Source organism: Nocardia sp. NPDC024068, assembly GCF_040638875.1.
Lineage (GTDB): Bacteria > Actinomycetota > Actinomycetes > Mycobacteriales > Mycobacteriaceae > Nocardia.
Map to the genome: position 1 here is coordinate 1 of NZ_JBEZYU010000006.1, position 201108 is coordinate 201108.

Genomic DNA, 201108 nt, shown 5'->3' on the forward strand with positions numbered 1-201108 from the left:
GACGACGGTAAGGCGACGTTGTTCGACGGTCGGTCCGGTGAGCCGTTCCCGTATCCGGTGGCGGTGGGCTACATGTACATCCTGAAGCTGCACCACCTGGTCGACGACAAGATCCACGCCCGCTCGACCGGCCCGTACTCGATGATCACGCAGCAGCCGCTGGGTGGTAAGGCGCAGTTCGGTGGTCAGCGTTTCGGGGAAATGGAATGCTGGGCCATGCAGGCCTACGGCGCCGCCTACACCCTGCAGGAACTGCTGACCATCAAATCCGATGACGTGGTCGGCCGCGTGAAGGTATACGAGGCGATCGTCAAGGGCGAGAACATTCCGGAACCGGGCATCCCGGAATCGTTCAAGGTTCTGCTCAAGGAACTCCAGTCGTTGTGCCTCAACGTGGAGGTGCTGTCCTCCGACGGCGCTGCCGTCGATCTGGCCGGAGGCGATGATGACGAGGTGCATCGCACCGCGGCGAATCTCGGAATCACGCTCTCCCGCGACGAGTCCCCATCCCTCGATGATCTGACCGGCTGACATCCGCCCGCTGCCGCGCCGGACACGCGGCGCGGCAGCCGCGATGGGTGCCGGTTACGCCGACAAACTGCCGGCGCTGCCCGATATACCGGCCGAGGCGGCCACGGTGTCGGTGGGGCCGGGATCGGCCCCGCATGTGCACCGGTGCGGTGTCGATCCGGGTCCCTCGTCGTGCCCGGCCTGTAGCGAACACGTATGCGACCGCCAGGCCGAAGGGCAGGGCGCCGGCAGGTCGGGCGTGTCGTCCAGCGATACCACGGTGACGGGTACGCCCCGATACTCCTCGAAGTCACGAAGGTGCTCCGCGCAACTGTCACAGGCCACTGTCGGAGGTATGCCGATCCGGCCCCGTCGCATCACCAGCCGGGTTGCCGGCACACTGTGCGCGCGGTGTCCACCGCGAGTGAAAGGACAGGTGAGAACTGATTTATCCAGCCAGCGCAACGTCATCGGGCCGACCGTCTCGCTCCGGTGCCGGTCGCACCTCGTCCGGCATGGTCGAGCGGGCACGCCGCCGGGAAGTGTGTCTCGTTCATACTCGGATATCGCCGGAATCGGCCTGGATATAAGCCGTATCAGCGCCCCCAATTGCACCGGCTTGCGGTGCCGATCACCGGGGTTGTCCGAGGACCGGCGGAGCGCGGGACAGCGAGCCCTCCCGGCGCGGGCCCACCGTCCGGGGTGCCGCCCTCCGCCGGGAACGCGGCACCCCTCAGGCGGGCCCGGTTGTCAGGCCTTCACTTCACCCAGCGCACCGGTGGCGACATCGAACACGAATCCGCGCAGCGAGGACGTCTTGGTCACGAACGGACTCGCCTCGATACGGCGCAGGCTCTGCCGCACATCCTCGTCCAGGTCGGGGAACGCCTCGGCGGACCAGGCCGGTTTGAGGCCGGTCTCATCCTGGATCGAGCGTTTGAAATCGTCGTCGGTGAAGGTCAGCATTCCGCAGTCGGTGTGGTGGATGAGGATTATCTCGGTGGTGCCGAGCAGCCGCTGACTGATGGCCAGCGAGCGGATCTCGTCATCGGTGACCACACCACCGGCGTTGCGGATGACATGCGCCTCGCCCTCCTGTAACCCGAGGATCCGGTACACGTCCAGCCGCGCGTCCATGCAGGCGACCACTGCGACGCCTTTGCTCGGAGGCAGGGGCAGCGGTCCGCTGAACTGCTGCGCGTACTGCGCGTTGTTGGCCAGGTACTCATCAGTGACAGTCATGCACCGATCTCCGATCGTCGACGGTTGGCTCCGGTGGATCTCCCTGCACGATCTCGGACCGCACCCGCGGCCGGGAGTAAAAGATACCCGCTGAGCGGAAGCCTGGTGTGTCGCCGGCGAGAGGTGGAGCCTGGCACCGGACTGTGTCCGGTGCCAGGCGGGGCCGGTCGAACGCGATCGGGTGTGGATCGGCGGCAACCGGGTAAGCGCGCGGCAGAAAGGAGGCGTCATGAGCCAGCGAGACGTTGTGCATACACTGCTCGACCGGGCCGGGACCACCTACGCGGCCGAAGCCGGGATCCGCCTCGACGACAAACCGGCCCCCCTGTTCCAGCTGCTGATGCTGACCCAATTGCTCAGCGCCCGGATCTCGGCCGATCTCGCGATCTCGGCCACGGCGGAACTGGTGGACAGCGGGTACGGGACCGCGCGCAAGGTCGCGGACGCCGGCTGGCAGGACCTGGTGGACGCGCTCGGTCGCGGCCACTACCGCCGCTACGACGAAAGCGCGGCCTCCCAACTCGGCGCGACGGCCACCATCGCGCTCGACAAATACGGCGGCGACCTGCGCAGGCTCGCAGCGGAAGCCGACCACGACATAGAACGGGCCGGTGAACTCATCCAGCAGTTCAAGGGCATCGGCCCGACCGGCGGCAGTATTTTCCTGCGCGAGGTCCAGGATGTGTGGCCCTGGGTGCGGCCGTATTTCGACGATCGTGCCGTGCGGGGAGCCAAACGTATCGACCTGCCCGCCGATCCCGGGGAACTCGCCGCGCTGGCGCCCGCGAAGCACACCGCCGATTTCGCGGCCGCCCTCGTCCGGGTCGGTAGCGACGACGAACTGGCCGAGGAGGTTCGCGCCGGGGAGCACTGACGGCCCACGGACCGCTCGGTCCAGTGGCAGCGACCGGTTCCGTCGACCAGACTGGAAGGGTTTGGTTAGGCGGGAGGAGAGTCGTCGTGGCTTCTCGATATACATCGGCGTTCGAAGAGATGATCGCGGATATGCAGGCGCAGTACGAGGATTGGGTGCGGGCGGGCGAACCCTGGTCGTTGCGCGAATTGTTCAGTACGCCGGATTTCGATATCGACGACTACTGCCGGGACTTCCGGCCGAGCGCGTTCGGTGACCAGGCCTGTGCGGAGGTCGAGCGGTACTGCCGGGCGCAGGGCATCTGGCTCGAACCCGGCGGGGCGCATTACAACAGCATGACGCCCTACCTGCATCCGGGCCCGGTCAGCGTGGAACGGCTGGCGGTGATCGGATTGTTCAACGCGATCCTGTTCTGGCTCAACGACACGGTGGGCCGGGAGAAGTTCGGGCATCTCGCCGATGTCGAACAGCAGCGGGCGCGCACCGACCTCGACCGCTTGTGCCGGTTCCTGCAGACCCGTATCCCACCGGAGAATCCGTCCCCGTTCGAGTCGGCGACGACGGAATGGCTGACCCGGCTCACGGAACTGGCCGATCCGCAGTGGCTCGACCTGTTCCTGGCATCGACGCTGGAGCATCTGCGCACCGCGATCCGGGATCAGAACGCCCGGTCGCGCGGCGATGTCCTGACGGTGGCGGAGTATATCGACCTGCGCGCCCAGGTGTCCGGAATGTATCCGGCGATCGCATTGTGCGAATTCGGGCGCGACGAGTATGTGTCCTGGGATCTGCTGGCGGCCGCCGGGCTCGCGGACGAAGTGCGCCGATTACAGGTGCTCACGGCCGAATTGGGCGCGTTGATGAACGATATGTTCTCCTTCGAGAAGGAGTGCGTCGTGGACCGCTCCGATTTCAATCTGATACCGGTCTGCCTGTTGAACAACTCCCGCGCGACACTCCCGGACGCCGTCCGCGAGGCGGCCGATCTCGTGCGTGCCCGGCTCGTCGAATTCCGGTCCCGGTATGACATCGTCGCGGCACGATGTGCCCGGCACGACGGTATGGATCCGGAATTCGCGGTGCAGGTCCAGCGGTATCTCGACGATCTCGCCGCATGCGTGCGGGCGAGCTGGGTGTGGCAGCTGGGCACGCAACGCTACAAGGGTGTGAGCATTTTCGCGGAGAATCGGCCCACCGGCCCGAAGTGATCAACGGCCGATAAGGAAGTATGTTCACTATTCGGGCAGGTGCGATGCCACCCGGACCGCGATCACAGGTATCCGCGAGCGGGGGCGAGGTCGGCGAATCGACGAAGGGGTGCGATGAAGGGGTCGGAACGTCAGGAGGTCGTCCGATCCTGGTCGGAAGCGCTGACGACAGCGGGTGGGGCCGCACCGGGCGGCACGGACCTCGATGCTCTGCTGGACAGCCTGGTCTCGGACCTGGCCCTGGCGCTGACCGCGACGTCCTTCGACCCCGACGCCGGCGCCCGGGCCGGTGCGGCGCTTGTCACCACCGGCCTGACCTCCGACGACGTGGTGGCCGCGTCCGCGCCGGTCCTGCGATCCCTGGCCGGTCCGGATCCCGGCGACGAGGTGTCGCGGCGGGTGGCGATCCTGCTCGCGAAATTCGGAGAAGGGTTCGGTTCACGACGGCACCTGCTGTTCAGTTCCCTAGAGCCCGATAAGGCCATGCGGCGGGTGGACGAGCGGTACCGGGTGGTGTTCGAGAACGCCGCTGTCGCGATCGCTATCGGCGATACCAACGGTGTGCTGCTCGACGTCAACCAGGTACTGGCCGAGATGATCGGTGTGCCGGTGGAACAACTACGCGGTATCTCGGTCTACGAGTTCGCTCACCCCGAGGATCGCGCCCGCATCCGGAAAATGGTCTACGAGCGTCTGGTGCCCAACAAACGGGGCGCGGTGAAACTCGAACAGCAGATCGCCCGCGCCGACGGTAGCTACGGGTGGGCGTCGTTCTCCATCACCTTCGTGGAGGGACGCCCGGGGCATCCCAACTATCTGCTCGCCGTCGGCGAGGACGTCACCGAACAGCACCGTATGCGTGACGAACTGCGTCGGCAGGCCAGCCACGATCCGCTCACCGGACTACCGAACCGCCGCCACCTGCTGGAGCGTCTGGACGCAACGATCAACGGTGCGGTCGCCGAGGACTGCATCGGGCTGTGCTTCGTGGACCTGGACCAGTTCAAGCACGTCAACGACCGATTCGGACACGGTGTCGGAGACAAGGTGCTCGCCGCGGTCGCCGAGCGGTTGCAGCAGAGTGTGGCCGAACTGGACTGCCTGGTCGCGCGGATCGGCGGCGACGAATTCGTGGCCCTGGTCCCGCCGCCGGTCGATGACCAGCGGATGGCCCTGGTGGCGAACCGCCTGCTCGACGCGCTCGCCGAACCTCTCGACGCCGGTAGTCACGAGATTCATGTGTCGGCCAGTATCGGCGCGGTGATGACCGCGGTGACCGACGGCCACGCCGAAGCGCTGCTCGAGGCCGCCGATACGGGGCTCTATCACGCCAAGAACAACGGAAAGGCCCAGTGGGTGCTACACACCCCGGGTGCCGCTATCCGTCCCGGCCCGGAGGATTTCTGACCGGGCCGGACTACCGGTGCACCGCCGCGGCCACGATCTCCGCCATCCGGGTGCGGAAGACCTCGGGTGTGAACGACTCCGCATGATGCCGGATCTCCATCGGGCACAGATCGGTGCTACCCGGGTCACGCAGCACGTCGGCGAAGCCCTCGATCACGGCCTCATCGGCTCCGGCGGCGATATGGGCACCGCTGCGCCCGGGCAGCACGGTATCGAGGGCGCCGCCCGCACCCACCGCGAGTACCGGCGCGCCACAGGCCATCGCCTCGACCGGGACGATGCCGAAATCCTCCACCCCCGGCATGAGCAGCGCGCGGCAGCGGCGGTACATATCGGCCAGGACGTCATCGGGCGCGGCGCCGAGGAAGGTGGTCTCCGGTCCGGCCAGCGCCTCGAGCCGCGCCCGGTAGCGTCCATCGCCCACCACCACGAGCCGGCAACCGGCCCGCTGAGCGGCGCGGATGGCGAGATCCGGGCGCTTGTAGGGGACGAGCCGGCCGGCGAACAGGAGGAAGTCCTCGCGCGCCACCGCCGGATCGAGCGAGAAGCGGTCCAATCGCACCGGTGGGTGTACGACGGCGGCGGGCAGCTCCCACCGGTCCCGGATACGGTCGGCGACGGCGCGGGAATTCGCGACCACCGCGGCGAGGTGCCCGGCGGCGGCGCGTTCGCCCCGGCGGGCCAGCATGCCGAGGGCGGCCAGCGCGGCGCGCCCGGTCGCGCCGCCGGCCTCCCGGGCCCGGAACTCCGGCTCCCACGCCCACCGGGCGGGACTGTGCACATAGGCGATGACCGGGGCGTCGGTGGCGAACGCCGCCTGGGTCGCGAAGGCGTGATGGCTGATCACCACCGCGTCGAAGCGACCCCGCAACGGCAGGCGGCGCAGTGCGCGGGGCACGAACGGCAGCAGCGGGGCATGGGAACGCCGGCCGGTGGCGGCATGGATACGGGAGAGCGGGCTGCCGGAGATGGTGTCCCACGGGGGATGGGCGTGCGCCGGGGCCGCCGTGGGGTCGACGATCGGCGCGAACACCCTGGCCCGCGGCCAGATACGTGCCAGCTCGCCGACCACTGCTTCCGATCCGCCGTACTCGGTGAACCGTTCGTGGACGATCGCGATCTCCGCGTCTTCGGGACCGGCGGCCCGGGGCTTTCCCGGGCCGGGAGACGTGGTTGCCGGGCTCACCGCAGCACCCCTTCGAGCCGCCGGGGCGCCGCGTAGGCGCGTACGGCGGGCGCCACCGGACGCCCCTCGAGCAAACCGGCCACCGAACCCTGTTCCAGCGCCCGGCGGTAGACGGCGGCGGCGTCACGGCAGGCGGCCACGGTCCGATCGATATCGGCGTCGGTATGGGCGGCGGAGGTGACGAACGACTGTCCGAGAACGCCACGCCGCAACAACTCCTGCAGGAACAGCGTGCGGAACTCCTGCGAGGGCCGGCCGCCGGGATCGAGCGTCTGGAACATCAGGCACGACGGCCGCCCCGCGACCCGCAGCTGCCCGGCGATCCCGAGTTCGGCGGTGATCTCCTCGAATCCCGCCCGCAACCGCCGGCCCGCGTGCTCCATCCGCGCGACCGGATCGGTGGCGGCGTAGGCGCGTACCACCGCGCGGAAGGCGGCCAGCCCGCCGGACTCCGGACCGTGTGTCGTGGACAGCAGGAACACCCTCTCGGCATCGGTGTCCAAGCCGCCCAGCTCCAGATATTCGCGACGGCCGGCGAGCGCCGAGATCGGGAAACCGTTACCCATCGCCTTGCCCCAGCACGAGAGATCCGGAATCACCCCGTACACCTGCTGTGCACCACCGGCCGCCCAGCGGAACCCGGTGATCATCTCGTCGAACACCAGCAGGGTCCCGTACCGGTCGCAGAGGTCCCGGACCCCCGCCAGGTAACCGGCCGGCGGTTCGTGCAGGGCGGTCGCCGGTTCCATGACCACGCAGGCGACCTCCCGGCCGGCCAGTACCCGTTCCAGTTCCGGAAGGTCTGCGTAGGGGAAGCGGACCGTCGGCTGATCCGGTATTCCCGCCGGCATCGCGGTCGTCCCGATGAACCAGTCGTCGACGGAGAAGAACGGCTGCGCGCAGACGGCCACCGTGGTCCGCCCCGTCACGGCGCGGGCCAGCCGCACCGCGGCAGTGGTGGTGTCGGACCCGTTCTTGGCGAATTTCACCATCTCCGCCCCGGGCACCAGGGCCAGGAAATCCTCGGCGGCGGCCAGTTCGAGCACGGTGGGGCGGGAGAATCCGACCCCGTCGGCGATCGCCGCGGCGACGGCGTCGACGACCGGGCGGTAGCCGTGACCGAGGGTCACCGCGCGCAAACCCATCCCGTATTCGATGAACTCGTTGCCGTCGCAGTCCACGACACGGCAGCCGTGGCCGCGGACCAGGACCGGCGCCATCCGCTCGGGATACTGGTCGGCGCCGCGGGCGTAGGTGTGCGCGCCCCCGGGAATCAGCTCGTGCAGTCGGGCCTGGGCCCTGTCGCTGCGGCCGAATTCGGTGATCACTGTCGCTCCTGGGGGTCGGCGGCTCAACAGCCGGATTCGGTGAAGGCTTTCAGGTACCCGGCGCTCTGCCGCAGGTACATCCAGGTCCAGAACATCGGGTCGGTGCGGCCGGGACTGGCGACCATGGTGAGTTCGCCGTCGAAACAGCGGTCCACGATGTAGCGGGCCCGCGAGATATGCGGGGTGAAGGTGACGACGATGATGTGACGCCAGCCCCGGGCGGCGGCCTGACGGCGGATCTCCTGCGCCTCACCGCGCGTGGTCCACGGCCGCGGTTCGAAACAGGTGACGCGGAAGGGGTAGGGGGTGCGGCAGTAGCGATCCATCCGGGGATCGTCGAGCCCGGTGGAGGCGGCGATCAGCAACTCCGGCGCCCGGCGCGCGCGGGCCAGGTCGAGCCCGAGATCGAACCGTTCGTACGGGGTCCCGCCCAGGACGACGATCGCGTCGGCGTTCCGCAGCGGGTCGACCTGGGGTCGCACGAACACCGGCCACCCGGCGACGGCCGCCAGGGCCGCGAGGATCAGGCCCGACGCGACCACCTGCCACCGCCGACCCCGGCGCCTCCCCTCGGGCCTCCCGCTCATCCCGCTCACCTCAGCGCACCGGGCGATCCCGGCCCAGCGGCGCCGTCCGGAGGGCGCCGTCCGGTGCGACCACCAGCCGCCAGTAGCCGCCCTCCGGATCCCGCAGCACCACACCGGCATCGGCCCGCTCCGACAGCCACGCACCGCTGGCCAGCACCGACGCCAGGCCGGCGCCGTCGGGGGCCACCGCGTTCAGGATCTCCTCGGTGCCGTTCCCGCGGGCGGTGACCGTACCGGTGAAGACGGGCCGGTGGGTATGGCCGCGGCCCAGCACCTGCCAGTGCCGCGGGAAGGCTCCGGGATCCACCTCGGCACCGGCGGCCGAGATCAGGTTGACGGCGATCCCCTCCGGGCATCCGGCCTCATCGATCCGCAGTTCGGCCGGTCGGCTCCCGGGGTCGGCGTCGAAGGCGATATTCGCCAGATACGGTTGCCGGCAGTGGATCAGATCGATATCGCAGGCCCGCGCGGCGACCTTGCAGTTGATCATCCCGAACTGTGAAGGCCCGCCGCGGCCCGCGGCACCCACCTGGACCGCGACCTCCGCGCCCTCGAACCAGACGTTGGTGAGCCACCAGTTGTTGGCGGCGCCGTCGATCAGCAGATGCCGGTCGGTGGTGGCCGGATCGGTATCGGAGACGAACTCCACATTGGTCAGCGCCAGCCCGGCGTTGTGGTCGTTACCGGTGCCGAGCACCCCGACGCGGTTGCCGGTGAACTTCGACGAGGTGACGTAGTTCTGGATACAGGAGGTCGCGAGACCGACCCCGAAATTGTTGATATCGCAGTCGATGAAGGCGGTCCCGCCGGTATTGGCTTCCAGCACCACCCCGCGCTGGTTCGTGTATTGCGGATGGTTGTCGCCGAGATGGTTACCGCGCAGCAGGACGGAGTCGAAACTGCAGCGGAAGCATTCCGCGAGCCGCACGGCCGTGGCGGCCGGGCCGGTGAGGTAGAAACCCATCCGCGCGAACCGGATCCGCTGTTTGCCGTCCAGGTCGATCAGCGTGGTGTCCCGGTCACAGAACACCGTGGTGACATCGGCGCCGTCACCGTAGACAACGGAATAGTCGGGAAGATCCGGCCAGGCGGTGATCCGGTACACCCCGGCGGGCAGGTACACCACTGGCGGAGCGCCGTCGGCCCGGCACGCGGCGGCCAAGGCCTCGGTATCGTCGGCCACCCCGTCGCCGGCCGCTCCGAACGCCCGGATATCGCGAACGGTCGCGGGCATCGTGCCCACGGGCACCACGAGCGGGGCGGACTGCGGGTCACGGGCGGCCAACGGCACGGCCACGGCCCCGATCCCGGCGGCGCCGAGCCCCGCCGCGAGCAGGTCACGGCGCTGGATACGCCCGCGCCGGGCCGGCGGCTGGGGTGCGTGTCCGCTCATGATCGCCGCCACCGGCTCCGCCGCGTCGTCACCGCCACCACACCGGCCACCGGGGTACCGGTAGCGGTGAGCGCGGCGAGCGCGGACCGGACCCGGTCGCCGCGGTCGCGCCCCAGCCGCACCACCCCCAGCACCGCCGTTACCTTGGGCGCGACGGCCGCGGCGTCGGCCGGGGAGGTGTCGACGATTACTCGGTCGAACCGCTGGGCGGTTTCGAGGAGAACGGTGTCGAAGCGACTGGATGCCAGCAGATCCGGGGTGTGATCGTCGGCGCTGCCGAGTGCGAGCACCGTGACCGATTCGTCCGGCCACGGGACGAGAGTGTGATCGACGCGCGCCTCCTCGCGCAGGATCGCGGCCAGGCCCTCGGCCGCCCGCCCACCGGGTACCGCGGGTGCGGAGATCTCCTCGAGCGGGGTCGCGGCGGATCCGGCGCGCAGATCCAGTTTGACCGTCGGCGGGTCGAACACCTCGCCGCGCACCGCGGCGGTGGTGCGGCTGGAGGCGGCGGTCACCAGTTCGCGGCCCGAGTTCTCCGCGCGTACCGGCCACTCCGTCGGTGCCGGCTGTCGCAGCGATTCGGGCAGAAGGGTGGAGACCCCGGCGCCGGTGGTATCCGCGTCGATCACCAGCACCCGGCTGTTCGTGGCGCCGAGCGCGGAGGCCAGGCCGAGCACGACCCCTGGTTCGGTGCGTGCGCCCAGTCCGGTCACCACGATCCGGTCGGCCTCGGGCAGCCGCGCGCGCAGTGCGCGCAGGTCGGCTCTCTCACGGGGACCGCCGAGCGCGACGGTGCCCAGCACCGGCTGCCCCAACGCCTCCAGGCCGGCGGTATCGCGCACCTTCTTGTCCAGCCGAGCCAGCAGATACGCGATCGCCGCGCCGACCAGTAGACCGCCCAGCGCGCCCACCGCCAGGAGCCGGGTGCTGCCCGGGCTACTCGGCTCGGTGGGGGTCTGCGCGGCGTCGACCACCGCGACCCGCGCCGCGGGGGCGGCGGTGGCCTCGATGGTTTCCAGTTCGTCGATCAGCGCCCGGACCTGCGACACCACCTGGTCGGCGAGAACCCGTCCCGTCTCGGGATCCGCATCGGTCACCGAGACCCGCAGCAGCGATGTCGCGGGCGGGGTGTCCGCGGTGATCTTGGCGCGTAGTTCCTCGCGGTCCAGGCCGAGCCCGAGCTGTCCGATGACCCGGTCCACGACCCGATCACTGGTGACCAGCTCCAGATAGGAACGCACCCGCTGCTGGGCGGCCAGCCCGCCCTGATACGAGTCGGCCACCGAGGTTCCGGTCGCCATCGTCACGTACAGGGTGCTGGTGGCGGTGTAGGTCTCCGGGGCCGAGTCGGCCTGGTATACGGCCAGGCCCAGTCCGAGCACCAGGCCCGCCGACAGCACCGCCCAGTAGCGGCGCACGAGGCGCAGGTAATCGGGCAGTTCCATCATTGTCTTCCTTCACTTCCCACGGTCGCGCCGACCGGCCCGCGGGCCGGCCGGATCGTCGGATCTCGATCTGGTTCGCGGTCCGGGCCGGGTGGCGGCGCATGGATGCGCCGCCACTGGCCCACCGCCAGCCGCACCAGCCAGGCCAGCACCACGACCTGCAGGTATTTACCCAATGTTTCTGCGCTGCCGAGCATTCCGCGCTCGAAGACCACCGGTACCTCGATCAGCGCGATACCGAAGAGCACCGGAACCAGATGCCGCGCGTAGAGCGCGCGCGCCCAGCCCACGAGCACGATCGCGGTGAACGCCACCCCGATGACGACGCCTGTCGTCCCGCCCAGTACATATCCCTCGGCGATATTGCCCTCGGCCAACGAGACCGATACCTGGCTCATATCGACCGACGCGCCGCGCACCTCGGCGGCCCACGCCGTACCGGCATGCAGTTTGTCCTCCGCCAGCAATTGCACCGGCACCATACTGCGAGCCAGATGCCCCACCACTTCGGCGGGCGACAACCACGAATCCGGTCCCACGTAGTAGGCGTCGGTCGCGGCCTCCAGCAGGTCGAATCGGCGCAGGAGGCTGAGGAAGGGCCGGACCGCGGTGGGGTAGGCGCCGTCGACGGCGGCCGCTTCCGCGCGCAGCTGGGGTGAGGTCTTCAACGACTGCAGCCAGTCGAAACCAGCGATTCCCACCACCGAAACCGCGCCGATTCCCAGGACTTTCGCTCGCGTCCAGCCGGTCAGGGCGCACCGTACGGCCACTGCCAGTGCGGCCCCGAGCACAGGTGTCTTCGACTCGGTCGCTGTGGTCCACCAGAGTTCGCCCGCCATGAGTACGCCCAGTAGCAGGAGCGTGCCGGAATGCCGGGACGGCCGGGCGAAGACGATCAACCCGACGGCGCCCAGGGTCGCGGGCATCGTGAGCAGGCTCAGTAGCGGCGACGCGCTCTGGACATCCCCGGCCTGCCCGGCCGCGCCACTGGCGACGCTCACCAGCCGCGCCAGCGTCCCCAGCACGTAGAGCACCCAGAGCGTGCCGGTCAGATCCGGATCGCCGGCGAGTGGTGCCCGCGTGGGCCGTGGCCGCTGCCGCGCCCACAGGACGTAGCCGAGGATTATCAGTGCGTACACGGTGAGACCGAAGGCCACCGGCCGCAGTACCGCCTCGATCCCGGCGTCGTACCCGATCTCGGCCAGTCGCGGGTCGGCGACGTTGTCGCCGAAATGGGGGTCGGGACGCACGATCAGCAGCACCACCGGACGTGCGATATACGACATCGCCCAGTAGACCGTCTGCGCGATCAGCAGAACCCGCAGCACACCACGGGCCAGCAGCGCCGCGAGCAGCAGCGTGGCCAGTGCCGCCGCGACCACCAGCAGCGGCGTATTCGAGGTCACGATATCCGGGATCATCATCGGCGTCGGCCTGCCGCCGGACCGGCCGGTTCAGTCCAGCGCACGCAGGATCTCCTCGGCCCGGTCGGTGTAGGTGTGCCCGCCCTCCACGATGCGCCGGTACCCGGCTTCGGCGGTTTTGGCCGCCTGGTCCGGGTATTGCGCGCAGCGTTCGAGGATCTCGTCGAGTTCGTCGCGGCTCGAGAACAGGAACGCCTCGGTGCCGTCGTCGAGCAGTTCGGCGTGTTCGTCGGTGCGTTCGCCGACGAACAGGCCGCCCGAGGCGGGCACCTCGAAGGTCCGGCAGGTGTGGGTGTCGCGGTTGGCGGAGTTCAGCAGCACCAGGTTCGCGGTCACCGAGGCCACCGCGATCGCGAAATCCTCGCCGTAGACCGGGCCCGCGACCGCGGCGCGGGTGGTGCGCAACTGCCGCACCCGGCGCCACCCCGGTCCCCGGACCACCAGCTGGGCGCCGTAGGTGCGGGCCAATGACACCATGCCGGGCCGGCGGTCGGGCCGGCAGGCGCCGATGAAACCGACCAGGAACTGCCGGCTGCTACGCCGCGCCGCCGGATGATGCCAGGCCGGGTCGTAGGCGCTGCGTACGAACAGGGTCCGGCGCACGCCGCGGGCGGTGAGTTCGGGCAGATTGTGTCGTTTGGTGGTCACCACCATGTCCCATTCCGCCTCGTGCGCGAGATAATCCGCGGTGATGTTCGCCGGATTGGAGACGTCGTCCGGGCTGTAATGCACATGCAGGGCGGCCGGGATCTCCAGCAGGCGGCGCTGGTCCAGGTAGACGGATTTGAACCCGAACACCAGATCGGGGCGCAGTTCGGCGGCGGCCCGCTCCAGCCTGGTATGCACCCGATCGGCCGACCACGGAGCGCGACCCGCACCGGTTTTCGCGTACAGCCACGACGGCGAAAGCCGGGGCGGCAGCGTCACCGGGGTGGAATCGACCACCATCACGTCGTGCCCGAGCCGGCGGAACCCCTCGGCCAGCGAGCGGGCGTTACTGCCGAGCCAGTCGTCACCGACGAACAGAATTCTCATCGCGTCCCTCTTCTCTTCGCACCGGCGGGCACCGGAGTGCCCGCGGCGCGCTCCCGCACGATCAGTGCGCGCATCCGCGCGAGATACCAGATCGCCACCGCGAATTCGGCGGCCACGATGCCGCCCGCCAACGTCCACACCGAATGGGTGCGCAGCGCGATCAGCAGCGCGGTGCCTGCCACGACGGTGCCGAGGGCCGAACCGATGAGGACGCCGACGGTGTCCTGCCGTACCGGCAGGACGGCGGTGGTGACGAACGAGGTCACCGTGGTGGCAGGCAGGATCAGTGCCTCGAGGCGCAGTACTCCCACCGCACCGGCGAACTCGGCGCCGAAGACCAGCGGCACCACCAGCGGCGCCGCCACCCACAGCGCGGCGGTGGCAACTCCGGCCGCCGCCACGCAGACGGCCAGCGCCCGGAAGGCATCCGGCCAGAACCGTTGTTCACTACTGCGTTTCGCCATCCGCGGCAGCAGCGCGAACCCGATCGGGTCGAGTAGCGACTGCACCGCGCGGACCAGCCGGTCCGAGGCGGAGAACAGGCCCAGCGATACCGCGTCGAGCACCGCGCCGTATACCGTCGCGGCACCTTGGCCGTAGCTGGTGGTCAGCAGCCGCCCGGTCACCACCGGCAGCGCGGCGCGGATCAGTTTCCACGCACCGCGCGGTGGTGCCGGTGGGCCGAAGACCCGCCAGGTGTCCCACCATGTGAGTACCAGGCCGATCACCGCCGAACCGAGCAGGCACAGCATCGCCATCGGCGCGGTGGGGAATCGCGGCAGCAGGGTCAGCAGCAGGATCAGGTACCCCACCCGGGCGATGGACTGGTACAGCGTCGACGCGCCGAACCGGCCCTGCCCGATCAGCACCCAATCCTCCGACATCGACCAGAAACCGCCCACGAACAAGCCCAGCAGCACCATGACCAGGTATTCCGGGCTCGCGGCGGCCGCCGCCACACCCAGCACCGCGCCGAGCACGCCCAGAATCCCGCCCCGGATCGCCAGATACGTGCCGCGGGTGTGGTTCACCACGTCGCGGTCGGTTCCCGACTCCTGCACCCGGGCGGCGAGATAGGACGTGATACCGAGATCCACGAGCAGGGACCCGAGGAAATAGGCCGACATCCCGACGGCCAGCAGACCCATCCCGGAAGCGCCCAGCAGGCGCGCGATCAGCGGCAGGGTCGCCACCGTCACCAGGTACTGCCCGTACTTGCCGAAACTGACGTAGGCGATATCGCGGAGCAGGATCGCGAATTCCCGGACCCGGGCCGCTCTGGTCCGCGGGCCGTCGGTGCCGGCCTCCTGGAGCGCGGAGATCAGCGGCAGCTTCTCCGTCGGCCAGTCCGCGAACGCCGGGATGATCTCGGTCGGGAGGTCGTAGTCGGGAGTCCGCAAACCGTCCAGCGATACCGGATAGTGGCGGTGCACGATCCGGATCGGGATGGTGTTCTCGGTGGCTGTGTTCATCGCGCCGGTACCGCCCGCCCGCGGGTCACCCGGTCGAGGACACCGGCGACACCGTCCGCCGTGGTCGCGATCCCGAACTCGCCGGCCCGCTCCCGGGCCGCCGCGCCCAGCCGGGTGCGCAGCGCGGGATCCGCGATGAGCCGGTCCAGGGCCTCGGCCAGCGCGACCGGGTCGCCGGGTGCGGTCAGCAGACCGTCCACCTCCGGGCGCACGATCTCGGTGGGGCCCCCGGCGCCGGCGGCCACCACAGCGCATCCGGCGCGCATCGCCTCCACTACCACCTGACCGAACGGTTCCGGCAGCACCGAACAGTGCACCGCGATATCGGCGTCGGCGAAATACGAGGCGGGATCCTCGGTGTGACCGGCGAATTCGACAACTGATCCCAGTTCCCGGGCCCGTTCCTCCAACTCCGCCCGGTAGCCCTCTTCGCCGAAGTGCGTGCCGCCCACCAGGACGACCGCGGCGGGCCGATACCGCAGCAGCGCGAGCGCCCGGAACAGCACATCGTGGCCCTTCCACCGGGTCAGCCGTCCGGCCATCACGATGCGCACCGCACCGGGATCGCGTTGCGGCGCCCGTACCACCGGGCCGGTGTCCTCGATGCCCGGGTAGGCGACCGCCGCCACCCGGCCCCGGGTGTACAGGGTGCGCAGGGTCGCCCGGCTGTTCGCGACGAGCCCGCGCGCGACGGTCCAGCCCAGCACGCGCAGCCCGAACGCGAGGACGGCGCCGAAGTAATCGGCACCGATCCGGTCGTGCACCTGCCAGACGAGTGGGATACCCGCGCGGCGCGTTGCCACCGCACCCATGAGCAGCGTTTTCGTACTCTGAGCGACCACCACATCGGCCCGCCCGGCCCGGAGGGTCTCACCGAGCCCGGCGCCCAGTCGCGCCAGTTCCAGTGCCCCGGTGATCAGCCGCGCTGGTCCGGATCCGGCGACGGTCAGCGATCGGCTGTCGAACCCGTTGCGGTGGACAGTGACCGGAATCTCGCGGGCCCGCAGCAGGTCCGCCAGCGGGCCGTCGGCGGTGAGCAGGACCGAGGCATCCACCGCGCCCGACCGGCGCAGCGCGGTCACCAGCCGCAGCACGGCCAGTTCGGCGCCGGACGGGGCTGCGGTATGGCAGAGGAAAACGGCGCGGATCATGCGGTCAGCTCCCGGTAGAGCGCGATATGCCGGTCGGCGGCAACGGCCCAGGAGAAGGTTTCGGCATGGGCGCGGCACGCGCCGGCGGCGGGGACCGCGCCGTCGAGGGCGGCCGTCAGGCGGCCGGCGAGCGCCTCGGGGTCGCCCGCCGCGACGATCAGGGACGGGTCGAACCCGCGCACCGAATCGGGCAGACCACCGCAGTCGGTGACGACGGGTGCGCGTCCGGCCGCCAGCGATTCCAGCGCGATGAGGCCGAAACCCTCCAGCGCGGTCGAGGGGACCACCGTGACCGCGGCCCGCGTGTACCAGTCGGCGAGTCCGGCATCGGTGACCGGGCCGGTGAATACGACACCGTCACCCAGTCGCGCGGCCCGCGCGCGCAGCGCCGGCTCGGCCGTGCCGGTACCGACCAGCACCAGCCGTGCGTCCGGATGTGCTGCGTGGACGGCGGGCCAGGCCCGCAGCAGGACATCGATACCCATGCGGTGCTCGAGCCGCCGGACACACAGCACGATCGGCGCGCCCTCCGCAGGCCGGGCCGCGGGCCGGAAGCGGTGCAGGTCCACACCCGGAGCGATCACCGCGACCGCCTCCGGCGGCACTCGGTAGTCGTGGACCAGCAGATCGCGGAAATGCCCGGACAGCACCACGAACCGGTCCGCGGGCCGGGCCCGCAGCCGTTCCACTGTGTACTTCACCCGCGCCGCGACAGCGCCGCCACCGGCCAGCCGGCTCTCCGCCGCCCACGGCCCGTGGAAATGCACGACGAGCCGCCGGTGGCGGGACGGCCGCGCGGGCGGTCCGTAGAGCGTGAAATGCCGGTCCAGCACGGCCGGGGCCGCCGGGCCGGCCGGTTCGTGCCGGTACGCGGTGCGTGCGCGTCGCCAGGTGGAGCCACCCACCGGTCCCCACGACATCCCGCCCGGCGGCGCGGTACCGAACGCCGCGGCCGAGATCGAGATCTCGGGGCGGGCGGACAGCGCGCCGAAGAGGTCGGTGAAGTAGCGGTTCAATCCGCCCGCCGCGGAGCCGAACCACTCCGACCCCGTCATATGCACCCGCGGCGCGACCGCGGTCGTCATAGGTCCGACCCGATTCGCGATCGGAGCAGCCGCCCCGTCCGCACCCGCAACCGTTCCAGCGCGGTGCGCGCCAGCCGGAGATCTCCGATCGTCACGTCCAGCGGCGACAGCAGGCGCGGGATGTCGCGCGCCAGGCGATGATGGAACCGCAGCGTCTCGCTCAATTTGCTGATCGTGGAGGTGCGCGCGCACAGGTTGAAGGTGGAGGCCCGCCAGGCCGCGGCGACCTCGGGGAGTCCGAAGAACAGCCCGAACTGACCCACACGCGCGAACAGATCGACATCCATCGGGAACACCAGATCCCCGCGCAATCCGCCCACCCGGTCGAAATGCTCGCGCCGGAACATCGCCGCGGCGGTCGGCCCGAACTCGGCGGGTCCGCGCCGGACGATGGTGCGGGCCAGCGCCCGCGCGGTCCGCACCCCGTCGAGGCCGGGAAGTCCGAGACCCGTCTCCACCAGCGCGCCCTGTTCATCGATCACCTGGAATCGGCTGGAACTGATCGCGAACGCCGGATCGGCCATCACCTCGATCTGCGCGGCCAGCGAACCCGGCAGCAGAATATCGTCGGCGCACACCACCTTCACGAGATCGCCGGTGGACAGCGTGATCGCACGATTCCAGTTGTCCCCGATGGGCAGCGGGATATCGTTGCGCTCCACCCGCAGGCGCGGGTCGTCGAAGGACGCGGCGATCGCGCCGGTCGCGTCGGTGCTGGCATTGTCGAGCACCAATAGTTCGAAATCGGTGTCCTGGCTCAGAATCGAACGCAGGGTCTGTTCGAGCGTCCGCGCGGCCTCGTAGGCGGGGACACAGACCGAGACGCTGGCCACCAGTGATCCTTTCGTGGGAATGACAGGGAAATACGAGCTGGGGGTATCGCGACAGCACCGCGGCATAGCCGCTGCTGCCCGGGTGACGTGGTGGCGCGGATGCTCCCGCCCGGCCGGTGTCAGGGCACGTGCTACCGGATGGGCCGCTCCCACGGAGTTGGGCCGGGTTCGTCGACCAGCCAGCGACCGGCCAGTTCCGGGAACCGTTCACTGACCTCGGGCAGCAGGTCGGGGACGGTGAGCAGCACCCGATCCGGGCGCGCGGCGATGAGTTCCGCGGGGGAGACGACCGGGATATCGGTTCCCGGCATCCGCCGCCCCTGTTTGGCCGGCGACGCGTCCGCGACCCCGGCCAGCAGCTCACGCCGGATTCCCGCCCGGCACAGCAGCGCCACCGCCCGGGACGCAGCACCGTACGCGTAGACCCGTAAGCCGCGCGCCGCCGCCGTTTCCAGGGTCGCCCGCAGCTGTTCGGCATGCCGGTCCGCCACCCGCTGCAACCCGCGCAGCGTCTCCGGATCGCCGGTCGCGGCCTCGCGCGCCAGGACGCGGCGCACCGCGTCGTCGGGTGCGGCGGTTCCGTGCACGGCGGCGATCAGCACGGTCCCGCCGTACAACGCGAAATCCCACGCCGTCACGACCGACATACCGGCACCGGCGAGCATCTCGCGCAGCACCCGCAGGGAGTAGTAGGCGAAATGGCCGTGCCGCAGGGCGTTCCACTGTCCGGTGGTCGCGATCGTGTGCAGCGGGTGGTACTGCAGCAGCAGTACGCCGGCGGGCCCGGTCGCCGCGGCCCGGCCGGCGATCCCGGCGGCCTGATCGCGTTCGTGCATGAGGCCGAACGAATCCAGTACGACATCCGCCGGACCGTCCGCCGGAGTGTAGCCGCGCTCGGACAGCAGCCCCAGCCAGCTTCCGCCGTGCGGACTGGCGAATTCGCGCATGGTCGCGCCGCGCAACAGACCCGCCGACGCGACCCCTCGTATCGCGTCGACGGCCTGTTCGCGCAATGCCCGGGGCTCCAGCCCGCGCGGCTCGGCCGTGGTCGTACCGTCCTGGACGAGCTGTGCCAGACCGCAGCCGCGGCATACCGCCATCGACAGCGGATGCGCCGCCTCGTCCGGCCGCGACGGGGTATCGGCGGGCGGGAAATGATCCGCGGCCGGCATCGGGCCGAGGTCGAGCACCGTCTCCGCGTCCGGATGACCGCAGGCCCGGCAGCCCGGCGGGTCCTCGGTATCACCGGAACGCCGCGCATCCAGGACGACAGTCCGTGCCTCGGTGGCCTCCGCGAGCCGGATACCGCTCATGGCACCATCACCGGGTGCGAATCGAATCGACAGAACTCGCCGATGTGCTGCTCCTGGTGCCCGAACCCTTCCACGACGACCGCGGCCTGTTCACCCGCACCTTCGATGCGCCGATCTTCGACGCGTATGTCGGCGCCGGCACCTCGGCGACGTTCGTCCAGGATTCGCAGTCGCGTTCGGCGCGGGGCGTGATCCGCGGGATGCACGGCCGCGGCGGGCGCGGCGAGGCCAAATTGGTGCGCTGTGCGCACGGCGCGGTGCACGACATCCTGGTCGATATCCGCCCCGGCTCGCCCACCTTCGGCCGCCATCAGGCGTTCCTGCTCGACGATACCGATTTCCGGCATCTGTACGTGCCCGCGGGCTTTCTGCACGGTTTCCAGGCGCTCACCGAAACCGCCGATATCTGCTACCGCATCGATCGACCCCACGATCCCGCCGAAGACCTCGCCGTCGCCTACGACGATCCCGATCTGGCGCTTATGTGGCCTCAGGAGGTCACCGTGGTCTCGCCGCGTGACCGCGCCGCGGGCAGCTGGCGGGAACTGCTGGAATCGGGCCATCTCACGCACCGATCCTGACCCGCCGCAGCGCCGCGTCCACCGCACCCGATTCACCCAGGTGCCGCAACCGCGCCAGCCGGACGAACCGCTCCGAGAACCCGCCCGCGGTCAATCCGTGGGCGGTGTATTCGTGCACCAGCTGCGCCGCACCCTCGGCCACCGTCCAGCGCGCCTCGAAACCCAGCTCGCGCCGGGCCGCTCCGAAATCGACCCGGTAGGACCGTGGATCGGCGCCGGACTCGCCGGTGATCAGCACTTCGGACCCCGGCACCACCTCCGCCACCGCGTGTGCGATCTCGGCGACCGTGCGGTTGTTGGCCTCGGTCCCGATGTTGTAGGCCCGGCAGTGGATCGCGGGCAACGGCGCCTCCAGGCATACCGCGAAGGCCTCGGCGATATCCGCAGCGTGCACCAGCGGCCGCCACGGTGTGCCGTCGGAGAGCACCTTCACCACCCCGTCCAGCACCGCGTGCCCGGCCAGGTTGTTCAGCACGATATCGGCGCGCAGCCGCGGCGAGAATCCGAAAGCGGTCGCGTTGCGCAGGAATACCGGCGCGAAATCCGCGTCCGCCAGCTCGACCAGATCGTCCTCCACCCGGACCTTGCTCTCGGCGTAGGGCGTGAGCGGCCGCAGCGGGGCGCTCTCGTCGACCAGTCCGTTCCCGGCCGCGCCGTACACCGAACACGTCGACGCATACAGGAAGCGGCGGACCCCGGCCTCCTTCGCCAGCCGTGCCAACCGCACCGACGCGTGGTGGTTGATGTCGTGGGTTATCCCGGGATTCAGGGCGCCGAGCGGATCGTTGGACAGCGCGGCCAGGTGGATCACCGCGTCGAATCCGGTGACCTGGTCGAGGGAGATATCGCGGAGGTCGGCGACGGTGCCCGGGGGATCCTGCGGGGCCGGGCCCAGGACACAGTCGGCGAACCAGCCGGTGTCGAGCCCGTGCACGGTGTGCCCCCGCGCCATGAGCACCGGAACCATCACGGTGCCCAGGTACCCCTGATGACCGGTGACCAGAACACGCATCGTCACGCACCTCCGAAATCGATGACGGCCTTGACCATTTCGAACCCCTCGGCGTACGCGCTGTGGCAGTGCACACCCCGGATCCGGGCCAGCCCCAGAAACGCCTCCTCGTCGAACCAGTCACGACCGGACTGCGAGGGATAGCATTCGGCCAGCAGCCGCGCCTTCTCCCGTGCCAGCTGCGCCGATACCGGGTGCAGGACCACCGGCCGGGGCGTATCGGTCTCCCATTTGAGGATCTCGTAACCGAGCACGAGATGATCCCGGAACTCGGTGGGCACCAGCCGGGCCAGCATCCAGTGGTCCTGATGGGCGTCCGCGCGCTGCGGCGCGAAGACGATCTGCGGTTCGGTTCCGCGCCGGAACCGGGCGAGTTCGGACTTCACCCGATCCCAATGCGCGGGTGCGCGGCCGTCGGGCACATCCAGCACGGTCAGTTCCAGATCGGCCTGCGCGCAGAAGGCGCCCAGTGCTGTCCGTTCCTCGGCCTCGCGCGCGGTGCCGCCGCCGGAGAGCACCAGGGCGCGTACCCGCAGTCCCGGGCGCGCCCGGGTGAGTGTCAGCAGGGTGGATCCCATACCGATCGCGATATCGTCGCAATGCGCACCGAGTACCGCGATCTCGGTGAGGTCCGCGGGGGCCAGCGTGATCATCGGGCCGCGCCCTCCCACACCATCCACGGGCGGTCGCCCCGGTGGTACCCGGCGTCGAGTTCGGCGCGCTCCTTGAACGTATCGGCCGGTTTCCAGAACCCGTCGTGCCGATAACCGAAGAGACGGCCCTGCGCGGCCAGCGCGCCGCAGGCGTCTTCGACCAGATCCCCACCTTCCGGCAGATGGTCGAAGATATCCTGGGTGAGCACGAAATACCCGCCGTTCTCCCAGATCGCGAGTTCGGCGACCGGGGTGATCTGCTTGACCTCCCCGCTGGGTAACACGTCCACGCAGTGAAACGACGACTGCGGCGGCACGATCATCATCGAGGCGGCGGCGCCGGAGTCGGTGAACCGGTCGATCATCCGGTCCAGCGGGGCGTCGGTTAGCACGTCGGAATAGTTGGCCAGGAACATCTCGTCGCTACCGAGGTGGGGGCGCGCCCGGCGCAATCGTTCCCCGATGGCCGATTCCAGCCCCGTATCGACGAAGGTGATCGTCCAGTCGGCGATATCGGAGTGCAGCAGCTCGACCCGGCCGTTGCGGATGACGAAGTCGTTGGACATCGTCTCCTGATAGGTGAGGAAGAAATTCTTGATGTGATCGGCCCCGTACCCCAGGCAGAGGATGAAGTCGGTATGCCCGAAATGCGCGTAGTAGCGCATCACATGCCAGATCAGCGGCCGCGGACCCACCATCTGCATCGGCTTGGGCGCACCGTCGGCGTCGCCGTTGCGCATCCGCATGCCGTAACCGCCGCAGAACAAGACGACCTTCATCGCGCACCGACCTCCACCGTCGCCGGATCGACCACACGCATATCGGGTAGTGGGAACACCAGCCGCCCGCCCCACTCTCCGATGGGGGCAAGTTGCGCGGTGAGTTCGGTTTCGAGATTCCACGGCAGCACGAGCACGAAATCGGGCCGGTCGGCATCGATGCGATCCGGGGCGTGGATCGGGATCCGGGTACCGGGGGTATAGCGCCCGTGCTTGTACGGGTTGCGGTCCACCGTGTATTCGAGCAGGTCGGGACGGATGCCGCAGTAGTTGAGCAGGGTATTGCCCTTGCCCGGCGCGCCGTATCCCACCACGGTCGCACCGGCGTCCTTCTGATCCAGCAGGAAGCGCAGCAGTTCCCGGCGCACGGTCTCGGCGCGCTCGCGCAGCGGTCCATAGCCCCGCGCACTGTGCAGGCCGGCCTCGGCCTCGAGCGCCAGAACCTCCTCGACCCGGCGCGAGGGCTCGCCGCCGGCCTCCGCGGGCCGAGCCCAGATTCGCAGCGACCCGCCGTGGGTTCCGAGCATCTCCACATCCGCCACCACCAGACCACCGGTGGCCAGGGCCCGCTGCGCCGAGGCGAGCGTGTAGTACTGGAAATGCTCGTGGTAGATGGTGTCGAACTGGCCGTGGCGCACCAGGTTCAGTGCGTGGTGCACCTCGATCGAGAGCCAGCCGTCGTCGGCGGCCAGTGTACGCAGCGCCCGCGTGAATCCGCGCAGGTCGGGAACGTGGGCGTAGACATTGTTCGCGACCACGAGATCGGCGGGACCGTATTCGGCACGCACCCGCCGCGCCGTGTCCTCGTCCAGGAATTCGGTCAGTGTCGGCACACCGGCGGCCCGCGCGGCCGCTCCGACATTCTCCGACGGCTCGATGCCGAGGCAGGGGATACCCGCCGAGACCACCGTGCTCAGCAGGTAGCCGTCGTTACTGGCCACTTCCACCACGAACGATTCCGCGCCCAGTCCCAGCCGGGAACGGGCCGCCGCGACGAACTCTCGCGCGTGCGCGACCCAGCTCGCCGAGTACGACGAGAAGTAGGCGTACTCGGTGAAGGTCTCCTCCGGCGTGATCAGCGCCGGGATCTGCAGCAGCAGGCAGTCCGCGCAGATACGGAGATGAAGCGGATAGGTGGATTCCGGAAGGTTTAGCTGTTCCTCGGAAAGGAAACTCTCACAAGGAGGTGTCGATCCCAGGTCCAGAACACTGGACAGCCGGGTCGACTCACACAATCGGCAATGCACTCGGGCTCCACTCGAACGGTCACGGACATCGGCGGCGCCCCGCAGCCCCGAGAAGCAGCTTCTCTGTGCCGATCGACGGAAAAATAGCACCTATCCGGCGTACTTGCGACATATCGCCGGAAGGTTATTGCGCTTTGGTGACCTAGGGCATATCTTCAGCAAACCCGTAACGATTGGACTGCGTATAGCGATGGCGGCCAACCGAATCCGGTGATTCCCGCGGATCGGCCCCTTCCGGTGTCGCCGTCTGCCGCCCCGGTGGCCCCCACCGCTTGTGCGCGGCGCCAATCAGGGCAATACTTCTGCAACAGACCGGCCCGGATGAGACATATTCTGTGCTCCTCCGGGCCGGACTGCCTGAAAATGCGTGCAATCCGCCGTCGAATCGAACGGTCGGAGGCGCGGGTGGTTCCGAGTTCGAGCGGGTACGTTTCATGGTTCTGGATCTCCGGGCGGTCGGCGGCACGGTCGACCTGTCCCTGCCGAATCCCGCTGACCGGGACTCGTGGCGCGCCGGATATGTGCGCCGTCTGGCCGGCACCGACCTGGTCGTGGTCAGCGTGGCCGCCCTGTGCGCGCAACTGTCCAGCATCGCCGCCACCCGTCCCCTCTCGTGGGAACTCGACCCGCGCGTCACGGCTCTGACCTTAGGCGTCGCGCTCGGGTGGTCGATCCTGCTGGGCCGGAACGGGTCCCGGTCCCCGCATACGGCCGGCGCCGGAGCCGACGAGTTCCGCCGGCTGGCGTCGGCCTCTCTGCAACTGTTCGGGACCATCGCGATCGTCTCGTTGATCCTGCGGATCGATATCGCGCACGCGCATCTGGTGGTCGCGCTACCGCTCGGTCTGCTGGGCCTGGTCACCACCCGGGCATTGTGGCGCGGCCACGCGGCCCGGCATCGCGCCCTCGGCCGGTACCGGCGCTCGGTTCTCGTCGTCGGGGGCCCGGATGCGGCCCGGGCCATCGCGACCGCCCTCTCCGAGCGAGAACTGCACGGATATCACGTCGTCGGTATCTGCACGCCCACCGGCGGCGCGATCGGCGCACCGGCGGCGCTCCCGGTCGGCACCCGGGCGATCCCCATCGTCGGCAACGACCGCTCGGTGCGCAGTGCCGTGCGGCGCACCGGCGCGGACACCGTGGTGGTGATGGCCACCGACCGGCTCGGTCCCCGCGATATCCGGCGGCTCGCGTGGGATCTCGACGCCTTCGGTACCGAGCTCATCGTGGCGCCCGGTGTCATGGATATCTCCGGCACCCGGGTCGCCGGCCAGGTGCTGGCGGGTATGCCCATGCTGCATATCGAGCGGCCCCAGTACGACCGGGCGCTCTCCTTCGGCAAGACCGTTTTCGATCTCTGCTTTTCCGCGCTGGTCCTGATGTCGATCGCGCCCGTACTGTTCGCCCTCGCGGTGGCCGTGAAATGCACCAGCGCCGGTCCGGTGTTCTACCTGTCGGAGCGCATCGGGATGGACGGCAAACCGTTCCGGATGGTCAAGTTCCGCAGTATGTACCTGCGGGCCGACAAGGAAGCCGGATCGCTGATCACCGCGAACGGTGGCAATCCGCTGTTCTTCAAACTCAAGGACGATCCTCGGGTGACCCCGGTGGGCCGCTTTCTGCGCAAATACAGTCTCGACGAGCTTCCGCAGTTCTTCAACGTCCTGGCCCGGGAGATGAGTGTGGTCGGCCCCCGCCCGCAGGTACGGCGTGAAGTCCACTCCTACGACGGCGTGATGCGCCGCCGGTTGCTGGTGCGGCCCGGGATCACCGGCCTGTGGCAGGTCAGCGGGCGCTCCGACCTGTCGCCGGAGGAATCGGTCGAACTCGATATCTCCTATGTCGAGAACTGGTCGATGCTGCTGGATCTGCGGATCATCGCGCGCACCCTGCGGGCCGTCGCGCGCGGCGACGGCGCGTACTGACCGGTTTGCCCGGTGCACCGTACTCGGGATCGCCCTGCGCATATCCGCGAACGAAACGGTTTCCGGGCCAGCGTGTTTGCGTCCGCAGGCAAGGGGTAGGCGCGGTGTGTACCGAGGACGACGGACCGACTCGGCCCTGCTTCGGCGGCGGAAGTCGGTCGGACCCGACGAGAGCGAGGTCACCCCTATGAGCACGGTTACCGCTTCCACTGAGGTCGAAGTACCGATCAGCACGGCCTACAACCAGTGGACCCAGTTCGAATCCTTCCCGGAATTCATGGAAGGCGTCGAGCGGGTCGATCAGATCGACAACATCCATACCCATTGGAAGATCAAGATCGGACCCGGTGAGCGGGAATTCGACGCCACCATCACCGAACAGCATCCTGAGGAACGGGTGGCATGGCGTTCCGACAGCGGTCCCGAACATGCCGGTGTGGTGACCTTCCACCGCATCGACGACTCGAGGACGCGAGTCATCACCCAGATGGATATAGACCCCGAAGGGTTCGTCGAGAACGTCGCCGACAAATTCGGTGTCCTGGATCACCGCGTCAAGAGCGACCTGGAGCGGTTCAAGCAATTCATCGAATCGCGGCCGCACGCGAGTGGCGGTTGGCGCGGCGACGTGCCGCGTCCCGGCGGCTGAGTTCCGCCCGCTCGGTTCCGCCCGCTCGCGCCGAGCCGGCCGGGTCAGTCGAACGAATCCGCGACCTGCTCGCCGTCGACAGCGGTTTCCTGGAGAGCCAGCCAGCGATACCGGCCATCCTCGGCGAGCAGGACGGCGGTGGTGCGCCGGAATTCACGCCTGCCGCCGGCCTGCTGGCACTCCACGAAGCGAATGACCACGGTATCCGCTGTCGCGCACAGCAGTTCGACGGCGGAGACGGTGATCGTCAACCCCGGCCGGCTGTTGCGAGCCCGGTGCAGTCCGGAGAGCAGGTCTGTTTTCCGCACCACGGACCCATCGATGGTGACCATCGAGAAGTCGTCGTGATGGGCCGCCGCGAACGCGTCGAGGATCTGCGGTGACGCGGCCGAGCCCAGCCAGGCCGCCAGCAGGGCGTGCACCGTCTCGACTTCGGGCCGCAGATCCGGAGCGCCCGGTTCGGGGCCGGTTTCGGTCATACTCCGCACCCTAATCGCCCCGCCGCCGCGGGCGGTGGACCGGCTACCGCGGGTCGGCCCGGGTGAAACTGTCGAGCTCGGTGAGTTCCGCGGACAGCGACCAGAGCCGGGCGGCGTCATCCCGGTCCACCGCCCACGGTTTCACCCCGCCGATGAGCATATCGTCGCCGGTGGCCGGTTCGGCGATATCGCAATCCTGGCAGTAGGCGCCGCCGTGGCCGTCGAGTTCGGCGGCCGTAGCGGCCCACACGGCGGTTGCCGCGCCCTGGGCCGGAGTCTTGAACCCCTTCGCGGGCCGCCCGGCCGGCGTGACCCAACCCTGCGCGAGGTGCTCCGCGCGCGGAATATTGCGTTGCAGCGGAGTCAGGATGCTGCCGGGATGGACCGCGAACGCGCGCAGTTCCCCGGGGCCACACATCGTGTCCAGATGCACGGCGAACAGGGCGTTGGCGGTCTTGGACTGACCGTAGGCCTGCCAATGGTCGTAGCCGCGCCGGAAATGTGGATCATCCCAGCGGATCCCGGACAGGAAATGGCCCGACGAGGAGACCGAGACGATTCGGGCGCCGCGGGTCAGGGCCGGACGCAGCCGGTTCACCAGCGCGAAATGACCCAGATGGTTGATGGCGAAGTGCGCCTCCCAGCCCGGTCCGACGCGCTCGGCGGGGTAGGCCATCACCCCGGCGTTGGCGATCACGATATCCAGCCGGACCCCGGTGTCGAGGAACCTCTCGCCGAATCGGCGGACGCTGTCGAGATCGGCGAGATCCAGCGCGTGGACCACGGTGTGCGGAATCCCGGCGAGCGCCGCGCGCGCAGCATCCGGGCGCCGTGCCGGTACCACGACGCGTGCCCCGGCGGCCGACAGCGCGGCGGTCGCCGCCCGGCCGAGTCCGGAGTAACCGCCGGTGATCAGGGCCGTTCTGCCGCTGAGGTCCACTCCTCGGATCACCTCGCGAGCGGTGCTGAACGCGTGGAATCCCGAACCGATCCGGTGCTGTGCTGTGGTCATGGCAGCGACGCTAGAATCTAGAGTGCGATCTAGGTCAAGCTGTTGGCCACTCGGCTGGAGGGCGGATGCAGGAACTGTCGATCGGAGCCGTCGCGAAAGCGACCGGCTTGGGTGTGCACGCGCTGCGATTCTTCGAACGAGAAGATCTGTTTCTGCGCCCGATCCCGCGCACCGCGGGCGGGCGCCGCAGCTACGACTCCGCTGATATCGAATGGCTGCTGCTCTGTAAGCGGCTTCGGGATTCGGGCATGCCGATTGCCGGCATCCAGCGCTTCGCCGCGCTGGTCCGGTCCGGGCCCGGTAACGAAGCAGACCGCCTGGCGCTCCTGGAGGAACACGAACAGGCGGTCCGCGCCAGGATCGCCGATCTCGCGGCGAATCTGGAGATCATCTCCGACAAGGTCGCGATCTATCGCCGCCACGTGGCGGACGGGACGGCGGTGGGGGTGTGGGCGCCCACCGCGCGGATGTCCGAGTAGCCCCGTTTATCCGGTTACCGGGCGGGAATGATCCGCGGGTGCCGACGGCGGGGGAGTGGAATCATCGCCCCCGCGCTCCTCGGCGGAAGGGACGAGTGCGGAATGGATGCCGGGTTCGACGAGAACACCAGCGACGGTCGCCATACGTTTGCGGAACTCTATCGATATCGGATGCTGTACAACGCTCTGGCCTTCAACGAGTGGGCGGAGGCCGGCCGATACGACGTGCACAAGAGTCTGCGCCACAGTGACGGTGAGCTGTGCTTCGGAGGCGGCTGGTTCGTCGTGTACGCGACCCTGCCCACCGGGCAGATCGCCAACCACTACGAGTTGCGACACTGGGACCTTTTCCGGATCCCCGAGCGTTGCCGGCCGGTAGCGTGGGACGGGCATACGCCGCGGGAGGCGGCGGCGCGTATCGATCGGTTCCTGCGCGTCGCGCCGGGCGGAGACGCATCCAATACTTGACTCATTCAAGAAAAGAGACGAGACTTCCGTACGTGCATACAGCCACGGACTTCCAGCAGATGCTGCGGGGAGTTTCGCTTCGCGTCACGGCCGCGCGCGTCGCGGTGCTGAGCGCGGTGCAGGACCACCCGCACGCCGATACGGATACGATCATCCACGCCGTACGGGCAGATCTGTCGGCGGTATCACATCAGGCGGTGTACGACTCGTTGCGCACGCTCACCGCGGCAGGCCTGATCCGCTGTATTCAGCCCCCCGGATCGGTGGCCCGGTACGAATCGCGGGTCGGCGACAACCACCATCACGTCGTATGCCGGGCGTGTGGGGCGATCGCCGACGTCGACTGTTCGGTCGGGGCCGCTCCGTGCCTGACCGCGTCCGACGACCACGGCTTCACCATCGACGAGGCCGAGGTCATCTACTGGGGTCTGTGCCCGAACTGCGCGACGGCCCCACGCCCCTGATCGCAGCCCGTAACACTCATTCAGGAAGGAATGTCGTGACCTCCGAAAGCCGTCCGCCCGCTCCTGACACGGGGACCCGCAGCACCAGCGAGAGCGAGAACCCGGCGATCCCGTCGCCCACGCCGCATACCGATCAGCGCCCCCGCACCAACACCGACTGGTGGCCGGAACAGATCGATGTCTCGGTACTGCACGCCCACTCCTCGAAATCGAACCCCCTCGGCGAAGATTTCGACTACGCCGCGGAGTTCGCGAAACTCGATGTCGAAGCGCTGAAGGCCGATGTCGCCGCGGTCCTCACCGATTCACAGGACTGGTGGCCCGCCGACTACGGCAACTACGGCGGCCTGTTCATCCGGATGAGCTGGCACGCCGCCGGCACCTACCGGATCGCCGACGGCCGCGGCGGCGGTGGGCAGGGGGCCCAGCGTTTCGCGCCGCTCAACAGCTGGCCCGACAATGCCAATCTGGACAAGGCCCGCCGGCTGCTGTGGCCGGTCAAACAGAAGTACGGTAACCAGATCTCCTGGGCCGATCTGCTGGTGTTCGCCGGCAATGTGGCGCTGGAGTCGATGGGATTCCAGACCTTCGGGTTCGGTTTCGGCCGGCCCGATATCTGGGAGGCGGAAGAGGTCTACTGGGGTCCGGAGGACACCTGGCTCGGCGACGAGCGCTACAGCGGTGATCGCGAACTCTCCGGACCGCTGGGCGCCGTGCAGATGGGCCTGATCTATGTGAATCCCGAAGGTCCCAACGGCCAACCGGATCCGATGGCCGCGGCCCGCGACATCCGGGAGACGTTCGGCCGGATGGCGATGAACGACGAAGAGACCGCCGCCCTCATCGTCGGCGGCCACAGCTTCGGAAAAACCCACGGCGCGGGCGATCCCGACCTGGTAGCCGCCGAACCCGAAGCCGCCCCGATCGAGCAGCAGGGCCTCGGCTGGAAGAGCGCGTACGGCACCGGTAAGGCCGGCGATGCCATCACCAGCGGTTTGGAGGTCGTCTGGACCGCCACACCCACCAAGTGGGGTAACGGGTTCCTGCAGAACCTCTACGGCTACGAATGGGAACTCACCAAGAGTCCCGCCGGAGCGTGGCAGTGGAAGCCGAAGGACGGCGCCGGTGCCGGCACCATCCCGGACCCGTTCGACGGGCCTGCCCGGACCCCCACCATGCTCACCACGGATTTGGCGCTGCGGGAGGATCCGATCTACCGGGAGATCACCCGCCGCTGGCTGGATCACCCGGAGGAGCTCTCCGAAGCGTTCGCCAAGGCCTGGTACAAGCTGCTGCACCGCGATATGGGCCCGATCAGCCGGTATCTGGGGCCCTGGGTCCCCGAACCCCAGCTGTGGCAGGACCCGGTGCCCGCCGTGGATCACGTGCTGATCGACGAAAACGACATCGCCACCCTGAAGCGCACGATCCTCGACTCCGGTCTGTCGGTGGCGCAGCTGGTCAAGACCGCCTGGGCGGCCGCCGCCAGTTTCCGCAGTACCGATAAGCGCGGCGGCGCCAACGGCGCCCGTATCCGGCTCGAACCCCAGAAGAGCTGGGAGATCAACGAACCCGCCGAACTGGCGAAGGTGCTGCCGGCGCTGGAGCGGATCCAGCAGGATTTCAACGGCACCGCTGCCGGCGGCAAGAAGGTCTCGCTGGCCGATGTCATCGTGCTCGCCGGCTCGGCCGCCGTCGAGAAGGCGGCGTCCGAGGCCGGGCACGAGGTCACCGTGCCGTTCGCGCCCGGGCGCACCGACGCCACCCAGGAGGACACCGATGTGGAATCGTTCGCGGTGCTGGAACCGCGGGCCGACGGTTTCCGCAACTACACGCGGCCAGGTGAGAAGGCTCCGCTGGAACGGCTGCTGCTCGATCGGGCCTATATGCTCGACGTGACCGCGCCGGAGCTGACGGTGCTGGTCGGAGGGTTGCGCGCTCTCGGTGCCAACTACGGCGGTGCCGCCCACGGTGTATTCACCGACCGGCCGGGCACCTTGACGAACGACTTCTTCGTCAACCTGCTCGACCAGGGCACGGAGTGGAGGGCGTCGGAGTCGGCGGAGAATGTCTACGAGGGCCGGGACCGCAAGTCCGGGCAGGCGAAGTGGACGGCCACCGCCAACGACCTCGTCTTCGGCTCGCATTCGGTGCTGCGCGCGGTCGCCGAGGTCTACGCCCAGCGTGATGCCGGGCGCAAGTTCGTCGATGATTTCGTCGCGGCCTGGATCAAGGTCATGAACAACGACCGCTACGACCTGTCCTGATCTGCGACGGCGGACCCGGTCCGCCGTACGGTTCGCCGAGTGGCCCCTCCCGATCCGTCGGGAGGGGCCACTCGCATCCGGCACCCGCCGGCGTGGTCGCGTTGATGACAAATGTCATCAACGGGCGATGAGCAACCCACCGAATCCGCTGACTGCGCTCACTACTGGACGCGGGCCGTTCCCGCGAGGCTGGAAGCCATGAACACGGCCAAGCACCAGCCACCCGAAATCCGGCCGGCGGGGACCTCCCGGCCGACCGATGTCATCACCGCCCGCGGTCTGCGCCGCGTCTACGGCCGCGGCAAGGACGCCTTCGAAGCGGTCGGCGGCATCGACCTCCAGGTGTCCGAGGGGGAGGTGTTCGCACTGCTGGGCACCAACGGCGCCGGCAAAACCTCCACGCTCGACATGCTGGAAGGTCTGGTGGCCCCCTCTGCGGGTTCGGTCGAGGTCTTCGGTCTCGACCCGCTGCGCCATCGCGGCGAGGTCCGGCCGCAGATCGGCATCATGCTGCAGTCCGGCGGGCTGCCCGCCGAACTGACCGTCCTGGAAACACTCGAGATGTGGCGCGGGACATGTACCGCCCCCACCACCACCGATTCCGTCCTGGAGCGGGTGGGCCTGGCCGATCGGGCGAACGTCCGGGTCGGATCGCTGTCGGGCGGCGAACAGCGCCGCGTCGATATGGCCTGCGCGCTACTCGGGCAGCCGCGCCTGTTGTTCCTCGACGAGCCCACCACCGGGCTCGATCCGGAAAGCCGCCGCCGGACCTGGGGGCTGCTCGCCGAGCTGAAATCCACCGGGGTCACCATGGTGCTCACCACGCATTATCTGGACGAAGCGGAGGCGCTCGCCGACCGGATCGTGATCATGCACAAGGGTGCGGTCGCCCGCGCGGGCACGCTGCGCGAAATCGTCGACGGACATCCGGCGCGCATCGTGTTCGACCATCCGGGCCTGCCGCTGCCGCAGCTGCGTGACGCGCAGGTCGATGCCCGGGCCCGTGTCACCGTCACCACTCACGATCTGCAGGGGCACCTCTCCGAAGTACTCGAATGGGCGCGGGAGCACGGCCTGCGGCTCGGTGGCCTGGAAGCCCGCGCCGCGTCCCTGGAATCGGTATTCCTCGATATCGCCGACGATACGGATGCCGCCGACGGCTCGTCCGATATCCCGGAGACCACTGACGAGTTGATCGGAGCACGCCGATGACCACCCTCGCAAGATCCGCCCCGCGTTTTCACCGCCGCCCGCTGGCCGCCCTCGCGAAGGCCGAGTATCTACAGTTCCGGCGGAACAAAACCCTCATCTACATGGCGACGGTGTTCCCCATCGGAATCCCGGTGGCCATGTTCTTCATCGCCGCCCGGGACGCGACGCCGACGCGGGCGACGGCGGCGATGGCCTTCGAACTACTCGCGGTGGTCGCCCTGCTGTTCGTGCAGTACTACTCGGTGCTCTCGATGGTGACGACCCGCCGCGGCGAAGGGGTGCTGAAACGACTGCGCACCGGTGAGTCCACGGACCGGCAGATTCTCACCGCACCGGCGATCCCCGGCGCGGTGGTGACGCTGGCCTGCGCCGCGGTGGTCGCCGCCGTCGTCTACGGCGCCGGAGTACCCGCGCCCGTGAACCCCGTCGCGATACTGCTGGCACTTCTCGGCGGAATCCTGCTGTTCTCGCTGCTGGCGCTCGCGACCAGTACGGTCACCAAGAATGCCGAGGCCGCGCAGATCACCTCGCTGCCGGTGATGACGGTGGCCATGCTCGGACTCGCCTCCATCCGCGGCATCCTGCCGGACAGACTGGCCGATATCGCCGACTGGACACCGTTCGCCGCGGTGTCCGATCTGATCTCGCTGGGAGTCGCCGGTACGGCCGTCGGCACCACCGAACCGGTGCTCGGTTTCGCCGCCACCTTCCCCGAGCTCGGCCGCCCGTTTGCGACACTGGCGATATGGACCGTCCTGGCGCTCGCGCTGATCCGCACGAGCTTCCGCTGGGACGATCGCGGGTGACCCACTGGGCCTCCCGGTGGCACGAGATGTCGGGGGCGGCCAAGTTCCGCCTCTACACCTGGGCCACGCTTCAGGGGACGTTGGTGTCGATGATCCTCGTTGTCGCAATCACCGCGCGCTCGCCGTGGCCTACGGCCGCCATCGTGGTGGCGGGTGCCGCGGCGATCGCGGCGGTCGAAGCCCGTCCCGAGCTCGGTGCCTCGACGAGTCCGGCGATACGACGGTGGCTGCTGCCCGCCGCCACGGTCACCCTGGCGGCGGTGTGGCTGGCCGCTGCCGTCGTCGCACGCACCGCCACCGGCGACAAGGTGGTGGCGCAAGCGCGGGTGGTCGGTATTCTCACCGTCCTGCTGGCCGTGTTCGCGGTGCTGTCGTTCCTCCGCGGCAGGTGGTGGATTCTGCTCGGTCTCGCCGTCGCCACCGGTCTCGCTTTCGGCTTCACCGCCAGGGCCGCTCTGGGTATCGGTGCCGGCATTCTGGCCGGGGGGCTCGTCGCCATCGGGACGGCCCTGCTCACGGTGTGGGGGTTGCGTATCGTCGACGAACTGGAGCGCACCAAGGTCGTGGAGGCCGAGTTGCGGGTCGCGCAGGAACGGCTGCGGTTCGCCCGGGACCTGCACGACGTGGTGGGCCGCGGGTTCTCCGCGATCGCCGTCAAAAGCGAACTCGCGACCGCCCTGTCGCGCGCCGGGAAGTCCGACCGGGCCGCCGCCGAGATGGACGAGGTCCGCACCCTCGCCGTCGAGTCGATGGGGCAGATGCGGGAACTGGTCCGGGGCTACCGCGGCATCGATCTGCTCGGCGAGGTCGGCGGTGCGCGGTCGCTGCTGTCGGCGGCCGGTTGCCGGATGCTCATCGAGGGCGACCCCGCCGCGGTCCCCGGACGATTTCACGAGGTCGCGGCGTGGGTGGTTCGTGAGGGCACCACGAATATCGTCGAACACTCCGCGGCCACGGTCGCGACCCTGACCCTCGGAGCCGCGGGAATGTCGCTGCGCAACGACAACCCGCACACTCCGGTGGGGGAGCGGTCGGGGCTGCGCGGCCTGGCCGAGCGGCTCGCGACCGTGGGCGCGACTCTCGAGACCACCGCCACCGATACCGAATTCTTGCTCGAAATACATTGGGGAGAACAGTGATACCCGTTTTCCTGGCCGACGACGAAACCCTCATCCGCGCCGCCCTGGCGACCATGCTCGACCTGGAAGCCGATCTCGAGGTCGTGGCCCATATGGGTTCCGGTGAGGAACTCGTCGCCGCGTGGCTCCACCGCCGCGACAGCGGAGAACCGCAGGCCGTGGCCGTCATCGACCTGCAACTGCCCGGTATCGACGGTATCGACACCGCCGCGCAACTGCTCGCGGCAACCCCCGGCGGCGCGACCCTGATCGTCACCAGCCACGGCCGCCCCGGCTACCTCAAACGGGCGCTCGCCACCGGTGTCCGCGGATTCCTGCCCAAAACCACCTCGGCCGCCACCTTGGCCGAGGTGATCCGCACCGTCCACGCAGGCGGTCGCTATGTCGATCCCGAGCTCGCCGCGGAGGCGATCAGCGCCGGCGACACCGTGCTCACCGCCCGCGAGGCCGATGTCCTGGAATACGCCCTGGACGGCTCATCCGTCGACGATATCGCCCGTCGGATCCACCTCTCGCCCGGCACCATCCGCAACTATCTGTCCTCGGCCATGGCCAAACTCGGCGTCTCCAACCGCTACGAGGCCGCCCTCAAAGCACGCGAGAAGGGCTGGATCTAGGTAGGCCGGGCCGTCTCCTCGTCGAACTGCGCCCGCGCCCGCTCCACATCGGGCAGAGCGACCGTCGTCCAGTCCAGCAGGGCGTCGATGAGATCCTGCAGCGATTTCCCGATACCGGTGATGCGATACTCGACCGCCACCGGCCGGGTATCGGTGACGGTCCGTTCCACCATCCCGTTGCGTTCCAGCCGCCGCAGCGCCGTCGTCAGCGATTTCTGTGTGACCACCGGTATCGCCCGGCGGAGTTCGTTGAAACGCAACGGTCCCTCGCACAGCGACTCCAGAATCTGCACCGACCATTTGTCGAGCACCTGATCGAGCAGTTCACGATGCCGCGCGGACAGCTGCGGGCCGGGCGGGTTCGGGGGAGCGGTTTCCGGCATGACACCTAGTCTCGTTGAAGTGTCCTTCGAGTACCAGGTAGACCTCGGATACCTACACTGCGAAGGAAGGCTCCACCGTGACCGTGCAGTACCTCACCCCCGACGGTATGTTCGCTCCCGTTCCCTACCACCACGTTTCGATCGCCACCGGCACCCGCCACATCCACGTCGCCGGCCAGATCGCGCGCGACTCCGAGGGGAACCCCGTCGCCACCGGTGACCTCGCCGGCCAAGTGGCGCACTCCCTGCGCAACACCGCCCGCGGCCTCGCGGGCGCCGGCGCCACTTTCGCCGACGTGGTACGCCTTCGATTCTTCGTCACCGATTGGAGCCCGGACAAGTACCCCGCGTTCATCGAGGGCATCGAACGGGTCTCCGGGGAACTCGGCCTACCGGACCCCTTGCCGCCGGTGTCCGCGATCGGCGTCGACTATCTCTTCGAACCCGATGTGCTCGTCGAAGTCGAGGCCGACGCGATCCTCGACTGAGCTGCTCGCCGCCGCTCCGCCTGAGGCAGGAGGATCGCGCTCGGGCGGTCCGCGCGAGCCGGGTGCTGCACTGGAAACACCCCGCTCGACCAGCCGATTAGCTCTCCCGAGCCCCTCTGGGGTAATCTCATCGAGCGCCCGGGGACCGGGCGCGACGGGCTGTGGCGCAGTTTGGTAGCGCACTTGACTGGGGGTCAAGTGGTCGCAGGTTCAAATCCTGTCAGCCCGACAGCAGAAAAAACCCTTCCGAACTGCGGTCGGAGGGGTTTTTCTCGTTGCAGCGACCCGAGCGCTTCCGGCGCGATCTCACAGAGATCTCACGTTTTCGCCACTATCGACCCCGTCCCAGCGCTCCAGAACCTCCCGGTTGTCGGGCACGGTCTCAGGTACGTCGATGTAGTGGGCTTTGGCCGCCGCGCGGGTATCGCCGAACTGGCGGCCCGCGCGCTCGGGGTCGCACAGGCGCGGTCGACGGCGGTCGAATGTCGCGGTTGCCGTCCACGGTCACGCCCATCGTCATATCGATCGGGCGACTCGCGACGTTGCCGTCTCTGATCTTCACGTTCACGCAGTCCAGAAACAGCACCGGATACACCGAGTCCAGGGGCCGGTTCTGCCAGTCGGCCATGGCATCCATAACCCGGTCGGTGTTGGTGGAAATAGGTTATTTCGATACCTCGGCGCCATTGACCTCACGCAGCTGCGCCGAGATCTCCCCGGTCGCCGATTTTCGGCCGGCAGCGAGGTCGCGAAATTCTGCACACCGTTCAAACTGCGCGACGTTTCTTCACCATCTGCAGTTGTGTTGCGGAGGGGTGCCGGTGCATGGGGCGACCTGTGGCGACGATCGCGGTCCGGAAAATTTAATCGTCCGTTCACCGGTGGGAGCCGCTTCCGGTTGCGCCGAAGACCGGCGCCGGTTTCACTTGGCGCGTGAGCGCACACGAAAGTGCCTCGTCCTGCCGGTGTTCCGGGGGTCGGGTTATCTACAGGCAACCATTGCGGCTCCGAGGTGCGCTCGGGCGAAGCGGTTCGATACGACGGAACGCCCACCACCCGGTCGAGAGCCGGCCAAGTATCTCGTCCTGTGCGCGGACCGTGGCATCGCCAGAAGGATCCGGCTCCGCTGAACCCCTGACGTCTCCGCCCGGCGGATGGACGGATCGCCGGGGCTGTTCGGCTGATTTGATTGTCAGCGTTCTATCGAAGGAATTGACAGCGTGGCAGGTAACGCGTCTCCAGGAAATTCTGAATCGGCGAATTCGGATCTGCTGACCTGGGTGATATCCGGGCACGACGCGGATGCGGTGCGCCGTCGGGCTGCTCGATTGCAGGAGTGGGCCGCCGGGCAGCCGGCGGGCGATCTGCCGGGGATCGGTACCTCGCTGCTGCGTATCCGGGGCGCGGGCTGGCGGGGTGCGGTGGTGGGCAGCGGTCCGGAAGAACTGTCGGCCGGATTGACGGCATTGACCGATCCGCTGGGGGAGGCCACCGGTGGCGGAATGACGGCTTCGGGCCGGGTCGCGCGTCGCCGGGTGGTTTTCGTCTGTCCCGCTCAGGGGGGTCAGTGGACAGGTATGGCCAGGGAGCTGCTGGCGGCGGGGGGTGTGTTCGCGGAGGCGATCGCCGACTGTGAGGCGGCGTTGGCGCCCTTCGTGGACTGGTCGCTGTCCGAGGTATTGCGTAGTGAATCGGATGCCGCTTCCCTGGAGCGGGTCGATGTGGTGCAGCCGGTACTTTTCGCGGTCACGGTGGCTTTGGCACGGTTGTGGCGGTCGTATGGGGTGGAGCCGGACGCGGTCGTGGGACATTCCCTCGGTGAGATCGCCGCGGCGGTGGTCGCGGGCGGGCTGTCCTTGTCGGACGGGGCGAGGGTGACAGCTTCGCGGGCGGGCATCGTGGCGGAGACGTTGTCGGGTTCCGGGGCGATGATCTCGGTGGGGCTATCAGAAGAGGGGACGCGGGAACGGCTGGCGGATTTCGGCGGCCAGTTGTTCTTGGCGGCGGTCAACGGCCCGCGGCAGACCGTCGTCACCGGTGGTAGCGGTGCCGCGGCGGAGTTCGTAGCCCGATGCGAGAACGACGGGGTATGGGCAAAGCGGGTTGCGGTGGATTACGCCTCGCATTCGCCGGCGATCGATGAGATCCGGGATCGGGTACTGGCGGACTTGGCGCCGATCCTGCCGCGGTCGGGTGATATCCCGTTGTGCTCGACCGTGACCGGCGAGTTCTTGGACACCGCGGAGATGGACCCGGGGTACTGGTACCGGTGGGAGCGCAGTCCGGTGCGTTTCGCCGCGGCGATCGAATGTCTTCTGGACGCGGAGATGAATGCGTTCATAGAGCTGAGTCCGCATCCGGCTTTGCTGTCGTCGATCGAGTCGATCGCGGATTCGCTGGGGAAGGCGGATCGGATCGCCACTGTGGAGACCCTGCGCTTCGGCCGGGGTGGACCGGACCAATTCGCGACAGCCCTGGCCCAGGCCTATTGCGTGGGAATCGACCTCCCCGCGGAGGTCTTGACCCCGGCCGCGGCTCCGGTGGCGTTGCCGGACTCGCTGTTCGATCTCGACGGGGCGACCACGGGGGAACCGGCCACGGTTTCGCGGGAATCATCGGCGACAGGGCCGTTCGCCACGCGATTGCTCGCCGCTGCCGAGCGGGATCGTGACGCTCTGGTGCTGGGGGTGGTACTCGAGCAGATCACGGGTGTGGTGGGACCCGACGCCGATATCGACCCGGATCGGCCTTTCAGCGCGGCCGGATTCGATTCCCTCGGCGGACAACGGATACGCACTCTGCTCACGGCAGCTGTGGGAGTGGCGTTACCGGTGACCCTGGTGTTCGACCATCCCACGCCGCGGGCGGTGGCCCGGCTGATCCGGTCCCGGATCGAGGGGACGGACCCGGCGACCTCCCGGCGTCCACAGTCGTTCGCTGCTCGCGCGCGCTCCGATGAGCCGGTGGCGATCGTCGGCATAGGCTGCCGTTTCCCGGGTGGGGTGGCCTCGGCGGACGACCTGTGGGATGTGGTCGCCGGCGGGCGGGATGTGATCGGTCCGTTCCCCACCGATCGGGGATGGGATCTGGGCCGCCTGTTCGACGCGGACCCCGACACCCCGGGAACCACGTACGTGCGGGAGGGAGGGTTCCTCAACGATCCGGCGGGTTTCGACGCGGGCTTCTTCGGGATCAGCCCGCGCGAGGCCACCGCCATGGACCCGCAGCAACGCCTCACACTCGAAGTGGCCTGGGAGGCGTTGGAGGATGCGGGGATCGACCCGACCTCCTTACGGGGCAGCGACACCGGGGTGTACGTGGGGGCGTGGTCCTCGGGATACGCGGGGCGGGTGGCCGGCCCGCACGAGGGGTACCGGTTGACCGGTACGACACGCAGCGTCATTTCCGGCCGGGTCTCCTACACCCTCGGTTTGGAGGGGCCGGCGGTCACAGTCGACACGGCCTGCTCGTCCTCGCTGGTCGCTCTGCACCTGGCGGTACAGGCACTCCGCAACGGAGAGGTCTCGCTGGCCCTGGCCGGTGGTGTCACCGTACTGGCCGACCCCGGTCTGTATGTGGACTTCGCCCGGCAGCGCGGCCTGGCGAAAGACGGGCGGTCCAAGGCTTTCTCCGGAGCCGCGGATGGGGTGGGATGGTCCGAAGGGGCGGGGCTGGTGATCGTCGAGCGGCTTTCCGACGCACGACGCCTGGGCCATCCGGTGCTGGCACTGGTGCGCGGGAGCGCGCTGAACCAGGACGGGGCCTCGAACGGTCTCTCCGCGCCCAGCGGCCCCGCTCAGGAACGGGTGATCCGTGCCGCACTCGCGGATGCCGGGCTGGCACCCGGGGACATCGCCGCGGTGGAGGCGCACGGCACCGGTACGACGCTGGGCGATCCCATCGAAGCACGGGCATTGATCGCCGCGTACGGCGGGACGCGCGCCGGCCGGCCTTTGCGGATCGGGTCCCTGAAATCGAATATCGGCCATTCGGTGGCGGCGGCCGGGGTCGCCGGCGTGATCAAGATGGTGTCCGCGCTCCGGCACGAGGTGTTGCCGCGGACCCTGCACGTGGATGAACTCTCGCCCCATGTGGAGTGGGCGGACAGCGGAGTGCGGGTGCTGACCGAGGCCGAACCCTGGCCGATATCGGATCGGCCGCGACGAGCCGGTGTCTCCTCGTTCGGAATCAGCGGGACGAACGCACACATGATCCTGGAGGAGGCACCGGCCCCCGGGGACCGGGCGTCCGCGGGTGAGCGGGTGCCGTCCGGGGAGACACTCGCGCTTCTGGTTTCCGCCGCGTCCGGCGCCGCCCTGCCCGCGCAGGCGCGACGATTGCGCCGATGGCTGATGGATCGGCCGGAGGTCGAGCTCGGCTCGGTGGCCGGTGCGCTGGCGCACCGGCGCGCGCAGCTGCCCCATCGAGCCGTGGTACTCGGTGCCGGGCGCGACGAGGTACTCGCCGGTTTGGCCGAGCTCGCTGCCGGTCGTGACCACCCGGGGGTGATCACCGGGACGGCGGTCGCGGCGAAGACCGCGTTCCTGTTCACCGGGCAGGGCGCGCAACGGGTGGGGATGGGACGTGACCTCTACGCCGCCTTCCCGGTATTCGCGGCGGCCTTGGACGAGATCTGCGCGGAATTCGAGACTCTGCTCGAGCCCCTGCCGGGCCGCGAATCCGGCTCCGGATCGTTGTTGCGGGAAGTGATGTTCACCGGCCCCGAGGAGGCATTGCAGCGCACCGAATTCACTCAGCCGGCGCTGTTCGCCTTCGAGGTGGCCCTGTTCCGGCTGATCGAGTCGTTCGGGATCACTCCCGATGTGGTGGCCGGGCATTCGATCGGGGAGTTGGCCGCCGCCTACGTGGCGGGCCTGTGGTCTCTGGCGGACGTGTGTGTGCTGGTGGCGGCGCGGGGCCGGCTGATGGGCGGGTTGCCCGCCGGCGGGGGCATGCTGGCGGTCGCGGTTGCCGAAGGGCGGGCCGGGGAGTTGGTGGCCGGGTATGGGGGCCGGCTGTCGGTGGCGGCGATCAACGGACCTTCCGCCGCGGTGCTCTCGGGGGAGATCGAGGCGATCGCGGATATCGAGGGCCGACTTGCGGCCGACGGCGTGAGAACGACGCGCCTCCGGGTCGGCCACGCATTTCATTCGGCGCTCATGGAACCCATGCTCGAGGAGTTCCGGTCGGTGGCGACCCGGGTGGAATACCGGAATCCGTCACTTCCCCTCGTCTCGAATGTTTCCGGTGAGCTCATCGGGGACTCCGCTGTGGATCCGGACTACTGGGTGCGCCACGTTCGGGCGTCGGTCCGTTTCGCGCCGGGAGTGGACGCGCTGCTGGCGGCCGGGGTCCGGCGTTTTGTGGAGATCGGCCCGGACGGCGTCCTGACGGCCCTGACCCAGGAGTGTGCGACCGAGCAGGCTGCCGGGCACGAGGTGGCGGTCATCGCCTGCGCGAGTCGTTCCACCGACGAGGTGGCGCATCTCGTCCGCGCTGTCGGGCAGGCGCATGTCGCGGGTGCCGCGGTGCGGTGGGATACCCTCCTGCCCGATCCGGTTACCAAGCGAATTAGCTTGCCCACCTACGCCTTTCAGCGATCTAGGTATTGGCTAGGAGCGGCGTCAACCGGCCCGTCGCGGGGGTGGATGGACCATCCCATCCTGACCGGCGTCATCGATCTGGGAGCCGGCGACGAATGGCTTTTCACCGGTGGTTTCTCGCTCGACACCCATCCCTGGGTAGGTGATCACACCTGGGGGGACGCGGTGGTGCTGCCGAGTGCGGCGTTGATCGAATTTCTGCTGGTCGCCGGCGATCACCTCGGTTGCGGTGTGGTCGAGGAGCTGACCCTGTTGGCACCGATCTCACCGGGGCCGGGCGATGCGGTGGAACTGCGGACCCTTGTTCGGGCCGCAGACGCCGACGGTCGGCGGGCTTTCGAGTTCTCCTTCCGCGTCGCGGGCGGAGACTGGGTGCGCAACGCCGACGGCAGCCTGGTCGCTGAATCCACGGGTTTGTCGTTGGCCGACCGTCTGCGGGACGAGGACTGGCCTCCGCCGGGGGCGGAGGCGCTCGACAGCGCCGGTATTCCGGATCAGATCATGCGTACCAGCGGATTGCACTATGGCCCGGCGTTTCTGGGTGTGCGCGAAGCATGGCGGCACGGTGCGGTGGTGTATTCGGAGGTCGAGGCCGATACCGAGGCCGCCACGGATCTGACCCGCTTCGACCTCCATCCCGCCCTTCTGGATCTCGTGATGCATGCCGGGGTTGCCTGGCTCTACCCGGAGACCACCGATCGGGGGCCGCAGGCCGAGAGTGACGCGGGGTGGTTGCTTTTCCGATGGGGCAACGCGCGTTTCCATCGTGCGGCGGGGATGTCGTGGTCGAAGGGGTCGACCCGGTTACGGGTGATCGCGGTCTCGAACGGGCCGCGCAGTATCGCCGTCGCCGCGATCGACCCGGCCGGTAATCCCGTGGTTTCGGTGGACGAGGTGGTCGCCCGCGCGTACACCGGGGCAGAAGGGGCCGGTAGCGGGCGTCGCGGGACCGTGGCGGTCTACGCGCAGCAGTGGGAATCGATCGAGCTGCCCGCCGCGCCGGCGATGCGGGTGGCGGCACTGTCGGCGGAGCCGGTACCGGGGTTCGAGCGGCAGCACGTGTCGATAGCGGACATGATCACGGCCGGTGCCCGGACCGCCGCGGCAGCGGGCGAGCGGACCGATGCCGCGGGTCGCACGGGGACCGATGCGGCGGATCGGGCGCGAACCGGTGCGGATCGCGTGGGGACGGTCTCCGATGTTCCGGATGCGGTGGTGTGGCGATCGGAGACCTCCACCGGGAGCGCGAGTACCGGTTCGGCAGCCATCCTGGAAAGTGCATACGCCGTGCTCGATCTCGTCCGATCCTGGTTGGCGGAAACACGATTGGCCGACACCCAGCTGGTTGTCGTGACCTCGGGCGGGTTCGGCGGTGCCGGGGTGCCCGCGGGCCTCGATACGGCAGCAGGCGCGGTGACCGCCGAGCCCACGGATGTCGAATCGGGGATGGATGCCGCCGCCGTGTGGGGGCTGGTGCGCAGTGCGCAATCCGAGCACCCCGGGCGCTTCACGCTGATCGATATCGAACCCGCGCAGCCGCTTTCGGTGGAGCACGTCGGTGCCGTCCTGGCCTCGGGGCAGCCCCAGGTGATGCTGCGCGGGCGCGATGTTCTGGTACCTCGCTTGGTCGCGACCACCGCCCCGGATACCGCTGCGCCGGAACTGACGGACAGCACCGTGCTCGTCACCGGGGGGACCGGCGGGCTGGGGGCCGTGGTCGCCAGGCACCTGGTCACCCGGCACGGGGTGCGGCAGCTGGTGCTGGCTTCCCGCCGCGGTACGGCGGCGCCCGGAGCGGCCGAACTCGCCACGGAACTGACCGATCTCGGCGCGAGCGTCCGGATCGTCGCCTGCGATATGGCTCGGCGGAAGAATGTGCGGGAACTCCTGGACACCATCGATCCCTCCGGCCCGTTGGCCGTGATCCACACGGCCGGTGTGGTCGACGACGTGACCGTCACCGCGTTGACTCCGGAGCGGACAGCGTCGGTTTTCGCGCCGAAGGTAGATGCCGCGATCCACCTGCACGAACTCACCCGGCTCCGGAATGTTCCTGTTTTCCTGGCATTTTCCTCGGTGGCCGGCCTGCTGGGGTCGGCCGGTCAGGCCAATTACGCTGCCGCCAACTCCGCGCTCGACGCGCTCATGGAGCACCGCCGGTCGGCCGGGTTACCCGGGGTTTCGGTGGCCTGGGGACCGTGGGAGCAAACCGGTGGGATGACGGCCGGGTTGGACGACGCGGCGCTGGCGCGCTGGGAGCGCTGGGGGTTGGGCCGGCTCGGCCACGATGAGGGGATGGCGCTGTTCGACGCGGCTCTGCGCGGTGCCACCCGGCCGGGGCCCCTCGCCGCGCTGCGCTTCGACCCGACCGCGGTGCGCCGTGCTTCGGAGCTGGATCTCATACCGGCGGTATTGCGCGGATTCGCCGGCCGGACCGGCCGCCGGAAATCCGCCGGCGCCGATTCGCCGGCGGATCGGGTGGCTTCGGCGGCGCCGGAGCAGCGGCTTCCACTCGTGCTGGACCTGGTCCGCCGGGAAGTCGCCGCGGTGCTGGGGCACGATTCGGAAGCGGCCATCGAGGTGAGCAAACCCTTCAGTGATATGGGTTTCGACTCTCTGGGTTCGGTGGATCTGCGCAATCGGCTGGGCCGGGTCACCGGAATCCGACTGCCCTCGACCCTGGTGTTCAACTACCCGACGCCCGAAGCAGTCGCCGAGTTCGTGCTCTCCCAGCTCACGACCGCCACGTCTCGCACGTCAGCGCCGACGCCCGTACCCGCGAAGCGGGTCGTGCCCGCCGCGCCGGCCGGTGAGCCGATCGCGATCGTGGGTATGGCCTGCCGCTACCCGGGCGATGTGTCCTCACCCGAGGAGTTCTGGCACCTGATCGCCGGCGGAACCGACGCCATCGGCGGGTTCCCGGACGACCGAGGCTGGGATCTGGGCCGGCTCTACAATCCCGATCCCGACGAACCCGGCACGGTCTACACCCGCGGCGGCGGTTTCCTGGCCGATGCCACGGTATTCGACGCGGAATTCTTCGGTATCGGGCCGAGCGAGGCCACGGCCATGGATCCGCAGCAGCGGGTCCTCCTGGAGGTGGCGTGGGATGCCGTCCAGGACGCCGGGATCGATCCGGGATCGTTGCGTGGTCAAGAGATCGGTGTATTCGCCGGTGCGAGTGCCTCCGACTATGTCGCCTCCGTGCCCGGTGAACTCGAGACGTTCCGGCTCACCGGCACCACTCAGAGCGTTCTCTCCGGCCGGATCGCCTACACCTTCGGATTCGAGGGTCCGGCGGTCACGGTGGACACTGCCTGTTCCTCATCCTTGGTGGCCGTTCATCTCGCCTGCCAGTCCTTGCGGGCCGGAGACTGTTCCGTGGCGCTCTCCGGTGGCGTATCGGTCTGGGGTTCGCCCTACCTGTACGTGGATTTTGCCAGGCAGCGTGGTCTTTCGCCGGACGGCCGCTGTAAGACCTTCTCCGCCGACGCCGACGGGGTGGGCTTCTCCGAGGGCGCCGGTCTCCTGGTTCTGGAGCGACTGTCGGACGCGCGGGCCAAGGGGCGCAGGATTCTGGGCGTGATCCGTGGCAGCGCGGTGAACCAGGACGGGGCGTCCAATGGTTTGACCGCCCCGAACGGTCTGGCGCAGGAGCGGGTGATCCGGTCGGCCCTCGCCACCGCGGGTCTGTCCGCCTCGGATATCGATGTGGTGGAAGCACACGGCACGGGCACTCCGCTCGGCGACCCCATCGAGGTCGGCGCGCTGCTGGCCACCTATGGCCAGGAGCGGGACCGGCCCGTGTGGCTGGGTTCGGTGAAATCGAATATCGGCCACACCGTGGGCGCGGCCGGTGTGGCCGGGGTGATCAAGATGATCGAGGCCATGCGGCACCGGGTGATGCCCCGGACCTTGCATGTGGGACAGCCCAACCCACGTATCGATTGGTCGGCCGGAAACGTCGAACTCCTGACCGCCGAGCGGGAATGGGAGCAGCGGGATCGGCGTCCGCGGCGGGCGGCGGTGTCGTCCTTCGGGATCAGCGGGACCAACGCGCACCTGATCGTGGAGCAGGCACCCGCGCCGGAACCGGCCCGGGTGGATGGCGCAACGCCCGGCTATCCGGCAGGTATCGTGCCCTGGTTCGTCTCGGGCAGAACCGAGGCATCGGTGACCGCTCAGGCCGATCGGTTGCGGAGCTGGGGTGAACGGGATGCCGAGGCTTCACCGCTCGATATCGGTTTCGAATTGGCCTGCAAGCGTTCGCCTCTGGAATGGCGGTCCATGCTGTTCGCGGATGCGGGGCGGACCGATGGCACGGACGGTATCGGGATCGGTCGGGACAGCGCGGTCGCGGTGCGCGCGGTCGTGGGGGAGACCGTGTTCGCGTTCTCGGGACAGGGTTCGCAGTGGGCGGGGATGGGCCGGGAGCTGTTCGAGGCGTTTCCGGTGTTCGCGGACGCGGTACGCCGGATCTGCGCGCCGGAGTGGCTTTTCGGGCCGGATACCGAGCTGGACGTCACGGAAAACGCGCAGCTGGGGATTTTCGCGATCGAGGTGGCCCTGGCCCGATTGCTCGAATCGTGGGGCGTGGTGCCGGATGTCGTGGTGGGGCATTCGGTAGGGGAGATCGCCGCGGCCTGCGTGGCGGGGGTCCTCTCGGAAGCGGACGCGGTGCGACTGGTGACGGCGCGGGGCAGATTGATGGCGGAATTGCCGGCCGGTGGCGCCATGCTCGCGGTTCGGATTCCGGTGGGTGAGGTCGCGGATCTGCCGGACGGGGTGTCGGTGGCGGCGGTGAACGGTCCGGAATCGGTGGTGGTGTCCGGACCGGAGGCCGGTATCGCCGAGCTGGAGAGCCGGTGGGCCGGTCGCAGGCTCCGGCGGCTGGTGGTGAGCCACGCCTTCCATTCGGTGCTCATGGAGCCGATGCTCGAGGACTTCGCCGCCGTGGTGTCGGAATTGGAGTTCCGGCCCCCGCGTATACCCATGGTGTCGTCGGTGACGGGTGCGGTGGAATCGGAATTGTTCGGCGATCCCGGCTACTGGACCCGTCAGGTACGGGAGCCGGTGTTGTTCGCCGACGCCGTGCTCGCGGCGCGGGCGCGGGGCGGGGCACGGTTCGTGGAGATCGGGCCGGACGCGGTGCTGGCGAGTGCGATGAGCGACAACCTGGACGACGATCGCGGTGCCGGTGCCGCGCCGGACGTGGTGGTGCTGGCGGCGCAGCGGCGCGGGCGGGGACAGGCCGAAACACTGATCCGGACGATCGGCGATCTGTATTGCCGTGGTGGCCGGGTGGATTGGGAGCGGTACTTCGCGGAGTCGGGGGCGCGGCGGACGACGGTACCGGGCTATGCCTTCCAGCGACAGCGCTATTGGCTCGGTCCGCGTTCCGCCACCGGGACGGGCCCGGGATACCCGGTGTTCAGCGAGGAACTGGTGATCGCCTCGACCGGCCATGTGGTGTTCGGGGGATCGTTGTCGCTCGCCTCGCACCCGTGGATCGCCGATCATGTGCTGCTCGGCATGGCGGTACTGCCCGGTACCGCGTTCGTCGATATGGCGTTGTTCGCGGGTGATCGGACCGGGTGCCCGGTACTCGAGGAACTCACCCTCGCCGCTCCCCTGGTGCTGGCCGCGGGGGAGACAGTACGGCTTCAGGTGGATCTCGCGGCGCCCGACGACCGGGGCGCTCGCGCGATCACCGTGTATTCCCGGCCCGAGGGCGGTGCCGAATCCGGGTGGACCCGGCACGCCGCCGGTGTGCTCACGACCACGGGATCGGCGAACGGGAACGACTTCGGCGCGCTGAGCGACGGAACGTGGCCGCCACTCGGCGCCCGGCCCGTCGCTGTGGACGAGGTGTATCAGCGCCTCACCGAGGTCGGTTACGACTACGGCCCCACGTTCCATGCGATCCGCGCGGCCTGGCTCCACGACGGCGCGCTCTACACCGAGATTTCCCTCGACCTCGCACCCGACGCCGCAGGCTACGGCCTCCATCCCGGTCTCCTCGACTCGGTGGTTCAGGGCGGCGGGATGCTGGCCCTCGACGGTGTGGGCGCCGGGCGGATGCTGTTCAGCTGGAACGGGGTGCGCCGCTATCAGTCCGGTGTGACGGCACTTCGCGCACGAGTGGCCGTCGCCGGCGATTCGTCCTGGACCCTCGCCGCTGTGGACGAGCGTGGCGCTCCGGTCATCTCCGTCGAGACTCTCGTCTATCGACCGGTCGAGATGGCACAACTCCTCGGTGCGCGCGCCTCCCGGGACACCGGCGCACTCTTCGAACTGCTGTGGTCCAGAACGGATTCGGAAGTACCCACAGACGTCGTTCCGGCGGTGGAACTTGTCGTTGCCGAAGCGCCGCAGGGCGATCCGGCGCTGGTGGTGGGTGCGCCGGATATCGTGATCGTCGATCTGGCCGAGCGCGTAACGCAGAGCGTGGACGACCTCACCGCGGTGGCCGATGTGGTGGCGTCGATCCAGGAATTCGTGAGCCGGGAGCGGTTCCTCGATTCCCGGCTTGTCCTGGTCACCTGGCACGCGGTGGGAATCGCGGACACCGTGCCGCAGGTGGCGGGCGCGGCGATCTGGGGGTTGGCCCGCTCGGCTCAGACCGAGCACCCCGGCCGGATCGTTCTGGTGGATCGTGCGGACGAGACCGAGGTCGATTGGACCGCGATCGCGAGATCCGGCCGGTCGCAAATAGCGTGGCAGGACGGCGCGATGTGGGTGCCACGGCTCGACCGGGTGACCGGCCCGGTGGCGATCGACCGGAATGATCGTGCGGGCGAGAGCGTTGTCGAGCGGCCGGCCGGCCGCTGGGGGGCGGGGACGGTGTTGATCACCGGCGGCACCGGTGGCCTCGGGGCGTTGGTGGCGCGGCACGTGGTGATGGAGCACGGCGTGCGGCATGTGGTGGCGGTGAGTCGCCGGGGGACGGCGGCGCCGGGCGCCGCCGACCTGGTGGCGGAGCTGGAGGGGCTCGGCTGCCGGGCGCGGGTGGTGGCGGCCGATGTGACGGATCGGGCGGCGATGGCGTCGGTGATCGCGGATATCCCCGCCGATCGGCCCCTGTCCGCCGTGGTTCACACGGCGGGTGTTCTCGACGACGCCACCGTCGTATCCCTGACCGCCGAACGCGTGGCGCGCGTATGGCACACCAAGGTGACGGGCGCGAAGGTATTGGATGAACTGACCCGTTCCCTCGATCTCTCGGCCTTCGTCCTGTTCTCCTCGATGACCGGAGTGATGGGATCGGCCGGCCAGGCGAACTATGCCGCGGCCAACGCGGCTCTGGACGCTCTCGCCGCCCACCGCCGGGCGGCGGGTCTGCCGGCGCTGTCGCTGGCCTGGGGACCGTGGTCGGCGGGTATGGGCGACCGGCTCGCCGAGGTGGATCGGGCGCGCTGGGCGCGAGTGGGGCTGGTTCCGCTGGATATCAAGGCCGGGCTGGCTCTCTTGGACGAGGCCCTGCACACCGGCCATCCCGTGGTGGTGCCGCTCTGCCTCAATCCGCAGGCCTCCCACACCTATACCGGGTCCGAACTCTTGGCGGGCGCCCTGGCGCTCCCATCGACCACGCCGGGCCCGTCCGATCGCGGATCGGCGCCGGCCCGGGATTCGGGATTCGTGGCTCGATTGGCCGGCCTGCCCGAGGCCGCCCGCCGGTCCGCCATCCTCGACATGGTGCTGCGGCAGGTCGGAATCGCCGCGAATATCCGGTCCGCCATCGACCCGGCCGACGAATTCACCGAACTGGGCCTGGACTCACTGGGCTCGGTGGAGCTGCGCAATCTCCTGAACGCGGAAACCGGGCTGCGGCTACCCCCGACCTTCGTCTTCGCCCATCCCACCCCGCGTGATGTCGCCGACTACATAGCCGGACATCTGGCGGCCCCGCCCGCGCCGCGACCGCTCGATCGTCTGGACGGTGCGCTGCGCCAGGTCGAGGCGCTGCTGGCCGAACTCGCCACCGACGACGATCGCCGGGCGGCCGGCCTCGCCCTCGCACGGTTCGACACCACGGCCAGAACTCATCTGGGTGACAGCGCGGAGGACGAGAACGATCTGTCGGCCGCGACGGACGAGGAACTCTTCGATTTCCTGGACCAGGAGTTCGGATCATGATGAACACCGGCCCCGACAGTAACTCCGCCGACCGGGTGGTGGAATACCTCAAGAAGGCCACCACCGATCTCGTGCGGACCCGGGAAGAACTGAGCCGGCTGCGGTCGGAGATGCGGGAACCGATCGCCATCGTCGGAATAGGTTGCCGGTACCCGGGTGGCGTGGGGTCCGCGGATGAGTTGTGGGACCTCGTCCGGTCCGGTGCAGACGCGGTGAGCGGATTTCCGAAGGACCGGGGCTGGGATATCGGGAAACTCTTCGATCCGGATCCGGAGCGCCCCGGCACGACCTACGCGACCGAGGGCGGATTTCTCACGGACGTCACCGGGTTCGACGCGGGCTTCTTCGGTGTCGGACCGCGCGAGGCGAAGGTCATGGATCCACAGCAGCGCTTGTTGCTGGAGGTCTCCTGGGAAGCCCTGGAGAACGCGGGGATCGACCCGGTGTCGTTGCGGGGCAGTGACACCGGGGTCTACTCGGGGGTGATGTACGAGGACTACGACCAGGTGGCCTACAAGGCCGGTGCGGTGGCCGAAGGGTATATGACGGCCAGTTCGGCGGGCAGTGTGGTGTCCGGGCGCGTGGCCTATTCCCTGGGTTTGGAGGGGCCGGCGGTATCGGTGGACACCGCCTGTTCCTCCTCGTTGGTAGCGCTACATCTGGGATGTAAGGCACTGCGGGGAAAAGAGATATCGCTGGCTCTGGTGGGTGGGGTGACAGTGATGTCCACTCCTCGGCTCTTCATCGATTTCGCCCGCCAGCGCGCACTTTCCCCGGAAGGGCGGTGTAAATCCTTCTCCGCGGACGCCGATGGCACCGGATGGGCCGAGGGGGTGGGAGTGCTCGTCCTGGAGCGGTTGTCGGAGGCGCGCCGCCGTGGTCACGAGGTGCTGGCGGTGGTGCGCGGCAGCGCGATCAACCAGGACGGCGCCTCGAACGGACTGACGGCGCCGAGTGGCCCGGCGCAGGAGCGGGTGATCCGGGCGGCGCTGGCGGACGCGGGTTTACAGCCGGCGGATGTCGACGTGGTCGAGGCGCACGGGACTGGCACCCCACTCGGCGACCCCATCGAGGCGCGGGCGGTGTTGTCCGCCTACGGCCGGGATCGATCGGCACCCTTGTGGCTGGGGTCGCTCAAATCGAATATCGGGCATTCGCAGGCGGCCTCCGGGGTGGGCGGTGTGATCAAGATGGTGCAGGCCCTGCGGCACGAACTGCTGCCGAAGACACTGCATCTCACCGAACCGAGCCCGCATGTGGACTGGTCGATGGGACAGGTGGAGTTGCTCCGGGAATCGCGGCCATGGCCGGCCACTGATCGTCCGCGTCGGGCCGGGATCTCGTCCTTCGGGATCAGTGGCACCAACGCGCATGTGATCGTGGAAGAGGCGCCACCGGTGCCCGAGCCGGAGGGGCTCTCGGAGCCGGTCGATCGCCTCGGTACCTCGATCGTGCCCTTGGTGCTGTCCGCGAAAACCACCGAAGCTCTCGCGGGGCAGGCGCATCGTCTGCACACGTGGCTTCTCGATCATCGAGAGGTCGATCTGGACGCGGCCGCACGAGCTCTGGTGCACGAGCGGGCCGGTTTCCGGCACCGCGCGGTGGTGCTCGCCGAAGGGCGCGACGTCGCGGCGGCCGCGCTGGCCGACCTGGCGGCAGGGCGTACGGCGACCGGTGTCGTCCGCGGGGAAGACATCCCCGGGGACACCGCCTTCCTCTTCACCGGGCAGGGCGCGCAGCGAGTGGGAATGGGTAAGGAACTCGCCGCGGACTTTCCGGTGTTCTCGGCCGCGCTGAACGAGCTGTGCGCGGTGCTGGATCCGCTGGTCCGGCCCGCGGAGCACGCGCCGGGTTCGGCGTGGTCGCTGCGCGCGCTCATGTTCGACGGCCCGGCGGAGGTCCTGGAGCGCACCGAGTTCGCGCAGCCGGCCATCTTCGCGTTCGAAGTGGCTCTCTATCGCTTGATGACCTCGTTCGGGGTCACCCCGGACATGGTGATCGGCCATTCGATCGGGGAGCTCGCGGCAGCGCATGTGGCCGGGGTGTTCTCCGCGGTGGACGCGTGCGCCCTGGTCGCGGCCCGGGGCCGGTTGATGGGCGCGCTGCCGCCGGGCGGTGCGATGCTCGCGGCGGCTGTACCGGAGGACCGGGCACTGGAAATCGTCGGCGACCATCCGGCGGTGTCGCTGGCGGCGGTCAACGGGCCGGCGGCCGTGGTGTTCTCGGGGGCGGCGGACGCGATCGATCGCGTGGCGGAATTGCTGGGTGCTGCCGGAGTGAAGACGACTCCGCTGCGGGTCAGCCACGCCTTTCACTCGGCCTTGATGGAACCGATGCTCGCGGACTTTCAGCGGGTCGCGGACCGGGTGTCCTATCGTCAGCCGGGGCCGGCGGTGGTGTCGACGGTTTCCGGTGCGCCGGCCTCGGTGGAGTGGGCGGATCCAGGGTACTGGGTTCGGCAGGTGCGTTCGACGGTGCGCTTCGCGGCGGCGGTGGCGACGGCACACGAGAAGGGGGCCCGTCGCTTCGTCGAAATCGGCCCCGACGCGGTCCTCACCGCGATGGCAGGGCACTGTCTGACGGCGGAGCCGAACTCTCGGGCAGAGGTGTCGATCGTTGCGGGTTCGCGGCGGTCGGTGGCCGAATCCACGCAGTTCACGAGCTGCCTGGCGCAGGCTCACGTCGCCGGCGCGGCGGTGCGGTGGGAGCCGTTCTTCCCGGAGACGCCGCGAACACGGGTCTCCTTGCCCACCTATGCCTTTCAACACCGGCGCTATTGGCTGGAACCGGCGGCGGGTGCGCGCGCCGGCGCGGCGGACCACCCCATCCTGACCGATGCGCTGCCGGTGGCCGGGCGGGACGAGTGGCTGTTCACCGGGCGGATTTCCCCGGGAACTCAGCCCTGGTGGGCGGATCATGCCGTGTTCGGCTCGGTGGTGGTCCCCGGGACCGCGTTCCTGGAATCGGCTCTTGCCGCCGGGGCGCGGGTGGGGGCGGCCGTCGTCCAGGAGATGGTGATCGAAACGCCGCTGATCCTCGAGGAGGCGGAGGTCGATCTCCAGCTCGTGGTGGATCAGGCCGATGCCCGCGGAGTCCGACGGTTCACCGTGCATTCTCGCGCGGCCGAGTCGGACGAATCCGCCGAATGGGTCACCCATGCGGTCGGTGGTCTGGCGCCCGTGGCGCGGGATACGGGGTGGGAGGCGCGGGTGTGGCCGCCCGCGGATGCCACGCCGGTTACCGCCGACACTCTCTATGAGCGGTTGGCGGCAACCGGCTTCCAGTACGGGCCGGCCTTCCAGGGCGTACGCGCGGTATGGGTTCGTGGCTCCGAGGTGTTCGCGGAACTCGCGCTGCCGCAGGAGTTGGACGGCCGGCGATTCCGGATTCATCCCGCGCTGCTGGATTCGGTGTTCCACGCGCCCCTGGGGCAGCAGATCGGCGAAGCGGGCAATGGACAGGTCCCGTTGCCGTTCTCCTACACCGGGGTTCGAATCCACCGGAGCGAGCCCACCCGGCTGCGGGCACGGATCGAACAGCGCGACGACAACACCCTTCGCATCGACGCCGCGGATTTCGACGGAAGCGCCGTGATATCCATCGACAGCCTGCTGGCGCGTCCCATCGATGCCCGGACCCTGCATCGAGCCAGGATCGGTGCCCAGCCGCTCTACGCGATGCGTTGGACGCCGCTCGTGGTGGACCGGGCGGCGCGGCGCAGTATCGCGGTACTTGGTGACGTGGCGATATCCGGTGCTCATTCCTACCCGGACCTGTCCACACTCGCGGCGGAGCGATCCATCCCCGGCATCGTGGTCTGGTCTCCCGGAGATCGTGCGGAGACCGACCGTGCCCACGCCGCCCGCGAGAATATCGCGGCCGCGCTGTCCGTGGTCCGGGAATGGCTGGCGGACGAGCGGAGCGCGGACTCGACACTCGTCGTCGTGACCCGGAATACGGCGCAGATGCCCGGCCGGAGCAGTGATCCGGCGATGGCGGTGGTCTCCGGTCTGATCGCCAGTGCCCAGGCCGAGAACCCCGGGCGGATCGTGCGCCTCGATCATGACGGCGAGACGGAACTGACCGCCGAGGTCGTGCGCGACGCCGTGGCATCGGCAGAGGGGCGGGTCGCGGTGTATTCCGGTGAACTGTCCGTTCCCCGGCTGGAACGGGTGCGGGTATCGGATCCGAGCCCGGTGTCCTTCGGCGCCGGAACAGTGCTGATCACCGGTGGCACCGGTGGAATAGGTGCGTTGATCGCCCGGCACGTGGTCGCCGAGCACGGTGTACGGCGGCTTCTCCTGGTGTCCCGGCGTGGGCCTGACGCCCCGGGGGCGGCGGGACTCGTCGGGGAGCTGTCGGCCGCGGGGGCGGAGGTCCGGGTGGTCGCCTGTGACCTCGCCGACCGGGCAGCGGTATCCGAACTGTTGCGGTCCGTCCCGGCGGACTTCCCGCTGACCGCCGTGATCCACAGCGCGGGTGTTCTCGACGACGGCACTGTGGCGACCCTGACGGCCGACCAGGTGGACCGGGTGCTGCGGCCGAAGGTGGATGCGGCCTGGCATCTTCATGAACTCACCCGGGATCGTGACCTGTCGGCGTTCGTCCTTTTCTCCTCGGCGGCGTACGCCCTGGGCAGCCCGGGACAGGGTAACTACCTCGCCGCCAACGCCTTCCTCGACGCACTCGCCCATGCCCGGCGTGCGGCGGGCCTGCCGGCTCAGTCGCTCGCGTGGGGGCTCTGGGCGCTCGGGATGGCCGATACGGACAATGCGGTGGATGCCGCGCGCCGTGCCCGGTTCGGGCTCGAGCAGATCCCCCCGGAGCTGGGGCTGGAGCTGTTCGACAAGGCGTTGACGACCGATCGCGAGCTGCTGCTGCCGGCGGCATTCGACCTCGCGGCCCTGCGATTCGAGGCTCCGGCGATCCTGCGTGACCTTGTTCCGGCGGCACGCAGTGCGCAGGCGCAGCCCTCGTCCGGCGCGCTCGCCGAGCGGCTGGCCATGATTCCGGAGACCGAGCGGCCCGCGGTCGTCGTGGCGGAGGTTCGTGCGCTGGCCGCCGCGGTGCTCGGGCACAGCTCGCCGGAGGCGGTGGCGCCGGACGCGTCGTTCGCCGATATCGGATTCGATTCCCTGGCCGGGGTGGAGTTCCGGAACCAGCTGGCCAACCGAACCGGTATCTCGCTGCCTTCGACCCTGGTCTTCGAATATCCCACCGCTGCCGCGCTCGCCGAGTTCGTCCTGACGCGTCTGGCGGATATCGGGCCGGCACGGGAGCCGGTCGCGCCCGCCGCGCCCGCCGAGGGGGGCTGGCTCACCGACCTGCTCCTCGAGGCGCACCGGCGCGGTGACATATCCGCCGCGATGCGATTGCTCATGGAGAGCGCCTCGGTGAGCAGAGCTCTCGACGACTCCGGCGGTGAGCGCCGGGTACCGGTCTCGGCGCTGGCCCTGACCAGGGCGGGCAAGAGTCCCTGGATCATCTGTGTGCCCTCCTATCTGGTCGGTAACGGGCCCGCGCAATTCGCTCGGCTGGCTCAGGAGCTCGGGCACGGTCCGGCGGTTTCCGCGCTCTGGCTGCCGGGGACCCGGGCTGGCGAGACCGTGCCGAGGAGCTGGAACGAATTGCTGGACGATCTGGCTGATGTGACCTCGACTACGGCCGGCTCCGAGCCGTTCGTGCTCGTCGGTTATTCCAGCGGTGGGGTGATCGCCCATGCACTGGCCGGTCGGTTGGCGGAGCGGGGACACGAACCCGCCGGTGTCGTGATGATGGACACCTATTCCCCCGATGCGCCGGAACTCGCCCCCGTGGTCCTCAACCAGGCCGTGACCGCGCTCCTCGGCCATGCCGGTCCGCTGCTGCCCATCGACGATCGCTCGCTCGTCGTCATGGGCAGGTACGCGTTGATCAGCCACGAGCGTCCGGCGCATGCGATCGCCGCACCGACCTTGGATCTGCGGGCCACCGAGCGGATTCCGGGGCTCGAAACGGTCGACCCGATGCCGGCCTGGCAGCACAGCGGCGGGTTCGTCGAGGTCGAGGCCGATCACTCTTCCCTCATCGGTGCAGCCGCTCCGCAGGTGGCGGCCGCCATCCGTCGATGGCTGCGTTCCCTCGGCTTCGATGCCGCCTAGCGAGATCGAATGACGTGGCTGTGCAGAAAATTACGAGACCAGAGGTGCACCCGTGGCTGATAACGACGAACTCCGTCGATACCTGAAGAAGACAGCCAAGGAGCTGCACGAGACCAAACAGCGGCTGCGTGCGCTCATCGATAAACAGACCGAACCCATCGCCATCGTGGGTATGGCGTGCCGCTACCCCGGTGGTGCCCGGACCCCGGACGATCTGTGGCGTCTGGTGGCCACCGAAACCGACGCGATCGGTGACTATCCCACCGACCGAGGGTGGGATCTGGATCGACTCCACAACCCGGACCCGGATGTCGCGGGCACGGTCTACACCCGCCACGGCGGGTTCCTGGAGTCCATCGGTGATTTCGATGCGGCGTTCTTCGGTATCGGGCCGCGGGAGGCCACCGCGATGGACCCGCAACAGCGGTTCATGCTGGAGACATCCTGGGAGGCTCTGGAAGACGCCGGTATCGATCCCACGGGCCTGCGCGGGAGCCGAACCGGGGTTTTCGCCGGGGTGATCCACCAGTACTACGGTCCGCGGATCGGGTCACCGGCCATGACCGCCGAAGCGGAGGGGCATCACTATCTCGGCGGTGCCGCCAGCGTGTTGTCCGGCCGGATCGCGCACCTGTTCGGATTCCAGGGGCCGGCCATATCGGTCGACACGGCCTGTTCGTCGTCCCTGGTGGCCATTCATCTGGCCTGCCAGGCATTGCGGCAGGGGGATACGGACCTCGCGCTGGCCGGCGGGGTCACCATCATGTCGGATCCGTCGCTGCCGATCGCCTTTTCGCGGCAGCGGGCGATGTGCGTGGACGGGCGGTGCAAATCGTTCGCGGCCGCGGCCGACGGGACCGGGTTCTCCGAAGGCGTAGGCATGGTGGTGCTGGAACGTCTGTCGGACGCCCAGCGCGCCGGGCATACCGTGCTCGGGGTCGTCCGGGGGAGCGCGGTGAATCAGGATGGGGCGTCGAACGGTTTGACGGCACCCAACGGTCTCGCCCAGGAGCGGGTCATCACGGCGGCCCTGGAAGCCGCCGGTCTGCGGCCCGGCGATGTGGACGTGGTGGAAGCACACGGCACGGGAACCAAGCTCGGCGATCCCATCGAGGCACAGGCGCTGATCTCCACCTACGGGACCGAGCGGGACCAGCCGTTGTGGTTGGGGTCGTTGAAATCGAATATCGGTCATACTTCCGCGGCGGCCGGTGTCGGCGCCGTGATCAAGATGGTGCAGGCGCTGCGGCACGACATCCTGCCCCGAACGCTGCATGTGGACGAGCCGACGCCGTATGTGGATTGGTCGTCCGGCACGGTGCGGTTGCTGGCGGAATCGCGGGCCTGGCCGGCGGGCGATCGGCTGCGCAGGGCCGGTATCTCCTCGTTCGGCGCCAGTGGCACCAACGCCCACCTCATTCTCGAGGACGCGCCGGCCACCGCTGCCGCGCCGATGGAAAACCCCCGTGCCCGGACCGATCTCGTGCCCTTGATCCTCTCGGCCAGGTCGGCCGCGGCGTTGCGGGCGCAGGCGAGTCGATTGCACGAATTCCTGTCCGGCGACCCCGGACCCGATCTGTGGGATACGGCGTACTCACTGGTGACCTCGCGAGCGTCGCTGGAGTGGCGCGGCGCGGTGGTGGGGCGAGATCGTGCGGAACTGCTGGCCGGTCTGGCCGAACTGGCCGCCGATTCCCCGGACGCCCTCCGAGCGAAGGCGGCGCTCGGCAAGATCGCTGTGCTCTTCACCGGGCAGGGTGCGCAACGGGCCGGTATGGGGCGAGAGCTCTACGCGGCGTTTCCGGCATTCGCGGCGGCGCTGGACGACGTGTGTGCGCAGTTCGATCCCTTGCTCGCGGCGGCGGGTTTCTCGTATCAGGGGAGCTTTTCCCTGAAACAGGTGATGTTCGCCGACGACACCGCGGGGCTGCTGGATCGAACGGCGATCACCCAGCCCGCGCTGTTCGCTTTCGAAGTGGCCATGTATCGGCTGCTGGAGTCGTTCGGGGTGATCCCGGACTTCCTGGCGGGGCATTCGATCGGTGAACTGGCTGCCGCGTATGTGGCGGGGGTGTGGTCCCTGCCGGATGCGTGCGCCCTGGTGGCGGCGCGGGGCCGCCTCATGGACGCGTTACCGGCGGGTGGCGCGATGCTGGCGGCCGCGATCGGGGAGGAGCGCGGGCGGGAGCTGATCGCCCATCATGAGGACCGGGTCTCCCTGGCGGCGGTCAACGATCCGGATTCGCTGGTGCTCTCCGGCGTCGCCACGGCGATCGACGAGATCGAGCGGCAACTGTCCGGCGAGGGCATCAGGGTGAACCGTCTCCGGGTGTCGCATGCCTTCCACTCGGCACTCATGGAACCCATGCTGGCCGAATTCCGTTCCGTGGCCACGAGTGTCCGGTACGAGACCGCGCGACTGCCCATCGTGTCCACCGTGACGGGTGACCTCCTGGGCGACGCGGCGAAGGACCCGGAGTACTGGACCCGGCAGATTCGGGAATGCGTCCGCTTCGCGGCCGGCACGGCGACCCTGGTGCGGCTGGGCGCGCGAAGCTTCCTCGAGGTGGGGCCGGACGCGGTGCTGACTGCCGCGGCCGGTCGCTGTGTCGGCGCGAACCCCGAAGTCGACGAGTCCGCTGTGACGATGATCGCGACCGCTCGCCGGCCGCGCTCCGGACCGGGCGGGGACCACGCGACCGTTCCGGCCGAGGGTGATCGCTTCGTCGAGGCGCTGGCGCGGTTTCGGACCGCCGGTGGCAGTCGGGACTGGGCACCGCTGTTCCTCGGGCGCAATCCGAGTCGAATCCAACTGCCTCTGTACGCGTTTCAACGTCGCCGGTATTGGGTGGATGCGGATGCGGGCGGGCCGTCGGCCCAGTCCATGGACCATCCCCTTCTCACCGGTGCGGTGGGATTGGCCGGCACCGACGAATGGCTGTTCACCGGTCGCTTCTCCGTACGGACTCATCCCTGGGTCGCCGACCATATGTCCTACGGCTCGGTACTGCTGCCGGGGACCGCGCTGGTCGAGTTGCTCCTGGCCGCGGCTCAGCGAATCGGGTACGACACCGTCGACGAAGTCTCGTTTCTCGCACCGATGGTTCCGCACGGCGACGACGACGTCGAGATACAGATTCTGGTGCGGCCGTCCGACGACTACGGTCAACGCCGATTCGAGGTGTATTCCCGCGCCGAGGCCGATGCGGAATGGGTGGGTAACGCGACAGGTTCCCTCGCGGCGGCGGTGGGGCACGATGCGGAGTTGGTCTCGCGGCTGCAAGAGGAGCAATGGCCACCATCGGGCGCCGAACCTCTGGACGCCGCCGAATTCGTGACACACCTGGCCGGCGAGATCGAACTGACCTTCGGTGCGGCGTTCACCGGTGTCCGATCCGTCTGGCGCCGCGGTGACGAGGTCTTCTCGGAGATCGTTCTGGATACCGACGCCGCTGTGGGGGCAGAACGTTATGACCTGCATCCCGCCCTCTTGGATATGACCCTGCACGCCGGCTTCGCGTCGGTGCTGCGGGACAAGGACCCCGAGGACGACGCCGGGTGGGTGCTGTTCCGATGTGAGCGAGCACGTTTCCACCGGGAGGGGTTCGGGGAGCAGTGGCCCAGGGGGACGACCACCCTGCGCACCGTGGCCGTGCCCAGCGGTCCCGGCACCCTCTCGGTCGCGGCGATCGATCAGGACGGAAATCCCATCGTCTCGATGGGCTCCGCGACCATGCGGCGCTATGACCCGAAGGAGCTGCGTGCCGTCGCGACCTCGGCCGAGGCGGGGCTGTACGAGTTGCGCTGGGAGTCGCTGCCGGCGGCGCCCGAACCCCGGTCCGGACTCGGAACAGCGACGCTCTCGGTGGATTCCGCCGAAAGATATCCGGATGCGATCGCTGCGCTCGCCGCCGCCGATCGGGTGCCGGATGTGGTGCTGTGGCGGGCCGCCGACCCTGCGGTAGCCGATGACGAGGGAACCGCCGCGGCCCGGGTGACCGCCGCGGTGTTGCAGAGCTGGCTGGCCGAACCCCGGCTGGCGCGCAGCCGGCTGGTGGTGCTCACCACCGGAGGGGCGTCTTTGCCGGATGAGTCGCCGACCCCGCCGGCCGCCGCGATCTGGGGTATGACCCGTAGCGCCCAGGCCGAGAATCCCGGCCGGTTCGCACTCGTCGACGTGGATCCCGCGGAGCCTCTGGAGGTGGCTCGGATCGCGGCCCTTTCGGGAAGCGGCGAACCACAACTGGCACTCCGTGGTGCGCGAACCCTGGTCCCGCGACTGACCCCGATGGCCTCCGGCGACACCGCCGAGTTCCCGATGCTCGGCGCGGCTACGGCGATCATCACCGGTGGTACCAGCGGTGTGGGAGCGCTGTGCGCACGTCATCTCGTGGTCGAGCACGGGGTGCGGCGCATGGTGCTGGTCTCGCGGCGGGGCGAGGCGGCGCCCGGCAGCGCGGAATTACGCACCGAACTGACCGAATCCGGTGCCGATGTCCGGATCGTCGCCGGTGACGTGGCCGAGTGGGATACGGTGCGTGACCTGGTGGACACCATCGACCCGGCCGCGAAACTGATCGTGGTGCACGCGGCGGGGATCGTGGACGACGCGACCATCGAGACCCTTCGTGCCGAACAGGTGGACCGGGTCTTCGCGCCGAAGGTTCGCGGCGCCCGGCACCTCGATCGGGCGACCCGCGACCGTGACGTTCTCGCCTTCGTCGCCTTTTCCTCCGTCGCCGGCATGGTGGGATCGGCGGGGCAGGGCAACTACGCGGCGGCGAACGCGGCCCTCGACGCGCTCATGGTTCAGCGGCATTCGACGAAGTCGGCGGGAACCTCGCTGGTGTGGGGATTATGGCACCAGGACATCGGTATGGCCGGCGCCCTGGACCGGGCCGCGCTCGCCCGAATGGAACGCCTGGGTGTGGGGCAATTGTCCGACGCCGAGGGGATGCGGCTTTTCGATGCGGCGATCGCGCGGGGGGTCGCGGTTCCGGTCGCCTTGCGGTTGGACGCGACCGTATTGCTCCGGGAGCGGGATATCGCCGCGGTGCCGGTGGTCCTGCGTGGATTCGCCCGCCGTGCCCGGCAGCTGCCGGGCACCGGTGGGGAAGGGGTCCCGGCCGCCGGGGCGTTCGCCGCGCGATTGGCAGGGGCGCCACCGGCCCGGCACGCTGGAATCGCCCTGGACATGGTGCTGGAACAGACCGCCCGCACCCTCGGATTCGATTCGGCTGCAGAGATCGGGCCGGATCAGCGCTTCGGTGATATCGGCTTCGATTCGCTGGGAGCGGTGGATTTCCGGAACAGATTGAGCCGGGTGACCGGGCTGCGATTGCCCTCGGGCCTCGTGTTCGACTATCCGACTCCGGCCGCCGTGGCGACAATGGTGCTCGCGCAGATCGAGCCCGGGGCGCGGCGCGCTCCCGCGCGGAAAGCGCAGGTGGTGCGGACCGACGAACCGATCGCCATCGTGGGGATGGCCTGTCGATTCCCCGGCGGGGCCGACTCGCCCGAAGAACTGTGGGATCTGCTCGCCGCCGGGACGGACGCGACCGGTGCCTACCCCACCGACCGGGGCTGGGATCTGGAACGTCTCTTCGATCCGGATCCCGGCAACGCCGGAACCGTCTATGCCCGCCGGGCGGGTTTTCTCACCGGCGCAGGGGAGTTCGATCCCGGATTCTTCGGTATCGGACCGCGCGAGGCCGCCGCCATGGATCCGCAGCAGCGGATCATGCTGGAGGTGTGCTGGGAGGCTCTGGAAGACGCGGGAATCGATCCGTTCTCGTTGCGCGGTAGTGATGCCGGTGTCTTCGCCGGTGCCGTGGCCTCGGGGTACGTCGATCAGGTCATCGGTGAGTTGGAGGGGTATCGGCTCACCGGTAACACCCCGAGCGTGATCGCCGGCCGGGTCGCCTACACCCTGGGCTTGGAAGGGCCCACGCTGACAGTCGATACGGCCTGTTCGTCCTCGCTGGTGTCCCTGCATCTGGCGTGCCGGGCGCTGCGTCAGGGTGAGTCGTCGCTGGTGCTCGCCGGTGGTGTGAGCATCTTCGGCAGCCCCTACATCAATGTCGATTTCGCCCGCCAGCGCGGTTTGTCGCCGGATGGCCGGTGCAAGGCGTTCTCCGCGGCGGCCGACGGTGTCGCCTTCGCCGAAGGCGCGGGAATGCTGGTACTCGAGCGGCTGTCCGACGCGCGCCGGCACGGGCGCGACATTCTCGCCGTCGTGCGCGGATCGGCGATGAACCAGGACGGCGCCAGCAACGGCCTGACCGCGCCCAACGGTCCCGCGCAGGAGCGGGTGATCTCGGCGGCACTCGCCGCCGCCGGCCTGACCGCGACCGACATCGATGCGGTGGAGGCACACGGCACCGGCACCACGCTGGGCGATCCCATCGAGGCCCGGGCCCTGATCGCCACCTACGGTCAGGGTCGCGCCGTGCGGGCGCTGTGGCTGGGCTCGATCAAGTCGAATATCGGTCATACCAGTGCGGCGGCCGGTGTGGCCGGTGTGATCAAGATGGTGCAGGCGCTGCGCCACGAGATATTGCCGAAGACCCTGCACGCCGACGAACCGAGCCCGCACATCGACTGGTCGGCAGGGAATGTTCGGCTGCTCACCGAGGCCGGCCCGTGGCAGCGCGGCAACCGGACCCGCCGGGCGGGGGTGTCCTCCTTCGGGCTCAGCGGCACCAACGCACACCTCATTCTGGAAGAGGCGCCCGTCGCGCGGGCGGCCACGACGGTCGACGTCGGCGGCGATCCGATTGCCGCCGAAACCGAGGTGCTGTCGTGGCACCTGTCCGGGGCCACGGAGGAGGCGCTGCGGCGCCAGGCCGCCCGGCTCGAGGTATGGGTGCGGGCTCATCCGGCGGCCGATCCGCGGGATATCGCCCACAGCCTGCTGCGGCATCGCGGTGGTTTGGAATGGCGGGGCGCGATTGTGGGGCGGGACCGAACGGATCTGCTCGCCGGCCTGGCGGCGCTGGTGGATCCGCTCGCCAGGCGGGATACCGAGAGTGTGGACGTGGTGTCCGCCCGGTCCGCCGTCCGGCGGGTGGCCTTCGTCTTTCCCGGTCAGGGTAGCCAATGGGCGGGCATGGGAGCAGAATTGCTTTCCACCGGTGGTGTTTTCGCGGAGGCCATCGCCGACTGCGAGACGGCGCTGGCGCCTTTCGTGGATTGGTCGTTGACGGCGGTGTTGCGCGGTGAGCCGGGCGCGGCGTCGCTGGAACGGGTCGACGTGGTGCAGCCGGCGCTGTTCGCCATGATGGTGGCTCTGGCCCGGGTATGGCAGGCGGCGGGGGTCGAACCGGAGGCGGTGATCGGCCATTCGCAGGGGGAGATCGCGGCGGCCGTGGTAGCCGGTGGGCTGTCCCTGTCGGATGGGGCGCGGGTGGTCGCGCTCCGGTCGCGGATCGTGGCCGCCGAACTCGCCGGTGACGGCGGGATGGCCTCGGTGAACCTCGACGCGGAGGCGGTGGCGCGGCGGCTGACCGATTTCGGGGATCGGTTGTCGATCGCGGCGGTCAACGGACCCGGACAGGTCGTGGTGTCGGGGGAGGACGCGGCGGTCGGCGAATTCGTGACCGCCTGTGCGGCCGAGGACATCTGGGTGCGGCGGATACCCGTCGATTACGCCTCGCATTCCCGGGCGGTGGAATCGGTCCGGGAGCACGTCCTGTCCCAGTTGGAGCCGGTGCGCCCGGTGGCGGGTCCGATCCCCTTCCTGTCGACCGTCACGGCGGATTATCTCGAGACGGATACGCTGACCGCGGACTACTGGTATCGAGGACTCCGGGACCGGGTACGGTTCGCCGAGGGGATAGCGGCGGCCCGGAACTCGGGTATCAACACGTTCATCGAGGTGAGCCCACATCCGGTCCTGACCATGGGTGTGGAGTTGACCGTCGGGTCGACCGATCAGGTGGCCGTGCTGGGGACACTGCGCCGCGATCAAGGGGATACTCGGCGGATAACCACGGCACTGGCGTCGGCGCGGTGTGCCGGCGTCGGAGTGGACGATCGGATACTGACGCCGATCGGCACGCGGGTGGCCCTGCCGACCTACGCCTTCGAGCACAAGCATTTCTGGCTGGAACCGAGTACGGCCGCCGATATGCGCCGGTCCGGTCTGGACGAGACCGGGCATCCCCTCATCCGCGCGCTGGTGCGCCTGCCGGACTCGGCGGATCTGGTGTTCAGCGGACGGTTGTCCGTGGCCGACCAGCCGTGGCTGGCGGATCACGCGGTCGCCGGAACGGTGCTCCTGCCCGGTGCGGCCCTGGTCGAACTGGCTTTGCACGCGGGAGTCGTGGCGGACTGCCCGCGAGTGGCGGAATTGGTGATCGAGACGCCGTGCACAGTGCCTCCGGCGGGGGCCGTGGAGTTGCGTGCGGTGGTCACGGGGCCGGCCGCGGCCGGCGCCCGGACGGTGTCGGTGTATTCCCGGGCGGCCGAGGATGATCGGGCCACGGAGGGGGAACGATCCTGGACCCGCCATTGCGTCGCGACCGTGACAGCGGACTCGGAACCGGCCGCGGTGGACCCCGAGCCGGCCGTCTGGCCGCCCGCCGGTGCCGAGCGTATCGACCTCGAGAACGCCTACGTCGGTCTGGCGGAGTCCGGCTATCACTATGGGCCGGCTTTCCAAGGATTGACCGCCCTGTGGCGCCGTGGCGCGGACATCTTCGGCGAGGTCACCCTGCCGGACTCCGCGCGTGCCCGAGTGGGGGAGTTCGGGATACATCCGGCGTTGCTGGATGCCGCACTGCACACCGTCATGCTCGGTGATTCGGCGCGGCCGGTGGGTGAGGTCGCGATCGAGGTGCCCTTCTCCTGGGCGGATGTCGCACTCTTCGCAACCGGCGCTACCACGGCACGGGTGCATGCGACCCGCTCACCGGACGGTGTGATCACGGTGGACCTGGCGGATACGGCGGGATTGCCGGTGGCGCGGGTGGGTGCCCTGGTCGTGCGCCCGTTGTCGCCGGACGCGCTCGCCGTGCCGAGCCGGCGCACCGGCGGTGCGGGTCATGTGGTGAATTGGGTCGAACTACCCACCCGATCACCTACCGATACCGCTCGGTGGGAGTCGGCCGACGGCACGGAAACCGTCACCCTCGGCGAGCGGAACGTGGTCGTCCTCGCTCTCCCCGAGCGGTCGGGCGACCACGATAGTCCCGCCGCTACAGGGGAACTCGTCACCACACTCAGGTCTCGGGTGCGGCTGTTGCTCGATCGTGAGGAGTCCGTGGTCGTCATCGCCCGGTATGCCGTCGCCACGCGGTCCGGCGAGCGGGTGGACCCCGTCGCCGCCGCGGCGTGGGGACTGCTGCGCGTTGCGCGCAGTGAATATCCCGGCCGGGTCCTCGCCGTCGATATCGAAGATCGGGAGGGGTACCGGCGCGATGTCGAACTGGCTTTGGCGACCGGGGACGAACCGGAACTCGCCATTCGGGGTGGGGTGGCCTACGCGCCACGATTGCGTCGTCACGATGCGCCGGTTCCGGGCAGCGCGAGGGTTCTCCGCGGCGAGCCCTGGGAGTTGGCGACCGGATCGGCGGGAACGCTGGCCGATGAGAATTTCGCATTCACCGAGAGCTCCGCTGCTGCGGAGCCGCTCGGACCGGGACAGGTCCGGGTGGGCCTGCGCGCGGTGGGCCTCAATTTCCGCGATGTCCTGATCACCCTGAATCAGTTCACCGAGGGGCAGGCCGGGGCGGCCGGTATCGGCTCCGAAGGTGCCGGTGTCGTCCTCGAGGTCGCCGACGACGTGACCGAATTCGCGCCCGGGGACCGGGTTTTCGGCTTCACCCCGGGCATCGGTTCCACGTCGGTGACAGACCGGCGGTTCCTCGCCCATATGCCTACCGGCTGGTCCTTCGGGCGGGCGGCTGCCGTGCCCGTGGTATTCGGCACGGCATATTTCGGTCTCGTGGATCTGGCTGTGGCGAAGGCGGGCGAGACGCTGCTGCTCCATGCCGCGACCGGGGGCGTGGGTATGGCGACCATCCAACTGGCCCGCTATCTCGGTTTGCGGCTCCTGGTCACCGCCGGTCGAGGTAAATGGGATGTACTACGTGCCTCGGGGATCGACGACGAAGCCATCGGTGATTCGCGGACCCTGGATTTCGAGAGCCGATTCTCGGCGGCGACTCAGGGGCGCGGGGTGGATATCGTCGTGAACTCGCTGACCGGTGATTTCATCGACGCCTCGCTCCGGCTCCTGCCGCGGGGTGGTCGCTTCATCGAATTGGGTCATGCCGACGAACGCGACCCCGACGAGGTCGCCGCCCGCTACCCGGGCGTGGACTATCGCACGTTCACCCTGTTGAACGAGTCCCCCGACCGCCTCGGCGAGATCCTGACCACCCTCGCCGGGCTTTTCGAGGACGGACATCTCACCTCGATTCCCGCCACGCAGTGGGACGTACGCCGGGCTCCGGAAGTGTTCCGGTATTTCGGCCAGGCCCGTCATATCGGTAAGAACGTGCTCACCATCCCGGCCCCGCCGATTCCGGGTGGAACGGTAGTGATCACCGGCGGAACCGGTGGGCTGGCAGCTGTGCTGGCCCGGCACCTCATCGCCGAATACGGTGTGCGCGAGCTGATCCTGGCGGGCCGGCGGGGTATGGACGCGCCCGGCGCGGCCGAACTCCGGGCCGAGCTCACCGCGCTGGGCGCGCATGTCGAGGTGGTCGCCTGTGACGCGGCCGACCGGGCCGCAGTGGACCGGGTGCTGTCGACGATCCCACCGGATCGCCCGCTGACCGGGGTCGTCCATGCCGCAGGCGTATTGTCCGACGCGCTGTTCGCCGATATGACCGACGAGCAGATCCATGCGGTGCTGCGTCCCAAGGTGGACGCCGCGTGGCATCTCCACGAGGCGACCCGGCATCTCGACCTGTCTTTCTTCGTCCTCTACTCCTCACTCGCCGGCGTCGTCGGCAGCCCCGGTCAGGCCAACTACGCGGCAGCGAACACCTTCCTGGATGCCCTGGCCCACCAGCGCCACCGGGAAGGACTGCCCGCCACCTCCATGGCGTGGGGTCTCTGGCAGCAGGGCACCGAGATGACCGGCGGTGTGGGCGCGCCCGATCTGGCGCGATTGCGGCGGATGGGTTTCCTCCCCGTGGTGGAGGCGGACGGTATGGAGCTCTTCGACGCGGCACTGGCGTCGGGTGTGCCCGATCAGGTCACCGTGCGGGTCGATCGGTCCGCGCTCGCCGGGACCGATCCGGTGGATCTGCCGGTGGTCATGCGGGGCCTTGCTCGTCCGGCTCGGCGCCGGGCCGGCGCCGGGGTCCGGGAGGTTTCGGGATTGGCGGCTCGCCTGGTCGGGCGCGCACCGGCGGAGCGCGCGGAGATCGTGTATTCCGTGGTCCGCGGCCAGGCGGCGGCGGTCCTCGGGCATGACGACGCCGAGTCCCTCGCCGTGGACAAACCCTTCAAAGAAATCGGGTTCGACTCCCTGGGCGTGATGGAGTTCCGCAACCGCCTGGTCACCGCCACCGGTCTGTCCTTACCCACGACACTGGTCTTCGACTATCCGACCGTGACCACCCTGGCAGCCCACCTGCTTTCGCTGTTCGAGCCCGAGGGCACCGGCGAGGCGGCCCGGCAGCGACAAACGCTTCCGCGACCTGCCCGCTCGGTGGCCGACGATCCCATTGCCATCGTGGGGATGAGTTGCCGATACCCCGGAGGTGTTGAATCTCCTGGAGATCTGTGGCGAATTCTTGCCGAAGGTTCCGATGTCACCGGCGATTTCCCGACGGACCGAGGCTGGGACCTGGACCGGATCTTCGACCCGGACCCGGATGTCCCGGGCACGGTGTACAGCAGGCGTGGTGGATTCCTCGCCGCCGCCGGTGATTTCGACGCCGCCTTCTTCGGTATCGGCCCCGCCGAGGCCACCGCGATGGACCCGCAACAGCGGTTGTTCCTGGAAGCCTCGTGGGAGGCGTTGGAAGACGCCGGAATCAATCCGCAGCTACTGCGCGGTAGTGACGCGGGCGTGTTCGCCGGCGCCTGCTATTCGGGATATTTCGATCAGGTCACCAGCGATGAGCTGGAAGGTTTCCGGTTGACCGGCACCTCGTCCAGTGTGGTCTCGGGCCGGGTCGCCTATACCCTCGGTCTGGAGGGCCCCGCGGTGACCGTGGATACGGCCTGCTCGTCGTCGCTGGTTGCCTTGCATCAGGCGTGCCAGGCGTTGCGCAGCGGGGAGACCTCGCTCGCCCTCACCGGCGGAGTGACCGTTTCCGCGAGTCTCCATGTGCACATGGACTTCGCCCGGCAACGTGGTCTCGCGCCCGACGGGCGGTGTAAAGCTTTCTCCGCCGGTGCCGACGGTGTCGGTTTCTCGGAGGGCGTCGGCGTGCTGGTCCTGGAGCGGTTGTCCGATGCGCACCGTCTCGGCCACGAGGTCTTGGCGGTGGTCCGGGGCAGCGCGGTCAACCAGGACGGCGCGAGCAACGGCCTGACCGCCCCCAACGGCCGCGCACAGGAGCGGGTCATCGCCGCGGCCCTGGCCAACGCCGGTGTGACGCCGGCCGAGGTGGACGCGGTGGAGGCCCACGGCACCGGCACGGTGCTCGGAGACCCGATCGAGGCGAACGCGTTGATCGCCGCCTATGGTCGTGATCGGGACGGCGAACCGCTGCGCATCGGGTCGGTCAAATCCAATATCGGGCATACGATCGCCGCCGCGGGCGTCGGCGGGGTGATCAAAATGGTTCAGGCGCTACGCCATCGAATCCTGCCCAAGACCTTGCACGCCGCGGAACCGAGCCCGTACGTGGATTGGTCGGCGGGGACCGTGCGGGTGCTGACCGAGGCCAGTCCCTGGCCGGTCGCCGGGCGAATCCGCCGCGCCGGGGTGTCGTCCTTCGGAGTCAGCGGCACCAACGCCCATGTGATCATCGAAGAAGCGCCGGCTCCTGTCCGAGCCGCGCGGCCGGTGCCCGAGGATGTCACCGCGACGGAGGTCGCGGGCCCTGTCGATGCCGTCCCCGTGGTGGTTTCCGCCAGATCGCCGGAGGCGTTGCGCGGTCAGGCGGACCGTCTCCGGAAGTGGCTCCACGAGCATCCGGACGCGGATCTCCGGTCGGTGGCACGGACGCTGCTGGATTCCCGGGCGCTGCTGGATCGGTCGGCGGTGGTGGCCGGACGTCACCGCGACGAGGTGATCGCCGGTTTGACCGCGCTGGCATCGGGGTCGTCGATGCCGAACCTCGTCGCCGGTGCGCCGGTTTCCGGGAAGACGGCCTTTCTCTTCACCGGACAGGGCGCTCAACGTCCGGGAATGGGTCGCGAACTCTATGCGTCCTTCCCGGTCTTCGCGGCCGCAGTGGACAGGATCAGCGCCGAATTCGCCGCGTTGCCGGAATCGGCGGACGGTGGACCGGGCACCGAGCGGACGCTGAAAGAGATCATGTTCGGGGCGGATTCGGCAGCAGTACTGAACCATACGGAATGGACTCAACCGGCTCTGTTCACCTTCGAGGTGGCACTGTTCCGGCTGTGGGAATCCCTGGGCGTCGCTCCGGATCTGGTGATCGGGCATTCGATCGGCGAACTGGCCGCCGCCCATGTGGCCGGGGTGTGGTCGCTGACCGACGCCTGCGCACTGGTGTCGGCCCGAAGCCGGCTGATGGGGGCGTTGCCCGAGGGTGGGGCCATGCTGGCGGTCGCGGTGCCGGCATCGGAGGTGTCGGAGTTGATCGCCGGCTTCGATGGCCGGCTCTCTCTCGCGGCGGTGAACGCTCCCACATCGACTGTCCTGTCCGGAGACGCCGAGAGCATCGCCGCGATCGAGCGGCGGCTCGTCGCCGCGGGGATCAAGATCGACCGCCTCCGGGTCAGCCATGCCTTCCACTCCGCGCTCATGGACCCGATGCTCGACGCGTTCCATTCGGTGGCGCAGGGATTGGCCTACCACGAGCCGATGATTCCGATGGTGTCGAACCTGACCGGAGACCTGGCCACGACCGAGCTGACCGAGCCCGGGTATTGGGTCCGCCAGGTTCGGTCGGCGGTGCTGTTCGCAGCCGGGATCGCGACCCTGATCGATGCCGGCGCACGACGTTTCCTCGAGGTGGGCCCGGATTCCGTCTTGTCGACCATGACCCGGGGGTGTCTTGCCGAACGACCCGAGATCGAGCAGGGTGTGCTGGTGGCCGCCTCCGCCACTCGGCGCGCGGCGGATGAGACGACCCACTTCGTTCGCACACTGGGGCAGGCGTACGTGAGCGGCGTACCGGTCCGCTGGGACGTAGTGTTCACCGGCCACCACGCGGAGCGGGTGTCGTTGCCCACCTATGCTTTCCAGCACAAGAGGTACTGGCCTCTCCCCGCCGCGCGCACCCCGGACAACGCACTCGGGCACCCGCTGCTGACCGCTGCGGTGGCGCTCGCGGGTACGGACGAATGGCTGTTCACCGGCCGTCTCTCGATACGCGAACAGCCCTGGCTGGCAGACCATGTGGTGTCGGGAGCGGTGCTCTTTCCGGGCACGGGGTTCACCGAACTGGCCTTGGTAGTCGGTCGAGAATTGGGTGCCGAGTTCCTGGAGGAGTTGCTGATCGAGGCTCCGTTGCTGCTCTCGGAGACGGCCGCGGTGGACCTGCAGATCGCCGCCCGCCCGGACGAATCGGGGCGGATCGGTGTCGTGATCTACTCCCGGCCGGTGACCGGCGGCGATCCGGGTGTGCCGTCCGGGTGGACGACCCATGCCACCGGAACTCTCACCGCTGCCGCCGAAACCGTGGCCGGCCCGCTCGAACCGGCGTGGCCGCCGCCCGGCGCCGCGGCTTCCGACGCCGAGGTGCTCTACGACCGGCTGTCGGTGCACGGCTTCGCGTACGGCCCGTCGTTCCAGGGGGTGACCGCGTGCTGGACCCGCGATCAGGAAGTGTTCGCTGAGGTCTCGCTGGACGAAACAGCCGGTGGTACCGGGGGGTTCGGTATTCACCCGGCGCTCCTGGACGCCTGCCTGCACGCTGGTGTCGACCTGCTCTCCGAGGGCCTGCCCGCAGGTCGGATGCCACTGCCGTTCTCGTTCGCCGGGGTGCGTCTGCGGCAACGCGGCGCCGCGGCCGTTCGGGTGCGCGTGCGCCGGCATCAGGACGGACGAGCGGGCGTCGAACTCGTCGATACGGCGGGCGCACCCGTGCTGACCATCGAGACGATCGCCGTGCGCGGGATGGATCCCGCGGGATCACCCGTGTCCCGCTCGGCGTCCCCGCACAATCCGCTGGTCATGCGCTGGATGCCCGGTGTACCCGCCCACTCCACCGGGCCGGCCGCCGCGCTGGCCACCTGGGGATCGGTGCGCGTGCCCGGTATCGATGACCACTACTCGGATATCGGGAAACTCGTCGCTGCCGAGACCACGCCCGAGGTGATCGTATGGTTCCCCGGTGCGGATACCACCTCGGCGCGCGATGCTGTGCATGTCACGTGGCACGGGATACGGTCATGGCTGGCAGAGGACCGTCTGGCCGATACCCGTCTGGTGATCGCGACCCGGCGGGCGAGCGGACGCCACGGAGAATGGGCGGACCCGTCCGCCGCCGCAATCGCGGGAATGGCGCACAGTGCCGCAGCGGAATCTCCCGATCGGGTCGTCGTGCTCGACCATGACGGGGAACTCCACGCCGATCTGGTGCACGGCCTGCTCGCCTCGAACCAGCCGCGTGTCATGGTGCGTGATTCCCGTGTCTTCGTGCCGCGACTCGTCCACGGCATCCCCGAGAGGTCTCGTCCGGCGCCGGTCGGTGCGCTCGGCGACGGTACCGTGCTCATCACGGGCGGCACCGCGGGGCTGGGGGCGATTCTGGCCCGGCATCTGGTCCGGGCCCATCGGGTCGAACATCTGCTCCTGGTTTCCCGGCGTGGCGCGGCCGCGGACGGTGTCACCGAACTGGTCGCCGAATTGGCTGCCCTGGGAGCCGACGCTCGTGTCGTGGCCTGTGATGTCGCGGACCGGGCCGCCGTCGCCGCGCTGCTCGGCACGATCGGAGACGAACATCCCCTGACCGCGGTGATCCACGCTGCCGGAGTGCTCGACGACGCCACGATCACGGCCCTGACCCCCGACAAGATCGACCGGGTTCTCGCGCCCAAGGTCGCCGGTGCCCAGAATCTCCACGAACTCACCCGGGGGCACGACCTCGCGGCGTTCATCCTGTTCTCCTCCGTGGCCGCCACTCTCGGCTCGCCCGGACAAGGCAATTACTCGGCGGCCAACTCGTTCCTGGATGCCCTCGCCCACACCCGGCGTGCCGAAGGTTTGCCGGCGCTCTCCCTCGCCTGGGGGCCCTGGAACCAGACCACCGGCATGACCGGTGACCTGGATCAGGCCGCGATCGGCCGGGTGGAGCGCATGGGGCTACGGATGCTCGACGAGCATTCCGGATCGGCCCTCTTCGACGCTGCACTCGGTGTCGCCGAACCCGTGGTCATCGCTGCCGAGTTCGAGACCACGACCCTGGTCGCGCGGGCGGCCGACGGGGTACTCCCCGATCTGCTCACGGAACTGGTGCCCACCCGGACCCGCCGGGTGCCTGCGGGGCCGACCGGTGGCCGACTGCTGGCCGAACTCGCCGCCGCACCCGCGGACAAGCGGGAGACCCTGGCGCTCACCCGGACCCGGGAACACATCGCGGCGGTGCTGGGGCTACCCGCGGGTGGCGCGCTCCACGCCGAGACGGCGTTCAGCGATTTGGGTCTCGATTCCCTCAGCGCCATCGAACTCCGCAACCGCCTCTCCGGCGCGACCGGTATGCGGCTGCCCGCCACCCTGGTCTTCGACTATCCGACCGCCGCCGCCCTGGCGGGATTCCTGCTGTCGAAGATCACCGTCACCCCCGCGCCCTCGGTGGTCGACGAGCAACTTGCGACTCTCCGGGCGTTCCTGGCGGCGCCGCCCTCGAGCGTCGAGCGGGATCGGCTCACGGCGGGTCTGCACGAACTCCTGGCCGAGGCGCGGGTGGCCGCGGTACCCACCGTTACCCAGGAGGAGGTCGAGGACGCGAGCCTGGAGGACCTCTTCAAGATCATCGACCAGCAGCACGAGGAGCCGTAGGGGCGGGGCGAGGGACGCCTCGATGCCCCGTCCGGTCCAGGCGGCGTCCACACAGGCAACCGCCTCGACCGATTCGGGCCTCGGTCCGCACCTTGCTCGCGTACGCAGAGCGATCGACCCGTGGCGATCGCCGGGCCACCGCCTGCCCTACGGGCGGGCGGTGGCCATGGCGATCCGGCCGTCAGGCGAACGCCGCGAAACCGTCGTGGACATTCTTATCGTTTTGCAGCGCACGGTTGAGCGCCTCCTCGACCGCGATGGCGAGCTGATCGAGCTTGTGGAGGGTGTCCTCGAGCTCGGTGTTCACCTTGCTGTACGCCGCGGTGAACCCCTCCTGCGCGCCCTGGCTGGCCATGGCGGCGAGGAAGTCGTTCTTGGCGGTTTCGAGGGCCGCGATCTCCCCCTGGATCTTGCTGCCCTGGGTATTCAGCGCGTCGAACAGCGCGTCCATCGTGGGCTTGTCGTACAGGATGTGGTCATCTGTATTGCCGCTCATTGTCCAATTCCTTCTCAGTCGAGCAGATGGGTGAAAAGCCGCCGGGGCGGATCAGAGGCTGGTGTAGCCACCGCCGGAGCTGGTGTAGCCGCCGTTGGGGATGAAGGAGTCCTCATCCATGTTCAGGATCGACTTGGTGGCATCTTCGGTGGCCCTGGTCAGCTCCTCCAGCGTCCGGTTGAGCTTGTCGGACTCATCGCTCCACGCCTGCGAGGTGGTGGCGAACGACGCGCTCGCGTTACCCTTCCAGCCCCTGCGGGCGTCATCGCTGGCCGAGTCCACGGCGTGCACCGACAGCCGCAGATTCTCGATGGCCTGGTACATCGCGCCCGTGGCCTTCGTGACCAACGGGATATCGAGATCGGCACCCTGAGTTGTCATTATCGGAATCCTTTCGTGAGGTTGTATTTCCGTCGAGATCCAACGATCTCGGGCCGAGCTGGTGGTCTAGGACATCCACCCCCACCCCCCTACCGGTAGCGAGTGGACGAGGGCGGATACCGCCTCGGCGATCCGATGGTCGGAGCCCGCCGTGAAGGTCGACCAGAGCTGCTGGTCCGGTGAGGTGCCGGGGCTGGCAACCAACCGGCCGCGCTCGGTGTCGTACACCACGACCGCTCCTGCGGAACGTTGGGTGACACCGTCGCCATGGGCGTAGGCGACGATTTCGGAATACGCGGTACAGGTGGACAGGGCGAGACCGAACTCGATCGCTGTCCGTTCCTCGACGCCGAGTTCGTACAGCGCCTGGGTGTACCCGCTGGAGTCGGCGGCGCCGTCGAGGCGCTCCCGCAACGCTTCCGCGGGCGCACTGAAACTCGGTGTCGCCGCGGGTGGGCAGGCCCCGAGCGCATCCAGCAGCGGGCGCGCCAACGTCGCGCCCGTCGCATCGGCCCACGTCGTTCGCACGTCGAATATGTCACCGTCCCTGGTGGCCACCGCATGCCGATCGCCACGGCGGGCCAGGCACACCCGGCGGACTCCCGCCCCGGTGTGGATCCGCGCCACCAGTTCCCGCTCCGGCTGCGCCAGCACGTGCAGAGCCGCGGCCAGCTCGGTGTCCACGTCGTCGTAGCCGTCCACCAGGCCCGACCTGCGCAGTCCGGCGAGCGCCTCGCTCTGTGCGGCGGCCCAGGCGGCAGCCGAATCCTGCTGGGGCCCCACTGCGAGCACCTGTGGAAGGGTTTGCACATTCAGCAGGCCCGTAACGGCCAGCAGGCCGTCATTGGTCAGTATCGTCACCGCGTCCCCCTCGGAAAGTGCCGGCTCACGACGTCCCCGTTCCCGGGACCGGATGAGGGGACGCCTCGGCGGCGCCCAGCACCGGCGGAGCCGCCTGGATACCGGCCTCGATCTCCATCACCGCCTCGGTGTCCTCGTCGGCGACGCCGGCCCGGACGGCGCGATCGGCGCCGGCCAGGGCGGAGGCCGGACTCATCCCGGCGGGAACCATCGGTGCCGCCGCCGCAGGCGCGGCCGCGGGCGAGGACTGCACCGGTAACGCCGAGGATGTCGCAGCCGTGAATGTCCTCGCCTCATAGGAGGACAGGGCCCGGGGTGCTCGGGGCATTCCGGAACCCGTACGGATGGTCGCGGCCGGCGCCGTAGCGGATACCGGCAGCGTGGTGCCGGCTACCGGCGGCGCCGCACTACGTTCGGCTGCCCATGCCGTACTCGAGACGATTTCCGGTGGCTGAACCTGCTGCCACGGCAGGGCCAACGACGCGGACGCCAATTCGTAGCTGTGCATGACCCGCGCCGCGTTCGCCTTGGTGAGATCCTGCTCCGCATCGGTATCGGCGACTGTCGCGATCAGCGGCGCGCCGAGCGCGGCCCCCACCTGTTCGAGACTGCGTATCGCCGCGGTCAGGGCCGCGATATCGGCCGTATGCGGCATAGCCAGACCGGCCACCTCGTACGCGACTGCCTGTCCGCCGGCCAGCGCGGCATTGCGGCCGGCGGCCGCGGCGGTATCCACCAGCCAGTGCCGCAGCGTCGCGAATCGGTCGATCGCGGGACCACTCTCGGTCGATCGCCACGCATCCCGCATCCGGGCCATGATCCGGTCGTATTCGATCACTGCCGCGCCGAATTCCGCGGCCAGCCGTGACCATGCGGCGGCGGCCTCGGTCATGGGCCGCGCACCGGGACCGGTGGCCAGATCGTGCGCGAGTTTTTCCGCCGGCCGGGCCGCCCAGATCACACCGGTGAAACCGGGTATCGGTGGTTCGATCATCGTCGGTGCTCCGCTGCTAGATCACTGTCCGGAAGCCGCCGGCATTGTCCTCGTCCATCCGGACCAGCTGATCGGTCTGCGAACGCAGAGCCGCGGCCAGTTTCCTGATCTCGTGGACACCTCGGCCTGCGGAGTCGTCGTAGGAGGTGGCCACCGCTCGCAGGGTGTCCGCCGCACGGACCGAAACCTCGTCCATACCGGCAGGTTCGACAGCCAATGCCGGCAGATTCACCCGTAGTGCGTCCTCCAACCGTGCGGCCAGGGCGTCCAGTTCGGTGCCGGCCTGCCGGACCTGAGGTGGATCGAATTCCATGCCGATCTCCTGTCAGAGGGTCAGTGGTTTGTCCGGTGAGTCGCCGCTCAGCGGTTCGGACACCCGCTCCGCCGTGCCGACAACCGGCAACGACGTTCCTTCCATTGCGCCGACGACCTCGTTGCCGTGCGCTGCGTTGACCAGGTGGTCGCGCGTGCCGTCCGCTGTCGAGGACTCACTGCCCCGGGGGAGCCCGGCAGCGCCCAGACCTCCGCCCATCGGGACGGCGCCCCCGGGTGCGCGCGTCGCGCTACCGCTCATTACGGAAGCCGTTGAGTTACCGGGTGTTCCGGCGCCCGCACCGGGACCACCGCCGGTGGCTCGCGCCCCCGGCCACGGTGCCAACGGTTGCGCAGGTGTGCCCGCGATTCCGCCGCCGCCCGCGATTCCGCCGCCCGCGAGCGCTGCCCCCGGCACACTTGCACCACCGATCCGGGTAGCCGGATCCGAAGGGTCCCCGTCGGGGCTCGACTTCACCGGCTTCAGGGTTTCGTGTAGCTGTGCGACGGATCGCGCTCCGGTCGTCACCGCACCCGCCACCGTCGGCACGATCTGCATCAGCTGCATGACGATCTGCATCGGATCCACACCGGTCGGCGCATTCGTGACCGGGATTTTCTCGCCCGTCGCCATCATCTTCGCGCTCTCCACACTCAATTCGGTGCGGGTCTTCGCGGTCACCACGGTGGCTTCCGCCAGGGTTTCGGTGGTGGCCGCCAGTAAGAACAGCTGCCCGGCGCCGGTCATCAGGAACGGACCGGCGGCGGCGACGGAGGCCAGGTAGCGTGCCACGATGGCCGCCATCGTGGTGGCGCCCGTGAAAACCGATGTCGTCGCCGTCGCCGTGCCGGCCGCGGTCCCGGCGCTCTGACCTGCTATCGCCGCGCCGTCACGTTGTGCTTCGGTGGCCTTGTTCGCCGCCGCCGTCGCGGCCATGCCCTGCCACAACGTCATCGCGGTCTGCGCCGCGGACGCGCCCAGCTGTATCGCGGTCTGCAGGGTGGCGGAGATCTGCGAGAACACTTGGGACGGATCAGGATCGGTCCCGGCGGCGAACTGCCCGGTGCCGAAACTACTGGCCAGATCGGTGATCGGCTTCGCGATCAGCGAGAGGTCCAGGGCCGGGAGCGGCGGTAGTTCGGGCAGCGGAATCTGTGCGGGCAGTTGCGGCAGCGGCCCGAGACCCATATCCGCGAGAACAGCGTTGACCGGCCGGTCCAGCGCGGGACCGGCCGCGCTGTTGCGCAGCAATTCCAGCACGGTCTCGTCGAGCGGTCCGCTCATGCCGATCTGCCGATCGCGCCGAATTCGGCGACCGAGGCTTCTTCGGTCGAATCGTAGGCGGCAGCACCCTCATAAGAGGTCAAGGCTGTCGCGGCATGTACGGCGGCCAGCTCGCTGACCGACCGGAGGTTGTTGGCCTGCGCGTACGCGAAAGCGGCCAGGAAGTCCTGACCGATCAGACCGAACACCGGGATCGCTGCCGCGATGAGTGCGGCTTGGTTCACAGTTCCGGCCGTTGCTGTCTCAATTGCCAGAGAGGCCGAGGCATCGCCGAATTCACGCACGATATGGGAGTCCGCCACAAGATCAGTCATCTGAACGCCTAGGGGCCGGGAATTTGTATTCTCGTTGTCAACGTATCCAGAACCGAGAACCGCCGACGGCCGTGAACTTGCCTCTGATGGGAAGTCTCGCGCGGCGGGGAGGGATTGTGACCTGGTCAGTGGCCGGATTCATGCCCCGGCATCGACTCGGCGAGTTCGGTGTTGAAAGCATCGACCAGTTCGCCGCGCCGGATGATCGCGAGATGGGCGGCCCGGCGGGCGGTCGCCACCACCACCGACTCGAATTCGGTCGGCGACAACTTCGAGATACCCGGTGCGAGAGCCAGATCGCACAGTGTGCCGTTGCCGTCGACCTCGGCGGTCACGGCGCCGTCCGGTGAGGTTTCCCGCACCCGGATCCCGGCGAGCCGGTCCGCCAGGTCGTGCATCAGGTTCAACTGACGGTGTACCCGCGCCTCCAGCGCATCCATTGCCTCGCTCATATTCACCTCAGCCGGATCTGCGGTTCGGCATCGTGTTCCGATGCCGTGACAATTCGGCCGGTTCGATGCCGATTGGGAACGACAGGCCCCTGACCGGTGGTCCCACCGGAGATCGAACCGCATCTCGACGCAGCTGTTGTCATGGCACCTCGGTCACTCTTCGTAGGCGCACATACTACGGCGGGCCGGAGCGGCACTGACCCACCCGAGGCGCCACGGGTCGGACCGGGGCACCCTTTTGCGGGTGAGTCCCCGAGCGGGTTCCGTCATTGTTGATGATTCGTTCCCGCTTGTGGGAAATCGCCTTTCAGGGGTGCTGGAATTATTTGGCCCACCTGGTGGGTGGTGAGGCGGTCGGTAGGCAGGTCGAGCTGGGAGCGAGTGGGCAACGTGAGCGATAAGGATTCGGAACAGCCGGAGAGCGTGGACGAGCAGGCGCCGGATATCGGATTCCGCCTCGCCTCGCCGGATGCCGTTGCCGAAGTAACCCCGTCGGGCGATACCACCCGTCCCGATGCCCGCGCCGATTCCGGGACAGGTGAACCTGCCGACCGTGCCGCGGCCCGCGAAATTGCCGAGGCAATAAGCGATTCCGGCCCACCCGGCTGGCAGGAGATGGACGCCGTGTTCGCGGTGACGACTACCGCGGTGTTCACGGAGGTGCGGTTTTCCGACGGCACACGTTCCGTGCGGGTCCAGCCCGCACAGGAGGTGCTGCAGCAGGTGCGCAGCCAGCGCGCAATGGTCGCCGAATCCGGCGATGAGCCCTGGTGGCGGTTGCTGCTGCGCGCGGATTCCGGAGGCGGACTCGATATCGATTACGACTTCGGTGACGAGCCGTTCCCACAGGGTCAGCTTTTCGAGCCCGAGGCGTATCGGCTGGATCTCGACGAGTATCCGCGGGAGTCGTTACCGGTCTGGCTGGCCGCCTACATCTCGCATGGTGACCGGCAGTCGCGGACCCCGCAGCAGGCGGCCCGGGCGGCCCGCGCCGACCGGGAATCCAGAGTCTGGGCGGATGTGGCCGCCGGTGAATTTCCGGCCTTGCCGCAGATGTGGGCGCGCTGGGCGTGTCTGGCGGCGGGTTTCGTGGCGGCCCGATCGGAGTGGGGACCGCGGATCGTACCCGCGATGGGCTGGTTCGAGAGTTCACGCCGTGGCGGGTCGACGCTGTATTCGCTGCCCGGCGACCGGGCGGTGCTCTCCGGCGGGGTCTGGGAGGCGCCGGCGCTGGACGCCACCTACAACGAGGACGCCCCGATGCCGGAATTCTTCGCCGGCGCACCCGACTGGGTGGCCGATCCGGTGTTGAATCCGCGTGCCGGGACCGGGTTGCTGTCGTTCGTCTACTGGTGGGAGGCCGGTCGCTGGTACCGCGGGGACTCCCCGGATGCCGAGGCCTGCGCCACCGCGGTGCCCGGGGTCTGGACAGCGGATACCGTGGCCGGGCTGCTGGCCGGCCTGGCGGCGACACCGCCTACGGCACAGGCCCGGGCCGCGGCGGCCGAACTCGTCGCGGCGGCCGAACTCGGACTGGCCACGCGTGACACCGTGACCGCTCTGTTCGACGAGGACACCTTCGATGTCGACGGAGCGGTCTATCAACTGAACACCGCCGGTGTGCTGACCGCGCTGCCGGTGGAGATGCCGGAGAGCGAAGCGGTGCACCGGGTGCGGACCTATATCGAGAGCCGGGGCCTGGATACCACCGGATACCCGCTGGACGAGCTGGCAGGGGAACGGATCAGCTGCGGATGGATGGTCTATGTACCGGTTCCGCAGGGGGAGATGGCGATCGGGCGGGCGATCTTCTACGTGGCCGACGACGGGGTGCTCGAACACTCTTCCTCGTCGGTGGCGCCGGCGGTATTCGCGAGTGGATTCGAACAGCGTTTCCACGAGCGGCGGAAAGTTTCGGTGTGAGTGCGCGGATAGTCGTGCCCGGCAACGGTGAGGATCGATGATGGCGAAAAGAGTTGAGGTCGACCCGGCGTTGCTGGTTGATGCGGCGAAGTTGGTTGCCGAGATCGGTGAGGGTCTGGCGGCGGCCCGTGACAAGGCGAACAGCGTTATGGAACACACCGGAACAGCGTGCGGGAACGATCATTTCGGTCAGGAATTCGCCGGCGGTGCTCGGGGGTTCCGGAGCCAGGCGGAAGCGGTCGAGGAGAAGACGGGCCGGATGTCGGAGATGGTTACCGGGATGGCCGAGGATATGGGGTCCGGTCTCGGTGCGGCGCAGGCGCTTCGGGACATGGATGAATCGTCGAGTAAATTGTTCGGGCGGTAGTGTGATAACCGGCGACTATGCGGAGGAAGCCGCCGCGGCGTATGAGAGCCTGCAGCGGCAGATGGCCCAGATTGCCGAGGTGCAGCGGCAGCGGGTCAAATTGACAGCGTCGGCCTCGGTGCGGGACGGCCGGGTGACGGCCACCGTCAATGCCGATGGATTACTGATCGAAACGGTTTTCGCCGATGATATCGACGAGCTGAGTTATGCGGAGATCGCGGCGGCGGTGACCGAGGCGACGCAGCTGGCGGCGGCCGAAATCGCGCGGAAGAATGCGGAGTTGGTCGCTCCGTTGCGCGGTGAGCGGGAACGGCGGCCGAAGCTGTCGGAGTTGTTGCCCGGCATGGCTGATGTGGAGGCGATGATGCCGGTGGAGCCGCCGGTGCCGACTTCTGTTCCGGATCCGGAGGATGCCGAGGAAGAGGTGGCTGCCGATCCGGTCCTCGAGTTCGACAATGTGGAAGAGGTAGATCGGGCCGCGGGCCGTGGTCGGAATGGTCCTCCGATTCTCGGTTCCGATTGGTGATATAGATGGCCATTCCCTTTCCGCCGGCGGATTTGGCGGGTCTGCTGGGTTGGGTGGGTGGTAGTGAGATCCCGGTGGGGAACGAGGATTTCGCGGAGTTCATGCGGGAGGGTTTCGACGATCTGAAACGCCATCTTCTCGAGGAGTTGGTGCGGATCGATGACGCGATCGCCGCGGTGCAGGCGGCGTATCCGGATGGTGATGGTGGTGCGGCGATCCTGGCCGAGCTGCAAAGCGTGCGTGAGGATGTAGAGCGGACGGCGGAGGAGTTCGGTCGTCTGGCCGACAGTATTCACGAGTTCGGTGGGGAGATCGTTGCTGCCAAGCTGAACGGGATTTTCGGGCTTACTTGGTTGGCGGGGGAGCTGATCTGGGCAGCGACGTTGGGGCCGGGGGCGCCGTGGGCGCAGGTGGCGGCTATTGCGGTGGCTCGATATTTCTTCCGGATGATCGGTTTGCGGCTCTCGGCGGCGATTCGGCGGCAGCTGTCGGGCCTGGTCATCAACCGGGGGTTGCGGACGGTGTCGTCGCATTTTCTGTACGAGGCGATCCAGGAAGGGTTGATCGAGGTTGCGCAGGGGACCGTCCAGGAGGTGGTGGTTCAGAACATATTGATGGATAAGGGCTACCAGGAGGGCTACGACTGGGATGAGCTCCGAACGAATGCGGTGGTGTCGTTCGGGGCCGGTGCGGCGGCGGGTCTGGGTGGCCATTTCTTGTATCGGGGGGCGGCGCGGTTGCCGTGGGGGCCGGATCGCTGGGGTGGGCTGGCTCGCGGTGCACTCGTCGGTTCAGGAGCGGGGCTGGTGGGGGCGACCGCGGCGTGGGCGATTCAGGGACGGCTGACCGGCAACTGGGAGATGGATCCCCGATCGTTGACCGGTGGTGTGATCGGCGGGGCCGGCCCCGGCATGATCTATGGCTGGCAGGGCGGTTCGGACTATTCGGGTAAGCCGATCACGGTAGACGATTATCGGCGGATCCGGGTCGGGGACCGGGGGGCGGGCGATGCCGCGGGGGTTGCGGGTGCGGAGGACAGGCCGGAAGGGCGGGCCGATTCGAGCAAAGCCGGTGATTCCCCGGGGGTGGGTGGCCGGGGTTCGTCCGCCGCGAGCGGGCCGGTGCCCTATGCCGGTTCGGAAGCCGGGGGGCGGGGATCGTCGGGTGCCGATGCGGCGGGAGGGTCGATCGGTGCGGGTGTCGCCAGGGGTGCTGCCGATGCCGATTCGAATATTGTCGCGAGCCGGGACGGCTCCGAGGCCGGCGGCCGCCGGTCCGAGCCGGTATCCGAGAGTGAGCCGCCGGTTGCGGGGGATTCCGATACCGGTGCGCAGCAGGTTTCCCGGGATACCGAGATCCGGGCGCGGGACGGTGCGCACCCGGCGGAATCCGGTTCGCTGACGGGCGATTCTGATTTGTCGACGGGCGATTCTGGATCGCGCCCAGCTGATTCTGGTTCATCGACGGGCGAATTCGGTCTCGGTGCGGAGACGAATGGCAGCGGATCCGGTGTGGTGGCCGGGGAGACGGCCGCCGGAGCCGGTGACCATGGTGAGCGGGTGCCGGACGGACGCGATTCGGAGACGGTGGGCTCCGGGCGGGAGACCGGTGCGGAATCCACGGCGGATCGTGACACCGCCGGCGACGAGGCCGGTGGTAACCAGGGCGGTGCCGGGTTGCCGCCGGGGACCACCGGTGAGGGTCCGGGTACCGGCGGTCGGCGACCGGTGGATGTGATTGCGGCACTGTCGAATACCCTCGCGGCCCGGCATCCAGGCGGGTTGATCCAGCGATCCGGGCGGGTGGATGCCGCCGGTATGGATATGCGGGCATTGGAGCAGGTGTTCGACGGGAATTTCGTTCGTGCCGGAACCGAGCGGGGGGCGACGCCGCGGCAGGAACGGTTCCGGTTGCGGTTGCTGGCCTGGGAGGAAGAGCGCCGGCTGGCGCATATCGGGTACAGCAGGGCCCGGGGTGCGAAAAATCGCGCGCGGCGGCGTGACGAACTTGTGCGGGCCGAGGTCGACGATATGAGCCGGGTGCGGGCCGGACTGGCAGCGGGGCGGAACCCCGGTGTGCGGATCGAGGCTCAGCTGGCGGACACCGCACGCTCGCGGGGTCTCGATACCAGCGGCATGCACACCATCGACCGCTGGACGGCATACGCCGACATGCTGGGCGAACAGATCGAGGAGAAGCAGTCGGCCCGGGAGCGGGCCCGTACAGCGGAACTGGCCGCGGGGGCGAAGGCGGCCGAGGACTACACGAAGCGGGCCGCAGGGGAGAAAGCTCGGCTCCTGCAACTGGCTGCCGAGCGCAAGCGTATTCGGACGAAGGAGTGGCGGCGGAGGTCGACCCCGGAGCATCTGCGGGAATCGCTGGAGGAACTCGGGCCCGGTGGCACGCTGGTGGTGGTCGAGGAGTACGCGGATGCGGATGCGTTTGGGGTGAATGCGCGGCCGTATGTGCTGTATCTCGACAGAGAAACTGACACGGTGGTGGTCGAGGACGGGGTGTCGGGCGGGCCGGTACCGTTCGATTTCTCGGAGCGGGCCGGTGTCGAGCGGACGTTCACCGCGGGAATTCGCGGCGATGGTTTCCCGACGGCCGCGGTCCCACCGGCGGGAGATGGTGTGCCGCCACGTCCGGGGGAGCCGGATGGTGGGGGTGACGGTACAGCGGGCTATGTGCCGGCGTCCGTCGATGACCCACCGTCGGGCGGGCGTCCGGGGCAGGACGCGGAGCGCGCCCGTCACGAGCCACTCGCCGAAGCCGCGGCGGACGAGTTGAACGACGCTGCCCTCCGTGAGTTCGTGGCGACGGCTCGGCGTGAGTTGCTCGTGGAGACGGCCCCGCGCGGGCTCGTGGACACAGCCTCACGTGACCTCATGGCGGTTGCGCTCGACGACCCCGATCAACAGGTCTATGACCTCCTCGAGTCGACCGAGACCGGCCGGCCCCTCGCGGCCGTCCTGCGGTCCCTGCCCATCCGGATCGAGTTCGGCGCAGCGGAAACGGCCGGCCCGACCACGATCGGTAGCTCTACAACCAGTCCAGGCGACTATGACTCACACGGTCTCGTCGCGTCCGTATCCACCACCGGCACCACCTTGCCGACCCGGGTACTGGATCTGGCGCGCATCGCCGTACGCGCGCAGTACGAACGCGACGGCCTGATTCCCGATCCACGCACCATCGAGCTCGACGACTATGTCGAAGCCATGAACGATATCGACACCGATATCGAGATGACGGCCGTCCGTCTCGCCGCCGAACTGCGCGTCGAGTACCCGGTCGACACCTTTGCCGCCGAAATCTCCTACGATTCGGCGGTACACGAGATCCTCGGCGCTTCGGGCGTCGGCGACGAGGGCGCCGCGCAGGCGCATGAGGAGGGCGTCGGTGCGGTCCGCGGACTGCTCTACGCCGCGCTCGCCGAGAGGCACCGGCAGACGCACCGGGACGCGAACCGGCCGGCCGCCGAGCGGCGCAGCCCGATCTCCGCCGAGGGGTGGGAGACGGTACCGGATCTGGCTGCCGACGACGCCCTGCGGCGTGCTCTGCAGGACCTGGACAGCGCCGATATCCGCCGGCACGCGGCACAGACCGAGGCCGTTCTGCTCGCCCAGCGACTCTCGATCGCGGAGCGGCTCGGTGACCTGACGAGCCGGCACCCGATCGATCAGGAGATCGAGCGCGTCGAAAAGATCGAGCGCGCGGGGATCGAATCCACTGATGCCGCAGCCGAACTCCGGCGTTATCGACATGAATTGCATCGGCTCATAGATCTGCATGACGACTATCTCCGGCGGGTATGGGAATGGCGGGCCGCGCAGCGGCACGTGGATGATTTGGTGACGCCCAGGGTTCTCGACCTCGAAGCCCCAGGTGCCATGATGCGCACCGGCAAGGTCGCGTTCGTCCCGGGAGATCCCGATCGGCTGGTGATCGTCGCCAGACGGGGAGAGCATGAGGATGCGATCGAGCCGGCGGCTGCCCAACTCGGCGACCTCGTACACGATGCCGACCTCGTCAGGGTGTATGTCGAGGTCGACGTGGAGGCCGATGGCCTGATCCGGGCCCGCCGCGTCGACGGGCCGGCAGAACGTGTCCGTACCACGCTGGATCGTCTGGATCCGCCGAGTCGGGACCGGTCGACGTCGATGCAGCGGGCCACAGCTCGGGAAATCGACCGGCTGCTCGAGATACTCCGGCAGACGCCTATCGGTGAGGTCGTCGTCGACACCTTGCGAACCGCCGACCTCCGGATCGAATACCGGTCCCACGCCGCCGCCCGGTACTACCCCGCGCAGGGGCTGCTGGTCCTCGACCCCGGCGACTCCGATATCGACCGGATCACCGCCATCGCCCAGACCGCGTGGCGCCTCGAACACGGCGGCCGAACCGCCGATGAAGCACGCCGATTCATCCTGACGGCAACCCTCGATGAATTCGAGACCGTCATGGTCGAAGAACAGGCGCAGCTGGAGGCCCTCGACACCGTCGTGCGCCGGCAGCTGCGGGCGCTGAGCGAAACCGGTCGCGCGGGCCTCGATATTCCCGTGACCCCATGGGAGCGGGTAGACACCGAGGCTCGGGCCGAGGTGCTGACCACCGGCGACGATTCGGAACTGGACGATATCGGCCTGGGCGCGTTGCGCGACGCACTTCCCGACGCCGAGCTGTCGCCGGGGCTGACATACCGCGAATTCTTCCGTGCGGCGTGGAAATACGCACACGGTCTGGCTCCGGAACCGGTGATCACCGCGGCGACCGTGCCACGCCGGCACCTGATGCGCGTGGCGGGTTTGATCGGAGTCCCCGAACTCGACCGCGCGATGCTGGCATCCTCCGCGGACGACATGCTGGGCGTGCCGGCCGAACTGCGCGACGACCAGTGGTCCACCGCCCGCACCGTCGCCGACGTGGTCCACCGGCTGCGCGAGAAGTTTCCGAAGATCAAGCTGTGGGGTTTCGGGCCGGAGCTCAGCGATCCGGAGCCGGACGGTACGCGCGACACCTCCGATCCCGCGACGCTCAGTGTCGCGGTGCTTCGCGATATCGCCCGGAATCTGGAGAGTGAACTGGCGGCGGCCCCGGCGGCGGATGTGCGTGGGTTCAGTATCGAGGATATGCCCGGGGACGGGGACCTGTCCGAGGCCGTCGGCGCGGTCGACACCGAAACCGGCCGGCGGTACACCGCCAAGATCATCCTGAATCGTGCAGTGGCGCAGAGCCCGGCGCGGTTGCGGCGGTTGGTGCGGGCCGGGGAGACCTCGCGCCGCGTCGTCCCGCAGGAGGTCGATCGGCCGGTGCGGTGGATGCCGGTCGTGAACTCCCCGGGCCACTTCGTCCCGCGCGCGAGCGAGCGGCCGGCGCGAACGGTGATCGCGCACGAGATCGGTCACGCGCTGAATCATGTGGGTTCCGGCCTCGCGGTGCGGCGGGCGGACCTGCACCTGCAGTCGATGGCGGAACTGGAGGGGGCCGACTATCGAGAGTGGCTGAAGCAACTGTCGGGGTACAGCTTCGATCCGAACGGCTCGTTGAACGCCCGCGAGGCCGTGATGGAGGCGTACACGTGGACCAGGGTCGACCCGGACAGTATTCCCCGGCCGGTCGCGATCCTGTCCGAGCTGCTCACCACACTCGCCGCCGATCCTTCCTCGACACTGGGAGATCCGCAGGCCGCCGACGAGCAGGGGAATGGGCCGGAGACGGGCTCCCTGGATGATCCCGGTGACACCCGTGAACTCATGGCTACCCCTCCCACCGACCCTTCGGATCCTGACCCGGGAGCATCTCCCACGACGACTGGGAGAGATATCGGGGCGTATTCCGCTTCGGGCGAGACCGGGGATCCATTCCGTGCGGCGCCCGCGGCGGACCTGGCGGAATCCCAGGTGGAGGCGTGGGAGCTGGTCCGGGTGGTGGTGGGGTCGGCTCCGGCGGTGTTCGAGCGAGCTCTCGAGGTGCTGCAACGGAAACATCGTGTGGTGCTGGAGGATCTGATCGGAGGGACTCCGGAGGCCCGTCGTGCCGCACCGGTCCTGGCGGTGTCTCTGCCGGATGCTCTTGCCGGGACACCCGACGGTACGACTCCGCAGCAGGTCCTCGGTGCGGTCGGCGCGCTGGCACACACCCTCGCGCGCGGCGTTCCCACACCGGAGGAGCAGTGGCTGATCATCCGCGAATCGTGGACGCGCGACGACGGCACATTCGACGCCGCTCTCGCCGCCGTCGTCGAGGAGTTGACAGCGTCGGGCACCGAGACCGACCCGGCGGCAGTGCGTGAGCTGATGGAGCGGATCGTGGTGCGCCCCGCTGAGGGCACGGTGGCCGAATGGGCTGTGTCGCCGAGCGAGCTCAGGAAGGAGCAGAAGCCCTTCTACGAAGAACGCAAGGCGATATCGCGGTGGCTCACGTCCCATACGGAGGTGGACACGGCGGCGGTACTCGGCCACGTCCGGAAGATCGCCGGCGCGGAAACCGTCGATCGGTGGCTGGAGTCGCAAGACCCGGGAACGCGCAGGTTGGTGACGGAGAATCTGTCGGCCCGCGACGCGGGGGAGCTGGCGGGCGGCGATGCCGACGAGGCGAAATTCCGGCGCTACCGCGCGGTCCGGGAACTCCTCGAGCTGACCGGGGCCGTCGACCGGCCGGCGGCCCCCGGGCACTCCGATGTGCTGGAGCTCGCCGCATCGCGCGAAGAGGGTTCCGGATCCGCGGAGACGCTGGTCGGGCAGCTGCGGGGTGAGCTCGCGGAATTGCCGGCACCGGATCCGGATACGAAGCTCGATCTGGACCGGGAGGCGGGGGAGCGGTTCACGGCGGCGGCAGAGCAGGTGCTGGCCGTGTTCGATGCTCGCCGTGCGGAATTGCTGGGTGAGTCGTGGCAGCGTCGCCGGGAGGTGATGGAGGGCCCGGACGAGACCGAGGCGCTGCTGCGGTATGTGGCGGCGGTCCGGGCGGAGACCGGTTTCTCGCCGCGGGCGAATCAGATCAAGGCGTTCCTGCTCGGGCGGCAGGGATATATGCGCCAGATGGGGACCGGTCAGGGCAAGACGCTGGTCGGGTGGCTGGATTCGCTGCACCAGCTTTCCCGTGGTGAACCGGTGGAGCTGTCCGACGGGGAGATGCGGCGAGTTCATCATGTGCTGACCACCACCGAGTTGCTGGCCGATGACGGAATCCGGGAGAGCGCCGAGATGTTCCGCAAGCTCGGATACGAGGTGTCGCGCTGGGATCCGGATCATCCGGCGGAGTTGGCGAAGTCGACGGTCGTCTACCTCACCTACGATGAGCGCGCCACCGCCGAGTTGAAGGACTCCGCGCCGCCGGGCCGCACCGCGACGATCGACGAGGCGGACGCGGTGCTGATCCACAACCAGACCGAGCACCATCTCTCCGACGGTGAGCGCGCACCGGTGGAAGACGCCGAGAAGGTGCACGTGTGGGCGGTGCGTGATCATCTCAAGCAGATGCTGGCCAAACGCGTGCTGACCCATGCGGATTACCGTGCCGATTCCGAACCCGCGGTGCGCCGGGCGAGCGAGTTGTGGGAGGAGAAGACCGGGCTGCCGTTCACGGAGCGGGAGTCCGAGATGGCGCGCGCGTTCTTCGATCTGAAGGCGGGGCAGAAGGGCGGGCGTTTGGTGCAGGACTGGCACTTCCAGGTCTTCGACGGGAAGGTCCAGATCCTGGACGAGAACGGAAAGCCGATGAGCGATCCGAAGGTCAATACCGACAGCCGCTGGTTCGGTGGCCGGCACCAGATGGTGGAGGCGATATACGACCTCGACGTGTATTCCGACGGGGAGGGCTCCAAGCGGGTCGGTGTCACGGATGTACTGAGCAAATATGACCGGCTGAGTTTGATGTCGGGCACGCTGGAGCGGACCGCGGCGGAGATCACCCAGAATTTCCCGGTCCACGGTGGTCTGGGGCGGGTCGAGGATCATCAGGAATCCCGGCTGGTGGCCGAGGAGGATCGGATCTTCCTCACGCAGCCGGAAATGCTGAAGGACGCGGTGGCGAAGGTCCGCACGCTGCAGGATCAGGGTCGGCCGGTCGCGATTATCGCGCGCCCGGATCTGGCGGTGAAGTTCTCCCGCGTGCTTACACACAATGGCATCGACCATGAAGCGATTCACGGTAGGTGGTTCGCCGAGCATCGGGACAACAACCTCGCTCAGGAGAATCTCGGGGGCGTGAAAACCCGTGCCGGTCAAGCGAGCCGGGTCACGGTGGGGGTCGACGGGATGCTCGGCCGGGGCTGGGATCCGACGGTCGGCGAACAAGTGAACGAGGCCGGTGGGCTGCATGTGCAGAAGCTGGGCCGCTCGGACAATCCCGATACCGATGCCCAGGCCGCCGCGCGCGCCGGGCGTAACGGCCAGAACGGTAGTTACGGATTCAGCGATTCGCTCGACGGTGGACTGGCCAATGGTGCGCGGAACAGGGACTACAGGATCGCGGTAACGCACTACCGGAACGGTCGCGCCGAGCATGCCACCGCGACGCGCGATTACGCCGAGGCGGTGCGCGCCGCGGAGACGAACACATCCGCCGCGGCGGCGGAGGCCCAGGCGCGCGTGCGTTCCGCGCAGGACAGAGTCGAAGCCTCCGAGAACACCATCGCGGCGGCGGACCGGAGAATACGCCGGCTCATCCCGCTGGTACAGGACGAGGCGGCCGAGCGGGCGCGCATCGCGCGTGAGTCGCGGCGGATGAACCAGCCCCACGCGCCGCCGGTACCGTCCGCACCGCAACACAACGCCGACCGCGAGGATGTGGGCGTCTCCGATTCCGATGCGGCGGACGCTGTTACCGGCGGGGTCGACGGAACGATCGTCCGACACGACCTCGCCCCGGAAGGCGAGGCGTTCTCCGGCCCCATCCCTGAGTCCGGGATCGACGACCCGGACCACACATCCGACCAGGAGTTGTCGGGCGCCCCGCTGAAACACGTTATCTCCATAGCGGATACCGATCCCGCGTACCTGCCTGCCCAGTCCGATGGCCGGCCGATCGCGCCGGGTGAACCGGTTCGCGGTGCGGTGGCCCGTATCCAGCAGTTGGACGCGGAGATCCAGGAGTTGGATGCGGAGATCCGGGAGCGTGCGGACGAGGTCCGGAGGCAGGGCACTTCGTCCGGTTCCGACCTGCCGAGCCGGTTGCTGCGGGTTCCCCAGTACCGGCTGCGTGAGCTCTGGCGCGAGCGAGATGCGCTCACCGACAGCCTGATCGCGCAAGTCGCGGAGACCGATCCGGGGGCGGTGCGGGCTGTCCAGGACAGGCTGGTGCGGACGCTGCACGAGACCCGGGTGCGGGCCGAGGCGGCGTATGGTCGGCTGTGGGCGATCGCGACCGAGTGCGAGGTGGATCGCGCGGTTACCGATGTGGGGGAACTCCTCGCCGCGATCCGTGGCCGGATGGCCGCTGCCGATCGGCGTGATATCGGTTCTTCTCGCCTGGTCAAGGGCGGTTTGACCGATGCCGAATTCCTGGTCGAGCGGCGTGCAGCTCGTTTCCGCTCCGAGGCGGACGCGTATGAAGCCGCCATCGAATATCACTCGTGTCAGGAACGTTTGGTGCGTGCCGGGGTGCGGCCGGCGTCCGTTGGCGAGGCCGGGAGTTCGGAATTCCATAGCAGCGAGTTGGCTGACGCGCGCCGGGCGGCCGAGGCCTCGGTGGCCGATCGGCGTCGGCGGATCGCGACCGATCTGCGTGAGCTCACCGTTTATGCCGGGTTGGACTTCGAAGGCGAGATCCGGAGACGGAACGCCGAGATCCGGATACGGAATGCCGAGAGCGGGATACAGAAAGCCGAGACCCGGAAACACGATGCCCAGAAATCGAATCGGAATGCCGAGATCAGGAGACAGAAACGCCTGATCCGGAGTCTGGAAGCCGAGATCCGGGACCAGAAGGACGAGATTCGGAAACTGACGGACGGGGATTTCGAGGCGATACCCGTCGCCGAGGCCGCGCTCGAGAACACCCGCCACCTCGACGGCCGCCTCACGACATGGATAGCGGACGAACGTCGCGATATCGCGCTCGCCGCCGAGGACGCCGTAGCAGCCGCAGGCGCCCCGCACCGGCGCCGGATCGCCCATGCCGACCGTGTCGAACGTGCGTTGCTGCGTTTGCGGCGCGCCGACCTCATCGCCCGGGCAACCCTGTGGAAGCTGACCGATCAGGACGCCGCGGCCCGCACCTGTATGGCCGACTACAAAACGGACTGGTCGACAGCCCATCTCAACGCCCGCGAAGCCGTGCACGCCGCGAACCTCCGCATGCGAGAAATCGCCGGAGTGGACCCGATCGGTGAATCAGCCGAACTGGCCGAAGAATTCCGGAACAGGCTGAAGGGCCGCGAGGACGCGGTGCGGGCCGATCTGGAGGAAGCGGCCGAGAACGCGGGCAGCCCGGGCCAGTGGCGCGGGCGGGGGCGCCTCGATGACCCTACCGGGGGCCGCCGAGCGCCTCGCGTGCTCCAGATGCGGCTGGACGAGATCGAACGGACCCGCCGGTTCTTTGCCCAGGCGGAATACGAAGTGCGTTGTGCTGAGGTCGATCTGGCGCTGCTGGAGGCAGAGCTGCCGGGTTCGGTGAACAAGGTCTGGCATCCGCAGTTCGGGGGAATAGAGGCCGGCGGCACACCTCTGGAGCACGCCCTGGGGCGGGCAGACAGTGCGCGCAGGGAGGTGTACCGGACGGTCATCGACCGGCGGTCGCAGGCGCCTCGACGATTGGTGGAAATCGCCACCGCCATCGGATACCCCGATGAACTCCCCACCGATTTCGTCAGCGCGGACACGATGCGGGTCATCCCTGCCGTGCATCTCATCGTGTGGTTCCGAAAGCATGTCAAAGACCGCACAACCACGAACGAATACACGGCTAGCGGGGAGCATGCGCGCCATTGGGCGCTGAGCTTGGAGGCGTACCGGATCGAACGGGCGATCCTGTGGACCGCCTATGATTTCATGCGAGCGATGGCCGATAGCGACATCCTCGCGAATGTGGAGATCGGACCGATCGGCAAACAGGCCGAGGCCGAGGCCGATCAACTGCGGGCCGAACTCGAGCAGCTGATGGAATCGCAGTGGTTCCCTGACAACCTGGAATTTCTTGCCCGGGTTTCCAAGATCGACGATATCTCGGAGTTCGGCGACCCGGTCGCCCTGGCCGAGAAGATCGGCGAGTACGCCGATGCGCACGGGACGAAGGAACGGCACCGTCATGTCGATCAGGTCGCGATCAACGCGATACACGTACTGATAGATCAGGCCCAGCTGAACGGCGATATCGAGAAGCTCGAAGAACTCGAGGCTCTGGTCGAACGGGCGTATCTGGCGGCCGAGCAGGAGGCCCGGCAACGCCTGGCGGCAGCAGAGACAGCAGGATCCGAAGCCGAACGGCAGGCAGCCCTCGACGATCTCCGGCGGGTCGGGGCCGCGGATCAGGTCGATGCGAGCCGGTGGCCGTTCGAGCACTTCGGCCCCCGCTTCACCGGCAAGGACGGCGCATCCGCCGCTTCCCCGGACGGTCAGGGTTCGCAGCAGACCACCCCGAACGTGGTGGACGGTCTCGGCCACCAGCCCCGCGAGATCGTCTGGCTCGACCTGACCCCGGAGGGTGGGCAGCTTCTCGGCCCCATCCCTGAGTCCGGGATCGACGCCCCGAACCGCACATCGGGCCGGGCGTCGCCGGTTCCGGCCCGGGAGCCGGCGCCGATCGCTCCCGCAGATACGGTCGACCCCGAGTCCTCGCGGGACGCCGAGGGGCGCCGCGCGGAGCCCTCCGACGCCCCCACCGGCCCGGCTGGATCTGCCGCTGGTGACCCGAGTGGGATGCCGGTAGGTGACGGATCTGTCGCTCCTGGCGATGTGCAGATCGATTCGGATGAGGCGGATGCTGGTACCGGCGGGCTCGACGGGACGGCGGAGGTGCCCGCCGAAGGGGTGGACACCGTCGAGGGCGGTCCGGACGCTCTGCGGGGACATTGTGCGGTGCTGCAATGGGAGCGGGTCAACAGGGGCCGGGTCGATGACAAGCTGGTCCCGGAGTTCGACGAGTCGGATGAGTTGCCGGGCCAGAGCGAGATTGCTGTGCAGCGGTCGTATCAGGCTGTACTGCGCGAGTACGGGACGGGCGAGAACACCGTGTCGGCCCTCGGAGAGATCCGGACGTTGCTGGGGGACGGACAGCATCGGGCGGAATCCGCTGTGGTGGTGGTACGACGCGAGACCGAAGACGCGGAGGGCTACGGCGGACACGTCTTCGGTCTGGTCCTCGACGAGTACGGTCGTGTGGTTGTCGATGATCCGGCCGACCCGGCAATTCACGGCCGCCGTGTCGACGAAATGCTCTCCGCGGGGCTGATCGCCGACCGATTCCCGGATGTGAACGGCGTTTTCGCGATTCTGCACGACCGCGTGGGCCAGGCGGTCGATCCGGCAGGTAACCCGGCGGAGTTGGCGGAGCCGGAGCTTTCCGAGCAGATCGCGCGGCTGGGCGCCCACGGTGCGGAAATTCGGCTCGGTGCGATGGAAATCCCGATCGGTAGTCGGGGGATGGTGCGGGACCGTGTGCAGCGTGATCGGACACCGCTGGGCGAGATCGCCGTGTGGGCGAGACAGCTGGGGATCGACCTGCCCGTGCCACAACATGATCCGGGCGCAGACGGTCTCGAGAATGCCGTCGCGGCCGCCTTCGGCGCCGAGTTCGTCCGATGCGGTGAGGCGAGAGGCGGATTCCGTGATGCGTACCGTCAGCTCGGTGAGAAGCTCCGGCACCACAATGCCGCGGCGGTGGTGTTCGACCGGTCGCGCACCAGCTCGGACGATCAGGGGAATCTCCGCATCCATCTGGTGCAGAACGTACGCGGCGTATTCCAGGTCGAGGAGATTACGGCGGGCCGGAACGGCTCGGGGATGCCGCTGCACGATGTCATCCCCGTCGACACCTGGAAGTACATCGATGTCCGCGCCTTGATCGTGCCGGAAGTGGCCGGTGGCACCGAAATGTTTACATCTCCGGTCGGTGCGGGAACGTCCGACGACCAAGAGCAGGCGGTGAACTTCTCAGAGGAGGACGCCTTCCTGGAAGCGTTGGATGTCGACGAATCCGGCCGGGATGTCCTCGAACTGCTCGGTCTCCTCGACATCACGATCGTGCACGATCTGCTGGATACGCCCGGCTATCGCGTCGAGGAGATCGACGATCCGCGGGAGCCGTCGGGTTATGGGCAGCAGAAGCAGATCGTGCTGGATGCCAGTCTGGAGCTGCCGGAGCAGATTTCCGCGCTGACCGGCTATTTGACAGATGCCCTCGCGGGTTCCGGCCTGGATGAACCCGCGGTCGAGGCCTGGACCATGCGGCTGACGGGCGGCCCGCTCCTGGACGCGTTGCGCCACGCCGAATACGGCCGGACGATGCTCGAGCTTCTCGACAGGTTCGATATCTCGATCGTGTACCGAGATGCGTTGTACACGGGAATCGACTTCGATTACATCCGGGATCCGGAGAGCCGAGCCCTCGGCCGGCGACGGTGGACGATCGCGCTGGACGCCGGCCAGGCGGTTCCGGATCAGATCGTCGAGCTCGCCGAGCGATTGGTCGAAGCTGTCGAAGGCTTCGATTTGGCCGCCGCGGAAGTGAATACGCTGACCGCCCCGCTACGAGACTTCCTCGAGACCGTCTCACAAGACGTGGTGTCCCGTCTCACTGCGCCGTTGCCGGCCGGGGTGGCGTCCTCCCTGGCCACAGTCGAGGCGGAGGCGGAGCGGGCGTATCAGGCGGCCGTCGACACGGGCGTCCCGGGGGAAGTAGATCTGGTCGAACCAAACATGTGGCGAGCGGATCTCGGTCCGCGCTACCACCTGTGGGTTTCCGGCACTCCGGCCCGGATCACTGCCCTGCGTGAGCAGCTGACCGGATTCGACAGAGGGAGAGGGGAATTCGACCAGCGCGAGACAGCTGCCGGTGTCGCGACATTGGCCATACCTTTCGAGAATCCGATGGCACTGGGGAGGACTCTGCGGGCGGTCACCGAGTTCCAGGCGGCCCAGCCGGATGGGTTCTCGCCTGAGGTTCCGGTTGGTGTTCAGCCGGTGCCGGGTTGCCCCGGGGTGGGGTTCTCGGCGATACCGGGGGTAGATATCAGGCGGCGGCTGCGGGAGCTCGAACTACTCCAATTACCCTACGGCGCAGAGGTGGTCGACCTCCTACGATCGCTGGCCGATATTCCGGGTGGTCCCGAGCGGGCGGCGGGCGAGCGCGATGTGGTCCTGCGGGCAAGGGATCTCGACCTGCCCGCGACGGGTGGACCGGAGGTCGTGCAGGCACTTCGGAATCTGCGCACAGTAGATGAGTACAACAAGGCCGAGGTCGACCTCGGCCTTGGAGAAGTGTATCGCTGGAGCCGTCCCAGACGGGTGAACGGACCGCAGTCGATCGCGGCGACAACAAGCTACACATTGCACCGATATCTGGCCGAAACAGATCCCGAAGACCGGAATTTCGGCGATTTCCTGGCCATGTTGCGAGATAGCCTGTGGTTCGCCGGTATCGACCCGGCGCGGCCTCATCTCGAACTGGGTGATGCGGCGTTCGGTGCCGCAGAGGGTGACGCGGTTCCGCCGCACCACCACACCAGTCTCTCGGTCGACGAACAGGCCGAGCAGGTAGTGGCACGAGTCCGGGAGCTCTACTCCGATATCGATATGGAACTTCCGGCCGGGGAATCCGGGCCGGAGCGCGTTGATCGTAGGCTGGCGCGGGCGTTCCGTGGTTCGCTGCACCGGTTCGGCACATCGGACCAGGGATATGGCGATGCCTACACCGAACTCGGCCGGGAACTGCTCGATCTAGGACCCGGCTCGACGGCCGTGGTGTCAGACCCCGCCGACCAGGTCTACGTAGTTCGAAATATTCACGGCCAGTTGTGGACCGAAGAGCCGGAAGGCAGAGTGCGGGGCACCGCGTACACCTTCGATGCGGCAGCTCGATCGGCGGGCGAGGTGCGGGCCATCCTGCTGGACGACGCAGGCTGCCCGGTGGATCCCGGCCGTGCCCGGCAGCTCGCCGAAGCACTCGCAAATCCGGCCGGGCACCGCGAGGCGATCGAGCGGGAAGCGAACCGGCTACGAGCCGAATTCCTCCGGCTGCAAGCACATTGGGCGCCTGGGATTTCGCGCAGTTTCACCCAGCACAGGTTCCGGGAGCTCCTCGACGGAGATCCACATGAACTCGTAGTCGCGCTCGAGCGGGTCATCCGTCGTGATCTCGGGTACCAGTTCGCAGGAGATCAGCGCCCGCTGCATCTGCTCCGGATTGCCCGGCGGCTCGAGACGGTGCGGCCGGCCTCGGACGAGCGGTCCGATGCTGAGGTGAGGCAGTCGGCGGCCCTCGAGATCCCGGAGATCGACTCATCGAGTATCGCTCGTTCCGCGGAATCCGTCGGAGCAAATCTGGGTACGACGGCTCAGGAGCTCGTGGCGGGCGGATTCGAGGCTGTCGAGGCACTCCTGCGGTCGAGGTGGCCGGGGCTGAGATTTACCACCGACCGGGGGCCCGCCTACTGGCATCGGCTGAGCAGACTCTTCAACGACGACGGCACCTCGGTCATCGTCCCGCTGGACCATCAGCTCACCGACGGCCCTGTCGTCTTGGACGCCGAGGAATTCGGTCCGCTCATCCGGGCTGTTTTCGACAACGGTGCCAATGCTGTGTTGCTGCACAGCGGTCACGCCGCACGGTTCGATCGGAGACCCTCGGACGGAGTGGGCCTGCATGTGACGGTTGGGCCTGTCGTCGGCGAGGATCCAGACGGCGACGGGCTGCCCCGCGCCGACCGGAACGAGAAGCTACAACCCGACGATATCGACAGCATCGTCCAGGAGGCGCGTCGGCTGCATGTGGATGCGGTGAGTGTCCATGTGAATGTCGGGTCACTCGGCAACGGGGAGCAGATCAAGGCAGTCGGGAGGCTCCGGAGGGCATTGCGCGAGGCCGATATTCCGCTGCTCATCATGAGTTACCCCCGCGGGCCGGGCATATCGCCGGACAACGTCGACGACGTCCACAAGGCGGTGCTTCAGGCTGTGAACCTGGGCGCGGATATCGTGAAAACGAGTATCCCGAAGTGGCCTGACGGCGCAGAAGACGGCGACGGAACGCCTATTGGCGGGACTCCGAATCTCGCCGCGATGGGGGAGATCGTCGCCGCTTCGTTTGTCCCGGTTGTGTTCGCGGGCGGACGGGACTGGCCTATATCGGTGGAGCAGTTGGTCAAGTCCGTCAAGGAATCCGGCGCTGCCGGGTTGGCGGTGGGCAGGATGGTATTCCACAATCCGGATGGCCACTCCCCGGACGTCGCGATGCAGCGCGTGGACGCCGCGCTACGCGGTGGTTCCGGTGCGCTACATGCCGATACGCTTCGGCGCCTGTTGAACAAGGGGCCGGATCCGTCGACCTGGGAATCCTGGGCGGAGACGTGCTACGACGCGACGCGCGCGGACGATACCGATGTGGCGCGGATCGCCGAATATCTCACCCGGATGGCGGCGGATCCCGCAGCGCTCGGACTCTCGCCCGACGATGTCGCTGAAATCCTGGAAGTGGCTGATGTAGACGTCCTGCGCAACGTCAAGAACCATATCTACTTCAACAAGCACAATTACTACGATGACAGCCTCGAACAGCGTGTCATCGCAAAGTTCCGGGCCAATCACCTGATGGCCGAGGCGTGGCGTGATGTCACCCACGGCTATCCGCTGCGTCGTGACACCTTGATGAGCCATGTGGGGTTGCTCAGGCACGAGGCGGCCGAACAGCGGTTCGAGGCACAGTGGGTCCTGGAACACGACGGTGAGCTGCCTCTGTTCGAGACCATGCATGAGAAGGGGGAGGAAGAACACTCCTGGCAAAGCCAATTGAAACATTTGCTTCCCATGGCGAACACCGACTCCAGATACCTGCCCACCGCCTCGGGCGGCCAGCTGATCGAGCCGGACGAGACGGACCGCGGTGGGGGCGCCGGACCGAGTCACATCACCCGCATCCGGGAGCTGGACGCGGAGATCCAGGAGCGCGAGGCCGAGATCCGGAGGCAGGGCGCCCTGTCGTCCGGGTCCGACCTGGCGAGCTGGGTCCTGCAGGTTCCCCGGTATCAGCTGCGCGAGCTCTGGCGCGAGCGTAATCAGATCACCGATGGCCTTATCGCCGAAGTGGCACTGATGGAGCGTGGTTCGGAGGAAATCGAACCCGTCCAGGGCGTGCTGGTGGCAACGCTCGACAAGACTCGGGAGCGGGCCGAGGCCGCATACGAGCGATTGCGGGCGATTGCGGGCGAGTACAACGTCGATCCGGGGATCACCGATGTGCAGGCTCTCCTCACCGAGATCGGTGACCGGATTGCGGCCGCTGATCGCAGCGATATCGACCACGGCGAGGATCGCAAGGCCAAGGGTGGCTTGACCGATGTCGAGTACCTGGTCGAACGCCGCGGCGCCCGCTTCCGCACCGCAGCGGATATGTACGAGGCCGCCCTCGAATACCACTCGAGCCAGGAGCGTTTGGTGCGCGCCGGAGTGCGGCCCACGGCCGTCGATGCGGCCGGAAGCGCGGAATTTCACAGCGATCGGATAGCTGACGTACGCCGGGCGGTCGAGGCTGTCGTGGCCGAGCGTCGGCAGCGGATCGTGGCCGATCTGCGGGGCCTGACGGTCTACGCCGGGCTTGACCTGGAGGGGGAAATCCGGGATCGGACCGAGGGGGATCCCGAGGCGATGCGCGTGGCCCTGGCCGCGCTCGACGATCCCCGCCACCTCGACGGCCGCCTCATCACATGGATAGCGACCGAACGCCGCGCTATCGCACTCGCCGGAAACGATGCCGCCGGAGCCGCCGGTGCCCCGCATCGACGCAGGATCGCTCATGCCGACCGTGTCGAACGTGGCCTGCTGCGGTTGCGGCGCGGTGATCTCACCGCCCAGATCAGCGCATTCGAGCTGTCCGATCAGGACCACGCCGCCCGCCTCCGCACCGCCGACTACAAAACGGAATGGTCGACGGCCTATCTGAACGCCCGCACGGCCCTGCACACCGCGAACGTCCGTATGCGCAAGATCGCCGGGCGAGACCCGCTCGGTGAATCGGATGGCCTGGCGGAGGAGTTCCGGCAGGAGCTGAAGCTCCGGGAGGCCGGCCTGCGAGCCGAGGTGGGGGCCGAACTGAGCGTAGGTCCCGATACCGCGGGCAGCGTGGGCAGCGAGAGCGCTCTGACCGGAACCCGCGCGACGCGCCGTTTGCTCTGGGCGCAACTCGACGAGCACGACCGGACCCGTAAAGACTTCGCCCAGGCGGAGTACGCAGTGCATTGCGCCGAGGTTGAGCTGGCTCTGCTGGAAGCAGAACTGCCGGGTTCGGTCAATATCGTCCGGGATCCGGGTTTCTGGCCGGAGCCCGGCGGAACACCGCTGGACAAGGCCGTGCGGGCGGCCTGGGATGCACGCTATCCCGTGCGGGCGAACGCCGAGCACCGGCAGCGGCAGACGGCGCGCCGGCGATTCGCGGATATCGCGGCCGCGATCGGATACCCCGATGAGCTGCCCGCAGATCTCACCGGCGCAGACCCGGTGTCGGTGATCGATGCTACCGAGGTACTCACCGAGTGGTTCCGGACGCATTACGAAAACCGCCGGGGTAGCCGTGAATTCCGTGATCTGGAGCCGGCGCGGTTCTGGGCGCTGCGGGCGGAGGCCTACCGGATCGAGCGGGCGATCCGGTGGACCGCCTACGACTATGTGCGGGGGCTGGCCGACCTCGACAGTCTCGAAAGTGTGACCATCACACCACGCGGCACAGCGGCCGAGGTCGCAGCCGATCGGCTGCGGGCCGAGCTCGAGCGGTTCATGGAATCACAGCCGGACCTCGGCGAACTCCATGTGCTGGCCATGATGAACGATATCTTCGAGTTCGGTGATCCGGTCGTCCTGGCCGATGACATCGGCAAAATGGCCGATTTGCGGGGCGCGAAACGCGAGCACCGTCAGGCCGATCAGCTCTTGGTCAACGCGCTGCTCGTGCAACTGGATCTGGCCCATCTCCACGGCGATATCGACAAGCTCGCCGAGCTCGAGGTCCTGGCCGGCAGCGCATTTGCGGCGGCCGAGCAAGAGGCCCGGCGGCGCCTGGATGCGGCCGGGTCCGCGGACGAACGGCAGGCCGCCGTCGACGATCTCCGGCGGGTCGGGGCCGGGGACCAGGTCGGTGCGACCCCATGGCTACTCGAGTACTTCGGCCCTCGCTTCACCCGGGAGGCCGGCGGGTCCGCGGCTGCCCCGGACGGCGCGCCCGCGCGGCAGCCGACCGCCCCGGACGCGCTGGATGGTCACGGCCGGGGCCGCGAAACCGTCTGGGCCACCCTCTCCCCGGACGGTGTGGCTCGTCTCGGGCCCAACCACGAGCCCCGAACCTACGCCTACGCCTGGTCCCCCACACCGGACCAGGAATCGCCGGGCTCGCCGCAGGAACCGGCGCCGATCGCTCCCGAAGATCCCGTCGCCGAATCCGGTGTCGCGGGCCGGCGTGCGGAGGCGTCCGACGATCGGATCAGGGGCGTGGCCGGGCTCGATGAATGCATCCGGTGGGGCCGGGAATGGTCGCGGGTATGGGAGGACCTGAAGGACGGGCGTAGTCATATCGAGCGGTATGCGCCGCGGTTCGGCTACGACGCGCAAGACCTGCTGTCTGCGGACACGTGGCGGAGGGTGATTCCGCCCTCCTCCGCGGATTCCTCCGATGACCCGGCTCTCGAGGAACTTCGCCGGGTCGCCCGGGGCTATCACCGCCAGGCGGAGGTTCTGCAGGCCCTGAACAACGACCTCCCCACTGCAAGCGCCCGCGCCGCGCGGCTATACGTGGAAAACCATTCCGAGGCGCTCGATACCGAGGGTGTGCAACACCTGGTCGCAAAGCTCACCCAGCTCCTATTTGCGACACTGACCTGGGATGTTGTGGGGCGTCGGCGGCCGGAAGCCGCGCAAACAGGGCAACCGGCCGAGACAGGATCGCAGGCGCCCGCGGCACGGTCCGCGGAACTGGCCGGCGAGTTGCGTCGCTTGAACGATCTGACCACGGCATCGGCCGGACGGGAATACCTGCGATCCCAAGGCGCGCGCGTGGTGTCACCACGCGCCGGCATCATCGAAGCCGAACGGCCGACTCTGATCATTCTGGTCGAACCGGCCATGGACGGCCGGATCGTCGATACAGAACTGGCGGCCCGCCCGGAGCTGTTGACGATATCGAAGCAGCCCGGTGTCGAGACAAGATTTGTCCTTCTGACGCTGGATCAGGAGGGGCGGGCGCAGGCCACGCTGGTTCCCGCCGGCTTGCTCGACAGCGAACTACCCATGGACCGGCGGATTTCCGGCGCGAAAAACCTGCGATCCCGGATCGTGCGTTCCGGCCCCGATGAGGCACTGAACGGAGCCATCGAGCGATTCATTGCCGGCTCGTCCGATTGGAACGGTGCCGACAGCTGCTATATCCGCGAAGTCCGTAACGGCGAAGGACAGCTGACCGGCCATGTGATGATGGGCTCGGACACCTTCCTCGGGCCGATCGCGCCGGACGGATCTCGCGGGAACGAGATCGTGAACAACAGTTTCCTGTTCATGGGTATCGATGGAAATTTCCAGATGATATCCCCGGAGGGAACCGATGGCCGTCCGGCTCCTCTGGTGGCCGGAGAGAATTACATCTACTACTGGATGGGTGGTTCGCATATCACCCACCGGAACACACTCGACATCATATTCCTCGGGATGCACGCCGCGTGGAGCGATGGCCGAGAGGGTGAGGTCGCGTTCGGTGACGCGATAGATTTCGGCAAATTGCGTGTCGACAATGTGGATCGACTGCTCGTCCGCTTCGATCCCGGCACATTGGAGAAGCTGGACACGACTCCGCTGCCGTGCGCGACGGATGTGCATTGGGGATCCTGGGTGGAACCCGATGTCGACGGATACACCTACGTATACGGCGCCAGAGAAGACGGTATGCGGAAAACGATGCATATCGCTCGTGTCGAGGGCGATGACCTGCGGCGAAACTGGGAATTCTACGATGGCCAGGGCTGGTCGGCCGATGAAGCGAATGCCGTGGCGGTCATGGAAGGCGTGGCCAACGAGTACAGCGTTACGCGCTTGGATGATGAGAACTATCTGCTTGTCACGTTCGATACCAGAACTGTCTTCAGCCCTGACATCGTGGGTTATCTGAGCAAGTCTCCGACCGGACCGTTCATTGAACCGACGTTACTGTATCGAACCACGGAGGGCGGTGCGGTCGGCAAATTCAAATCCGCACAGGTCAGCACCTACAATGCTCATCTGATTCCGGATCTCAGCTCCGACGGAGTACTTCGAGTCGTTTACAGTACGAACAGCTCGATGCTCGATGAAACCCTCCGCGTTTCCGGCATCTATCGGCCGCGATCGGTCGAGATCGAACTGCCGTGGCCGGGGCTGAATATGCCCGGCAGAGAACCGCCCGGATGGGTCCGCGGTGATGGTTCCGCTCATCGAGAATGGGCCCCGGCTCTCGAACCCGCCGATGCCCGCACCGGCCCGGCCGGATTTGCTGCCGGATCTCGATCGGCTGCCGTGCCGAACCGGGAGCCGGTAGGTGACGGATCCGTCGCTCCGCGCGAGGGGAGAGCGGGACTCCCCGAGGATCCGAAAACCCTGGCGCGAGGTACCGGGCTGCTCTATACAGACGGCCGGCTCTATACAGACGGCCGGCCCGGGGGGGTCGCCACGCAGTACGCGGAGGCGGATGGTTCGGCGCGCCGGACGGTCGTGGTCCGGAATGCCGATGTGGGCGATGCCCCCGACGGCAGCGCGCCGGTGCGGGCCGGCGGGGTGGATGGCAGCGGGCCGGATCTGGAGGTGGAGCCGGGGGGCTGTGCCGAGTGGGTCGCGGAGGAGGTCGACAAGGTCCGGCCCGAGGGGGACAAGCTTCCGGATTGGGCCGACGAGCGGGACGAGCAGGGGCGGAAGTTATACGGGCACAGTGACCTCGGTGTGCAGCGGAAGTTCGAGGCCGAGTTCCGGCTGTACGGCCGGAGGCTGGAGGATCTCGGGCCCAGGGAAGCGTTCGGGCCGGAGAAAGAAGGGGCGGGCGAGCACGGCCGGCTGCGGGCTTATCAGGAGGCGGGTGAGTACCGGAACAGCCTGTCGGCGATTCATGACGCGGTGGAGTCGCTGGGCGACGGCTGTTCGGCGGTGGTGGTCGAACGGTACGCGCAGGAGGACGAGCTCGGTCTCGGCGCGCATGCCTACCGATTCCGCAACGACAACGGCACGGTGCTGGTCGATGACCCGGCCGGAGATTTCCACGGTGTGCCGTTTGCGATAGACGGTGAACTGAATCCGTTGATCGCGGCGGAGCTGATCGGATATCGGAGTGGGGAGGTCACCGGCGTCTGGGCGATCCTGACCGATGCCCAGGGGCTGCCGGTGGATGCCGAGGGGAACCCGGCCCGCTTGACATCCGGCGAACTCGAGGCCCTCGAACCGATCAGTGAGCACGGGGAGAGCATCCATATCGGTACCACTCCGGCCGAGGGCTCCGGCTTCTCCGGCGGCGAGGTCGGGCCGGCTGCCACCGCGCACGAAACGGAAGCCGCCGAGAGCGGCTACGAATGGCTTCGGCGGAACTTCGCCGAGGTTTGCACGGGCATCTTCGAGAACAACCGGGAATTCTTCTACGACAACTACTACTCCGAGGAGGGGCCCGCGGAGGGCTTCGCGCCGAAACCCTTCCGGCGCGGCCAGATCCACGAAATTCTCGACTACCTCATCACAGACGAACATTGGCTGCTCGACGACACGTCGACCGAACCGGTCCGGCGCCGGTTCACCCCCAGTCTGGCCGTGTACGAGGCCATCCGCCGCCTGATGGAAGGCGACTACGACGGTCCCCACGGGACGACACAGCATGCCCTGGACCTGATGCTGTTCGCTCGTGAGGTGGTCGAAGAATCCCTCATGGACGACGACCTTTTCGCACGGGAGATCGCCCTGCGCTGGGAGAACGGCGACCTTCCGTACCTCGGTGCGCACGCCGCGGCGGACAAGGTCGCCGGCTGGCAGGCGGCCCGGGACGCATTCGAGAACGACCCGGAGTCCTGGGAGCCGTTCGAGAACGACCGGGATTCCTCATGGCCGGAGCGGCTGCTGCCGAACCTCACGAATGCGGCGATCGAAGCCACGCGGAATCGGCAGCGGCGCAGCCTGGACATCATGCGCGAGATCGCCGACGCTCTCGCAATCCCCGCCGACATCACAGATATCGTCCGGCTCGACGAACTTGTCCGGCAACGGATAGAGGCCGCGCTGGCCGGCGAGGAGGATCCGTACGAGCGACCGCCTGTCGACCCTGAGGAGTCCCGGATCCGGGTGGGGCAGCAACGCATTCATGACGGACTCATCGCATCAGCGCACCGGTCCGTGGAGGCTTCCTTTGCCTACTCCATCGCCCACATCGAAGAAATGCGCCTGCGCGGTCGCGCTCCCGATCCTGAGGTGGCGCAGCTCGACGAGATGTCCCCCGGCACGCCCGAGCTCGAGAAGCGCCTCGAGGACATCGGGGGAAGGTTTCTGCTCCGCGGCAGGCTGATACCGGATGATGTCAAGGCCGCCATCGACGAGAGCTTCGAGAGAATGGAGCGATGGCCGGAAAGCGAGGTGCGCGAGCCCTATAGGATCGATAGCGACTGGTTCAACCGCTTCCTCGACGATCTGGTTTTCGCGCGAAAGAATTTCAGGGTCGCCACGACCAACGCACTCCACTGGGCGCCGCACGATCAGTGGGAGGAGCGAGACCGGTACCGGCATGGGATTTGGCGCGCCACCTATGAGCTGTGGAGTGCCTACGAGGGCACGGATCTCTCCCGCGAACTCGACGCCCGGGAGACCGAGCGCGCCGACTCGGGGCTGGCAAAGCTGCGACGAACGGCTTCCGGCCTGGGGCTTATCCCGCACGAGATCGTTGCGCCGGGCACCGACCTCCGCGAGATCAGCCGCCAGGTGCCGGATCTGGTGAATCTCATCGACACATGGCAAGCCGGCGAGGCGAAGGCCATTGTCGAGGACGCGAGTAGCGACTCCGAATCGCGGCGACGGCTGGCCCGGCTGCGGGCCTACCGGCGTTACCGGGTGCGCCGGGACGGTCTGTGGGGGCAACTCCGAATCCATTCCGCCCGTGCGGAATCGGCCCGGATGCGCGGCGACTATGAGGGATTCGACCAGGCCATGGACGACGTCGCCCCGGTGTGGTCGCAGGCTGTCGAACTGATCGACGAATACTGCGAATCACTCGATCCGCGACCAACCCCGGGTCTCTATGACACCGAACCCGCCACCGGCCCGTCCTCCTACTATGACCACGCCCGTTTCAACACCGAATACGCGAGCTTCCGGGCCGCGGGCGCCCGCATCGACCTCGGCCAGATGCGGTTGGAATTGCCCGCCGCCGGATTCGACGGTCAACCGGTGGGCGACGGTGTCCGTCTGTATGCCGCCGTGAAAGATGCCGAGCCGCAGTGCCAGGACGCGTTGACGACGATACGGTCGCGTGGCAGGAAGGCCAAGGCGGCCGTGGACGCGATCGCGGTGACACTCGGGCTGCGTCGACCCGGAACGATACTGCCCGAATTGGGGGCACCCGACCAACAGGCTCGCACCGAACTGCGAAACAGCCAGTTGGCGGAGTCGATGCTACCGCCGCCGGAGCGTGTGCTCTTCGAAGAAACTCTCGCCGAAGTGCGGAGCAGGCTCGAGGAACAGAACGATCCCGATATCGGTCCCGCGCGCCGGGCGCTGCTCCGCGAGATCGCCCGCTCCCTCGAGCGGGCGGTTCACGACATATATGTCGTGATGGCCGACACCGCGGCCATCACAGACTATCCCGGCCTCGGCATGGATCTCACCCGTCCCGGCGATATCCACGACCACCGCCTCGGCGAGCACACCGGCTCAGTCGAGTCGGCGCTGATGTTCGAGGCGGAAAAGGTGGCACGACGCGCGGAATCGACCGCCCTCGAGCACGCGACACCCCATGCCGCCGATCTGGCGCGAATCACGCAGCGCCTCGCGGATCTCGAGGCCGGACCGGAGCTCCGAACCTCCGATGAGGAGGTAACAGGCTCGTGGCATATCGATACCTGGGAATCCGATGTCATGCGACGGCTGGACGCGGCAGCCGAGCGTCCGGGCACCCCGGCCGGGGTTATTGCTGATATCCGCCGTGACACGTACTACATACTCCTGGGCTGCTACCAGGCCCGGCGCGAGATGGCGACTTCCGCCGGTATCGAGTCCGACCTGGAAATGGCTACCGCACAGGTGAATCAGGTGCTGTCGGTTCTGTACGGATCCGCGGTGGAGCGGCGTGGTGCCGCGTTGGAGGAAATGCGGTCGGCGAAGGTCGCCGAGTCGGTGACACCTGCGCTCACCGCCGCCGAGAACGAACTGTCGCTGCTGTCTGTGCTGGCGGATCCCCGGCAGAGGGACGGTCATTTCCTCGGGACCGCCGATACCGGGTGGGTCCCGAAAGGCCCTGTGTATGAGCAGGATATCGCCGCGGCGGTAGGCGAGGTGATCGGACAGTTCACAGGCGATGTCGAGGACGTCGCGGAGACGATCGCCGGTTTCGCGGCCGCCGAGCTCCGGCGCGCGGACGGGAGCGCGATCGGATTCGTCCTGGACGATATTCGCGAGATCAAGAGATACCTGTTCGTCTCCGCCACCGGCCTGGGAACAGTGACCACCTGGCTGCGACTGGCGGCCGATGATTACCCGGATGACCGGCAGCGGCTGTCCGATATCGAGTTCCTCGACCGGGTGCTGGCCGAAATCCGTTCCATGGCCGTCTACACCGAGAACGGCGGTACCTACACGCCGGTACACACGGCCATGGATTGGCGGCCCGGGCATTATCCGGCCGCCGGCCATTCAGCGGTGGGGGATGGCTTCTGGAATGCGGAATCAGCGGTGGCGCAGTACCTCGACCTCGCTGATGAGCTGAGCTCATCAGCTGTGGCGCAGGCATTCCGGAGATGGGCGCTGGCGAGCCGAGAGCTGGACGAACCCGTCACCACTGTTGAGACGGACTTCGCGAACCGTGATTTCGGCGACCCCGACGAGCGCGACAAGTTCGTCACAGTGGTGCGAGAGCGTTCTGAGAAAGTTGCCGGGGGCCGGGCGCCGGTCGTTCGCGCGACGCGGGACTACTATCGCGCGCTCGCCCGGGACACGCGCCGCGCCGGTGACGACCGAGCCTCCGAGGGCGCGGTGGAAGAAGCCTTCCGGCTGTTCGGGCACGCGCTGCAGAGCGACCGTGCGCACACAGCACAGCGCCGGGCGTGGGGGCTGGTGGCGAAAATCTCCGGCAGGTTCCTCGACACGCGCACGGGCGACAGCGGCTTGCGAGAGGACCCCGCCTCTCTACTCGCCCATATTCGCGCCTGGTCCGGAGAACTCGAAAGCCACGTGCTTATGGATGCGAGCCGCTGGAAGACAAGCGAATTCCCCACGATCGTAATGATGTATTCGGATCTCTCCGAAGTGGAGCGGGCATCGGCGCGACGCGAGCTGCGGCACCGTGCAATGCGCGTCACGTTGTGGTTGCTACGCGAGCATTATCGGGCGTTGTCCGAGATCTACGATCACTGGCGCGTATGGGCGCCGACGATCGTGGGGCCACACCCACTCGCGCGTGCGGTCGACGGGAAAGCCGCTCGCGAAATGGTGGGTCGACTGTCCGGCGAATTGGCGGAACTGACCGATACTCGCCGGGCAGGTACCGTCGGCGATATGAGGGCGCTGATGCGCCGCATCGACAAAGCAGTTCGCAGCGAGAAAGCCGGTCACACCGCGGGAACCCGGGGGCGCGGAGTGGCCGCCAAAGCCGCCGCGTATCGAAGGCTGCTGGACGCGCAGACCGAAAAGATCGAGTTGGCGGCTTTGAACGCGCAGCGTGTCGGCCCGCTGCCCTGGGACGAACTCATGTCTTGGCGGAGTGCGTCCGAGGTGTACTGGCATCGTCGTGAGCTCGATCAGCTGACGTTCCGGGCCTATTGCGCAAGAGCCGAATCGGAGCTGCTCGCAGGAAAACCGGAACGCGCTGCTGAATTCCTGGACGAGGCTCAGGCCGCTTGGAAGGATTTCGAGACAGCGGTAGGCATCCGACGAGCCAAGCTACAGAAAGACCTGCTCGCTGTCGCGACCGAAGTATTCGGGAAAGACGTCGTGCGTGAGCGCAGATTGGCAGACTTGAAGATTCATGTCCTGTTCCGGCGGATCTCCGAAAAGGTCAGCAACCAGATCTACGCCACCATGGCGAAATTGAAGGCAGAGGGCGATGTCGAGAACAGTCGGGGAACGGAACGGTTCGGTGTCCTGCAGCAGGATATCAACCGCCTGGGGGGTGGACGTTTCGCCCGGCGCACGCTGACCCGGAGAGTTACCCGGCTGGCCGAGCTCGGTTTCGAGGCGGCTGTAGCACACAATGAGAACTGCCGTATCGAGGTCGATCTCGACCGGCTCCGGGGAGATCTGCCCTACGCCGGGCGTACGGAAGACCTATGGGATCCGATCGCCGCCCTTGTAGCTTCCTTGGGATCGGTCGACTCCTGGTCCTACATTCGGCTGAACGCCGCGGTGCGCAGCCGGGCTTGGTTGCAAGCTTATGACATCGATTTTCACCAAGCCGGGTCCAGACCGAGTTATGACTTGATCATTGCCGGGAGGTCGTCATTTCTCTACCAGGTCCGGGATACTGTCAAGGAGCTCACGAGCCTGGCGGACCGAGGGCGCCGAAACTTGGAGGAAGCGATACAGGCCGGTGTCTCGCCTGTTCGCCGGCACCTTCTGCATGAGCTGTCGCATCGGGCCGAACAGGCGGCAGGGCGGGCGAAATTCGCCTTCGAATGGTCGGAAGTGGATCGGTTCGTGCGCCAACCTGATCCGAATGTCGAATACGCGACCGTGTCGGTGAAATCCCTCGAAGAGCTCGGAAATGGCCGGGCCTCGCCCTTCTCCGAGCTACGGCCGAGCCTGGTGATGGCTGGTGCCGTCGATACCTGGCATCACATCCAAGGGATCACCGCGGCGAACCTGACCTATATCGACGAGGAATTGGAGCGCATCGAGGAAGAACTCGGGCTCGCCGGGGCCGGCGATATTGTCGAGCGGTCACAGGCGTGCGTGGACCGGCTCGACGCCGAGCTCGCGAAACTCGACGCCGAGCTGGAGAGATCCGCGAGCAACCGCGCAAACGCGATCGGGCGGATCGCGTACCGCCAGACGTACTCGGATCGGCACCAACTACTGCGTGAAGCGAAATACATATTGCGCCACGCGAATTTGGCATTGGCGGACAAGCATGCAGATATCGCCGGCGCGAGTCTCCATGAGAGCCCGTCGGATTCCTATGAGAGGGCGGCGAGTGAACTCTGGGACGTGCTGTCCGCGGACACGGATGGCCGGCGCGCAGGTGCACTGAGAGATATTCGCGCCGTGCAGCGGGAATTGGGGTTGCCGGAGAGCGGTGCGACGGTGCGAGCCGCCGCGGCCACCGTGTCGAAGTGGATTCGCGAGAAGAAAGCTCGAGGGGCATCGGATAGTGCGGACGGGCCGGATCCGGATTTCGTGCGCGGTGTGGTCGTCGGCATACTGAACGAACACTCCGACGCGACTTGGGAACTGGGCATCCTGCACGCCGACGACCCCGAGCAACCGGATTCCACGGAGCTGCGGCTGCCCATTTTCGGCGCGCTCCGCGACTTCCCGATGGATGCCGAGGTACAAGCGGTAGCCGATGCCGAATTCGAACGCATCAGGAACGATCCCCACGATATCGCCGCCATCGCCCGCACTATCCGCGAGGCGCGTGATGAGCGAGGCAAGCGGATCTTCCCGGAAACGGATACCGCCGAGATCCTCGACAACCTCGGAGACATCAAGAACCACATCTTTGTGAACGAGTATCGGCGGCTCGATCCCGATACCGGGCGCCCGGAACACGTGCCCCGCGTGGCACAGGGCCATCCGGAAATGGTCACCGTCTGGGACCGGCTCGTCCGGAATACCTATGAGACGGACGAATGGGGTGTCGACCTGACCCCCGCCGAGCAGATCGCGCAGCGACGGTCCGATGTCGGATTCCTCCGTCACGAATTCTATGAATGGCTGGGCCTCTTCGCGGGATGGGACCTGGAGCGCGCCCACGACGAGGCCGACCGGCTGGCACCCTGGCAGGAAACCCGCTTCGACGCCGAACGCGCCCGAGCGCGAACCGTGCTCGCCGAGCGTGGCCTACCGCCTGCCGAAGGGCTGCCGGGGGCGGTCGACCGCACCCTGGAGCTGCTGCGGCAACTGCCCGCGGGCCAGGATCTGTACCGCAGGATTCGCAGGGGCGAACACGGATACTCCGACGATATTGTCGAGCGGGCTGTCGACGGCAATGAGGCGGTCGGTGGCTACCCCGGCCCGATCACATCCCTGGCCGTCGACGGCAATGTATCGGCGGATGCGGAGGCTGTCGAGCGGCTGGCCGAATTGGCAGCCGCGGAGGATGTGGCGGCCTCGGGACAGGCGGCGGCTTCCCGGGTGCACGAGATGCCGCCGTTGGCGAATCTGCGGGCGCGAGCGGGGGATCAGGCTCGTATCTGGGGTGCCCGGTTCCGGATCGCGGCTGAGGCCCGCGAGTTCGGAGTGCCCGACGCGCGCCCGGCCGAAGATTCCGGTCCGGATATCGACGCACTCCGCGAGAGTGGGAACACCGGTCCCGAGGCGCGTATGCGCGCGGCCGAGCGCAAGTACCACGAGCTCTTCGATCGTGCTCTGGCCGAACCGGAAAGCGACTCGATCACGCAGCTCGGCACCGAGCCGCGCGCTCGCGCACACGACACAGCCGTAGCGGAACTGGGCGAGTACCTGTACCCGATGGCCCTCGACGAGCTGTGCGACCCGCTGCGCGATCACGCGACCTTCGCCGACTGCGTGCGCGCGCACCTGGTTCCATACGAGCTCGGCGACGAGGGGATCGGAGCCCTGGTCGGTGAGCTCGTGCGGACCCTCCAGAACCCGGTGCCCGATCACCTGGGCTATCCGGCGCGATCCGCGACGGAACTGCGGCAGTGGCTGGAACAGGGGTTGCGCGACGGCCACGCCGCCGACGCGGCCGCCTTCGGCCGGCATCGCTACGTTCCGGAAGATCCTTCCTCCCGCGAGACCATCCGATCGAGCGCGTGGCAACGAGCGGTGATCCGTCGAAACTCCGAGACCTGCGCGAAAGCCTTCGCCGAGGTCGTCGCGGACCTGTCCGGAATCGACTTCGACCCGACGTTGCCGGTGAGCGCCGACCAACGGAACGCACTCCGCGCGCAGCTGACGGCGGCACAGCAGCGGGTGATGGCCGACATCGCCGGGTACGACAGGGACACCGGACAGCCGGAACTGGCACGCTTGCGACGCGAGGAACTGGATCTGCGTCGCGCCCGCGATCTGCTCGCCGACTATGAGGCTGCCGCGGCCGCCGCGGACAGCCGGTACGACGATGAAGTCCGGAGCGTGGCGAGAAGGCTACTCACCGAATGGACCGGCGATATCGAAGGCGCCGCCGTGCCCCGGGATCAGGTGGTGGTGGTACCCGGTGAACCAGGAGAAGTGTGGATTGTCGCGAAGCCCGGTGATCACGAATGGCTCCGGGGGACGGTGGATGATCCACCGGCGGGAGCTCGAACCCGGTACTGGCAATTGGATATCAATGGTGGCGGAGAGGTCTTCTACCGGGAGATCGACGATCCCGGACCCAGCGATGACTGGCCGTCCCTGTCCGGCTGGCATCCGCAAGCAGTCGACGAATACACCGCAGCCCGGGTGGCCGGACTGCGGAGCCAGCTGCCGCCCGATGATCCGCGCGAGGAGATCCTCACGCACCGGAAGATCCGCTTCGGATCCCGGCCGAGCCATTACGAACCATTCCGTGACCTGATCGTTCTCGACGCCGGGCGGACCGATCCCCAGCTGGTGGGGGATCTGACCGCGGCGGGTGTCGCGGCCGCCCGTGCCCAGCAACTGGCGAGTCTGGGCATTCTGCGACGCATCTGTAACGAACTCGGGATCAAGCCTGAGACAAATGATGTAGCCGAACTCGAAAGTGCGGTCCAGCAACAGATCACGGACGTTCTCGAGACGCTCGAGGCCGGTGAACGTCCTGTCATAGATCCCGAACAATCCCTGGTTCGGTCCCGGCAACAGCGGATCAGGGATCGTGCCGAGGCCCTCGTCCGAGAGGCCGAGCAGGCTGTCGGCGAGCACCATTCGGCTCGTGGTTTCGAAGCGCAACTCCGCGGTGAGGTCGCGGGTTCCGACGCGGTGACGGGACTCGAGGATGCGCCCGAGAAGCATACGGAGGACCGGCCTGACCTCATCGAGCAACGGATGCGGGCTATCGCCATACAAAATGGCGTCACCACGACGCAACCGTCCAAAATCGCGGCGGCAATCCGGGAAAGCCTGGAAAGTGCGCGTCGACTCGGATCACAGCGATCGAATCGCCGTGATTGGGTACGCCCGCTGCTGTTGAGGGGTTACCTGAGCGACTCCGTATCCATCGGCGACAACTATCGCCGCTTCGACACCGACGATAGGGCAGGCGACCAGGCCGAGTTCTGGCACACGGTATACAGGGAAATCCTGTATCTGTGGCGCGCCCACCCAACCGGCCGAGGCCGCGAAGAAGAATCGGACGAGGCCCGCGAAGAAGAACCGACCGAGGGGAGCGCCAGGCCCTCGGCGCGGCTCAAAGCGCTGGACCGCCGACGGCGGGATGCTGCGGTGCAGACAGTGCAGCGGATCGCCCGCGAGTTGTCGCTGTCTCCCGGCACACCGGGCGTCGAAGGCCAGGCACTGTCGCATCCGGTGAACCGGATCGAGGAGTGGTCCCTCGCGGAGGCCGAGGAGATCGCGCATGACACGGCGAGCGAATCCGGATGGACGCGCCGTCGTGCCCGGGTGCGCGACGAACGCCGCTACCTCGTACAGCGCGATGTATTGTGGGCGCGTCTTCGAACCCATTGCGCCGAAGCCGAATTGGTGCGGGCCGATGGCGACTATCCGGCCTTCGAGCGCGCCGTCCAGGATATCGGGACGATATGGACCGCTGTCGAGGAATTCATAGCCCATCGCTCCGTCTTCCTGGCAGGACAGCGGCACCCCGGGCTGGACGAATTCATGATTCGCTTTCTGGACTTCAGGATCGACCGGGTCGGGGTCGATCTGGAGCGTATGCGAGCGGAACTACCGTACGCGGGCCACACCGGAACGTTCTCCCAGGACGACAGCCTGCTGGAACAGGCGCTGGAGGAATCCGAGAAATCGGGAACCGCCGCACTCGCCGTCGCCATCGGCCGCGGGCGGGTGGCGTATACCGCGCTGGAAGACATGGCCATCAGAAGCGGTCTGCGCGAACAGAAGACCCCGCCGGGTCCCAAGACGCTGGAGAACTTCCTCGATATGGAGCGGGAGTTGCGGCGCCGGTCGGCCGATCGGCCGGCTTCCGGGAGTACCGCGGAACTGGACGAGATCAACCGTCTCGCCCACGAGTTCTTCAGTGCAGCAGCGGACTTCGCGGCCATCCGCGAACTTCCTTATCTGGCTATGAACATGGACGACCCCGCCGAACTGGACGACTACACCCCGGAGGGCTATCCGGGTCCGCTCGAACTGTCCATGGCATTCGAGGCCGAGCGAGTGGGCTCGGGCCACAGCCCGGAAAGAGGCCTGGGAAAGGGTGATTCCGGTGCCACCGCTGCCGTTCTTCCGCAGGACTCAGGCATAGCCGAGGTCGATGGTCCGGATGGCCGAGGGCAACCGCGAACCGTGGCCGGTGGATGTGTGCGGCAGTCCGGCGGAGCGATCAACACCTGGTACGCCCCCCACCGCGAGGGCCGGCCGCCGGTCGTTCACAGCCACCCCGAAGACCCGGCCGCCGCCCCGCTGCTGCCCGGGCACGATATCGACGACGTGGTCCCGGTACAGGTGATGTCCCAGATGGCCGGGGGACACAATGTTTTCCGTGGCCGACTCCGCTCGGGACTACAGGCCGTCGCCGACATGCTGAACCGCCCGATCGAGGGAGACGCTTCCGCCGCGGGCCGCGCCGGTCACGGCCGCGGCATGTGGGTCACCACAACACCCCACAACAGCGCCACCGCCCACGCGTTCTTCGTCGTCAACGAACACGGCACCCTCCGCCTCATCGACCCGGCCTCCGACACCGATACCGAATTCGATCCCACCACGTACGAACCCGCCCCCTGGCTTGTCCACGGCATAGAATTCGGCGCCCAGGGCGACCCGGTCGCCCCCGTGGTCTACGACTACGACACTCCCCTCGAATCCCCACCGCAAACCCGCGCCCCCCGCCCGGGCCCGGATGTCAGCGGTAGTGTTTCCGATTCGGCAATGAGCCCGGAGAATCCCCGTGAAGTGGACGATCACCCGCCGGAGGATCATTCGGGGCCGACCGAGCCGTCCGTGGCATTCGAAGCCGAGGCAGTGGCCTTGGGCGACAGTCCGGAAAATGTTCTGGGAAAGAGTGATTCCGCCCTGGCGGGAGAACGGGGTAATTCAGGCGTAGCGCCCACACGGGACGCTGCTGAGGACGAAGGAGAGACTGATGGCACTGCTGGTGTATTACGGCCTGGTTCAGGATGGTCCGGAGGAGATCGAGTATCGGTTCGGGGGGACCGAGGCGATGGACCAGCGCCTGACCATCGACAAGGGGACAAAGCACTTCGAGGACCAGAACGGGGCCTCACACGGGATGGTGGCCTCGACAGCGGCCCGGATCATGGGCCGGCATCGGACCGACGGGGAGTGGCCGGCGAAGGGGATGATCCAGGCCTAGCCGAGGTCGCTTCGGGGGTGCCCGAGCCGGCCCTTGCCCCCGATCTCCTACGCCGCGCCCGAGGTGGCGGCAGCGAGTTCGCGATTGCCGCGGGCGAACTGCGTCGCATACTCGGTCCCGGCATCCACGACAGGGTGCTGGCCGAACTGGGTCGGCTGCGCGCGACGCGCCCGTGGTTCGGGCCGGTGGAGAGCGATTCCTGGGTTGCGCACACAATTACCGCGGAGGCCCTGGCTCATGCCCAGCAAACCTGGCGCAATACCCCTGAGGGGCCTGAGGATGATGGACAGCAGGTCGGCCGCTTTCGCAAAATCCTGGACAGGGCCACGACGGATGCCTTCACCGGTCACGTCATCATCAGGCCGCAGCTGCTGGCTCATGCCGAGTCGCTACCTCATCTGCACGGGCTGGTCGATCGTACGCGGGCGCCGTCTCTGGCCGGGGTCGTCGAGGAACTCGCGCGCAGCGGGCCTGAAGACCGGCGCGCGTATTTCCGCGCGCTCACCACACCGTCGAACGCGGCTACCCTCGAGAAGCTTCGTCTAGGCGAGGGGCAGTCGGGATTTTTCGACGTGTCGACCTCCAGTACCCTACTGAGGGCGCTGTCGGTCCCGACAATTCTGCGCAACCCGGTCCGCCGCCTCGACGACTACCACGACATAGCGGGCCTGCTCCTCGACCTTCGATTGGTCGCCGGGTTCACCAGTGCTCATCAACTAGATATAGCCGCGGGCCTCACCAAAGAAACAATCCGGAGGGTCGAGAAACACGGCAGTAAGGCTACTCCGGAGAATTGGAAAAAGATCTTCGAGGTGCTCCACCTTCCGCCGGAGTTGGCCGACGAGATAGTTCGTCGATTTCTTCCCGAACAGCTGAGTGTTTTCCGGTTGCATATTTCCGGTGCTTTTAACAGTATACGCGGACGGATTCTCGATTGCCTCACACAAGGAACGTTCACCGCGCGGCAGTTGGAGGAGTTGCTCGGACTATCCAGCGCAACGGTGGATCGAACACTTACGGAATTGCGAGACAGCGGTGCCGTACAGGTGAACAACGATACCGTTCGGCCTCACGTCTATAGCTTGGCTCAGGATCGGCTCGGGAACGTGGCCGACGCACTTCTGACCGATCAATGGGACAACGTATCCGGTACAGCGGACAAGGCAATGGCCGAGCCCGACCACGAGGTAGGGCAGGGTGCCGAGCCGCGGATTGCTTCCCTGAAAGCGGCTGCGCGAGGGGATAATATCCATCTTACGAACAATTTCGACCATCAGTTGCGACAGTTCGACGAGGCCGTCCGTGAGCGCGTTCACTTGCATGTGAAATCGCATGACGAGAGCGTCATCGAAAACCTGCGATCGGAGATTCGCGCTCGGGTCCTGGATGCCTCGGACGATGTTCCGGTACAAGAGTGGCTATTTGCCGTCATCGATCTGCGATTCACGGGGCATCCCGGCCGATGGCTGAAATTCTACCGCGAGACCACTGGGATGAATGTGCCGCAACTCGCCGCAGACGCCCAGGTCGGTCACAACTCGATTCGCCGGGCAGAGCACGGTGGGCGTGGAACCTCGCCGGAGATATGGTGGAAATTGTTCGGGGGACTCGGTGTTCCGGGTTGGTATCGGGATCTCTTTGCGCAAGAGTTCCTCGAGGAGTTGGATTCGTTCAGCACACAACCGAAGAAGCATCGCGCTCTGAGCAGCTACCTTGTCGCCCGCCGTATCATCAAGGGACTGTCACAGATTGAGCTCGCGAGTATCGCCGAAGTTTCTGATGGGACCCTGTCGAGAGCGGAGACCAGTTCTTCCCGGCGAGAACGTCTCGGTGACAGTCTGTTCAGACTGGTGGCCGGCCTCGACATTTACGGCGAGGATTCGGATCATGCTGCTCTGATATTTTTGGCGGGACGGCTCGATTCGTTCGATATCGATCCTGCGAAGCATTCCAGAATCTTCAGTGTCCTCACTGCCGGTTGTCATCGTATGGGGCTGACATGGCGAGGTTTTGCCGAGCGTTTCGGCATTTCCCGTCGCGCACTCGTGGGGATCGCGGCCGATGTGGGGGTGCCGACTGCCGCATTCCTGCAGAAATTTTACGCCCATCCCGATCTCGGTTTCACCGAAGCTCAGGTTGTAGCGGCGGATGCGTTGCTCAGGGATGGATCGGCCGTGGAGCTTGTTGAAACGGCTGCGCACTTGGGTAATACAGTCATTCTGAACCAGCAATTGCGACGCTTCGAAGGTGATATTCGCTATCGTCTCACGGGTTCTCTAACAGACGTCGAGCAAGCGTGGGCAGCGATACAATTCACCGCTTCCACCCGCATCCACGAGGCCCCGGACGGTATTCGGATGCGGCAGTGGCTCGAAGGCATTGCCGATTCGGTGCTGTCCGGTGAGATCGAAACCGGCTACGAGCTGAGGGCACCGGCGGAAATAGACCGGCGCGATGAGTGGGCGAACACCCTGTACGGCGTAGTCCGTAGGGAGTTGGAGCGCGACCCGCGCGGTATGGCCGAGGCCATCGGGCACACCCTGTCCAGGACTGAACGGGAATGGGGCCGTGTCGGGTTCGATGTCGAGTCCGAACTCGTTCCGATGCTGCGTTACTTGTTCGTGGATGAGCATGATCTGACCGATGAGACCACCGGCGAGATCACCCGACGTCGTTTCGATGCCGATTTCCAGATCATGGCGGCGATCCTTCGCCTGGTCACGGGTGAATGGATCTCGGATGAGGTGCGTGCCAGTGATATCTGCCTGATAGAACACGATTTGGTGGAGCGGGGTGGACGGGGTGATCATAAGTCTCGCCACAACGCCGCGAAGGCGCGATTCGACTGGGACGGTCGCCTTCCTGCCGATATGGCGGCACAACGGCTCGAAGCCGATGAGGCACGTGGCTACCGACTGCAGTCCGGCGCAGGCGGCGGAGAGGCTTCGGAGTCCGAGCCGGGGCCGGAGTCGGACGACGTCACCGGCCCGGTCGAGCCCGATGATCCCGAAAGCCCGGATATCCCACTCGCCGCCGAACATGATCTGCTGGATGCCCTCAAACTGTTCCTGGAGCGGAACCGGCAGCGATACGCCGTGCAGGTACTGGACGATGCCGCGGATTTCCTCGGAATAGACCTCCGGGGCGCCGAGGACGGGCTCGCCGACCCGAGCGGCGCGGCACAGCGTCTGCTTGCGGAGTTCGATCGGCGGATCAGAGAGTGGCGTGATGAGCTCGCGGCCCCGATGCCGGACACCGATATCTCCACGGTCGCCGATGACGGCTTGGACACGGTAGATGGCTGGGTACACCGAAAGGTCCGCGGCGACCTGTACGACACGCTGCGGTGGCGCCGCAGGACCATCGAGGCGATGGCGGCGTACTACTCCGCCGAACTACAGCTGGAGATCTGGGACGGCGCCACCCGCGAGCAGGCCGCCGACACCGGATTCCGCCATTGGCAGCGGCTATGGCAGGACGCGGCCAGGGATCGGGCCCGGGCCGGTGTGGAACGGCTCTGCGCACTCGTCGGCCGGCTGCGGGAAGGGGAGGCAGATCCGCAGGGCTCCGAGGTGGGCGCGGAAACACCGACCCCGGTCGACGCGGCCATGGAACTGCTGTCCTCGGATAGTGATCAGGACCGACTGCGGCTGATCGGCGAGCAGCTGGTCGATGCGGCCAAGGCTCAGCTGGAGCGGCGTGATCCGGCGGGCACCGCGCCGGAAGCCAGGGCCCACCTGTGGGAGCTGTTCGATGCGGCGATCGAATATCACAGCGGATATGTCGATTTCCACCGCGCTGTCGAGGGCCTGCCCGGCCTCGACCGGGATAGGTCGGGGTTCGTCGATACCCCGCACGATCCCCTCGGCGCGACGGTGGACGATCTGCGAGAGGAGCTGGAACAGGCTGCCGCCCTCGCCGCAACAGTGGCCGAGTCCGATCTTCGTGAGATCCACCGGAAGGTGGAGGACGGCAGTCTCGGTCCGGACAATTTCGACGAGCTGATGGGGGTGCTGCTCGGCACGATCGAAGGACCGCCCGCCGATGCGGACCCGATCGACGACGAAAGCGCCACCGACGAACCGATACACCCGGATGATTTCCCCGAGGTCGGGGACTTCATCGCTGCGATTCGGGGCGGGGAGCGGCTACCGGCGGATGATGTGCCGGGGGATGAATCCGGTTCGTCCGCAGCCGAATCCGCTGATGATGACAGCATTCCGCACCTGCCCGCGTGGAAAAAACGCACAACGCTGTTCTACACCGCCCAGGAAAATGAGCTGCAGCAGCGCATCAGGGAGGCGTATCGCCGTTATCTGCTGGCGCAGGCCGATACGGCGTGGGCCCACTGGCGTGAGCACGACCCCGACGACCATGCGGAACAGGACCCGAATCACCCTGCTGAGCTCGACGTGAAACAGACACGCCGTGGTGTGCTGCACCAGTGGAACGGTGTGATGCGGGACTACTCCGCGACCTGGGCCGAGTCGCGGACGCTGATGCAGTCTCGGCGGAATGCGGCGCGGAAACTCCTGCGCGATCACGCGGCCGATGCCGGACTGGCGTCGACTGCTGACCTCGGCGATATCGACCGGGTACGAATCCGTACCTCCGAGATCCTGGAGGTGCTCGACACCGAGGCTCGCCGCCTGCGCGCAACCCTCACCGGTGGATCCGGCGATCCGGACGAGACCTGGCGGATCGCGGAACTGGCCGGCACTCGCGCTGCCCATCGCACGGAGCAGGCGGAACTGGACCGGGTCCTGAACCGCCGCCTGGAGGTCCTCGTCCAGTTCTCCGAATACACCGCCGCCACCGAGACCTCAAACCGTCTCACCGCGGAGCTGGCCGCCGCTCGCAACCCCGACGCTGCCCAGTCGGCCGCGGGTGACTCCGCGGTTTCCGGCCACCGGGAATGGGTCGACGGGCAGATTCAGATCGCGGCCACCGAACGTGCGGCGGCCGTCGTCCGCGCGCTCAACACTCTCGCGGTGAGTATCGGTTACCCGGCAGGTCACCTACCCGAACCGGAGGCCGAGGCGGAGGAAGTACGTGCGGCGGTCGCCCGGATCCGCAACTGGTTCGAGGTGCGCCGCGACAACCTGCTCGACGGGGTACGCCGGGACGAGTCCGGGGCGCTGGATGCGGACACGCTCGACGAGGAACTGGAGCGGATCGGCTGGGCTCTGGACCGGGTCCTCGCCGATCATGCCTGGGCCCGCGCCGGTGCGCAGGTGACCGACACCGAACACCCCGAACCAGGTGTGCATTCGCCTTTCGAAGCGGCGATGGCCCAGGTCCGCCGGTTGACGGCCGCTGCGAAGGACGCTGCCGAGTCCCGTCGGAACGCTGTGCGTGAACAACTGCTGCGGCTCGGTGGGAGGCTCGGTGTCGAATTCGGCACCGTCGCGCGCGAGGAATGGCTACGGCTGGGTGATCGGCACGGCGTGGATTTCGACTACACGCTGTGGGATCTCGACAACCTCGCGGAGGCCGACCTGGTCGATGATATCCGCCACTGGCTGATATCGAATCCGGACGATCAGGCCCAGCGTCTGCTGGATCGACTCGAGGTCCGCGATCAACTCGTCCAATGGGATGTGGCTCAGCTGCGTGGCGATTCGACCGCGGCGCGACAGGTTCCGGATGACGAGGAACAGCATGGGGGCGCCGCGGCGAGCTCGCTCGCTTCCGGGCAACCGTGGCGGTTCTTCGCACCCGCCGTCGAACACGAAGCCACCGGTATGCCCCGCACCGCCGAGGCCGCTCTGTTCCGCACCGCTTGGTTCGGGCCCTATCGGATCGAATTCCCGTTCGGCGCGATGGAATTATTGCGCCGCACCCGCTCCGGCCGGGAGATCCTGGAATTCTTCGAAGAGCACGGAATGCCGCACAATGTCACCGCTGTACCCGACCCGGTCGAATGGGTGCTGGAGATTGCCGGTGAAGTCCAGCGGACCACGATCGCTCTCGACCCACACACGCCGACGGTCGACCCGGACGACTACGCGGACCGCGACGAATATGTCGCGACGGCCCTACTGCAGGAGGCGACGGTAGCGGCCGCCCGCTACCGGCTGGAGGAGGAGCTCCGTGCACTCGGCTACCGGCATTTCACACCGGACCCCGACCGAGACCTGTATCGGATCTCGTTCGAACGCGCGTTCACGGCGCTGAAAGCGCAGGAGCCGGATTCAGCTCGCCACGAGGCACATCGGATCGCGGTAGAACACCTGGCCACACGGCTGGGCCGCGCCGAGGATCTCGGCCGGACCGGCAGTCAGCGGCACGGCGAGCACTGGAACTCGGTGCGGTCGGTCCGTACGGGTACCTACTATGTCCCGGCGGACGAGAAGGTCGCCGGGCACTTCCGGGCCGCGGCGGCCCGCCTGCGCGCCGCCGGAGCGCAGCAGCGCACCCACGCTGCGGAGTTGACTCGAGCCACCCAAGCATTGCTGGCCTATGTAGCGGAATTGGCCGGGGGAACGCTGCCGGACCCGGAGCGGAATGCCGTGGCCGCCCGATTCGAACTGTCCGCGCGCTGGACCGAAACGACCACCGCCCTCGCCGGGGAAGAGCTCACGCCGGAGGGGCGGGAATGGCTGGACGGCCGGGAGTTCGATCTCACGGTGGCGCTGGCGCTACTGGATATGTATCACGGGGAGCCGGGCTGGAATCGGTGGCGGAAGCCGATCAACGGTCTGCTGAGAATTGTCGGCAGCGAACTCCGGAAGGGCGAAAACGACTGGCATACCGCTTCTTCAGGTCATGTGGTGTCATTACGGCGGCTGGAGCACGACCTGCGGCGCATCAGTGATCTCCTCGACCAGGAGACCAATTCCGCGGCGCGGGTCTGGACACGGTGGTCGGAACTGGACGTCGCGGCGGCCAGGCAATTCCGCGACGATCTCATCGCCGGCGAATCCGGCGCGGTCCGGTTGTTCGGGGATCGAATCGCGGTCCTGGAAGACAACGAGATTCTGGTGGTGGCCGCCCAGGGCGAGCACGAACAGGTAGTGCGTTCGACCCCTGGCCTGGCCGAGATCCTGAACCATTCCGGTGCGCAGGTCCGGTATTTCACCGTCACCGTATCCGAAGACGGTGTGATAGAGCGCCGGGCCGGTGAATTCGACGTCGCCCGGCCGACTCGGGTGAACGGCGTCCAACCACAGAATATGGTGCCCGAGGCCGTCGAATCCCGGGTTTCGGTGCTCGAGACGCTGCTGGAGCTGACCGACTCCGGTAGCCGGGCACTGGCCACCCTGCGGGAACGGGGTGTGCGGATTGTCGTGGACTCCGAGCCGGGAGTGCGTTTCGACCCCGGCCTGAACCGGATCGTCGTGGATGCCGGCGCCGGGTATATCGAAGCGGCGGCGCGTGTCGCGGGCTGCGCCGTTCATGCCGAACGAGCAGGTGATCGCGCCAAGGCCGGGGGCCCGCTGAATCAGGATCGGGATCGGTATCGTGGTGCGGGCGGCCGCGCCCGGTACAACGCCGAGATGCTCGATATCGATGGCTGGGCGCTCCACCGGGAATTCACCGTCCTGGCCGAACTGCGGCAGGCGGCGAGGATCGGTCGGTTGCCCGGCCCGCCACCATCGATGACCCCGCAGGAATCCCGGGTCCGGGAGCACGCGGAATGGTTCGAACGGGAGACCGTACGGATGAATCCGGAGCTCGCCGGCTCCGGTGCGGATCCGCGGGCACTGCCACGACGGCGTGACGGCGCCGCCCATGCGCTGATCATGCAGTTCATCGCCGGTCACCGGCCGGTGCAGGGTGGACACACTCACGAAGAACTGCACGACGCCGAATGGGACGCCTCTCACGGCCCGGCGCGGAGAATCGAATCCGGGCGCGGGCCCGGAATACCGTCGGTGTACGCCAACAATTACGGTGGCGATGCGGCGTACGGCATCTTCGGTGCGGTGAATCAGAACGGCGAGTTGTCACTCCGTATGGTGGCCGGAGATCGGACCCCCAACGGCCGGGTGATGTTCGCCGATCTCATGCGGGCGCTCGGCGACCAGGTGGTTGTGGTGCGTGGGCAGTGGACGGCGGACAGCGGTTTGTTCGACGACTTGGACACTTTCAACGCCGCGGTGCAGGACGGCTTCTCCGAGGCGGAGGCCGCGGCCATGACCGCTACCGGCCGGATCGTCGCCGAGCACGGGTTCACCGAGGTGCGGGTTTCCGATGTCCGGCCCGGATACGCCGCAGGCGAACGAATCTACGCCGAGGTATATTTCCGCCGCCCCGCGAGCTATGTGCCGGAGGCCGGAGCGGCTGTCGAATCGGGTGATGCGGTCGCCGGTGCCGCGATCGGTGAAACCGGTGGCACCGTCGATCCCGCGGCGGAACCGAATTTCCGCGCCGACGATGCGGCCGCGGCGGTAGCCGCGGCGGACGAGGAAATCCAGAACGCCCATCGGCAGGGAGGACTGGACGCCTACCGTGCGAGCGTACGCCGAGCCCGGGAACTGGGAGTCGAGCACGACTCAGCCGAACCGTCCGAGGTGGAAAGCTTCGTCGACGAGGTGAGCCGGCATATCGACTACTGCGAGGCCTGGGTAGTCGAGGAACTGCGCGACCTGGCTGATCCCCAGGTGGAAATCCCCACCGGCTCGATCGAACTGCGGACCCAGCGCAGGCTCGCCGATCTGCGCCGGGTACGCCGGACGGCCATCGCTGCGGCACTCGAATCCGCGACAGCCGAGGCGGAATCGGCCAGGATGCGCGGTGACGGTGCGGCGCTCGTCGCGGCCGAGGCCGCGCTGGGCGAGGTGCGCGAGCTCGCCCGGCAGGTGGCCTGGCAACGGCTCGAGGGTGCCCGTCGCCACCTGCTGCGGACAGCTGACCAGATGCAACGCCTGGATCTGATGCATCCGGAGCCCGACCAGCCGGAATCGCTGCGCGACAACATGATTGTCCTCCGGTCGGAGATCGAGAAAGCCCTGGACGACTCGGCGGCCACGTTCCACGGGGACTACTCTCTGCGCAGGCCTGCGGTGCTGTATGCGATCCGCCAGGCGATGCTGGATGCCGCGATCGAATACCACCGAGGATGGGCCGATCTCGCCCGCCCGATGGCCGAGGGTTCCGAGGGTGACCTCCCCCAGTCAGATGCGGAGTGGAGCCTGGATCGGCGGGTGTTGCGCTCCTCGCTCGACGAGGTGGAGTCCTTGGAGCAGGAGGCGGTCGCGGTGGCCGCCCTGCGTCGCGGCCTGGCCCTCGGCGATCTGCGGGAGATCGCCGCGGCTCTCACGCTGGACGATTCGGGGACCCTGTCCGAGCTGATGTCGCGGCTGGCGGATTGGCGAGCGATCCGGCCACTGCGCGGGGAAGCGGACGACAGCCCGGACGAGAGAACCCCACCCGACTGGACCGCTCGCACCGAACAGTACCGACGCGCCCTGAGCGACGAGGTCGGTCGCCGGGCCGCCCGCGCCGAGCGCGACTACCATCTTGCCGAAGCGGCCGAACTCGGGCGGCTGGGCCGCGATTCCGGACAGGCGATGGGCAAGTTCCGCTCCGCCTGGCTGGACGCGTTCGCGGCGGCCGAGTCCCGGAAGGCAGCGGCGGAGGAGACGTTGCGTCGGATCGCCGGCGAAACGGGAGCGAAGCACGGGGGACAGCAGGGTATTCCCGCTCTGGCGGGGATCATCCAGCAGCACTTGACCGGCGAGGCCGACCGCCTCGGTAGCGGACTCGCCGACCGTCTGATGGGCGATCGGATAGCGAAGTATCGGATCGACACCGCCCACGCCCACTTCGAGTATCTCGCCGCCGAACAGGAGATGCTGCGGCTGCGCGCCGAGGTGATACTGGCCGGAGGGGATCTCGGCACGCTCGTGGACATGCCGGGCATCGAACCCGGTAGCGTGACCGACGACGTGGCGGGCGCGGTGTCGGAATTCACCACCACCCGTATGAACGACGCCCTGCGCACGGTGCTGGACATCGGCGTGGAGATCCGAATCGGTGACGTCGCCGAAAGCGCCGGTCGGGACCGGATCATAGATCCGCTCGTGAAGATACTCGGCAAACTGAGTTTCGCGGCCGGAAAGGCCGAACAGTTCTGTGCCGATCCCGCGCGGGATCCGCTGATATCGATTGCCCGGCGGCACAAGGTGTACGAGACCTATCAGCGTGCCTGCCGTGCCGGAATCGACTATCTGCTGGCCCTGGCCGACAGCCGCGTGAACGACGACCGCATCGGCCCCCGTCCGGGGAAGTCCCTCCGTGATCAGGCCATGGCCGCGGCGCACGAGATACGTTCCAGCGCAGCGTCTGTCGAGATCGGGTATCGCCGCACGCTGGCAGAAACCCACCTGACCGGTTCAGTCGAAACCGGTGCCCACTGGCTGTCCTGCTATTCCCTTCGAGCCCAGGCCGATGCAGCGTATCTCCGGGGAGATGCCGACGCGGTCCGAGCGGCCGGATCGGAACTGGCCGAACTGTTGTCCCGCCCCGGCGCCCCGCCACCGCCACAGCGGGGATGGCTCGAGCTCGCACTCGACGACCGTGTGAAACCGGACGAGCCCTACCTGTGGCAGGCCTGGGCCGCAAGGCAGTACGAGCTCATCCGGGCTCGGCTGCGCGCAACCCCGGGCGACCGGACCGATATCGACGCGATCGTAGGCACCCTCACCGAGGCCGGGGCCATACGCTACGACGGCACCGCGTACACCCACGAGCAGATCTCGAGCATCCTCACCCACATATTCCTGTCGCAACACCTGCTACACGACGATTCCGGAGAACTCTACGAGGACCATCTCGACCCGGATTTCCAGCTCCTCGAAGCGTTGTACGAGCTCATCGCAGGGCGCTGGAGCCCGCACACGGGAGTATTGCTCGAGCACGAACTGTTCGAGATCGAGTCCGACCCACGTACAGACCAGCTCGCGCCTCCCGTCGAGCCTTGGCGGGATATCCACGTCCGCGCAGAGAAGAGGCTTCCGGACAACGGGTCGAATTGGATCGCCGGACTGTCTGTTCAGCAACGCGATGACCGCGAGCTGGGTTTGGCCACCTTCGGCCCGATCCGTTCGGGTGCCGACGACTCCGGACCCGCCGGCGCGACACCGAAGCCGGGCGGCGCCGTATCGGGGCCACCCGGATACGAGGCCGAAGCGGCCGACCGGAACCCGACTCCTTTCGAGGAGAGGGTTCTTCAGGCCTTGGTCGGTAGACCGAAGCGTAGTAAGAAGGTGGCGGAGCTGGTCGGCGTCACGGGTAACGCAGCTCTGAAAGCGCTGAAAAGCTTGGAACGCCGCAACCTCGTGGTGGGTCGCGCGGATGGAAAGTGGACGGCTACGCCCGGCCTGGCCGAACCGTCGCCCGGCGTCCGCGCCGCCGAATCCGCTGGTCCCGAGGCGCGCGGCACAGAGGTGGCAGCACACGATCGGCCCGGCGACTACCTTATCGCTCTTCTCCACGCCAAGGGATGGTCCGAGGAGGACCTCGCTGACTCGATCGACGACTCCGATATAGCGGAATCCGTAGTAGCGGCTGCGGTACGGGGCAGCAATAGTATAACTCTTCGGCAATGGCGGAAAATTCTGCTCGCGATAGGTGTCCCGGAATCGGATCGGAATCTTTTCGCACGGAGATTCATTGATGGATTGGAATCCTTCAGCACGAAACCCAGCGCGCACGAGAGTCTCAGCAGCTACTTTCTTGCGTGCCGTCTCGACCAAGAACTCTCGCAGCAAGAACTGGCGAGTCTGACGGGCCTCCCTGTCTGGTCGATCCGAGTCGCGCAGTCCACGCAGGTGTGGAAGCCGAAGGAGTTCGGATTCTGGTTTGCTTCTCTGCTCGAGGAGCTAGTGAAGCCGGAGGACCGGGCCGAAGTTGTTGCAAGATTCGGCCCAGGGCAAACGGATTCGTTTGATCCCGGTCTCCCGGCCGATACTGCAGCGGCCGAGGAGGCATCGGCGCGGGCGCGGTCCGCCGATGTGGAGTGGACGCCGGATACCGCAGAATTGGGTTCGTCCGATGTCGGGCTTCTTGCGGATGTGATCAGCAAGAAGCCATCGGATCCGTCGCTGTGGTACGCATGGGCCGAAGAACAGTACCGGCTGATCCGTTTCTGGATGGCGGGTAGCCCGGAAGGCGAAATCCGAGAAATTGTTCGAAATCTCGAGACCGTGAAACGTAAGGAGGGGCAGCCCCCGTTCACGCTTGTTGAGATCAAGCAGGTTCTGACCTACATTTTCGTGGACGAGCACTGGTTCCGCACCGCTGACGGTAGCGGCTACTACGCTCATTTCGACTGCGATTTCCAGATCGCCGAGGCCATTTTCCGAATGGTCGCCGGTGACTGGAACTCCGACGAGGTCGATCCTGCCGTGCTGAAGGCCAGTGATATTCGCCTGATCGAGCACGAAATCGGCGAAATAGCGTTCGCCGAGGAATACCCGGATGAGTCATGGGACGAGCGGCACAACCGCGCCAATTCGCGCCTCAGGAGCGGGCATTCGGATTGGGAATACGGGCTGATGACGATGACCGGTCTCGGACTGATGCGTGGCGAGCGCGAGGACTATGCGGACCGATTCGGTGCGATGCGTTCGGGTGCGGGCCGCAGCGGTGAGCCGCCGGAGAACGACTCCGAAATCCGGCCCGGCTCCGCCCACGACCACGGCGTGGACCCACCGCCGGACGACCCGGAAGATTCCTCCGGTGGACAGGGAAAGCCGCCCGTCGAGGTGCGCGATCTGGTGCGGGTGGCGCATGAGGGCGATCAGCTCGCCGGCGCCCGGTTGCGGAGCCACTTCATCCCGGAGATCTACGGGAAGTTGGAGCGCACGAACCCCGGGGGCGATCCGTGGCTCACCTACGTCCTCACCGTCGACACCCTGCACAGCGCCCTCGATGCCGTTCTCGGCCGAGATCTCGGTGCGGACCCGGAATCGGACTTCGAGGCCGCCCGCGCCGAGGCCATGAGGACCACCCCGGCGGCGGCCACCCTGAAGGCGCGCCTGCTGCGCGACAGCGGTCCGGCGCTTGCGGGTCGGGAAGATCTCCGCGCGCGTATCGAGAGCGCCCCGCCCCATGTGGTGGCGCAGGCTGTCGACAGGCTAACCATTCGACGCGGTGACGGCTTGAATGTGCGACAGCTCGAAGAGCTGCTCCAGCACATCCGGAGCATCGGGCGCACGCGGCGAAGCCTCCACAATGATCGACTTGCCTACACCGACCTGGGGACCCTCATCGCCGACCTGCTCCGGGCCGGTGGATTCACCAGCCATATCGAGGTGGATCAGCTGGCCGGTTTCCGGGCGAATGCGACCCACTCGCTCGTGACCAAGAGCCACGGTCCGATCGACGTTGTCGCCGGAATATTCGAGCTCGTGTCGTTGCCGCGTCCACTGTGGAATCCGATCGCGTGGCAATTGATGGATGGACAACCGGATTCGTTCAGTACGGCTGCCGCGGCCCACACCACCTTCCACAGCTATATCGCCGTTCGGCGCTGGGAGGCTCGGTCGCCCAGCGATGGTTCGCGACCGATGTCTCCGCAGGAACTCGCGGATATCCTCGGTGTCACCGCGACCGCGATCCGGAGGCTGGAACTCGGCAGCAGTAGGCACGCCGACAACCCGGAGTTTCGCAGATCCCTGTACCGGGCTCTCGATATACCCGAGGCCGAGTGGGAAGCGGCGGACCACCTGTTCGAATCCGGCTCGGATATCGTCCCGGAGAAGGGACGCACCGGCCGGGAAATGGTGTCGGAGCCCAGTGCTCCGCTACTCACCGATATGCAGAATCGAATCGTCGCGGTCTTGGACGAGCGGGGAGAGTGTTCTCTCTCGGATCTTTCGTACCTGACCCGCGGGGCGCACCAGAGAGTCCGCAATGCGATCCAAATGCTGCAGACTCTCAGGATCGTGGAGCCGGTAGCGGACTCGGCGCCGGCTCGCTACCGCCTCCTGCCGGCCGCCCCGAACAAGCCACCGGTAATCGCCGGCGGACGTGCACTGTCGACCGACGGGCCCTTGACATACCGGCAGGTGCGGGTCGCCCAGCTCCTGACGGAACGTCCGATGAACATGCCCGAACTGGAGTCGGCACTTGGCATGCCGAAGTATTCGGTCCGATGGGACCTGGAGAAGTTGATCGCTGAGGGCTTTGTGGAGGTCGCCTCGCGACGCAAGCCGGCCGTCTATCGGTCGGCCAGGGAGCTACCCCCGGAAATGCGTCCGGTGCCGGACGATCCCGGGGACCCCGGCGAGGACGGTGGCGCCCGTCCGGACGACCGGGGCCGCACCGCAGAGACCGTCGACGCCAACTGTGTGGCACGATCGGCCGCGGCCACCAATGCCTGGTATTCCAGGCACGGTGTCGCCGCGCCGGTCATCCACAGCCACGTGACCACCGACGGTGAGCTGGACGACAGCCTCCCCGCACCCCTGTTCCACGATCCCATCGGCGACGGAGGTGTGCCCGTCCAGGCCATGTCCTGGATGGCGCAGGGGCACAATATCTTCCAAGGGAACGGCCGCGACGGCCTGCGCGCTGTCGCCGGCGCGTTGAGTGAGCCCGTCGAGAACGACCCCACCCCCGACGGGCGCCTCGGCCACGGCCGCGGTATGTGGATCACCATCACCCCGCGCCACAATGCCACCGGAGAACCCACCGCTCACGCCGTCTTCGTGGTCAACGATCACGGCACCCTCCGCCTCATCGAACCCACCTCGGACACCGAATTCGACCCCGCCACCTACGAACCCGAAGACTTCGACCCGGCCACCTACGAACCGAAAGAGTTCGGCCCGCCCCCGTTCGACCCCGTTAGCGATCTCATCCACGGTATCGGGATAAATCCCGACGGCCACCCCCTCCACCCCCTCCTCGACGCCGACGACGACGCCACCGACCCCTTCGATAACACACCCCACCCGCAGTCACCAGAAGAACACCGAGCCCACCGCCCAGGCCCCTACGTCCAGGGTGGCCGCCGTGAACCCGGCCTCGATCCCGAAGCTGTGCTGGCGCTGAATCGGTATTTTCACCCCCGGGTGTACCAGCAAACTCTGGACCGTGTCGAGGCTCTTCCGGATCACGTGTCGGATGCCGATCCTTCCGATAGCGATCTGTGGACAGCGCACATCCTGACTACGGTCATCCTTCGCCACGCAGAGACCGCCCTGCGCCAGTCTCACCCGGGTGCGGACGATCGCGAACTCACCGATACCGATCTCGCCGACGAGTACCAGGGCATTCTCCAAGCCGCGGCGCCGGTCACGTTCAAAGCGCATGTCAAGAAGCTCGAGGTGCTTCATGACCTCGCCCCGATACTCGCCGGCCGCCCCGGGTGGGACCGCCTGGTCGCCGCCCCACCGCGTGCCGTCGAGGGGGCTGTCAGTCTACTTTCGAAAGGCGGGGAATCCGTTGGCGCCGACGAGGTCACCATCGACAGACTGATCGCCCTGCTGCCCGACTCCGAGGACCTTGCCGAGGAAAGTTTCCGGCCCGGGCTCAACCACTACCCCGACATTGCGAGCCTGCTCCCCGACCTTCGACGGGCCGCAGGGTTCACCAGTGGGTACCAACTCGATATCGCCGCGGACCTCCCGAAAGACACCAACTGGAAGGTCGAGAAGCGTAAGGGCAAATCCACTCCGCAGAACTGGAAGAAGATCTTCGAGGTACTTCAACTTCCGACGAAGTTGGCCGAGGAGATAGTTCGTCGATTTCTGCCCGACCAGCTGAGCGACTTCCGGTCGCTTGTCGCCGGTCTCGATGTCAGCACACGTGGACGGATTCTCGATCGCCTCGCACAGGGAACGTTCACCGCGCCCCAGCTGGAGGAGTGGCTCGGGTTATCCAGATCACAGGTGCATCGAACGCTGCGCGATTTGCTGGACAGCGGTGCTGTACAGGTCAACAAAGATTCTGCGTGGCCGTACGTCTATAGCCTGTCCAAGGTTCAGCCCGAGAATGTGTCCGACGAGGACGGCGACTCCGGTCCCGGTGGTCTCCCGGCCGACCCGCGTCCTCTGGACGATCGGCGCGGCGGCTCGTCCACTGACCATGCCGGCCGCCCGGCCGGGACGATCCTGTCGGGAGGGGAGGAAACCGGCATCGAGGACTGGGCGATCGAGGCCCTCGAGCGACACGGTGTGGGCGTCGAGTTCAGCTCTGATTCCGACATTCGGATGGTGTATGCCGAGGGACGACCTATCGAGCAGGGGTCGGCGGTCGGCTATGACCCGGTGCGAAACACGGTTACCCTGGATTCCGGTGGTGATTCTCAGCGGCACCGCCAGATCCTCATCGTCGCGGCACGGATGGTGGACCAGTTCGGCGGCGAGCAGTCCACACTAGGTCCGTCGAGCATCGGCCCTGCCGAATACGTGGACCGGACGCGGGATCTCCTGGCCGACGCGTATGCACTGTCGTACCGTGCGACTCTGATCACCGAAGTTGCAGGCTCGCACCTCGGTGGATTGCGATTCCGCACAGTCGAAGCATCGGTTGACCCCCGCGATCGGCTCGCGCGCGCTTACGCCCAGGCGTACGAACAAGCCTTCGACATTGCGCGGAAAGCCTCCGACCCGGTGAGCCACTATCTCCCGATGTGCCACGCTGCCGCGCATCGGGCCGGTATGCGCGCGGTGCGGCTGTCTCTCGACACGCTGGGGCCCCGCGACGAACGCGATCTCAGCGCTGGTTTCGCGGAGATCTGGGATAGCGAAAACGCGAACCCTGCACGTGAACCCGGGAATTCGGAGTTGCGAGCCGACAGCCTGACCGCCGCAATCCAGGGCTCCCTCGAGTGGCGTGCCGAGCGACTGGCCGAGATGATCGCCGGTCTGCGAGCCAAGCGTGCGCGCGGTGTATTCGTGGTCGAGAGCACGGTGGAGGAGATCTACACCGATGCGTATGCCGAGGCCGAGCGTGCACTACAGCAGAACCCTGATGCTTCGGCACCGGAGATCCACGCATATCGCGAGGTGCTGGATTTCCTGAGCGAGGAGAGCTCGCAGCTCACGGAATCCGAGCTTGCCGTGGTCCTGCTGGATGTGGCGGACGCGGTGGATCAGCTCGACGATCCCGCGTGGGGTGGGCCCCGTGCGCAGACCGTCGGCACCGTCCCCGGTTCCGAGGGGTCGGCGGCGGTGCGTGGCGCAGACGATCACCGGATCTGGCGTGCTGTCTGGGATCGCTTCCAGGAGCTCGGCAACGACTTGGGACCGGATGTGCGGCCTGGTCGAATCGGTGGCGGCCCGGTTGTTCTCTCCGATAACGTCCTGGTGGAATACCATCGCCCGGATTCACTGCCCTATCTGCGCGTCGTCGCGCGACCGGGCGAACACATGAACAAGCTGCGACAGCTGTCCTTGTCGAGCAGCGATTACGCCGGTGTGCTCTGGGACCGGTCCCGAGGCATCGGGTACTGGGAAGCCACCGTCGGTCCCCGCAACGAGCTGAATCTGCGGTCGTTGTCCGCGGCCGAGGCCGAGGGGCCGTACCGGGAGCCGACCGGGTTCGCCGCGGTCGACCGGCTCGTGGACCACTACCTGCGCCTGCGCCGGGAGCAGCGGACGGATATCGGTTTCGGCGAGTGGCTGCACCAACTCGGACCGCAGGCGTTCCACACCGAGGAGGAGCGCCCGATCCCCGTGGGCACACTGCGCCGGGAGTTCGTCGAAACCGGTTTCACGCGGGCGCGGGAGGAACAAACCCTGCGCGGCGAGGTATTCGACGACACCCATCCGGTGTCGGTGGCCTACGACCTGCACACCCGTAAGGTGCATATTCCGGTCGATCCGGCCGGGGTGCACCGCCCGGAACACCATCGCCTGGAAGTGTTCGCCGTCGGCCCGACACATCTGTCGATTCACCTCGAACCCGACAGTGCCGGCGGCTGGCGGGTGCCCGCTCCGGTCGGTGCCGGAAGTCTGGCCGATATCGCCGATGCCGACAACGCGGTAGCCGAGGTCTACGAAAACCGGACGGGTCGTGAGCATCAGGGCCAGGCGATCGGCAACACCTCGGACACGCTCGCCGACCATTTCCAGGGCATGACGGCCTCGACCCCGGAGGAACTGACTGCGCGGATCGCGGCATTCCTCGAGGATCCGGACGCAGGGCCGCTGACCGGCCCGGCACAGCCCATCACCGATCCGGATACGGGACCGCCTGCGGTGGATGGGCCGGACGACTCGGCGGGTAGTCGCACTCCGGACGACGATTCCACACGCGACGACCGGGAACCCGTGGTGCCCGGGGTCGAAGGGTCATCCCCTTCTGCCGCAGCACACACAGAGCATCACTCCGTCGATCCGGCCGGCGAAGCGGCGGAGTTCGAGGTGGTGTCGGCCAAGGTGGCCCACGACGGTTCCTCGTACCGCGTGATGAAGTACAAGGTTCGTATGCCCGATGGGACCGTCCATCCGCGTGATGTGCTGGATGTGCCCGCGACGGTGGCCGTGCTTCCGGTCGACCGGCAGGGCCGCGTTGTGCTCAGTCGCCGCTTTCGGGCGGCGGTGGACGATGTGGTCCTCGAACTACCCAGCGGTGTGGTCACCGCCGATGGTGACCTGTCGGTGATCGCTCACCGTGTCCTCGCCGAGTACGGGTTGGAAACCGGTGCGGACTTGTCGCTGGTCACGGACGCGGTCCGCAGCGGCGGCAGTTCGAACGCTGTCACCCGCGTCCTGGTGGCCCGGGACGTCGACGATATCGAAGGCGTCGAACCGCCGCCGGATATGCTGCGGATACCGCTGACGGAGGCCATTTCCCATTTCACGGGCTCGGACCTCGTGGACACCGCGACAGCGGTGGGGGTCTTGGCCGTGGTGGGCGAGATATCGGGCGATATCCGATTGCGCCCGGCCACGGACCCGCCGCTGAATCCACCGCCCGCAGCCTCGGGCACCCCGCCGGTCGACAGCACCCGCGTATTCGGTGCAGAGCCGCTACGCCGCGGCGCCGAGGACACGGTGTGGTCCAGCCCGTTCAACGAGGTGCGCCGACGGGAACTCCACACACCGGACGGGGGTGTGGTCACCGAGGACATCATCACCCGCCATCCCACGGTCCTAGCGCTGCCGTGGGACGAACGCACCGACGAGGTCGTCCTGGTCCGCCAGTACCGGGCGCCGCTCGGCCGCTGGATCTACCAACTGCCCGCCGGCATGCTCGACAAGGCCGGTGAGGACCCGCTGACGGGTGCCCGGCGGGAACTGGCCGAAGAGGCCGGGCTCGCCGCCCTGGACTGGAGCGAACTCCTCACCGCGGAACCACTGCCCGGGATCACCGACGAACACCATCGCATCTATCTGGCGCGCAACTTGTATGGGATCCCCCGCCTGGACGCGGGCGAATCCGACGAGATCGGGATGGGGCAGGTACGCGTTCCCGTGGACGAAGCGCTCGCCATGGCACTGCGCGGCGAAATCGATGACGGCCCAGCAGTTATCAGCCTCCTGGCGCTGGCCTCCGTACGGGCCGGCCGGTTGGCGCCGCGAGTGGTCGTCGAAGCCGGCCGGCGGAGCGCAACCGAAGACAGCACCGGCCGCGACGGTCTCCCGGTCGACCCGCCACTACCTCCTGACGAGGGCGTCATGCCGGATCGTCCGGATGGCGGATCGAGGATCGGGTCGTGGCCCGAACCCGATTCGCCGACGTCCGGAGTAGTGCCGTCGTCACGAGACGATGGCGAGCTTCCCGGTGACCATCGTTTCCTGACCGACCGGAACCGAGCTGTCACCAGGGCCTGCGCAGAAGCCAAGGTCGACACACCCGAGGGATATGCAGCAGTAGCCCGTGCGTACGCCTTGGCCTACCGGTCGCTCGCACCGTTCTTCGTCAAACACGGCATTGCCATTGCCGAGGATTGCGCACGGGACGTCGCCCGTGGTGGGCGGACGAAGGTCGCCTATCTCGCTCGTGACGGATATGCACTGTCCGAAGTCGCCGCTGTCTGGGATCCCGAATTCTTCGGCGAACACTGCGCGATCCTTCCGATATCGCGTCATATGCTTGCCACCGTCTGGCACGACACAGATTGGGACGGCATCGGCACCGAGGAAGAACCGAGTATCGGCGCCCGGCTCATACTCAAGAAAGACGTCCCCAGCGAGGATATGGTCGGTGCACGCGAAAAATTCATCGAGATGGCACAAGTATATGGTGTGCCCCTAACGGATCCGGGTAGCGAGATCGTACTCGTGGACAGCGGGTTACGCGGTACCATCCAAGACGTACTGTCCGCATTGTTTCCCGATATCAAATTCCGGGGCCGGTATCTTGCATTCATGGCTCGTCCGGAATCCGGTAATCAGGAGTTCGTGCAGGGCTACGCGATGCACGTTCCCCTGGACGAAAGCAACGGCGGGGAGTATTTTCCCGACCTACCCACCGACCTCGGTCTCACTTTCGGCCATTACGACGCCAACAAAATCAAGGATCTGGCGAGAGGAACAGATTCGAGCGCGACAGAAGTCCGTTTCGTAAATGTTGCAGGTGTGCTGGCCCTCCGGTCCGATCAGCAGATCGAATCACCCCTGGTCGACGACATCAACCCTCAGCGACTGTCCGAACGCTACGCGGATCCGGCAGTCCGCCTCGCGGTCGGCAACGCGAATTTCTACGCTATACACGATCTCACCGCGCGCGTCGCCGAATGGCGGGACAGTGGCCTCGACTGGCAACCGATCATCGATCGCCATGCGGATGCGGCGGTCATGAAATTCCGGGCGTGGGTTGCAGGCACCAGTACAGATGATGCATGGACCGAGTTCTTGGATTCGTTCGTAACGCGGACAGATGGCCGTGTGATCCGGCGGCTGAAGGAAGTGATCGCCGAACGTGGGCTGAGTGAAAATGAAATCCGGCATCTTTGGGAGAACTTCACCGGCCTGCCATCCCTGGAGGCGAAGAAATCGTTCGCCGACGAGTTCCGCGCCGCCGACGACTCGATACCGGGGTGGGAGCATCGATTTACGGAACCGTTTGCCATCGACCAGGATCCACGAGCACAGTCGACACCCAACAGCCAACCCGAGGACGGCGACTTCGGACGCGGTGGTCTCCCGGTCGCCCCGACAACACCATCGGATAGCCGGGGTGGTGGCTCGTTCGCTGGCGATGTGTTCGCGGCATGCCGAACAGTCGCCGATATCGGCACTGTGCTGCGGGCCGAATTGCGCGCGCTGCCGGGCGGTGACGAGTATCAAGTGTCCGGATTCGACTCCGCCGGTGCGGAGATAGATGTCATGGCGGTGCGGCGGTACGCGCAAGCACTGCTCGATATCTGCACGATCTTTCCGGGGCATTCCACGCGCCGAATCGCGCTCGGGACCTCGATGATCGACGATCACGTCGTCGGCCGGGCTACCGATTTCGCCTCCGGGGGAGTGGTTCACGGCTCGCTGGTCCTGGATCTCCGTTCGGGCAAACGGGAGTCGATGCGCGCGGACTCCGACTGTGAAGTCCCGCTGATCGGTGCTCGGTCCGATGACCCTCCTGAACGGTCGGCGTATGCGCGGGCTGCCCGTGATCTTTTGCCTTACCTGGGTATTCCGGGCTGGGATATGGCGCAGGAGCTCACCGAACCGACCGTGGCGGACTTCTTCCGCAAGGAGGTGCTGGCCACCGGCCGGCCGGTGGCCGGGCTGCGCGGGGATCATCGGGCAGCGGTCGAGGACTGGCTGGCGGCCGAAGGGTTCAGCCGGTACGGACTCGACAAACGGCAGGGGCGGGCCGGTGTGCTGCAGAACGGGGTCGCGGCGGTGTTCGCCCGGGGCCGTGATACCGCCGAGGGACTTCCGGAGCGACTGTTCGACCTGCTGGCCACGCAGGACGGAGTAGCGCCGCGGCCGGTGACCGGGGCCGCGGCGGTGCCCGCTCTGCGTCCGCCGACGAATGCCGAACTTCTCGGAGTTCCGGCGGATCTGGTCGACGAGTTCTCCGTGATAGGGCAGGACCGGGACACCGCCGACCCGGAAACCGCCCGGGAGGTCACGATCGAAATCGGCGTCGCACTACAGAAGGCCCTGCGGCGGGAATCGGGATCGGACCGGAGTGCCGCGACCGGAGTTGCCGCGACTCCCGGACGTGATTACGGCAGCATGGAACGTGGCGGGCAGATCACGCTTTTCGGTTTCGACACATCCGGGCTGGATCCTGATGCGGTGAAGGAGATGGCCCGCTGGCAGGCCCATGTGCTCGATCTGGACCCGTACACGGTCAACTACGAAATCGGGTTCGCGGATCTGGGGGACGAGAAGAGATTCGCCCGGGTGATTCCGTCGCCACCGGATTTCAAGAGCGGTCTCTACACCAAACGGATCGAATACAACACGACCTGGTTTGCGTCCGCGAAGACCATTCGAAACCATATAGTGCATACGGTCGATTCCGGGGTGCATTTCCGGAGTCTCCTGATGCGCCCGGTGCTCGCGGTCGTGGCACACGAATACGGGCACTCGCTGGCCACGGCGGGTAGCTTGGACGCGGTAGTCGAGGCCGAGGACGTCCTGCGGAAGCTCCACACGGACAGTTCGCCGGGTTCGCGAACCGCCGAGGAATTCCTCGGCCTGTTGCGTGCGGAGTTCAGTGGATACAGCTTCGCGAACGGCCGGTTCAATCCCCTGGAAGCCACTGCGGAGTCTTACTCCCATGTGGTGACAACCCGCGAGATCCTCGGCGCGGAGGCCGCGATTCATCCCTTGGTCGAGGAGGTCTGTCAACGGGTTCGTGCGGCCGCCGTCCGCAATGCCGGGCACAATGCCTGGGATGCCGATTCCGATGTGGTGCGGTACGCGAACAACGCGTTGATCGTCGATCGGATGATTCGGACGGTAGGCGATTCGGACGTACGGGCCGACCCGCCACCACGTCCTGACGACCGGGGCCGTGGCTCGTCCGCCGACCGTGCGCGCCGAACGGACCGGCCGATGAACGACCCCGGCTCGCGCCCTATCGTCGTGACAGTCACCTTGCCCGAGGAACCAGGGGGTGGTTCCGATCTTCCCCGGGGTGGCTTGGTGCCGGATGCCGCCGGACCGACGGAAGGGGCAAGCCATAGCCGATCGATCGAGGAGGGCCACGACGACGACCGGCCAGCGGTGTCGAATCCGGACGATACCCAGGACCCCGACGAGGGCGATGACCCAGACGAGGACGGCGACTCCGGTCCCGGCGGTCCCACGGTCGACCCCCCACCACCACCATCTCCGTCCGGTACGGGGCCGGATCACGATGCGGGAAAGTCCGAGGAATATCTGGAGTTCCTCCGCGAGGCATACGGTACGGATAGCGGCTATCCGCTCCTACCGCTGACCGATACCAGGGAGCCCGGTCCCGCGGACATGTACCGCCATCCGGACGGCCATGTGGACGTGCTGTTCCGTATCGCGGGCGGCGGCGAATACCCGCTGCGGCTGGTCCCGGGCCGGATATGTGCACTGGGAGCCGGTGCGGGTGAACCCTTCGACGGTGTCGAGGGCGTGAAGTCCGGACACGCGTATATGAAGGTCGATCAGCTGGGCCGCGTCTTCCTCCGCAAAGGTGTCGACAGTGGTGTCCTGGTTGATGGCAAGGCGGCCCCGGATTACGAGTGGGTGCATGTTTTCGATGATCAGGATTTGACTTTCGGTTCTTCGTTCCGGGCTCGGCTGGCCTTCCGGCCGCAGCTGATGAAGATCGAATTGGTCGATCCCGGTGACGAATCGGTCTTGATCTCCGCCGGAGCCTGGTGGGTTCGGCGTGGTCACACCACGGATATCGGTATCGGTCAGCTTGCGGACGGCCCGGAAACGGCGACGGTCGCTCGTCGGCACGCTCGGGTGGAGGTAGACGACGACGGGCGACTGTGGATTACCGATGGTCCCGACGAGAACAGCCGCACCTGGGTCGACGGTGAAGAACTCGAGGCGGATGCGCGGCGTGAGCTGGCGCCCGGCGTCGTACTCCGGCTCGGTGGCTTCTCGGGTCAGGTGCGATTCACACCCCTGGATGCCTGCCACGAAGGGCTGCCGCTGCATATCGGGTTGAGTAGTGATCCGGAGGGGGTCCGCGTGCGACTCGCTCCAGGGGAGATTGTTCCGGTGGGGACAGATGTCGCGTCCCCGTTCGCGGAAACACTGCGCGGGTCGGCAGGGGTACGGTCCGAGCACGCCGAATTGATGCTGGACCATGACGGGCAGTTGCGCATGCGTCTTGTGGGGGATGTATCGAGTGCGGATGCCGGGACGTGGGTCGACGATATTCGGCTGGGGGCGGACTGGGTGCCGGTGCGCCTGGGGTCGCTCCTCCGCCTGGGCGAATGGACCGGTGCCGCCCACCTCGTGTACGGCGAATTCGGCCCCATCACCCGGCCGGCAGTGCCGATGCGTCTGCTTCTCGACAGTCCCCAGGGAGACTCCGCGCTGGGACTGTTCCGCGGCAGTGATCCGGAGTCGGTCGGCCGCGGAGATGGGGTGTTGCTGGGGCTCGGGCTGGACCCGAGCCTGGTCTCCGAGACACACGTGAGTATCGGCACGTACCGATCAGGGCGGCCATGGGTCTGCGATGAGGGATCGCAGCGTGGCACCTTCGTCAACGGCGATCGGCTCGAACCGTACACCAGGGTCGCCGTATATCCCGGCGACAGCATCGGATTGGGATCGCCGAGTAACGGATTCACGATCTCGTATGAGCCGCCGGACGGTAGCCCGTTCATCCACTTCCTCGATTCCGACCCGGAAACGAAGCAGGCGGCCCGCCAGCTGGCGGCCGTACCTGCCGATCTCTCTCGGCGCGTCGCCGCGGAGAAGCCGATCCAGATCATCATCGGAAACCGGCCTCTCATGGAGATGCCGACCATGCGACGAATTGCTCGGAGAGCGCCCGAAGAGTGGAAGCAGCGTGTTGGCGAGGCCGTCGGCGCATATTTGGCGGCCTTCGACGTCCTGCTGGCTGATTCACGAGCGGTGGCCCTCAAGAGGCGCTCGGTCCTGGGTCATGAATTCTCCCACTACATCGGTGATGTCATCGGCCGATCCGCATCACCTGCCGGTGGTCCGGATCGGCTGGGGGACAGCGATCAATGGCAGGAACTGCATTCCGATATCGTGAGCGCGATCGGGGATCACCCGGGTCGACTCCGGCCTCTCAATGATGACGCAGGGGAGGATTTCGCCGACGCGCTCGCCGCATGGATGGATGGTCCGAAGCAGCTGGAGGGCTTTGCTTGCGGTGACCATGACATCGTCCGGAAGCTGGAAGAGTACTTCTTTCAGGCCCTGGGGGCGCCCGCAGGCCGGGCAGCGCCGCACCCCTTGGACTCGGATCCGGGGCCGGACATCGCTGTTCCGGGCGAAATCGATCTCGGTTCCCGCCTGAAGCCGGCTGATCCTTCGCTGTGGTACGACTGGGCCGAATGGCATTACGAGCTGATGCGCGATCGCATGCGTGATCTTCCGAGGTTCCGGGCCGATGCCGAGGCGATCGTGGACAATCTCGTTACCGCGGGCGTTGTGCGGGCGACCGGGCAACCGTTGTTCAGCCCGGAACAGATCATGAGGATCCTGCGGTTCGTCTTCGCTCGGAAACATTGGATCGAGGGTTACCCGCGCCGATTGTACGAAAGCCTCTTCGAGGCCGACCCTCATATTGTCGAAGCGTGCTATGAGCTGATCACCGGAACATGGGAATCGCCGGAGACTCTCGCCGCCCACATTCGCTTCCTCGAATACGAGTGGGCGGCGATGGGGATGGAGTCGGAGTATGGGCGCCGGGCATTCGCGGCCATACACGAAAGGGCGGCCCAGAACCTAAAGGACGGGGCGTCGGATTGGCCGCGCAACCTCCCCGGCGGTTCGATTGTTCCGGGTCACACCGAATGTCCTGGCGGCGGCGCACGATACGAACCCGCTCCGGGCCTGCGCCTGCTGCTCTCCGACGACGCGTGGGAATTGCTGTCCCGCACCGACAGCCACGCCGAGATCCAGTGGTTGTGCACGGATCGGCGGTTACGCGGCATACGGCTCGATCTGCGGGAATACGCCGACCCGGTCGAGCAGGTAGGGCAGCTGGTGCGTGAGCTGCCTCGCTGGCGCGCCCTGGTGACCGCGCAACCACTGGCCGATGCAGAGACGCATACGGCCAGGGTGACCGGACAGTCACAACTGCTGGCTGCTCGCCTGGCCGGATACCAGCGGCAGCTGACAGCGACCACCGAGGGCTTGGCCGGGGATCCCGGCTTCGGTGAGCTGGGGCGCCTGCTCCGGATGTCCGAGGTAGCGGAGCTGGAACGGCAACTGTTGTCCTTCGCCGAAAGCCTGGGTGAGTCCCGCCGCGAAGAGCAGGTAGAGCGGTGGGCCTCCCTGCGCGCGACCGTTTCCGGGTTACTCGAGGAGGTGGAGATCGCGCTGGGTGACCTGGACCCGGAGCGTCAGCGGCCGGAGGCGGCGCAGCCGCGCGGGCTCGCGCATCGGCTGCGGGTCATCGCGGAACTATTGAACGAATCGGGGGCGAGCACACCGGCTGCCTGGGTGCCCCCGAGCCCGGTCGAGACCCATCATCGTGAACTCGTCACCGAACTTGCCGACAAGCTGGCCGGGAGGGAGACCGGAGAGCGGGTATTCGCGGCGCTCGACGGATCGCCGGAGGGTGAACCGCCGGTGCGGATCCATTTCGACGACCTCAGACTCGAACGAACCCCCGGCGAAGCCACTTCGCATCGCTGCAATCCGGCAATCGGCGAGATCATCCTCGACGTCAGCGCACCGATCGACGACCAACTGACCTTCCTGGTGGTGGCCGCCGAATGGATCGAGCAGGCCCGGCTCGCCCGCCGGAACGAATCGGCCCCGGACCGCGCCCCCCGCACGTCGCGGCCGATGAACGATTCCGGCTCGCGCCACATTGTCACGATCACCCTGCCCGAGGAGCCCGGGGGCCGTGTCGATCGCCGCCGGGACGGCACCGGTATCAGCCCCGACGTCCTACGCCGCGCCCGCGCGGGCGCCCTCGGCAGGGACCGCCACTTCGAGCAGGCCGCAGGTGAACTGCATCGCGACCTCGGCCCCGGCATCCACCAGGAGATGCTGGCGAAACTGCGGATGCTGCGCAACAAGGGCCGATGGGGCGATCCGGCGGTGAACGATCCCTGGGTCGCGCACACCATCACCACGGCCGCCCTCGCCCGCGCCCAGCAAGACTGGCGTGAGGCGGACGAAGCGCCCGAAGACGATGTACAGCTGGTCGGCCGTTACGTCCAAATCCTCGATCGCACCATGGCAGAGGCCTTTGTCGGCCACGTCATCATCAGGCCGCAACTCCTGGCCCATACCCACTCGCTACCGCGCCTGCGCCGGGTGATCGGTCACGCGCCGGCTCCATGGCTGACCCGGGTCGTCACGAGCCTCGGGCATATGGAGCAAGGAGGAGGGCGCCGGTACTTCCGAGCGCTCACCGAACCGACCGGCCTGGCCACCGTCATCAAGCGTGAGCTCGATGAACAGAACGTGGAAATCTTCGGCCCCTCGACCATCGGCATCCTGATCAGCGCACTGCAGGACCCGGATGCGACGACCCGGCGCAGTCCCGCCCGTCACCTCGATGACTACCCCAGCACCCGAGCCGGACTGACCGACCTAGTCACCGACCTATGGACGGCGGCGGGCTGGAGCGCCGTCGTGGAACTCGCCGAGACATCTGGCATTTCGCCACATGCACTTGTGAGGCTCCAGTCGAAGCGGGGCATAGCCCCGTCATCCTGTAAGAAGCTGTTCGACGTACTTGTACTCCCGAACCGGTTGCGCGATCAGATAGTCGTCAAATTCGAGCTGGGAGACCCGAAAGTCTTCAGGACCCGTCCGGCTCTGCTGCGGCCGGAGATTTCGGGCCGACGCGATGGTGCGAATGACGCTCTGGAGTCGCAGCGCACCGCTGGAGTAGGCACGAGAGCTTCGCTGAGCGAGGGTGCCGAGATGGGGACACCATCGCTGAAACAGGCTGTGCGAGCAGACAATATACATTTTACCGATCACTTCGACCAGCAGCTGCAGCAGTTCGACGAAGCCTTGCGCGCGCGTGTGGCCCTGCATAGGAAATCGCCTGACGAAAGCGTTGTCGAGTCTCTGCGATCAGAAATTCGGGCTCGGGTCCTCGAGGCACCCGACGGTGTTCCTGTAGAGGATTGGCTGTTCGCCATCGTCGATCTGCGACTTACAGCAGATCCCGGTGTTTGGCTCAAGTTCTACCGTGAGATCAATGGGGTGACCCAGCAGATACTGGTCGAAACCGCCCATATCGCTCGTGCGCCGATTTACTGGGCGGAGCATGGTAAACGTCGACCGATGCCAGATACATGGTGGAAATTGCTGGAGGCACTGGATATCCCGGATTGGTATCGAGATCTCTTTGCGGAAGAGTTTCTCTCGGGATTCGATTCGTTCAGCACATGCCCCGAAAAACACCGTGCTCTCGATAGTTTCCTTGCTGCGCGTCGTGTGGTCAAGGGTCTTTCTCAGCATGAGCTCGCGAGAATCTCCGATGTTTCCCAGTCAGTCGTGTCCAAGACGGAGACACGGTCTCCCGGACGAGAGCTGCCCGGTCGTAGCCTGTTCAAACTGGTTGCTTCCCTCGAGATTGCCGGTGAAGATTCAAAGGTGGCCGCGCTGGCGTTTCTTCGGGGACGGCTCGATGCGTTCGACATCGATCCTGCGGCGCATTCCGGAACCGGCAGCCTCGTCACTGCCTGTCGTTGCCGCCTAGGGCTATCGGTGGAGGATTTCGCCAAGCGTTTCGGTATTTCCGACGATGTTGTCACGTGGATCGAGGTCAGCGGCGGGAGGCCGTCTGACTTGTTCTTGCAGAGACTGTACGTCCATCCCGAACTCGGTTTGACCGAAGCTCAGGTTGTCGAGGCGGATGCGTTGCTGACGCACGGATCATCGGTTGCTCTGGTAAAAGCGGCTGCACGTGTCGGTAATAGAGAGATCCTGAACTCCCAACTGCGACGCTTCAAACGTGATCTCCGTCGCCGCTTCACCGGTACCGGAATAGATTTCGATGAGGCATGGGCGGCCATTCAATTCACGGCTCACACCCGCATTATGGAAGCGCCGGACGACGTCCGGATGCGGCAGTGGCTCGAAGAGATCGCCGACTCGGTGCTATCCGGTGAGATCGAGGCCGGCTATGAGCTGGTGGCACCGGCGGAGGTGGACCGGCGGGATGAGTGGGTCCACACCCTGTATGACGTCGTCCGTGCGGAGTTGGCACGTAACCCGCGTGGTATGGCCGAGGCGATCGCACGCGCCCTGTTCAGATCCGAACGAGAGTGGGGCCGCCGGGGTTTCGATGTCGAGTCCGAACTCGTCCCGATGCTGAGCTGGCTGTTCCTCGAGGATCATGACCTGATCGATGAGAGTTCCGGAGAGATCGTCCGCCGTCGTTTCGACGCCGATTTCCGGATCATGGAGGCAATCCTGCGCCTGGTCCTTGGAGAGCGTGTCCCGAGTACGGTAGAGCGAGTCCGGGATAAGGGAAAGCGAGTACCGGATGTGGTGCGCGCCTCCGATTTCCGCCTCGTAGAACACGTATTGCGGGAGCGGGCGGCGAGCGGGCGGGGTGACCGAGTGTTCCGCCGCAATGCCCTGAACGCATGGTTCGACCGGGTCGGCGGCCTCCCCGCTGACGCGGCGGCGCAGCGACGGGAAACCGACGAGGCACGCCGCTACCGACTACGGTCTGGCACCGGCTCCACGGACGACGACGGACTGGACACGCCGCTCGGAGGGCTAGAGGAGCTCGCCGGCGGACAGTCAGGGTCGGCTGTCGATGTGGGCGAACTGCTGCGAGCGGCGCATCAGGGCGATCAGCTCGCTCTCGCGCGGCTGCGGACCCATTTCGTCCCGGAGGTCTATGGGAAGTTCGTGCCCAAGCCCCCCGAGGGTGATCCGTGGCTCGCCTACGTCCTTACCATCGACACCCTGCACAGCGCCCTCGATGCCGTTCTCGATCGAGAGCTCGGTGCGGACCCGGAGCGGGACTTCGAGGTCGCCCGGGCCGAGGCCATCCGTGCCACCCCGCTGGCGGCCGCGTTGAAGGCGCGCCTGCTGCGCGATAGCGGCGCGGCGCTCGCGGGCCGGGCGGATCTCCGGGAGCGCATCGAGAGCACCCCGCCGCATATCGTCGCGCAGGCCATCCGCTGGATTGCCGACGACAGTGATGTCGGCCTGGATGTCGCTGAGCTGGAAGCGCTGCTCGAGCACATCCAGAGCTTCGGGTCGACGCACCGGTGCCTCCGAAGCGATCGACTTACCTACCCCGACCTGGGAACTCTTGTCGCCGACCTGCGTCGGGCCAACGGTTTCACCAGACAGGACGAAGTGGATCGCCTGGCCGGTTTCCGCACGGATGCGACCCGCACGATCGAGGCCTCGGGTCGCGGTGCGATCGATGTTGTCGCGGGAATATTCCAGCTGGTGTGGCTGCCACAACCACTGTGGAATCCGATCGTGGCGGAATTGGCTGATGGACACCTGGATTCGTTCAGCACGTCTGCCGCGGCACACACTACGTTCCACAGCTATATCGCCGCTTGTCGCTGGGCGGCTCGGTCGCCCAGCGACAGTTCGCGACCGATGTCCCGACGGGAACTCGCCGAGCTGCTCGGTGTCAGAGTAATCACGATCCGGAGGCTGGAAACCGGTAGCCGTGGACCCGCAACCGACCCGGAGTTTCGTACAGCCCTGTACCAGGCTCTCGGTGTAGCCGAAGTCGAGTGGGAAGCGGCGGAATCGCTGTTCGAATCCGGCCTGGATGGTGCCCAGGTGAAAGCATCTCTGCGACAGAATGATATCGAACTTGCTGATCAATTGGAGCAACAGCTGGCCCAATTCGATGAGGCCCTTCGTGTCCGGGTAGGCTTGCATGTGGAATCGCCCGACGAGAGTGTCATCGAATCACTGCGATCGGAGATTCGTGCCCGGATCCTCGATGCCCCCGACGATGTTGCTGTACAGGATTGGCTCTTTGCCGTCATCGATCTGCGACTCACCGGAGATCCGGGCGTATGGCTGAAGTTCTACCGTGAGACCAATCAGGTGAGTCAAAAGCAACTCGCCGCAGACGCCCGTGTCGCGCACAGCACAATTTACTCGGCAGAGCGCGGCATTAATCAACTCGCGCCGGAAACGTGGTGGAAATTGTTGAGGGCGCTCGATATCCCGGATTGGTATCGAGATCTCTTCGCGCGAGAATTTATCGCCGGATTGGATGCGTTCAGCACAAACCCAAAAAAGCACCGTACACTCAATAGTCTCCTGCCCGCCCGCCGTGCCGTCAAGGGCCTGACTACGCGTGGGCTCGCGAGTATCTCCGGTGTTTCCCTGAACGCTGTGGAGAGGGCGGAAAAGAGTTCTCCGGGCCAAGAGCTTCGTGGTCGCAGCCTGTTCAAACTGGTTGTTGCCCTGGAGATTCCCAGTGCTGACTCGAGCGCTGCCGCGCTGGCGTTTCTTCCGGGACGGATCGATTCATTCGACATCGATCCTGCGACGCACTCCAGAATCGGCAGTTTCGTCGCCGCCTGTCGTTATCATCTGGGGCTCACACTGCGAGAATTCGCTGAGCGGTTCGGTGTTTCCGAGAACATTGTCACGCTGGTCGAGGTCCGTGGGGTGTTGCCTGCTGCCTCATTCCTGCGTAGTTTGTGCGCCGATCCTGCTCTCGGTTTCACCGAAGCGCAGCGTGTAGAGGCGGATGCGCTATTTGCGGATGGATCGGCGGTGAATCTGGTGAAAACTGCCGCGCACGTGGGTAATGCAGTGATTCTGAATCAGCAACTGCGTCGCTTCGAAGGTGATCTTCGCGGCCGTCTCGCAGCTGCCGTCGCCGGTGTCCGTATCGATGTCGATGATGAGTGGGCGGCAATACAATTCACGGCTCATACCCGCCTTCGGGAGGCTCCGGACGGTGTTCGGATGCGGCAGTGGCTCGAAGAGGTCGCCGATACGGTGTTGTCCGGTGATATCTCCGACGGCTACATGTTGGTGGCGCCGGCGGAAGTGTACCGCCGCGGTGAGTGGGCCGATACGCTGTCCGGCGTTGTCCGTGCGGAGTTGGAGCGTGATCCGCGTGGTATGGCGGAGGCGATGGCATGCACTCTGTTCAGGGTCGAACGGGAGTGGGGCCGGGTTGGTTTCGATGTCGAGTCCGAGCTGGTTCCGATGCTGCGCTACGTATTCCTGGACGAGCATGATCTGATCGATGAGGATACCGGGGAGGTCGTCCGCCGTCGTTTCGACGCCGATTTCCAGATTGTGGAGGCGATTCTCCGCCTGGTTACGGGAGAGATGGCGACCGGGGAGCGAATTCCGGATGAGGTACGTGCCTCCGATATCCGTCTCGTTGAACACGCGTTGCTGGAGCGGTCGCTGGGTGAGAACGGTGATCACGAATCCCGTCGCCAGGCCGCGAACGCGCGATTCGACTGGGTCGGCGACCTCCCCGCCGCGATGGCGGCGCAAAGAAGCGAGATCGATGATGGGACCGCGTCGCTGAAAAAAGCTGTGCGACAAGATAGTGTCCATCTCACCGGTCACCTCGACCGGAAGTTGCAGCAGTTCGATGAGGCCCTCCGTGCGCGCCTGGCCCTGCATGTGGAGTCGCCCGACGAGAGCGTTGTCGAATCTCTGAGATCGGAGATTCGTGCCCGGATCCTCGATGCCCCCGACGGTGTCCCTATACAGGCTTGGCTTTTCGCCATCATCGATCTGCGACTTACCGGAGATCCCGGCGTATGGCTGAAGTTCTACCGTGAGACCAATCGGGTGAGCAAGCAGCAACTCGCCGCAAACGCCCATGTCGGGAGCGCCTCCATCTACTCGGCAGAGCACGGTGGGCATCGAACCTTGCCGGAAACATGGTGGAAACTGTTGGCGGCGCTCGACATCCCGGATTGGTATCGCGATCTCTTTGCGCAAGAGTTCCTCTCTGGATTGGACTCGTTCAGCACGGACCCCAAAAGGCATCGTGCACTCGATAGTCTCCTACTCGCCCGCCGTGTCACCAAGGGCCTGTCTCGGAGTGAGCTTGCGAGTAACGCCGCCGTTTTCCCGAGTACCGTGTCCACAGCGGAAAGTGGTCTTGCGTGGCGAGAACGGCTCGATGACAGGCTGTTCAAATTGGTTTCCGGCCTCGATATTTCTGGCGAAGCCGCGAGTATCGCGGCGCTGGCGTTCTTTCCGGGACGGCTCGATTCGTTCGACATGGATCCTGGGGCGCATTCCAGAATCGGCAGTTTCGTCACCGCCTGTCGTAATCATCTGGGGCTTACGATGCGAGAATTCGCCGAGCGTCTCGGTTTTGCCGAGAGCACAATCTGGTCAATCGAATCCGATAGGGTATTGCCAACTGGCACGTTCCTGCACTGGTTGTTCGCGGATCCCGATCTCGGCTTGACCGAGGACCAGCGCGTCGAGGCGGTTGAGCTGCTCATGGATGGACCTGTCGTGTCCCTGGTGAAAACCGCGGCGCGTGTCGGCAATGCAGTAATTCTGATCCAGCAACTGCGTCGCTTCGAAGGTGATCTTCGCGACCGTCTCGCCGGTGCCGGTGCCGGTGTCCGCCTCGATCTCGAGGCTGATTGGGCGGCAATACAATTCACGGCTCATACCCGCCTTCGGGAGGCACCGGACGGTGTTCGGGTGCGGCAGTGGCTCGAAGAGATCGCCGATTCGGTGCTGTCCGGTGAAATCGAGACCGGTTATGAGCTGATGGCACCGGCGGAGGTGGACCGGCGGGATGAATGGGCCGTCACTCTGTATGACGTCGTCCGTGCGGAGTTGGCACATGATCCGCGTGGTGTGGCGGTGGCGATCGCGCGCACCCTGTACAGGTCCGGACGGGATCGGTGGCGGACAGGTTTCGATGTCGAGTCCGAACTTGTTCCGATGCTGCGCTACTTGTTCCTCGACGATCATGATCTGATCGACGAGAGCTCCGGAGAGATCGTCCGCCGTCGTTTCGACGCGGATTTCCAGATCATGGAGGCTATCCTCCGCCTGGTCACGGGAGAGCGAGTCTCCGATGAGGTGCGCGCCTCGGATATCCGCCTCGTTGAACACGAGTTGCTGGAGCGGTCACTGAGCAGGCAGGGGGAACAGAAGTCCCGGCACCAGGACGCGAAGGCTGAGGGAAACGTGGACTGAGCGACAGCGAAGCCCGGCCTGTGTGGGAAGTCTTCACCGGCCTGCCATCCCCGGAGGCGAAAAAATCTTTCGCCGACGAGTTTTACGCCGCCGATGACCACACGCGGCCCAGTGGCCGGTCCACGCGTCTACCGCACCCGGGCTAGTACATCACCGTCACCTTGCCTGATGGTGAATCCGGGCAGCAGGACGCGTCCGGTGGTTTCGTCTCCGATGCCGCCGGCCCGGCAAAGGGAGCAAGTCATAGCCACTCGATCGAGTACGGCAACTACAACGGCCGACCAGCGGTGTCGAAACGCCTGGCCGTCCCATTCGCATCGGAGTCCGCCATGCATACGGTATTGCGTCTGCTACCGGAGGCCGCGGTACTCAGGGCGGTGTGGGATGTGGTTCCCGTCGCCCGGCGGCCGCTCGAATCCTGCGGAACCCGTCTCGTCACGGAGCGGCTCGACGGAGCCCCGCGACCGGCGCCGATATCGAGCGGCCGGAATTCGCTCGCGCGGTTGTCACCGCGCCGGCGCGACTGTATCGGGATGAGCCGGGCGAGGAGCTGCGCGGCGAGCAGGCGAATGCCCTGAGGGCAGGCGGCTTCTCCGTTGATGATGCGCCCTTGCGGCTGATGCGCGATTTTCCGGTGCGCGTAGCCGACGATATACATCGGATCTTTCCGGAGACCGCACGCGAGATGGGCCTGTTCGCTCCGGAGGAACTCGCGGCCCGCCCGGGCCCGGCACCACCGAAACGTCGGCGGTCCAGGCTGATTTACGGCGACCTCTACTGGTGATCACCGAACTACGTGCCATGATCATCGGCAGCCTGTTGCGAGAACTGGCGGCCCGCCTCGGTGCCGGCACGGCCGGCCGGAACCTGGCCGCTGTCGCCGGTGAGCTCGCCGATGAACTGATCGATCAGACCGTCGCCGGCAGGCAGTAGTTCATGTTCCGCTACCACCTGGCCCGGATGGGACCGGAGCGTAGGAGCTGTCCGCCGGGTGGGTAGCCGCGTTGTCGGGTGCGCCGTGACAGGTGGCGCAGGAGTTGGTCGATTCTGCCCACCGAGCCGGTTCCCGGTTGTGGGAATCGGGCGGTCCCGCGTCGGTGGAAGTATCTGGCCTAGTGGCAAGTGGTGACCTGGCCCGTTGACAGGTCCTGCTGTGAGCTGGTGGGCAACGTGCGCGAGGAGGATCCGGAACTGCCCGAAGACGTGGCCGAGCAGGCACCGGATATCGGATTCCGGCTCGACTCGTCCGATGCGGATTCCGCAGGGGAAATGGCGATCGGGCACTCCGGGGATGGTGAGGATCGGTGATGGCGACGAGGATCGGAGTCGACCCGGTATGGCACGGGGACGCGGCGAAATCGGTTGCCGAGGTCGAGGTGGCCCCTTATCCGGCGTCGGTTTTCGATGATGTGGAAGAGGTAGATCGGGCCGCGGGCCGTGGTCGGAATGGTCCTCCGATTCTCGGTTCCGATTGGTGATCTAGGTGGCTATTCCTTTTCCTCCTGCGGATTTGGCGGGTCTGCTGGGTTGGGTGGGTGGTAGTGAGATCCCGGTGGGGAACGAGGATTTCGCGGAGTTCATGCGGGAGGGTTTCGAGGAGCTGGAGCGGCAGCTTCTCGAGGAGGAGTTGGTGCGGATCGATGCGGCGATCGCGGGGGTGGAGGGGGCTTATCCGGAGGGTGCGGGTGGTGCGGCGATTCTCGCCGGTCTGCGGGATGTGCGTGCGGATGTGGAGCAGGCGGGGGAGGAGTTCGGTCGTCTGGCCGATAGTATTCATGAGTTCGGTGGGGAGATTGTTGCTGCCAAGTGGAACGGGATTTTCGGGCTTACTTGGTTGGCGGGGGAGCTGATCTGGGCGGCGACGTTGGGGCCGGGGGCGTCGTTGGCGCAGGTGGCGGCTATTGCGGCGACTCGGTCTTTCTTCCGGATGATCGGTTTGCGGTTCTCGGCGTTTATTCGGGGGAGGTTGTCGGGTCTGGTTGTCGAGCGGGGTTTGCGGACGCAGTCGTCGCATTTTCTGTATGAGGCGGTTCAGGAGGGGTTGATCGAGTTTGCGCAGGGGATGGTCCAGGAGGTGGTGGTTCAGAACATATTGATGGATAAGGGCTATCAGGAGGGTTACGACTGGGGCGAGCTCGGTACGAATGCGGTGGTGTCGTCGGGGGCTGGTGCGGCGGCGGGTCTGGGTGGTCATTTCTTGTTTCGGGGGGCGGCGCGGTTGCCGTGGGGGCCGGATCGGTGGGGTGGGTTGGCTCGTGGTGCGTTGGTGGGTTCGGGGGCGGGGTTGGTGGGGGCGACTGTGGCGTGGGCGATCACGGGGGGGATGACCGGGAATTGGGCGTTCGATCCGCGGTCGTTGACCGGTGCGTTGGCCGGTGCTGCGCCGAGCATGGTTTATGGGTGGCAGGGTGGTGGGGATTATTCGGGTAGGCGGATCACTCCTGATGACTATCGGCGGGTGCGGGTCGGGAATCCCGGGCTGGGCGACACTGCGGATGCCATCGAGAAGCGGAACAGGCCGGAAGGGCAGTCCGGAGCGAACGGGACAGGTGACTCCGCGGGTGCGGGTGGACCGATATCGTCCACCGCGAACGGGGCGGGGCCGGCTATCGCGGGCCCGGAAACCGAGAGGCGGGGATCAGCGGTTGCCGACGGGACCCGGACGCCCAGCGTAGCGGGTGCCGCGGACGCTGACACCGATGTCGATCCGAATATTGTGGCGGGCCGGGATAATTCGATGACCTGGTCCAAGGCCGATCACCAGGAGAGTGGACGCCCGTTCGGCCCGGCATCCGATGATGAGCAGACGTTTACCGGCGATTCCGATGCCGGTATGGGAGACGCCCCAGACCGGGGTGATACCGGATCACCGACAGGCGCATTCGGCCTCGATACAGAGGCGGACGACTCTGCATCCGCTGTAAGGGCCGGGGGCACGGCCTCGGGAGCCGGTTCCAGCGACCACGGTGAGCGGCTCCCGGGCGGGAGTGATCCGGAGACGGTGGGTTCCGGGCAAGGGACGAGTGCTGGGTCACCGGCAGATTCCGGTCCCGGCGGGGACGAGGGCGGTGCCGGGGTGCCGCCGGATGATACCGGTGCGGTGCCGGGCGGCGCGGGCCGGGAGCCCGTAGATGTGATCGCGGCAGTGGCGAATACGCTCGCGCGGCGGCATCCGGGTGGCTTGATCGAGCCGCCCGATCCGGTGGGTGCGGCCGGTGTGGATATGCGGGCGCTGGAGCAGGTGTTCGAGGGTAATTTCGTTCGGGCGGGATTCGAGCGCGGGGCGACGCCGCGGCAGGAGCGGTTTCGGTTGCGGTGGCTGGCCCGGGACGAAAATCGCCGGTTGGTGGGTATCGGGCGCGGTAAGGCCGAGGCGGCGCGGGAACAGGCCCAGCAGCGTGACGAGGAGATGCAGGCCGAGGTCGACGAGCTGAGCCGGGTGCGGGCGGGTTTGGCGGCGGGGCAGGATCCGGGTGCGAATATCGAGGCGCGGCTGGCCGACACTGCCCGGGTGCAGGGTGTTGTTACGGAGGGTTTGTCCGATGCCGAACGGTGGACGGTGTATGCCGGGTTGGTGGGTGAGCAGATCGTGGAGAAGCGGTCGGCGCGGGAGCGGGCTCGTGCGGGGGAACTGGCTGCTGGGGCGCGTGAGGCGGAGAAGTACGCGGAGTGGGGGGCTGAGGAGAGAGCTCGTCTGCGGCGGCTGGGTGATGAGCGTAAGCGGCTGGGTGATGAGCGTAACCGTATCGATAAGAAGGAGTGGCGGAAGCGCTCGACGTCGCAGCATCTGCGGGAGTCGCTGGAGGAACTCGGGCCCGGTGGCACGCTGGTGGTGGTCGAGGAGTACGCGGATGCGGATGCGTTTGGGGTGAATGCGCGGCCGTATGTGCTGTATCTCGACAGCGAAACTGACACGGTGATGGTCGAGGACGGGGTGTCGGGCGGGCCGGTACCGTTCGATTTCTCGGAGCGGGCCGGTGTCGAGCGGACGTTCACTGCCGGTATTCGTGGTGATGGTTCCCCGATGGTTCGGGGTCCCGGGGGGCGGGGTGATGTGCCGCCATGGCCGGGAAAGCCGGGTGGTGGAGGTGATGGAACAGCGGGCTATGTACCGGAGTCTGTCGATCCGGGAGACAAGGGTCCGGACTTCGGTGTTTCGGTGCCGGGGGGGCAACCGGAGAACTTCGGCATACCTCCGGTCGATCTGCCCGTGGCGGGGAAACGGCCGGTCGGATCGGATTCCGGTGTGGTAAGTGCCGGGCCGATACCGGAGCCGGAAACTTCGGTGCCGGTGGGTGATCTGGACGAGGTCGGGATCGCCGCGATGGTCCCGGAACTGGTGCAGCAAGGGATCGCCTGGCGGACCGCGAAGGATAAACTGAAGTCTTCTCTGTTCGACCGACTGCCCACCGAGTATCGCGATCTCTTCTCAGGGGAGATCTTGGACGGTCTCGGCAGACAGGGCGTCGATGCGCTGCAGGATCCGGGCTCGGAGTTCCGCAGGTATGTGGACGAGTACCACGAGCGGCTGCGGGTGCAGATCAATCGAGTTGTCGCCGGTCTGCCCAGGTGGGTACCAGGGTTGACTGTCGGGACCACTCCGGAATCCGCGCTGGAATCGACCAGGACCCTGCAGGTGGCCGGTGATCTGTGGTTGATGCCGGACCGCCCGGCAGTGCTCACTTCGCCGCTGGCGGACTTCGCGAGACTGCACGGCATCGTCGCGCAGATCCGCGAACTCGCGCAGTACACCAGGTGGATCGAGGCGATCGATGCCGTGGATTCGGCGATGCACCGCGAATTCGCCCACCCGGGTTCCGGCCCGCTGTCCCTGGCGGAATTGCGTGCCCGCGCCGCGGAATTCAGTGCCAAGGCCGCCGCGATGGACACAATTGCCACGACAGTGCGGACGAACGGAGTGCGGCTGCGGAACCTGGCATCGGACTCGGGCGTGCTGTTGAACGTAGGGAAAGCCCCGCGCCGCGATGTCCTGCCCGGTCCGGAGACGGTGGCGCGTCTCCGGCGGGAAGTCGAGGAACTCGAGCTACAGGCGAAGACGCTGCCACACCCTGACCGGCAGCCTGTCGTCGTGCGCCTCGGCTCGCTGACCAATCTGATACGCACCATAGAAACATTCGACACGTGCAGCCTCGAGCTCGAGGAGGCTCTTTTCGAACTGGACACCCTGGCCTTAGCCGGGAGTTCGGTCGAATCCCGGCCGCCGCAGGACTCGCCCGGGAGCTGGGAGGCGGACAGGGCCCTGGAATGGGTCGCTGAAAGCCGGATCGCCGCGTCGGATCTGCTGACCTGGATCGAGTATTACGAACCGGCCGACAATGTGCCGCCCGAGACGCGGCGCAGGCAGTGGCTCACCGGCATCGAGGCGCTGGATCGGGCTGTCCGGTATGCGTCGGCCGAGCTCGAGTTCGCGTCGCGGGCCGGTGGTGACGATGCGGGTCGAACCCGTGCGATCGAACGGATGTACTGGCAGTGGCGGGTCGAGCAACTGGCGGCGCGGGCGAGTGTGCTGGTGGACCAGACCGTCGTCCGCACGGACCTGTTCGACAAGGTGCAGCGGCTGTACTGGAGGGTCCGTTCGCTCGTCGAGGAGTCGGATTTCGGCCGGGACACCGGGTTCGCGGCGAGCTACCGAGCTGAGCTGGACGATGCCATGACGCGGCCGGTGTCTCCGCAGCGTCTGTTATCGCTGGTGGACGACATCCGTGAACAGTTGGTGTGGGAGCATGTCGACCGCGTCGGCCGATTCAGCGACGAGGTGGTGCTCGAGGCCGGCGCCGCCCCTCCGGACCCCGAAGATCAGATCGCTCGGGTACTGATCGACCTCGATGAGCTGGCCGGCGGGCTGGATTCGATGATCCAGGAACTGGGTCTGGTCGAGCGGCAAGTGGACGGTCTCCTCGGACCCGATTCCGCCTGGAAGGTGCTGGACGATCTCGTCCCCGATGCCGGTGATGCGGTCGCTCCGCATCGGCGGCCCGATACCGAGGATGCGGAGTGGGAGCCGAACCGTTGCGGCGCGCGGCTGCTGGGCAATATCGCGCGGGTGTTCGGCCGGGACGATGTCGGGGAACTGGAGGGTGTCGGTGAGCTGAGCGGTGTGCTGATCAGCCGGCTGGAGCAGGCGCTCGCCGGTGATCTGGACGAGAGGCCGGACGGTGACGCGGGTCGTGCGGTGCGGATCCTCGAACTCGCCGAGCTCGAGGCGGGGGTGCGCCGCCTGGTGGCCGCGGGGCAGGAACGGGGCGGGGTGGCGGTGTTCGACCCCATCGTGACCTCGGCCGCACCCGGGGAGCTGGGGCATACCTATCTGCTCGAATGGTCGGTCGACGAGCAGGGTGAACTCAGGTTCCGCCGCTACGACGATCAGCTGCGAGCCGATGCGGAAACCGGGGCGGCGGAGACCGGATCGGCCGGCGCCGGACATGATTTTGCACTTCCCACGGCCGGATTCGGTGGTCCGGTGTTCGTGATGTTCCTCGACGCCGGCGGGCAGATCCAGTCGCCGCCGGGGCGGCGGGGGTTCTGGCGGACGCGGCTGGACCACGAGGATTTCCCGGTCGGCGCCGAGGGCGACGATCTGGATCGGGCCGGCCTTGCCGCCCACGCTCCCGAGCTGGCCCAGCAGCGGTTGCGCTGGGCGGATCGGCGTGAAGTGTTGGTGGCGGACCTGCGTCGGTACTTGGCGAGAACCGAACAGGACGACGACGATGTAACTACTCCGGTCCTCGAATTCGCTCAGCTCTCCGCCGACGAGGTGCTGAAACCCGATTCGCCGGATCGCGCGCGCGCTTTCGCCTACCGGGACCAGTTGCGCAGGGACATCAACGACATCATCTACCGAATACCGGAAGTGGTGAAATACGTCCGCGACCTGGAGATTCCGGACTCACCCCCGCAATCGACGGACCTGCGACAGGCACTCGGTGATCTGTGGTCATGGAAGAACTGTCCGCCGGAGTTGGAGGACGCCATCCGGCGCTTCGCGCTACTGGACGCCGTCGCGGGGTGCGTCCATGACATCGAACAGCTCGACGGCTGGAACCGTGCCATCGACGCGCTCGGCATCGCTGTGCATGTGGAATATTCAGGCCACGGGGCAGATATGTCCGGATACGTGGATGTGCTCGCCCGGGTCGAGGAGTTCGACGCCACCGTTCGAGAGTTCGTCGATATCACCAACGAGGTTACGGCAGCCGAGTACCAATTCAGGTCTGCGTGGGCAGAACACGAGGTGCCTATGCGCACCCCCGAGGAGATCGTGCTCCTGGCGGGCCGGTCTGCTCTAGTGCGAATCAACTCGGAATTGTCAGGGCTGGAGGAGAAGTACGCCGCTCTGTCCGGTGCGTCACGCGTCGACGAAAGCACCGTCGATGAAGGCGACGACAGAGCTGCCGATGACAGCGCCACGATCGCTGACGACATAGTCTTGCGGAAACTGCTGATCTACAGCGCCGCGGACCTCTTGGAAGCGAGCGAGCGCCGGGCAACCGCTTGCCTCGCAATAGATCTCCTCGCCACGGACATCCGTGACACGCAGCCGGTCGTCGCGGACCATTTCGCCCGGCTGAGGGAGGTCGGAGCGCAGCTTATCCGCGAACGAGAACTTGCTATCAGCCTAAGTAGGCTCCCGCAGCAGTCTCCACACAAACCTACCGCCATCGGACCCCCTGTACAGCGGGTGCAGAACTGGCTGGCCGGCTACTCGACGCTGGACAACGCGATACAGCACGCGGAGGCGCTCGTCCGGTTTGCGGATCTGCCCAGCGGCCCCGGTCGGGCACCCGAAACGCAACAGGCCGACGAGGATCTCCGGAATCGGAACCGCACCCGGCTGTCGGAAGCGGTGGAACGGCTGACCGTGCTCGTCACCGATCGGCGTGCCGCGATCGATCGCCTGAACGTCCTGACCGGTGAGTTGTTGGAGTCGGGGCATTCGCTGCAGCGCTTGGGGCATCCGGACGTCACGGAAATGCGTGTGCGTGCCTTGAACGACACGATCATGCCGCGCGTGGAGACCGCCGCGGTGCGGACGTGGGTGGAGAATATCTGGCGGGGGTGGTTCCACGAACACCGCCTCGGCCTCGGGGACGCGGACAGCGGTGATGCGGGGCTCCATGAAATCGAGCGGGGGACCGGCGAGATTCCGGAGGGTTTCCTCCAGGTCGCCCGGAAACTGAGGAAACTCGAAGAGTTGGCCGACGAGTACGATGTCGTGCACCGCAACCTGGGTATCGCCGAACTGGACTTGGACAAGCTCCTCCAACCCACCTCCACCCGGGAGATATTCGCCGCTCTGACCCCCGGTGTCACCGATGCCGTCCTGCCCTTCACCCCGTCCGACACCGACGACCCCGCGGTCGGCGCCGGACCTGTCTCAGGGCAAACCGATCCGGGCTCGGCCGAGCAGGAGACCGCTCGTACGAATTCCGTCGACCCGACCGGTTTTTCCGGTCCCGGATCGTTGCTCGGTCCTGATCTCTGCGGCGCGCATCTGCTGACCAATATCGCGGCGGTCTTCGGCCGGCGCGATATCGGTGACCTCGGACCCTCCGGTGATCTCGACGGTGTGTTCGTCAGTCGGCTGGAAGCGGCAGTGGGCGATCCGCCGGTCGTAGCGACCCGGTTCGCCGATCTGGCGGATGCGGTGGAGCTGCTGCGGTTCTTCGCGGTGGCCGCCGGCGATCGCCGGGTTCGGCACGTCGGTCTCGCCGTATTCGATCCGACCCTCACGCCCACCACTGTCGGGGATCTGGGCCACGCATATCTGGTCGAATTGCGGGTCACCCCTCGGGGGACCGAGCATATGCTGCGCTTCGATGGGCTACTCGGAGAGAACGGTCGCAGCCCCGGGCGCCCGTTCGAGCCGCCCGCTCGGGGTAGTGGCGATCCGGTATACGCGATGCTGCTCGACGAGAACGGGCGTCCGGTGGCGATCCCGGGAGATATTCCGGTGCGCTCCGCGGACTTTCGGGTCGGCGCCGATGAGGCCGTTCCGGAGAACTCCGGAAATGACGGTGGTCTGCCGGAAGTGCACCGAGCGGTCCGGGCGGTGCTGGCACGTCATCACGGTCTGGACACCGATCTCGAGCCGACCGGGCGGGACCCGGTCTCGCGCGCGTGGCTTGCCCGGCAGCGCGGGGGCGCGTTGGCCGCGCTGTGGTCGTGGGCCGGGGAGAACGATCAGGTCGGCGAACTGGTGCGGCACTATCCGGGTATCGGCCGCAGGCTCGCCGAAATCGGCTGTCTGGATGCGGTGACAGCACGGAAGTTGCTACAGGACAGTTTCAATGAGCTGTCGGTTGCTGGAACGAAGAGCGGGAACGAACGGGACCATCTTCGGCGGGCCGAGGGGTTGGTCGGCAGTGTCACCGGACTGCTGGATATCATAGCCCGGAACCACGGGTTCACCGCCGGGGCGCGATTCCTCGCCGCGCGGTACCGGCCGGATGCGTTCCAGGTGCCGGGCTGGACCTCGCGGGGGCAGGTGCAGATATCGTGGACGCTGGGCGAACCGGAATCCGCGGAGACGGTGATCTGGTATCGATCGCGCGTCGGCATGGGTGCCGAAGACGGTGAAATCGCCGGTGATATAGAGGAATATCTGCGCGGCGACGAGCCGGACGACTCCGTCGCGATGATCGTCGTGCTGGATTGCGCCGAGTCGGAGGATCATCTCGCACTCGACCTCCGTTTCCGTGTCGACGCGGGACGGGCGCGGGCCGATGCCGACGATACGGCTGAACGGATCATGCGGGCGGGCCTGGTCCGGCAGATGACGGAGTTCGGCGAACCGGGGGCCGGGCAGCGGCCGCGGGTGCTGCTGGTGGGCCGGCGTGCGGCGGTGGACGCGGTCGAGGCCGCCGGCCTGTTACCCGGGATGGGCGACTTTTTCGACGGTGATCCGGATATCGGGGATCCGCTGCGGGCCGCCACCCGGCGGCCGGGCGGGTCGCTCGAGATGGTCGCGCAGGCGTCCGTGGCGCGCGCCCGGGCGGAGTTCGAACAACTCGGGCCGGCCCCTGATACCGATGCGGTACGGAAGCTGGTCCAGCGTTGCGGACAGCGGGTGCTCGTGCAGCTCGCCGATACCGAACCCGCCCTGATCGCCGGCCTTTCCGGCGTGCCCGCCGAAATTCGTCATATCGCGAATAGTGTGCTGTTGCAGAGGGACTCGAACCCCGGACCGGAAAGTCGCTTCCCCGAAGCCGCCGCCGAGAAGAGCACCGGACTGCGGCGGCTGACCCGGGCGGCACAGGGGCTGCCCGGGGCTCCGGAGGCTCCGGAGGTCACCGTGCTCTCCTTGGACCGGACCGGCCACGGGATGGACGGCGCGGATATCGTCGCGCTCGGTGATATCGAGAAGGCGGCGCGGATCCGCGTGGTCACTCGGCACACGCAGGCCGACCCGGCGGCGTTCACGGCGATGGCCGGGCGGGCCCTGCGTGAGCACCAGAAGTTGCTCGCCGGGCCCGGTCGCACCGAATCGGTCGCCACGCTGTTCTGGGTGGGGTCCGATCTCGGGGTGTGGCGTGCACAGCTGGCCGGGATTCTCGACGGCCGGGTCCATGCCAAAAGCGCCGGTGGCCCGGGTATCCCGACAATCGAGCATCCTCCATTCGATCCCCGGGAGTTCACCCGCGAGAAGCTGTCGCCGCTGCCGTGGGATCCCGGTGGTCACCTGCTCCGGTTGATTTCCGTCGGCCTCGAGCAGCGCATGAATACCGCCCATATCATCGCTACCCTGGGCCGCCTGTACGGCGCAGCCCCGGACGCGACGATGCGACTGCGGCAGGACTGGGCGGAGCTCTATCGCCGGGAGCTGCGGCAGGTAGCCGAGCGGCTCGGTATTACCGAGGCCGATCTCGACGATCCGCTCCTGCAGAAACAGTGGCTTGCCGATCTCGACGGCGAGACCGACGTGCCCGCTGATCTACAGGATTTCCGGACGCTGCGAAATGTGCACAGGGCATTCGTCGAGTTCGATGAGTGGGGTACCCGGATCTCTCAGGTGACTGCGCTGGGCGGGGCGCTCCGGCAGGCGTGGGAGCATTCCCGCTTCGGCACCGATATCCGGGCGGAGTTCGATCTGTTGTCCGGGCTGTCCCAGCGGCTGGACGGTTCGGTCGGGAAGTGGGCAGCACGTGCCGGGCAACTCGACTCTGCGATATCGAACCCCGGAACGGTCGCCGGCGAGCCGATTTCCCCGGACGATTTCGGCTTGACGCCCGGGGTCCGCCGTTGGACCAGCGCAGAGTTGAACGCACTGGACGACCAGGTGGCCAAGAGCACGAAGCAGCTGGCCTTCTATCTGGACGGAAGGTCGGAAGCGTATTCGGATGAGGATCTGGAGCTCGCGATCGGATTCGGCCTGCTGGCACCGCAGACCACGGCCGACTCCGGCGATCCGGGGGAAATCCACCACTTCACCAAGGTCGCCCTCGACTATCTGCAAACGACCCGCCTGCGCGCATTGGCCGACCGGGTCGACGCCGAGGATCTGCAACTTGCGCAGCTCGGCGATTTCAACGACGCGAGCCTGGCCGCGCTGGTCGAGCTCGCGCACGCCCGGCAAGCGGCTCCGGTCCAGGTGCTGGGTCCGGAGTTGCGGCGCCTGCACCTGCGGGTATCCGATCCCGAGGATGCGAATGCGGAATCCGCGGAGCCGCTCGCCACCGCCGCCGAGTTCGAGCGGGCTCGCAGTATGGAATGGGATATCCAGGAACACTGGGTGGCGGCCAAACAGCGCTACCTCGACGCCTGGACCGACCTGGCACGGGCTTATCCCGCCGAGGCCGAACGGGTCGGCCGGTTGTCGGAACCTGCCGTGCTGCGCGAACTGCGCGGCCCGGACGGTCTCGACGATTCGCGAAATGAACTGTTGGACACCCTGGTCGCGGCCGCCGACGAGTTCGGCCGATACCAGGACCTGCGCCTTCGGCTGAACGCGCGCGCCGCGGAGCTCGAGCCGTGGGCGCGCACGCGGGCGGAACTCGGTGACGCGCTGAGCGCGCATTGGGCGGTCGTCGAGCAACTGTGGGCCGAGGCCGGTGTGCCGTCCACGCCGCGGCGTGACCCGGCGGGGGTGTCCGGCAGGCTGCTGGCCGAGCGGGAACAGCAGGTACGCGCCGCGCTACCGGACGTGCTCCCCCCTGAGGTCACCACCGAGCGGGTCGCCGCACTGGCACCGCGCCTGCAAGGCTTCCGCGCCGGACGGGACTACCTGACCGCCCACCGGCTGGTGGAGGCCGTCGCCGCGCTGACCGAGATCGGTGATCGCAGTGCGGTCGCCGATCGCACCGTGCATCAGGGGCTGAGCGAACTGCTCGAGATGGCCGATGATCAGGGTGGCTACGAACTGCGGCCGGCAGGCCCCACGGACGGGATGGCCCGGCACACACCGCCGCCTCCATCGCCGACCGGCCGGGTCCCGGCGGTCGGTGACGGCAGTGCCGCCCTCGCACCTCCCAGCGCCGCCTTCCCGAAGATCTGCGCGGTGGACGCGCAGTCCTTCATCGATTTGCTGCTGGACCGCATCGATCCGACCCTGCCGTCGGTATTCGGCACCAGCGAGACCAGCCGCGACATCCGTGAGAACGGAACCGACCCCCTCGATATCGCCGAGCGGTACCGGGCGAATTGGAGCCCCGGCGGTTTCTCCGAGTTCGGCGAGATGCGGGAGCTGGCCGCTGAGGGTGCCGTGGTGCTGGGCGCGATCGACACCGATTCCGGTGCCCACGCGTTCGTGCTGCACCGCTGGGCCGACGGCCGGGTCTGGGTGCACGTCATCGAGAACGGGGTCCGCGTCGATGTCCCGCTGGCTGCAGGGGACGATTTTCCGGTGGCCGACTGGACGGTGCCGCCGGCCCAGTGGTACGGGATCGTGCTGGACATCGAGGTGGGCGCGGACGGTGTGATGTCCTACACGCCGCGTCACGAGATCCTTCGGGGACACCGCCCCTCCGGTAATCCCGGCGAGACCTACCCCGCGCACCGGCTCGGCGGGGAATCGACCGGACGAGACCGCGACGCCGGACAGCAGGCTCCGAGCCCGGTCGTGGCCGAGGAGCTCGCCGCGGCGGGGCTGTTTCTCGCGGACCTGCGGATAAGCCCGGGCGCCACCACCGATTCCGCCGCGATCCGGCGGGCGGTCACGTTCCTGGACGGTGCGTCTACGGAGTTCCGTGCCGCGCTGTTCGCCGAATTCCCGCAGGTAGCAGGCCAATCCGAGCTCGTCGCGGCGGATGACCGTGACCGGTGCAATCGGCGACTCCTCACCGGCCAGATCACCGACCTCCTGGCACTGTCCCTTGCCGCCGACCGGCGGGCGGAAGTCGACGCCCACCTCGCCGAATTACTGACAACGCGTGACCTGGTCCGCGACCTCGCCGATCAGCTCATGCACAAGGCCGGTTTCCGAGCGCGGCTGCTGACCTTCCCGCAGCCCGGGCAGCCCGGCCCGCTGGTGCTCGAACTGGGGGTTGCGGCCGATCTCGCCGCCGAACAGGTGATCACCTATGTGCCCGGCCGGGTCGCCGACGCGGCGGCGGCGCGACGTGCGGTGCGTGCGGCGGCGGCGCTCACCCTCGAAGCCAACGCCGGTGGGCGCCCCACTGCTGTGACGGTCGTTGTGCGTCGGGGTGCCGCCGATACGGAATCCGTGGTCGGGCAAGTGGTGCACCGGATCGCCACCGTCGCCGCGGCCCGCGAGCTGCGGTCGCCGGAGCTGCCGCAGCCCCGGTTCGAGATCGTGCATCGGGGTGACGGACGTGAGATCGGGGTAGAGATCGCCCGCCGGTTCACCGAACCGGCCGTGGTGATCCGGGCGGACGGCGAACCGAGTGCCGCGCCGGCACGAGAACTTTCGCCACGACCGCGGCCGGAGGAGTTTCGTCCGTTCGTTCGCAAGCCGGAATCGGTGGGGCGCACCGGAAGCCACGGCGGCCGGACGTTCGAACTCGAACTGAACTTCCTCCGGGACGCAGCCCTGGCCGCCGGCACGACGCCGGCGCCCGCGATGGAGTCCGAGAATGCCACGAGGACCGCCGAATTCGTGGCGGATCTGGACAATATCGAGGCGCTGACCGCCGTGGCCAAGGCGCAAATGGAATATTGGGGCGGCCGGGCGGGCCAACTGGCCGACGATGCCGGTCTGATGCGCCGCGTCATCGAATTGGAGACGCTCGCCACGAGAATATTCGAGGCGGAGGCGGAAGCCCGGCGTGGGTACGATTCGACGGATCGGACCCCCGAGGTAAATGGGCTCCGCGACCAACTCACGAGCCGGGCTCGCGAGACCGTGGAATGGGCCGCCGAACGCAAATATACGTGGCAAATCGGAGATTTCGCGCCGAGCCGGGTGCTGGGGCCGGCAACCCTGCGGCTCGCCCGGGAGTTCACGCGACAGCTCGCGGAGTTCGCGACCCCACCGGACCTGCAGCCGGGCGGGTGGACCCACCGGAATGTGGACGCACTCGCCGAGCGACAGCGGCAACTCCACCGGGATCGTGACCTCCGGGCCGCGCACCTCGGTGAGCTGATCGGCTATCCGCCGGCACTGCTCACACCGGAGCACGTGGAGGTGCTCGCCGAACGACTGAGTCGTCCGGCCGCCGCCGGGCATGCCGAAGCCGACCGATTGCGTCATGTGGACCGTGAGCTGATCGCGGGTGCGGCGTTTCTGGCGGGCACGGCACGAGCTGAAGGTCTCGCGCTGCTGCACGGTGCCACGGTCTGGACCCGGGCTCAGCTGGCTGTGCTGGACCAGGAATTCCGTAAATTGGCGCGCGGCGCACGCGAACTACGTGAAATGGCCCGCGACGCACGGGAGCTCGGTGACTACGACTTCGCCCAGGAGCCGACCGAGCTGAACCGCCTGCGGGAACTACGCGGGCGGCTGTACAGCCCGGCCCCCGACCTCGAGGAATTCGACCGGTTCCACATTTCGGCCCGACTCGATCTGCTGATCGACCTCGCCGAAACCCGGCAGCACCTGGCCACCCGCGAAACCGCCCTGGCAGAGCTCGCCGGGCAGGTGGAAGACCTGGCAGCGCAGTACTTCCAGGCACGCGAGGCCCTGGTTACCGGGTCGGATAGCGGGGACGGCGCCGTCGGGCGGACGCCCGAGATAGAAGCGGCCCTGGAGCATGCGCTCGGCCCGGTGCTCGAGGCCGTCCGCACCGCCCGGCAGCCGCTGAAGCTGCCCCCGGCCGCGCACCCCGAGGACACCGTACCTTCACGATCACCGGCAGTCGCCGCGCCGCAGGGCCCGGTATCGACCGGACCGGACCGCGCCGCCGGCAAGCAGGCTCGGCTCGATGGCGATCCCGACAATCTTCCTCCATCGGCGGAAAGGCCGCGGGACGCCTCGGATACCGAGCAACCGGGGGTGCCGGAGGAGCGTCCCGCGGCGGGTCTCGATCCTGCGGAACTCCGAGTATCCCCGGACACCATCGAGTCTGCCGCGGCCCGGAAGATCGATCACTGCGCCTGGCATCTGCTCGGCAATATCGCCGCGGTCTCCGGACGGGACGATCTCGGGGATCTGGGGCCCGTCGGTCTCGGCGGCGCGCTGGTGAGCCGGGTGGAGCCGGTGCTGGGGCCCGGTCCGGACGGGGAACCGGTGCGGGCGGTGTGGATTCCGGAGCTCGCCGAGCTCGCGCCGGTGCTGCGGGATATGGTGCGGTCCGGCCGGTCGCGAGGTCTGGTGTCGGTATTCGATCCCACACTGACCCCGACCGTGGGCGGTCCGATGGGGCATACCTATCTGCTGGAATGGCAGTCCGACGGGCCGGACGGTATCCGTTTCACACGGTACGACGGGCCCGCGGCCGCCCCGGATCAGACGCCTGCCGGTGCGGAATCCGCCGCCGGACGAGATTTCGCACTGCCCGCCGAAGGGACCGGAGATCGGGTTCTGGTGGCATTCCTGGATCAGAACGGCCGGGTCGAAACACCGCGGCGACAGCCCGAATCCTGGCGGTCCAGAACGGACGCCGAGGATTTCGTGGTCGGCGCCGACGACGCGGTGCCCCCGTCAGCGGGCGACCCGGTGCCACCGGCACCCGTACTCGGCGAGCCCGGCTGGCGGGTAAGGCGAGTACGTGAAGAAGTCGAATTGGCGCGGGTGCTGTTTCACGATCCGGAGGTCAGGCAGGCCGCGGTGTCGATGCTGCAGCACCTGCGTGCGGTGTTGATCGAGATGCATGCGCCGGACCGGACCTCGGAGCAGATCGAGCGGGTCGAGGATGCGTTCTATGCGGTCGGGGGAACGCTGGGGCACGGGCAGGTGGCGCGGTCGGTGTCGCTGGACGAGCTGGCGGCGACCGGCAGTGTCCGGGAACTGATGTGCGCCGTGCAGTATGCGATGTGGTACAGCGCGGAGATCGATCCACCGGCGGGACCGACGCTCGACGACGGTGTGACCGAGCTGCTGAACCGGGCGGACTGGGCGGAGACGGCTGCCCGGCTGGGACTCGATACCGAGGCACTGGGTGCGATGCGCGCGCGGATCGTCGGGGCCGATCCGTTGGGAACGGTGGAATTGCTCGATGTCGCCGAATTCCAGAAATGGGCGCGCAGCGACGAGGATCTGCCATTCCTGGCGGAGCGTGAGCTGAGCGAGGCGGACGAACGAATTCCCAGTGAGCGGTGGCAGAGACGCCGGGTATGGACGGTCCAGGATTGGCAGCTGCTGGGGATGCCGTTGTCGTCCAGAGAGTTCGCGGCGATCCCGGGACCCTTGACCGCGCTCGAAGTAACTCGGTTGGAGCCGGGCGATCTGGAGTTGCCGCGAACTGCTGACGGGCGGGTCGACGAGGACGCGCTCGAGGATGCGCTGCGCGCGGAATTCGAGGCCCGCGGTGCAAAGTTCCGCTTCGCGCTACCGCTCTACGAGTTCGACGAGCAGACCGGTCGCCGGGTGCGGGATGCGAACGGGAACGCGGTGGTGGCCTTGGTGCGGGTCTACTGTGCGGATCGGGAGGTCACTCCGGAGGAGGCGCAGCGGCTGGATCCGAACAAATATGCCGTGCCGCTTCCGGCGGACAGGGCGACTGTCGGCTCGCTCGCTGTCGACATTGCCCGGGACGGGGAATGGTTCCGCTCGACCGCGGTCGAGCGGGGGTTCCCGGTGGTATCGGCGATTTCGGGGACGGCGGCCCGGTTCGCATCGCGTTTCCTGTGGCTGAAACCGCCGGGGGTTTCGGATAGGGCCTACCTGGGTGCAGTGCTGGCCTTCCTGATGCCGGAGCATCATTCGCTGTACGAGCTGGTGCGGGCGATGCAGAACTTCGGTCTGCAGGTGGTGGACCCGGCGGTGTTCGAGGCGGCCGATCCGGTGGATGCGCTGTATCGGTCGGTATTCGACGCGTTCGGCCTGCCGATGCCGGAGGGCGGTGCCCGGATCCGGCCGATCTCGGCGGATCGCCATGCGGCGGCGGGTATCGCTCCCGGCGACCTGCCTCCGTCGGCGGAAAGTCCGCGGGGCGCCTCGGATGCCGAGAAGCCGGGGGACCCGGAGGAACGCCCAGCCGATATCGGCGACCCCTGGACGGCAGACGGTTACGCGCCGGCACCCCTGAACGCCGACGAGCAGGCACAGGTAGCCGAAGTTCGGCGCCTGCTCGGCGGGACCGGGCCGGTGTTGCCGCTGCGGCACACCCATGTACCGGGCCTGGCGCTGGTCGCCGAGGCCGAACCGGACCTGATCGCCGGACGGGCCGGTATACCCGGCGACCTCCGCGACCGGGCGAATCGGGTACTGCTGCACCGGGTACCGACTGCCGACCCGGAACGGGCCGGAGGGCGGGCACACGAGTTGCGGCGGCTGGACCGGGCCGCGGCGCGGCTGCCCGGTGATTCGGTGGTCCGGGTCTTCTCGCTGGACTTGCACGGCGACGGCACCGACCTGGTGGTGATCGGCGATATCGAACGCGCCGACAAGATCGTCGTCGATGTGTCACCCGGGGCCACGGATCCGTCCGTTTTCGCGGCGGCGTCGAGCCGGGCACTGGAGTACTACAACGGGATGGCCGCCGATCCCGGCGAGGGGCCGTCGCCTGCCGTGGTGTTCTGGGCGGGCGCCGATATCGGTGTGCTGTACGAGCAGCTGTCGGCGATTCTGGAGGCGCGGGCGGTCGACGCGCTCGACGACGGCGCCGGTGGCCCGGGAGTGCCGAGCGAACTGCGGTTCCTGGTCGACAGGTCCCGGCCACTGCCCGATGATTTTCCGGAACCCGCACTGTTCCAGCTCCTCACCGACGGCCTGCACGAGCAGCTGCGGCTGGGTTTCCGGCTGGAGTCGTACCTGGACGCCAACCCCGGACTGGGGTCGTTGGGGCGTGCGGAATGGGATCGCCTCTACGGTGAACTGCTCCCCGAAATCGCGCGGCAGCTACAGGTTTCCGAGGCCGACATCCGCGATCCGGTACGGATGGACCAGTTGTGTCGCGATGCCGCGGACAACCCCGACGGTGTCTCACCAGATCAGCTGGATTTCTTCGCTTTGGACAACCTGCGCACTGCGGTGGCGGAGCTCGAGCGGTGGCGCACCAGGGCCGAGCGGGTGATCACCCTGAGCCGGGCGCTCGCTACCGCCCAAGCGCACTACGCCGCCGGGTTCGATACCCGCTCGGAACTGGAGATGCTCGGGGATCTGGCAGCGGAACTGGATAGGCAGGCCGGGGATTGGTTCACCGCGAGACGGGAGCTGCATCGCCCACCGCGTCCCGGGACGGTGGCCGGCCGGCCCATTCAGCCGGAAGTATTCGGCCTCGACCCACGTGCCCGGCGCCAGACCGGTGCCCGGCTGGCCGCCCTCGAGCAGGCGATCGAGCTGAACCGCGAAAAGTGGTCCATATATATCGAGCATGCGATCTCGGACGAAGAGCTGGCGTCCCGGGTCGCCGCGCGGGACGTGCGCGGGGATCTCGACGCCGGACGCCCGCGCCGGTTCCGTGATCCGGCCGTGGCCTATCTCCAGGCCGTTGAACTGCATAAACTGTCCGTCCGGGCCGAAGCCGCGGATCTGATGTTCGAACAGCGCACCGAACTGATGGACGCGAGCCTGGCCGCCGTCGAACAGATCATCGCGGCCCGGCCCGAGGCGCCCGGCCTGGGCGCGGCACTGCGGGAATTGCGGCAGCACTTCGCGACGCCGGGCGATCCGCAGCCGCACACACTCGACGACGCGGCCTTCGAACGAGCCACCGAGGTACTGGAGACCGCGCGCCGGCACTGGGCGGAAGCGAAACAGCATTCCCAGGATGCCTGGAAGGAATTGCGGGGGTATCCCGACAACCCGGAACCCGGTCGGTTGCCCGATTTCGCCGACCTCCGCGCCGAGGATGCACTGGACGACCTCGACGAAGAGCACGAGGCCCGGCTCGACACCGCCGCCGCGGCGGCCGATGTCTTCGCGGTCGCGCAGCTGCTGCTCGATCGCCTGGATGCGAAGGCGCAGGACCTCGAGCGGTTTGCCGCGGCACGTAACGCTCTCGCGGGAGCGGACCAGCAGACCGATCGCCGGGACGAGATCGCCGCGCTGGATCGCGATATCGCCGCCGGACTGGCCGAACTGATCCGTATCGGCGAACATCCGGGCGCTCCGGGGATCGCGGCCGAACCGGCCGCCACGGAAGGAGCTATCCCGGCCGTCGGTGACGGCAGTGCGATGCCGGACCCTCGAGCGAAGGATGTTCCGAAGATCTGCGCGGTGGACGCCACGGCGTTCATATCCCTGCTGTTGGGTATCGACACACCGTCGATACCGTCGATATCCGGAGCCACCGCCGGCGGGCAGCAGATCCGCGAAAAGGGTACGAGCCCGTTCGAATTCGCCGCGAACCTCGGGGCGAATTGGCGTAGCGGCGGTTTCGCCGGGTTCGAGGAGATGCGCGCCCGCGCCGAGGCGGGCTCTGTGGTGGCAGGTGCGGTCGATACCGATACCGACGCCCACGTCTTCGTCCTGCACCCGGGGATCGCCGGCGAGGTCTGGGTGCACACCCTCGTCAACGGTATCCGGACCGATATGCCTCTGGCGGAGGAGTGGACGCCGGCCGAGGGCCGACTGTACGGGATCGTCTTCGCCTCCGATGATGTGGACGCTGCCCGCGCCTATACACCGGAACATCCGATCCTCGTGGGCGACTACCCGGTGGGGGTCGCGGGGTATGACTTCCCGCGCCATGGATTGGGCGGAGAATCCGGGGCTTCAGGATCCGATCCCGCCGCGGGCTATGCGCCGCCGACGCCTCGGCCGATGCCCTGACCAGTGCCCGGGACGTAATGGGCGGTGCCGACTGCTGTCGTGCTACGAGATCGGCCGCTGGGCGGGCAACGTGCCGGCGGTTCAGGTCCTGGACTACTTCCCCGGAAGTATCGGTGCCGGCGCACCCGTACGGGACACATCGGAAACCGATGGCCCCGACCCCACGGATGCCATGGTGGGTTGACCAGCTCCTGCGCATGCCGTTGGTGACCGCGGAACAGGTGCGGCCCTGCCGTCATTGACGTTCGTCACGGATCGCGGCCACGACCGCGGCCGTCGCCTCTGAGATCGCGCCGGCCAGCCGGGTGCGATCGGCCGGTGTGGCGACCAGCGGATCGCCCACCGGGATCAGATAGCGACCGTCCTCGCGCAGATCGCGCCAGTGCAGACCATGGCGGCAGATTCCTCGTGGCCCGAAGCGGGAGTAGCCCTGGATCACCGTGATCGTGCCGTGCCCGGTCACCGGGATGTTCAGGAACTGTTCGGCCAGCTCCTCTTCGGACTCCTCGAAGGTGCTGATGACCGCCGAACGGCCGTATGCGTAGTCCATGGTGGTATCGGCGGCCGGTGAGCGCAGTATCGTCGGCTCCCGGGTGCCCGCTCCGCTCTCCGGTAGTTCGGCGGCCACCAGCTCCGACAGCGCCATCGGGTCGGCTTCACTGATCACGTATCCACCACCGTGCCAGACGGTTTCGCCGGGCAGCTGTTTGACGAGGTATCCGGCGTTACCGCGCCGCACGCCCAGCAGCCGGATCCGGGCCGCGGCATCGCCGGGGTCACCGGTCCAGCCGTGGACCACGATCCGGATGTCGGGCCGGGCGATGATCTCCAGTATCTGATCCACGGCGGGGTCCAGACCGGTCCGCAGCTGTTCCCGTACAGCTGCTTTCTCGGACCGGAAATCCTCGTAGAGCGGGGTGCGACTGGTGAAGATGAACGGTTCGGGCAGCAGATCGGCCTGATCTCGCTCCCAGGCGACCAGGAATTCGAGGTCGGAGAGTTTCCAGGTGTGGGTCATTCCACTACGGATCTGGTGAAGGTGAGAGGCTCCCCGAGCGCCTGGTCGAGGTGCTTCTTGGACCTGAGGTATTTGGCCTGCTCGTGTTCCTTGTCCTGCTGCCCCTGGTTTCCGGCGCCCTGGGCGGGAGCGCCCGGTGCGCCGTTCATCGGTGTGTTCGACCCGAGCGCGCCGACTGCCCGCGCGGCGGCCGACATGCCTTCCAGGCTGGCGCGGGGGAACAGCGCGGGGCTGCTCCGCAGCGGAGGCGCGGCCGGACTGGAACCGCCGGCTCCGGTGCCACCGGAAACCCCACCGCCCGAGGGCAGTCCACCGGACCGCAACCCATTCGCCTGCGGCATCCCGGGGATTGCGGGCATCCTCGGGATACTTCCCGGCTGCGAGGCCTGCTTCAGTGCCTCGTCCGCGGCTGATCCGGCGTTCTGCAGTCCCTGTTTCGCGAGGTCGGACAACTGCCCTGCGCGGTCGGTGGACCCGGCGGCCGGGCCAGGGGTACGGGGCGCGGCACCGGTAGGTGTCCGGGCGGCAGCGGATTCGACCGGAGGATAACCGCCTCGTACGCCCGGACCGGGTGCGGCCCCGGCGGGTACGTCCAGCGCACCGCCCGGTTTCGAACCTCCCGGCGCGGTCGGTGCGCTGCCGGCCGGGACGGTGGTCCCCGGGCTGCTCGGGGCAGTGGTCGATCCAGCGGGGACTGTCGCGTGTGGTGGGGTGTCGTGCGGAGCGCGCGCGGTGGTGGGCAGTTCCCCGAATGCGGGAAGGTATTCCGAGCTGTTCTGCACGCCTACTACGTAGTTGTTCTCCATGTTCTGGCGGTGGATGGCGAGCTGCCGGGCAGTCTCCGCCTCGGTCGCCGCGTCTGTCGCCCCGGACGAACCACCATAGGGGCTGTAATAAACCTGCCCTGCCTCGTAATAACGCTCCGGTGGTTCCGGCGTAGTGGGCATTCCCTTGGCAGTGTTCTTCAGCCAGCGGGAGGTGTAATCGAGATTCCCGCCGAACGATTCCATCCGGACGGTGAAATCCCGGGTTCGTGCGTGATAGTCCTGCACTGCCGCTTTCGCCGCTTCGGCACCCGCACCGTCCCAGAGACCCTCCGGCATTCCCGTCAGCCGATCGGCCAGACCTTCGACGGCTTTGCCCATTTCACCGGCCACCCATTTCCACATCTCGGCCTGGTGGTAGACGGGTTTGACTGCCTTTTGGGTGGAGACACCCAGATCGTAGAGGTCGCGCCAGAGCTGAACATACGGATTCTCCGTGCCGCCACCACCTTCCAGCGTCTCCTGCTGCAGCGACTTCGGCCGCGCCTGGTTGGAATCGTCGAAGTAGAGCATGCTGTCGTTCACGTCAGCGGGCCGGACCAATTCGCTTGCCTCGACCGGTTCTCCGGACTCCTGGCCGGCCTCAGCGGTATCGGTGAGATCGCGGGCCCCCACGGTGGTGATCTCGGTATTGGACCCCTCGCTGGAGGTGGCCGGTTCGCGGCCCTCGTTCGGTGGTTGCCGGGAGACTTTTCCGGGTGCGGCCGGCGGACGGATACCGTCGAGCGCAGCGCGCATGGCCTGCCGGGCCGGGCCGGGGAATTCGGCTGCTGCCCGGTCGTCGGAGTCGAGGTAGTTCCGGCCGGCTCGTTTGAAGGTATCGAGCATTTCGCCCAGTACCGTACGGAAACTGTCCATGACACTGTTGATGGTGTTGGTCGTACCATTGATCTGGTTCGCCAGATACCAGCCCGATGCCAGGTGGCTGAGTTCGCTCAGCCGGCCCATATTCGAGATCTCCTCGCGGAGGGCGACCACTGTGCCCATCACGTCGGTGCATTCCTTGGCGGCGGTCAGCGCGGCGGCCGGATGGAAAACCACGCGACCCTTCGATGCCTGCGCGCCGACCTCCTTCCAGGGATCCTGGTGAGTTGCCCGGATGAGCGGACCGATTGTCACATCCGGGACACTGCTGACGTCGGGTGTCCGCATCGTGGCTCCACTCGTCGGCGCGGCGGCCGCGGTGGCGACCGGCTGCGTTCCTCTACTCCTATCGCCCGTTCATCCTGGCACGTCAGAGTGGCGAGACCCGGTGCCCGACTTCCCCTCGCTGGAGATGATTCGGCCGGACCCGGGTGACGGTTTTGTACGGCCCCCAGCCCTCGCGCACTCGCCGAGGAACTCAGCGGGAGTCCACCGGCATCTCGGTCCCGCTGAGTGTTGTCCGGGCCCTTCTTCGTGGGTGGTTAATCGGCGGGCGTGGCACCTTCATTCGCTTCTGAATGACTACAGTCAGTGATACATGTTATTGACTGTAGTCACTGAAATAAGATAGAACCTACCCATGGTGGAGGAGCTCGAGAACGTGCAGGGGCGTGCCGCGCGCCGTGTGCGGACACGTGAACGTGTGCTCGGCGCTGCTGTTGCCGAGTTCCGGCGCGCGGGCACCGCGGAGGCCGATATCGGCGCAATTGTCGAAGCCGCGGGTGTCGCACGCGGAACGTTCTACTTCCATTTCCCCAGCAAAGGGCACGTCCTGCTGGAACTCGAGCGACGAGAGGAAGCGCGGCTGGCCGAGCAGCTGGAGCGGTTCCTGGCCCGCCCGCACGATCTGGAATCGGCGCTTCGGAAGTGGGTGGAACTGGTTCCCGCCCTCGAGCGCCGACTGGGCCCGGTCCTCTTCAAGGACATTCTCGGACTGCACTTTTCCACGACTCGGCCACAGGACGAGGAGTGGCGAGACCATCCCGCGATCGTCCTGCTGGTGGACGAGATCATTCGCGCCCGCGACGCCGGGGAAGCGCTCGCCACAGTGGACCCGTTCCACAGCGCCGTGTACTTCCTGCTCGGGCTGTACGCGCTTCTCGCCACCACCGGCTCGACGCCCACCCGAGCCGAGATGCTCGACAACTACGTGACCACAGCGCTGCGCGGACTGGAGCCCAGATGAGTCCCGAGATCCGGACCGGCTTCGAGCCGACATCGTCGAACAAAAGATCACAACGGAGGTTTCATCATGTGGCAGGACATCGTGCGGCTGGTCGTGGCCTGGGGTGCCATGGGTGCGGTAATCGGCTTCTGGTACTGGGTGATGCGCAATATCGGCACATTCTGACGGCCATGCACCGCGAAGTCGCTCGCCGAGATGTTGCAGGTGATCGGCGGTGAATCGCCCCGGACCCGCTGATGCCGCGGTGGTCGAGAGAGGCTGCGCCGGAACAGCTGTCGCGTTCTCCGAGGGCCGGCGTCGAGGTGCGCGGCTCATCTCGGGCGAGAACCGGCGGTTCGGCGTCAGCGGGGCCCTGAACACGGTGTTGGTTCCCTATCCCCACCTCACGGCCTCGTGGACCCGGCGCACAGTGACCTGTGGCGTCGCGCTGCAGTGCGCTCCATCGAAGGAGCAGATAGCGCCGTACCCCCTGCACGAGCTTTCCTCGCGGGAACGCGGGTGTGTATCGCTGATTGAAGGAGGGGTCGCCGCGGCCTGGACCGCCGGGCAGCTTCCCGGATTGATCCCGGAATTACAGAGGCAGCTGCCCGATCTTCCGATCCTCGCGCCCGATCTCACCGGCCCCGAGATCATCGAACAGGCGATCCGGCTGGCACGGACCCGCACCGCGATAGTCCCACACCCGCTGCTGGGCGGACTGCCACTGACCGACCGCCCCCGCAACGGAGCCATGGTCCTCGCGCGCCGGATGTACGGTCGAATGCCCTGGACGAGTTCGCGCACCGACGCGCACCGGGCCGTATCGGTCCCGGTCGGTGGGGACGGCGGAATCCGCAACCCCAACCTCCCTCCTCCGAGTAGACCCGAAGACGAAGAAATCGAGATCCGGCCCGACCGACGCGCCGGTATCCCGTACCCCGAGTGGAATGCCTGGACCGAAAGCTTCCTTCCCGACCACGTGGCAGTTCTCGAGCGCGCGCACTCCACCAGTGCCCATCCGGTGGTGCCGGTTCCGGGCGATATCCGGCGCTGGTTCGAGGAACGCACTCATCGCGCGATGCGGTCCGGGCTGGAGGACGGCTCGGATCTCGACGTCGACCGCTACACCGGTTACTTCGTCGATACTGTCACCGGCGTCGAGGCGCAACCGAAGGTCTTCCGCGAGCTGCTGCCCGATGTCCGGGACGTGACCACTGCCGTTCTGCTCGACGGTAGTTCCTCCCTCGGGTCACATGGTGGGCGCGTATTCGCGCTCGAGCTGGCCTGTGCCGACGCGCTGTGCCGGGCAATGACACTGGCCCGGGAGAGGCACGGCCTGTTCGTCTTCACCGGTAATACCCGGCACCGAGTCGAGGTGCGCTGCCTGAAGGACTTCGACGACAAACGATTCGCCGATCCGAGCACGATGGGCCTCACCACCGGTGGTTACACCCGGCTCGGCGCGCCGCTCCGGCATCTGACGAACCGGCTGCTCGCGCAGCGCTCCGAACGCCGGCTGCTCCTCGTCATCGGGGACGGACTGATCTCCGACGAAGGATACGAAGGCCGCTACGCCTGGGCGGACGTCGCGCACGCCGTCGAAGAGGCCGAGGAAGCGGGAATCGCGCTGTACTACATCGGAATCGGCCCTGTGCGGGTCGATCCGCTGCCCGAAGTCTTCGGGCAGCGACGATCCCAGAGAATCCGGCGCGTCGAGGAGCTTCCTCGTGTCCTGGCCCACGTTCACCGTGAGCTCGTTGCTCGAGCACTGTAACCGAAGGGGTTCTATGACCACCGATCACTATGTCGCCAACGGTGGTGACATCGAATTGTTCGAGAGAGCGTTTCACCGGCAGCTACCGGTGATGCTCACCGGCCCCACCGGCTGCGGGAAAACGAGGTTCGTCGAGCATATGGGCGGCCTGCTGGGACGTCCGGTGGTCACCATCAGCTGCCACGACGATCTGACCAGTTCCGACCTGGTCGGACGATTCCTGGTTTCCGGGGGAGACGTCGTCTGGACCGATGGACCGCTGACCCGCGCGGTCAAAGCTGGCGCAATCTGCTATCTCGACGAGGTGGTCGAAGCGCGGCACGATTCACTGGCCATCCTGCACTCGCTGACCGACCACCGCCGCACCCTGTACCTCGACCGTGCCGATACCACCGTCGCGGCGCCGCCGTCGTTCATGCTGGTCTGCTCCTACAACCCGGCCTACCGCAGCTCGCTCAAGGATTTGAAACCCTCCTTCCGGCAGCGGTTCGTCACCCTCGCCATGTCCTATCTCGACCCCGACCGCGAAGCGCAGGTCATCGTGGCCGAGACCGATATCGCACCCGCGGCCGCACAGCGCCTCGTCCGCTGCGCGAATGCCATCCGTGCGGCCGACTCGGTATTCCATCTCGAACCACCGTCCACGCGAGTGCTCGTCACCGCCGGTCATCTCATCGCCGGCGGTATCGACGAGATCGCTGCTGCGGAATCCTGCATTCTCGCTCCTCTCGGCACCGATGGAGTGATCAACGAAGGCCTGCGCGAAATCGCGGGTGCCCACCTCGCCGCCGGCGATTCACTGTCGGCGCGTACCCCGGTAGGAGGACCACGACCGTGAACGACCAGGACCGACGACGACGGCGCGCATTGATCGCCGTCCAGATCTTCGCCTACGGATTCCTGTTGGCGATGTTCCTCATCCAACTGCATATGTACTCGGTCCGGGACTGGTAGGAGCGCCCATGAATATGCCGACCTTCCGGTTCCGGCGTCCCACCACCGCCACCCCGACCGGCACCGTCACCACCGACAGCTACGACCGGCACCACGAGGACTCGCGCCGCGCCCAGCGGGAAGCCGACTGGTGGCTCACCGGCGGCACCCTGCTGATGGGCACTCTCGTCCTGGGAATCGTCGGTCTACCCGTATTCTTGCGCGGGGTCTGGCTGCAACGCCGCGCCCAGCAGTCCGGGTTGTCGGTGCGGCCGATCATCGTCACCCTCATCGGCTATCTGGTGATCCTCGACGCCGCACTCAACAGCCTCGGCTGGGCACTCGACCTCATCGCCAACCACACGTTGATCAACCGGGTCATCCTCACCGCGTGGGGCAACTTCTTCGACGCCGGCTACTTCTGGCACTACAACGAACTGTGGATCGGCGGCGCGGGAGCACCCGGGGAAAAGGGCTGGGAAGTCGCGCTCATGCTCACCGTCTTCCCCATGCGGATCGCCGCGGGTATCGCCTTCCTGCAGATGAAGCGCTGGGGACACCAGTGGATGATCGTCACCTGCTGGTTCGGCATCGTCATCTGGATCGGTTACACGTTCAACATGACCATGTACGCCGATGTGCGTTACGACGGGGTCGTGCTACCGGTGATCGGCTGGTGGCTCTACGACATCTTCTACATCACGCCGTTCCTGGCGATCCCCTATCTGCACACCGTCAACCGGGAAATCTTCTCCGACTGACTCCCCACTGCCACCGAGGTATCAATGAGCACCACACCCGCGGACCAGAAGCCCGACGACCAGGACCTGCCCCTGGGCACCACCCCGCCCTACGCGCGGATGCACAAATGGCTCAAACGAGGTGTCTTCGTCTGCCTGTTCGCGCTCGTGATCGAGGGCGCGTTCACCGTTCCGGCGCTGGCGCTGTGGTACGGCTGGCCGACGCTGTCGTTCACCGAGATCTGCAGTGAACTGATGAAGGTCCGATACTCCGACGACACGGTCGAATGCGAACATCCCTATCCCTTGTCCGGGCCGCCGTTCGGCGGTCCGCCCGAAGCCGCCGGCCAGCAGACCGCCGAGGACGAATGGAGTATTCAGCCGAAGCCCGGCTGGGACCGCATCGGCTTCCGCGAACTGGTGCAGATCCACGAGGACCGGATCGCACGGCAGGAAGCACAGCAACAAGCGCCGACGCCACCGCGGTAGCGATTCCTTCGGTAGGTGGACGGTCAGGGAGCGGTCATTCCGTGCAACATCGTCGAGACGTAACGGGCCAGCATCGGTTCGCGGATGGCTTTCGTCCGCGGCGTCGTGATCAATAGGGCGTACAGCCCCAGCAGGAAGAACATCGCATTGTCGAACGAGGGATTCCGGTCGTTGGTCTCGCCCTGCGTCCGGACTTCTTCGATCTTCTCGACCACCGCCACCACGAACGGATGCTCGGTCCACTCCTCATCCGGAGGTTTCGTCGTAGAGAAGTGCAACGCCAGGAAATCCTTGAACAACTGGACACCGAGCCGGCGTTCGAGTCCCCGCACGACCCGCACCGTTTCTTCCAGAACCATGTCCAGGCCGTGCGGCTTTCGCAGCGCGCGAGAAAGATCGGCCGCCATCCGGGCCTCTTCTCGACGTTCGAGTTCGAGCAGCACATGTTCTTTGGTGGGGAAGTGAAAGAAAAAGGTCCCGTGCGCGACGCCCGCCGCCGATACGATCGCGCCGACCTCCGCCGCGGCGATTCCGCCACGCTTGAACTCCGCGATCGCGGCCACCAACAGGCGTTCTCGCGTCTGCTGGCGCTGCAGTTCCCGTGCAGAGGGCGTAGATTTCGGCGACATAGCGCGGTGACATTATCGCAATCCACTGACCGCGGTCAACAACGCCGCAGGTCAGCGTACAGGGGCGAAGCGGCCCGAGGGGACCGGCGATCGGGAACCGTCCGCCGCAGGGATGAGATCATCGGCGGTGAGCCGCCGCAGCCGGATTTGAACCGCGGGCCTGAGGCGGTGGGCACGGGCAAGCGGTTGCCTTCGAGGTGCTGCTCACGGCGTATCCTGCCGCACCTCTGAGCATGAGGTGTCGGGACTGTGGCATGATTGTGGCCGAGCACGGGTTGTTGCAGTGATCGCTCGGCTCGCAACGGAAAGTAAATCAAAGTATGTCGCAGGGCAGTGTCAAGTGGTTCAACGGCGAGAAAGGCTTCGGGTTCATCGCGCAAGATGGTGGCGGTCCCGACGTTTTCGTCCATTATTCCGAGATTTCCGGCTCCGGGTTCAAGTCCCTGGATGAGGGACAGCGTGTCGAGTTCGAGGTCGGGCAGGGCCAGAAGGGCCCGCAGGCTCAGAATGTCCGCGCCATCTAGGAGCTGACGAACCGGAAACCCGCGCCACGGCGCGGGTTTCTTGCTTTTCCGGGTGATCTGCTGCCCGGGCCGAACACTGTTCGACAAGGTAACGGGCTCGGCGCGGGTATGCCCCGCCGAGCAGCGGCAGGAATGTCAGTGTTCGAAGTAGTCTTCAGTGCTGACGTGTGGATCCGGCTCATGCGTGGGCTCTGTTCCGCGTTTGAACGAGATGGCGAGTAGGACCAGGGTCGTCGCGATCACGATGTGCGCGGTGAGCATCACCAGCATGGGGAGGGCGAAGCCCTCGTTGGTGAGAATGCCGTGGTCACCCACGCAGTAGAGGGTGTAGTTGGTTGAGGTGCCTTCGGAGTCGTGGAAGGTGTCGGAGACGACCACGGGTTCGGTGACCGCGTATGAACAAAACAGGGGCGCAGTGAGTTTCGCTTCGCCGGGCCAGATGGCGACCGGCACGACGATGCTGAATGCGCCGGCGAGGAGGCCGGCCGAGAGGCTCGTCACTACCCGGGACATCGGCTACACCTGCTGGGCTCGGAGGAAGACGCCGGTGTAGTCGAATTCGGCGACCACCTCCGAGCGGGCGGAGGCCACGTTGGCGACGATGCGGATATCGCGGCCGAAGCGACACACCAGGATGGCGGTGACCTGACTGTCGGGTATTTCGCTGCGCGCGCGGGCGGTGCCGACTATGTCCTCGATACGCGAGAGGCCGGGCACCTCGCTGATCGTGAAGTTCTCGCTGTCCAGGTCGTCGAAGGAGGAAACCCGCACCGGGCGTGGGGCACTCAGGTCGCCGAGGGTGAAGGAGTAGTCGTCCAGCACGCGGGACAGGCCGGGCGGTCGGACGCGCAGGTGGACAGTGGGTTCGCGGGCGGTGAAATCGCGGTCGGCGAGAAAGCTGGTCACCTGGGCCGGCTGGTTGTTCACAACGAGCCGGAACTGGGTGGAGTTCGGTGCCGTGAGGAGCATGACATTCACATCCGGGTCTTCGGCACCGGTCCGCTCTGCCAGTGCGGCGATGGCGGCCTGCGGCAGTGCGCTCACCAATCCACCACCGCGTGCCCGAATCCGGTCCTCGAATTCCGCGCGGTCCACCGCGCCGATGCATCCGCTGGTACTGCCCAGCACGGCCAGGCACAGCAGAATGCGGAACCAGTTGCCACGGTGCATGTCCTGAAGATTATGCGTTGCGAGCCGATTGCGCTGGGGACGCTGTCCGGCTTCGCGTCGATTTGGTGATGCTGCCGACCCGGACATGGTGGGGAGGATCGCCGGGGATCGGGGTTCCGGTGGCGATATCGGCGACGCCCGAGGTCAGGACGGTGGTGGCGCCATTGTCGGTGAGCGTGGCCAGAGCCCCGACCGCGCCGGAACGGATCAGCGCATCGAGATCATCGCGCACGGTATCGGTTCGGACGGCGGCGACCGGGCGTGCGGAGGCGGATTCGACCGGGTTCGTCGTGCAGGCGGACAGCAGAACCACGGCTGCGCAGGCCGCGAGAGCCAGGACATGTATACGCATGAACCGACGGTAGGTTTCCACGCCCGCGAACACATCGGACCGCAGTACCGCAGGCCATCGGACCGGGGAGCCAGAGAGCCACGAGGAGGTTCGGGGTACCGAGGTGGTCAGGGGTTGGCCTTCGCGAACCGCTCACTGTCGTATGGGCCTGCGACCGATTATGGGGTTTCCCCTTCGCCTGTGACGCGTCGGTGGTCCTCGCGGTTTCGACAGCGATCTTCTGGGAATCGCGTTCGGGAGCCGAGAGGACTGAGGAGATGACCGTGCCCGATATCGAGGACACCACCGGCAGCGCCGCCGGTCCGCAGCGGGTCGTGATCGTCGGTAGCGGATTCGCCGGATTCACCTGCGCGCGGAAACTGTGCCGGATACTGGCAGGGGCGGGGCGTGAGACCGAGGTGGTGCTCGTCACGCCCAACGACTACATGCTGTACACGCCACTGCTGCCCGATGTGGCCGGCGGCCTCATCGACCCCCGGTTCGTCGCCATTTCGCTGGCCGACGCCCTACCCCGGGTCCGGTTGGTCGTCGCCGAGGCCGAATCGATCGATCCGGACAACAAGACCATCACGGTGACCAGCCAACACCATGGCCCACGTGAGCTGTCCTGGGACCGCCTCGTGCTTACCCCCGGGTCGGTGACCCGGCTGTTCGATATCCCCGGCCTCGCCGAACACGGCCGTGGCCTCAAGACCGTCGCCGAGGCGCTGTACCTGCGTGAGCAGTTGTTGCGGCAACTCGAACTCGCAGACCACGAAGAAGACCCCGAGGTACGACGTGCACGCCGCACCGTTGTGGTGGTCGGCGCGTCATATGCGGGCACCGAGCTGGTCGCCCAGTTGCGGGCCCTCGCCGATGCCTACGCCGCGCGCCGCGACTTCGAACCGTCCGAGGTCCGTTTCGTTCTGCTCGATATGGCCGATCGGGTGATGCCGGAGGTCGGCGAGAAACTGAGCGACAAGGTGCTGTCGGTCCTGCGGTCCCGGGGTATCGACATCCGGCTGGGGATATCGCTGAAGGAACTCACCGGCGATCATGTCGTGCTCACCGACGGCACGACCATCGCGACCTACACCGTCGCCTGGGTGACCGGTGTGACCGGCGCGCCGGTACTCGGCACCCTCGGCCTGCCGATGGAAGGCGGCCGGCTGGTCGTCGAACCCGATCTGCGGGTGCCGGGCCGTCCCGATGTCTTCGCGGGAGGTGACGCGGCCGCGGTCCCGGATCTGACGAAACCGGGCAAGATCACCCCGCCGACGGCGCAACATGCCACTCGCCAGGGCAAGATCCTGGCCCGCAATGTTGCCGCGAGCCTGGGCATCGGTGCGGCCGCGGTGTACAAACATCGCGATATGGGGCTGGTGGTGGATCTGGGGCCCGGATTCGCCGTCGCCAACCCGGTGGGTCTTCCCCTGTCCGGTTTCCCCGCGAAGGCGGTAACTCGTGCGTACCACACCTATGCCGTACCGCGCGGCATCAACAGGTGGGCGATCACGATGGCGTACCTGACCAACGCGGTCACGCCACGCCCGCTGACCCTGCTCGGCCTGGTCAGCCCGGAAGAGGCGAGCTTCGGCAGTAGCGAAGGCATCCCGAAACGTACTTGAACAGCACTTTCTGCGGTTGATCGCGGGCCGGGACGGGGTACTCCGACACCAGGCGATGCCGGGGTGCTCGGAAGATCCATTGCACGGCCGATCTGAGTTCGGGAGCCGTACAGCGTCACTCTCGATAACCTGGTCTATATAGACAGGTGTCTAGTTATTGCCTACTGTTCTCGTGTCAGGGCTTCGACCAGCGCTGGTCCGCCGAGCTCGGAAAGTGACCTGGGATGGTTGATGGTGACCGGTTTCGTAGTGTGGCGGGAGCATTGTCCGCCGGGGACGGTGAGCGGACTTCGTTCGGAGATCCGGTGACGGCTGCCGATGACGATCGAGGTCCGGTTGCCGGCAAGCTGGTGATCGGGGCGAGTGGGTTTCTCGGTTCGCATGTGACCCGCCGTCTGGTCGAAAAGGGTGAGCAGGTCCGGGTGATGGTCCGTGAGACCAGCTCGCTGCGGGCTTTGCGGGGGTTGGATGTGGAGGTCGTGACCGGGAGTATCGAGGACGGGGAGTCGCTGCGGGCTGCCATGCGGGGCTGCGACACCGTGTACTACTGCGTCGTGGATGCCCGGCCCTGGTTACATGATCCGGCGCCGCTGTTCCGCACCAATGTGGCGAGTCTGAACATCGTGCTGGACGTGGCTGTCGAGGCGGGTCTGCGGCGTTTCGTGTTCACCAGTTCCGTGGCGACGCTGCCCATCGGCGACGGAGTGCTCGACGAAACGGCCGGGCCGCACAACTGGACCCGCGCCGGCGGCGCTTATGTGCAGTCACGTGTTCGGGCGGAGGAACTCGTCCTGCGGTACGCACGCGATCGTGGGCTGCCCGCCGTCGCCATGTGTGTCGCGAACACTTACGGCGAGGGTGACTATCTGCCCACCCCCCATGGTGCCTTCATCGCGATGGCCGCGCGCGGGAGACTTCCGGTCTATGTCCGGGGTGTGGGTGCGGAGGTCGTCGGAATCCGCGATGCGGCAGAGGCTTTGGTGCTGGCGGGGGAGCGCGGGCGGGTTGGGGAGCGCTATATCGTTTCCGCGGGTTTCCGGAGTACTCGCGAACTGCTCGGGATCGCCGCGTCGGTGACCGGGGTGGCTCCGCCGAAGTACGGGATACCGCGTGCGGTGCTGCCGGTGGCCGGAATCGTGGGCGAGTTGGTCGCGCGCGTCCGCGGCCGTGACAGTCGTATCACGCGGGTGACGATGCGTCTGATGCATATCATGACCCCGCTCGATCACCGGAAAGCCGAACGGGAACTCGGATGGCGGCCGCGGCCGATCGAGGAGGAGATCCGCGAAGCGGCGATCTTCTTCACCACCCGCCGTCGCCGTCGGGAAAGCTCCGCCCGGTTGCCCGCCCAGACGCCGCCATCGACGGAAGAAACCGGCCCCGACGGCAACGGCCGGAGGTGACCACCTGTTGCACTTCGCCTATGCGGTGCCGCCACTCTTGGTCATCGTCGAATGGGACGCGAGGCCGCGGTTGTCCACCCAGATGGTCGAGACGCCGCCGGAGGCGCTGCGTGTCGGTATGCCCTCCGCCCAGAATTCGCGGATTGCCCGCATCACGGCGTAACCCTGTTGCGTTCGCACCGGGCGAGTAGCCGTCGGTGCAGTAGCATCCTTCGCGCAAGGCGCCGATCACGTCTGTTGCGCGCACCGGCTGGGCGCGACGAGCGGGCCGTGGGTGTCACGGCTCGGAGCCGACGTGGCGTAGGGACCGAAGGTCGCCGGATGCGGACGAACTCCTCGGCGTCGGTGCGGCACAGTGCCGGCGCTCGGGACCTCGGCCCGGTATTCCGCGCTGGGACCGCCGAACAGGCAGCGGTAGTCGACATCATCTTCGAGCAATAGCGAGCACCGGCGCCCGATATCCCGAGAATGGTCGTTCGGCGATGTCCGCGCACGACTCCGCGTGCGTCACCGGCCTGAGGTCCATGGCGCAGGTGGCGACTGCCGGTGGCCTGCACGGCCTGTCTACATGAGTGGAGGGTTCCCGGATGCAGCCGCTCCTGGCACTCTGAGTGCGACAATGGCCTGATGGGTTGGCCGGATTTTGGAAACTTTTCTGACTCAGACCTGCTCGTGTGGCATATACCGATGCAATCCGATGCTGTGCCGGTACTTGACGCTGAGGGTATCAGCCCACCCGAAGCTTGGGTGGAGGCATTGAATGCCGTTTCGCGGGACCTTCGATGCCTGCAGTACGGGGGCCGATTCGACAGCAGTGATTTGGTTTGGGAACTCTCGATCGACGGTGGCTACACCGTTGGGCTGGGGTGGCTGCGCCCCGGTAGGAGCGATTACTGGGTCGCGCGTGGAGACGTATCGATGGATGCATCATTTGCGGTGGCAGCCGTATGGGCGGCTGGTCTGGCTCAGGGGCAACTCGTCATCGGCCGAGAAGTTGTGCATTGGCCCAGCAAAGGTTGGAATCTGCTAACCGCGCAATCGGTCGATGAGTTGCCTGTGTGGGTTGATACATCTGACGGGTCGGTTATCGGCAATATCGGGATGTTGTGCGAATCAGAAACCAATTGGTAGCCATCCGCGTACAACCGTTCGCCGCACCGTATCCCGGTCCGGAAGGTCACCAGAGCCGGTGCTCACAGCTGTCTCGCCACCTGCCATGCCGTATGAATCGCACCTTGAATGTAGTCGACCTGCCCGGCATCCCCCACCACGTACACTTCGGGAACCACACCCGTAAGTGCCTCGGCGAGGGGCGCCTCCGCCGAAACCTCGGAAGCGACGACCACCATATCCGCCGGTGCGGTCGACACCGTGTCCCCGACCCGGAACTCGACTCGATCCGGGGTGATTCGCTGCACGGTCGCACCGCGGTGGAGGCGTACGCCGGCCTCGCCCGCGTGCCGGACGGCGGTCCACCGCCGCGGCAGTGCCATCGGCACGCCGAGGTGCGCTCCTTCCTCGAGCAACGTCACGTTACGTCCACGTCGGGCCAGGAAATCCGCAAGTTCCAGTCCGACAAGCGAACCACCGATGACGACGACGTTCTTGCCCATCGGCAGGAATCTGGGGGTGACCGCGCGGATCGCGGCGGGACTCTTGGTGATGCCGGAGAGCTTGCCCAGCGCGGCGACGGCCCGCAGCAGCGGTGGTACCTGCGAGACATCACCCGAGCCGGTCATCAAGGCGCGCAGGGTATCGCCGGTGTGCACGTGCGGCAGATCGCTACCGGGAACCGCGGGCCGCTCGCGGACCGCACCAGTGGCGACGACCACCACGTCGGGGTTCAGCGCCGCGATCGACGGGGCGGTGGCCTCGGTCTTCAAACGTATATCGACGCCCGGCCGCGCCACCTGTACCGCGAGCCAGTTCAGGAGCCTTTGGTTGTCCGGAGTGGTGAGAGCGGAGAACCAGAGGGTGCCGCCGAGCCGATCGGACTTGTCCAGCACCGTGACCCGGTGTCCGCGCTCGGCGGCCACGCGGGCGGTCTCGAGTCCGGCGGGGCCCGCACCGACGACGACGACGTGCTTGCGTGCGGCCGTGCGCACCAGCGGAAGTAGCGTTTCGTTGCCCAGCGCGGGGTTCACTGCGCAGAGGGGAGTGTCGTCCCAGAAGTTCTCCTGCACGCACACATAGCAATTGATGCAGGGACGGACCTGCTCCGGTGTCCCCGCCCGGAGCTTGTTCACCAATTCCGCATCGGCGAGCAGTTGCCGTCCCATCGCCACGAAATCGGCTCTGCCTTCGGCGATCGCCTTCTCACCGACTTCGGGCAGCACCCGGCCGACGGCGATCACCGGAATGGACACGGCCTTCTTCACCGCGGCGGCCGGCTCCATGTAGGCGCCGACCCTATCGGGCAGGGGACCGTCGGTGAAATCGGCGAACGGATTACGTCCCCACCCGGTGACATGGATGGCGTCGGCGCCGGCCGCCTCGAACAGTGCCGCCGCCCGCGCGGCCTCCTCGGTGGTCAGCGCGCCCTCCTCGCCGAACTCACGCCCGGCGACGCGCACCAGGATCGCCAGCGAATCACCGACCGCCGCGTCGACCGCGCGGATCACCTCCACCGCCAATCGTGCGCGGTTCTGGAGTGATCCGCCGTATTCGTCGGTGCGCTTGTTATCCGCGCGGCTCAGGAAGGCGCCGAGTACATAGCCGTGCGCGACGTGAATCTCGACCGCGTCCCCACCGGCGTCACGCACCCGCCCGGCAGCGTCGGCGAAGCAGCGCACCAGCCAGTCGATATCGTCCCGGGTGGCCTCGTGATACGTGGGCTTCTTGCCGCCGGTGACGGCTCCCATCTTCCGCAGTTCACCGGGAGTGTTGTCGGCCAGCGCGGACAGGTCGGACGGCCCGCCCGGCACCGACGGCACCAGCAGCGGGCGATTCTGGACGGTGTCGATCCGGGCGATCTTGCCGTGGTGCGTCATCTGCACGCACAACTTGCCGCCTTCGGAGTGGACGGCGTCGGCCAGAGCTTTCAGCCCGGGAATGAACCGGTCCTCGGAGAGGCCGGGTTCCTTGGTGCTGGCGCATCCGACCGGGTAGGCGACGGCGCAGGCGCCGGTGATGATCAATCCTGTCCCGCCGGCCGCGCGGGCGGCGAAATGGTCGATATCGGCCTGTTCGATCTCGCCGTCGTCGCAGAGGTTCATATCCATCGCGGGCATGACCACGCGGTTGACCAGGGACATCGGGCCGATGCTCCCGGGAGCGAGCAGGTGCGGGAAGGTCGGGGTGCGGGTCACGGGTACAAGTTAGATCGCGCGGCAGCATCGGGATGGATCCGACTCTCGATCACCGAGACCGCCACGGACCCGGATTCGGTGCCGTGACGCGTTCGGATACCACGATGTGGTTACGCGGTCGCGGCCGGTGGGTGGACCGGGCCGGAAACTCGTGCCGTGGGCTTATCGATCTGCTCGCGGAGGATATCGCCGTGACCCGCGTGTCTGGCAAATTCTTGGATCATCGCGAGCAGGGTCCATCGCATGCTGACGTTTCCCTCGCGGGGATTGTGCTTGGTGTCGTCGAGGTCGAAGCGGGAGGCGATCGCACGTGATCGCAGGCTTGCGCGCTCGAATTCGGCGATGACATCGGCCAGCGACTCGTCGGCGGCGACGGTGAAGGTGCCCTCGTCGCGGCGTGAGTAGCCATCGCATTCGGATTCGTCCAGCCCCGCCCAGAACCGCTGGAACCAGATCCGCTCCGCGGCGGCGGCATGCTTGATCAATGAGATCGGTGTGGTCAGGGACGCGACGAGATGTCGGCGGGCATCGGACTCGGAGAGGCCGCGTGCGGTCTCGATCAGTGCTTCGCGGTTGCTGTCGAGCAGGTTGTCGATGAGAGCGCGCTCGGTTCCGGTGGTGATTCGGTTGGTACTCAAAGGCGTTTACTCCGTTCGGTGGATCGGTCGGGACCCTTTCGATGTGCATCGAGCGGGTCCGAATGAGGGTGGGCTGTGCGGCCTCGTTTCGTCGGATGGCCACGAGACTTCCGGGTTCAGGGGGAACCGGAGAGAGGATGAGGGCGTTCGATTCGCTCGCCGAGCGGATTCGGCGGGGAACGTGCCGGGCCGGCTATGTCGAGACCACAGCTCGGACCTGTCGAATGGGCCTACTGCCCAGAGCCAGCATATCGCACCGTGGCGGCTCGCGGTGCGGGCTCATGACGGCTGCGTCTACCAGGTGACCGGGATCCGGCGCACACCATGAACGCCCAACCTGTCCGGTCGCATCTCGAGCCCGGTGGCCGGAACCGCGAGCCGCAGCTTCGGGAACCTGGAGATCAACGCGGGTATTGCGGTTCGCATTTCGATGCGGGCGAGGTGCGCGCCGCCGCGACCGGTACTACATCGATGACGACACGTGGCGCCGCACCACGCTGAATCTGGCCCGCGCCGCCGAGGAGCGGGTCAGGGCGGCGCGGTACGGCGCCGAAATGCTCGGTACGACAACGCCTGCGGGCGCCCGGCTGACCGAGATCGGCCGATACCTCGACTATCTCGGCCGGGAGATGGTCGAGGTAGTCGATCGCTGGCGGCGGTAGTGCGGCCCCGATCGGTGCCGGAGTTGGGCCGAATTACAGCACTGCCTTGAATATCAGCGTGACCACCGCCGCCGCGACAGCGAGAGCCACGGAGATCGCTCCCCAGGCCGGGCCGGTGCGCGCCCAGGGGCGGCCGGAGTCCACGGACAGCCGGCCGGGCCCGGTGAACGCGACCGCCGCCGCGACGACCGCGAAGAGCAGGCCCAGTTCGTAGCCGCCGAGCAGTCCCTTGCCGAAGCCGGTGTGGACGATGACGATGGCGGTGCCCAGTACGACGGCCGCGGCCAGCGGGGTGAACGCGCCGAATGCGAGTAGTAGCCCACCGACGAGTTCGCTGAGCCCGGCCAGCGTGCCGAACACGCTGCCGGGGTGGAAGCCCATCTTCTCGAAACCGGCGTTGTTGGCAGCGAGGCCGTCGCCGCCGAACCAGCCGAAGAGCTTCTGTGCGCCGTGGGCCGCGAACAGGAGTCCGAACGTGACCCGCAGAATCAGCAGCCCGATATCGGTGGACGTGGTTCGATCCGGAATCGTGGTGTTATCCGCGCGGTCGAGTGTCGTAGCGGCAGTCATGGGAACCCCTCATCATCGGTACATCATCGGCCACGGCAGCGAGCGACCCAAGATCAACACAGTGGCAAGGTAATCCTAACCTCGGTTCGTGACTTTTAGGGGTGCCAGAGGGGGAGCGCGGCCGAATGATGATGTGGCCGACGCTGTTTGCGGCGAGATTCGCCGCGGCTCGGCCGTGACCCCGGCGGGCCGGGCTACCATAGCCCGGTGAACGGTCCCGGCGAGTCGGCCACGGCGGCGAAGATACTCGGTGCTGTCGTGGAGATCGTCGAATCCGACGGCTACGACGCGGTGCAGCTGCGAACGGTCGCCAAACGGGCCCGGGTCTCGCTGACCACGATCTACCAGCACTACAGCAACCGCGACGCGTTGATCCTGGCGGCGGTGGAGGCCTGGATGGCCGCCAATTCCTACACCGACCTCGCCTCACCGCCACCGGACGAACCGCTGGCTCATGGGCTGATGCGCCTGATCGAATGTGTCTTCCAGCCGTGGGAACGCAGTCCGCGGATGGCGGCGGCCTTCTACTATGCCCGCGTCACTCCCGGCGGTCACCGACTGGACAGTCAGGGTTTCGACGCGGTCGTACCGGCCGCCGCCGAGCTCCTCGACGGTCTGGATCCGGACTATGTCGCCGATATCGCTCTGGTCATGATCAACCTCTGCTACGCGATGGTCGGCCGGCTGGTCGACGGGTCCGCCGACGTGCCCACCATCCTCTCGTCGATAGAACGGGTGCTCCATCGGCTGACCAGCGATAATTCGCAGCTGGCGGTGCGCAGGCCGCCTCCCGGCGGGGCGGCGGGCGGCCTGGATTTCGCGCAGTTGTCGCCCTACACCCCGCGCCTGAGCCCGCAACCGTCGGGCGCCGCGCCCTCCGAGTAAGAGGTCTATCGCCGGCGGCTTGCCGACCAGAAGAGTTCCTCGCCCACAGTGGGGTCGTATCCGGCTCCGGTGGCCTCCACGGCGCGGCGCTTGAACGCCAGGCCCGCGCGGCTGACGCGGTGGCGGGTGAGTGCCGCGTCACCCTCTGGTTCGAGGGATGCGCCGCCCCACAGATAGGTGGCCTCGGTGCCACGGTCGAGCCGAGTGCGGACCGCATCCCGGACCCGGAGGTCGGCGGAGTACAGCCCGGCGCATACCGCGAGCTCGTCGACATCCGCCGCCCAGTCGGGAAGACGGAGGGTCTCGTCGAGATCCAGGACTTTCGCTCCGACGATCTGCAGTGCTCGTGCTCCGTCGCCCCCCGGGGCGAGTGCGATGGTCTCCCAGCCCGCTGTGCTCCGGTCGAAGAGCCAGCCGCCCAGCCGCAGCACCGCGTCGGCCGCGGACGGTGTGACGATGACGGCGCGATTGCGCAAGGGGCGCCGCCTGGGCGACCAATTCTGGGAGGTGGGGGCGGCAGTGCCGGTGGGGCCGTCGGATACAGCGAGTCGAACTGTCATATGTGCCATTCCGTCCTGATCGAACTGCTCTGCTGTGCGGCACGGCCGGTGGGCGCCGTCCGGATCCCGTGCTGATCCGATATCCGCCGGCAGCCCGGTCCCGTGCTGGTTCGGCGCCCGGCCGCCGCACTCAGCAGCATGACGGTAACAAGGTTATCCGCAGTTCGTGGTGTATTCGGCGGACTTGTTCCCGATTGCCGGGTCATTCCGCCGAGACCGCAGGTGGCTGTCAGTTCCAGTTGTCGATTTCCACGTCGTCGGGAGCCGGGGCGCCCCGGCCGGTCTCGCCCAGGGATTTCAGGCTCATGAGGAAGACCGCCCATTTGGTGCTGCAGTGGTACATGAACTCCACCGGCTCCCGCCAGCCCGAATGTTCGAACAGGACAATGGTCCAGTCGCCGGAGCGGTCGAGTTTCCAGTCGATATGGGTGCCGATCCATTCTTCGGGACCGCCGACCACCTCCCAGCGGACGTGCCGGTCGGGGTCGAGGTCGCGGACCTGCATATCGAAGCCGTCGGCGCCGAAGCGGAATTCGAGGCGTCCGTCGAGTTCGTCGCCGGTGCCGGAGGTGTCGGTAGTCCACCAGCCGGCGAGGCCGGCGGTGGTGGTGAGGGTCTTGTAGACGTCGGAGGGTGCGGTTCGGATCCCCACCCTGTGCAGGATGTTCACCATGATGTGTCCTCGTTTCGGTGCGAGTGTTCTCGGGGGTCTCACTGATCTGCGGCGCGCCGGTCCTGCTCGCGCTGGATGGCCTCGGCGAGCCGTTTGATGCGCTGGAGGCGGGCGTCCCAGGTGTTGCCCACGGCGGTCAGTTGGGCGACCGCGCGGGCGAGTTGTGCTTCGTCCACCCGGTAGCGGCGTTCGCGGCCGGTGGTCGTGCCGTGGACCAGCCCTACGCGGTCGAGTACGGCCAGATGTTTGGTGACGGCCTGGCGGGTCACGGGGAGTCGTCCGCTGAGGCCGGTAGCGGTGCCCTCGCCGTCGGCGAGGAGCAGGTCGAGCATGCGGCGGCGGGTCGGGTCACCGATCGCGGACCACAAGTCGTCGTCGACGGTCGTGGTCACGGGGTGGACACCAGCCCGGTGATGTATGCGCCGAGCCGGGGAATGTAGAAGTCCCAGCCCTCGCTGTGGGCTCGGTAGTGTTCTGCCAGTTTCGCGGCTTCCCAGCCCATTTCGCGGAAGCCGGTCTCGGTGAGGCGGATCCGGGTGCCGGTGCCGGTAGGGATGAGTTCGAAGGTGACCAGCAGTGACGCGGTGGCGTCGTCGACTGCCTCGCCGGGGTAGCACCAGCGGAAGGCGAATACTCGGGGCGGTTCGGACGTGATCACCTTGATCGGGGACACGTCCTCGCGATCACCCCAGACGAGTTCGCCGACGGCCCCGGGGACGGGTTCCACGGTGGCGTTGTCGCTCCACCACTCGGAGATGTGTTCGGGCCTGCTGACGACCTCGAACACGACCTCGGGGGACGCGTCGACGTGAATTTCGCGTTCGATGCTGCCGTATTCCATATCCACTCCTCGAATTGCAATGATTGGTTGCGTTTCACGCTAGTGGGTATCCCCGCAAAGAGCAACCATTGGTTGCCTATTTGGGTTTCGGCATGAGAAACCGCCGGCACCTCCGAGGGTGCCGGCGGATGTGAGGCCGGAGTTTGTGCCCGCAGGCGACCGGATCAGTCGGAACCAGCGGAACTCTGTGGATCCTTCACTTCGCGCAATGCCGTCTGGAGTTCGCGGCGCAACCGGTTCGCCGTGTCCTCGTCGCCTGCGTTCTCGGCGGTGGTGATGTCCTGGTTCAGCTGCGCGATCACGTCCTGGTCGGTCATCGTCCGTTCATCCTTCCGGGTCGTGGACAATTCGCGGGGCGCATACCCCGAGGCGCTGTAGGCAAACCGGCGGGAGCTCCCGGACTCGACCGGCGCGCCGCTGAAGTGCTGCGATCGTCGGTGCCGGGTGCGAGGATCAGCCCTATGAGTGGATCCAAGCGGGCGCGCCTGCAACCTGTCGCGCAGGGCGCCGCGGTCACCCAGCTCGAGTTGTTCTTCGACCTGGTTCTCGTCTTCGCGTTGACCAAGGTCACCGATCTGGCCGCCGACGAGACGACCGCCAAGAACATGCTGCGCGCGCTGCTCGTCCTCGCGGTGATGTGGTGGGTCTGGATCGCCTACAGCTGGCTCGGCAACGTGATACGGGCCGATGAGGGCCTGGCCCGGGTGGCGATGTTCTTCGCGATGGGAGCCGCGTTCATCGCGGCGCTCACCATCCCGGAAGCGTTCCACGACCTGCCGGGCGGCTGGTTCGGGCCGCTGGTGTTCGCCATCGCCTATCTGGTGGCCCGGCTGGTGCATCTGGTGATGTTCTGGCTGGCCAGCGCCTCGGACCCGGGTTTGCGTGAGCAGGTGATCCGCTGGGGGCTGGGATCGGTCACCATCGGCACCGTACTGCTGGTCATCGCGGCGATGACCTCCGGCGCAGTGCAGATCGCGCTCTGGATCGCGGCCATCGCCGGCGATATGCTCTGGACCCTGCTGGCCGGTGAGGGCTGGCGGGTCAACTCGGCGAAGCATTTCTCCGAACGCTACGGATTGATCATCATCGTGGCGCTGGGTGAATCGATCGTCTCGATCGGGATCGGGGTCGCGGCGCTACCCATATCCTGGCCGATCACCGTCGGATCGCTACTGGGACTGGCGATCTCGGGTCTGCTGTGGTGGGCGTATTTCGACGTCGCGGCGCTGTCGGTGGAACACGCGCTGGCCGCCGCAGACGGTGACCGGCAGATCAAGATCGCCAGGAACAGCTACACGTACTGGCATTTCCCGATGATCGCCGGAATCATCGCGCTGTCGCTGGGACTGAAGAAGGTGCTGTACTACGTCGGCGACAGCTCGCATCATTCACTCACCGACGCGCTGTACGGGATCCCGCTGTTCGCCCTGTACGGAGGTGTGGCGCTCTACCTGATCGGGCTGGTGGGCTGTAAGGCCTATGCGACGGGGGAGATCACGGTGTCGCGGGTGGTGACCATCGTGGTCCTCGTCGCATCGATACCGCTCGCGGCCGCGCTGCCGGCGCTGGCGTCGCTGGCGATCCTGTGCGCGGTGCTGATGGCGCTGATCGTCTGGGAGACCCTCCGTTTCGCGCAACCGCGCGATGTGATCCGGCACGGCGAACAGTGACCATCGCGGTGCCCGGAACAGCGACTTCGCTTTTGCCCGGGCAATTCTGACCTGATCACGTTTCGATCACGTGGACGCGGGTATGTCGGAGGGGTCGAGCCGATCACCGAGCCGATTGGGACGCCCGAGGAGCCCAGATGAACGAAACGACCAGTGTCGCGGTCCCGCACCGGACCGCGACCGCACCGTCTCCGTCCCGGTCACGCCGTGGGCGGGGTGGTGACAGTTACGACGACATCGAACCCTGGTTCGAGAAGATGGAGGCCGTGGCGCCGGACGACCCGCACCGTCGCGAACTGCGGGAGCACATCGTGCACCTGTGCCTGCCGCTGGCCGAACATATCGCGCGCCGCTTCACCGGCCGCGGCGAGTCGTTCGACGACCTGCTCCAGATCGCGCGCGTCGGGCTGGTGCACGCGGTCGACCGCTTCGACACCACCCGCGGGAGTTCGTTCCTGTCTTTTGCGGTGCCCACGGTCATGGGTGAGGTGCGCCGGCATTTCCGCGACCACACCTGGGCCGTGCGGGTGCCGCGCAGCACCAAAGAACTGCACCTGCGCGTCGGACCGGCCACCGAGGAGCTGTATCAGCGGCTGGGCCGGATGCCGACGGCACGCGAGATCGCCACGGAACTCGGCGTCGAACTCACCGAGGTCACTCAGGCCCTCGTCGCGGGCAACGGTCATACCAGCAATTCTCTCGACGCCACGGTACGGGACCAGGACGACGACAACGCGCCGCCGGCGGTGCTGGCCCGGCTGGGCAGCGAGGAACCCTGCTACGAACTGCTCGAGGACGCCATGACGGTGCGCCCGCTCATCGAGGCCCTGCCACGGCGTGAGCGGCAGATACTCGTCTGGCGGTTCTTCGGCGGGCTGACGCAGGTGCAGATCGCCGACCGGCTCGGTATCTCTCAGATGCAGGTATCGCGAATCCTGGCCAAAACGCTCAGGACATTGCGTGAGCAGGCGCTCGCCGAAGAGTACGCGCCGGCCGCCTGAACCACCGCGGGATTCCCGCGGTCAGGGCGCCTCGTCCGCCGCGGGTAGTTCCACCAGGAAGCGCGCTCCGCCGAGAACATCGCCCTCGCAGCGGATGGTCCCCCGATGCCGTTCCACGACATCGCGGACGATCGCCAGCCCGAGCCCGGCGCCGCCGTCGTCACGGCTGCGGGCATCGTCGAGACGGACGAAACGCGCGAAGATACGCGCCCGGTCGGCGTCGGGCACACCGGGTCCGTCATCGGCGACGTCCATGACCACGGTGGTGCCCGTGCGGCTCAGCCCCACTCGCACCGTGGTGGCGGCGTGGCGCTGCGCGTTGTCGACCAGGTTGCCGAGTACCCGTGCGAGCTGGGTGCGGCTACCGAGGACGGTGATCGCCGCACCGGGCGGTGTGAAGACAACGGGTACCCGGTCGCCCGCGCGCCGGGCGAGTTCGTCCCGGATCAACTCGGTGAGACTCACCCGATCGGTTCGTGGTTGCTCGCCGGCGTCGAGCCGGGCCAGGAGCAGCAGATCCGCGGCCAGATGTTCCAGCCGCACGGTGTCGGCGAGCAATCCGCCCGGTTCGAGCAGGCCGGGATGCGCTTGCGCGACCTCGAGTTGAGTGCGCAGACTGGCGATCGGGCTGCGGAGTTCGTGGGCGGCGTCGGCGATGAAACGGCGTTGCCGTTGCGCGGATTCCTCGAGGGCGGCCAGGGTGTCGTTGGTGGTGACGGCCAGCCGGGCGATCTCATCACGGGAAGCGGGCTCGGGAACCCGGCGGGAGAGGTCGCCGTGCATGATCTCGGCGAGTTCGGTCCGAATGGCCTCCACCGGGCGCAGTGCGCGGCGGGTGACCAGCCAGGTCACCGCGGCGACGAGGACGAGCAGCAGGGGCAGTCCGGTCAGCATGGCGGTGCGCGCATCGGCCACCGCGCTGTCGGCGGTATCCAGCGAGGCTCCGGCGTACACGGTCACCGGCCGGCCGTCCGGTGCGGTACCGGCGAGGGCCGCGACCCGGAATCGGTCGGCGGTGCCGGCATCGTCCACCACCAACTCCACGTCACCGAATACCGCCTCGGCGGAGGGCTGCGCGGTGCCGGTGCGGCCGGCGGCTTCGGCGCTGCCCATAGCGGAGCCGGCGGCGGCCGCGGCGTCTTCCCCCGAATCGTCGCTGTCGTCGCTGTCCTCGTCGTCTTCGTCGCTCTCGTCGGAATCGGATTCCTCGTCGTCCGCGCTGTCGGCGGAGTGGGGACCGAACCCGGCCATCGGCGCGCTACCGCGGAGTTCCGCGTCGGCGGCCAGTACTGCGCCCTCGATCGAGACCACCTGTACGGGTTCGTCTTCCGGGTCGGGCAGCCGGAGCCGGTCGAGCGCGGTGCCGGCCTCCAGTTGGGCGGCGATATCACGGGCGGTGTGCTCGGCCTGCAGGCTCGCGCTCTCCACCAGATTGCCGCGCAGCGCCGCGAGTACCAGCAACCCCGCGGCGCCGAGACCGACCGCGACGACGGCGGTCGCGCCGGTGGTGGTGCGGGCCCGGACCGAACGCCACCGCGACCGCGACCGGCGCTCAGCCACGGTCGGCGGCCAGCCGGTAACCCGCGCCGCGGACCGTCAGGATGGTCCGGCAGCCGAAGGGGGCGTCGATCTTGCGGCGCAGTGTGCTGATGTAGACCTCGACGATATTCGGGTCGCCGTCGTAGGCGAAATCCCAGACATGTTGCAGGATATCGGCTTTGGATACCACATCGCCCGCGCGGACCGCCAGGTGCTCCAGGACCGCGAACTCCTTGGCGGTGAGCGATACCTCGTGGTCGCCGCGCAGGCACTGCCTGGTCGCGGGATCGACGACCAGATCACCGATCCGCAGCACCCGGCTGCCACCGCGGGTGCGGCGGCGCAGCAGGGCGCGGATGCGGGCCAGCAGCACCACATAGGAGAACGGTTTGCACAGATAGTCGTCGGCACCGGTGTCGAGACCCTCGGCCTCGTCGTACTCGCCGTCTTTCGCGGTGAGCATGAGGATCGGAGTCTCGTGTCCGGCGGCGCGCACGGTGGAGCACACCCGGTAACCGTTCATCCCGGGCAACATGATGTCGAGGATGATCAGGTCGTAGTCGGTACCGGTGGCCCGCAGCAACCCTTCGGCGCCGTCGTGGACGACGTCGACGGCGAAACCCTCGGCGGACAAACCCTGTGCGAGCGCGAGAGCAAGACGCTTCTCGTCCTCCACGATCAGCAGGCGCATCTCCCAAGGGTGTCAGACCAGCCTGAAATGATCTTCAGGTTGCTTCAGGTGGGCTTCAGCAGCGCGCTGACACAGTTGGTGGACACGGTCGGGAAGTCCGGCCCTACAGGAGGTTTCACCATGTCACACGTATTTCGTCGCGCGGTCACCGGATTGCGCTGGCTCGTCGTCGGCGCGACGGTAGCGGTCTTCACCGCGGTCGCCTCGCTCGCCGTAGCCGGAGTCACCCTCGGCCACGGACCGCAGTCGCGCGCGGACGCGGCCGTCGAGTGGTCGCTGGTCGCCGACCCCGGTATCGATCGGCAACAGGCCATGGACACCGCGGCGGCGGTGATCCCGGGCGGCCGGGCGGTATCGGCCGAATTCGAGACCGAGCGCGGTACGCCGAGATGGGAGGTGGAGGTGGTGTCGCCCGAGGGGCAGGAATTCGAGGTGACCGTCGACGCCGAGACCGGCCGGGTGGTGGGATCCGCCGTCCACGACTGAAGGCGAGGACCGCCGATCATCGGTCCGGCGCCCGGTGATCGGCGACCCGGGAGGGGATCGGCACTAGACTCGCTACGACTGTTGCCGCGCATGCCGGCCCGAACAGGAGGTGACCCGCCGATGACGATGATCCAGCTGGCCGCTCCCGACGGTGATATCGCCGCATACCGGGAAACTCCGGAGGGCCCCGGTCCGTGGCCCGGGGTGGTGGTGCTCCACGATGCCGTCGGTCTCACCGCCGATACCCGGCGCCATACCCGGATGCTCGCCGACCACGGGTATCTCGCCCTCGCACCCGATCTGTTCGCCCGGGGTGCGCGCTGTGTGCCCGGGGTTTTCCGCGACCTGCTGTTCACCGGCGACGGCCGGGCGGTGCGCGATATCCTCGCCGCCCTGGACCGGTTGCGCAACGATCCGTCGTGCACCGGCAAGGTCGCGGTGGCGGGATTCTGTATGGGCGGCGGGTTCGCCCTGCTGACCGCACCCCGGGGTTTCGACGCGGCGGCGCCCTTCTATCCGACCAGCCGCGGCAATTACGCCGAGATGCTGCGCGGGAGTTGCCCGATCGTGGCGAGTTACGGGCGGTTGGATCCCATCAATGTCCACCGTGCCGAGCGGATGGAGCGGGTGCTCGACGAGTACGGCGTTGCGCACGATGTGAAGACCTATCCGAAGGTGACCCACGGTTTCGCGAACCGGTTGCCGGTCGAACCGGTTATCAGGGTGACCGGTCTCGGGTACAACGAGGAGGCGAGCGCGGACGCCTGGCGGCGTGTTTTCGCCTTCTTCGACGCGCATCTGGGGTCACCGGGCTGATCGCGGCCCGGGGTGTTCCCGTCCCCGGGAGCGGAGGAAAATTTCGAGCCACTGAATATCGTACCGTCACATAGCGGTAAGTAATCGCGAACAGGTCGCGGTGACGGGTACGGAAGTGGGTTCGATATGTCCAACAGCTTCTTCGGCTTCATGCTGATGTTCCTCGGCATGATGATGATGATGAACTGACGGCCGACGCGGCAGGCTCCCACGACCCGGCGCCGCGCCGGTTACCCTCGGAATCGTGGCCGACAACCGGACGATGCGAGAGCTGATGCTGGCGGGGGAGCCCTACCTCGCGGACGACCCCGAGCTCAGGGAACTGAGCCTGCGGGCGATGGATCTGACGGAGGCGTACAACACCACTCCGATGCGGGATATCACCCGCCGCCGCGGACTCCTGGCCGAACTGCTGGGTGCGGTGGGCGAAGACACCGAGATCCGTCCCCCGCTGCGGGTCGACTACGGAACCCAGATCCGTATCGGCTCGGGAAGCTTCGCGAATTTCGGACTGGTGGCCCTGGACGTCGCCGCGATAACCATCGGCGACGATGTCCAGATCGGCAGCAATGTGCAGCTGCTGACACCGACCCATCCGCTGGACCCGGTGCGGCGGCGCGCGAAATGGGAAGCCGCGCAACCGATCACCATCGGTGACAACGTCTGGATCGGCAGCGGCGCGATCGTGCTGGCTGGGGTGACGATCGGCGCCGACACCGTGGTCGGTGCCGGCGCCGTGGTCACCCGTGATCTGCCCGCAGGCGTAGTTGCCGTGGGCAACCCCGCCCGGGTGATCCGTACTCTCGACCGCCCCGAGGCCTGAACGCGCTGCGCCGGGCCTCACATCGCGGGAAGCTGCTCGCCCTGCACCACCTGGATGTCCAGTTCCAGTTTGACCGTGGTGCCCACCGCGGCCACCCCGGCACGGACCACCGCGTTGTAATCGATGGCGAAATCATTGCGGTGCAACAGTGTTTCGGCATGAAACGCCGCTCGCACGCCACCCCAGGGATCGGCACCGAAGCCGCCGTACGTCACGTCCAGGTCGACCTGTCGCCGCTGTCCGTGCAGACTCAGCTCGCCGGGCATCACCCAGGTGTCGGCCCCGGTGCGGCGTAGGCCGCGGCCGGTGAACGCGATCACCGGATACTGCTCGACGTCCAGGAAATCCGCCGAACGCAGGTGATCGTCGCGCATGGCGATACCGGTGTCGATGCAGGCGGCTTTGATCTCGGCATATCCGCTGGACCGATCGAAGGGTTCGGCGATATCGATCCGGCCGCCGACCTCGGGGAAACGGGCTTTGATACTCGAGATTCCGAGATGACGCGCGGTGGCGAGCACGGTCGAATGAACCGGATCGATGGTCCAGGGCCCGGCCGGTGGGAGTGCCACGGTATCCGCCGCGGAGACCAGGGTGATCTCGCCGAGCGATCCCGTACCCGCCGCGGATATCTGGGCGGTGCGGGCCAGCGGCTGATACCCGGGCGCGGTGAGGACGGCGGTATGAACGCCCTGCGGCAGTGCCTCGGTGGTCACGGCCCCGGCTTCGTCGGCGACGACGCGAGCTATCTGATGTCCGGTGGCGTCGGTGACGGTGAGCACCGCGCCGGCCAGAGGCCAGCTTTCGGCGGTGCGGATGCGGGCGGTCAGTCCGGTCATGCGTGGTCCTCGTTTCCGTATCCCAGCCGGATGTCGTAGCCGGCTTCCGCACCGGTGACGCTCACCTGCCCGGTGACCGGCGGATAGCCGCGGGCGACCACCGTGTACTGCCCTTCGGGCAGGTCGGTGACGACGTACCGGCCGCTTTCGTCGGTCCGCACGGTCGCGGTGACATCGCCTGCCGCATCCAGCACCGTGACCTGGACGTCCGCGGCGATCCGGCCGCCCTCCGCGCGGGCCGAACCCGTGAGCACCGCCATCGGCGCGAGTTCGATGTCGTGGCGCAGCATGCCGCTGTCGGGCACGGTGAGCGCGCTGGCGCTGGGGCGCATATGGTGCGCGACGGCGACCAGTGTGTAGATACCCGGCACCACTCCGTGGCACAGGTAGGCACCGTCGGTTCCCGATGCCGCCGAGGCCACGACCTCACCGCGCTGATCGGTCACCGTGACCGTCGCGCCGGCCAGCGGCTCGCCGCTACGCGCCGAGCGCACCACCCCGGAGAGTTCGCCCAGCCCCGACAGGGTGAGATCCAGTCGCGCCGGCTGTCCGGTGATCGCCACATTGATCGCGGCGGGCCGATGGCCGGCCGCGGAGGCGATGAGCACGTAGTTGCCGGCGCCCGGGGCGCCGATCGCGTAGCTTCCGTCTCCGCCGCCGATCGCCCGCGACACCTGATGGCCGCGCTGGTCGATCAGCGTGAGCGCGACGCCGTGTACGGGGCCGCCGTCGTCCCGGGAGATCCGGCCCGCGAGCGAGGTGGATTCCGGGGACTCACCGGTGGTGGCGCCCGCTGACAAAGTGGTCGTCGCGGATGCGCCGGCGCCGTATACGCCGTGACCGTTCTGTCCGGCCACGGGACCGGCCATGGCGCCGACGGGTACGGGGGCGGGTTCGGCCGGTGCGCTGTCGGGTCGCCGATCTGCGGCAGCCCGGGCGTGCACGGGTTCGGGAACGCCGTACGGGGTGGTGTCGAGACCGGAGAGGTCGTCGGGGACCCGGTCTTTCGCCAGGCCGGTGGTCACCGGATCGGATACCGCGGCCGCGGCGTCGGCCACCGGCTCGATATCGATGGTGCGCCGCAGCGGACGGTTGGGCAGCAGGATCGCGGCGATCAGGGCCACCACCGTCGCAACGGCGGCGATGAGGAAGATCCGCCCGGTCGCGTCGCCGTAGGAGAAGCGCACGATCTCGGCGATCGGAGCGGGCAGCGCCTTCAGGTCGAGATTCCCGCTGCCGGACGAGGAGCCGGCTGGGATGCCCAGTTCGGCGAAGCGTTCGGTGGACAGTTCGGCGACGCGAGTGGCCAGCACCGAGCCGAGGACCGAAACGCCGATGGCGCCACCGAAGGTGCGGAAGAAGGCGACGCTGCTGGAGGCGGCGCCGATGTTGTGCACGCTGACGGTGTTCTGGACGGCCAGCACCAGGTTCTGCATCATCATGCCGACACCCGCGCCGGTCAGGGTGATGAAGGTACCGATCAGCCACATGTTCGTGGCGTGGTCGACGGTGGACAGCAGGCCGAACCCGACGACCAGCAGCGCGGCGCCGCTGACGACGAACGGCTTCCATTTGCCGAACCGGGTGATCAGCGCACCGGAGGTGACCGACGCGACCAGCATTCCGGCGACCATCGGCGAGGACAGCAGGCCGGCGGCGGTGGGGGAGTAGCCGCGCGCGGTCTGCAGGTACTGGCCGAGGAAGGTGGTGGCACCGAACATGCCGACACCGACGGCGATGGAGGCGATGATGGCGAGTGCGGTGGTGCGTTCGGTGACGATCTTCAGCGGGATCACAGGATCCTTCACCCGCGACTCCACCAGCACGGTGGCGAGCAGCAGCAGCACACCGCCACCGACATACAGCGCGGATTCGGTGGACCACCACTCGTAGTAGCCGGCCTTACCGGCGAACGACACCCAGATGAGCAGGACCGACACGCCCGCGGTGAGCAGCAGGGCTCCGGGCCAGTCGATCGAGACGTCGCTCTTGCGCTCGGTCGGCAGTTTCAGTGTGCGCTGCAGCAGGAACAGCGCGATCACGGCGAGCGGGACGCAGATG

Annotated in this window: 88 protein-coding genes, 1 tRNA gene and 3 pseudogenes; 44 read left to right on the forward strand and 48 right to left on the reverse strand. The window is 67.4% G+C overall.

Features of this window, described 5'->3' with window-relative positions:
- Nucleotides 1–531, forward strand: a pseudogene (locus AB0F41_RS09075) (DNA-directed RNA polymerase subunit beta); the annotation flags it as partial.
- Between the two features lie 729 nt (nt 532–1260).
- On the opposite strand, the gene AB0F41_RS09080 reads toward AB0F41_RS09075, so the two are convergent.
- Nucleotides 1261–1752, reverse strand: a complete 492-nt coding sequence (locus AB0F41_RS09080) for a carbonic anhydrase (RefSeq protein WP_357422242.1) — start codon at nt 1750–1752, stop codon at nt 1261–1263.
- 229 nt (nt 1753–1981) lie between these two features.
- On the opposite strand from AB0F41_RS09080, the gene AB0F41_RS09085 reads away from it, so the two are divergent.
- The 3 genes from AB0F41_RS09085 (at nt 1982) to AB0F41_RS09095 (ending at nt 5241) form a co-directional block, all read left to right on the forward strand.
- Nucleotides 1982–2626, forward strand: coding sequence for an endonuclease (locus AB0F41_RS09085; RefSeq protein ID WP_357422243.1), 645 nt, complete (start codon nt 1982–1984; stop codon nt 2624–2626).
- Between the two features lie 86 nt (nt 2627–2712).
- Entirely contained in the window at nt 2713–3834 is a 1122-nt protein-coding gene (locus tag AB0F41_RS09090; RefSeq protein ID WP_357422244.1) for a terpene synthase family protein, read from the forward strand.
- A gap of 114 nt (nt 3835–3948) precedes the next feature.
- Nucleotides 3949–5241 (forward strand): sensor domain-containing diguanylate cyclase, encoded by a 1293-nt coding sequence (locus tag AB0F41_RS09095; RefSeq protein ID WP_357422245.1) that lies wholly within the window; start codon nt 3949–3951, stop codon nt 5239–5241.
- Between the two features lie 10 nt (nt 5242–5251).
- Here the strand turns inward: AB0F41_RS09095 and AB0F41_RS09100 are convergent, their stop codons facing one another.
- The 12 genes from AB0F41_RS09100 to AB0F41_RS09155 all read right to left on the reverse strand — a co-directional run bounded on the left by AB0F41_RS09100 (nt 5252) and on the right by AB0F41_RS09155 (nt 19493).
- Nucleotides 5252–6361 (reverse strand): glycosyltransferase, encoded by a 1110-nt coding sequence (locus AB0F41_RS09100; protein WP_357422323.1) that lies wholly within the window; start codon nt 6359–6361, stop codon nt 5252–5254.
- A gap of 62 nt (nt 6362–6423) precedes the next feature.
- The gene (locus AB0F41_RS09105) at nt 6424–7752 is read right to left on the reverse strand and encodes a glutamate-1-semialdehyde 2,1-aminomutase (RefSeq protein WP_357422324.1); all 1329 of its coding nucleotides are present in this window, start codon (nt 7750–7752) and stop codon (nt 6424–6426) included.
- A 26-nt stretch (nt 7753–7778) separates the two neighbouring features.
- Nucleotides 7779–8342, reverse strand: a complete 564-nt coding sequence (locus tag AB0F41_RS09110) for a YdcF family protein (protein ID WP_357422246.1) — start codon at nt 8340–8342, stop codon at nt 7779–7781.
- Nucleotides 8343–8352: 10 nt separating this feature from the next.
- Nucleotides 8353–9735, reverse strand: a complete 1383-nt coding sequence (locus AB0F41_RS09115; RefSeq protein ID WP_357422247.1) for a glycosyl hydrolase family 28-related protein — start codon at nt 9733–9735, stop codon at nt 8353–8355.
- Nucleotides 9732–11180: a hypothetical protein gene (locus tag AB0F41_RS09120; protein ID WP_357422248.1), complete on the reverse strand. Its 1449-nt coding sequence runs from the start codon at nt 11178–11180 to the stop codon at nt 9732–9734. Before AB0F41_RS09120 ends, AB0F41_RS09115 begins: the two co-directional genes overlap by 4 nt.
- On the reverse strand, nt 11180–12604 hold the full coding sequence (locus AB0F41_RS09125) for a hypothetical protein (protein ID WP_357422249.1): 1425 nt from the start codon (nt 12602–12604) through the stop codon (nt 11180–11182). The genes AB0F41_RS09120 and AB0F41_RS09125 overlap by 1 nt, the downstream gene beginning before the upstream one ends.
- Before the next feature lie 30 nt (nt 12605–12634).
- Complete coding sequence (locus AB0F41_RS09130; RefSeq protein ID WP_357422250.1) at nt 12635–13639, reverse strand: glycosyltransferase; 1005 nt, start codon at nt 13637–13639, stop codon at nt 12635–12637.
- Nucleotides 13636–15111 (reverse strand): lipopolysaccharide biosynthesis protein, encoded by a 1476-nt coding sequence (locus AB0F41_RS09135; protein WP_357422251.1) that lies wholly within the window; start codon nt 15109–15111, stop codon nt 13636–13638. The genes AB0F41_RS09130 and AB0F41_RS09135 overlap by 4 nt, the downstream gene beginning before the upstream one ends.
- The gene (locus AB0F41_RS09140) at nt 15108–16262 is read right to left on the reverse strand and encodes a glycosyltransferase family 4 protein (RefSeq protein WP_357422252.1); all 1155 of its coding nucleotides are present in this window, start codon (nt 16260–16262) and stop codon (nt 15108–15110) included. The genes AB0F41_RS09135 and AB0F41_RS09140 overlap by 4 nt, the downstream gene beginning before the upstream one ends.
- Nucleotides 16259–17317 carry a glycosyltransferase family 4 protein gene (locus AB0F41_RS09145; protein WP_357422325.1) on the reverse strand — a complete coding sequence of 353 codons (1059 nt, stop codon included), beginning with the start codon at nt 17315–17317 and terminating at the stop codon, nt 16259–16261. Before AB0F41_RS09145 ends, AB0F41_RS09140 begins: the two co-directional genes overlap by 4 nt.
- 26 nt (nt 17318–17343) lie before the next feature.
- Entirely contained in the window at nt 17344–18183 is an 840-nt protein-coding gene (locus tag AB0F41_RS09150; protein WP_357422326.1) for a glycosyltransferase, read from the reverse strand.
- Between the two features lie 128 nt (nt 18184–18311).
- The gene (locus tag AB0F41_RS09155) at nt 18312–19493 is read right to left on the reverse strand and encodes a methyltransferase C-terminal domain-containing protein (RefSeq protein ID WP_357422253.1); all 1182 of its coding nucleotides are present in this window, start codon (nt 19491–19493) and stop codon (nt 18312–18314) included.
- A 14-nt stretch (nt 19494–19507) separates the two neighbouring features.
- On the opposite strand from AB0F41_RS09155, the gene rfbC reads away from it, so the two are divergent.
- Entirely contained in the window at nt 19508–20074 is a 567-nt protein-coding gene (rfbC, locus tag AB0F41_RS09160) for a dTDP-4-dehydrorhamnose 3,5-epimerase (RefSeq protein ID WP_357422254.1), read from the forward strand.
- Here rfbC and AB0F41_RS09165 read toward each other — a convergent pair.
- Genes AB0F41_RS09165 through AB0F41_RS09180 form a run of 4 tightly spaced genes read right to left on the reverse strand, consistent with a single transcriptional unit; the run spans nt 20058 to nt 23765 of the window.
- The gene (locus tag AB0F41_RS09165; RefSeq protein WP_357422255.1) at nt 20058–21086 is read right to left on the reverse strand and encodes an SDR family oxidoreductase; all 1029 of its coding nucleotides are present in this window, start codon (nt 21084–21086) and stop codon (nt 20058–20060) included. The genes rfbC and AB0F41_RS09165 overlap by 17 nt on opposite strands.
- A gap of 2 nt (nt 21087–21088) precedes the next feature.
- Nucleotides 21089–21739, reverse strand: coding sequence for a PIG-L family deacetylase (locus AB0F41_RS09170; RefSeq protein ID WP_357422256.1), 651 nt, complete (start codon nt 21737–21739; stop codon nt 21089–21091).
- Entirely contained in the window at nt 21736–22518 is a 783-nt protein-coding gene (locus tag AB0F41_RS09175) for a glucose-1-phosphate cytidylyltransferase (protein ID WP_357422257.1), read from the reverse strand. Before AB0F41_RS09175 ends, AB0F41_RS09170 begins: the two co-directional genes overlap by 4 nt.
- Nucleotides 22515–23765, reverse strand: coding sequence for a class I SAM-dependent methyltransferase (locus AB0F41_RS09180; protein ID WP_357422258.1), 1251 nt, complete (start codon nt 23763–23765; stop codon nt 22515–22517). Before AB0F41_RS09180 ends, AB0F41_RS09175 begins: the two co-directional genes overlap by 4 nt.
- 434 nt (nt 23766–24199) lie before the next feature.
- Here AB0F41_RS09180 and AB0F41_RS09185 point away from each other — a divergent pair, with 434 nt between their 5' ends.
- The gene (locus tag AB0F41_RS09185) at nt 24200–25690 is read left to right on the forward strand and encodes a sugar transferase (RefSeq protein WP_357422259.1); all 1491 of its coding nucleotides are present in this window, start codon (nt 24200–24202) and stop codon (nt 25688–25690) included.
- 187 nt (nt 25691–25877) lie between these two features.
- Nucleotides 25878–26339 (forward strand): SRPBCC family protein, encoded by a 462-nt coding sequence (locus AB0F41_RS09190; RefSeq protein WP_357422260.1) that lies wholly within the window; start codon nt 25878–25880, stop codon nt 26337–26339.
- A 44-nt stretch (nt 26340–26383) separates the two neighbouring features.
- Here AB0F41_RS09190 and AB0F41_RS09195 read toward each other — a convergent pair whose 3' ends face one another.
- A complete protein-coding gene (locus tag AB0F41_RS09195) occupies nt 26384–26818 on the reverse strand; it encodes a nuclear transport factor 2 family protein (RefSeq protein ID WP_357422261.1) in 435 nt (144 codons plus the stop codon).
- 43 nt (nt 26819–26861) lie between these two features.
- Nucleotides 26862–27830 (reverse strand): oxidoreductase, encoded by a 969-nt coding sequence (locus tag AB0F41_RS09200; RefSeq protein WP_357422262.1) that lies wholly within the window; start codon nt 27828–27830, stop codon nt 26862–26864.
- Nucleotides 27831–27895: 65 nt separating this feature from the next.
- Between AB0F41_RS09200 and AB0F41_RS09205 the strand changes: the two genes are divergently transcribed.
- The 8 genes from AB0F41_RS09205 (at nt 27896) to AB0F41_RS09240 (ending at nt 35282) form a co-directional block, all read left to right on the forward strand.
- Nucleotides 27896–28309 (forward strand): MerR family transcriptional regulator, encoded by a 414-nt coding sequence (locus AB0F41_RS09205; RefSeq protein ID WP_357422263.1) that lies wholly within the window; start codon nt 27896–27898, stop codon nt 28307–28309.
- 102 nt (nt 28310–28411) lie between these two features.
- Nucleotides 28412–28777, forward strand: a complete 366-nt coding sequence (locus tag AB0F41_RS09210; protein WP_357422264.1) for a hypothetical protein — start codon at nt 28412–28414, stop codon at nt 28775–28777.
- Nucleotides 28778–28809: 32 nt separating this feature from the next.
- On the forward strand, nt 28810–29241 hold the full coding sequence (locus tag AB0F41_RS09215) for a Fur family transcriptional regulator (protein ID WP_357422265.1): 432 nt from the start codon (nt 28810–28812) through the stop codon (nt 29239–29241).
- Between the two features lie 35 nt (nt 29242–29276).
- Complete coding sequence (katG, locus tag AB0F41_RS09220; protein ID WP_357422266.1) at nt 29277–31508, forward strand: catalase/peroxidase HPI; 2232 nt, start codon at nt 29277–29279, stop codon at nt 31506–31508.
- Nucleotides 31509–31706: 198 nt separating this feature from the next.
- The gene (locus tag AB0F41_RS09225; RefSeq protein ID WP_357422267.1) at nt 31707–32720 is read left to right on the forward strand and encodes an ABC transporter ATP-binding protein; all 1014 of its coding nucleotides are present in this window, start codon (nt 31707–31709) and stop codon (nt 32718–32720) included.
- Entirely contained in the window at nt 32717–33526 is an 810-nt protein-coding gene (locus tag AB0F41_RS09230) for an ABC transporter permease (protein WP_357422268.1), read from the forward strand. The genes AB0F41_RS09225 and AB0F41_RS09230 overlap by 4 nt, the downstream gene beginning before the upstream one ends.
- Nucleotides 33523–34665, forward strand: a complete 1143-nt coding sequence (locus tag AB0F41_RS09235) for a histidine kinase (RefSeq protein WP_357422269.1) — start codon at nt 33523–33525, stop codon at nt 34663–34665. Before AB0F41_RS09230 ends, AB0F41_RS09235 begins: the two co-directional genes overlap by 4 nt.
- The gene (locus tag AB0F41_RS09240; RefSeq protein WP_357422270.1) at nt 34662–35282 is read left to right on the forward strand and encodes a response regulator transcription factor; all 621 of its coding nucleotides are present in this window, start codon (nt 34662–34664) and stop codon (nt 35280–35282) included. Before AB0F41_RS09235 ends, AB0F41_RS09240 begins: the two co-directional genes overlap by 4 nt.
- On the opposite strand, the gene AB0F41_RS09245 is transcribed toward AB0F41_RS09240, so the two are convergent.
- Nucleotides 35279–35665 carry a helix-turn-helix domain-containing protein gene (locus AB0F41_RS09245; protein WP_357422271.1) on the reverse strand — a complete coding sequence of 129 codons (387 nt, stop codon included), beginning with the start codon at nt 35663–35665 and terminating at the stop codon, nt 35279–35281. The two genes, AB0F41_RS09240 and AB0F41_RS09245, sit on opposite strands and share 4 nt — an antisense overlap.
- Nucleotides 35666–35742: 77 nt before the next feature.
- Here AB0F41_RS09245 and AB0F41_RS09250 point away from each other — a divergent pair, with 77 nt between their 5' ends.
- A complete protein-coding gene (locus AB0F41_RS09250; protein WP_357422272.1) occupies nt 35743–36153 on the forward strand; it encodes a RidA family protein in 411 nt (136 codons plus the stop codon).
- 155 nt (nt 36154–36308) lie between these two features.
- Nucleotides 36309–36382: transfer RNA gene (locus AB0F41_RS09255), tRNA-Pro, on the forward strand.
- Between the two features lie 153 nt (nt 36383–36535).
- Here AB0F41_RS09255 and AB0F41_RS09260 read toward each other — a convergent pair.
- Nucleotides 36536–36790, reverse strand: coding sequence for a transposase (locus AB0F41_RS09260; RefSeq protein ID WP_357422273.1), 255 nt, complete (start codon nt 36788–36790; stop codon nt 36536–36538).
- 583 nt (nt 36791–37373) lie between these two features.
- Here AB0F41_RS09260 and AB0F41_RS09265 point away from each other — a divergent pair.
- From AB0F41_RS09265 to AB0F41_RS09275, 3 genes are read left to right on the forward strand one after another with little or no spacing between them, the layout of a single operon-like run.
- Nucleotides 37374–49892, forward strand: coding sequence for an SDR family NAD(P)-dependent oxidoreductase (locus tag AB0F41_RS09265; protein WP_357422274.1), 12519 nt, complete (start codon nt 37374–37376; stop codon nt 49890–49892).
- On the forward strand, nt 49889–56032 hold the full coding sequence (locus AB0F41_RS09270; protein WP_357422275.1) for an SDR family NAD(P)-dependent oxidoreductase: 6144 nt from the start codon (nt 49889–49891) through the stop codon (nt 56030–56032). The genes AB0F41_RS09265 and AB0F41_RS09270 overlap by 4 nt, the downstream gene beginning before the upstream one ends.
- Before the next feature lie 52 nt (nt 56033–56084).
- Nucleotides 56085–73133, forward strand: coding sequence for an SDR family NAD(P)-dependent oxidoreductase (locus AB0F41_RS09275; protein ID WP_357422276.1), 17049 nt, complete (start codon nt 56085–56087; stop codon nt 73131–73133).
- Nucleotides 73134–73314: 181 nt separating this feature from the next.
- Here AB0F41_RS09275 and AB0F41_RS09280 read toward each other — a convergent pair whose 3' ends face one another.
- The 8 genes from AB0F41_RS09280 to AB0F41_RS09315 all read right to left on the reverse strand — a co-directional run bounded on the left by AB0F41_RS09280 (nt 73315) and on the right by AB0F41_RS09315 (nt 78228).
- Nucleotides 73315–73629, reverse strand: coding sequence for a type VII secretion protein EsxR (locus tag AB0F41_RS09280; protein WP_357422277.1), 315 nt, complete (start codon nt 73627–73629; stop codon nt 73315–73317).
- Nucleotides 73630–73680: 51 nt separating this feature from the next.
- Nucleotides 73681–74010: a WXG100 family type VII secretion target gene (locus tag AB0F41_RS09285; protein WP_357422278.1), complete on the reverse strand. Its 330-nt coding sequence runs from the start codon at nt 74008–74010 to the stop codon at nt 73681–73683.
- A 66-nt stretch (nt 74011–74076) separates the two neighbouring features.
- Nucleotides 74077–74871: an ESX secretion-associated protein EspG gene (locus AB0F41_RS09290; protein ID WP_357422279.1), complete on the reverse strand. Its 795-nt coding sequence runs from the start codon at nt 74869–74871 to the stop codon at nt 74077–74079.
- 25 nt (nt 74872–74896) lie between these two features.
- Nucleotides 74897–75865, reverse strand: a complete 969-nt coding sequence (locus AB0F41_RS09295; RefSeq protein WP_357422280.1) for a PPE domain-containing protein — start codon at nt 75863–75865, stop codon at nt 74897–74899.
- Nucleotides 75866–75881: 16 nt separating this feature from the next.
- Nucleotides 75882–76178, reverse strand: a complete 297-nt coding sequence (locus AB0F41_RS09300; RefSeq protein ID WP_357422281.1) for a PE family protein — start codon at nt 76176–76178, stop codon at nt 75882–75884.
- A gap of 12 nt (nt 76179–76190) precedes the next feature.
- Nucleotides 76191–77462, reverse strand: a complete 1272-nt coding sequence (locus AB0F41_RS09305) for a hypothetical protein (RefSeq protein ID WP_357422282.1) — start codon at nt 77460–77462, stop codon at nt 76191–76193.
- Complete coding sequence (locus AB0F41_RS09310) at nt 77459–77764, reverse strand: hypothetical protein (protein WP_357422283.1); 306 nt, start codon at nt 77762–77764, stop codon at nt 77459–77461. The genes AB0F41_RS09305 and AB0F41_RS09310 overlap by 4 nt, the downstream gene beginning before the upstream one ends.
- Before the next feature lie 137 nt (nt 77765–77901).
- Complete coding sequence (locus tag AB0F41_RS09315; RefSeq protein ID WP_357422284.1) at nt 77902–78228, reverse strand: YbaB/EbfC family nucleoid-associated protein; 327 nt, start codon at nt 78226–78228, stop codon at nt 77902–77904.
- A gap of 390 nt (nt 78229–78618) precedes the next feature.
- Between AB0F41_RS09315 and AB0F41_RS09320 the strand changes: the two genes are divergently transcribed.
- From AB0F41_RS09320 to AB0F41_RS09350, 7 genes are all read left to right on the forward strand, one after another.
- Nucleotides 78619–80151, forward strand: coding sequence for a hypothetical protein (locus AB0F41_RS09320; RefSeq protein WP_357422285.1), 1533 nt, complete (start codon nt 78619–78621; stop codon nt 80149–80151).
- Between the two features lie 40 nt (nt 80152–80191).
- Nucleotides 80192–80518 carry a hypothetical protein gene (locus AB0F41_RS09325; RefSeq protein WP_357422286.1) on the forward strand — a complete coding sequence of 109 codons (327 nt, stop codon included), beginning with the start codon at nt 80192–80194 and terminating at the stop codon, nt 80516–80518.
- A 1-nt stretch (nt 80519) separates the two neighbouring features.
- A complete protein-coding gene (locus AB0F41_RS09330; RefSeq protein WP_357422287.1) occupies nt 80520–81044 on the forward strand; it encodes a YbaB/EbfC family nucleoid-associated protein in 525 nt (174 codons plus the stop codon).
- A gap of 5 nt (nt 81045–81049) precedes the next feature.
- Nucleotides 81050–149206, forward strand: coding sequence for a helix-turn-helix domain-containing protein (locus tag AB0F41_RS09335; protein WP_357422288.1), 68157 nt, complete (start codon nt 81050–81052; stop codon nt 149204–149206).
- Nucleotides 149207–149986: 780 nt separating this feature from the next.
- Nucleotides 149987–150139 carry a hypothetical protein gene (locus AB0F41_RS09340; RefSeq protein ID WP_357422289.1) on the forward strand — a complete coding sequence of 51 codons (153 nt, stop codon included), beginning with the start codon at nt 149987–149989 and terminating at the stop codon, nt 150137–150139.
- 192 nt (nt 150140–150331) lie between these two features.
- Nucleotides 150332–150514, forward strand: a complete 183-nt coding sequence (locus tag AB0F41_RS09345) for a hypothetical protein (protein WP_357422290.1) — start codon at nt 150332–150334, stop codon at nt 150512–150514.
- A 1768-nt stretch (nt 150515–152282) separates the two neighbouring features.
- A complete protein-coding gene (locus AB0F41_RS09350) occupies nt 152283–169493 on the forward strand; it encodes a hypothetical protein (protein WP_357422291.1) in 17211 nt (5736 codons plus the stop codon).
- Between the two features lie 235 nt (nt 169494–169728).
- Here AB0F41_RS09350 and AB0F41_RS09355 read toward each other — a convergent pair whose 3' ends face one another.
- Both AB0F41_RS09355 and AB0F41_RS09360 read right to left on the reverse strand, forming a co-directional pair.
- A complete protein-coding gene (locus tag AB0F41_RS09355; protein ID WP_357422292.1) occupies nt 169729–170511 on the reverse strand; it encodes an ESX secretion-associated protein EspG in 783 nt (260 codons plus the stop codon).
- On the reverse strand, nt 170508–172487 hold the full coding sequence (locus AB0F41_RS09360) for a hypothetical protein (protein WP_357422293.1): 1980 nt from the start codon (nt 172485–172487) through the stop codon (nt 170508–170510). The genes AB0F41_RS09355 and AB0F41_RS09360 overlap by 4 nt, the downstream gene beginning before the upstream one ends.
- A gap of 352 nt (nt 172488–172839) precedes the next feature.
- On the opposite strand from AB0F41_RS09360, the gene AB0F41_RS09365 reads away from it, so the two are divergent.
- The 5 genes from AB0F41_RS09365 to AB0F41_RS09385 all read left to right on the forward strand — a co-directional run bounded on the left by AB0F41_RS09365 (nt 172840) and on the right by AB0F41_RS09385 (nt 177360).
- Nucleotides 172840–173445, forward strand: a complete 606-nt coding sequence (locus tag AB0F41_RS09365; protein ID WP_357422294.1) for a TetR/AcrR family transcriptional regulator — start codon at nt 172840–172842, stop codon at nt 173443–173445.
- A gap of 214 nt (nt 173446–173659) precedes the next feature.
- Nucleotides 173660–175198, forward strand: coding sequence for a VWA domain-containing protein (locus AB0F41_RS09370; RefSeq protein ID WP_357422295.1), 1539 nt, complete (start codon nt 173660–173662; stop codon nt 175196–175198).
- 13 nt (nt 175199–175211) lie between these two features.
- Complete coding sequence (locus tag AB0F41_RS09375) at nt 175212–176036, forward strand: CbbQ/NirQ/NorQ/GpvN family protein (RefSeq protein WP_357422296.1); 825 nt, start codon at nt 175212–175214, stop codon at nt 176034–176036.
- Between the two features lie 124 nt (nt 176037–176160).
- Nucleotides 176161–176892, forward strand: a complete 732-nt coding sequence (locus AB0F41_RS09380) for a hypothetical protein (RefSeq protein ID WP_357422297.1) — start codon at nt 176161–176163, stop codon at nt 176890–176892.
- Between the two features lie 24 nt (nt 176893–176916).
- The gene (locus AB0F41_RS09385) at nt 176917–177360 is read left to right on the forward strand and encodes a hypothetical protein (protein WP_357422298.1); all 444 of its coding nucleotides are present in this window, start codon (nt 176917–176919) and stop codon (nt 177358–177360) included.
- 23 nt (nt 177361–177383) lie between these two features.
- Here the strand turns inward: AB0F41_RS09385 and AB0F41_RS09390 are convergent, their stop codons facing one another.
- Complete coding sequence (locus AB0F41_RS09390; protein ID WP_357422299.1) at nt 177384–177923, reverse strand: helix-turn-helix domain-containing protein; 540 nt, start codon at nt 177921–177923, stop codon at nt 177384–177386.
- A gap of 386 nt (nt 177924–178309) precedes the next feature.
- On the opposite strand from AB0F41_RS09390, the gene AB0F41_RS09395 reads away from it, so the two are divergent.
- The gene (locus AB0F41_RS09395) at nt 178310–178513 is read left to right on the forward strand and encodes a cold-shock protein (RefSeq protein WP_357422300.1); all 204 of its coding nucleotides are present in this window, start codon (nt 178310–178312) and stop codon (nt 178511–178513) included.
- Between the two features lie 135 nt (nt 178514–178648).
- Here the strand turns inward: AB0F41_RS09395 and AB0F41_RS09400 are convergent, their stop codons facing one another.
- The 3 genes from AB0F41_RS09400 to AB0F41_RS09410 are packed head-to-tail and all read right to left on the reverse strand — an operon-like array spanning nt 178649 to nt 180035.
- A complete protein-coding gene (locus tag AB0F41_RS09400; protein ID WP_357422301.1) occupies nt 178649–179026 on the reverse strand; it encodes a hypothetical protein in 378 nt (125 codons plus the stop codon).
- A 3-nt stretch (nt 179027–179029) separates the two neighbouring features.
- On the reverse strand, nt 179030–179683 hold the full coding sequence (locus AB0F41_RS09405; protein WP_357422302.1) for a hypothetical protein: 654 nt from the start codon (nt 179681–179683) through the stop codon (nt 179030–179032).
- A gap of 10 nt (nt 179684–179693) precedes the next feature.
- Nucleotides 179694–180035, reverse strand: coding sequence for a hypothetical protein (locus tag AB0F41_RS09410; protein WP_357422303.1), 342 nt, complete (start codon nt 180033–180035; stop codon nt 179694–179696).
- A gap of 257 nt (nt 180036–180292) precedes the next feature.
- On the opposite strand from AB0F41_RS09410, the gene AB0F41_RS09415 reads away from it, so the two are divergent.
- The 4 genes and pseudogenes from AB0F41_RS09415 (at nt 180293) to AB0F41_RS09430 (ending at nt 184176) form a co-directional block, all read left to right on the forward strand.
- The gene (locus AB0F41_RS09415; RefSeq protein WP_357422304.1) at nt 180293–181642 is read left to right on the forward strand and encodes an NAD(P)/FAD-dependent oxidoreductase; all 1350 of its coding nucleotides are present in this window, start codon (nt 180293–180295) and stop codon (nt 181640–181642) included.
- A 305-nt stretch (nt 181643–181947) separates the two neighbouring features.
- Nucleotides 181948–183045, forward strand: coding sequence for an NAD-dependent epimerase/dehydratase family protein (locus AB0F41_RS09420; protein WP_357422305.1), 1098 nt, complete (start codon nt 181948–181950; stop codon nt 183043–183045).
- 10 nt (nt 183046–183055) lie between these two features.
- Nucleotides 183056–183219 (forward strand): annotated as a pseudogene (locus AB0F41_RS09425) (OB-fold domain-containing protein); the annotation flags it as partial.
- A gap of 453 nt (nt 183220–183672) precedes the next feature.
- Nucleotides 183673–184176 (forward strand): hypothetical protein, encoded by a 504-nt coding sequence (locus AB0F41_RS09430; protein WP_357422306.1) that lies wholly within the window; start codon nt 183673–183675, stop codon nt 184174–184176.
- A 62-nt stretch (nt 184177–184238) separates the two neighbouring features.
- On the opposite strand, the gene AB0F41_RS09435 is transcribed toward AB0F41_RS09430, so the two are convergent.
- The gene (locus tag AB0F41_RS09435) at nt 184239–186353 is read right to left on the reverse strand and encodes an FAD-dependent oxidoreductase (protein ID WP_357422307.1); all 2115 of its coding nucleotides are present in this window, start codon (nt 186351–186353) and stop codon (nt 184239–184241) included.
- Nucleotides 186354–186463: 110 nt separating this feature from the next.
- Nucleotides 186464–186991 carry a DinB family protein gene (locus tag AB0F41_RS09440; protein WP_357422308.1) on the reverse strand — a complete coding sequence of 176 codons (528 nt, stop codon included), beginning with the start codon at nt 186989–186991 and terminating at the stop codon, nt 186464–186466.
- 413 nt (nt 186992–187404) lie between these two features.
- Between AB0F41_RS09440 and AB0F41_RS09445 the strand changes: the two genes are divergently transcribed.
- Nucleotides 187405–187653: a hypothetical protein gene (locus AB0F41_RS09445; RefSeq protein WP_357422309.1), complete on the forward strand. Its 249-nt coding sequence runs from the start codon at nt 187405–187407 to the stop codon at nt 187651–187653.
- Nucleotides 187654–187686: 33 nt separating this feature from the next.
- Here AB0F41_RS09445 and AB0F41_RS09450 read toward each other — a convergent pair whose 3' ends face one another.
- Nucleotides 187687–188223, reverse strand: coding sequence for a DoxX family protein (locus AB0F41_RS09450; RefSeq protein WP_357422310.1), 537 nt, complete (start codon nt 188221–188223; stop codon nt 187687–187689).
- 207 nt (nt 188224–188430) lie between these two features.
- Here AB0F41_RS09450 and AB0F41_RS09455 point away from each other — a divergent pair, with 207 nt between their 5' ends.
- The gene (locus tag AB0F41_RS09455; protein WP_357422311.1) at nt 188431–189108 is read left to right on the forward strand and encodes a TetR family transcriptional regulator; all 678 of its coding nucleotides are present in this window, start codon (nt 188431–188433) and stop codon (nt 189106–189108) included.
- Nucleotides 189109–189113: 5 nt separating this feature from the next.
- Here AB0F41_RS09455 and AB0F41_RS09460 read toward each other — a convergent pair whose 3' ends face one another.
- The 5 genes from AB0F41_RS09460 to AB0F41_RS09480 all read right to left on the reverse strand — a co-directional run bounded on the left by AB0F41_RS09460 (nt 189114) and on the right by AB0F41_RS09480 (nt 191499).
- Entirely contained in the window at nt 189114–189668 is a 555-nt protein-coding gene (locus AB0F41_RS09460; RefSeq protein WP_357422312.1) for a hypothetical protein, read from the reverse strand.
- 229 nt (nt 189669–189897) lie between these two features.
- A complete protein-coding gene (locus tag AB0F41_RS09465) occupies nt 189898–190341 on the reverse strand; it encodes an SRPBCC domain-containing protein (protein ID WP_357422313.1) in 444 nt (147 codons plus the stop codon).
- Nucleotides 190342–190379: 38 nt separating this feature from the next.
- Complete coding sequence (locus AB0F41_RS09470; protein WP_357422314.1) at nt 190380–190733, reverse strand: metalloregulator ArsR/SmtB family transcription factor; 354 nt, start codon at nt 190731–190733, stop codon at nt 190380–190382.
- Entirely contained in the window at nt 190730–191182 is a 453-nt protein-coding gene (locus AB0F41_RS09475; protein WP_357422315.1) for an SRPBCC family protein, read from the reverse strand. Before AB0F41_RS09475 ends, AB0F41_RS09470 begins: the two co-directional genes overlap by 4 nt.
- Nucleotides 191183–191346: 164 nt before the next feature.
- Entirely contained in the window at nt 191347–191499 is a 153-nt protein-coding gene (locus AB0F41_RS09480; protein ID WP_357422316.1) for a hypothetical protein, read from the reverse strand.
- Between the two features lie 144 nt (nt 191500–191643).
- Between AB0F41_RS09480 and AB0F41_RS09485 the strand changes: the two genes are divergently transcribed.
- On the forward strand, nt 191644–192852 hold the full coding sequence (locus tag AB0F41_RS09485) for a low temperature requirement protein A (RefSeq protein WP_357422317.1): 1209 nt from the start codon (nt 191644–191646) through the stop codon (nt 192850–192852).
- 257 nt (nt 192853–193109) lie between these two features.
- Nucleotides 193110–193853 (forward strand): RNA polymerase sigma factor SigF, encoded by a 744-nt coding sequence (locus AB0F41_RS09490; RefSeq protein ID WP_357422327.1) that lies wholly within the window; start codon nt 193110–193112, stop codon nt 193851–193853.
- Nucleotides 193854–193874: 21 nt separating this feature from the next.
- Here AB0F41_RS09490 and AB0F41_RS09495 read toward each other — a convergent pair whose 3' ends face one another.
- Together AB0F41_RS09495 and AB0F41_RS09500 are read right to left on the reverse strand one after the other, a co-directional pair.
- Nucleotides 193875–195413: a HAMP domain-containing sensor histidine kinase gene (locus AB0F41_RS09495; protein WP_357422318.1), complete on the reverse strand. Its 1539-nt coding sequence runs from the start codon at nt 195411–195413 to the stop codon at nt 193875–193877.
- Nucleotides 195406–196083 carry a response regulator transcription factor gene (locus AB0F41_RS09500; protein WP_357422319.1) on the reverse strand — a complete coding sequence of 226 codons (678 nt, stop codon included), beginning with the start codon at nt 196081–196083 and terminating at the stop codon, nt 195406–195408. The genes AB0F41_RS09495 and AB0F41_RS09500 overlap by 8 nt, the downstream gene beginning before the upstream one ends.
- A gap of 120 nt (nt 196084–196203) precedes the next feature.
- On the opposite strand from AB0F41_RS09500, the gene AB0F41_RS09505 reads away from it, so the two are divergent.
- The 3 genes from AB0F41_RS09505 to AB0F41_RS09515 all read left to right on the forward strand — a co-directional run bounded on the left by AB0F41_RS09505 (nt 196204) and on the right by AB0F41_RS09515 (nt 198208).
- On the forward strand, nt 196204–196569 hold the full coding sequence (locus AB0F41_RS09505) for a PepSY domain-containing protein (RefSeq protein WP_357422320.1): 366 nt from the start codon (nt 196204–196206) through the stop codon (nt 196567–196569).
- Between the two features lie 120 nt (nt 196570–196689).
- Nucleotides 196690–197385, forward strand: coding sequence for a dienelactone hydrolase family protein (locus AB0F41_RS09510; protein ID WP_357422321.1), 696 nt, complete (start codon nt 196690–196692; stop codon nt 197383–197385).
- Between the two features lie 274 nt (nt 197386–197659).
- A complete protein-coding gene (locus AB0F41_RS09515) occupies nt 197660–198208 on the forward strand; it encodes a sugar O-acetyltransferase (protein WP_357422328.1) in 549 nt (182 codons plus the stop codon).
- A gap of 17 nt (nt 198209–198225) precedes the next feature.
- Here the strand turns inward: AB0F41_RS09515 and AB0F41_RS09520 are convergent, their stop codons facing one another.
- The 3 genes and pseudogenes from AB0F41_RS09520 to AB0F41_RS09530 all read right to left on the reverse strand — a co-directional run.
- Nucleotides 198226–199047: a YceI family protein gene (locus AB0F41_RS09520; RefSeq protein ID WP_357422322.1), complete on the reverse strand. Its 822-nt coding sequence runs from the start codon at nt 199045–199047 to the stop codon at nt 198226–198228.
- Nucleotides 199044–199916, reverse strand: a complete 873-nt coding sequence (locus AB0F41_RS09525) for a carboxypeptidase-like regulatory domain-containing protein (RefSeq protein WP_357422329.1) — start codon at nt 199914–199916, stop codon at nt 199044–199046. The genes AB0F41_RS09520 and AB0F41_RS09525 overlap by 4 nt, the downstream gene beginning before the upstream one ends.
- Before the next feature lie 195 nt (nt 199917–200111).
- Nucleotides 200112–201108 (reverse strand): annotated as a pseudogene (locus tag AB0F41_RS09530) (MFS transporter); the annotation flags it as partial.

Coding starts and splice junctions, on each gene's coding strand:
- AB0F41_RS09525 (WP_357422329.1), bottom strand. CDS start 199,916: ATGGCCGGTCCCGTGGCCGGACAGAACGGTCACGGCGTATACGGCGCC.
- AB0F41_RS09285 (WP_357422278.1), bottom strand. CDS start 74,010: ATGACAACTCAGGGTGCCGATCTCGATATCCCGTTGGTCACGAAGGCC.
- AB0F41_RS09165 (WP_357422255.1), bottom strand. CDS start 21,086: ATGCGTGTTCTGGTCACCGGTCATCAGGGGTACCTGGGCACCGTGATG.
- AB0F41_RS09190 (WP_357422260.1), top strand. CDS start 25,878: ATGAGCACGGTTACCGCTTCCACTGAGGTCGAAGTACCGATCAGCACG.
- AB0F41_RS09185 (WP_357422259.1), top strand. CDS start 24,200: ATGGTTCTGGATCTCCGGGCGGTCGGCGGCACGGTCGACCTGTCCCTG.
- AB0F41_RS09385 (WP_357422298.1), top strand. CDS start 176,917: ATGAGCACCACACCCGCGGACCAGAAGCCCGACGACCAGGACCTGCCC.
- AB0F41_RS09245 (WP_357422271.1), bottom strand. CDS start 35,665: ATGCCGGAAACCGCTCCCCCGAACCCGCCCGGCCCGCAGCTGTCCGCG.
- AB0F41_RS09380 (WP_357422297.1), top strand. CDS start 176,161: ATGAATATGCCGACCTTCCGGTTCCGGCGTCCCACCACCGCCACCCCG.
- AB0F41_RS09485 (WP_357422317.1), top strand. CDS start 191,644: ATGAGTGGATCCAAGCGGGCGCGCCTGCAACCTGTCGCGCAGGGCGCC.
- AB0F41_RS09195 (WP_357422261.1), bottom strand. CDS start 26,818: ATGACCGAAACCGGCCCCGAACCGGGCGCTCCGGATCTGCGGCCCGAA.
- AB0F41_RS09400 (WP_357422301.1), bottom strand. CDS start 179,026: ATGTCCCGGGTAGTGACGAGCCTCTCGGCCGGCCTCCTCGCCGGCGCA.
- AB0F41_RS09410 (WP_357422303.1), bottom strand. CDS start 180,035: ATGCGTATACATGTCCTGGCTCTCGCGGCCTGCGCAGCCGTGGTTCTG.
- AB0F41_RS09315 (WP_357422284.1), bottom strand. CDS start 78,228: ATGAGCGAGGCAATGGATGCGCTGGAGGCGCGGGTACACCGTCAGTTG.
- AB0F41_RS09300 (WP_357422281.1), bottom strand. CDS start 76,178: ATGGAATTCGATCCACCTCAGGTCCGGCAGGCCGGCACCGAACTGGAC.
- AB0F41_RS09260 (WP_357422273.1), bottom strand. CDS start 36,790: ATGGATGCCATGGCCGACTGGCAGAACCGGCCCCTGGACTCGGTGTAT.
- AB0F41_RS09095 (WP_357422245.1), top strand. CDS start 3,949: ATGAAGGGGTCGGAACGTCAGGAGGTCGTCCGATCCTGGTCGGAAGCG.
- AB0F41_RS09395 (WP_357422300.1), top strand. CDS start 178,310: ATGTCGCAGGGCAGTGTCAAGTGGTTCAACGGCGAGAAAGGCTTCGGG.
- AB0F41_RS09515 (WP_357422328.1), top strand. CDS start 197,660: ATGCTGGCGGGGGAGCCCTACCTCGCGGACGACCCCGAGCTCAGGGAA.
- AB0F41_RS09505 (WP_357422320.1), top strand. CDS start 196,204: ATGTCACACGTATTTCGTCGCGCGGTCACCGGATTGCGCTGGCTCGTC.
- AB0F41_RS09140 (WP_357422252.1), bottom strand. CDS start 16,262: ATGATCCGCGCCGTTTTCCTCTGCCATACCGCAGCCCCGTCCGGCGCC.
- AB0F41_RS09480 (WP_357422316.1), bottom strand. CDS start 191,499: ATGACCGACCAGGACGTGATCGCGCAGCTGAACCAGGACATCACCACC.
- AB0F41_RS09460 (WP_357422312.1), bottom strand. CDS start 189,668: ATGACAGTTCGACTCGCTGTATCCGACGGCCCCACCGGCACTGCCGCC.
- AB0F41_RS09230 (WP_357422268.1), top strand. CDS start 32,717: ATGACCACCCTCGCAAGATCCGCCCCGCGTTTTCACCGCCGCCCGCTG.
- AB0F41_RS09465 (WP_357422313.1), bottom strand. CDS start 190,341: ATGGTGAACATCCTGCACAGGGTGGGGATCCGAACCGCACCCTCCGAC.
- AB0F41_RS09355 (WP_357422292.1), bottom strand. CDS start 170,511: ATGACCCACACCTGGAAACTCTCCGACCTCGAATTCCTGGTCGCCTGG.
- AB0F41_RS09305 (WP_357422282.1), bottom strand. CDS start 77,462: ATGAGCGGACCGCTCGACGAGACCGTGCTGGAATTGCTGCGCAACAGC.
- AB0F41_RS09375 (WP_357422296.1), top strand. CDS start 175,212: ATGACCACCGATCACTATGTCGCCAACGGTGGTGACATCGAATTGTTC.
- AB0F41_RS09490 (WP_357422327.1), top strand. CDS start 193,110: ATGGAGGCCGTGGCGCCGGACGACCCGCACCGTCGCGAACTGCGGGAG.
- AB0F41_RS09145 (WP_357422325.1), bottom strand. CDS start 17,317: ATGACGGGGTCGGAGTGGTTCGGCTCCGCGGCGGGCGGATTGAACCGC.
- AB0F41_RS09080 (WP_357422242.1), bottom strand. CDS start 1,752: ATGACTGTCACTGATGAGTACCTGGCCAACAACGCGCAGTACGCGCAG.
- AB0F41_RS09510 (WP_357422321.1), top strand. CDS start 196,690: ATGACGATGATCCAGCTGGCCGCTCCCGACGGTGATATCGCCGCATAC.
- AB0F41_RS09365 (WP_357422294.1), top strand. CDS start 172,840: ATGGTGGAGGAGCTCGAGAACGTGCAGGGGCGTGCCGCGCGCCGTGTG.
- AB0F41_RS09415 (WP_357422304.1), top strand. CDS start 180,293: ATGACCGTGCCCGATATCGAGGACACCACCGGCAGCGCCGCCGGTCCG.
- AB0F41_RS09125 (WP_357422249.1), bottom strand. CDS start 12,604: ATGATGATCCCGGATATCGTGACCTCGAATACGCCGCTGCTGGTGGTC.
- AB0F41_RS09295 (WP_357422280.1), bottom strand. CDS start 75,865: ATGATCGAACCACCGATACCCGGTTTCACCGGTGTGATCTGGGCGGCC.
- AB0F41_RS09405 (WP_357422302.1), bottom strand. CDS start 179,683: ATGCACCGTGGCAACTGGTTCCGCATTCTGCTGTGCCTGGCCGTGCTG.
- AB0F41_RS09205 (WP_357422263.1), top strand. CDS start 27,896: ATGCAGGAACTGTCGATCGGAGCCGTCGCGAAAGCGACCGGCTTGGGT.
- AB0F41_RS09135 (WP_357422251.1), bottom strand. CDS start 15,111: ATGAACACAGCCACCGAGAACACCATCCCGATCCGGATCGTGCACCGC.
- AB0F41_RS09130 (WP_357422250.1), bottom strand. CDS start 13,639: ATGAGAATTCTGTTCGTCGGTGACGACTGGCTCGGCAGTAACGCCCGC.
- AB0F41_RS09360 (WP_357422293.1), bottom strand. CDS start 172,487: ATGCGGACACCCGACGTCAGCAGTGTCCCGGATGTGACAATCGGTCCG.
- AB0F41_RS09325 (WP_357422286.1), top strand. CDS start 80,192: ATGGCGAAAAGAGTTGAGGTCGACCCGGCGTTGCTGGTTGATGCGGCG.
- AB0F41_RS09450 (WP_357422310.1), bottom strand. CDS start 188,223: ATGACTGCCGCTACGACACTCGACCGCGCGGATAACACCACGATTCCG.
- AB0F41_RS09170 (WP_357422256.1), bottom strand. CDS start 21,739: ATGATCACGCTGGCCCCCGCGGACCTCACCGAGATCGCGGTACTCGGT.
- AB0F41_RS09500 (WP_357422319.1), bottom strand. CDS start 196,083: ATGCGCCTGCTGATCGTGGAGGACGAGAAGCGTCTTGCTCTCGCGCTC.
- AB0F41_RS09520 (WP_357422322.1), bottom strand. CDS start 199,047: ATGACCGGACTGACCGCCCGCATCCGCACCGCCGAAAGCTGGCCTCTG.
- AB0F41_RS09210 (WP_357422264.1), top strand. CDS start 28,412: ATGGATGCCGGGTTCGACGAGAACACCAGCGACGGTCGCCATACGTTT.
- AB0F41_RS09200 (WP_357422262.1), bottom strand. CDS start 27,830: ATGACCACAGCACAGCACCGGATCGGTTCGGGATTCCACGCGTTCAGC.
- AB0F41_RS09280 (WP_357422277.1), bottom strand. CDS start 73,629: ATGAGCGGCAATACAGATGACCACATCCTGTACGACAAGCCCACGATG.
- AB0F41_RS09155 (WP_357422253.1), bottom strand. CDS start 19,493: ATGAGCGGTATCCGGCTCGCGGAGGCCACCGAGGCACGGACTGTCGTC.
- AB0F41_RS09115 (WP_357422247.1), bottom strand. CDS start 9,735: ATGAGCGGACACGCACCCCAGCCGCCGGCCCGGCGCGGGCGTATCCAG.
- AB0F41_RS09335 (WP_357422288.1), top strand. CDS start 81,050: ATGGCCATTCCCTTTCCGCCGGCGGATTTGGCGGGTCTGCTGGGTTGG.
- AB0F41_RS09110 (WP_357422246.1), bottom strand. CDS start 8,342: ATGAGCGGGAGGCCCGAGGGGAGGCGCCGGGGTCGGCGGTGGCAGGTG.
- AB0F41_RS09225 (WP_357422267.1), top strand. CDS start 31,707: ATGAACACGGCCAAGCACCAGCCACCCGAAATCCGGCCGGCGGGGACC.
- AB0F41_RS09085 (WP_357422243.1), top strand. CDS start 1,982: ATGAGCCAGCGAGACGTTGTGCATACACTGCTCGACCGGGCCGGGACC.
- AB0F41_RS09430 (WP_357422306.1), top strand. CDS start 183,673: ATGGGTTGGCCGGATTTTGGAAACTTTTCTGACTCAGACCTGCTCGTG.
- AB0F41_RS09270 (WP_357422275.1), top strand. CDS start 49,889: ATGATGAACACCGGCCCCGACAGTAACTCCGCCGACCGGGTGGTGGAA.
- AB0F41_RS09175 (WP_357422257.1), bottom strand. CDS start 22,518: ATGAAGGTCGTCTTGTTCTGCGGCGGTTACGGCATGCGGATGCGCAAC.
- AB0F41_RS09120 (WP_357422248.1), bottom strand. CDS start 11,180: ATGGAACTGCCCGATTACCTGCGCCTCGTGCGCCGCTACTGGGCGGTG.
- AB0F41_RS09475 (WP_357422315.1), bottom strand. CDS start 191,182: ATGGAATACGGCAGCATCGAACGCGAAATTCACGTCGACGCGTCCCCC.